The organism is Rhizobium centroccidentale (assembly GCF_030182565.1).
Lineage (GTDB): Bacteria > Pseudomonadota > Alphaproteobacteria > Rhizobiales > Rhizobiaceae > Rhizobium.
This window is the reverse complement of sequence record NZ_JAQJCG010000005.1, coordinates 56,085-285,542: the sequence shown is the minus strand read 5'-3', so window position 1 is coordinate 285,542 and position 229,458 is coordinate 56,085. Positions and strand designations below refer to the sequence as shown.

Below are 229,458 nucleotides of genomic sequence, written 5' to 3'. Positions count from 1 at the left end.
TGAACTGCCTGACCGAGGCGCTCGGCCTGTCGCTGCCGGGCAACGGCTCAACGCTCGCCACCCATTCCGACCGCAAGCGCCTCTTCGTTGAGGCCGGCCATCTGATCGTCGATCTCGCCCGCCGTTATTACGAGCAGGACGATGCATCCATCCTGCCACGTTCCGTCGCCTCCAAGCAGGCCTTCGAGAACGCCATGGCGCTCGATATCGCCATGGGCGGCTCAACCAACACGGTTCTGCACATTCTTGCCGCCGCGCATGAAGGTGAAGTCGATTTCACCATGGCCGACATCGACGCGTTGTCGCGCCGCGTGCCGTGCCTGTCCAAGGTTGCGCCCGCCAAGAGCGACGTTCACATGGAGGATGTGCACCGCGCCGGCGGCATCATGTCGATCCTCGGCGAGCTCGATAAGGGCGGCCTTATCAACCGCGATTGCCCGACGGTTCATGCCGAAACGCTCGGCGACGCCATCGACCGTTGGGACATCACCCGCACCAACAGCGAAAGCGTACGCGAATTCTTCCGCGCGGCTCCGGGCGGCGTTCCGACGCAGGTCGCCTTCAGCCAGAGCTCCCGCTGGGATGAACTCGATACCGACCGCGAGAAGGGCGTCATTCGCTCCGTCGAGCATCCCTTCTCCAAGGATGGCGGTCTGGCTGTCCTCAAGGGCAATCTCGCGCTCGATGGCTGCATCGTGAAGACCGCCGGCGTCGATGAATCGATCCTGAAATTCTCCGGCCCCGCTAGGGTCTTCGAAAGCCAGGATGCATCCGTCAAGGCCATCCTCAGCAACGAGATCAAGGCCGGCGACGTCGTCGTCATCCGCTACGAAGGCCCGAAGGGCGGCCCCGGCATGCAGGAAATGCTCTATCCGACGAGCTACCTGAAGTCGAAGGGCCTCGGCAAGGCCTGCGCGCTCATCACCGACGGCCGCTTCTCCGGCGGCACCTCGGGCCTGTCGATCGGGCACGTATCGCCCGAAGCGGCCAATGGCGGCACGATCGGCTTAGTGCGCGAAGGCGACATGATCGATATCGACATCCCGAACCGCACCATCAGCCTGCGCGTCGACGACAATGAGCTTGCCGCTCGCCGCGAAGCCCAGAGCGCCAAGGGCTGGCATCCGGCCGAAGTGCGTAAGCGCAATGTGACCACGGCGCTCAAGGCCTATGCCGCCTTCGCCACGAGCGCGGACCGCGGTGCTGTTCGCGATCTGGGTGGAAAGTAACCAAGCCCCTTCGCCCTGCGCAGCGGGGAGAAGGTGGACTCGAACGGTCGAGCATAGCTCGACCGCGAGAGGACGGATGAGGGGCTTCTCGAATTCCATCGCGATGGTACAGCTTGGCTGTTCCTGCGGTAGCCCCTCACCCTAACCCTCTCCCCGCAGACGGGGAGAGGGTACTTATTCGGCGAAAGCCGTAAAGCCATTCAAACCAAGCTCTTACAGCGGCCGATTGATCTGCTTGTAGGCGTCATTCAGCTCTTTCTGACGTTCCTGATACGAAGAGGTCAGGCACGCCACATCCGCTCCGCAAGCCTGCCGCTTCTTCAGCCATTCGGTCTGCTGGTCCTGCATCGTGCCACGCGCACCCATGGCAAGCAGCCCCGAAAGCAGATCGAAGGTCGTCACCATTCTCACGTCGGCATCGTTGAGAGCCCTCACATCGCAGATCGTCTTCTCGTCCGGCTTCAGGTTCTGCGCCTCGCAATCGAAGCTGGCGGCGTGTGAGGCACCGGCCATTCCCAGCGAGACGAGGAAAGTGGCAGCGGCAAGATGATTCAATCGCATGTCTGGTTCCCTTTTGACGATTTCCAACGCGAAATGCATGACAGCATGTTTTTGTTCATCGAGCCTGTTTTTTATCGTCGCCAACTTCCATTTATGCTTCATGGTTCCGCCCTCTTTTCTTTCTAGCGTCGGGCGCTACAACGTTGTTTAAAGAGAATTAAAAAGGGAAATTTCCATGCATGTCCTTCTGAAGCGCACTGCCGTTTCGATGATTGCCCTCGTCATGGCGATGCCGCTTTCCGCTGAGGCTCAAACGGCAAAGACGCTGCCGCAAAACCAGACGCAGATGCAGCTTTCCTTCGCTCCGCTGGTCAAGCAGACCTCCGGCGCCGTGGTGAATGTCTATGCCGAGCGTGTGGTGCAGCGTCAGTCGCCGTTTGCCGGCGATCCCTTCTTCGAGCAGTTTTTCGGCCAGCGCATGCCGAATCGCACCGAGAAGCAATCGTCGCTGGGTTCCGGCGTGATCGTGGAGGCGAATGGCACTGTCATCACCAACAACCACGTCGTCGACGGCGCTGACGACATCAAGATCGCGCTTTCGGACGGCCGCGAATTTCCCTGCAAGGTCGTTCTGAAAGACGATCGCGTCGATCTCGCCGTCTTGAAGATCCAGTCGAAGAACGAGACTTTCCCGGTTCTGCCGCTCGGCAATTCCGATGGCATCGAAGTGGGCGATCTCGTGCTTGCGATCGGCAATCCCTTCGGCGTGGGCCAGACGGTCACGAGCGGTATCGTCTCGGCGCTTGCCCGCAACCAGGTCAAGAACGAGGTTGGTTTCTTCATTCAGACCGATGCCTCGATCAACCCTGGCAATTCCGGCGGCGCGCTCGTCAACATGACCGGCGAGCTGATCGGGCTGAATACGGCGATCTTCTCCCAGGGCGGCGGTTCCAACGGTATCGGCTTTGCCATCCCCGCCAATCTGGTCAAGGTCTTCCTTGCCGCTGCCGATCGCGGCGACAAGGCGTTCGAGCGCCCCTATATCGGCGCGACTTTCGAGCCGGTGACATCGGACGTCGCCGAAGCGCTCGGCCTCGACAAGGTGCGCGGTGCGTTGGTAACGAAGGTGGTCGACGGTGGCCCTGCTGCCAAGGCCGGCCTCAAGCCCGGCGAAGTGATCACAGCCCTGAACAATATCTCGATCGAGCATCCCGATGCGCTCGGCTATCGCCTGACGACGGCCGGTCTCGGCGCGACGGTGGCATTGACGGTGCTGGATAACGGCAAGGAGCATCAGGCCACGATGACGCTGGCCGCCGCACCCGAATCCACACCGCGCGACGAGCGGGTGATCGAGGGCAACAATCCCTTCTCCGGCGCGACCGTTGCCAATCTCTCGCCGCGCGTTGCCGATGATCTGCATATGCCTCCGGATTCCACGGGCGTCGTCATTGAGAGCCTGAAGCAGAACTCCCCGGCCGACCGGCTTGGATTTGCCGCGCGTGATATCGTCATTTCCATCAATGGCGTTGCGATCAACACCACGGAAATCCTTCAGAAGGCCGTCACCTCCAACCCAAGCTTCTGGCGCGTCGAGATCGAGCGTGACGGCCAGCGTATCCGGCAGTTCTTCCGATGAGTGATGACCTGTTTGCACCACGGATACCCGAGGAGGTCGCCAACAAGCGGCCTCTCGCCGATCGTCTGCGGCCGCAAACATTGGCTGAAGTCACGGGCCAGGAACATCTGACCGGCGAGGATGGTGTATTGCGCCGGATGATCGAGGCGGGTTCGCTGGGATCGATGATCTTTTGGGGGCCGCCAGGCACCGGCAAGACGACCGTTGCAAGGCTACTTTCGGGCGAGGCGGGCCTCGCCTTCGAGCAGATTTCGGCGATCTTTTCCGGCGTCGCCGATCTCAAGAAGGTGTTCGAGGCGGCGCGGTTGCGCCGCATGGATGGCCGCCAGACCCTGCTGTTCGTCGACGAAATCCATCGCTTCAATCGCGCCCAGCAGGACAGTTTCCTGCCTGTGATGGAAGACGGCACCGTCATTCTCGTTGGCGCGACCACCGAAAATCCATCCTTCGAACTCAACGCCGCTCTTTTATCCCGCGCCCGTGTCCTGACGTTCCGCTCGCATGACGAGGAAAGCCTGGAAGAACTGCTGCGCCGCGCCGAAACGATCGAAGGCAAGCCGCTGCCGTTGACGGAAGATGCCCGCGCCAGCCTGATCCGGATGGCCGATGGCGATGGCCGCTCTGTGCTGACGCTGGCCGAAGAAGTCTGGCGCGCCGCGCGCAAGGACGAGCTTTTCGATCCCGATATGCTGGTCAAGATCGTCCAGCGCCGGGCTCCGGTCTATGACAAGGCGCAGGATGGGCACTACAATCTGATTTCCGCCTTGCATAAGTCGGTCCGCGGTTCCGACCCAGACGCCGCGCTTTATTATCTCGCCCGCATGTTCGATGCCGGCGAGGATCCGCTCTATCTCGGGCGCCGGCTGGTACGCATGGCGGTGGAGGATATCGGCCTTGCCGATCCGCAGGCCCTGGTCATCTGCAATGCTGCCAAGGACGCTTACGATTATCTCGGGTCGCCTGAGGGTGAATTGGCGCTAGCGCAGGCCTGCGTCTATCTTGCCACCGCCCCGAAATCCAATGCCGTCTACACGGCCTTCAAGGCGGCGACCCAGGCCGCCAAGCAGAATGGCTCGCTGCTGCCGCCGAAACACATCCTGAACGCGCCCACGAAGCTGATGCGCACGGAAGGTTATGGCGATGGCTATCGCTACGACCACGATGAGCCGGATGCTTTTTCAGGACAGAATTACTTTCCTGAGAAGATGGGTCGCCAGACCTTCTATGATCCGCCCGAGCGCGGCTTCGAGCGCGAAATTCGCAAGAGGCTGGACTGGTGGTCGAAGCTGCGCAAGGAGCGTGGCGAGCGCTAGTCCAAATATCACCTGGCGGCGACGGATTTCCGCTATGCTTTTTGCATGCGTGGAACGGTCACCCTGTCCACCATTTTGACGCTCGATTCCGCCAGGCTCTTATGACCTTCCATATCGACCACCAGATGCCAATGGCCGGCCTCGGGAATGACCAGCCGTATCGGCGATTTCTTGGCAACGCCGCCGAGAAACTGATGCTTCAGCGTTTCGGTGAAACGTTCGAAATTCGAGCCATTCATCAGCCTGACATTGGCAATGGCCGAGAGCGTGATTTCGATCACTGTTCCGGCGCGCTGCTCTCTAAGGTCGTAGTGGCTGTAGCGGAAGGCAGGCTTCGACATGGCTTTCTGTTCTTTGGATATCTGGCCGAAAGCTTAACTGGGGGCGGTTAAGGAAGCGTTTGGCGAGATGCTGTCGAAGCCTGCTAAGGTCAAGTTCAGTGCAGGTTTGACGATGCGGAGGCAAAGCCGTCGAGGTCGAGGATGGCGCCTTCGGGTGCCAGGCAGATGTCGGCCGGATTGTGGTTGCATTCTTCAGCAGCGAAGTGCAGGGCGGCTGTCTCGTTGCGGAACAGGCCGCCAACGAGGCCTTGCCGGTCCTGAACGATCCAGCTGCCGCGGCGGTCACGCCCGATGATGAAGCGCGCCGGCGCCGGAGCGAGCGCGCTGGGGGCCGAGCGACGTTGAAGATGTTGTGCATTTGCCATTGTTATTTCCTCTTGGATCTCTTCGATTTCACTCAGTGTCCGGTCAGATGCAGCCCCATTTGCAGGGCGGCGGCGACCAGGAGGACAAGTCCGAGGCGCGGAGCGACGGAGCGAATTCCGTCGAGCAATGCGTCCGAAGAGAAGTGTCGCTCGTTGCGCGCAAACGCGACGGCGCGAGGGCGTTGGAGAAGATCGGCGGATAGGCCGACTTGCCTGTAGCGTGACATCATGGTTCCTTTCAGTGTCACCAGCACTACGGGTCCGATAAGACCATTTCCAGTGCTACGCTGTTGAATCTATGAGGGAGTTGCTAGGTTTTCCATTTGGATGAAACGGAAAAAATATAAAAATATCATAGGGATGAAGCGATTTCATAATCCCCTGCGATAGGCATGGCGCGAGGCAAACCGGCCGCTGCCATCGAGCTGAAACGGAGTGATTGCCGCCTGGATGGCCGCGGCTGTCTCGGTGCCGACACCGACCAATGGCAGGCGAACCTCCGCCTCGATGTCTCTTGCCAGTGACAGGGCGTACTTGATCGTCGCAGGCTCGCTTTCGCGGGCGAGCGCGCTGAACAATGGCTGCAACCGCTCGTCGATGGATTGTGCCGCGCCGACATTGCCGCAGGCCGCCGAATGCTGCATCGATTGAAAGAGCCGCGGAACGATATTGGCAGCCCCCGAGAAGCAGCCATGACCACCCGCGGCCGTGAAGCCGAGTGCGCTGGCGTCGTTCGAGGTAAACAGGCCGAACCGCTCCGGCAGGAAGGGCCGCCAGAGATCGATGCGTGAGATATCGCAGCCGTCATCGGCGATCCCGATAACCCCTTGAATTTCGGCGAGGCGCGCGACGGTTGTCGGAGCGAGATCGACGGCGGTATGCGATGGCTGATTGTGGATGATGATCGGCAGTTCGGTCTGCGCCGCTAGCTGCTCGAAGTGGTGGATGATCCCCTTTTGTGTCGGTTTGGAGTAATAAGGAACCGTCACGAAGGCCGCATCGGCGCCAAGGCGCTGTGCCTGTATCGTTTCCGCCAGGGTTGTCTTCGTGTCGTTGGTTCCGGTCGCGACGATGATGGGCACCCTGTCCTCCGAAAGCTCGATGCAGATTTCGATGGCGCGGATGCGCTCGGCTTCGGTCAGCGTCGAGCCTTCGCCAATCAGCGAACAGACGAGAAGCCCATCGATCCCGCTTAGCAGCTGCCACTCGATATGAGCCATCATGTCGACGCCATCGACAACGCCATCGCGAAAAGGCGTGACGAGGGCGGTGATCGCACCGCCGACACCTCTTCGAAAAGTCGGTCTACTCATGTGGGTGAAAATCTCAGAGGTAATGCAGCACGATGAACAGCTCGAGCGCGCCGAGCAGCAGCCCGAAGGCGAACATCGCCTGAAACGTGCGCTTTTCCCGGACCTGACGCGAGTGAGGCTGACGCTTGCGCGAACTCTTCGTTGTTGCAGTCGATGCTGCAACGCGATGATGCTTCTCATCGCTGTTATGAACGAGGACGCGGATGGATTCCGTAAGATTGGGGGTGTGCGTGTCGAGCATGGGGTCTATCTCCATATTCCACCGCAAGCGTAACGCCGGCTCCCATAGGAAATCCATTCGGGGTTACGGACGAAGACGTAAGTGAAATATAAAGAACTGATATGCCCGGAGTTTCTCCGGAAACTGGCCCGTGGACCGCTGCCGCTTACTCGGCGCCTTGCTGGTTCTTGCGGTCGAGCTGCGTCACCAGCGCCAGGATGGTTGCCGAGACCGGCGTCGGCACATTTACGAGCTTTCCGAGCGAGACAACGACGCCCACGAGGGGCGTGATTTCCAGCGCCTTACCGGCAAGCAGATCCTGCAGCATCGAGGTGCGTACGGGTCCGATCTGACGGGAACGCTCAAGACGTTCCTCCACGGACATGGCAATGTGCGATCCCAAAGCCTCGGCAACGGCTTTTACCTCGCTCATTACCTGGCCGACCATAGTCGCAAGCGCGGGATCGTCCATGATATCGGACATCAATCCGCGGGTGAGCGCACTGGTCGGATTGAAAGCGGCATTGCCCATGAGCTTGCTCCAGATATCGTCGCGGATGCGCGAGGAAATCGAAACATTCACCCCGGCCTGCTGCAGCAGCGCCGCGATAGCTTCGATATCGCCCGTCGTCTCGCCGGAAGGTTCGCCAAGGATGAAATGTCCGTTGTTGGCGAGTTTGACCTCGCCGGGTGCGACGACTTCCGCTCCCTGATAGGCAACGCAACCGATGACGCGCTCCGGCCCGATCAGGTGCCAGAGATCGCCGTTCGGATCGAGCTCTTCCATCTGGTATTCGGCATGGCCGCTCTGATGGTCCCGGTGGAAATACCACCATGGAACGCCGTTGAGGATCATGACGACGCGGGTGCCCGAATGCAGCAGCTTCGCAATGCCGGGGACGGCCGCGGCAAGCTGATGCCCTTTGAGGCCAGTGATGACAAGATCCTGTGGCGGCAGTTCGCCAGCATCGGCCGTCGCGGTCATCTGCGCGACGAGGGGACTATCCGCATCGGCTTCCCACAGGCTTATGCCGCCAGCGCGAATGGCCTCCAGATGAGCTCCGCGCGCCACGACGGAAATCCTCGTCTGCGCTTCTTTGAAAGAGGCGAGCTTGGCCGCCATCGCACCGCCGAGTGCGCCGGCGCCGTAGACACAGATGTTCTTGAAGGGAGAGGGCGTCATGACTTGATGCTCCGAAAGAAGTCGCATGCTCTGCCAAGATATGGCGAGCCCATGATTTAGCGAGTGGTTTATCAGATTGTCGGCAATTGGAATTGAAAATCGCCAAACCTTCCGACACACTACAGTCTTATCGAAATTTCACCATACTCGTCCGAGCGCGAATGGGGTCAACAGGTAAAGGAAATACCTTCTCAGCCGTCGCTGCTTCACCCGGATTTTGTGAACAGATTATGTTTTCACTGCATACATTTGGCGGTTTGAAGCTTTTGGAGGGCGATGGTCACGAGGTCGCCTTTCCCGAGAAGGGTCTGCTGATCCTGGCCTATCTGATGCTGGAGCCAACGTCGCGCGCGTCGCGCAGCGCGATCGCCCGGCTTTTGTGGGGAGACGACAATGGCAGCGCGCAGGTCAATCTGCGCAAGCTGGTTTCGCGTATCAGGGTCCGTCAGGAAGCACTCGGGAGATCATTTCTGCGTTTCAGCGAGACAGCCGTCGAACTCGACGCGCCTCCAACCACCTCCGATCTCTGGTTCGCGCATACGAACGATGACGGGCCAATCTTTGCAAGATTGAAATCGCTGGTGAGGACGTTCGAGGCGGAATTCCTGCAGGGTATAGATTGCCAGAGCGCGGTTTTCTTTCATTGGCGGGAGGCCCAACATGGCAGGCATCTATCGGCGCTGAAGAAGGCGCTGAATGCCGCTGCAGCCGAAGCCAATGGGATGGAGGATGTCGCTCTGGTGAGAGAGGCGGCGCTCCTGATCTTTGGTATAGACCCCGAAGATCGCGATATTCATCGCATCCTGTTACGGATATTCGATGCAGAAGGTGAGGTGGAGCACTTCAGGCAGATTTTCGCGCAGCGTGCCGCGCTGCTGGCCTCATGGTTGGCGCAGCGGGAATATGCTTCGGAAATTCGAGCCGGGGATACCATTCTCCATCACGAAGGGACTTCGGCTGCACGAGCGAGGGTGAAGATACCCCTCCTGCTCTTGCCCTCCACGGAAGGGCAAGGGCAAGACTATGATGCTTCATCCCTCGTGAACGATATCGCAATCGGTTTCTGCGCGCTGGACAGTCTCCAGATTGCGGATCGCTACACGGCGGTTCGGGTTGGCAGGGCTGGGGAACGTGCCGTCGCAACTTTCGACCAATGGGATCGTTCCTATATTCTCGAGATGCGGCTTAGCCTTCGCGACAACGGACCGCTGCTGTTTTCGCAACTGGTCGACGCCGCAAGCGATGAGATCATCTGGGCCGAGCGCATCGGCCTCGGACAATCCACGCCCGAGGAGCGGAGACAGGCGATCGCGCGTCATATCGTGCTGTCGCTTGCAGGGCAGATCGAACGGCGGGAGATGATGAGGTCGCATTTCGAGGAAAATCCAGCGGCCTATCAGCGCTATCTCGCCGGCAAGCGCTACATCGAGCGCCTCTCCGTACCCGATCTGCAGAGGGCGCGGGGTGAGCTTGAGATGGCGCTGCGCACCGGTGGCCACTTCGCGCCGGCCTTGAGCGCGATGGCTCGCACCTATTCCAAGGAATGGGTGTTGACCTTCGGTGGCGATGCGGCCTTGCTGGACGAGGCGGAAAGCTATGCGATGCAGGCCATCGCAGCACGGCGCGACATCGCCGACGGCTATCGCGAGCTTGGCATGACGAAGGTCTTCCGGAAGGCGAGTGAGGAGAGCATTGAGGCATTGAAACTGGCTGAAGCCCTTAATCCGGGCCATGCCGGCATCATTGCCGACCATGCCGAAGCTTTGCTTCATGCGTCCCGGCCGGATCTGGCACTGACGAAGATTGAAAGCGCTATCGCGCTGAATCCGGTAAGCCCCGATACCTATCTTTGGACCGCTTCCGTGGCGAGCTATACGCTCGGCCGCTTCGAAGCTGCCCTCGATTATATCGGCCGAATGGCGAATGCACGCCTGGCGGATAGGATTTCCGCGGCGAGCTGGGCGATGCTCGGGCATGAGGAAAAGGCAGGCTTTTTCGTTCGGCGCGTCCATAGAACCAACCCGGATTTCGATGTCGATCGATGGCTTTCCGTCGTGCCGTTCAAGGAGCAATGGCAGCGTGACATCTATCGGGAAGGGCTGCGACGGGCAGGTTTCTGGAAGGCAATCCCGAACGTGAGCATGGCATAGCAGCAGTCCACCATCAGGTGGAAGCGTCGTCCTTGCTCACGTCAGTGTTTTCCGATCGACACAGGCTCGGGCTAGTCTTTACCACAATCGCATCCTAACCTCTGCCATATCGCTCTGGACCATGGACAACCGGTGCGGTATCGATTTCTCAATTGTCCTTTCTAAGTTGATGAATTCGCCGGGGAAGATCGTTGCGTTTCGAAGCCCTCAACCGTCTCTGGAACAGCGTTCGGGAGACCAGCCATGATTTCCGAGCCTCGACGGACGTGTTTCCCGTCGTCGATATCGAAAAGCTAGGCACGACCCTCGACCTGAAGGAAAAGGGCGCCGCTGCCGGGCGTCAGAACCGGCCGCCGTCGGATGCGCAATCGCATGACGAGACGGAGCAGCGCATCGTCGCCTGGGTCGAGGCGGAAAAGAAAAGCTCCTACCAAATCCTCGAAGATCAGTTCCAGACTTTCGATAGCCGCTTGCGCAACCTCGATTTCGAGGGACAGTTCGGGCTGATCCGCCAGGCGAACGCGTCAAGCATCTCGGATTTCAAGGCGGAAGTGGCAAGCGGCGTCGACGAGCTGCATGGTCTGCGCCGCAATCTGAAGACGGCCGAGGATGAAATGGTGGGCTTCAAGGCCAGGCATAAGCTGCAGCGCGCCGCAAAGGTTTCCAGCAAGGCAGCCTGGGGCTTCAAGGTCTCGCTGATCGTCTTCCTCGTGCTCATCGAAATGGTGATGAACGGCAGCTTTCTGGCCAAAGGAAGCGAGCAGGGTCTCGTCGGTGGTGTAACCGAGGCGGCCGCCTTCGCCTTCCTGAATATCGGCATGGCGCTGATTTTTTCTTTCTTCTGTGTCCGCTTTCTGGTGCATCGCTCCTTTGCGCTGAAGCTGCTCGGCCTACTAGGGCTTGTCGCCTATGTCGCCGTGGCTTTGGGCATCAATATTGCCCTGGCGCATTATCGCGAGGTCTCCGCGACGATCTTGAGCGGTGCCGGTGCCGAGGTGATCCAGCGGCTCAAGACCGCACCGCTCGGGTTACAGGAGCTGAACTCCTGGATGCTCTTTGCCATCGGCCTGATGTTTTCGCTCGTCGCCTTCATCGACGGCTGCTATCTGACCGACCCCTATCCGGGCTTTGCCGGTGTGCAGAAGCGTCTCGATGCGGCGAGGGACAATTATATCGACCGCAAGCTCGATCTGATCGAAGACCTCCGCGAGATCCGCGACGAGCATAACAGCAAGATCGAGGAGATCATCCGCGACCTCTCGCTGCGCCGGCAGGAAACGGCTGCCATCATCGCGCATCGCGCCAGGACCGCAGGCCTCTTTGCCGAACACCAGAACCATCTCGAGCGTGCTGCCAATGTGCTGCTCACCTCCTATCGCGATGCGAACCGTGCTGCGCGAACTGAGGCGGAGCCACCCTATTTCAAAACCGCTTACAAGATGGAGCGCCTGACGCCTGTCATCCGCAGCGAAGAGGAGTGGGACGACAAGGTGCTGGGCTCGCGCATCCAGAGTGCCCAGGCGGAGCTTTCGGAGCAGATCAAGCGGATCGGCGACGAATTCGAGCGCGCCATCGAGAAATACCATCAGCTCGATAATCTTTTCCCGGAGAGCATCCTTGGCGCGACGCAAGCGGCGTAGCCGGCGCGGCGGATCCGCCGGTCTCATCATCGCAACGGTTTGTCTTGCCGTCCTGTCCCTCGGGATCGTCGGCGCCTATGGCTGGCTGCGCTACAAGGCAAGTGGGAACATCGCCGTCGATCAAGCCTCGCTCTGCCCAGTGGACGGACCGAAGGCGGAAACGGCCATTCTGCTCGATGTCACCGATCCGATCGCCGATACGACGGCGCTCGATCTGCGCAACCAGTTCCAGAAGATCGTTGCAGATGTGCCGATCGGCGGGGCCATCGACATCTATGCGCTCACGGAGAAGGAAGGGGAGCTCATCCAGACCTTCCATGGCTGCAATCCCGGAAGCGGCGCGAATGTCGACGAATGGACCCGCAATCCGCGGTTGGCGCAGGCGCGCTGGGAAAAAGGCTTCCAAAAGCCGCTTGCCGATATCGCCGGCAAGCTGACGGCGGGCGAGTCGGGCAGATTGTCGCCGATCATGGCGGCCATTCAGAAGATCAACCTGGAAGTCTTCGCCAATGCACCAGGCGGCATCCCGAAGCGGCTCTACATCGCTTCCGACATGATCGAACACACCGCCGCCTTCTCCAATTACCGGGATGGCGTCTCCTATCAGAAATATCAGAACAGCCCTGCGAACGACCGCTTTCGCACGTCACTGGATGGTGTCACGGTCAAGATCCTTGCCTTTCAAAGGCCGAACATGAAGTTCAGCATGGAGGATCTTGCGAATTTCTGGGCGCAATGGATCAAGAACAACAACGGTGATTTTGGCGGCTTCGTCCGGCTGGAGGGGATACGCTGATGGCCAATACCGACGCCAGATATCTCATCCGGGATTATGGGCCGATGGCGCTGTTCGCCTCCATCACCGTCGGCGGCATGATCTTCATCTGGTCGTCGAAGCTCATGGGCTGGTCGCTGCCTGTCGTCACCGGTGTGCCGCTGGTGCTGATGGGGATCTACTTCATCGTCTCGCTGGCCGTTGCCGGGTTCCGGCTGCACAATGAGCAGGCGGGCGATAACCTCTATTACATGGGTTTTCTCTTTACCCTATCGAGCCTCGGCGTATCGCTCTATCTCTTTGCCGGCGAAACATCGATCGAGACCATCGTCCGCAATTTCGGCATTGCCGTCACCTCGACCATTGCCGGCGTGACGCTGCGCATTCTCTTCAATCAGATGCGGCGCGACCCGATCGATATCGAGCGCAGCGTCCGCCATGAGCTTGCCGAGATGACGCGGCGCGTGCGCACCGAACTCGATTCCTCCTCGCGTGAATTCTCGCATTACCGGCGCGTCAGCAACCAGATGCTGTCGGAAGGATTCGAGGAGATCGCGCGGCAGGCCGAACGCAATGGCCAGGAGATCAACAAGATCCTGGAAATGCTGGCGAAGCAGGCGGTGACGCCAATCAATGACGCGGCGGCGCAGCTGACGACGACGACCTCGCAGTTATCCGATATCATCGGCACGTTCGGCACCGCTGTCGAAAATGTCGGCAGGAAGCTGGAAGAAATCCGTTCCCCGGAGGATGTCGTGCGCGCCGAGCTGGCACCGGCGATTGCCGCCATCAAGGAGATGTCGGAGGCGCAGTTGCAGCCGCTGCGCAACATCGAGCTGGCGCTCGGCCGCGTTGCGGAGACGATGGGGCAAACGCCGCTGCCGAAGCCCGACGGCCATATCGCTGCTGAGCCCGAAATCGTGCCGCGAAAACGCTGGTGGCATCTATGGTAGCTGGAGGTTCGGACAGCACGCCAAAACTGGAGCACAAGGGCTATAATCGTGGCCTGATCCTTGGCCTGACGATGGCCGAATCCATGCTGCTTCTGGTTTTCTGCCTGCTGTTGGTTGCCGCCGCCTTGATCACGTCAGAGAGAAACAAGCGCTACGAGGTCGAGCGGAAGCTTGAGAAGGCCGAGCAGCAAGTCGCGGTGCTGGAGAAGAAAAGAGCCGAGCAGGCCGCCGAGATCGTGCTTCTGCAGTCCAAAGTCGTCTCCGGCGATCTCTCTGCCGCCGACAAGGCCGTGGTGGACAAGCAATGGCGCGAGCTGGTGCTGGCGAAGGAGACACTCGACAGCATGGCGGATCAGGGCGCGACAACGGCCGATCTGCAATCGCTTTCCAAGCTTGCCTCTGTTCTGAAGGAACATGGTGTCTCGTTGGCGGCGGCGCCCGATGAGGTCAACAAGCTTTTGGCTGGTAACGCGGGCGGCAAGGGCGCGCACGACTGGCCGCCCATCATCAATCTCGACGATGCCAAGAAGAACTATTTCCAATCGGGAAGCGCCGAGCTCACCGGCACCTTTTCACAGCTGCTCAGCACGACGATCACGGACGAAATCGCCAGCAATCTGAGCCTCTATGGCGCCAATATCGTCGAGGTGATCGGCCATACGGACGAACAGCCTCTGGCGCGTGAAAAATCCAATCTCGACGACACGATCATCGGCGCAATGGATGGCAAACTGCCGGTGTCGGCCTTGTTGCCCGCCGACAATGCCGGCCTCGGCCTTGCTCGCGCCATTGCCGTCGCCAATGTGCTCAAGGCCAATCCCAAGCTGAAGGACGCGACCATCCTGCCGATGTCCGCCGCACAGCTCATCCTGCCCGGGGATACCGTCACCTCGGGCCAGCGCGGCGCTGTCGAAGCGCGCCGCCGCATCGAAATCCGCGTGCGCGGCAGGACGGCGCCCGTTGCCGTCATCAATGCCGGTGCCGCGCCGTCAACGAATACCCAGTAGTGCTCGTTCCGCCTGTTCTCAGCTTCTGAGGCCGGGTGCTTCGTAACCGGTGCGTTCCACATACTCGGTGTAGCCGCCGGTATATTGGTGGATGCCTTCGGGCGTCAGCTCCAGAACGCGATTGGAGAGCGCTGCCAGGAAATGCCGGTCGTGCGAGACGAACAGCATCGTGCCTTCATATTGCGACAGCGCCTCGATCAGCATTTCCTTGGTGTCGAGATCAAGATGGTTGGTCGGCTCGTCGAGTACCAGCAGGTTCGGTGGATCGAAGAGCATGATCGCCATGACGAGCCGCGCCTTCTCGCCTCCCGACAGCACGCGACACTTCTTTTCGACATCGTCGCCAGAGAAGCCGAAGCAGCCGGCAAGGGCTCTCAAGGAGCCTTGGCCTGCCTGCGGAAAATCATGTTCGAGTTGCTGAAATACGGTGCGCTCTCCATCCAGCAGATCCATGGCGTGCTGAGCGAAATAGCCCATCTTCACGCTGGCGCCGAGCGCCACGCTGCCCTCATCCGGCTGCGCCGAGCCGGCAACCAGCTTCAGGAGTGTGGATTTACCGGCGCCGTTGATGCCCATGATGCACCAGCGCTCGCGGCGCCGCACCATGAAATCCAGCCCTTCATAGATGGTGCGGCTGCCATACTTCTTGTGGACGTTCTTCAGCACGGCCACGTCTTCGCCCGAGCGCGGCGCCGGCTGGAATTCGAAGGCGACGGTCTGGCGGCGCTTCGGCGGCTCGACGCGATCGATCTTTTCCAGCTTCTTCACGCGGCTCTGCACCTGCGAAGCATGTGATGCGCGCGCCTTGAAGCGTTCGATGAACTTGATTTCCTTGGCAAGCATGGCCTGCTGGCGTTCGAATTGCGCCTGCTGCTGCTTCTCGTTCTGCGCCCGCTGCTGCTCGTAGAACTCGTAGTCGCCCGAATAGCTGGTCAGGCTGCCGGCATCGATTTCGATGATCTTGGTGACGATGCGGTTCATGAACTCGCGGTCGTGCGAGGTCATCAAAAGCGCGCCCTCGTAGCCCTTCAGGAAGGATTCGAGCCAGATCAGGCTTTCGAGATCCAGATGGTTGCTCGGCTCGTCGAGCAGCATGACGTCGGGGCGCATCAGCAGAATGCGGGCAAGTGCCACACGCATCTTCCATCCGCCGGAAAGCGCGCCGACATCGCCGTCCATCATCTCCTGGCTGAAGCTCAAGCCCGCGAGCACTTCGCGAGCACGGCCCTCGAGAGCATAGCCGTCGAGCTCCTCATATCGCGCCTGCACCTCGCCATAGCGCTCGATGATCTCGTCCATCCGGTCGGCCTGATCCGGATCGCTCATGGCCGCTTCAAGCTCGCGCAGCTCGGCAGCGACAGCGCTCACTGGACCGGCACCCTCCATGACTTCGGAGACGGCGCTACGGCCTTCCATCTCGCCGACATCCTGATTGAAGTAGCCGATGGTGATACCCTTATCGACGGAAACCTGCCCCTCGTCGGGCTGCTCCTGTCCGGTGATCATCCGGAAAAGCGTCGTCTTGCCGGCGCCGTTCGGGCCGACAAGTCCAACGCTCTCGCCTCTGTTGAGCGCCGCGGATGCCTCGATGAAGAGGATGCGATGGCTGTTCTGCTTGCTGATATTCTCGATACGAATCATGGTTACGCGTGGCCCGAAGAAAGTTTTTCGGGGGCCTTATGCCACGGGTTGCGCGCTCTGTCGCAGCTTTTCGGGCGGAGATGTGAGATCGATAGCGAACTGAGGTTCATGGGCGACAATTTCCGGTCCGCCTATCTGCCATGCGGGAGAGAAACTTTCGCCGGGGCGACGGATTCTTGTCCACGCGCTCGTTCAAGCAGTATGGCTTCCGCTTGATCGGATCGCCGGCTGTCTTCCGCTTGGCTGGAAGTCGCTATATTCATTGTCATCCGTCCCAGCCGAGTTTTTACAGATGAAGATTATGAGAAGCATTCAGGGCCGGGTTTGCGCCCGACTGACGATCGCAGCACTGATCGCCATCGGCATGTCAGGCGAAGCCCGGTCGGCCGATGCGGCTTCCCAACACGCGCGGCTCGAAGAACCCGTCAAGGAAGTCGCGGATCAGCGCCTGCTTCTCGATACGCCCGAGGGGAAGGGAGAGCTGCCGGTCTACGCGGATCACGCGATCGAAGCGGCGTCGCCTGACGTGACGAAGGTGCTGATCATAGTCCACGGCACGCTCCGAAACGCCGATGCCTATTACGCAACCGGGCAGGAGCTGCTCGCAAAGGCCGGCGATCTCGCCGACGGTACGATGGTGGTCGCGCCGCAATTTCTCATAAGACCGGATGTGAATGCCTTCTCGCTGTCTGCGCAGACGCTGGCCTGGACGCAGAACGGTTGGAAAAGTGGAGACGCCGCGCGTCAGCCGGCACCGATTAGCTCCTTCTCCGCGCTCGATGCTCTGCTGCGGCATTTTACCGATCGTCGCCTGTATCCTTCGCTGAAGACCATTGTTGTGATGGGGCACTCGGCAGGAGCGCAATTGGTCCAGCGTTATGCCGTCGTCGGACGGGAGGCGGAAAATCTGACGAGTGCCGGCATCGCCGTTCGCTATCTCGTCGCCAATCCGTCGAGCTATGTCTATTTCGACAGCGAGCGGCCGGCCTTGCCGGATCAGCAGGCGGGGCTGGCTTCCTGCCCGAAGGCGACGCAATGGCGATACGGGCTCTCCGGCGCTCCACCATACATATCCTCGCAGGATCCGAAGCTTCTCGAAACGAGATATGCCGCGCGCAACGTGGTCTATCTGCTAGGCCAGGCGGACACCAATCCCTATACCCACTTCATCGACCGCTCCTGCGGGGCGATGGCGCAAGGACCCTATCGACTTGCACGGGGGCTCACCTATTTCGACTACATGAAGAAGCGGCATCCATCCGATCTCAATCAGAAGGTCGTCGAGGTGCCCGGCGTAGGGCATGACGACGAGGCGATGTTCACCTCGGATTGCGGCATTGCCATTTTGTTCGATCGACCGGTGCCGCCATCCTGCCCGGTGATCGATGGGACGGCAAAAGTTTCCAGAGCGGTGCCGTAAGTCTCTTCGAGTTGTCGATCCCTTGGCGACTGCATGCCATTGCAGCCTGATGCATTTCGGTCCGCTGAGATCTGTTCGGCCGCTTTCATGCGTCAGTTGCGATAGACCGGCCGCGGGCGCGACGATCGCATTTTTCGCTGTATCGGGCGCTCGATGCACACGTAGCAAACGATGGCAAAGGCCAGCGAGCCCACTGCGATGGGCGCAGGCTGCATGTTGTGCGGCACCCCGACGCGCAAAAGCAGCGCTGTGACCAGAATGCCCGTCAGGACATGCCAGACATAGATGGAATAGGAGGCATCTCCCAGGAAATGCGGGAATGCCAGCTGCGGCACGCCTCGTTCCCGCTCCGCGAAAACAGCGCCCGACAGCAGCAACACTGCCGGTATGCCCCAGCGCACAGCCCGTTCCAGATGGATCAGCGGGTCACTCGCCACTAGCAGCACGACCCCGACGATCATCAAGCCGATAGCGGCGGCAAAAGGCAGCCGAAAGCCCTGTTTCCACAGGCGTCCGATGACGATGCCGGCGGCGAATTCCAGAATGACCGGCTGTGTGAAAACACTGAGATAGCCGGAAGGCAGCAGATAATGTCCAATCACGATGGTCATCAGGGCCATCATGAGGAACCATAGCCGCCTGAACTCAGGCAGAAGCAGTGAAATCGAAAAGATGAGATAGAAGAACATCTCGTAGGAGAGCGTCCATCCCTGCTCGACGACGGGATGCAATGCCTCGTCCTTCATGAAGGGCACGAAAAACAGCGAGCCGATCAAGTTCTCGATGCTCGAATTCGTGTCGAAGAAGAATTGTGGTTTCAGCACGGCGACGACGAAGGTTGCCGCCGTCGCAATCCAGTATAGCGGCACGATCCTGACGAGCCGGCGCCACATGAATTCCTGCGGGCCGAGCGATCTTCCATCGGTCGTGACCCACATGATAAAGCCGCTGATAACGAAGAATATATCGACCCCAGCTGCTCCGCTCTTGAAGTCCAGGCCGTATGTTTCGCAGACATGGAAGCAAAGAACGGAAATTGCAGCGATGGCCCGCAGATATTGAATGCTCTTGATATCGCTGCCGGTTTTCAAAGCGGTGCCTCACACGATTGAACTGCCATCTCCAGTACCTCAAGGGCCGGACTCAGCGATAAAATGCGTCGAAAGGCCGGGCACCGTGCATGACGGGTTTGAGGCTCGGCAGACCGAATATTGCTGCATATTGCTGCAGCAACAATTTCAATGAAAATGGATCATTTCCCGCCGGTTTCGTGGCTGAAATCGGGCAATTGGGATGAAGGGGGCGTGAACGGCGCTGAAGTCGATCAGACCGCTCGAACCTCGGCAAGCCGCTTGACCGCATATTCGTCCTGCCAGCAGACGGCAGCTTCCCATGCGGCTGACGCCTGTGCGGCGATATCATATGCACCGTCATCAAGGTCGGCAGCGTTATCGGGCAACACGAGGTCGAGATCTGGAACGTCGACATGTGACTCGTCCCAGTCGATCAACGCGACGCAATTTGCAGTCATGCGGATATTGCCAGGGTTGTTGGGATTTCCATGGACGACGCATGTCTGACGCCCGACGAGACGCGCCCATGCTGCTCGACATCGAGCAACACCTTCGGGCGGCATTGCGGCAAGATTGATCCTCGTTCCGGCTTCGGCATGCAGGAGGTCGGTCGACGATTTCCAGCCGGACCGTTGAGGCCAGCCCTGCGTCAGCCGGTGCAGCTCGCGCAGGGTGTCGGCAACCCGACGCCAATCGGCCCCTGTCTCCGGCGGTCCGCCCTCAAGGTATTTCATCACCACCAGACCATCCACGAACAGCCGACCGTCCATCGTCGGGATCGGCACTGGAACGGTCATGCCTTCATGATCGAGGTGCTGGAGCAGGGCGGTTTCCCAACCAAGATCGGCATCGGACCTGGAACCGAGACGGGCGACGGCAATTTCCCCATGGATGCGAACGCTCCATACATCGTTGGCAACTCCACCGGTGAGTGCTTCGAGGCGAACTGCGTCCTCACCCCATTGCGCGAGTGCTTCCCATCCCATTGGCGATATCCTGGCGCATGATTAGTGCCCGACTTGCTCTCTCTGCAGGCGCTGGGCAATGCTAATTAGCGCGAGTTTAGCGGCTGAACAAGTTGACCTTGTTACGTCCCTTTTGGATGTGGGAGCTTGGAAGTGCTGCTGGTTCTTCTTTTGCATACACTCGCGATTGGCGTAATATGCAACAGCGATGGCATCTTCCGTCAATGATCGATCGCTGGCGAGCTTATATTTGTGATCTTGCGAACAGAGAGGCAGATATGAGCATTACACGCAAGAAAACAGCGCTCGTGACCGGTGCGTCATCCGGGATGGGCAAGGAAATCGCCAAGCGTCTCGTCAGCGATGGCTTCAGGGTCTATGTAGCGGCGCGCAGCGTCGATAAGATGCTGGATCTCGAACGCCTTGGGGCACGTGCCCTACAGATGGACGTGTCTGACGACGACGAGATCAAGGCGGCCGTGGGAATCATTCTCGCCGAAAGCGGAGGCGTCGATGTCCTTGTCAACAATGCAGGATTCGGACTGTATGGACCGGTCGAAGACATCGCCATGGACGAGGCGAGATATCAGTTCGAAGTCAATGTCTTCGGCCCGGCTCGCCTGACTCAGCTTCTCTTGCCCGCGATGCGGCAGAGAGGTTCCGGCACCATCGTCAACATCACCTCGATGGGCGGCAAGATCTATACGTTGCTTGGCGCGTGGTATCATGCCGCCAAGCATGCGCTTGAGGGCTGGTCGGACAGCCTTCGGCTGGAACTGGCCCCGTTTGGCATCGACGTCGTTGTCGTCGAACCGGGCCTGATCGAGACGGGATTTGGCGACGTGGTCGCCGACGGCCTTGTGAAGCGCTCCGGGTCAGGTCCCTATGCTAAGGTCTCGCAGGTGGTCGCCAAGATCACGAGGGCGACCTATGGCCATGGGCGCGGCACCGATCCGAAGGTGATCGCAGATGTCGTCTCGGCTGCCGTGCATGCGAGAAGGCCGCGGACGCGCTACGTCGCCGGTAAATATGCCAAGCCGATGATTGCGATCCGTAAATGGCTCGGTGATCGGATGTTTGATCGCATCATCATGAGCCAGATGCGCTAACATTTCCGCAAGCGAATGACAGACCAGCGTACCTCTGCGAGAGCAGACTTAGAGGATTGGCTGAGATGAGTGTGATGCCAGCAGACAAATGCAAGGTGCCTCAGGCCTTCTGGCGTGCGGTCGAGCGGATCGGCTTGCCACCCTCCGCGGTGCTGCGGCAGGCTCGGTTGCCCGCTACGCTGCATCTGGGCGAGACCGGCATGGTGACGACCGCGCAGTATTTCGCGATCTTCAGGGCACTTGAGGAGTTGGCGCCGGAGCCTGCACTCGGACTTCGGCTCGTCCGCGAGGCAGACACGGCGGTTCATCCACCATCGACTTTGGCCGCCTTTCACGCCAAGGATTATCGCGATGCACTTTACCGCGTTGCGCGCTTCAAGCGGCTCTGCACGCCCGAGCAGTTGAGTTTCCATGAGGACAAAGGCGAAGTTTCGATCGCAACCAACTGGGTTTACACAACCGAGCTTGAGCCTGGGATCGCCACCGACGTTACCTTCGCCTTCCTGATCGAGCTTGGCCGCCGCGGAACTGGCCAACTCCTGACGCCGGTTCGGGTCGAGTTCATGCGCTCAGGGCCAAAGAGCGATCTGTATCGGCTCTTTTTCGGGTGTCCTGTGAAATATGGTGCTCCGCAGAACAAGCTCATCCTGAAATCGGTCGATCTTGACCGCCCGTTTCCGGGCCACAATCCCGAGCTCCTGGAAATCCTCACGCCCGCGCTTGCTGCCGCTATGGGTGAACTGCAGGCCCGCAGTTCCATTGGCGACCAGGTGAAAGTCGTCCTCAAGCGATCGCTTGCAAGCGGGCGTCCGGAGTTGTCGCAGATAGCGCAGGATCTCAACATGAGCGAGCGAACGCTGCAACGGCGCATCACCGAAGAGGGCAAGACCTTCCGCGAGCTTCTGTCGGAGGCGCGCCAGGAACTCGGGCGGCAATTGCTGTCCAATCCGTCCACCGACATCGACGAGGTCGCATGTCTTCTAGGTTATCAGGATCGCAGTTCTTTCTATCGCGCGTTTCGCGACTGGGAGGGGCTGACGCCTCTGCAATGGCGCGAGCTGAACGGGCACGACGCGGCACAATTCAATTCACTGCATTGATGCGGTTCGGACCGCTTGCTCCCGCCATGGCGGCAGACGAGAAAGATTATTTCGAGCCATCAAAGGCAAATCTTTGGGCGCCCATTGCAACGCGATCGGCAACGTCTGCCAGCGTTGGTATGCCGCGGCAGATACGGAACGATGTCACAGGCCGATAGCGGCTGTTGTCAGACTGAAGCCAAGGAAACATGCGTCGTACAAGCGCACGAAGAGCGACATCGGCGTTGGTAAAAGCATTTGTCGCAGTAATCCACTGAATATATGTTCTTGTTTTGTTCATCTTTGCACTTTCCGGACACCGAAGTGCCCGGAAAGTGCCAATTGGAATTTACTCAATCGCCTGAGGCTAGCCCATTGGCTTCCCAGACTTTCGCACGGACCGATACTCAGCTGCAGCCGCTCGTAGCTCCACAGGTGTCGCACTTCTCGCAAGTTCCATTCCGGACCATCGTGAAGTTCTGGCACTCGGTGCACATGTTGCCCGTGTAGCCCTGCATGATGGAACGGGCGCGGCGTTCGGATTCCAGCTTCTTGGCCTCCGTCTTGGCATTGGCTGCTTCGCTTGCCGCATTCTCGGTGAAGAGGCCTGTCGCGGATTCGGCGATGACTTCCTCCGCGATCTCTTCGGCCAATTCCTTTGCGCGCTCCTCATAATCGCGCTTGAAAGCGACGACTTCGGAGGTCGAGACGGAGCTTGCCGGCTCCAGTTTGCGGACCGTGTTGCCAGCGAAAGCCGTCACCGTGCCGAGCGAGGCTGCACGGGCAGGGGCAGCCGTTGCCGAACCCTTGGCGTCTGCCGAACGCTCGCCCGATGTCTGAACCAGCGTCGGCTTGTAGCCGCGGGTCAGGCCCTTGGAGACGACATCGGCCTTGCCTTCGGAAACGCCGCGGCCGAGCGCCGTGTTGTTGAAGTCCGAGGTGTCGACATGAGCAAGATCGTGACGGCCGAGATAGGAGATCGCCAGTTCGCGGAACACGTAATCGAGGATCGACGTCGCGTTCTTGATGGCGTCGTTGCCAGTGACGATGCCGGCCGGCTCGAACTTGGTGAAGGTGAAGGCGTCGACATATTCCTCGAGCGGCACGCCATACTGCAGGCCGAGCGAGACGGAGATGGCGAAGTTGTTGATGAAGGCGCGCAGCGCCGAGCCTTCCTTGTTCATATCAAGGAAGATTTCGCCGAGACGGCCGTCGTCATATTCGCCGGTGCGCAGGAAGATCGTGTGACCGCCGATCTTGGCCTTCTGGGTGTAACCCTTGCGGCGGCTCGGCAGTTTTTCCTGCGTGCGCACGACCTTTTCGATAACGCGCTCGACGATCTTTTCCGTGATGGTGACGGCCTGTGCGGCGGCCGGCGCCTGCAGGAATTCCTCCAGCGCGTCCTCATCGCTGTCATCCTCGATCAGCGAGGCATTCAGCGGCTGGCTGAGCTTGGAGCCGTCGCGATAGAGCGCATTGGCCTTGAGGCCGAGCTTCCAGGACAGCATGTAGGCGTTCTTGCAATCCTCGACGGTCGCCTCGTTCGGCATGTTGATCGTCTTGGAGATAGCGCCCGAGATGAACGGCTGCGCTGCCGCCATCATGCGGATGTGGCTTTCGACCGAGAGATAGCGCTTGCCGATCTTGCCGCACGGGTTGGCGCAATCGAAGACAGCCAGATGCTCTTGTCTCAGGAATGGAGCGCCTTCCAGCGTCATCGCACCGCAGACATGGATGTTCGCAGCCTCGATGTCCTTCTTCGAGAAGCCGAGATGGTCGAGCAGGTTGAAGCTCATATCGGCTATCTGCTCGTCGGACACCTTCAGCGTGCCCTTGAGGAAGTCGGCGCCGAGCGTCCACTGGTTGAAGACGAACTTGATGTCGAAGGCGCTCTTCAGTGCTGCGTTGACCGCATCGACCTTCTCAGCCGTGAAGCCCTTGGCCTTCAGCGTCGACGGGTTGATGGCCGGAGCCTGGTTCAGGTTGCCATGACCGACCGCATAGGCCTCGATTTCGGCGATCTGGCTTTCGGAATAGCCGAGCGTGCGCAGTGCTTCCGGAACGGCACGGTTGATGATCTTGAAGTAGCCGCCACCGGCGAGCTTCTTGAATTTCACCAGGGCGAAGTCAGGCTCGATGCCGGTCGTGTCGCAATCCATGACGAGGCCGATCGTGCCGGTCGGCGCGATTACGGTTGCCTGGGCGTTGCGGTAGCCATGCTTTTCGCCGAGCTCCAGCGCCTTGTCCCAGGCAGCCTTGGCATGGGCGACGAGATCCTGGTCCGGATTGTCGGAATGGATCAGCGCCACTGGATTGACCGACAGGTTCTCATAGCCCGAGGCTTCGCCATAAGCGGCGCGGCGATGATTGCGGATGACGCGCAGCATATTCTCGCGGTTCGGCTTGAACATCGGGAAGGTCCCGAGCTCGGAGGCCATTTCCGCCGAAGTCGCATAAGCGATGCCGGTCATGATCGCGGTCAGCGAGCCGGCGATGGCGCGAGCTTCGTCCGAGTCATAAGGGATGCCCGACGACATCAGCAGGCCGCCGATATTGGCGTAGCCGAGGCCGAGCGTGCGGTATTCGTAGGAGAGTTCGGCAATGCGGCGCGAGGGGAACTGCGCCATCATCACGGAGATTTCGAGAACGACGGTCCAGAGGCGGACGGCATGCTCGTAATCGGCAATGTTGATGCGCTTCGTCGCTGCGTCCTTGAAGGTCATCAGGTTCAGCGAAGCGAGGTTGCAGGCCGTGTCGTCGAGGAACATGTATTCCGAGCACGGATTGGAGGCGCGGATCGGGCCGGCAGCCGGGCTGGTGTGCCAGTCGTTCATCGTCGTGTTGAAGTGCAGGCCCGGATCGGCCGATGCCCAGGCGGCGTAGGAGATGGATTCCCAGAGGTCGCGGGCTTTCAGCGTCTTTACGACCTTGCCGTCCTTGCGGGCGGTCAGGTTCCAGTCGCCATCATTCTCGACGGCACGCAGGAAGTCATCCTTGATCGAGACGGAATTGTTGGAGTTCTGGCCGGATACGGTGAGATAGGCTTCCGAATCCCAGTCCGTGTCGTAGGTCTTGAATTCGAGATCCTTGTAGCCCTGGCGGGCGAACTGAATGACGCGCTGGACGTAGTTTTCCGGAACCTGATCCTTCTTGGCAGCGCGGATCTCGCGCTTCAGGGCCGGGTTCTTGGCCGGGTCGAAGCAATCGTCATTGTCGCCTTCGCAGTTGACAGTCGCCTTCATGATCGCCTTCAGGTGCTTGGCGACGATCTTCGAGCCGGTCACGAGGGCGGCAACCTTCTGCTCTTCCTTGACCTTCCAGTTGATGTAATCCTCGATATCCGGATGGTCGATGTCGACGACGACCATCTTGGCGGCGCGGCGGGTCGTGCCGCCCGACTTGATGGCGCCGGCAGCGCGATCGCCGATCTTCAGGAAGCTCATGAGGCCGGAGGAACGGCCGCCGCCGGAAAGCTTTTCACCCTCGGCGCGCAGCATCGAGAAGTTCGAGCCGGTGCCGGAGCCGTACTTGAAGAGACGGGCCTCGCGGACCCACAGGTCCATGATGCCGCCCTCGTTGACGAGGTCGTCCTCGACGGACTGAATGAAGCAGGCATGCGGCTGCGGATGCTCATAGGCCGACTTGGACTTGGTGAGCTTGCCGGTGAAGGGATCGACATAATAATGGCCCTGGCCGGGGCCATCGATACCATAGGCCCAGTGCATGCCGGTGTTGAACCATTGCGGGGAATTCGGAGCGACGCGCTGCGTGGCGAGCATATAGGCGAGCTCGTCCTGGAAAGCGGAGGCGTCTTCCTCCGACGAGAAGTAGCCGCCCTTCCAGCCCCAGTAGGTCCAGGTGCCGGCAAGGCGGTCGAAGACCTGGCGGGCATCGGTTTCGGAGCCGCTCTGCTGATCCTTGGGCAGATCTTTCATGGCCGCATCATCGGGCACGGAACGCCACAGGAAGGAAGGAACGTCGTTTTCCTCGACCTTCTTCAGCTTGGCGGGCACGCCGGCCTTGCGGAAATACTTTTGCGCGAGAATGTCGGCGGCGACCTGCGAGAACTGCGCGGGTACGTCGATGTTTTCGAGGCGGAACACGATCGAACCGTCAGGATTCTTGATCTCGCTCGTCGCCTTGCGGAATTCGATATCCGCATAGGGTGACTGGCCGGCCTTCGTAAAACGACGTTCGATGCGCATGGTCCCAATCCTTCATTCGTTGGTGTGCGCCCGCATGCAAGCAGGGCGCAAAAATTCTCATTCCGGCATCGCGAATTCAACGCGCAGCCAGCTTCCGATCCGCTCTTTGACAGGAGGTGTCACCCGGAGATGTCTTTCCTGTATCTTGTGGTGATGGTGGCTGCAAACACTAAATATAGTATTAACAGCTTATTGCCGCCAGTCCCCGCATATGTTTTTTCGGCAGCTCGAGCTCGGCACAAAAATCCTCACGGCGGGCCACCTGCACAGGTGAATCACCTTGAATCCAAATCCGATTTCGAATTGAGAACCAGTCCTCGTAACCCCGCCTGGTCCAGTCGCCGCCGCAACGTCGTCCATTAACTTTGAAAGACCCGATTCCGTCAAGGGGTGGTTTGTAACGGATTGCTAACCACAATATCTTGTGGGCTCACCTGTGGAAACTGGGGAAACGCCAGTAGGCTAAGAGATTCAAGAGCTTGAGGAGGGATGCTCGCCCTTCGCGCGACCGTTGGCGCAGCAAGTATCATCACCGGCGGTGTCGAAAGCGACAAAATTGTGACCGTGACCCCGATGCCATTGGCAGCGCGGCAAATTCATGCCGTGACGCATCATGATTCGGGTGGAAAGCCTTGAATCTCACGCTTTCTCGCCTTTGTGGCGCCCACTAAATCTAGTGGGCGCCGCAGCGCCCACCTCTATTACCACTATCCGAATCAGATTTCGGCATCGCGATCAGATCTTGACTGATTCGCGCCTCCGGGCAGCTGGAGATCAGCCGCGATGGCCCTTGGCGATCGGTTCCTGATAGGTGAAGCCCATATCCCAGGGGAAGTAGATCCAGGTGTCTTGGCTAACTTCGGTGATGAAGGTGTCGATGGTTGGCACCCCCTTCGGCTTGGCATAGACGCAGGCGAAATGCGCCTTCGGCAGCAGGTTGCGAACCTCGACGGCGGTCTTGCCGGTATCGGTGAGATCGTCGATGACAAGCACGCCTTCGCCGCCATTGACCGACAGTTCCGGTGCAATACCCTTGAGCAGGTTCATTTCGCCCTGGCTGGAATAGTCGTGATAGGAGGCGACACAGACCGTCTCGATCAGCCGGATGTTAAGCTCGCGGGAGATGATGGCGGCCGGCACGAGGCCGCCGCGAGTGATGCAGACGATTGCCTTGAATTCACGGTTGAGGCCGGCAAGCCGCCAGGCAAGCGCGCGCGCATCGCGATGGAACTGATCCCAGGATACGGGAAAGGCTTTATCGGGCAGGGACATGGCAGAAAGCTCCGGGGCATGGAATAATAACGCACCGGCGGTGCCGGCGACCCTGAGCAGACCCCGCGCCGGGCGCGGACCAAGAACCAAATCCGGAACGCGATTCGCTTGCTATCTGCTTGAACAGGATCTCATCCGGGAAAAGCCTGGGCTTTTCGGGATCATGCCCCTTAGACCGCGCGAACGGCTCCCTGGCGGGAATTCTGTCATCGGTCGCTGCTTTCTGCTGGATTTGCGGGCAAAAGGCAATAGCTGCAAGGGGCGCAACCGATGCACATTTGCACCGGTTGCCGCAGGATTTGAGCTTTAAGCCGTTCAGCGGGCCAGCAGCGTCATCGCCGTCATCGATTGCAGCAGGGTGCGCGTCGTGCCGCCGAAGATCATCTGCCACAGCCAGGAATGCGTATAGGCGCCCATGACCAGCAGGTCGATACTGTCGTCGGCCAGTCGGTTTTCGATAACCTGCGATGGCGTCGATTTGCCGGTGCAGGCTGCCGTCTCGAACTTGGCGCGCACACCATGACGTGTCAGCGCCGCGGCTATCCGGACGCCGGTTTCCTTGGACGGATGCGGATCCTTTTCCGACGCGCTGACGGAAAGGATCTCGACTGAATCCGCAGCCTTGAGGAAAGGCAGGGCATCGAAGGTGGCGCGCGCCACTTCCTTCGAGCCGTTCCAGGCGATCAGCACGCGGCGGACGGGCTTCGGCTCCTTGAGAATGTAGGGGATCAACAGGACCGGCCGCCCGCTGTCGAACAGGAAGGTTTCGACATCGACCTGAGTATCGGCATATTTCGACGGGTCCGGCTGCACGGCCACCAGGAGATCGGCGCTGCGGGCACTTTCGATCAGCGGTTCGGTGCCGTAGCCGACCGTACTGGCAAAGCTATGCCATTCGTAGTCGAGACCGGCGCGTTCCATCTTCGAGCGGAACACCCGTTCGATTTCGACCGCCTGATTATGGGCGACATCCTGAAGAGCCTGGACCGCGACAGGGTCCGGAATCTCCATCGGCGCCACCAGCGGCACCGTCGAGACGATTTCCGCATGAAGCCCGACGACATGGGCGCCATGCTCCTTTGCGAGCGCGGCTGAGAACTCCGCCGCGACGCGCGTGTTGTCGGGATTGTCGAGAACGGTCACTATCGTTTTGTAGGACATGAAGAGATCTCCCATGCGGAAGGGTTGGATCGGATCATGATATCAGCATTCCGCTACAAGATAATGCTCTGAATAATCTCAGGGTTCCCCGGAAGCACAAGTCCTCGTTGAGAGTCAGGCCTCACCCGACTGATTTTCGATACAGCGCCGCGCTTTATATATGACGCGCAAAGGTCGCTGTAATACTTTAAGTCTGCTGCATAATTTATCCTTAAATCGATTTCGATTTAAGGAATTATGCAGTCGCTTTCGACTGCCCGATGGCCTCGATCATCGCGCGCACTTCGGCTGCGACACTTTCAACCAGCTCGGCGGAACGCCCGCGCACGACGATCTCGGTCGAGAAGAATTGGCCGACATAGCGCGGATAGGAACCGATGCTGGTATCCGGATGCGCCTTCTGGATAAGGCCGAGCGGCGTGCCGATCTCGCCTTCGCCATAGGGGCAGGAAATCGCTGTTGATAGCACCTTTGCGCCGGTCCTCAGCGTCGGTATGACATTGTCGAGCATCGCCTGGAAAACCTGCGGCACGCCGGCCATGACATAGACATTGCCGATGTTGAAGCCGGGCGCGGTCGAGACCGGATTGGCAATATGCTTTGATCCCACAGGCATGCGGGCCATGCGCTGACGGGCCTCGGTGAATTCCATCTCGCGCCGGGCATACATTTCACCCATGATCCTCATGGCTTCGGCATCATGTTCGCAGGGCACGCCGAATGCCTTGGCGATGGCATCGGCGGTGATGTCGTCATGGGTCGGGCCGATGCCGCCCGAGGTGAAGACGTAATCATATTGGCCGCGCAGGGCGTTCAGCGCCGATACGATGGCATCTTCATCGTCAGCCACGATGCGGACTTCCTTCAGGTCGATGCCGGCCAGCAGCAGCACATCGGCAAGATGGCCGATATTCTTGTCCTTGGTCCGGCCGGAGAGCAGTTCGTCGCCGATGGCCAGCATGGCGGCTGTGACAATGATTTCGTTCGACATAAAGTTATCCAGGACAATGCGCGGTTGGCGCGTTCAAAAAGGTCCGAGATAGGTAGCGCTGTTTGCAGCGAATGCAAACGCTCCTTTTGCTGGGCCGCTGGTCATCACAAGATGTTGCAAGTGGATTTCCGTCTACACAGGATGAACACTGCGTTCTGAGCGTGGGGGCTGCGCCCCTGTCGCATCGCTGATACAACATTCCTCGACATTCAACGCGTCCAACAAACGGGAGACGTTCTCATGGCTAAGGTTCTGGTTCTCTATTATTCCGCTTACGGTCACATCGAGAAGATGGCCTATGCTGTCGCAGAAGGTGCAAAGTCCGCCGGTGCTGACGTCACCATCAAGCGCGTGCCGGAACTCGTCCCGGAAGAGGTCGCCAAGGCCTCCTACTTCAAGCTCGATCAGGAAGCCCCGATCGCAACGCCGGACGAACTGGCAGACTACGACGCCATCATCGTCGGCGCCGGCACGCGCTTCGGCACGGTCGCCTCGCAGATGCGCAATTTCTGGGATCAGACCGGCGGCCTATGGTTCGGCGGCAAGCTCGTCGGCAAGGTCGGTTCGGTCTTCACCTCGTCGGCAACGCAGCACGGCGGCCAGGAGTCCACTATCCTCGGCTTCATCCCGACGCTTCTCCACCACGGCATGGCCGTCGTCGGCCTCCCTTACGCCTTCCAGGGCCAGATGGGCACGGAAGAAGTCAAGGGCGGCTCGCCCTATGGCGCCTCCACCATCACCAACGGCGACGGCTCGCGTCAGCCCTCCGAAATCGAACTGGAAGCTGCAAAGTATCAGGGTGCCCACGTCGCCAAGATCGCTGCCAAGCTCACGGCCTAAATTTGAAAGTCTTGCAAATATCGAAGAGGCGCGGTGAAAGCTGCGCCTTTTTCATTGGGATTTTGATGGAATTTAATTTTGGTGCGGACGACGGGGGTCGAACCCGTACAGCCAAAGGCCGAGGGATTTTAAGTCCCTTGCGTCTACCAGTTTCGCCACGTCCGCGTGCCTTTTCCCATCAAGCACTTGAGTGATTCAGTCAAGGCTTGTTTTGCAGGAGGGGCCGATCAGCGTGAGCCTGACATGCTCGGCTCAGTGACCCTTGAGAACACTGACAAGCGCCGGTGTCACCTTCTTCTGTTGGAACATGGCCTTAAAATCGGCATAGCTGATCTTTCCCGATACCACACCGTTCATCAGTCGCTGACAAAAGAGTCGCTTTGCGTCGCTTCTTTGAGATTTGACGTAGAAAGCGATTTCATCCAGCGTTTCCGGTGGCAGGCGCTGCGACATGCACTTGTCGATGACCTGCGCTCGTGCCGTCGGGCTTTCCTTCATAATGGGGATGTTTTTCTCGAAGCTTTTTTCCTGCGAGGCGCAGGAAGCAAGCACCGCAAGAGTGAAAGCGATTACAGCTAGGCGCATGAGGCGCATGATGATGTTCTCCCCTCGAACAAAACTGGGATAAACATCTTCCGCGCGATTCTCAGTCCTATGCGCAAGTATAAGTTAATGCCAACATGGATAAGCGAAGCCCGCCGTAGCCGACGGATCGGATTTAAGGCGGGCCTCTAACCATCATCATGATGGCTGTGTCATATTGGACGCAGGGGGGGCTTGGCTGTCAATTCACAGATTTAGGGGTTTCGACAGTCAGGGGCATAAATGGTTAATGACTTGTTCGGTGCGGCCAATCTCGCCATTGCAGGACCGAAAGCGCGATAAAGAGGCTTTCTTTGCTCATCTTTCCTGTGTCATAGCGAGGGCGATTGAAGAAGGACGGATAGACCGTGGACAAACACAGTGTTCTCGAAGCCACAGAGGCCATGCGTGGCCTCTTCCCCGCAACGCCGCTGCAGCTAAACGAGCATCTTTCCGCCCGCTATGGCGCCGATATCTGGCTGAAGCGTGAAGATCTGACGCCGGTTCGCTCCTACAAGATCCGCGGTGCCTTCAATTTCTTTCGCAAGGTGATTGCCGAGGGAGGTACGGGAAAGACCTTCGTTTGCGCATCCGCCGGCAATCATGCCCAGGGCTTCGCCTTCGTCTGCCGGCATTTCGGCGTGCCGGGCGTGGTCTATATGCCTGTCACGACGCCGCAGCAGAAGATCGATAAGACCCGCATCTTCGGCGGCGAGTTCATCACCATCAAGCTCTTCGGCGATTTCTTCGATCAGTGCTATCAGGCGGCACGCGAGCATGTCGAAAAGATCGACGGCGTCATGGTGCCGCCTTTCGATCATGCCGATATCATCGAAGGGCAGGCGACGGTCGCAGCCGAGATCGCCGAGCAGCTGCCTGATGGCGTTATTCCCGACCACGTTTTGCTTCCCGTAGGCGGCGGCGGTCTTGCCGCGGGCATCACCGGCTATTTTGCCGATACGCTTCCGCGTGATACCTTCACCTTTGCCGAGCCTGCCGGCGCGCCGAGCCTGCGCCGCAGCATCGAGGCGGGGCAGGTGGTCACGCTTGCCAAGGTCGATAATTTCGTCGATGGCGCTGCCGTTGGCCGGATCGGCGAGCTGAACTTCGCCGCGCTCAAGGATTTCGCGGCCGAACAGGTGAAGCTCATCGAGGAAAACGCCATCTGCGTTACCATCACCGATATGTTGAATGTCGAAGGCGTGGTGCTGGAGCCGGCCGGCGCTCTGGCGATCACGGCGCTGGAAAAGCTCGATCGCGACAGCATTCGCGGCAAGACGATCGTTGCCGTCGTCTCCGGCGGCAATTTCGATTTCGAGCGCCTGCCTGATGTCAAGGAGCGCGCCATGCGCTATGCGGGCTTGAAGAAATACTTCATTCTGCGCCTGGCGCAGCGCCCCGGCGCGCTTCGCGATTTCCTCAACATGCTCGGGCCGGAAGACGATATCGCCCGCTTCGAATATCTGAAGAAGAGCGCCCGCAATTTCGGCTCCATCCTGATCGGCATCGAGACGAAGAATCCGGATAATTTCAAGCAGCTTATCGCGAACTTTGAAAGTTCCGGCATGGGCTATGAGGACATCACCGAAAACGAGATCCTGGCAAACCTGATCATTTGACTTTGCGACCCTGCAACCTTCATGCTAAAGGCGATCCATGGCTTCGTTCTTTTCAAATATACTTTCGATTTTCACTGGTGGCGCATCGCAGGCGGGCACTGCAAAGTCCGGCGGCTCGACGGTCAGCGTCGAACCCCAGGTGCATGCCGGCTGCACGATCTATGCGACGCCGCAGCGCGAGGGCAATCAGTTCCGGCTCATGGGCCGGATCGAGAAGGATGTGAACGGCGAGATCCTGGTGCGCAATTTCATCCGCGCCGATGTCTTCACCTCATCGGATGACGCGGTGGAATCGACCTTCCGCAAGGGCCAGCAGATCATCGATCAAAACGGTGCCGGCCTCTTCGGCGATGGCGAAAAGGTTCGCCAGGTCTGATATCGGGCGCATTTCCTTAATAGGCACCTGATGCAAGGGCCGCCTCCAGCGTCTGCTTTGGCGGCCCATAACAATCACTGACAATTGATGACTGATAGTTCGCAGGGTTCAAGCCGTGCGGAAGAGCTTGGCGCCGGACGGAGCGTTGATCGCGCCGCCGTCGACGGTGATCTCGATGGCTGTGACGTTGGCGGAATCGTCGGAGGCGAAATAGAGCGCGGCCTTGGCGATTTCGTCGGCTTCGCTCATGCGGCCGAGCGGGCTGAGGCTGCCGAAGCGGGCCTGTAGAGCATCGAGGGCCTCCGGCGTGGCAGCACGTGGGTCCCAGATCGGCGTCTTGGTGGCGCCTGGCGTGACCTGGTTGACGCGGATGCCGCGTGGCGCAAGTTCGGAAGCAAGATTGCGGGTCATGGCGCGAACGGCGCCCTTCGTGCCGGCATAGGCCGACGCGCCGGGAATGCCGAGAACGGCATGCACGGAGCCGTTCAGGATCACAGAGCCGCCATCGTTCAGATATGGCAAGGCAGCCTGTACGGTAAAGAACACGCCGGTGAAATTGATGCGGACGATGGTTTCGAACTGCTCAAGCGTCGTTTTGCCGAGCGGCGTATCCCCGGCAATGCCGGCATTGGCAAAGACCACATCGAATTTTCCAAGCTTCTCCGCAGCCTCGACAAAGGCTTTTTCCATGGCCGGGATATCGGTGGTGTCGGCCTGCAATGCCAGCACGTCGCCGCCGAGTTGCTCGGCCGCCGCAGCCAGTGTCTTGGCGTTGCGGCCTGTTATGGCGACCTTGGCGCCTTCGGCGAGAAAGAGGCGGGCGGTGGCAAGGCCAATACCGCTGTTCCCACCGGTGATGACGGCAACCTTGTTCTTGAGACGCATGTTCGTAGCTCCAGTTGGCTTTTGTCACGATCTGGATTATGATCGTTATCTATAAGGATTATGTTCGTAATCCATTTTGTCAAGCCGGACATGAAAGGATTTTCGATGGGCCGCTCACAATTGGAGAAGCAGAAGACGCACGAACGCATCGTGATGCTCGCCGCCAAGCGTTTGCGTGAGGAGGGATTGGAAGGGATCGGCGTCGCCGATCTGATGAAAGAAGCGGGGCTTACAGTCGGCGGCTTCTACAAGCACTTCGCCTCTCGCGACGAACTGGTGGCGGAAGCCGTGGAGTCAGCGATCGGGTCGTGGGGGCGACAGCAGGAGGACAAGGGGATCGATCCCGCAAGTATCTCGCTCGACGAGTATGTCGATACCTATCTCAGCGGACGTCACCGCGATCATTGCGGTGAGGGCTGTGCCTATGCGGCGCTGACGGCAGATATGGCGCGCAGCAGCGATACGGTCCGCGCTGTTGCGACGGAAGGCTTGCGGAGGAATTTCGATGCGATGACGGCGCGCATGCCGAAACCGGAGACAGCCGAAGCCAGACGCAAGGCGATCATCGCCTCCTGCCTGATGACCGGTGCGCTCGGCCTTGCGCGCGTGTCAAATGACGAGGCTCTTTCCGATGAAATTCTGGAAACCGTGAGGTCGTTCGTGAAGGAGTTGCCACAGGCGGAATAGCAAAGCGGCCGACTGATGCCGGCCGCCTGTCAATGTCTGAAGGCTGCAGTCGATTAAGCGGCGAGAGCCAGCTCCGAGGCGCGGGCCTGGGCGGCACCGACGGCCTTTTCGGCAGCTTCCGGACCAAAAGCAACGCCTTCGATGTAAACGGTCTCGACATCGGTGATGCCGATGAAGCCGAGAACCGACTTCAGGTAGGGAACGGCATGGTTCAGCGGGGCAGCCGGGCCTTCGGAGTAGACGCCGCCGGAAGCGAGCACGATATAGGCCTTCTTGCCGGTCGCCAGACCCTTCGGGCCGGTTTCCGTGTAGGTGAAGGTGCGGCCGGCGCGGGCAACGTTGTCGATCCAGGTCTTCAGCGAGGAATAGATGTTGAAGTTGATGAGGCCGGTGCCTATGACCAGGGTGTCGGCTGCCAGCAGCTCGTCGATCAGCGCGTCGGAAACCTTGACCAGTTCCTGCTGTTCGGGCGTGCGGGCGTCAGCCGGCGTGCGGATGGCGACCGTGAAGGGGCCATCGATGTGCGGCAGGTTGTCGGCAGCGAGATCGCGCTTGACGAGCGTCTTGCCCGGATTGTTGGCCTTGATCTTCTCGGCCAGTTCGGTGGCGATCTTCGTGGAGAGCGAGTCCGGACGCGGGCTGGAGGTCAGAAGCAGAATGGAGGACATATCCGTTTTCCTTTTCAATGAGTTGCTAAATCGGCTGGGAGAGTCCGATCACGTTCGCCTCCATAAATAAGTCGTCAGTGCTATCGAGAAAAACTGTGATAATATGGATTGGAATTATCGATAGAATGGATAGCCGCAGATGCTCCCCAATCCCACCCTTGACCAATTGCAGGTCTTTCTGACCGTCGCCGAGTCAGGCAGTTTCTCCGCCGCCTCGCGTGCGCTCAACCGCGCGCAATCGGTCATCAGCTACACGATTGCCAATCTGGAGGCCCAGCTCGAAATGCCGTTGTTCGAGCGGTCGGGCTCGCGCCAACCGAGGCTGACGGATGCGGGCAGGGTGATGCTGGAGGATGCGCGCCGCATTCTTTCCGATCTGCAAGTGATGCGCGCCAGGGTGAAGGGTTTGAAGACCGGGCTCGAGGCGGAGGTGGCCGTCGCCATCAGCGTCATGGTGCCGGTTCACGCCACCGTCGACGTGCTGCGCGAATTCCGTGATCGTTTTCCTTATGTTTCCCTGCGGCTCGATACCGGCGAACTCGGCTCGATGCTGGAGCTTGTCACAAGCGGCAAGTCGACGATCGGTATCGGCGGCTCGGTGGTGAAACAGGATGATGCTTTGGTGATCGAGCGCATCGGACATTCCTTCATGATGCCGGTTGCCGCCCCGACGCATCCGCTCGCTTTGCTGGGGCGGCCGTTGACGCTTGCCGATGTACGCGAAGAAGTGCAATTGGTCGTCACCGACGCGTCAAACCTCACCAATGGCAAGGATTTCAACGTCCTGTCCTACAAGATCTGGCATCTCAGCGACATCGCCACCAAGCATCAGCTGATCCGCGGTGGTCTTGGCTGGGGCGGCCTGCCGGCCTCGTTCATCATGGAGGATCTGCAGAAGGGTAGGCTGGTGCCTTTGGCTCTCGATGCCTATGATCAGAGTGAATATCCGCTCTATGCCATCCGCAAGGTGGATAATCCCCCTGGGCCTGCGGCTGCGTGGATGATCGAGGCTTTCCGTTCGCGCCTGACGCGGTGCCCGAGTCAAGAAGATTTCAAATCCGCCGTCGAGATGTTCCATCCGGAAGACAAGCGTCTGGCGGCGGAGTGAAAAAGTCTTCTCCCCGAAAAGCGAAGGCCAGGTGCGTAAGGGGCTTTTGTATCGTTAATTCCTTCTTCCCAGCGGGGAGAAGGTAGCCCGAAGGGTCGGATGAGGGGGTAATCGCCTCGAATCCATCGGCTTTCGCACTCTTGGCGCGCCCCTCATCCGCCTGCCGGCCCCTTCTCCCCGCTGGGGAGAAGGGGTGGTCAATGACTATAGCACCAGCCGGTAGTTGCGGAAGCCGTCGGCGCCTTCGCCGGCATCTTCGATCTTCACGCTCTTGACCTGATCGAGGAAATCCTTGGCCTTCGGCGAGCTCTGGAACCGTACGGTCGTATCCGCCAGCGGCTTGAAGGTCCAGTTGCCGTCGGCGGTCGGGTTGATCGTGCCCTGCTCGTGGACATAGCGCACGATAACGTCGCGGTTGGTGTCCGGTGCTTGATAGACCACCTTATCCGCCGCGATTTCCGGGAAGTTGCCGCCGCCGCCGGCGCGGTAGTTGTTGGTAACGACCAGGAATTTCTGTGCCGGGTCGATCGGCTTGCCGTTGAACTGAAGGCTCTGGATGCGGTTTGCATCGGCATTCAGAACCTTGCCGTCATCGCCGAAGCGGCGCGGCTGCGAGAGGTCGATCTGATAGGTGACGCCGTCGATGACGTCGAAGTTGTAGGACGGGAAGCTGCTGTTGATCAGATCCGCATCTTTGGCGCCGCGCTGCACCTGGTTGAACATCGCAGCCGACATTTCCAGCCAGTTCTTGACCTGCGCGCCGTTGATGACGACGGCCTGCACGGTGTTCGGGTAGAGATAGAGGTCGGCGACGTTCTTGATGGCGATATTGCCGGCGGGAACATCCGTATAATAATCGGCGCCGTTGCGGCCGCCGCACTTGAAGGGGGCTGCAGCCGAAAGAACCGGCAGGTCCTTGTACTGGGTCTCTTTCAATATGTTCTTGATGTACCAGATCTGCGCCTGGCTGACGATCTGGACGGAGGGATCATCGGCAACCAGCGCGAAGTAGGAATAGAGCGGCGCGGACGTCTTGCCGACAGGCGTGCGGACATAGGTCAGTGTCGCCTCATGCTCGGCCTTGGCGGCTTCCACGACTTCCTTCTTGTCGGCGACATCGGCAACGACCTTCTTCTTGTCGTCGCGATGATAGATCGGGCGCGCCTCGGAGGTGAAGTCAACGATCTTCCAGCTCTTGCCGTCCTTCTCCAGCAGCAGGTCGATAAGGCCGAGATGCGAACCCCAGAAACCGGCCATGACGGCGGGCTTGCCATGCAGCGTTCCCTTGACCGGATCGGCATCCTTGATGCCGTCCCAGGTCTTCGGGCCGGGGAAGACGAGGTGCTGGTGGCCGGTGAAGACGGCATCGATGCCATCGACCGCGGCAACATAGAGAGAGGCGTTTTCCATCTTCTCGCTCTGGCCGCTGCCGTCGATGCCGGAATGCGAGAGCGCGATGATGATGTCGGCGCCTTCGGCCTTCATGACAGGCACCCAGGCCTTGGCGGCTTCGACAATATCGCGCGTCTGCGCCTTGCCTTCGAGGTTCTTGATATCCCAGAGCATGATCTGCGGCGGCACGAAGCCGATGAAGCCGATCTTGATCGGGCTTTCATTGCCGGCACCGTCCTTGATCTTCTTTTCGAGGATCAGATAGGGCTTGAAGAACAGGTCGTCCTTGGTGGGATCGGAAGCAAGCTGGCCTTTGGTCAGGTTGGCGCAGACGAAGGGGAAGTTCGCGCCGGCCAGCACCTTGAACATGAAGTCGAGGCCGTAGTTGAATTCGTGGTTGCCGAGCGTGCCCACGGAATAGCCGAGCGTATTCATCGCCTTGATGACCGGATGGACGTCGCCATCCTTCATGCCGTGCTGATAGGCCATGTAATCGCCCATCGGATTGCCTTGGAGCACGTCGCCATTGTCGATGAGGAGCGAATTGGTGGCTTCGGCGCGGATATTGTCGATGATCGTCGCCGTACGCGTCAGGCCCATCGTGTCGTTCGGCTTGTCGGCATAGTAGTCATAGGGGAAGACGTTGACGTGAATGTCGGTCGTTTCCATAAGGCGCAGATGCGCCTGGTTGCCGGCGGCGCGGGCGGCGAAAGGATGCAGCACGATCAGCGCCGCCGCAGCACTGAGGCCTTGCAGCAGGGAACGGCGCGACATGCTGGGCAAATCCAGAATGGAAGACATAAGACACTCCTTCAACGATGGGGCTATGGTCCGTCGATCATCTCTCGGGCGAGGGAGATTAGGACGATTTTTGAAGGTGTGCACCAGGAATGTGACAGGCTTATTGTGGATCGTAGCCGGCTCAAGCCGGCATGCTGTCAACGTTTGAGAACCGGCTTCATGTCCTTATGGAAAAAGCGGAAATAGGATGCGACCTTAGCCGAGGCATTGGACGAGCGGTCAAACTCTATGCCGATACGGCCGTTGTGAGCCCAGCGCACGAAACCGTCCAGCAAGCCGATATCGTCGCATTCGACGCGAACCTTGCTGCCCGCGGCCGCATAAAGCGGCGCTTGAAGATCGAGAGCGATGCCGCTTGTGGAAATATCGACGACACGGCCGGCGACAAGTCTGGTGAAATATCGAACGTGGCCCGTGAGCCGCGCATGATGGCGCGGCGAGCCGCGTGTCTTGATTTTCAGATTACCCTGAACGGGAGATTTTGAAGAGAACTGCATGATGTTATCCCGGCTCATCCATCTTTTCTAGGTTTGGATATCAGATGTGCCTTGAGGGATGTTTAGCATAATCGCTAAAATTGTAGCCGGACGTCCCGAATCGGTACCGCATCGAGATGACCGCTGCAATCGGCGATGTGACTATGAGAGGTGCAGGATATGCGTATCGTTTCGTTGAATGCATGGGGCGGTCGGCTGCATGAGCCGCTGATGCCCTATCTCGTGGATGTCGATGCGGATATTCTCTGCCTTCAGGAAATGGTTCGCACGCAGGGAGCGGATGCCGATTGGCTGGTTTATCGCGATCACGGCATCGAGCTCCTGCAGCGCGCCAATCTCTTCGAGGAGCTGAAGGCTGCTTTGCCGGCTTACGATGCTTTCTTCCTCCCCGTGGCCCGAGGCGATCTTTTCGATGGGGACCGGCGATTCGATTCCGAGTTCGGACTGGCAACCTTCGTGCGCCGGACCTATCCAGTCATCGGCCAGGCAGCCGGCTTCGTTCACGGCGAATTCTCGGCCGATGGCTATGGGCCTCATCCGCGCTCCCGCAATGCCCATTGTATCCGCCTGTTCGACTATCAGCGCGGCTACCCAATAACTATTGCTCATCTGCACGGCCTGCGGGATCTGGAAGGGAAGGGCGATACGCCGGCCCGCCGCCATCAAGCAAATGCGTTGGTCGATCTCATCCGGCAAGTAAAGCAGGAGGGTGACAGGCTGGTCGTCTGTGGCGATTTCAACCTGCTGCCCGGCAGCGAGACCTTCGATATTCTCGGTCTACTTGGCCTTGTCGATCTCGTCACTTCAAGGGGACATGAGGATACGCGCACGTCCCATTACAAGAAGCAGCCGCGCTTTGCCGACTACATGCTGGTGACGTCCAATGTCGAGGTCATCCATTTCGATCCTGTAGCTGAGCCTGAAGTCTCGGATCACCGCGCTTTGCTGCTGGATTTGAAATAGGAAAGGTCACAGGCCAACATTTGGCCGGTCGATGATCTCACGTAGCGCGAAGCTGGAATTGATCTTCACGACGTGCGGCAGGGCTGAAAGCCAGTCGCGATGGATGCGTTCATAGTCCTCAAGGTCGCGCGCAGCGACACGCAATATGTAGTCGTATTCTCCAGACATGAGGTAGCAGGAGAGCACATTGGGGCAGCGCTTGACCGCGGTTTCGAATTCCGAAAGTGTCTTGGCGAACTGGCCGGACAGCGAGATGTGCACGAAGGCGATCATCTTGTAATCAAGCGCCTTGTGCGAGAGATGCGCGTGATAGCCGTCGATGACGCCGCTCTTTTCCAGAATATCGAGCCGCCGCGAACAGGCCGAAGGTGAAAGACCGACCTTCTCAGCCAGTTCCGCATTGGTGATCCGGGCATTTTGCTGCAGCATCCGCAGAATCGAATGATCTATGGCGTCTAGGTCGGACATTCGAAGAACTTTCGAAAAAACTCTTGCTCGCGCAATAAATCACGAAAAATGACTGTAGCGCAAATCGTCTTTGCAAGGACATTGCGGCGCGGTGGTGGTCTGATTTCATGTGGAGAAAATGAAAGACGCAAAAGCATTCGAGGAGGAATGAAATGCGCGTTGGCTGCCCCAAGGAAATCAAGAACCATGAATACCGCGTTGGTCTGACGCCGGCGTCCGTCCGCGAATATGTCGCCCATGGCCATGAAGTCTGGGTCGAGACGAAGGCCGGTGCTGGCATCGGCGCCGATGACCACGCCTACATTGCCGCAGGCGCCAAGATCGCCTCAAGCGCCAAGGATATTTTCGAGAAGTGCGACATGATCGTGAAGGTCAAGGAGCCGCAGCCCTCGGAATGGGCGCAGCTTCGCGAGGGACAGCTTCTCTACACCTACCTGCATCTTGCGCCCGATCCGGAACAGACCAAGGGCCTGCTCGCCTCGGGCGTCACCGCCGTGGCCTATGAGACCGTAACCGACGAGCGCGGCGGCCTGCCGCTGCTGGCGCCGATGTCCGAGGTTGCCGGCCGCCTGTCGATCCAGGCCGGTGCGACGGCTCTGCAGAAAGCCAATGGCGGCCTCGGCATTCTGCTCGGCGGCGTGCCCGGCGTGCTGCCGGCCAAGGTGACGATCATCGGCGGCGGCGTCGTCGGCCTGCATGCGGCCAAGATGGCCGCCGGTCTCGGCGCCGATGTCAGCATCCTCGATCGCTCCCTGCCGCGCCTGCGCCAGCTCGACGACATCTTCAACGGCCGCGTCCATACGCGCTATTCCAGCATCCAGGCTCTGGAGGAAGAAGTCTTTTCCGCCGATCTCGTCATCGGTGCCGTGCTGATCCCCGGCGCCGCCGCGCCGAAGCTGGTCACGCGCGAAATGCTGTCGGGCATGAAGCAGGGTTCCGTTATCGTCGACGTCGCCATCGACCAGGGCGGCTGTTTCGAGACCTCGCATGCGACGACGCATTCCGACCCGACCTATGTGGTCGAAGGTGTCGTGCATTATTGCGTCGCCAACATGCCGGGCGCTGTTCCCGTTACGTCTGCGCATGCGCTCAACAACGCCACGATTTATCACGGCCTCGCCTTGGCCGATCGTGGCTTGCGCGCCATCGCGGAAGACAAGCATCTCCGCAATGGCCTCAATGTCCATAAGGGCCGCATCACCAACCGGCCGGTGGCCGAGGCGCTCGGTTATGAGGCCGTTGCACCCGAAAGCATTCTGAACGTTGCGTAAAGCCCATCGCGCGCACGTCAGATGGAGGCGCCGGCATCCGCGTATGCCGGCGCCCCTGTTCTATCGATCCGGCATTGATAGCAGTTGTTTCGCGCCGAGCGGATATGGACATAGGCGATGTCGGGATGTTCGAGCAGCGAAGCCGCGTAAAATGCGATGTCATTGGTCGGCGTCACGGCGCCAGTTCCGTAGACGATGCGATCGTTCTGACCATAGCCGCGCACGATGAAATCCCGGCTGGTCGTCAGGACCGGCGGCAGCACTTCTACTGCCTCATAGCGCTGACACGGCGTCTTGTGCAGAAAGATCGGGCCTGTTTCCGCGTAAGGCTGCAATTCCGGGAAGGGGCGATAAGCAAAGACGAACAGCTCTTCGCCGGCATCGATATTGCACAGGCAGTGACGGCAGGGATGGCCGGGGCCATCGGAGATCATGGTCTCCGGCCGGTGACTATAGGCATCTGTGCCACCATTCCACAAAACTTCGGCATCGGACGTGGGCATGGCGGCAAAGGCGATGGAAGGCATGGCAAAGCTCCTTTTGAGATTTGCCATGTGATGCGCCGGAACAAGAACCAAAACCACCCGATTCCTGTCGCTAGGGAGCCCCTAGCCATTCTTGGCGAGCTCGAGCAATTCCTTGTCGCTCAGCGGTCGGACGATGCCTTCTCCGGTCGAGATCGGCGAGAAGCCGAACATCTGATAGAGCTGCAATGCCCGCGGATGATCGAGATTGTTCGTCGTCGTCACGATCCGCTGCGGGTTCAGCGTCCATATGGCGTAGAGCGACTGCAGCAGAAACCATTTGCCGATGCCGAGGCCGAGTGCGTTTTCGATGAGGCCAAAATGACTGAGCTCGATCGTTTCCTCGTCTTGCCGGAAATATTCGAAGAATCCACCCGGCGCGCCATTGACGTAAAGCACGCTGATATCGTTGCGCTGGTCGTGAAGAACAGCAGTCAATTGCTCGTCAGAAAGGCGCAGACGCTCCACCCAGTGCCAGCGGGCGCCAACCTGGCGATAGAGGTAGCGGTAGAAGGGCAGCGGGATGCCAGGCGCCCGCATGATCGCGGTCTGGATATTGACCGGCACCGGCAGGCTGGCCTTGGGCGGCGCGGTCATTTCCAGGCGGGTGATGTGAACCTTAATGGAGGAGGGCGTCTTCACGGCTATGATGCTCAATCTTGACCGGTGACGATGGACGTATCCGCCCGGCTGCCCCATTCCGACCAGGAGCCGTCATAGAGCTTGTTGTTGCCATGGCCGAGGGATTCGAGCGCCAGCGTGATGATGGCGGCGGTAATGCCGGACCCGCAGGTCGTCACCACGGGCTTGTCGAGATCGATACCGGCCTTCTCGATGGTTTCCCTCAATTCCGGCAGCGACTTGAACTTGCCGTTCGTGGCGAAGACGCCCGACGGCAAGCTTTTCGCGCCCGGCATATGACCCGAGCGCATGCCTTCACGCGGCTCCGGTTCCGTTGCTGCGAAGCGGCCGCCACTGCGGGCATCGGCGATCTGCAGGGAATGGCTGTCGACGATTTCTCGCATCTCGTCGAGCGAAACGACACGGTCGGCATCGAACTTCGGCTTGAATGTCGCGGGCGCGAAGCTAGGCGTCGCCGTCTCCAGCGGCCGACCCTCAGCCTTCCAGCCATCCAGGCCGCCATCCAGTACAAAGACATTCGGCGCACCCATGACGATGTGGAACAGCCACCAGACGCGCGGCGACGCAAACAGGCCCGGGCCGTCATAGATCACGATACGATCGCTCTCGCTGATGCCGAGCCTGCCGACCTCTGCCGCGAAGAATTCGGGCGAGGGGACCATATGCGGCAAGCCGGTCGAATGATCTGCAATCTTGTCCTGATCGAAGCGGATCGCGCCGGGAATATGGCCGCTGGCATATTCGGCATCGGCATCGCGCTTCTGCGCCGGCAGATAGAAGGATGCGTCGAGGATACGCAGGTCCTTGGCCCCAAGCTCGCCTTGCAGCCAGTCGGCGGATACGACGAAACGGCTCTTGTCCGCTGCCATGATGATCACTCCCTGCTTTAGTTTATTGGTCTTGATATCGAGATATAGGCGCTTGCGCGGTCAATTCTCGTCGGTCGGCGCGCCGAAACGAATACGGAAGCGGCGGTTTTCCTTGCCCTTCTTCTCGATCTTGGCGATGTGGATTGCGCCGACCTCCTGCGTTTCCGACACATGCGTGCCGCCGCAAGGCTGGCTGTCGATAGCCGAATCCTCGCCGATGCAGACGAGACTGACGCGGCCGAGGCCTATCGGCGGGCGCACATTCTTGGATTTGACGATGCCTGGATTGGCGATCAGCTCCTCATCCGTGATCCAGCGGACGAAAATCGGATGGTTCTCGTTGACGAGCGCCATCATTTTCGCCGTTACCTCGTCCTTGTCGATCGTCTCGCCCATGTCGAAATCGACCCGGCTCTCATCCTCGCCGACCGCAGCACCCGTAATCGGATAGGGACAGACCACCGAAAGCAGATGGCAGGCCGTATGCATACGCATCAGCTTGTAGCGCCGTGCCCAATCGATATGTAGCACCAGCTTCTCGCCGACGATGGGCAGCGGCTCGCCTTCAAGCGGTAGATGAATAATGATGTCCTTGATCGGCCCATGCTTCGTCTGACCGAGCATGATCCTCGAGCCGTCGCCGCGCTCGAGGAAACCGGTATCGCCAGGCTGTCCGCCCGAAGTCGCATAAAAGCAGGTCTGATCGAGCTCTATGCCCCCGTCTTCGTGGATCGCGGTAACGACCGCTTCGGTCGTCGATAGATAGAAATCGTCACGATAGAGGGCATTGACGGTCATATGATCACGCTGTTGTTTCGTAGGGGACGGCAATTTCAGTCCGCTTTTCCAAATAGCTTGGCAGCGGCAGGCCCTTCGACTTCAGGAAGTCGGGATTGAAGAGCTTGGACTGATAGCGATTGCCGTAATCGCACAGGATGGTCACGATCGTATGTCCGGGGCCGAGATCCCTAGCGAGACGAACCGCGCCGGCAATATTGATGGCAGTCGAGCCGCCGAGGCACAGGCCCTCGTGTTCGACCAGATCGAAGACGTAAGGAAGCGCCTCGGCATCGGTGACCTGATAGGCGAAATCGGGCGTGAAACCTTCCAGGTTTGCCGTGATGCGGCCTTGGCCGATGCCCTCGGTGATCGAAGAGCCGGAGGATTTCAACTCGCCATTCTTGTAGAATTCATAGAGGGCGGCGCCTTCCGGATCGGCAATGCCGATCTTGATATCCTTGTTGAAGGCGTGCAGGCCCATCGCGACGCCCGCCAGCGTACCGCCGGAGCCGACCGAGCAGATGAAGCCGTCGACCTTGCCATTGGTATCGGCCCAGATTTCCTTGGCGGTCGTCTCGATATGGGCCTGACGGTTGGCAACATTGTCGAACTGGTTGGCCCAAATCGCGCCGTTAGGCTCGGTCTTCGCGAGCTGCTCGGCCAGGCGGCCCGAGACCTTCACGTAGTTGTTCGGGTTCTTGTAGGGGACAGCGGGAACTTCCACCAGTTCGGCCCCGAGCAGCTTCAGCGCATCCTTCTTTTCCTGGCTCTGTGTCTCAGGAATGACGATGACGGTGCGATAGCCGAGCGCCTTGGCAACCAGCGTCAGGCCGATGCCGGTATTACCGGCCGTGCCCTCGACGATGACGCCCCCAGGTCTCAGCAGGCCCTTCTTTTCGGCATCGCGAATGATGTACAGCGCGGCCCGATCCTTCACCGATTGGCCGGGATTCAAAAACTCGGCCTTGCCGAGAATGGTCGAGCCCGTCGCCTCGGAGGCGCCCTTGAGCTTGATCAACGGCGTATTGCCAATTGCTTCGAGGACGGACGGATGGACGGTCATTGGAATCTGCCTTCTGTTCGCAACTACTGTAAGAACGGTCTTTTCCCTTCACAAGGCGGGATAGGCAAGAAATTCTGTTCCTTGCTATCTATTCGCCTCGCAAAATTCGACTTGGCGAGCGTCTCGGCCTACCTCTTTCATCCAAGTCCTCGGTCTCCAATTGGTGACATTGTTTTCCCGATGACGCCGTTAGTCTGGCCGAAAGCGGCCACAATGATGCGCTATTTCTAAATTGCCACGAACGGTCGCGGTTTAAGCGTTTGATGTAGGCGGCCGTCAGCCAAGGAGAAGAGCCATGAGCCCGTTCATCGCACGTCCTGAACATGGAGTGGTCTGGATCACCGGCGCCAGTTCCGGTATCGGCCGCGCGCTCGCGCTGAAGCTGGCTGAAGAAGGCTACAAGGTCGCCGTTACGGCGCGCAGTCACGACAAGCTTCTGGCCCTGCAGGCCGAGGCAAGCGCGCTTGCAGGCAGCATTGTCGTGCTCGACGGCGACGTGACCGATACGGAGGACATGGAGCACACAGTTGCGGCAATTGAATATCAGCACGGCCCCATTGCCCTGGCGGTTCTGAATGCCGGCGTCTATTTGCCGGCACGGGGCGAAGACCTCAATCACGAAGTGTTCGAACGCAGTTTTGCCGTCAATCTCCATGGCGTCGTCAACTGCCTCGTTCCGGCGGTGCGGCATATGCGGGCGAGGGGATACGGCCAGGTTGCCCTTGTCTCATCCGTCGCCGGTTATGGCGGACTTCCCCGCGGTGCGGCTTACGGAGCCAGCAAGGCCGCGCTGATCAACATGGCGGAAAGCCTGAACTTCGAGCTCGATCGCATGGGCATCCGCATCCAGCTCATCACCCCGGGCTATGTCGACACGCCATTGACGACGCAGAACAAGTTCGAGATGCCTGATATCGTGTCGGCACAACAGGCGGCTGATGCGATCGCGGCCGGATTGAAATCTCCATCCTTCGACATCAGTTTCCCGAAGAGCATGGTCTATCGGGCAAAGCTGCTGAAGTTTCTGCCCTATAGCCTATATTTCAGGGTGCTCAGGTATTTTCTGGGGAGCGGCAACCCACGCCGGCCGACCAGGCCGCATATAACCGCGCATCCGGCCGAATAGCGCCTATCCATTATCTTTAAGCGATGCGTGCGCGGCGAGTGCACGCCGCCGCGCCATGGCATGATCGACGATGGGGCGGGGGTAGTGTTTGCCGAGTTCTACGCCCGCACGCTTGAGCACATCATCAGGCGCCTCGAACGGCCGATGAATATATTTGCGGTCAAGATTTGCCAGTTCCGGTACGAAGGTCCTGACATAGCCGCCATCCGGATCGAATTTCTCGCCTTGTAGCACCGGATTGAAGATGCGGAAGAAGGGGGAGGCGTCGGCGCCGGAGCCCGCAACCCACTGCCAGTTTGCCGTATTGGCGGCCGGATCGGCATCGACGAGCGTATCGCGAAACCAGGCTTCGCCGTCACGCCAGTCGATCAGTAGATCCTTGATGAGAAAGGAGGCCGCGATCATGCGGACGCGATTATGCATCCAGCCGTGGCGCCAAAGCTGCCGCATGCCGGCATCGACGATCGGATAGCCCGTTTGCCCACGCTGCCAGCTTCTCAGCAGCTTGGCATCGGTAAGCCAAGGGAAGTCGTCGTAGCGATCGTTCCAGTTTTCCGTCCTGAGTTTCGGGAAATGAAAGAGCTGGTGATAGCAGAATTCGCGCCAGACAAGCTCCTTGCGGAAGCGGACGACATTGTCCGTGGCGATATTGTCAGGCAGTCCGCGCGTCGCATGCCAGATACGGGCGGGCGAAATCTCTCCGAACGCAAGATGCGGAGAAAGCAGGGAGGTTGCGGGCTTGTCCGGAAAATCGCGATCGACCGCATAAACGTCGACCGCGCCATCGATGAAGCCCTTCAGCTTCTCTTGCGCCGCTGCTTCGCCCGGTGTCCACATCTGCGGAAAGGCGATCGCCCAGTTCGGCTTGGTGGGTAGCAGCGACCAGGCATCGAGCCTATCCGATTTCGGCCAATGGCTAGGAGCTGGAAGTTTTTCGGGCGGCTCGATAGGAAACGGGGGTTCGCCGGATTGCTCGAACGCACGCCAGAACGGCGTATAGGTCTTGTAGTGGTTGCCGGTGCCGGTGCGCAAGCGTATCGGCTCATGCAGCAGCTGGCCGGCAAAGCTGGTGGCTTCAATGCCGTTGCCCCGCAGTGCCTTCTTGATCTGCGTGTCTGCCGCTATGCCGGCCGGATCGTAGCGCCGGTTCCAGACGATGGCTTCGGCGCCAGTCTCCGCAATAAGGTTATCGAGTACAGCCAGCGCATCGCCTTGTCGAAGGATGAGCTTGCTGTCGAGCCTACCGAACGCCACTTGCAAGGCAGCGAGCGAATGGTGCAGCCACCATTCCTGCGCGTCGCCCAGCGGCCCGCCGCCATTTCCTTCGAGCTCGAGAATATAGATCGGAATGACGGGACGGCCTGATGTTGCGGCGGCCTGCAGGGCGTGATTGTCGTCAAGACGCAGGTCCTTGCGAAACCACAGCAGGATGGGCTTTGTCTTCGATGTCGTCATGGTCGCGGCCGATCGCCTATCCTTCGCTTCTTTCAGCAACATACGACACCAGCAGCGAATGGTTCCGCTACCGCGCGTTTTATAATGGAATCCTACACGCAACTCTCGTGAGGAAATCTGGATGCGGTTTGTGATATAGGGCGTGCTTGTCACTGTTCTGTAATGCAAATTCGCTAGCAGTCCACCCGATTGACGTGCCGAAATGGACAGGCGGGGAAGATTAAAATGGCGGAAATCCGCATTGAACAAGTTCGCAAGGCCTATGGCCGCAATCCGGTCGTTCATGGCGTCGACCTGAATTTCCGATCGGGCGAATTTGTCGTCATCCTCGGACCTTCCGGATGCGGCAAGTCCACGCTGCTGCGCATGATTGCCGGCCTTGAGGACATCACCTCGGGCGAGATCAGCATTGACGGCAAGGTGGTCAACCAGCTTGAGCCGCGCGAGCGCGGCTGCGCTATGGTCTTCCAGAACTATGCGCTCTATCCGCACATGGATGTCGCCGCCAACATGGGCTATGCGCTGAAGGTCGCCGGTGTGCCGCGCGCCGAGCGTGATCGCCGCATCAGAGAAACCGCCAAGATCGTCGGCCTCGAGGATTTCCTCGCCCGCAAGCCGGCCGAGCTTTCCGGCGGTCAGCGCCAGCGCGTCGCCATGGGCCGCGCCATCATCCGCGAGCCGAAGGTTTTCCTGTTCGACGAGCCGCTTTCCAATCTCGATGCCAAGCTGCGCGTGCAGATGCGCGTCGAAATCCGCCGCCTGCACAAGCGCTTGTCGGCAACATCGGTCTTCGTGACGCATGATCAGGTCGAAGCCATGACGCTCGCCGACAAGCTCGTCGTCATGTACAAGGGCAATGTCGAGCAGGTCGGCACGCCGCTCGAGGTCTACAACACACCGCGCACCCGTTTCGTCGGCTCCTTCATCGGCTCTCCGGCCATGAATTTCCTGGAAGGCACTTTCGCGGCCAATGGCGAGCAATTCATCTTCGACGGCATTCCGATCGCCATCGACGCCAACATCGGCAAGCGCCATGCAGGCCAGCCGGTCGCCCTCGGCCTCCGGCCGGAACATGCGCGCCTCGTTCCTGCCGGTACGCCCGGCGCTATCCCGGCAACCGTCGATTTCGTCGAAGAACTCGGCGCCGGCCGCGTCATCCATTGCGATATCAACGGTTCGAGCTTCGCCGTCGCCGTTGCCGATCATACGACGGGCCAGACCGGTCAGTCCGTAGCGCTGGAACTGCCGCAGCAGCACACGCATCTGTTTGCCCAGGATACCGGGCTGCGGCTCGACGCCGTTGCTTCGGTTACGCCGCTGAAGGTGCTGGCGAGCTGAATTTCAAACATAGCTTTTCAGTAGGTGTGCCCGGAAGTTTTCCGACTTCCGGGTTTTTTGTATGTCGCAGGTCGAGTGAGTTTAAGTGAAGTTGGGTTTGCGCAGGGATATTCCGGCACGATACCGATGAATACTCGATCGTAGTGGACTGCCGCGGCGCCAAATGCGGCGCGGCAGGAGGACGAGATTACTTCTCCGTAGCGATCATGCCGCGAACGACCCAACGCTGCATCAGCACGACGACGGCAAGCGGCGGAATCATAATGATCAGCGTGCCGGCCATAGCGATATGCCACTCCGGAAGGCCGCCAAAATTCGGGATGAGCGACTTGAGTTCGTGAACAGCCGTTATGTGGGCGGGATCGGTGGTCACCAACAACGGCCACAGATACTGGTTCCAGGCCCAGAGGAACATAATTGTACCGAGGGCGGCCATATTGGTGCGCGACAGCGGCAGCAGGATGTCGACGAAGAAGCGCAATGCTCCGGCGCCGTCCATGCGCGCGGCCTCGGCCAGCTCATCCGGTATGGTCAGGAAGAACTGGCGGTAAAGAAAGGTGCCAGTCGCCGTCGCGACCAGCGGCAGGATAAGGCCGATCGAAGAGTTAAGCAGCCCGAGGTTCAGGGAGACTTCGATGCCCGTAAGCTTTGCGATGAGCCAGGTGATTCCGGTAAAGTCGAGAATTCCCTGGAAGGGCGACAGGACGTTCGCTGCGACCGCATAGGTCGGCACGATACGCACTTCGAGCGGCAGCATGAGCGTTATGAAGATCAGCCAGAAAATGAAATGGCGGCCCGGATAGCGGAAATAGACCAGGGAAAAGGCCGTTATCGCCGAAATGAGCACCTTGCCCACCGCAACGCCGGTGGCGAAGATCAGGCTGTTCAGCAGCTTCGGGCCGAGACCCGCGGTCGTCCATGCCGTCTGCATGTTGACCCAGAAATCCGAACCAGGGATCAGCGACATCGGCACTTTGTTGACGTCGGCGATGTTATGCGATGCGGCAATGGCGACGATAGCCAGCGGGCCCACGGCGACGATGAAGCCAAGGAGCAGGATCAGGTGAGTAAAGAAATTGAGAATGGGGGTGCGCTCGACCATGTCAGCCTCAACGGTAATGCACGCGCTTCTCGATGAAGCGGAACTGGAAGATGGTAAGCAGGACGATCAGCAGCATGAGAATGATGCTCTGCGCCGCCGCACCGGAAAAATCGAGACCTTTGAAGCCGTCCGAATAGATCTTGTAGACCATGAGGTTGGTCGAGTTGTGCGGGCCGCCCGATGTCATGATGTCGACGATGCCGAATGAATCCTGGAAGCTTTCGGTGATGTTGATGACGAGTAGGAAGAAGATCGTCGGCGTGATCAACGGGAACTGGATGTCCCAGAAGCGGCGCAGCACCCCGGAGCCATCCATGGCGGATGCCTCGATCAGCGCGCGTGGAATGGCCTGGAAAGCGGCGAGGAAGAAGATAAAGCTGTATCCGATATATTTCCACGAGAAGGCGGCGATGACGCAGGCCATGGCGGCGTTGCCGTCGAGGCCCGGGTCCCAGAATCCCGGCCACCACTGATTGACCACGGCCATGAGGCCTGCTTCTGGCGCCAGGATGAAGCGGAAGGCCATCGCCGATGCGGGTGCCGCAATACCGTAAGGCCAGATCAAGACGACACGGTAGATTTTCGAGCCGCGCAGCTGCCGATCGGTCAGGGCCGCTAGTATCAGCCCGCCCGCCATGGAAATACTTGTGCTGATAGCAGCGAAGATGATGCTGATCGTGACCGAGTTCCAGTAATCGGAACTGGCGAGAATGGATTTGAAATTGTCGAGCCCGACCCAGATATTGCCGCCGCCCCACGGCTGCTGCAGCGTCAAGGACCAGAAGACCGCCTGACCCGCCGGCCAATAGAAAAAGGTGAAGATGAGAAGCAATTGCGGCACTGCGAACAGGATGCCGACGCTCCATTTGTTGAAAGTTACTCGCTTTTCCATTGTCTCTACCGGCTTGAGATCTCGATGCCATGCTTGCCTTCATAACGAACGTCCGCCGGGAAACCCCGGCGGACGCTGTTCTGTTACGAGCTTGGCCGCTTACGGCAGCTGCTTGCCCTTGTAGGTGGCTTCGAAACGCTCGAGCACGGCGTCGCCGTTCTTGACGAGGTTGTCGATGCCTTCCTGAACGCTGACCTTGTTGGCGAAGATGGCCTGCATCTGGTTGCCGAACTCGGCGCGGATCTGCGTGAAGCTGCCGAGGCGAATGCCGCGGGTGATCGCAGTCGGCTCGGAAGCGGTCAGGCTGGCGATAGCGACTTCGCGGCCCTTGAAGGGAGCCTTGTCGTAGAAGCCGGAGGACTTCATGAATTCGAAGCCGGACTTCGTAACCGGGATGTAGCCGGTGTTGGTCGACCAGAAGAGAGCGGTTTCGGGCTTGGCGATGAAGTTCAGGAACGCGGCAGCGCCCTTGTATTCGTCAGCCGATTTGCCGGAGAGAACCCAGAGCGAAGCGCCGCCGACGAGCGAGTTCTTGCGCTCGGTGCCGGCGTAGACCGGAAGCTCGGCAACATCCCAGTTCATGTCGGCCTTATGGGTCTTGCCGACCGTGCCATGGTCGCCGACCGAGGTCATGATCATCTGGCAATCGCCGGCGGCGAAGGCCTGGACCATGTCCTGACCGAGATCCTTGGACTTGATCTTGACGAGGCCCTGATCGTACCAGCTCTTGAGATCAGTCACATACTTGACGAACTTCGTCTTGTTGACGGTCAGGCGGGCGTCGAGGCCATCGTAGCCGTTGTTCTTCGTAGCGATCGGCTGGTCGTGGATAGCAGAGAACTGTTCCATCAGCTGCCAGCTTTCGTTGCCGGAGATGTTGATGGCCATCGGGCATTCATAGCCGGCGCCCTTCAGGGCCTTCATGTCTTCCGCAGCTTCTTCCCAGGTCTTCGGCGCGGCGGTCTTGCCGATCTTGGCAAAGGCGTCCTTGTTCCAGTAGAGCAGGGCGGTCGAAGAGTTGAAGGGGAAGGAGAGCAGCTCGCCCTTCGAGGTGGCGTAGTAGCGGGCGATACCCGGGAAATAGTTGTTCCAGTCAACCTTGTAGCCGTTCTCAGCCATCAGCTTGTTGACCGGATAATAGGCGCCCGAAAGCATCATCGTTGCCGTGCCGACGTCATAGACCTGGACGATCGTCGGCTGCTTGCCGGCGCGGAAGGCGGCAATGGTGTTCTGCAGCGCGGCGTCGTAGTTGCCCTGGCTGACACAGGAAACTTCATAATCCTTCTGGGAATCGTTGAAGTTCTTGCAGAGCGTCTCAACGACGCGCTGAAGGTCGCCCGACAGACCGAACCAGAAATCGAACTTGACCGGAGCTGCGGCAGCCGGCATCGCCAAAGCGACGCTCATGACGCCAGCAGCGGCGGCAGAAATGTAATTTTTAAGTTTCGACATAATCCCTATTTCCTTTTGAAAGCTCGGAACCGGTGGCCTTGCGCAAGTCCGCGGTAGCGCGGGTTATAGACAAGCTGTGTGACAGTTTGTTGTGGGCAAGAATCCCGCATTGACGGGCTTTTTCACAAGCGCAGCGGCTCTGCGGAGCAGCGTTCGTTGCAGGATCGTGCATTTGCGGTTTTGCTAATCAAGAGGTGCGGGCCGCGTGCGTTCGTTCATGGATTGCTGGTCGGCTAAGAAGACGCAATGGTCTTCCTTGCTTGTGCCCCGAGCGATGTTGCAAGATCGCCGGTGGGACGTTCGGAACGCATTGGAGGAATGAGAACATGGGTCTCAGCGAGCGGCAGAAAATGGCGGCGGGGGAGTGGTATTGCTGTTTCGATCCGGAACTCGACGCCTTGCGCTGGCAGGCACGCGAGGCTGTGCATGCACATAATACAATGCCGCCCGCCCAACGCGGCAATCTCGCGCCGGCTTTGTCTGCGCTCTTTGCCGAGATCGGCGAGAGCGTCTTCATCGAGGCGCCGTTTCATTGCTCCTATGGCATCAATATCTCGCTCGGCCGCCGGGTCTACATGAATGCCGGCTGCACGATCCTCGACAGCGCCACCGTACGCATCGGCGACGGCAGCATGCTGGGGCCGGGCGTTCATATCTATTGCGCCGAACATCATAAGGACGCCGAATTGCGCGGAGCGGGGGTGGAAATTGCCCGGCCATTGACGATCGGCAGAAGCGTTTGGATCGGCGGCGGCGCGATCCTTGTCGGCGGCGTGTCGGTGGGGGACGGCGCGATCATCGGTGCCGGCGCGGTCGTCACCAGGGATGTTGCCGCCGGTACAACCGTTGTCGGCAATCCGGCTCGTCCCGTTCGTGCGCGATAGGAAGAAGAGAGTTTAGTTTGCCGGGCGGCGTTTTCGCGTCCACCATACAGCGAAACGGCGACGCCAGCGGCGCACTGTAGGCATGTCGTGCGAGAGCACGATAAAGCCCAATGGCAGCATCCAGAAACCGAGCACCGGCAGAAAGCCGAGCAGTCCGCCGAAGACAAGCGCTATCCCCACGCCGACGCGGGCAAGGCGTGAACGGGGCAGGGGAATTCTCACGGAGCCGAAAACCAGCTCGCGGGTCGAGGGATCAATACCAAAACGGCGGGTTTTCCGGCCATTCCGATCGGCATTTGCTGTCGTTTCGCTTTGATCGGTCATCCACAGGAAATGGTGGCGCGAGGAAATAATGCAAGAGAATGCATTTTTTTTGAAAAAACCGCTTGGCAAATCGGGAAAGCATTTGTATTACCCCGCTCACACCGCGCCAAGCGCATTCCCTGGTAGCTCAGCGGTAGAGCATTCGACTGTTAATCGACAGGTCGCCGGTTCGAATCCGGCCCGGGGAGCCACTCTTCTTCTACAGAATTGAAGCTGATATCGGCGCTAGCCCGCCCGATTGATTGCATCCTGCGTCTGTAATTCTCAAAGCTGATGAGTGCGTCCGGGCTTATAGCAGTACATTTTTGCAGTTTTATTGCGCATGCCTCGTGGCGCTGACTTCGGCCGCGGCTCGTCTGGTTCAATAGCCTTATCGTCGTTGACCTGTCTTTCTCATTCATGCCAGATTGCCGCCGCTTGTCAGTCAGGCGTCAGTTCCGATGGGCAATCGGGGGATGTGGGCGAGATCTGGCGCATTGGGGGATAAGATGGCTGAGAATGCGAGCTTTCGTGGTGGAATGGCGCTGGGATGGGTTCTTAGCGCAATTGTGACTCTTGCATTGGTGGCGGATGGGGCCGTTGATCTGTTTGCGCCGGCATGGATTAGGCCGCAGATTGAGGAGACGGGTTTTCCGGTAGGGTTGGCAACACCGCTCGGCCTAATCATCCTCGTCTGCGTCGTTCTTTACGCAATTCCGCGCACGGCCGTCCTTGGAGCGATCCTCGCGACCGGTTTCTTCGGCGGCGCTATTTGCGCCCATTTCCGTCTCGGAGAAATCGGGTCGCCTCCACAACTTATCAGTTTATTGCTCGGCGTCATGGCGTGGGCTGGTCTTTATCTTCGCGACGCACGTGTTCGGCGCCTGCTGCCCCTTCGTTCGGTGGACGACCGAAAATCGAGTGCATAACTCATTCCGAATTTTTGCGGTGCAATAACAATATCTTGCGCTGCACTTCCCTTATCACGGGACGGTGAATGGTAGCGGGCTAATGAGGTTGCGCCAAGGTGAAGCATCCGTGATTTTCAAGAGCCCGCAGAGGCGGCTCTTGGCGGATACATGAGGTATTTCTGAAAAAATTAGTTCAAGGTATGGTTGCTCTCGCGAATGTGAGAGCATGTTCATGTGTCGTTAATGCGATGCGGCGCATGAACGTAATGCGCGATCCGCGCAGCATAGTCCCCCAATGCTTTAGAGGTTCGACATGAAAAATCTGATTCTTGCTTCTGCAGTAGCTGTGGCGTCGGTCTTTGCCTTCAGCGTGCCGTCTGAGGCCGCCCCGATGCATCACCATTATCGGCATCACCACTATCATCATCACTGCCATGTGAAGAAAGTGAAGCGCAAGGTTCATGGACGCTGGGTTGTGCGCCATGTGCGCGTCTGCCGCTGATCGAAAGACCTAGGAACCGGCGCAGGTTCCTCTTTTAAGCGATACGGCCGCCGCCGGAATTCCGATGGAAGCCGTATTGTTTGCATTATACCTCGAACTGACCCGCTGCCTACGTCTGGCGTGAGTTTGGCAGCCGGCATATCAGTCGCGATATGCCAACTGGTCGCAGCCGCCAGCGCACTAGGGTCGAATCTCGAATATCACGCCGCCATGGCGGCGATGATGATAGCGACGGTCGTCCCGCCATCTATCATCCCAATGGCGGCGGCGATCCCAGCCGCGATCACCATGCCAATGACGGCGATCGCGATCGCGCCAGCGGGGCCGGTCGTCATCGCGCCACCGGCGCGAGCCTTGCTCTTGCACGAGGATAATATCCGACGCGCGCGATATGGATGGATTGCTCGGCGGCGCGGCCATTGCGGGCAGGGCGGCGGGTAGCGCGGAACCTATAGCCAGCGTCACGCTCAAGGCGAGTGAAGCAAGGTGGTGTTTCAAGGTTCTAACTCCTGTATTCAGCCATGTCCCTTTTCATCGTTAAACGTCAGGGCAACGACTAGGTTCCCTTTTCGTTGTCTGGATATCCTTGTGACACGCGTATTGATCGCTGGAGGAGCTGCTGATTGCGGGTGTTGCAATTAAAACGGGTGTTGCAATTAAAAAAAAGGGGGCCGGCAGGGAAAGCCGGCCCCCTTCCTTCTCTGATCGGAGGTCAAGTCTGATCAGGTTAGAAGTTGCGTTCGAAGCGCAGGATGCCCGAAACAGTGTCGTCGTGGGCATAGTCATAGTGAACGTAGGTCAGTTCCGGCTCGACCAGGAGGTTCTTGACCGGGTTGAACTTCAGGTTCGTGGTTGCTTCGAAGATCTTCGAGTCGCTGTAGGCGAGCTGGAGGTTCCACTTCAGCTTGTCGTTGAACGGAACGCCAACGCCGCCCCAGACAGCCCAGTCACCCCAGCCGCACTTCGATGCATTGACGGTGCCGTTCGGCGCCGTGCAAGCGGAGACGTCCTGGTTGGTGCCTGCGTACTTGTTGAGCTTGTCGCCGTCGGTGTTCCAGCCGCCCATCAAGAAGGCCGTGAATGCGCCGAAGTCAGCGTCGACCCGAGCCTTGATGGCGCCTTCTTCGACGATCGAGTCATAGCCGCCGACGACCTTGAAGCCCCATGCGCCAGACTTGAAGCCAGCACCGGCAACGACGTCAGGAGCGTAGTGGTTGGTCCGGTCGTCCGTCCACCAGCTTGCACCGTAGGATGCCGAGCCCGTCGTGGCGGAGTTGGAATCTTCGAGCGAGATCACGGCCGAGAAGCCGTTGCCGCCGTCATATTCATAGGTCAACTGGTTGAGTTCGTACGGACCGTCATAGATCACGTCGTCGTTGATGACGTCGCCGGCGTAGCCGATGTACAGGTTGTACTGCGAGTCCTTCTTACCAACGGTGAAGCCGCCGAGGCTGATGTAGGACCACAGCAGGTTGGTGGAGGTCGAGCCGCCGTCGTTCCAGTCCCAACGAACGATGGTTTCGGTCTTCAGCGGACCGTATTCGGTGTCGGTTGCGGTATCGACGTTCAGCTCGGCGCGGGTATGCCACAGCGTGCCCTGATGGCTGTCACGGTTGTAAGCGTTGTACCACTCACCTTCGGTACGTACCTTGCCGCCGATCTTGAGGCAGGTTTCGGTACCCGGGATGAAGAAGTAGCCAGCACCGTATGCGTCGCAGATGCGGACGTATTCCAGCGGCTCGGGCTCAGCTGCTACGATCGCATCAGCCGCGTGAGCACCGGATACTGCCGCAAGTGCAGCAGCGGAGCCGAGAAGAAGGCTCTTGATGTTCATAATAACTCCAATCTTTCTTGATTGGGCATGAGATATCGCGCCGAGAAACGACGTGCCCAACCCCATCCCGTTCATGTTCCCTATCAGTAGGTGCGAAGTAATAAGCTTCGCGAACTATTTCCTGAACCTGCTTCAGTGATTTGGCAAGATACTAAGGGGATGGAACTATATGTGCACTACTTGAAAACCGGCGTTGTTGCAAAAATGACGCAATTCGCGGCGGTATCTGATCCCAGCTTGTTTGCATCTCGTTTGCATGGCTTGTCTTCTATCTGCCCGGAAAGTGGTTAAGTCTCTGGCTGTTAAGGCGATACGCGCGCTTGGGGCGGGCGAGTGCAAGAGGCCGCAGCCACATGATTATGGTCAATCCTGAGATCGGGCGCAGCCGATTGCCTCTCAATCTGGATAGCAGCGCCGAGTCCCGGCTCGTCTGAGTCGCAAATATTGAAACGATTCTCGGCGGAGAAACCTGTGGCGGCGCGCATCACTCCATAAAAGAGAAGGTGAGAGCCGTCTGGCAATCGCGCTTGGTTGCGATGCGATTGACGGGCGCTTGGCCATGGTGCGTCCGACGACATTACTGGGGGCGTAGTCTCGTCGGACGCGGCACTGTCCGGTTCGTGGGTGGCGTACAAACCGGTAGTCCGAATTCTAGCAGCCACCATAGGTCTCTATAACCTACCTGAATGGGCTGGCAGTCCCAATCTCCAGACGGGATGGCCGCGCCTCGCTTCGGCAATGATGCTTCAATCCTCAATGCCGCGTAAAAGCTGTGTGATCTTGGGTTTTTACAACTATTTCGTGCGTCATTCCGGTTCTGCCAATAGATGGGACGGAAAACTGAACCGAGAACGGATTGCTACCCTGGCTTCGGTGTAACCGAATGATTCAGGCCCAAATTGCCTGACCTGAAAATTCAGCAGAAAATCAGTTATCTATGGAAGATTTAAGGGAAATTGGAGGCCTCGCCCGGAATCGAACCGGGGTGCAAGGATTTGCAGTCCTCTGCGTAACCACTCCGCCACGAGGCCATCCGAAAGCAATTTGCGTTGTGGTGGCGCGGATTTAGAATGATCCAAAGAAAACCGCAAGAGGCTTATTCTGAATTCCGTCCTTTTTTCACTCTGAAGAGAGAATTGCCTGCTGCTGTTGTGCAAGCCTTCAATGCGGATGATGAAACGCATTGCGCCCAGGACGGCAGGGCGTCGCGGATGTGCTACCGGCTGCCGTCAGCGATTTGGTGCCTATTCCATTTTTCCCAATCTTGGCGTTCTTCCATCCATGGGGCAGTCCCAAATCTCCCGGCCCATTGCACGGGACGGCGGTAGCGGCGTTCGATCTTCGAAATTCTCTACTGAATAAACATTATAAGCAACACGACACCGAGCAGTGTCAAAGCACCGAAGATTGGCAGGAGTCGAATCATAATCAGGCGAGCAAGTTTCTTGCGCTCGACGGATGTCAGCGCAGGCCACTGCGGCTTCGGTAACGACATTGATACTCCCTATCCCCGTCTCAGCGTCGCATTCGAAACTGAAATGACGCTTAAGGTACAGCGGAGTTATGGGAGTTGAGGATGGCGGGCGCCGGCGCTCCGGTTTCAGCATTGCGCTCACGTGGCAAATGCAATGGGACGCCCATCCCGCTCGGTGGCGAAAGTGCGAAGCAAATGGATAGAGAGTTTGCGCGTCCATAAAAGCAAAAGCGGTCCAGTCTAGGGAAAAAACTGGGCCGCCTTTTGCTGGACTAGAGGTCAATCAAATTCAGCGTGCTAATTATAAGTGATACTTAGTAGTTGTCAACGCAAATGCGGTGTGACGTCGTCGCGCATCAGCCTTCGCCCTGACTGAGATCTTCGCTTGAGCTGCCGGGTCCCTTGCGCTGCCGGGTCCCTTGCGCATTTGGTCCGCAGACGGGCAGGGCATGATCGCTTCCGATGATTCTCAATTCTCAGCGAAAGTTTTAGCTGTCTCGTGTCGGTTCTTAGCCGCCATTGCGGGAGAACGACTATTCCTCAAGGCAAGGAAAGGCGAATTTGTAGGCGCGTGCGATCAGCGAGCTGGCAGGCCGCTCGAGCTGCCAGGAGTGCTCCGCCATCCATTTGCAGGCTATTGTCGTCGCCTTTGTATTGCTCAGCTCGGGCGGCAGACAGAAAGCGCCGACGAACTGTTGAAGGTAGCGCTCGTAGCGCGATGAGTTTTTCGGAGTCTGCTTCGTGGCCCGGATCGTCAGGTTCTTCGTTCGCTGGGCTTCATCGAGAATGCCCTGGATATAGACAGAAGCCAGCGTTCGGTCCTCTTCGCACCATTCGTCGAGCTGTTTTCCGGTAACGACATGTCCGATGATCGGAGCTGTCTCTTTCGGCTCGTCCTCGCTTGTCGTTTCCTCGCTCAACGCGACCTGGGGTAAGAGAAGGAGAAGCGCTGCGGCGAAGAGCGAAAGCCTCATTCGGAAAACCTACATCATCGAGGAAAGACTAGCGGCCAGAAAAACCACCAGCGGCAGCGACGTTACGACGAAAAGAACAAGAGAAACAGGCATCCCAGCCACCTTCTATTCAAATTTAATATCTGGGCCGAATGGCTTCGGGCCGGAAGGTTGATTGGTCACCACACCCGGGCGGGTCCAATGTCCTGAAGCGTGGTCGCGTGAAGTTAACATTTTGCTAACGAGCGTCCCGGTCTAGGACGGCGCGGATTCGCAAGGTGTTGCAGATTCCGGGTGCCGAAAGGCGCTGGCTCGAATTTAAGGGGACGATTGTTGTTCGTCGGCGACGCCTCGCCATGAATCTCGGCGCCTGTTGCGGCAATATCTTGAAAGCGCAGCGTCAGGCGATTAAGAAACGCGTAACAGAAAGTAGAGCCAGCCCGTTCGGGCTCCAAGGCGCAAGAGGATAAGATGGATTTCGAAGCAGCGCGCGTGAAGATGGTCGAGAACCAGATCCGGACGACGGATGTAACCTCCCATTCCGTGTTGAATGCGTTTTTCGCCGTACCGCGCGAAAACTTCGTACCGGAGAAGTCGAAGCTCCTGGCCTATGTCGATTGCGATATCGAGGTCGCTCCTGGACGCTTCCTCATGGAAGCCTCGCCGCTCGCAAAGCTGCTGCAGCTCGGCGCCATCACCAAGGACGACAAGGTTCTCGATGTCGGTTGCGGCACGGGTTACGTGTCCGCCATCCTGTCGCTTCTCGCCGGCAAGGTTATCGCACTTGAATCCAACGAGGAGCTTGCGGCTCAGGCGAAGGCCAATCTTGCCGCGCTTGGCTACGACAACGTGACTGTCGTTGGCGGCGACCTTGAAAAGGGGCATGCCGCCGACGCGCCCTACGATGTGATTTTCCTCAACGGCTCGATCGAGCAGTTGCCGCAGGGTCTGCTCGACCAGCTCGGCGAAGACGGTCGCCTGATCACGGTCATCGGCTATGGTCACGCCGCCCGCGCCACCGTTTTTATGCGCGAGCGCGGTGCCTTCTCGGAAAACGTCTTTTTCAACGCCTCGATCAAGCCGCTGCCGGGCTTTGCCAAAGCCAAGGAATTCGTCTTCTGATTTGCTGAACGATCTGCTTTTTGATCTTACGACGGGCGCCTTTTGGCGCCTGTTTTTTATTGTCGCCGCCTGTGGCAGAATCGTGCTTAGCAGAGCGATTCGTCGTAGTCGTAACAAAACTGTGCATCACCGGGTTTAGTGCTTTTCAGGTGATTTTTTTCCCGAGGACAGTCATCTAGGGTGGCCCTGATTCGGGTGCCGCCTGGCGAGTTTGTGGTGTGAGTTTCCGGTCGCTGAATATGGGAAAACGGGGATGAATATGGCTCAGCCAAATGTAGTGCGTGAACCGTCCATGGAAGAGATTCTGGCGTCGATCCGCAGGATCATCGAAAGCAACGAACCCGTAGGTGCCAAGCCGACTCCCGCGACGCATTTCGCCGGCTCCGGCATGCGTGATGACGATATTCAATTGACTGTGGATGAAGAATTCGCTGCCGCCGATCGGGCGCGCGCAGCCGAACAGGATCCGCGTTTCGTTGCGGCAAACTCGCAGGTGCCGGTTGCAGACCCGGAAGCCGGCGGGCGCGGTCTGTCGCTGGCCGATGTTGCCGCGCGTGTCCGTGCCGCTTCCGAGCGCAATACCGCCGCATTGCTGAATGCCGGGCGCGAGCCGCCGCAACCGCGGGAGCTGCCGCCGGCCATGGCTGCGCGCCTTGCCGAGGTGCATGTCGAGCCGATCGCCGATGCCCCCCTGAGACAAGCCATTACGGATGTTGCCGCGCCGGTTGCTCCGCCTGTTATGCGGTCGGTGGCCGAGGTTGAACCTGAGATGGAAAATGAGAGGCCGATAGCTGCCTCTGCGGCGCCTCAGGTCGCAGCACCCGTCGAGACACCAATTTTTGAGGCGTCCGAACTAACCGTTGCCGCGGAAGCGGAGGCAGCATCCTTGCCATCGGCCCAGGCCGTATCCGCATCGCCGCTGATGTCGGAAGCCACCGGCGCGCAGGTTTCCCGCTCGTTTGAAGAACTGGCTGCCATCGTCGATGGCGGCCCGCGCCGCTCCCTCGATGAACTGGCACAGGAGATGCTCCGGCCCATGCTGCAGGAGTGGCTCGACGACAACTTGCCGACCCTTGTCGAGCGTCTCGTGCGCGAAGAAATCGAACGAGTGGCCCGCGGTCCGCGCCGCTGACGAGCCCGAGCTTCGGTTAGGCGATCCGCCGCTCCGGGCTCCGGGGCGGCTTTTTTATTGACTTGCCCACGGCCATCCTATTTACAACCCGCATCACCCAGTCCTCTAGATCCGGTCCTAAAATGCTCGACAAAACATATGATTCCGCCACCGTCGAACCGAAGATCGCCCAAAAATGGGATGAGGCCGACGCCTTTCGCGCCGGTGCGAACGCCAAGCCGGGCGCGGAAACCTTCACCATTGTTATCCCGCCGCCGAACGTGACCGGTTCGCTGCACATGGGTCATGCGCTGAACAACACGCTGCAGGACATCATGGTGCGGTTCGAGCGCATGCGCGGCAAGGATGTCCTCTGGCAGCCCGGCATGGACCATGCCGGCATCGCCACGCAGATGGTCGTCGAGCGTCGTCTCGCCGAGCGCCAACAGCCGGATCGTCGCAAGATGGGCCGCGAAGCCTTCATCGAGAAGATCTGGGAATGGAAGGCCGAATCGGGCGGCTTGATCTTCAACCAGCTAAAGCGTCTCGGCGCCTCCTGCGACTGGTCGCGTGAACGCTTCACGATGGACGAGGGCCTGTCCAAGGCCGTTCTCGAAGTTTTCGTCACGCTCTACAAGGAAGGCCTGATCTACAAGGACAAGCGCCTCGTCAACTGGGATCCGAAGCTGTTGACGGCAATCTCCGATATGGAGGTCGAGCAGCACGAGGTTAAGGGCAATCTCTGGCACCTGCGCTATCCGCTGGAGCCCGGCGTTACCTATGAATATCCGATCGCCTTTGACGAGGAAGGCAAGCCGACCGAATTCGAGACGCGCGATTATATTGTCGTTGCGACGACGCGCCCGGAAACGATGCTCGGCGATACCGGTATCGCGGTCAATCCGGAAGACGAGCGTTATCGGGGTATTGTCGGCAAGCATGTCATCCTGCCGATCGTTGGCCGCCGGGTCCCGATCGTCGCCGATTCCTATGCCGATCCGACCGCCGGCACGGGCGCGGTAAAGATCACGCCGGCGCATGATTTCAACGACTTCGAAGTCGGCAAGCGCGCCGGACTGCGTGCCATCAACGTCATGGACGTCGATGCCTCGATCACCATCAAGGATAACGAGGACTTCCTCCAGGACCTCGATCATCCGGCAGCGCTGCATGGCGCTTGGGACGAGCTGGAAGGCAAGGACCGCTTCGAGGCCCGCAAGATCATTGTTCGTATCTTCGAAGAGGCGGGCCTGCTCGACAAGATCGAGCCGCATACGCATGCCGTGCCGCATGGCGATCGTGGCGGCGTGCCGATCGAGCCGCGCCTGACGGAACAATGGTTCGTCGACAACAAGACATTGGGGCAGCCCGCGCTGGAATCCGTTCGCGAGGGCAGAACCAAGTTCGTGCCCAGGAACTGGGAAAACACCTACTTCAACTGGCTCGAAAACATCGAGCCGTGGTGCATTTCCCGTCAGCTTTGGTGGGGTCACCAGATTCCGGCATGGTATGGCCCGGACGGGCAGGTCTTTGTCGAAAAATCCGAGGAAGAAGCGCTGCAGGCCGCGATCCAGCACTATCTCTCGCATGAAGGGCCGATGAAGGCCTATGTCGAGGATCTGCTGGAGAACTTCAAGCCCGGCGAAATCCTGACGCGCGATGAAGATGTGCTCGACACCTGGTTCTCGTCTGCACTCTGGCCTTTCTCCACGCTCGGCTGGCCGGACGAGACGCCGGAACTGGCGCGCTACTATCCAACGAACCTCCTCGTGACCGGCTTCGACATCATCCCGTTCTGGGTTGTTCGCATGATGCAGATGGGCCTGCATTTCATGAAGGATGAGAACGGCAATCCCGTCGAGCCGTTCAGCACGGTCTATATTCACGCTCTCGTTCGCGACAAGAACGGGCAGAAGATGTCGAAGTCCAAAGGCAACGTTATCGATCCGCTTGAGTTGATCGACCAATACGGTGCCGATTCGCTGCGTTTCACGCTGGCGATCATGGCCGCGCAGGGTCGCGACGTGAAGCTCGACCCGGCCCGCATCGCCGGTTACCGCAACTTCGGCACCAAGCTCTGGAACGCCACGCGCTTTGCCGAAATGAACGGTGCCAAGAGCGATCCGCATTTCGTCCCCGAAGCGGCCGAGCTCACCGTAAACCGCTGGATCCTGACGGAGCTGGCGCGCGCGGAGCGTGACGTTACCGAAGCACTGGAAAGCTTCCGCTTCAATGATGCCGCAGGTGCTCTCTATCGTTTCATCTGGAATCAGTTCTGTGATTGGTATCTCGAACTCCTGAAGCCGATCTTCAATGGCGAAGACGAGAATGCCAAGGCGGAGGCTCAGTCCTGCGCAGCCTATGTTCTCGAAGAGACCTATAAGCTTCTGCATCCGTTCATGCCCTTCATGACCGAGGAGCTCTGGGCGCACACGGCAGGCGAGGGGCAGGAGCGTGAGGGCCTGATCTGCCATGCGGATTGGCCGGCGCCGTCCTATGCCGACAATGTCGCCGCCGATGAAATCAATTGGCTGATCGATCTTGTTTCCGGCATTCGCTCCGTTCGTTCGGAAATGAACGTGCCGCCGGCTGCGACGGCGCCATTGGTTGTTGTCGATGCCAATAGCCTGACGCGCGAACGCCTCTTCCGTCATGATGCCGCCATCAAGCGGCTGGCGCGCGTGGAAGCGGTTTCGCTTGCCGATACGGCACCGAAGGGTGCTGCTCAGATCGTCATCGGCGAGGCGACGGTCTGCCTGCCGCTTGGCAGCCTCATCGATCTCTCCGCCGAGAAAGCGCGCCTCGAAAAAGCGATTGCCAAGAACGATCAGGAGATCGCCCGCATTGCCGGCAAGCTTTCGAACGAGAAGTTCGTTGCCAATGCCAATCCGGACGTCGTCGCCGCCGAGCGCGAGCGTCTCGGTGAGCTTGAGGGGCAGCAAGCGAGCCTGAAGGTAGCGCTGGCCCGGGTCAGCGAAGCCGGCTAGGACATGCGTACGATCGAAGGTGAGAAGCACAAGAAGCGAAACTGAGAAATCGCGATTCGCTTGAGGAAGTAGAGATCTGGAATCGAAAAAGGCACGCGGTGTTCGCCGCGTGCCTTTTTGTTTATTTCCTTCGATTCGATGGGATTGGGCGGATCTAACGCCCCGGATCCGCCACCAGTTTCGCACAGGCGAAACAGATTACCCCTAAAGTTGCTGGACATGCTCGAAAAGCAAAACTGTTGTCATATTGTAACAGAATTGTTGCCGTGAAGAATGAGATTCTATTAGGGGCTAAAAATGTTATTTCGAAAGAAAAAATTACCTACATCGATGGATTTTCAGAGGCGACGCTCGTTTTCTTACGTAAATCAATCACTCTCTTACATGGCCAGTGCTCTTGTGGGCCACATTGCCAATTCACGCGATCATCGCAACAATCGAACCACTGAATGCACATGTGGGGGAGATACAATGGCATTTTCTGTTGCGTTGAGGAGCGCAGTCACACTCGTTATCAGCTCGTCTTTCGCCACCGCTGCCTTTGCGGGCGGCCTTGATCGTGGCGGCTATGATATTGATCTGCTTTTCGACAAGGGCCGTTATGTGTTTGAGTCAGGCGTTACTTACGTCATGCCCGACCGTAAACTGAAGAACGCCAAGGACATCAATCCGGCCGACGGCAATCTCAATAACCGGAGCCGTTCGACGGATGCGGCGGAAAATTACGCCATTCCCTATGCCGCATTCAAGATCGGCATCACCGATGATCTCGACTGCATGGCCGACTATTCGCAGCCTTTCGGCGGCCACCTCAACGAAGGTGCAAATTGGGCCGGCGCCAATAACGAAACCGAAGTCAAGGTTCGCACGAACAACTATTCGGCCACCTGCTCGTACAAGTTCGATGCGGGTCCGGGTCAGCTGCGTCTGATCGGAGGCGGTTTCTATCAGGAAGTCAGCGGCTACAAGTCGCGCCTCGTCTACGCCACTCCGGCCCCGATTTCTGCCATTTACAACGGCATGGGTTCGCTTGACATCGACGGTCACGGCTGGGGCTGGCGCGCCGGTATCGCCTACGAAATTCCGGAATATGCCTTCCGCACGAGCCTCGTCTACAATAGCCGGGTCAAATATGACAATCTGAAGGGTAGCGTCGACCTGACCGAAGTACCGCCACCGGTCGTCCCCGGCTTCGGCGGCAAGGTAACCTCTGTTTTCGGCTCGGCCGATGCTCCTGATTCCCTCGAGTGGAAGGTACAGACCGGCATCGCGCCCGATTGGCTGGCTTTCGGCTCGGTCAAATGGACGAACTGGAGCATCCTGCAAAGCATCGCGCTGTGCCCGAGCTCCACGCGCAGCATATCCTGCAGGGCCAATGGCCCCACCGAGCTCACCTCGCTTGACTTGCTGTACAAGGACGGCTGGACGATCACTGGCGGTGTCGGACACAAGTTCAATGATAAGTGGAGCGGCGCCGTCAGCCTGACCTGGGATCGCGGTACGAGCGATGGCTATGGCATGAACTCCGATACATGGACCCTCGGCGCGGGCGTCGCCTACAAGGCGACAGAGCATGTCCAATTCAATTTCGGCGGCGCTCTCGGCCTCATGACATCAGGCAAATCCGGACCGGTCACACGCGGCGGTGTCGTCTACGGCAACGATGCGACCTATAGCTTCGGCAATGACTTGGTGGCGGCTCTTCAGACATCGGTGAAGGTCAGCTTCTGACGATAAGCCTTTGAATTGAAGGAGCTTATTGACTGATCCTTCCCTCTATTATGGACGTCGCGAGCTTTTCCGAGTCTCGCGACGTTTCTTTGTCTGATCGGCAAAGGGGGAACGCAAACCGCCTCTTTTGCCTGATTTATGGTTAAAGAAATCTCAAGTTCGATAAAATCTTTGTGACGAATTAGCAACACTCTATTTCAAGACATTGCAGCCACGTGATCAGATTACAATTTGTCCATTTCCCGCCACAAATGGGGAGCAGCGATTACGTGGGCACAGGGGCAAGCCTTGTAGAAAGTGCGTAAGCGGTCGATGGGTGAACTTCCACTTTGGCATAAGCAACAATTCGGGATCGGAGCCGCGATGCTTTCGACGCAGCCGAAAACGCGTTGTCTGCCAAGGAAAGTCGTCAGCCGGCCGATCTTTGGGCTCCATCATCGGAAGGCGAACGAGGGCGCTGCTTCGATGGTGAGATGCGATAGCGGCCGCACAAATGCTGGTTTGGACATAATTGCAAGCTATGCTCGCAATTGTGGCAACCAGCATCGGTTGGATGCCACAGGAAACGCCTTTTCGAAGGACGATCCAGTCTCGTGCGCCATCAGGGAAAACATTCGTGAAGCTGGCGGCGTTTATGCAAGTGCCGTGACAGGTCCGAATGGAGCGAAAGAAATCGACTGTTATGTTTAAGTCCGAGTTCATATCAGCGAGAGTCATGATGCTCAGCCTGTCCCTTGCCACCGCGTTGGTGCTTGTGGGTCAAGCCAAGGCATTCGATATCAATGCCGGTGTCACCAAGGAATCAGGTCCGTTCGATCTCTTCAAGTTCGGCTTCAAAGCCTACAAGAACGGACAGAAGGAAGAGGCAGTCGAAGCCTATCGCTATGCCGCTGAGAAAGGCCATACCGGCTCACGCTGGGCCTTGGCCAACATGTATGCCGATGGCGACGGCGTGGCGCAGAACGATTTCGAAGCTTTCAAGATCTATAGTGAGATCGCCCAGCAGGGTGTGGAACCGGGCTCGGAAGACACCGGCTTCTTCATCAATGCGCTGCTGGCGCTCGCGAGCTACTACAAGAGCGGCATCCCCAACAGCCCGGTGAAGATTGATCTCAATCAGGCCCGGCAGCTTTATTTCCAGGTGGCATCGACTTTCGGCGTTCCGGAGGCGCAGTTCCAGCTTGCGCAGATGATGCTGTCCGGCGAGGGCGGCTCCACCAATGTTCAGCAGGCCAAGAAATGGCTGAACCAGGCCCGCAAGAGCGGCCATCCTGGCGCCATGGCCGTATTCGGCAATATCCTGTTCCAGGAAGGCCAATCCATCCGCGGTCTGGCTTTCATGACGGCGGCACTGGACAAGTGCAAGCCGAAGGACTGCAGCTGGATGGAAGACCTGCAGGAGCAGGCATTCTCCGTTGCCAACGAGAACGATCGCCGCGTAGCGGTCTCCATGGCCCATCAGCTGGATGTTGCCGGCTCCGATTGATCGCCGGCTTTACGGACGCCGTTGTTGCTGAGGTCAAGCTAGATGCTTGCAGCCGGACGGATTAGCCCCCGAAATCAAGATGCGCGATGACAGGCACGTGGTCCGATGGTTTTTCCCAGGCGCGCACATGTTTCTCGATTGCCGTTGCGGTGAGGCGATCGGCAGCCTCGGGCGACAGCATCAGATGGTCGATGCGGATGCCGTTGTTCTTCGGCCATGCGCCGGCCTGATAATCCCAGAATGAGTAAAGCTTGATTGCATCCGTCGTCGCGCGCACCGCATCGGTAAAGCCGAGATGTTCGAGTTGACGGAAGGACTGGCGCGTCTGCGGCAGGAAAAGGGCATCGCTCTCCCAGACCTTCGGATCGAAACAATCATGTGGCTCCGGAATGACGTTGTAGTCGCCGGCGAGTATCAGAGGCTCCTCCAAGGCCAGGCGATCCAAGGCGAATTTGCGCAGGCGCTCCATCCAGGCGAGCTTATAGGGGTATTTTTCGGTATCGACCGGATTGCCGTTCGGCAGATAGAGGCAGCAGATCCGCAAGGCGCCATGCCCTTCGGCGGAAAACACCGCCTCGATGAAGCGGGCCTGTTCGTCGCTCTCGTCACCTGGCAAGCGGCGCGTCACTTCATCCGGCTTGGTCTTCGAGAGAATCGCGACGCCGTTGAAGCCTTTCTGCCCGTGCGTTTCGACGTGATAGCCAAGCGCTTCGATCTCAAGACGCGGAAAGCCTTCGTCGACCGTCTTGATTTCCTGCAGGCAGACGATGTCCGGGTTCGAGTCCTTCAGCCACTGGCAGAGGTTCTCGATACGCGCTTTGACGCCGTTGATGTTCCAGGTGGCGATTTTCATGGGCGGCTCATTCCTTTGCTTCGCCCTGTTGTATCCGCAGCCGATCGGCTTGACTACAGCCCATATGAAAACCGGCCGGGAGCGAAGGCTCCCGGCCGGTCATCAAATTGTGGAAAAAGAGGGTAGGGATCAGATCGCGAAACTGGTGCCGCATCCGCAGCTTGCGACTGCATTCGGATTCTTGATCTGAAAGGATTGGCCAAGAAGATTATCAACGAAATCGATTTCCGAGCCTGCCATGTAGACCAGCGACAGCTGATCGATCAGGACGGTCGCATTGTCCTTTTCGACGACGATATCATCATCCTCGGGACCTTCAACGAGATCGAATTTATAGGAAAAACCCGAACAGCCGCCGCCTTCGACGGCAACGCGAAGGGCGCGCTTTCCGGCATCCGCGCCGACGATAGCAGCGATTCGCTTGGCCGCAGCATCCGATAGGGTAACACTTGTCTCAGTCATGTCTTCCTCCTGCCGGGGTCAAGATCCGGAGAGAACCAATAAGCCGTCGAACTTTCAAACGGCTGATATCCGTAGCCTTTATCATGAAAGTCAGGCCGGTGACAGCTATGGTTTCGTGGTTGAGCCACACACCATTTTGCTGTTTTCTTGTCTATAGGTATGAAGGCCGCAAAGCGGCGTCAATGGGCCGGGATGTACGAAGAGCGCGCAGCATGTCGCCTCGACGGACAAGGCCGGGGACCGATTGCAGGGAAACGACTGTCGCGCTGATGGCGGTGCGGGAGCCAAATGCCGGAATGGATTGATAATGACGATTGATACGCATGCATTGGGTTTCGGATATGGGGAAAAGGCAGCCTATGCGACAAATCCCTGGGAATCGCGTGGAAGGCTCTATGAAGAAGGATCGAGCCCGACACGCTCCGAATTCCAGCGCGACCGCGATCGGATCGTCCATACGACCGCCTTCCGGCGGTTGAAACACAAGACGCAGGTCTTCATCGCCCAAGACGGCGATCATTATCGGACACGGCTGACGCATACGATCGAGGTTGCCCAGATTGCCCGCGCCCTGGCGCGAGCCCTGAAGCTGGATGAGGATCTGGCGGAGGGCGTAGCGCTGGTTCACGATTTTGGCCATACGCCCTTCGGTCATACCGGCGAGGATGCGCTGCATGAGGTGCTGCTGCCCTATGGCGGCTTCGACCACAACGCCCAATCCCTGCGCATCGTCACCAAGCTCGAGCGCCGATATGCAGATTTCGACGGGCTCAATCTCACCTGGGAAACGCTTGAGGGCCTCGTCAAGCACAATGGCCCGCTGATGACGCCTGAGGGCAAGGGCACCCGCGGGCCCGTGCCGCAGCCGATCCTCGACTATTGCGAGATCCATGATCTGGAAATCGCCTCCTACGCCAGCCTGGAGGCGCAGGTCGCCGCGATCGCTGACGATATCGCCTACAACACGCACGATATCGATGACGGCCTGCGCGCCGGCTATCTGACGTTCGACATGCTGGAGGAGGTGCCGTTTCTCTCCAAGCTGATGGCCGAGGTGAGGGCGCGCTACCCGCATCTGGAGGCGAGCCGCTTCACCCACGAGATCATGCGCCGACAGATCACCCGCATGGTCGAGGATGTCATCGCCGTTTCGCAGCAGGCGCTCGCCGAAATCAAGCCCGGCAACGTGGCCGACATCCGTGCCGCCGGCCGGATTATCGCGACTTTCTCGCCTGAGATGGCTGAGACCGACAAGCTGATCAAGCAGATGCTGTTCAAGCGCATCTATCGCCATCCCGACATCATGCGCATCCGTGCCGGCGCGGCCCAGATCGTTACCGACCTTTTCCACGCCTATATGGAAAATCCCAGGGAGATGCAGAGCCACTACTGGGTGGATCATATTGCCGGGCTCGCAATTGCCCCCAAGGCAAGGCATGTCGGCGACTATCTCGCCGGCATGACGGACACCTACGCCATCAGCGCCCACAAGCGCCTGTTTGACCAGACTCCCGATTTGCGGTAGGCAGCGGCGGCGCCGGGCCGATAGCGGCTCGCCGAAGCTAATGCGTGGACGATATGATGAACCTTTTCACCGACTTCGAAGTAAGAATTAAGAACGCTCTCGAACAAATTGATATTGTGCGAGAAAAGCGATCTGAAGTCGACTTCGGACGTATTGGCGTGGAACCGCCGCGAGATGCCAGCCATGGTGATGTCGCCACCAATGCGGCCATGGTTCTGTCCAAGCCGCTGGGCACCAATCCGCGTGCGCTTGCCGAAATCATCGTCGCCAAGCTCAAGGAAGATGCTGATGTCGCCGAGGTTTCGGTCGCTGGCCCCGGCTTCATCAATATCCGTCTTTCGGTCGGCTACTGGCAGCGGCTGCTGTCGACGATGATCTCCGAGGGTGAGAAATTCGGCCGCTCCAAGCTCGGCGGCGGGCAGAAGGTCAACGTCGAATATGTCTCGGCCAACCCGACCGGGCCGATGCATGTCGGCCATTGCCGCGGCGCCGTCGTCGGCGATGCGCTGGCGAACCTGCTGGCCTTCTCTGGCTATGAGGTCACCAAGGAATATTACATCAACGATGCCGGCTCGCAGATCGACGTGCTTGCGCGCTCCGTCTTCATTCGCTATCGCGAAGCGCTTGGTGAGCAGGTGGGCGAGATCCCGGCGGGTCTCTATCCCGGCGATTATCTGGTTCCCGTCGGCGAGGCGCTTGCCAGGGAATTCGGCACCAAGCTGCGCGGCATGCCGGAAGATCAGTGGCTGCCGATCGTCAAGGATCGGGCTATCGACGCGATGATGGCGATGATCAAGGAAGATCTGGAAGCGCTGAACGTCCATCACGACGTGTTCTTCTCCGAACGCACCCTGCATGCCAACGGCGCGGCGCTGATCCGCACCGCGATCAACGACCTGACTTTCAAGGGCTATGTCTACAAGGGCGCGCTGCCGCCGCCGAAGGGACAGCTGCCGGAAGATTGGGAGGATCGCGAGCAGACGCTCTTCCGTTCGACCGAAGTGGGTGACGATATCGACCGTCCGCTGATCAAGTCGGACGGCTCCTATACTTACTTTGCTGCCGACGTTGCTTACTTCAAGAACAAGTTCGACCGCGGCTTCAACGAGATGATCTACATCCTCGGCGCCGACCATGGCGGCTACGTCAAGCGGCTGGAGGCAGTCGCCCGCGGCGTTTCCGATGGTGCTGCGAAGCTGACGGTGCTGCTGTGTCAGCTCGTCAAGCTCTACCGCAATGGCGAGCCGGTGAAGATGTCGAAGCGCTCGGGCGATTTCGTCACGCTGCGAGAAGTCGTCGATGAAGTCGGCCGCGATTCGGTGCGCTTCATGATGCTTTACCGGAAGAATTCTGAGCCTCTGGATTTCGATTTCGCCAAGGTCACGGAGCAGTCGAAGGACAATCCGGTCTTCTACGTGCAGTACGCACATGCCCGCTGCATGTCCGTCTTCCGTCAGGCCAAGGAGGCCTTCCCAGACCTCGACATTGCCTCGCTTGACCTGTCGAAAGCTGTCATTGGCGCCATCTCCGATGCAACTGAATTGCAGTTGGTTGCGAAGATTGCGGAATTCCCACGAATCATCGAAGCTGCAGCACAGTCTCAAGAACCGCATCGCATCGCTTTTTATCTTTACGATTTGGCCAGTTCCTTCCATGGACACTGGAATAAAGGTAAAGATTTACCGGAATTACGTTTTGTTAACGATAAGAACCGAGAATTGAGCATTGCCAGACTTGGGCTGGTGTACGCTGTCGCGTCGGTTTTGAAGTCGGGTCTTGGTATAACCGGGACCGCAGCACCGGACGAAATGCGATAAACGTCACCATTTACCCACATTGCGCTGGCATTAACTGTAGTGTTTGCGAGTGGAACGGGTGATGGCAGAAAAACAGTTGGCGTATCGCGCAAGCGGAAACGACGAGTTCTTTGCGGATGATGATCCGCTCGCAGAACTCGCTCGTATCGTGGGCTTTGAGCCGCGCCCCGCTGCTCAGGCAACTCCTGCGGCTCAGCGGCAGGAGCCGGCCTTCAACCTGGAAGATGAGCTTCTTCGCGAATTCGAGCGCTACGATACGCCGCGAATGAGTCCGGCAAATGACATCGCTGCTCCGGTCGAGCAGGTGTCTCCGCCGAGCCATGAAGAAGTTGCGCAATCCGCCGAGCCGGTGCGGACCGAACCTACGTTTGAAGAGCCAAAGTTCGAAGAACCTGCACTGCAGCCTGTGGCTCCGGTGAAGCCGACGATCGGCGCTCGCGATCTGATCGACGAGCTGGAAATGTCGATCGCGCCGGTTCTGCAGCCGGCGCCGAAGCCTGCACCTGTCGAACCGCAGCCGGCTGCTCCGGTGCTGAAGCCGACGCCGCAATCCGCTGCCGCTACCATACGGCTGCCCCTTGCCAACTTTACCCTGGCAACGCCCGCCGCCTCGCGTGAGCAGTTCACGCCGGCGGCCGCGCCTGCCGTTGCCCAGCCGGCCCCGAAAGCCACTTCTGACGAAGCGCTGTTCGATGGCGCCCTTGATTTCGAAGCGTTCGATCCCGTCGAGCCTCCGCGCGCTCCTGAAGCCGTCTCGCAGCCTGCTGCATCCCAGCCGACCCCGGCCGTCTTCCGGGCACCAGAGCCGCCAAAGGTCGCGAAGGCCGATCCGGCTGCGCTTTCCGCCGAGATCGATGCTCTGCTCGCCGATGTGAATCGCTATCCGGTTCCACCCAGAGTCAATGCGCCTGCAGGGAAGGAAGAGCCGGATTTCGGTAGTTTCGGCGCTTCGTTTTCCGAGCCTGCAGAGTTGTCCGCCGCTCCCGTGGCTGCCGCACGGCATGAAGAGCCGAAGCCGATTACCTTCGGTGCGGAGGACCCCTTTGCCGGTCAGGACTTCGAATTCGATCTGGCCGATATTGAAATGGAACTTGCCGGTCTCGATTTCGCTGAAGCCGAAAAGTCTCCCGCTGCGTCTCAGCAGGCTCCGGCCGCTCCCGTTGTAGAGCCGATCCTTTCCCGCGCAACGCCAGTTGCTCCGGTGCCCGCCGCTCCAGTGATTGCCGCAGCGGCGCCACAGCCGTTGCAACCCGCGCCGGCGCCGGTTGTGCCTGCCGCAAATGCTGCAGCCACGGCAGCGCCTGTATTCGAGGCCGACCAGCCTCTGCCGTTCGATCCCACGGAAATCGCCGAGACGGAGGAGCGTGTCGAAACCTTCGAGGGTTCGCATGTTCCGCATCTGCCGGCGATCGAGCCGGAAGAGCCGATTGCGGTGCCGTCAGAATTTGAATTCGATCTTGATTCGGAAATGGCGAGCCTGCTCGGTACGCCGGCCAAGGAAACCGCATCCGAGCCGATCAAGCCGGCCGTTGCCGCCGCACTTGGCGGTGCCGCTGCCGCCGCTTCATGGTCCAAGAATGCGGCGGCCCAGCCTGCTGCGCCCGTCGCAAAGCAGCCGATCGAGGAGTTCGACGAGTTCGAGCGTGCGCTGGAAGAGGACTTCCGCCGCAGCTATCGTGAAGCGGCGACGCCTGTCGAGAACGTTGCCAGGATGACCTTGAATCCCGCCGCAAACCGTCGCCCGGTCCGCTCCGTGCGCGGCATGGTAACGACCGCCGCCGTCATAGTTGTTCTCGGCGTCGGTGCCTATGGCGCCTACAGCTGGATCCGTCACGGCGCGCCGATCTCCAGCTTCTCCGGAGAGCCGCGCGTGATTGCGGCCGACAGCGATCCGGTCAAGGTCGCTCCCGAAAATCCGGGTGGCACCGTCGTTCCGAATCAGGACAAGGCCGTCTACGATCGCGTCGCTGGCGATAGTACGGCGGCGCCGAAGCAGAAGGAGCTTGTCTCCTCCAACGAGCAGCCGGTTGACGTCGTCCAGAAGACGCTGATTCCCGAGGCGGTATCGCCTGACGACAGCGACGGCGATCAGGTGACGTCGACGCCGGTCGGTGAAACCGAAGATCCGCGCCTGCTGCCGAACCAGAATGGTGGAAACACCAACGTCGCCGCCAACAACGACGATCAGGTGCCATCAGTCTCTCCGCGCAAGGTGCGTACGATGATCGTCAAGCCGGATGGTTCGCTGGTTCCGCGCGACGAGCCGGTTGCCGATACGACGACTGCAGCCGCCAAGCCGGCGAACAATCAGGTCGCATCGACCAATTCGCGCCCGTCTCAGGCAAATACTCCGGCAGCAGCCCAGTCGGATAATACCGACGCTGCCAGCGCCGAAAGCACGCCGATCCGCGTCGTGAAGACGAACCCGGTTCCGACGACACGTCCCGAGCCTGCCGCCAAGGCCAATACGGCTGCTCCGGCCCCGCAGGCTCAAGCTCCAGCTCAGCCCAAGGCTCAGCCGAAGCAGGTCGCATCTGCTAGCCCGGCGGCTGCAACTCCGGCTGCCACCTCCGCTGCAAGCGGCGGCGCTTACGGCGTGCAGATCGCATCCCTGCCGACCGAGGCCGACGCGCAGAAGTCGCAGGCGAACCTCAAGGTCAAGTTTGCTGGTGTCATCGGCAACCACCCGCTGGAGATCCGCAAGGCCGATATCGCCGGCAAGGGCACCTACTATCGCGTCCGCGTCGTCGCCGGCTCGAAGGATGAGGCCGCTGCCATCTGCACCCGCTATCGCGCCGCCGGCGGCACCTGCCTGATCTCGAAGTAGTCGAGTTGGGTTTTTAGCCCTGGTGTTCCGATAGAGTTGAAAAATCCGCCCGCAGAGATCAATCTGCGGGCGGATTTATTTTGGCGCGCTAAGCGTGGGACATGGCGAACGATGCCGCATCTACAGCTATCGACGCATCGAACGTCCGTCAGGCCGTTTGTTCCTGAGGACGCTCCGGACATCTTTGCTAACATATCGCCTCACATTACGCGGTTCATGGCCTGGCAGCCGCCTGAGACCGAGGCGGCTTTCGCAGATGTTTGGCGGAGGTGGCCGAAGGCAATCGAAGACGGCTCGGAATTCCACTTCACAGCCCGAGACAAGGATGACGATCGTTTTCTGGGTGTTATCGGCATGCATGCTGCGCTGACCGACACGCCGGAGCTTGGAATTTGGCTTCGCAGCGAAGCGCACGGCCTGGGACTCGGCCGCGAATTGATCGGCGCCATCATTGGATGGGCGAGCGCGAGCTTTTCTATCCGTTATTTCGAATACCCCGTCGCGGAGGAGAACATCGCCAGCAGGCGGATAGCCGAAGCCTATGGCGGCGAGGTGAGGGAGCGCAGGTCAAACCCCAAATATCGCTCAGTCGTCTACCATATACCGCCCAAGTAGCCTGCAGAAGACGGTTGTTCCTGTGTATCCCCGCTTGACCTCACTCGCATTTCCCGCCGCAAGCCTTATGATTCGGATATGACCGAATCGAAATCCATGATCCTTGGCTGCAGCGGCCACACCATTACGCCCGAAGAGCGATCCTTCTATCAGGGGGAGCAGCCATGGGGCTTTATTCTGTTCGGGCGCAATATTTCCGAGCCGGCACAGATCGCCGATCTCGTTGCGTCCCTGCGTGACAGCGTCGGGCGAGATGCTCCTGTTTTCATCGACCAGGAAGGCGGCAGGGTGCAGCGCATTCGCCCGCCGATCCTGCCGCATTATCCCTCGGGGCAGGCACTCGGTGATATCTATCGCCAGGATCACCAACGAGGCCTGCGCGCCGCTTGGCTGATGTCGCGGCTTCATGCCTTCGATCTGCTGAAATTCGGCATCAATGTCGATTGCCTGCCGGTGCTGGACGTGCCTGTGGAGGGGTCGAGCAACGTCATCGGCAATCGCGCCTATGGCTCCGATCCGGTGACGGTGACGGAGATGGGACGCGCGGCTGCGGAAGGTCTGAAAGCCGGCGGCGTGCTGCCGGTGATGAAGCACATGCCCGGCCACGGCCGCGGCTTTGCCGATTCGCATCACGAGCTGCCTGTCGTTTCGGCTTCGCGCGCGGAGCTGGAGGCGCATGATTTCGCGCCCTTCGTGGCTCTCAAGGATGAGCTGATGGCGATGACGTGCCATGTCGTCTTCACCGATGTCGATCCGGAGAACCCGGCCACGACGTCGCGCAAGGTGATCGAGGAGATCATCCGCGGCTATATCGGTTTCCAGGGCCTGCTCCTGTCGGACGATACCTCGATGAATGCGCTGAAAGGCACGATCGGCGAACGTGCAGCAAATATTATTGCGGGCGGATGCGATATCGTGCTGCATTGCAATGGCGTCATGGAGGAAATGCAGCAGGTGGTTCGCAATGTCCCCGCTTTGGCGGGTGCGTCGCTGACAAGGGCCAAGGCGGTCGAAGCGGCATTCGGCAGAAATGATGGCGCCGATGAAGCCTCTATTCGGGCGGAATTCGACGCGATGTTCGCAGTGGCGTAAAACCGGACTTCGAGGAACGGACGGGTGACAGAGTGAGCGGCAGCACGGACAAGCTTCAGCAGGCGGCAACGCCGATGGACAAGCTCTGGCAGGAGGGCGAGACGCAGCGCGGCTCGCACGAGCCGTCGCTTGTCGTCGACCTTGCCGGCTTCGAAGGACCGCTCGATCTGCTGCTGCATCTGGCGCGCACCCAAAAGGTCGATCTGTCCCGTATCTCCGTTCTGGCGCTGGCCGAGCAGTATCTTCAGTTCATCGAGAGTGCCCGGCGCATCCGCATCGAGCTTGCGGCCGATTATCTCGTCATGGCGGCGTGGCTCGCCTATCTCAAATCCAAGCTGCTGATCCCGCAGCAGAGCAAGGAAGACGGGCCAACCGGCGAGGAGATGGCGGCGACGCTCGCCTTCCGCCTGAAGCGCCTGGAAGCCATGCGCGATGCCGCCACCGATCTCGTCAATCGCAACCGCCTCGGCCGCGATATCTTCGCGCGTGGCGCGCCGGAACATATTCCGGATCGACGTCAATCCGCCTTCGACGCTAGCCTCTATGATCTGCTCACCGCCTATGCGAGCCTGCGTCAGCGTCAGGCCGTGACCCAGGTAACGATCGAGAAGCGCCGTGTCTGGTCGCTGGCCGATGCCCGCGTTATTCTGGACCGGATGATCGGCGAAATCACCGATTGGACGGCCCTGGAACATTACCTGCTGAGCTACATGACGACTTCAAGCGAGCGGGTTACGGCAATTGCCAGCGCTTTTGCGGCATCGCTGGAGCTGGTGCGCGAGGGACAGCTGGAAATTCGTCAGGAAGGCGCGTTTCAGCCGCTTTACATGCGGCGCGGGCCGAAGCATTCGTCGCTGGAAGCAGCGGAATAGGGCAGGGAAGCGCGTGACGGAACCGGACGACGAGCAGCAGCATGTGGAGCACGAGGCGGAGACGCCCGATGTTGACGATCGTCGGCTGAGCGAGGCCGAGCGGATCGCCGAAGCATTGGTCTTTGCCTCGGCCCAGCCGGTCTCCGAGGCGTTTATCGCCGAGCGGGTGGCGCGCGGGGTCGATATTCCCGCCGTCATGCAGAAGCTCAAGGCCGATTACGCCTTGCGCGGCGTCAATCTCGTTCAGGTGGATGGTGCCTGGGCCTTCCGCACGGCCGCAGATCTTTCCTTCGTAATCCGGCGCGACGAGAGCGAGGTGCGCAAGCTGTCGCGCGCGGCACTCGAGGTGCTAGCCATTATCGCCTATCACCAGCCCGTCACACGCGCAGAGATCGAGGATATCAGGGGTGTACAGACCTCCAAGGGTACGCTCGACGTGCTGATGGAGTCTGGCTGGGTCCGCTTCCGCGGCCGTCGCCGCACGCCGGGGCGGCCGGTGACGCTTGGCACAACGCGCGATTTCCTCGATCATTTCGGTCTCGAAGAGCTGCGGGATCTACCTGGTCTCGAAGAATTGAAGGGGGCAGGGCTGCTCTCCGGCCGGATTCCTGCCAATTTCAATATTCCCTCGCCATTGATGAGTGACGAACTCACCGAGGATGAAGATCCGATCACGCAGCTGGATCTGGAGGAACTCGGCATCCTGCCGCCAAGCGGCGCAAGTTCCAGCGATTGAATGTTGGCTGGCGCGCATAATGGGTTGCAGCCCTATCTGCAGATTTTCGCGAAACCGCCGGCAAAGTCTCTCTTTTGCCATCAGCGGGTGCGAATATAACAATCATCCTCTCGGCTTGGAGACGTTTGGGCGCCCGCATCGGCGTTCGTCATCCCGATATACGTGGATGCACTACATTTTCGTGTTTGAAAAACATCCGCAAACGTCTTACATCGAAAAGACACTGTAATTGGGAGTTAAAGCAATGGGTTCTCTAAGCATATGGCACTGGCTCATCGTCCTGGCCATCGCGCTGTTGTTGTTCGGCCGTGGAAAGATCCCGGAGCTGATGGGTGACGTCGCCAAGGGCATCAAGAGCTTCAAGAAGGGCATGAACGACGACGAGGATACTTCGGCGCAGCCGACGTCGGCGACGACGTCCCGCACGGTCGAGCACAAGGCTGACGAAACGAAGTAATCATGTCCGGCAGGCGTCAAACTAAAAGGTTTGCCGCAGGCCCAGGAGCCTTTGCATGTTCGATATAGGCTGGTCCGAGCTGGTGGTTATTGGCGTCGTGGCCTTGGTGGTGATTGGCCCCAAGGAGTTGCCGTCGACATTGCGGACCATCGGTAAGATGACGGCGCGGGCCAGGAAGGTCGCTGGCGAATTCCGCGCTCAGTTCGATGAAGCCATGCGCGAGGCGGATCTGGACGATGTGCGCCAGACGATCGCCGATGCGCAGAAGCTCAATCCGGTCAACTCGCTGCGGGAAGCCATGAACCCGCTGCGGGAAATGGGCAATGAGATAAAGGCAGATCTGCAGCGTGCGGCAACGCCGGACAAAGCAGCCCCGGCCGCGACACCATTGCCGTCCGAGCCGGTTCCGGGCGTCTCGTCCGGCCTGCCGGAAGCACTTGCGGCCACGTCCACAATGCCTGCCGCTTCGAGCAATCCGTCGCCGGCGGCGGCTCCAGAGGCGGTGTCCGCAGCCGTTCCGCAGCCGGTGGCCGCTGTGAGTGACGCTGCAAAGACGCCGAAGGCCGCTCGCAAGCCTCGCGCCAAGGCCCCGGCCAAGACCGAGGATGTTGCGGCTGCCGCCGTCCAGACGCCCGTCGTCACGGAAAAACCAAAGCGAGCCCCGCGCAAGGTCGCGGTCGCTGCTGCCGTAGAGAAGACGCCCCCAGCTCCCAGGAAGCGTCCGACTGCGACAGCCAGCAAGGCGACGCCTAAAACGCCCAGGAAGAAGGACCAGGCATGACGGGTGACATCGACGATAAGCCGCAACCGCTTATCGAACACCTTATGGAATTGCGCACACGGCTCATCTGGTCGCTCGTGGCTTTTTTCATTGCCTTCATTGGCTGTTTCGCAGTGGCGAAGCATCTCTTCAATTATCTGGTCTATCCTTATAAATGGGCCGTCGAATGGGCTCATCTCGATCTCGCGAAGTCAGAGCTGATCTACACCGCGCCACAGGAGTTCTTCTTCACCCAGGTGAAGGTCGCCATGTTCGGCGCCCTGGTGATTTCCTTCCCGATCATCGCTTCGCAGATCTACAAGTTCGTCGCGCCCGGCCTCTATAAGAACGAGCGCAATGCCTTTCTGCCGTTTTTGATCGCTTCGCCCGTGCTTTTCCTCATGGGGGCAGCACTCGTCTATTTCTTCTTCACGCCCATGGTGATGTGGTTCTTCCTGAAGATGCAGCAGACGGGTGGTGACGGTCAGGTCGGCATCGCGCTGATGCCGAAGGTCTCGGAATATCTGAGCCTCATCATGACGCTGGTCTTCTCTTTCGGGCTCGTATTCCAGCTTCCCGTCATCACGACGCTGCTGGCACGTGTCGGCTTGCTGACGTCTGCCTGGCTCGCGGAAAAGCGCAAGTTTGCCATCGTTTTCGCCTTCATCGTCGCTGCCGTGCTGACGCCGCCGGACCCGATGTCCCAGATCGGCCTTGCACTGCCGACAATCCTTCTCTACGAGATTTCCATCTACGCGGCGCGACTCGTAGAACGCCAGCGTACCCGGCAAGCGCTCGAAGAGAGTGGCGGAAGTTCCGATATCGCCAAGACGGATTAACGTCCAGGCGGGAGGCCTTCGCCTCATTTCTCAGGTATTTGCCGGTTCGACCTCCGACCGAAGCCTCGGTCGGAGTTGTACTTATGTCAAACGACCTGGAACGAAGATGCTTGATATCAGATGGATTCGTGAGAATGCCGAGGCTTTTGATGCAGCGCTTGCCAAGCGCGGTGCGGAGCCTCTGTCGCAAAGCCTCATAGCGCTCGACGAGAAGCGCCGCTCCGTCATTCAATCCGTCCAGGACATGCAGTCCCGCCGCAACGCCGCCTCTAAGGAGATCGGCGCGGCAATGGCGCAGAAGAACAGCGAGCTTGCCGAAAAGCTGAAGGCGGAGGTTGCCGACATCAAGGTCTCGCTTCCGGCTGCGGAAGAGGAAGAGCGCAGGCTGACGGCCGAGCTCAATGATGTGCTGTCGCGCATTCCGAACATACCGCTCGAGGACGTGCCCGCCGGCAAGGACGAGCACGACAACGTCGTCAAGCATGTCTGGGGCGCCAAGCCAACCTGGAATCATGAGCCGAAAGAGCATTTCGAGATCGGCGAAGCGCTCGGCTATATGGATTTCGAGCGCGCGGCAAAGCTTTCCGGCTCGCGCTTCACGGTGCTGACCGCTCAGCTTGCCCGTCTTGAGCGCGCGCTTGGTCAGTTCATGCTTGATCTGCACACCAGCGAGCACGGCTACACCGAAGTCAGCGCACCGCTGATGGTACGCGACGAGGCGATGTTCGGAACCGGCCAGCTGCCGAAATTTTCCGAGGATTCCTTCAGGACCACGGACGGTCGCTGGCTGATCCCGACGGCGGAGGTTTCGTTGACCAATCTCGTTTCTGGCGAGATCCTTGATCAAGAGAAGCTGCCGCTTCGCTTCACGGCTCTAACGCCATCCTTCCGCTCGGAAGCCGGCTCTGCCGGCCGCGACACGCGCGGCATGCTGCGCCAGCATCAGTTCTGGAAATGCGAGCTGGTATCGATCACCGATGCGGAAAGCTCCATTGCCGAGCATGAGCGGATGACGGCTTGCGCGGAAGAGGTGCTGAAGCGCCTCGGCCTGCATTATCGCGTCATGACGCTGTCGACCGGCGATATGGGCTTCGGCGCCCGCAAGACCTACGACCTCGAAGTCTGGCTGCCGGGACAGGATACCTATCGCGAGATTTCGTCCTGCTCGGTCTGTGGAGATTTCCAGGCACGGCGCATGAATGCCCGCTATCGCGGCAAGGACGATAAGAACACCAAGTTCGTCCACACGCTGAACGGTTCGGGAACGGCGGTCGGCCGCTGCCTGATCGCAGTGCTTGAGAATTATCTCAATGCCGACGGCTCGGTCACTGTCCCCGACGCACTCCTGCCATATATGGGTGGTCTGAAGAGGATCGAAAAAGCAGCATAATCAGGTGGTGGGGCGATGCGTATTCTTCTGACCAATGATGACGGCATTCACGCCGAAGGTCTGGCGGCATTGGAGCGCATCGCCCGCACTCTGTCTGATGACGTCTGGGTCGTCGCGCCGGAGACGGATCAGAGCGGCCTTGCCCACTCATTGAGCCTTTCCGAGCCGTTGCGTATGCGCAAGGTCTCCGATAAGCATTATGCACTCAGGGGAACGCCGACCGATTGCGTCATCATGGCGATCCGCAAGGTCTTGGATATCAAGCCGGACCTCGTGCTTTCGGGCGTGAATTCCGGCTCCAACGTTGCCGACGACGTCACCTATTCCGGCACTATCGCCGGTGCCATCGAGGGCACGCTGCAAGGCGTGCGCTCCTTTGCGTTGAGCCAGGCCTATCTCTATGAAAACGGCGCGCGCGTCGTGCCCTGGGAAGTGGCAGAAGCACATGCTCCAGCTTTGCTTAACAAGCTCATGAACGTCGATCTGTCTGACGGGACCTTCCTCAACCTGAATTTTCCGAATTGCCGTCCCGACGAGGTCGACGGAGCGGAAGTGACCGCACAGGGCAATCTTGCCTTCAACGTGCAGGTCGAGGAGCGAGCCGATGGTCGCGGCTTCCCTTATTATTGGCTTCGCTTCGGTGAGCGGAGCGGCATCTTCCGTCCAGGGACCGATATTCAGGCGTTGAAACAAAATCGTATTTCGGTAACGCCTTTGAAACTCGATTTGACGGATTATTCGGCGCAAGACCGCGTGGCGCGGGCGCTCGGTATGGAGTAGCGGATTGACACCTCGTTTGGTGGAAAAGGAAGGCTTTGCGGCCGTGGTGTTGCGGCTGCGGGCGGAGGGCATATTGGACATCGACCTGATGACGGCGGTCGAGCAGACGCCGCGCCTGCCTTTCGTGCCGGCGCAATTTGCCGATGATGCCTATTCCAGCCGGACAATTCCGATCGATTGCGGCGCCTTCATGGAAGGCATCGATCTTGTGGTGCGTATTCTCCATGGCTTGAAGATCAAGCCTGGTCATCGCGTTCTCGAGATCGGCACGGGAAGCGGTTTCACGGCCGCTGTCATGGGACGAATCGTCGAGCGCGTGCTGACAGTCGATCGCTACAAGACGCTGACGACATCGGCGCAGCAGCGCATGGATACGCTCGGGCTGCGCAACGTTATCATCCGCCAGGCAGACGGCAGCGCCGGCCTGCCGGGCGAGGGCACCTTCGACCGTATCCTGGTGACGGCAGCTTTCACGACAATGCCGCGCTTCTATGCCGAACAGCTGGTGTCCGGCGGCTCGATGATAGCCCCGCTTATCGTCGACGAGCATACGTGTCGTCTGGTGCGACTGACGAAGACGGGAAGCCGATTCGAGCGCGAAGAATTATTCGACGTTCCCTACCAGCCCATCGTGCCCATGCTCGCCTCCTATCTTTGAGGCTCAAATCGCGCTGATGCCCCTATGAAACGGGCGATTGGTGCCGTTTCATTCTCTATGGTTAGCAATTCCTCAAAAAAACACATGCGACACCAGTGCTTTAACCGCATGGTAAGATTAACGCGCTTTAATCGACCCATAATCGGTTGCGTCTTAAGTGGGTCGAGTCATGGGTTTCAGTCTTTCTTCAAACGTCAGCAAATCGGCAGGGAAAGTCCTGGTGGCCGTTCTTCTGGCGAGCACTGCCACAGCTTGCAGTTCGGACACGACCCGCTTCAGCGGTCTTTTCAACAAGACGGACAATGTAACGACCGGTTCGATCAATCGTCGCGGTCTCAATGGTCCGAACGGGGATCCGGTGCCTCGGGCCGACGTCGCCCAGGCGGGCGGCTACGGCCAGCAGGATTACTCGCAACAGAGCGCGCCGGTGTCGCAGCCCTATCCGAATTCTCCGGCTCGTTATAATCCGTCTTATTCCAGCGCACGGGCTTCGACCGCTCCTGTCGCAATTCAGCGCACCGATCTCGCTCCTCCCAGCGCTTCCGCCAATGCCGGTCGCTCTCGCGCGGTATCGCAAGGGCAAGCCGAAGCGCTCGCGCAGCCGTTCCCCTCATCGCGTGGCAATGGTTCCCGCGCCGCGCCGGCACTTGCTCCCGACACCATGTCGACGGGCACGATCAAGACCGCCGCCGCGCAGCAGATGTCTCCGGGCTGGACGACGGTCAATGCTCCGAGCGTAACGCTGCATCAGGGTGAAAATATTGCGCTGCTATCGCGCCGCTATGGCGTTCCGGAAAAGGAAATCCTGCGCGCGAACGGCCTGCGCAATGGCGCTGCCGCGCAGCCAGGCCAGCAGATCATCATCCCGACGATGAATGGGGCCGGTGTCTCAGGTCCAGCCAAGATGGCCGCTGAAGCGACGGATCTTTCCAAGGGCGGCAAGATGCCCGGTCCGGCCAAGGCGCCACAGCAGGAAGCGCTCGCATTGCCTTCCGGAAACCAGATGCGCGGCAAGGCTCAGGCTGGCCTTGCCGATCCCAATAAGCTCGCAGCCGGTAATGGCAAGGGGCCGGCGCCGAAGGGCACCTATGTCGTCAAGCCAGGTGACTCGCTGGCGAGAATTGCCAAGGAAAGCGGTGTTTCCGTCGCCGAACTGAAGCGTGCGAACAACATGCAGGCAGGCGACAGCATTCGCATCGGTCAGGCGCTCGCCTTGCCGCACGGTGGCGTCGCTGCCGCAGATCCGGTGAAGACCGCTTCGATCGAGCCGCAGAAGGCATCGGCCAAGCCGGGTGCTCTCCCCGTCGAGCCGAAGCAGGCCGCCGCCGATCCGATTGCCAAGCAGGCACCCAAGGCGGTTGCCCATGCCGATGCGGCAGCGGATGCCCCTGCCAAGCCGAAGGAAGTTGCCTCCGCTTCGCCGAGCCAGTCCATCAACGATGCGGCAAAGTCGGATGCGCAGGCCGATGCGCCCGAGGCGACCGGCATCGGCAAATATCGCTGGCCGGTTCGCGGCGCCGTCGTCGCCAGCTATGGCGCCAACGTCAATGGCAGCCGCAACGACGGCATCGACATCTCGGTTCCAGAGGGCACGCCGATCAAGGCGGCCGAAAACGGCGTTGTCATCTATGCCGGCAACGGCCTGAAGGAGCTGGGCAACACGGTCCTCGTTCGCCACGACGACGGCACTGTCACGGTCTATGGCCACGCGGATGCACTGAACGTCAGCCGCGGCCAGAAGGTCCAGCGTGGCCAGACGCTGGCGACGTCGGGCATGAGCGGCAATGTCAGCCAGCCGCAGCTGCACTTCGAAGTCCGCAAGAATTCGGCTCCGGTCAACCCAATGACGTTCCTTGAATAGGTAGTGCGTCTCAAGGACTCTGCAAAAAGCCCGGTCACAGCCGGGCTTTTTGTCATTTATGGCGATGTTGATCGATCCAGGATCAATCCCGTTCCAGCACGATGCGCAATCGGCCGGCGAGATCCTGAATATATTGCCATGCGACGCGACCAGAACGGGCGCCGCGGGTCGTCGCCCATTCAAGCGCCTCGTGATGCATCTGGGCGCGGTCGAGATCGAGCTTGAAGTGATCGGCATAGGCATCGATCATCTGCAGATAGTCTTCCTGGCTGCATTTGTGGAAACCGAGCCAGAGACCGAAGCGATCGGAGAGCGAGACCTTTTCCTCGACGGCTTCCGAGGGATTGATCGCGGTCGATTGCTCGTTTTCCATCATATGGCGCGGCAGCAGGTGCCGACGGTTGGATGTCGCATAGAACAGCACATTATCGGGCCGGCCCTCGACGCCACCGTCCAATGCCGCCTTCAGCGACTTATAGGCAGTATCGTCATGATCGAAGGAGAGGTCGTCGCAGAAGATGATGATGCGATGCGGCGTTGCCTTCAGGATATCGAGCAGCACCGGCAGCGAGGAAATGTCTTCGCGATGGACTTCGATCAGCTTCAGCGACACGCCTGTCGCCCGACGCACATCTTCATGCACCGCTTTGACGAGCGAGGATTTGCCCATGCCGCGCGCGCCCCAGAGCAGCACGTTGTTGGCCGCGAAACCTTCGGCAAAACGAAGCGTGTTTTCGTGCAGGATGTCGCGCACGTGATCGACGCCGCGGATGAGGGTCAGCGCCACACGGTTCGGCCGTGGCACCGGCTGCAGATAAAGCCGGGCAGGGGCCCAGACGAAGCAGTCGGCGGCGTTCCAGTCGTTGACGGCCGGGGCTGGCCCGGCCAGGCGCTCGACAGCGTCGGCCAGGCGACGGACTTCGGCAAGTATCAGGGCGTTTTGGTCTTCAGTCACCGTTTCCTCCTGAATATTGAACAAGAAAGTCGTAAAATGCGCGCGCTGTCTTGCCGGGTATCATGCTCCTTTGGGGGGTGAAAGGCTAACAGACCGGGAAAACGGTACGGTTGACGGCTGTTTTTGTTGCATTCGCCATACGCGTAACTATATTCCGGCCACCCGACGCGGGGCGCGTTCCCGCTCGGAATTCAAGGGAGTTTTCGATGTTTATCACCAACGCATATGCGCAGAGCGCGACAGATTCGGCCGCGAGTGCCTTCGGCGGTTCCGGCTTTGAAATGATCATCCTGTTTGTGCCGCTGATGGTCGTTTGGTATTTCCTTCTCATCCGTCCGCAGCGCGCGCAGGCGAAGAAGCGTGACGAGATCCTGAAGAACATCCGCCGCGGTGATCAGATCGTCACCAGCGGCATCGTCGGCAAGGTCACCAAGGTCATCGACGAAAAGGAACTGGAAGTCGAGATCGCTGAAGGGGTGCGCATCCGCGTTGTCCGCAGCGCCATTTCCGAGGTTCGCGTCAAGGGTGAGCCCGTCAAGGCGGACGCCGCGTAAGGCTCCTTCGAAAGGCGGCTCTAGCCGCCGCTGTGCGTCCTCGAAATTCGAGATCGACTTTCTTGAAGGATTGTGCACAAATTCAAGGTGTTACTGCGCCCTTTGCATTTTCGGTCGAAAGGGAGGGCGCGGTAGGGAAGCCCTAATTCGAGAGAGCGATGCTGCACGTCTCCTGGTGGAAGACCGCCCTGATTTGGTTCGTCGTTCTCTTGAGCGTGCTTCTGGCCGCTCCCAATCTGCTTGGCGGGCGCGCACTTTCATCCGTTCCGACATGGTGGGCGCATCGAAAGATCGAGCTTGGCCTCGATCTTCGCGGCGGATCGCATCTGCTGTTGAAGATCGAACGGGGCGATGTCGAGAAGGATCGCCTGGAAAGCATCGTCGGCGATATCGCGACCCGATTGCGTACGGTCAATGTCGCCTATTCGGGCCTCACCGGCACCGGCCGTAAGATTCAGCTTCGCATCAACGATCCCTCGCAGGTCCAAACGGCCTTGACGGCACTGCAACCGTTGACATCAGGACCGGATAAGCCGTCCGTGGTCCTGTCTCAGGGTGACAACGGCGCGCTGACGCTCGATATCACCGATGCCGATATCAATAGCCATGTGTCATCGGCGATCGCACGCGCGATGAAGGTCATCCACGCCCGCATCGCACAGCTCGGGGTAGGCGAGCCTCTAATCCGCCGGCAGGGATCTGACCGCATCGTCGTGCAGGTGCCAGATCTTGCCGATGCGCAGCGGCTGAAGAACCTTCTCGGCCAGCCGGCCAAACTCAGCTTCCGCCTTATCGATCAGTCGATGTCGGTCCAGGACGCCATGGACAAGCAGCCGCCGGCTGGATCCGATGTGCTGTTTTCCGAAGACGATCCGCCTGTGGGTTATCTGGTACAGCGGCAGCCGCTGCTCTCAAACATTGATTTTTCCGATGCAGTCGCGGTCGTTGACAATCAGAAAGGCGAAGGCACGGTCTCAGTCAAGCTGACGCCGGAGGCGACCCATCGCTTTGCGCAATCGACGGCCAGCAATCTCGGCAGGATCATCGTTGTGGTGCTTGACGATCAGGTCATCTCCGCGGCCTCTCTGAAGACGGTCATCGCAACAGGCGAGATCGACGTTCCCGGTGATTTCACCGCCCAGGGCGCACAGGATCTGGCCGTCATGGTCAAGAGCGGACCACTGCCTGCGACGCTGACGACGGTCGAGGAGCGGACTATTCAGCCGGGCCTCGGCGGCGAAACGGCGCGTTATGGCCTGATTGCCTGTATTGCCGCTGCGGTCTTCGTCGCCGCACTGATGATCGGCTTCTACCGCCTGCTCGGCATCATCGCGACCATCTCACTCGTCATCAACATGGTCATGGTCGCAGCGCTCATGGGCCTTCTCGGCATTACGCTCACCCTGCCGGGCGTCGCAGCCATCGTCCTCATCATCGGCATCGGCCTCGACGCGCTGGTGCTGATCTACGAGCGCGTGCGTGAAGAGGAAAAGAAGACCCATCTTCTCGTCGATGCGCTGCGCCATGGCTTCAACCGCGCGGCTGCGACCGTCGCCGACGCCAATCTGACGGTTCTGATCGTCGCGGCCATTCTCTTCTACGCAAGCACCGGCGCAGTGCGCGGCTTTGCCGCCACGTTGATGGCGGGTGTCGTCACCACCTTCTTCACTTCATGCTTCGTCACACGGTCGCTGGTGAATATGTGGATCTCGCGCCGCAAGCCACGCACTTTGCTTGTTGGCGTGCGCAGCGGCATTTTCGACAATGCCAATATCCGCTTCATGGGTATCCGCCGCTATACGTTTACGGTCTCCGCCGCCCTGTCCGTCATTACGCTCATTGCCTTCGCGACGGTTGGCATGCACCTCGGCATCGATTTTGCCGGCGGATCGATCATCGAGGTCCGGGCCAAACAGGGCGTTGCCGATCCCGTCGACATTCAAACACGTCTCGACGCCGTCATTCCGGGCGACGTGCGCGTCGAGCGGCTTGCCGATCGTCTTGGTGCAGTGATCCGTGTTCATGCGCAGGAGGGCGGTGAAAACGCCGAGCAATCCGCCGTCTCGCTCGTTCAGGACGAGCTGGGCAAGGACTACAATTTCGCCCGCGTCGAAGTGGTCGGTCCAGCCGTATCGGGCGAGATCACCACCACGGCTTCCCTCGCCGTCCTGGCGGCTCTGGCGGCAATCCTTATCTACATATGGGTACGATTCGAATGGCAGTTTGCCGTCGGCGCCATCATCGCAACGCTGCACGATGTCATCCTGACGCTCGGCCTCTTCGTGCTATCAGGCATGGAATTCAACATGACGAGCATCGCCGCGATCCTCACTATCGTCGGCTACTCTCTGAACGACACCGTCGTCGTCTATGACCGCATGCGCGAGAATTTGAAGCGCTATTCGCAGATGCCGCTGCCGATTCTGATCGATGCCTCCATCAATCAGACATTATCTCGTACCATTCTGACATCGGCGACGACGCTTCTGGCGCTGCTCGCCCTCTACATCTTCGGCGGCGAGGTGATCCGTGCCTTCACCTTCGTCCTGCTTTTCGGCGTCGCTGTCGGCACTTTTTCGTCGATTTATATTGCGGCGCCCGTGCTGATCCTGTTCAAGCTGCGCCCGGACAAGTTCCAGACCGGCGGCGAAAGCAATGGACCCGCGGCCGGCAACATCCAGTCAGGCAAACCAGCGGTGTGATACAGTGGCTAAAGGTATAGAAATTCGAAACGCGCACTTCCCGGGCCGCGCACCGATCGACGCTTACGGCAATGGCGGCTTCCGCTTTGCCGACATGTCGCATCGTGGCTCTCTGCTCTGCCTACCCTCGGGCATCTATGGCTGGGACATGCTTCAGGGCGATGCGCTGACGTCGGACCGCTTCCAGAAAGTGCTCGATGAAGCTGCCGAGATCGAAGTGCTGCTCGTCGGCACCGGTACGGAACTGCGCCCGCTGCCGGCCGAGCTGAAGGCTGCCTTGCGCGCAAAGCAGATTTCCTCCGACCCGATGAGCACCGGGGCGGCGGTGCGTACCTTCAACATCATGCTGTCCGAATCGCGCGCCGTGGCTGCGGCGCTGATCGCCGTCTGACGTCGGATCCAAGAGTATGACGACATCAGCTGCGCCTCGGAGCAACCGGGACATCTGCCTCGCCACGCTTCGCGACACCGATCGCGACCGCTATCTCGCCTGCCTGCTGGCGCCGGAAGAGAAGCGTCCTGCGCTGGCCGCGCTCTATGCCTTTAACGCCGAGTTGGCCCGTATTCGCGATCTTGTCCATGAGCCGCTGCCCGGCGAGGTGCGCATGCAGTATTGGCGCGATCTTCTCGAGGGGCAGTCCCACGGCTCGAGCGAGGCGAATCCTCTGGCCTCCGAGCTTTTGACAGCGATCGAGCAATATCGCCTGCCGCGCCAGACACTGATCGACATGATCGATGCCCGCATCTTCGATCTCTACGACGATCCCATGGAGAGCCGCAGCAGCTTGGAAGGCTATGCCGGCGAGACGGCTTCGGCCCTGATCCAGCTTGCAAGCCTGGTCTTGTCGGCCGATGAGGCGAAGCGCTCCGCCGACGCCGCCGGCCATGCCGGCGTCGCGCAGGCAATCGCCGGCTTGCTGCTTCTGATGCCGCTTAATCGCCATCGCGGGCAGGTGTACCTTCCGCTGGAGATTCTCTCGGCGACCGGGCTCAATCGCGACAGTTTTCTCGCGGGTAAAGACAAGCCACGCATTTCCGCGGCGATCGAGGCCTTCGCCGGTCTCGGTCGCGAGCATCTCGCCAAAGCGAGGGCGGCAGGTGCAATACCACAGGTCGTGTTTCCGGCGTTTCTACCCGTCACCTTGGCCGAGCCTGTCTTGAGGAAGGCACAGAAGCTCGGTGCCGGCATCTTCGATCATTCCCTGGCGATGCCGCAATGGCGCCGGCAGCTGCGCATGGCGATAGCGTCGATCACAAAGAAAATCTAAAATACGACAAGCTCGCGCAAGTCTGGCCCAGTATGAAGAATGCCGGGCACTGAATTTGCATTTCAGGGGGAGTTGCCATGGGTATTATCGTCTGGTGCATATTGTTCGCGATCGTCATCTTCATTGCCTATTACGCAACGCGTATGGCATCGCAGAACAAGGAAGACGGCTTGCACGATACCGGCCTCGCCATTCTGGAGTTCGGCCGCGCCTTTCCGACCGAGGCGATCCGCCAGTTGCAGACGACGGCCGACGGGCAGGCGGTCTTCGTGCGGCTGCACGACGACAAGGCGGGCTTCATGCGCAATGTGCGCAATCACTTCAGTGTCCATCTGATCGAGCCCGGCCGGGCGCATGCCAAGATCTCGGGAACCGGTCGCGGCTTGACCGTCGATTTTCTGGATGCGCCCCACCACAACGGCACGTTCGAATTCAAGACGCCTACCGAAGCCGCGGAAGTGTCGCTCTGGCTGCTCGGCAATTATGTGGCGGGTGACGACGCCAAGCTGCAGGAGCAGGCGTCGCCGGCCAAGGCTTGAAAATCCCGAAAGCTCGGGACGGTTAGGCGCTCTCCGCGAGGACCGGCGTCTGCATGCCCAGCCATCCGGCGCAATCGGCAAGCGCTCGCTTGGCGATGAGCTGGCGCTTCATGATGGTCTTGTCCTTGCCGCGAAAGCGTTTGACACCTTCCGGCTTGACGATCGAGCCTGGCTCCAGCTCCGGAAAAAGCCCGAAATTGATGTTCATCGGCTGGAAGGAACGCTTGCCGGGCTCCTCGTCGGAGACGATGTGGCCACCGGTGATGTGGTTCAGCAATGAGCCGAGCGCCGTGGTATCCGGCGGCAGCGACGGTGCTTCGCCCTTCCGCTCCGCTGCGGCGAAACGGCCGGCGAGCAGGCCGATGCTGGCGCTCTCGACATAGCCTTCGCAGCCTGTGATCTGGCCGGCGAAACGCAGGCCCGGACGCGACTTCAAGACCAGCGAGCGGTCGAGCAGGGTCGGCGAGTTGATGTAGGTATTGCGGTGCAGGCCGCCGAGGCGGGCGAATTCTGCATTTTCGAGACCGGGAATTAGGCGGAAGATCTCCGCCTGCGCGCCGTATTTCAGCTTCGTCTGGAAACCGACCATGTTGTAGAGCGTGCCGAGCGCATTGTCCTGGCGTAGCTGTACGACGGCATAGGCCTTGACCGTGGGATTATGGGCATTGGTGAGCCCCATCGGCTTCATCGGCCCGTGGCGCAGTGTTTCGCGCCCGCGCTCCGCCATGACTTCGATCGGCAGGCAGCCGTCGAAATAGGGCGTACCCTCCCATTCCTTGAAGCCGACGGCATCGCCGGCGATCAGGGCATCGACGAAGGCATTGTACTGGGCTTCCCCCATCGGGCAGTTGATATAATCCTTGCCCGTGCCACCCGGGCCGACCTTGTCGTAGCGCGACTGATACCAGCAAATGTCCATGTTGATGCTGTCGCGGTAGACGATCGGAGCGATGGCATCGAAAAAGGCGAGCGCATCGGCCCCGGTTTCGGCCTGGATGGCGCTCGCAAGGCCGGGCGCCGTCAGCGGCCCGGTGGCGATGATCGCCTGATCCCATTCCTTTGGCGGCAGGCCTTCAATCTCCTCGCGGACGATGTTGATCAGCGGGTGATTTGCAATCGCCTGCGTCACCGCAGCCGAGAAGCCGTCCCGATCGACAGCAAGCGCGCCGCCGGCTGGCACCTGGTGCTTGTCTGCGCATGCCATGATGAGCGAGCCGGCCATGCGCATTTCCGCATGGATGACGCCGACCGCATTGCTGGTTGCATCGTCTGAGCGGAACGAATTGGAGCACACCAACTCGGCAAGATCGTCCGTCTTGTGTGCTTCGGTGCCGCGTACGCCGCGCATTTCATGCAGGATGACGGGTACGCCGGCATTGGCGATCTGCCATGCGGCTTCCGAGCCGGCGAGGCCGCCACCAATGACGTGAATGGGGGAGTGAGAAGTGATCTGTGTCATGCGCGCGTCATTATCACGGGCGGGCCGGCGATCCAATGCTTTGCTAAGGCATGTCGTGCAAAACTGGGCGGCGGTCTTATGGCAACCTTAGTCTCTCGTCCGCCTGCTTAGTGCGAGCTATCTATCGAAAGACCTTGAGGGCGGTTCTGCAAGAGTGATGCGGTTTCCGTCAGGGTCCGCCAATTGAGCGATCTTTCCATAGTTGCCTTGCGATTCACCCGTGAGCTTCACGCCAAAGTCTTGGAGAGATTTGCGAGCTTCCTCCATTTTCGGCACGACAATGGTTAGCCTGCCGTACCCCGCATTCTCCTTGTCATAGAAGATTTGAATGTTCGCGCCTGCGACATTGCGCCATTGGATCAAGCCATCCATTGGACGATCGTCAGGTCCTCGCTCGAAAAGTCGCGTATAAAACGCCTCCGCCCTGTCCATGCTTGCCGTCGCGAGTGCTGCGTAAATTCCTAGAATCTGCATTCTCCGCCTCCCTGCTTAAGAGGTTTCCACCTGTAAATGAGAAAGGGGCGGTTCCGTTCCAAGAACGCGCGTGATGGCGGCAGCGGCTATGTCCATTCGGCGCACATGGCTACCGTGGTGCAGTATGATTGGCGGCAATGATACGAGGCGGTAAGGGCGGTGAGCGGCTCGCCATTGATTAACGAAAGCTCTGCGAGGCGATTAAATTGTACGGAGCTTCTAGTAATCGCCGGAATCAAAAACGGCGCCGAAAGGCGCCGTCTTGAGGCAGTCTGCTCAGTTCGTTCCTATTAACGGAAAGAACGAGCAGCGATGTTGCGGATTTCGTAACGGCTGACGCCAATGTCCGAAAGGGTCTGGCTGGAGAGGTTGCCAAGTTCGTTCAGAGTACGGCGGTAGCTGATCCAGTTCTTTGCAATGCGAAGCGGGTTCATGATCTTTTCCTCGGTATCTTGTTTGCGGGCGGTACGATTACCGCCTCAGCGCTTGCACTCTATATAGGCGCGAACATGCTGATTGTGCAGTGCAAAGAAGATGCGTCTGCTATGCGTTTGTGCAATATGGCGCCCAAAAAGTAGTCGATGCTCAAAATTTGTGTGCTTTGCAGATAAGGAATAGCTCGCGGTGGAATCGGTTATGCTGCGCTTGCTCAGTCAATAGGCAAAAAAGAACGCCCGCCGCGGAGGTCCGCAACGGGCGTTGAGAAGGCTTTCGCTGTTGGGCGAAGCCTATCCGGCTGTTAACGGCCGGTGGCTTCGCGGGCAACGCGATGGATGTCGGCGCGGTCGATGCCGAGGTCGTGCAGTTCACGCGAGCTCATGCGGCCGAGTTCGTTAACGGTCTGACGATACTTGCGCCAGTTGTTGAAAGAGCGGGTCAGGTTCATTGTAGTCCCTTTCGAGGATCAAGGGATCGAGCAGTTCCGTGATTGGTTCCGTCGTCGATCTAATGGATTTAAATATATGCTGCGCCGCGAAAACTAAAAGCGCGAAAGCTTCATGTCACCTATGCGTCATATGCAAGCCTTATGGGTAATTTGCCTAAGATGGCGGCTGCTTTATGCGCATATCGCGGCCAAATGAAGAACTGCTTGAGAGGCTCGCTTCCGGGCAATGCCTGGCTTTCGCAGGTACTTTCCATTTGTTGCCGGCATTCGGCCATGTTTTGGCCAGCCATGCTGTTTGGGGAGGGCTGCATCGGCTGTTTTCCGCCTGCGGATCTTCGCTCGACTGCTTGCGCGCCAGGCTCCGGTATTTGTCGGCCCATTGGGGCGCTCGAAGCATATAAAGCCGATTTAGGTGGGAAAAATAACGCCCACCGCGGGAGGAGGATGCGGTGGGCGTCATTTGAGGTGATTGACGACTGGGAGGAGGAGTGTCGTCAATCTATCGGAGCGCACTGGGAGGAGGAGTGTGCGGCTCCGAATTCCGTGTCGGGATAATTATCCCGAGGCTTTCCGATTTGCGTCGGCACGGCGCGCCACCGCCGTCTTGTTGTTTGATAAATAGTATGACTTTTTAAATTTGTGCAGCGCAATAATTTCATGGGAGGCATGAGCTGCGTGCATATCTTTAATCGGTATCTCTTTACCGGCCGTCAAGATACTGCGTGATCCCTTAATTCCGTATTAATATGGCACGTATTCCTGTGAGCCGAAGCCTCTGCCGGAAAGGCTCGGCTCGCATCAATTGCACGGCGATTTGTGCTAACTCTATCGCGAGCAGAATCGCAGCGAGGGGAAGCTGGGCATGTACAGGGGCAGGCTGGAGAGGGATCTGAAGATCTGGACCGACAAGGGCCTGGTCGATGCGGGGGCGGCTAAAGCCATCCTCAGCGAGTATGACGGTCGCCAGACGAGTTTCAGCGCCGGCCGGGTGCTGACCATCATTGCCGCCGTACTTCTCGGCCTTGCCATCTTGCTGTTCATTTCCGCAAATTGGGAGGCCCTTCCGAGAATTGCCCGTCTGCTGGGGCTGGTTGCGATGATATGGGCCTTCTATCTCGCGGCGGCATATTTGTTAGCCCAGGGGCGTCCCGTCGTTGCAGCCGGATTGTTGATCCTCGGCACCTTGAGTTTTGGTGGAGCCATGGCCCTGGTTGGCCAGATGTACAATCTGTCCGGCGACGAAGTGAGAATGATGCTCGTCTGGTTCGCGGCAGCCTGTATTGTTGCGGCGTTGTTTCGTTCCTCGGCGCAAGTCGGGCTCGCCGGTTTTCTCGCCTGGGCATTTTGCGGCGTCTATCTCTGGGGGCATTTCGACGAATGGTATGGGATCATGCCTTGGATGCCGCCTCTGATGGCCATGGTCCTGATTGTGCTTGTCCGCTATGTCGACGCGCCCATGGCTCGCCATTTGGCCTATCTCATGCTCGTCGGCTGGCTGACATGGCTGTTTGGCCGCCATGAGGGATTGAATACCGCAATCCTGTTTGCCGCTCTCGGCATGGCGACGTTTCTCGTCGTCAGCGTCCCCGCTTCGCCGCTGGTGCCTTTTGCCCGCAAGGCCGGCGCTGCGCCGGCCTTCTATACTTTTCTGATCGCATCGATCGGCTTCTTCCTGGTCCATGCCGAGATCAGCAATGGCTCTTTTGAGAATAATGTCTGGATCGAAGACAAATTGCCGCTCGTCATCGTGGCGGCAGCGACATTGGCGAGCTCCGTGGTCGCCATCGCGCTCAGCGACCGCGACAATGGCGCGGTGCGCTATCTCGCCTATTTCGTCTTCTCCTGCGAGATTCTTTACCTCGCCAGCGAGACGATAGGCTCGATCATCGGCACGGCGGGCTTCTTCCTCATCGCTGGCGTGCTTGTAGCGATTGCCGCCTGGCTGGTCATCCAGCTGGAACGGCGCTTTTCCGATAATGGCGGACAGGGGACGCGGGCATGACCGATATCGCTGAGAAGAGCCCGACCATCGGTTCCCGCCGACTATGGATTGCTGCCATCATCATTGCCGCTCTGCAGACGGCGGTTCTCGGTTATATGGTCGGCGAGCGTGCCTGGGGTCTGCGCAGCGGCGTCGAGGTTCTCTTGAAGACCGCGCCGGTCGATCCGCGCGATCTTCTGCGCGGCGACTACGTGACCTTGAACTACGACATCTCACGGGTTCCGTTCTCGACGATGGTCGAGGGACCACCGAAAATGAGCCGAAGTGCTGCGATACTGTCCGTTCGCCTGAAGAAGCAGGATGACGGTTACTGGGGCGTCGTCGAATCATCCTTCGGAAAGCTCGATCCGAAACCCGATACGGTCGTGCTCAAAAGCTTGCCTGTCGACTATGTTTTCTATGGCGATGCCACCGATCCCCAGCAGGCGATTGTCGGGGTCACCTATGGCATCGAGCGCTATTATGTGCCCGAAGGGCAGGGACGCGATATCGAGAGCGCCCGCAACGACAATCGCGTCGCCATTGCGGTGCGGGTGTCTTCCGATGGGGTTGCGCATATCAGAAGCCTGCTTCTCGACGGCAAATCCGTTTATGAGGAGCCGCTTTACTGACGATATCTGCGCAAAGAATCCCTATAAGCTTGAGCCTCGTCGCGGAACCGTCATTTTTCCTTTGCGTGGTTTGAAACGGGTGATATAGAGACGCCGCGCTCCGGAAGCCCCCATGGGCAGGCATCGCCATGCGGTTTTGGGAACGCGGGTATGGTGAAATTGGTAGACACGCCAGATTTAGGTTCTGGTGCCGCAAGGCGTGGGAGTTCAAGTCTCTCTACCCGCACCAACACTGTCTTGTGGACGGGGGGAGGTTCTCGAAGCCTGTCTTCCGATATGCCGCAGGACGCGCATCTTGCCCAAAGCATCCCGCTTTCGATGAGGAAAGTGGACAAGATGTTTTGGCTCGTGACGGGATAGAGCTGCCTTTTGCGCGTTTGTTTGAAGGCGCGGCGCTCTTGCAAGGTGAAAGAGAATTGCATCCAAGCCACGCTCGGGATTTTCCGGCGTCGTGCTCATCGAAACGAACGGCAGGCTGGGCACGGCCGCCATGAATGAAGGTAGGACAATGCAGGTTATCGAAACGCTCGCTGAAGGGCTGAAGCGCGAAATCAAGGTGGTCATCCCGGCCAAGGACATGGAAGTGCGCATGAACGAGCGCCTGGCCGAGGTCAAGGACAAGGTCCGCATCAACGGCTTCCGTCCGGGCAAGGTTCCGGTCTCGCACCTCAAGAAGGTCTACGGCAAGTCGATCATGGCCGATCTCGTCAACGAAATTGTTCGTGACCAGCCGCCGGCGATCCTGACCGAGCGCGGCGAAAAGTCGGCCACCCAGCCGGAAATCGCCATGACCGAAGACCAGGAAGAGGCAGAAAAGATCCTCTCCGCTCAGGCCGATTTCGAATTCACGCTGTCTTATGAAGTCATCCCGGCGATCGAACTGAAGCCGGTGGGCGGCATCAAGGTCACCCGCGAAGTCGCCGAGATCGGCGAAGACGAAGTGACCGAGCAGATCCTCAAGATCGCCGAAAGCGCCCGCAGCTACGAGGCCAAGAAGGGCAAGGCCGCCAATGGCGACCGCGTCACCATCGATTACCTCGGCAAGGTCGACGGCGTTGCTTTCGACGGCGGCAAGGATGAAGACTCGCAGCTCGTCCTCGGCTCCAACCGCTTCATCCCGGGCTTTGAAGAACAGCTCGTCGGCGTCAAGGCTGGCGATGAGAAGGTCATCACCGTAACCTTCCCGGCCGACTATCCGGCCAAGAACCTCGCCGGCAAGGAAGCCACCTTCGACATCAAGGTCAAGGAAGTTGCGGCTCCCGGCGACGTTGAAATCAACGACGAACTCGCCACCAAGCTCGGTCTGGAATCGGCCGACCGCCTGAAGGAGATCGTTCGCGGTCAGATCGAAAGCCAGTACGGCTCGGTTACCCGCCAGAAGGTTAAGCGTCAGATCCTCGACCAGCTCGACGAAATGTATCAGTTCGACACGCCGCAGAAGCTGGTCGACGCTGAATTCGCCAGCATTTGGCGCCAGATCGAAACCGACCTCAGCGAATCCGGCAAGACCTTCGAAGACGAAGACACCACCGAAGAGAAGGCTCGCGAAGAATATCGCAAGCTCGCTGAGCGCCGCGTTCGCCTCGGCCTCGTTCTTTCCGAAATCGGCGAAAAGGCCGGCGTCGAAGTCAGCGAAGACGAACTGCAGCGCGCGCTTTACGCTCAGCTCCAGCAGTTCCCGGGCCAGGAAAAGGAAATCCTGGAATTCTTCCGCAACACGCCGGGCGCATCCGCCAACCTGCGCGCCCCGATCTTCGAAGAAAAGGTCATCGATCACCTGCTGACCGAGGTCAACGTTACGGACAAGACCGTTTCCAAGGAAGCGCTGCTGGCCGACGACGAAGCCGAAGACAAGCCGGCTGCCAAGAAGGCCGCTCCGAAGAAGAAGGCTGCCAAGGCTGAAGCAACCGAAGCTGCTGCCGAAGGCGAAGAAGCCGCGGCTCCGAAGAAGAAGGCTGCTCCGAAGAAGAAGGCTGCTGAAGACAGCGCCGAATAATCGGCTTTTCTTCTGGACTGAAAGTAGGCCCTGCCGTTCGCGGCGGGGCCTTTTTGTTGTCGCTCACCCCGATCCTCTCCCAGCAAGCAGGGAGAGGATCGGGGTGAGGGCTACGAGCTGTCTGCTCGATGCGATTATTCCCTACCCAATGCGCGGCGGATGGCGATTTCCACCGGACTATAGGCTCCGTCGAGTCGCTCCAGCTGATAGAGCTTGGCAAGCCCGATCGAAGGTTGCGCCATGAAACGCGGCGCGGCTCCTCGATGCTTCTGTGCGGCATGAACGAGGAAGGGATGGCAGATGTAGACTGTACCGGCCTTTCCCGTTGCCAGTGCGTGAGGGCGGTCTGCTCCCATGTGCTTAAGCATCATATGAGAACGTCCGTGCTCTCCCGCAGGTTCGAGATAGCGCGCCATATCCATATGGGAGCCGACGCGGATGCGGGTTGGCGCATCGTCTTCACCGACATCGGAAAACAAAAACAGCGTAAGTAGAGCGCGCCCTCGCGAGGTGACATTCACGCGCCAGGCCGAGAAGTCCGTTTTCTCGTCCGGATCGCAATCGTCACCCGGAAAGCTGAGGTCGACATGCCAGCCGGCATCGCCGGGATCGTCCGGATGCGGGAACCGGACGGGGAAGGTACCCAGCCCATCTCTTGGCAGCCATCGCCCCCGCCCGACCAGTTGATCGAAAGCGGTGTGCAAAATGGGCATGTTGGCGATGGTGCGGAATGGCTCGCCGCCATAGCCCGGCAGCCGGATGACCGGAAATCTCCAACTTGCCGGATCGTGCTCGCTGCAGGGAATATCGCGCCACATGATGGCGCGGGCTTTGGCAGCCTGTTCCCGTGAAAACGCACCATCGATGCGTATAAAACCATGTTCAATGAAATCGTTTACCTGCGCGTCGGAAAGCGCAGCCGGATACTGTCTTTGGGATGGCATGAAATCTCTCTCGATCATCGCGCCGTTTTTCGCCCTTCCTGTGCGGGCATCACGGCTGTTTAGGCAAAGACCTACCCGGCCTTGCGGCCGTTGAGGCGGTCTCGTCTTCATTTGGCTGCAAGCCTGGGGATCAGCGGCTTATGAAGAAGACCGAAGCGATGTTGAGAATGCTCATCATGCCGACAGGCTAGTGAGCTCCGTCGGCATGGTCAATACTGACCTATTAAAGTTCCGACTTGATGTCGCCCATGCGGTTCCAAGCGTCGAGGCCGGCGATTTTATAGGCTTCGGCAAGCGTCGGATAGTTGAAGGTGTTTTCGACGAAATATTCGACGGTGCCCTTGAGGTTCAGCACGGCCTGGCCGATGTGCACGAGTTCGGTGGCGCCTTCGCCTACGATGTGGACGCCGAGCAGACGGCGTGTCTTCAGTGAGAAGATCATCTTCAGCAAGCCGGTATCGAGGCCCATGATGTGTCCGCGCGACGTCTCGCGGAAGCGGGCGATGCCGCATTCATAGGGGATATGCCGCTCCTTGACCTCTTCTTCCGACAGGCCGCAGGTGGAAATCTCCGGCACGGCATAGATGCCATAAGGGAAGTATTTCGGCGGCTCCTTGGCGATGGCGCCGACGGCAACGCGGGCGGCGATGCGGCCCTGTTCCATCGAGGTGGAGGCGAGGCTCGGGAAGCCGACGACATCGCCGGCGGCGAAGATATGCGGAACCTTGGTGGCGAAGGTTTCCGGATTGACGCTCAGGCGGCCGCGCGCATCGGCTTCGAGGCCGGCTGCAGCAAGATTAAGGGTATCGGTCGCGCCCATGCGGCCGGCGGCGAAGAGAACCATGTCTGTGGTGATGCGGCGGCCGTTATCCAGCGTCAGCTCCACCTTGCCGCTCGGCAGGCGCTCGACTTTCTCTGCCTTCTGGCCGAGCAGCAGCTTCATGTTGCGATCGCGCAGCTGATAGGTGAAATCCTCGACGATCTCTTTGTCGATGAAGTCGAGCATGGTCGACTTCGGATCGATCAGCGTCACCTGCGTATCGAGCGCGCTGAATATCGTTGCATATTCGATGCCGATAACGCCGGCGCCGATGACGACCATGGAGCGCGGCAGCTGCTCGATATCGAGCAGTTCGTCGCTGTCGAGAACCGTCTTGCCGTCGAAGGGCATGTAATCCGGGCGGAAGGGCTTGGTGCCGACTGCAAGCAGGATGCCGGCGGTGGATACGGTGACGACCTCGCCATCATCCTTGACGATCTGCATCGTCTGCGGATCGACGAAGCTCGCCTTGCCTCTGATGTGCTGCACGCGATTGCGGGCGAACTGGTGTTCCAGCACCTCGACTTCGTGGTCGAGGGTGATCAGCAGACGCCGGCGCAGGTCTTCGGCGCTGATTTCCTGTTTGACGCGATAGGCGCGGCCGTAAAAGCCGCGTTCTCGCCAACCCGAAAGGTTGAGCGCGGTTTCGCGCAGCGTCTTGGAGGGAATGGTGCCGGTGTGGACCGAGACGCCGCCGACCCGTTTGCCTTGCTCGACGACGAGTACCTTCTTGCCGAGTTTTGCGGCCTGGATAGCGCCTCTGCGGCCGGCGGGGCCGCTACCTACGACTAGGAGATCGAATTGGTCCATCGGGAAGCCTCGGATGACTGGAATGGGGAATCAATGTCGCAACGCAACATGCTCCGTCAACCGGTAGCTTCTCAATGTTACAGATTATCTAACGGGAAGTTTGGTGTTCACGAGGCCGAAAGGCCGAGCCAGGGTTCCAGCTTCTCGAAAGTACGGTCCATGGCATAGGCACGCGTGAAGGAGAACGGCAAGTGACCATAGATGATCGACATCTGGCCCTCTGCGGTAGCCTCATTCGTCTTGGCAATGGCGGCAAGGTAAAGTGCGGAGGCTAGGCCGGTTCTGTCCGCTCCGGCCTGGCAATGAATGAGGATCGGCTTCGGCGCATTCCGCATGATCTCGACAAGCTGCGCCGCTTGCGCCTGGGTCAGCTCTCGGGCCGAAGACATATGGAAATCGATATGGCCGATGTTGAGCGCTTTCGCCTCGGCGATTTCGGTATCGTACCAATGGTGCCCGCTATTGTCGCCACGCAGGTTGATAATGGTCCTGATGCCGTATTGCTTCTGAAACTCGGCGATGTTGGTGGCCGAGGGCTGTGAAGAGCGGTAAAGCTCGCCGGCAATGACCGGATGGAAATTCGTCGTCCACAGCATGTGAGCATAGAAGCCGCCGGCAACCACGAGGAAAGCGCCTGCCGCGACAAGCGCGCCGCGACCGATAGAAAGGAGGCGATGAACAAGCACTGGCGACATCTTCGGCATTCGATCTCCACATGGCCGACGCCCGCAGCGGATAGGCCAAATCAAAACAATAGCTTCCGCCGGTGTATATGCCGATCGGATGCGATGATCCTTCTGCCAGATGATGCTGACGCTGAACTGAAAAATTGGAGCGGCGATCGCAACGGCAAATTCGGAGGATCCGTAAATATCCGATTACAAAGACTCGATATTATCATTTAATATCAAATTGATACTGTGATTTCTTAAATATATTTATCGCTTTTGGTGCGAAATTCTAAATTAAACGTAATGCACGAAAACTGACATGACCGTTCTTGCCGATAATAACGTGGTCGTGAACAGTGATGCCTAACGGCTTGGCTGTATCGATGATGGTCTTCGTCATGTCGATATCGGCGCGAGACGGGGTCGGGTCTCCTGACGGGTGGTTGTGGACCAGAATCACTGCCGAGGCGGAGAGTTCGAGCGCGCGCTTGACGACCTCGCGCGGATAGACCGGCGTATGATCGATCGTGCCGAAGCCCTGCACCTCGTCGGCGATCAAAGCATTGCGCTTGTCGAGAAACAAGAGGCGGAACTGCTCGCGGGCTTCGTGAGCCATGGCGGCATGACAGTAATCGATAAGCGCTTTCCAGGAGGAAAGCACCGGCTTGCCGGTCAACTCGCTTTTCAGCATGCGCTGCGCGACGCTTGTGACCAGCTTTAGGTCGAGGGCAACCGCGTCGCCGACGCCGCTGACCTCCGTCAACAGGTTGACCGGCGCGCCGAATACACCGCCAAGCGTGCCGAAGCGGGCAAGCAATGCCTTGGCGATTGGTTTCGTGTCGCGTCGTGGGATCAGCCGGAAAAGCAAGAGCTCGAGAATTTCGTAGTCCGCCAATGCCGCATCGCCACCGTCGCGATAGCGATTGCGCAACCGGTCGCGGTGACCATGATAATGAGCTTCGACGTTGGTTGGCGCGGATTTGGCTGGTGGAGCGGATTTGGAAGTCTGCGAGCCGAGCTTGGCAGGCTGCTGGGGGAAGAACAGCCGCTCGTCCAGCAGCGGAGCTTCTTCCAAAGTCTCCAGCTTCCCGCCTCTTTCGAGGGGCATGTCGCCATGTCCGTTGGAAGAAGCGGGACGTTTCGCCATGAATTATCCCTGCAGCGGCGGCAGGCCGGGGCGGTCGAGGCCGCCCGGCGACAGGGTGAAGATCTCGCAGCCCGCCGCCGTGACGCCGACCGTATGTTCGTACTGGGCCGAAAGCGAGCGGTCGCGGGTGACGGCCGTCCAGCCGTCGCCGAGCACTTTCACATGCGGCTTACCGAGATTGATCATCGGTTCGATGGTGAAGATCATGCCTTCGCGCAATTCCGGTCCATCATTGACGCGGCCGTAATGCAGGATGTTCGGCGAGTCATGGAAGAGGCTGCCGACGCCATGGCCGCAGAAATCGCGAACGACCGAGCAGCGCTCGCCCTCGGCATAGGTCTGGATCGCCTCGCCGATGGCGCCGGTGCGGGCACCGGGACGCACGGCGGCAATGCCGCGCATCAGGGATTCATAGGTAACTTCCAGCAGTCGTTCGGCTGAGCGCTTGATTTCGCCGACCGGATACATGCGACTGGAATCGCCGTGCCAGCCCTCGAGCACATAGGTCACGTCGATATTGACGATATCGCCCTCGCGCAGCGGCTTGTCATTGGGAATGCCATGGCAGACGACGTGGTTGATCGACGTACAGGAGGATTTCATGTAGCCGCGATAGTTCAGCGTCGCCGGATAAGCGCCGTGATCCATGCCGAATTCGAAAACGAAGCGGTCGATAATATCGGTCGGCACACCAGGCTTGACGATCGCGGCCAGTTCATCGAGGCAGCGGGCGGTCAACTGGCATGCCTTACGCATTCCTGCAAAGGCATCCTGCCCGTAGATGCGGATAGCGCCCGTATTCTTCGCCGGCGCCGTTGCCGCTTCGATGTAGTTCACCATGGTCAGCCTTCGGTAGAGATCTTAAACTGTTCTAATGCAGCTATGCCGGGTTCGTCTATCGGGATCAACCCGGCAGGCGCGATTTCCGTCGGCGAGACCCTGCATTTCAGCGCATAGACTTCGACGCCACGCGCCAAAGCACGGTCAAACGCCCGGGCGTAGACCGGATCGAGATCGCCACAGATCCGGAAGCGATCGCAATCATTGCGCTGAATCACGAACAACATGACGGCGCGGAAACCAGCCTCGGCCATATCGCCGAGTTCTTCCAGATGCTTGGCGCCGCGTGCTGTCGCCGTATCGGGGAACTCTGCAAGACCCGGCTGCCGCATGAAATGGACGTTTTTCACCTCGACATAGGTGGTTGTCCGCAAAGGGTCGGTCAAGAGTAGGTCTATGCGGGAGTTGCGGCCGTAGTTCTGCTCGCGCCTGACTGTCGTGTACTTGCCGAGATCGGAGACTTGCCCAAGCGCGATCGCTTCCGCCGCGATGCGGTTTGGCATGGCGGTATTGACGCCGACCGTAGTGTCGTCGGCTTCGATCAGCTCGAAGACATGACGGTATTTTCGCTTCGCGCCCTCGTGTTCGGAAAGCCAGATGCGCGAACCGGGTGTCGTCAGTCCAAGCATTGATCCGGTATTGGGGCAGGAGCCGGTGATGAAGGTGCCGTCCTCCAGCTCGGCATCGAAGAGGAAGCGCTTGTAGCGCGAAATCAGGCGGGCAGGGATGAGAAGCGAAGGAAATTGCATAATAGGGTGACTTATGCCCGTTCCATGACGAAGCTGCCGGGTGCCTCCTCAAGCGCATTGAGGGCCTTGCCGCCTGGTTGGCGCGCTGCCGTCATACGATGGTCTTGCGCGAGGATCCAGGCATGCCAATGCGGCCACCAGGAGCCAGGCGTTTCCTTTGCTCCGGCGAGCCAATCCTCATAGTCGCCGCCCAGGGGGCCGCCTGTCCAGAACTGGTATTTATGCTTGTCGGGCGGGTTGACGACGCCGGCAATGTGACCGGAGCCGGTCACGACGAATTCCACAGGACCGCCGAAACATTGGCTGCCGACGAAGACCGATTTGGCCGGCGCGATATGGTCTTCGCGCGTCGCCAGATTGTAGACGGGGATGCGCACGTCCTTCAGCGACAGCGTCTTGCCGTCGAGCACCATTTTGCCCTGGCTCAATGCATTGTTGAGGTAGCAGTTGCGCAGGTAGAATGAATGGTTGGCCGCGGCCATGCGCGTGGAATCGGCATTCCAGAACAGGAGGTCGAAGGGCAGGGGCTCCTGGCCCTTAAGGTAATTATTGACGAAATAGGGCCAGATGAGTTCGGAGGCGCGCAGCATATTGAAGGCCGTCGCCATCTTCGAGCCTTCGAGATAGCCGAGCACATTCATCTGCTCTTCGAGTGCCGCAATCTGCTCTTCATCGACGAAAACCTTCAGATCGCCGGCGAAGGTGAAATCGACCTGCGTCGTCAGGAAGGTAACTGTGCGGATGCGCTTGTTCTTTTCCTTGGCATGGAGGGCGAGTGTGGCCGCGAGCAGTGTGCCGCCGACGCAATATCCTACGGCATTGACTTCCTGCTCGCCCGTCGCCTTCTCGATCGTTTCAAGAGCGAAATCGATACCTTCACGGGCATAGGAGGTCCAATCCTTCGCCGCATGACGATGATCGGGATTGACCCACGAAATCACGAAGACGGTGTGACCCTGCTCCACACACCATTTAATGAAGGATTTCTGCGGGTTGAGATCCAGAATGTAGAACTTGTTGATCCAGGGCGGGCAGATTAGCAAAGGCCGCTTCAGCACCTTATCTGTCGCCGGCTCGTATTGGAGCACCTGGCAGACATCGCTTTGGGCGATCACCTTGCCAGGTGTCAGCGCCATGTCGCGCCCGACGGCGAATTTCGTCATGTCGGTCTGCCGCAGTCGAAGCTCGCCGTGACCGAGGCTGATATCTTCCGCCAGCATCTTCATGCCACGCACGAGATTCTCGGCATTGGAGGCGATGGTTTCGCGGTAGACCTGCGGGTTAGTCGCGATGAAATTGGTCGGCGAGAAGGCGGCGGTGATCTGTTTCGTGTAGAACGCCGCCTTGTGACGTGTGTGCTCGTCCAGCCCTTCCGCGTCGCCAACCAGCTTTTCCGCCCAGTTCGACGTCAGAAGATAGGTCTGCTTCAGGAAGTCGAAGAAAGGATTCTTCTGCCAGTCCTCATCGGCAAAGCGCCTGTCCTTCACTGGTTCGGCTTCGGCTGACGAATCGCCGCTGAGGCGCTGCATGGTCTTCGTCCACAGGCCGAAATAGCCGGAAAGCAGATGAGTCTGCGCCTCCAGCGTCCGGCGGGGATCGGAAAGCCAGTACTCGCCGACCTTGGAGAGTGTCTTGACCATGTCGGTGAAGGGATCGGCAACCGTGTCGACCTTCTCGCCGCGTTCGCGCGGCGCAAGCCAGGCCGAGGCTGCCTTGCCGAGATTTTCCAGCGCACGGGCAAAGTTGACGGCCATCGCTTCGGGATCCCTGACGATGTAAGGCTCGACTGACTTTGGATCAAAGCCGGGAAAGCCGCCATTACCTTCATTCTTGTCCCGCTTGCTGTCGGTCACGCATCATCCTCCCGGCGGCAGCTCGTGTCTTGTTTTCCATTTGTACATCTTGCGGGAAAAGGAATACAAGTCGAATGAAACGCAACCCTGCTCTTGCTTTGCTGCTGCGACAAATTTAACAGTCGCAACCCACAGCAAGGAATAGCGCAGGAAGACAATTATGGGCGGCGGCATGGTGGCAAGACTGAACCGGTATTCCGTACTCTGCGGTGCAATGTGCGGAATTCTCGCATTGACGCTCGCGGGCTGCTCGACGCCCGAGGAAAAGGCGGCCTTCGCCAAGCGCAAGCAGCCGCCTCAGGCTGTCATCGTAAAACCCGCCAAGGGCACGCCGGTGGTGGAAACCAGCACGCAGCAATATTACAAGGACGGCTATCCTTCCTTCAATGCGCCGCCGACCGCTGCAAACGTCCAGATTAACGATCAGCAGGCTGGCGATCTGGTCAAGCAGCTGACGGCTCTCGGATCGCAGCGCAAGGCGGGCACGATCTCCGAAGCGGAGTACCAGCGGCGTGTTGCCGAAATGCGCAAGCTTGCCGCCGAGCATGGCCAGGATACGCTGCAGGAAATTCAGAAAGAGGGCGGCGCTCAGCCGGCCGCAACGCAGAATTAGCCTTGCGTTTCAGGCGATTTGGACGCAAAGCGTTCGGATAGGCCGCATTTGGATGTATCTGGACGGGCGGATTGCACTTTGCGTGCATAGCCGCCCAAGATTCACCTTATCTTTCGAGATAGCATGAATACGGCGCCGCGAGTCCCAAGTTCGTATCGTGGCTGGCCGGGAGATCAACGAACTTCAGCGCGGTTTTGAGGGCCGCTGTCCCATGGGGAAAGAAATGGAAGAGTTTCATAAAGTCCGGCGTTTGCCGCCCTACGTTTTCGAACAGGTCAATCGTTTGAAAGCGAGCGCGCGAGCGGGCGGGGCGGACATTATCGACCTCGGCATGGGCAATCCAGATCTTCCGACCCCAAAGGCGATCGTCGACAAGCTGTGCGAAGTGGTCCAGGATCCGCGCACGCATCGCTATTCCTCCTCCAAGGGTATTCCGGGCCTTCGTCGCGCCCAGGCCGCCTATTACGCCCGCCGTTTCGGCGTGAAGCTCAATCCCGACACGCAGGTGGTCGCCACCCTCGGCTCGAAGGAAGGCTTCGCCAATATGGCGCAGGCGATCACGGCGCCCGGCGACGTCATTCTCTGCCCGAACCCGACCTATCCGATCCATGCCTTTGGCTTCCTGATGGCCGGCGGCGTGATCCGCTCGATCCCGGTCGAACCGGATGACAGCTTCTTCCCGCCGCTGGAACGGGCCGTGCGCCACTCGATCCCGAAGCCGCTGGCTCTGATCTTGAACTATCCGTCGAACCCGACGGCCTATGTCGCGACGCTCGATTTCTACAAGGAAGTCGTCGCCTTCGCCAAGAAGCACGACATCATCGTGCTTTCGGATCTGGCCTATTCGGAGATCTACTTCGACGACGCGCCGCCGCCGTCCGTGCTGGAGGTTCCGGGCGCCATCGACGTGACGGTCGAATTCACCTCGATGTCGAAGACCTTCTCCATGCCCGGCTGGCGCATGGGTTTCGCAGTCGGCAACGAGCGGCTGATTGCGGCGCTGATGCGCGTGAAGTCCTACCTCGATTACGGCGCCTTCACGCCGATCCAGGTGGCGGCGACCCACGCGCTGAACGGCGACGGCTCCGACATCGCCGAAGTGCGCAACATCTACAAGCGGCGCCGCGACGTTCTGGTCGACAGCTTCGGCAAGGCCGGCTTCGACGTGCCGCCGCCGGCCGCGACCATGTTCGCCTGGGCGAAGATCCCGGAAAAGTTCCGTCATCTCGGTTCGCTGGAGTTTTCCAAGCTGCTGGTCGAGAAGGCCGACATTGCGGTCGCTCCGGGCATCGGCTTCGGCGAGCAGGGCGACGATTATGTCCGCATCGCGCTTGTTGAAAACGAGCATCGCATCCGTCAGGCGGCGCGCAACCTGAAGCGCTTCCTCTCCTCTGCGGACGAGACGATGCATAATGTCATTTCGCTGAACGCTCACCGTTCATAATATCGTGCGGCAGCCGTTTCCGCGGCTGCCGTCCCCATACTGATCAGGAATTTTCCATGGCAGATGCCCTCAAAATCGGCATTGCGGGCTTGGGCACCGTTGGTGCCTCGCTCGTCCGCATCATCCAGAGCCGCGCTAACGAGCTTGCCGTTACCTGCGGTCGTCCCGTCAAGATCGTCGCCGTCACAGCGCGCGATCGCACGCGGGATCGCGGCATCGATCTAACGGGCATCGAATGGTTCGGGGGGCCGGTCGATCTTGCGCAGAAGGCCGATATCGACGTCTTCGTCGAGCTGATTGGCGGCTCCGAGGGTGCTGCTAACGCGGCCGTGCGTGCAGCGCTTGCACGCGGCCTGCATGTCGTCACAGCCAACAAGGCGCTGCTTGCCTATCACGGTGTCGAGCTTGCGCAGATCGCCGAAGAAAAGGGCGCCCTGCTGAATTTCGAAGCGGCCGTTGCCGGTGGCATTCCGGTCATCAAGGCCCTACGCGAATCCCTGACCGGCAATACGATTTCCCGCGTCTATGGCATCATGAACGGCACCTGCAACTACATCCTGACCCGGATGGAGAAGGAAGGCCTGTCCTTCGCCGATTGCCTCAAGGAAGCCCAGCGCCTCGGCTATGCCGAAGCCGATCCGGCTTTCGACATCGAGGGCAACGACACGGCGCATAAGCTCGCCATCCTGACGACGCTTGCCTTCGGCAATCGCATCGCGGCCGACGACATCTATCTCGAAGGGATCACCAACGTCTCCATCGAGGATATCCGCGCTGCTGCCGATCTCGGCTACCGTATCAAGCTGCTCGGTGTTGCCCAACGCACCGAAAGCGGCATCGAGCAGCGCGTGCATCCGACCATGGTGCCGCTCGATTCGGTCATCGCCCAGGTCGATGGCGTCACCAATGCCGTGGCGATCGAATCCGATATCCTCGGCGAATTGCTGATGGTCGGCCCCGGCGCCGGCGGCAACGCGACGGCCTCCTCCGTCCTCGGCGACATCGCTGATATCGCCAAGAGCCGGCCGGGCGAACAGCGCGTACCGGTGCTCGGCCATCCGGCCAAGGCGCTCGAGCCCTACCGCAAGGCGCAGATGCAGAGCCATGAAGGCGGCTATTTCATCCGCCTGACCGTGCTCGACCGTACCGGCGTCTTTGCAAGTGTCGCGACCCGCATGGCGGAAAACCATATTTCACTCGAATCGATCGTGCAGCGCTCCAAGCAGCATCTGGCACCATCCGATCACCAGACGATCATCCTCGTCACCCACGCGACGACGGAGGATTCGGTGCGCAAGGCGGTTGCGGCAATCAAGAACGAAGGCTATCTCGTCGGCGAGCCGCAGGTCATCCGTATCGAGCGGCCGAAAGAATAGTCTCAGTAGCGGCGGCGTACCTCAAAGGGACGCCGCTCTCAAATTCCGGGAGAGATGGTGGAGCAACCGGTCGATCCAGTTCAGCGGGCATTTCTGGGTGTCGAGCGCTCGGTATCAGGCAATCGCTGGGTATCCAGGCTCGATCAGGCTGGCCAGAACAGGGCGCTTGCCATTGCGCAGACACATGGCCTGCCGGAGCTGATTGCCCGCGTGCTTGCCGGCCGCGGCGTCGGCCTCGACGAAGCCATGGCCTTCCTCGACCCGACGATCCGCGGCTTGATGCCGGACCCTCATCTGCTGACGGATTGCGAGAAGGCGGCACGACGGCTGCTGCACGCAATCAGTAAGAGCGAGACGGTCGCGATCTTCGGCGATTACGATGTCGACGGCGCGGCCTCCTCGGCGCTGCTCTATCGCTTCCTGACCCATTTCGGCGTCCCGGCCAGCATCTACATTCCCGATCGTATCTTCGAAGGCTACGGCCCCAATCCCACTGCCATCGGCCAGCTTATCGACAATGGCGCGACGCTGATCGTGACGGTCGATTGCGGTTCCACCAGCTTCGAATCGCTTGAGGTGGCGAAGGCACGCGGTATCGATGTCGTCGTCATCGATCACCATCAGGTGGCGCATGAGCTGCCGCCATGCCATGCACTGGTCAATCCAAACCGCGAGGATGATCTTTCAGGGCAGGGGCATCTCTGTGCCGCCGGCGTGGTCTTCATGGTTCTCGTCGCGGCCCTGCGGCTGTTGCGGGAGGCGGGCGATTCCCGCGTGCGATCGATCGACCTGCTTGCCTGGCTCGATATCGTCGCGCTCGCGACCGTCTGCGATGTCGTGCCGTTGAAGGGTTTGAACCGCGCTTATGTCGTTAAGGGGCTGATCGCCGCCCGCCATCAAGGCAATCTTGGGCTTGCAGCGCTGTTTCGCAAGGCCGGTCTCAACGGCCCCGTCTCGCCCTACCATTTCGGCTTCCTCATCGGTCCGCGCATCAATGCTGGCGGCCGCATTGGCGATGCAGCGCTCGGCGCGCGCCTGCTGACGCTGGACGACGGCGGCGAAGCGGAAACCATCGCCGCGAAGCTCGATGAGCTCAATCGCGAGAGACAGGCCATGGAGGCCGCCATGCTGCAGGAGGCCGAGGCAGAGGCCCTGGCGGAGTACGGCAATGGCGACGGCGCCTCCGTCATCATCACGGCGCGCGAGAACTGGCATCCGGGAATCGTCGGCCTAATTGCCTCACGTCTCAAGGATAAGCTCCGCCGGCCGGCCTTTGCCATTGCCTTCGATTCATCGGGCAAGGGCACCGGCTCGGGCCGCTCTATCAACGGCTTCGACATGGGCCGCATGGTGCGCGCGGCGGTGGATGCTGGTCTGCTGGTCAAGGGCGGCGGCCATGCTATGGCTGCCGGTCTAACGGTGGAGCGAAGCAACCTCGGCAAGCTGCGCGCCTTCTTCATGGAGAAGGCGGAGAAACAGGTGGCCGGTCTGGTTGCCAACGAAACGTTGAAGATCGACGGCGCGCTCGGCGCAAGCGGCGCGACCGTGGAGCTGATCGACAGGCTTGAGACCGCCGGCCCTTATGGTTCGGGCCATCCACAGCCCGTCTTCGCGCTTCCGAGCCACCGCTTGCGCGATTCTCGCCTCGTCGGCCAGTCGCATATCAAGATTACGCTGGAGGCGCAGGACGGTGGCCGGGTGGATGGCATCGCCTTCCGCGCGGCCGAGACGCCCTTGGGCGATCTGCTGATGTCGTCGCGCGGTGCACAGATCCATGTCGCCGGCACGCTCGGCGCCGATCACTGGCAGGGAAGTCGCCGCGTGCAGCTGCGCGTCACTGATGCGGCGAAAGCTCCGTAACGAAACGACGTCCGATATCGCATGAGCACAAAGGCGCTTTGCGAAGCAAAATCATCAATTTAAAAGGAGAAACAGTGGCACGCCCTAGGGGAGTCGAACCCCTCTTTACAGAATGAAAATCTGTCGTCCTAACCGATAGACGAAGGGCGCGTGCTGTGGCGCCCTTATAGTCAGCACCTTTCATTCCCGCAAGCGGAAAAACGAGAAAAATCGCAGAAAAATCTATGACTAGGCGGAGATTTTTCGAGGTGCTTGTGGAAAACGACGAGCCGCGCGGTTGGTACGCCCTAGGGGAGTCGAACCCCTCTTTACAGAATGAGAATCTGTCGTCCTAACCGATAGACGAAGGGCGCATGCTGCACGGCCTAGATAGGAGTAGCCTATTGCGTCCGCAAGCGGTAGCTTAAATGAATCGACTATGGGAGAAGAACAACAGTGGCACGCCCTAGGGGAGTCGAACCCCTCTTTACAGAATGAAAATCTGTCGTCCTAACCGATAGACGAAGGGCGCGTTCAGCTGTTGTGTGGCGCGCTTATAGCGGGGTGATTTCATTCCCGCAAGCGGCAAATTTGCTTTTTTTTGTGGAAAAAAATGACAGATGGGTGAAACTATTCTCGGTGCTGAATAAGTGAGCCTTAACAGGCCCTTGCCGGCGACATCGAAGATTCCTTGGAAACGCGGGTCTTTTACTGACCGCTTGCGCCCTGCACGGGCTGAACCAATAGCTTGCCGTTTTGAGGCTGGTTCTTCGACGCGATGAACTGCGCCAGCGCCGCCGCCTGTCTGCCGTTCAACTCATGGACATTCGGGCCCGGCGTTGCCGCCGCTCCGGACGTCGTCACCTGGGCAATCGGCTGCGGCGAACCCGAGGCCGGCGAGGTCGCATTGCGAATGACGGGCGGGGGAAGCATGTCGGCCGATGTGCGGCCGTTCGGCACGGCGGCATCCATCGTCTGCGGCGCCGCTGTCTGCATAGCGGTTGATGGCGCGCTGTAAACGCTGCGCATCATCGGCGTGATCGCCTGGCCGCCGTCGATCTGTGTCTTGGCAAGCGTCCCATCCGGATTGACGGCAATGGGCGGCGGTGCGGAAAAGATGCTGCTTCTGCTCGCATTGACGCCGGTCGGCTGCGTGACCAGGCCGGCAATACCGGTTTGCCCGTCCGCAGTCGGGGCCGTAGGCGCAGGATAGAGTGCCTGGTTCTGCTGGGCAACGATCTGCTGACGTGTGCCGTTGACGCTGTGGACCATCGGATCACGATAGGCGACATCGGCCTTGCGTCGCCGCGCATCGGCCTTGCTGTTCATATCGGCTGCCAGCTGTTCTGCTACGGTCAATGGCACGACTGGCGTAGCTTGCGAAGTCTCGATCGGCTTTTTGGCCGTGGTCGCGCAGCCTGCTATCATCACAAATGAGGCAAGAACGGCAATTGTGCTTGCGAGCTTCTTCCTGCCGTATAAAATCTGTTGATCGCACATAGGACGTTCCCTGCAAAAAGGCGTGCATCGGAACGGCCTCCTGCGAGGGACGATGACACCGCGCGCCGACTGGGAACGATGACTGCGCGATATCCGATGCATGATGCTTCGAGTCGTCCAAGCATGCCGGAGGATGGGCGTGGGCTGCAAGCGCGAAACGGATGGCTCCGCGCGTGCCGTAAGCCTCGCGAAAGCTTAGGCTTTACCAGGAGCCGGTGTTGGCCATGGAAGCCCAGGGCTCGGCCGAGGGAAGATTGGCGCCCTTCTGCAGGATCTCGATGGAAATGCCGTCCGGAGAACGCACGAAAGCCATGTGACCATCGCGGGGAGGACGGTTGATGGTGATGCCGTTGTCCATCAGCTTTTGGCAGGTCGCATAGATATCGTCGACTTCATAGGCGAGGTGGCCGAAATTGCGTCCTCCGCTATATTCCTCCGGGTCCCAGTTGTAGGTCAGTTCCAGGCTGGGGGCACCGTTGCTGCGAGATGATTCGGCGTCCTCGTCGGCCGCAAGGAAAACGAGCGTATAGCGACCTTTCTCGTTTTCGTAGCGGCGGGTTTCGGTAAGCCCGAATAGGGTGCTATAAAAATGCAACGAGGCGTCGAGATCGGTGACGCGGACCATCGTATGGAGATAACGCATTCTATTTCCTCTCTTAATGTTGAGCTGGGCGGATCTTCGATCGCGACACCAGCTTCGCGCAAGTCTTGGAGCAATAATCTTAGGGTGGGAATAAACGAAAACTAGGACTTGCGCTTTTCCGTTACCAAGATGTTAATCTTGATATCAGGGAATCAGTTAACCGTAACAGTGTGACGCGTAATCGAGGGCTGACTAGGATGGGTGACAGAATTTCATCGAAGGGAGTTGTCGACTTCGAGGAGATGTCGGGTGATACCGTCGAGCTCATCGAAATCTCAGGCGTCGTCAAATGGTTCGATGTCGCCAAGGGCTTCGGTTTCATCGTGCCTGACAATGGCATGCAGGATGTGCTTCTGCATGTGACGTGTCTACGCCGCGACGGTTATCAGACGATTCTCGAAGGAACCCGCATCGTCGCGCTGATCCAGCGCCGGGAGCGCGGTTATCAGGCGTTCAAGATCCTCTCCATGGACCAATCGACCGCGGTGCATCCCTCGCAGATGCCGCCTGTTCGCACGCATGTGCAGGTGACGGCGACGAGCGGTCTGGAGCGCGCGCTGGTCAAGTGGTTCAACCGCACCAAGGGCTTCGGCTTTCTGACGCGCGGCGAGGGCACCGAGGATATCTTCGTGCATATGGAAACGCTGCGTCGCTTCGGCCTGGCCGAGCTGCGGCCGGGGCAGGTGGTTCTTGTCCGCTTCGGACCGGGTGAAAAAGGCCTGATGGCGGCGGAAATCCATCCGGATGCGCCGAGCCCGGTCACGCGGCCACATTGACATGAACAAAGCCGGATTTCTTGGAATTTCGAAAAGCGCCATTTTGGCGCTTTTTCTCGTTGGGGCCATCGCTCCATCGTCTTTCGCGGCACAGAGCGCAGGGCAACAGTCGATGGCTTTCGATTCGGAACCGCTTTCGATCGCATCGCCCAAGGGCCAGACGCATAAATTCACCGTGGAGCTGGCCTTGACGCCGCCACAGCTCGAATTGGGCCTCATGTATCGCGACAACATGCCGGCCGATCACGGCATGCTGTTTGATTTCGGCACGCCGCGGCCCGTCATGATGTGGATGAAGAACACCAAGTTGCCGCTCGACATGCTGTTTCTGGATCAGAAGGGTGTCGTCACTCATATCCAGGAAAACGCCGTGCCCTATTCTGAAGCGATCATCAGTTCTGGCGGGCCGGTTGCCTATGTCATTGAGCTGAATGCCGGCATCGCTCGCAAACTCGGCCTCGCCGTTGGCGACAAGGTGACGAGTGCCACCATCTCGGCAAAGCTCGGCAAGTAAATTTCATCGGGGAAGATGTGCCGCCCGAGATTTTATCTGTTGCAGCGAGGAGATGAACCGTGTATCTCCCCACTCGTTCCGCAGGACCAAGTGTTTGGCGGTACGGAATCAGCTCATGATCTCGTTTTGGTCATGCTGAAGGCACGGAGTGTAGCGCAGTCTGGTAGCGCATCTGGTTTGGGACCAGAGGGTCGGGAGTTCGAATCTCTCCACTCCGACCATTTAAAATCCCCTCATTGAAGTCTTTGAATTCGTCCTGGTGGCGGCTGCCTTTTCGCTTGAAAACAAAGGGATTCGCGGCTAAGCAAAAGTCGTGTTCGCGTGATCTGTAAGGGATCGCGCCAAGGCAAGAGAAGCAAGAAGGCGGATCATTCCCGCTTGATTCGGAGGCGCTGCAGCAATGCCTGCCAAGATTTATCGTCCTGCAAAAACCGCCATGCAATCCGGCAAGGCCAAAACCAATATCTGGGTTCTGGAGTTCGACCAGGAAACGCCGCGCAAGATCGATCCGATCATGGGCTATACGTCCTCGGGCGACATGCGCCAGCAGCTCAAGCTCACCTTCGAGACGCAGGAGCAGGCGGAAGACTACGCCAAGCGCAACGGTATCGAATACCGCGTCGTCGCTCCGAAGGATCCCATCCGGCAGACCGTTTCCTATTCTGACAACTTCCGCTTCAATCGTATCCAGCCCTGGACTCACTGAAGCCAGGCACTTATTGAACGCCGGCCATTGAGTTTGGCGGCGGTTTCAGGCATGTGTTGCCCGCCGCACCTAAGGTGCGGCCAGGCCTTACGGCCCCTTAGCTCAGCTGGATAGAGCACTTGCCTTCTAAGCATGTGGTCGCAGGTTCGAATCCTGCAGGGGTCGCCATCTTCCCGATTGTCCATACCGAAGACATAGGTAACAGAGCATACCTAAGACATCGGTGACACCTTTGGGCCGAAAGGGTTCGTTCTGGCTGTTCGCATTCAGTTCGCCACCGTCGGCCAGCCGCCGGCAGCTTTTGGCCTTGTAGCGTCGACCGCCATCTGGATAAGGTCGTAGCCGTACATTGCTCCGGTCAGCTTGATGACGATGATAGCGACACTCAAGAGAGCTAATCCGCCGATGATCCTGTCGCCTTTTTTCACGGCCCGCTTCCCCGACGTCTCGTGAATCCCGCGTTAGTAGCGGCGACAAAGAATATATCCCGTTTTTTGCGAAACGCTACAGGACTTGCTCACGCTGCCAATTGCCAGGCGGCAATCAGGAGGAGACAGCTCGCGATACCCTCTGCGTAACGTTGATGGCGATCGCTGAAATCGGCCTATGAAAAACCCGCCGGCTGCGGCACAGCGGCGGGTCTTGTCTATTCAATCCACCCCGTATCAGTGCAGGATCTGGCTGAGGAAGAGCTTTGTGCGCTCATGCTGGGGATTGTCGAAGAATTCCTTCGGCGAATTCTGTTCGACGATCTGGCCCTGGTCCATGAAGATGACGCGGTTGGCGACCTGGCGGGCAAAGCCCATTTCGTGGGTCACGCACAGCATTGTCATGCCTTCTTCGGCAAGGCCGACCATGGTGTCGAGCACTTCCTTGATCATCTCCGGATCGAGCGCCGAGGTCGGCTCATCGAACAGCATGATCTTCGGGTTCATGCAGAGTGAGCGGGCGATAGCCACGCGCTGCTGCTGGCCGCCGGAAAGCTGGCCCGGATATTTCTTTGCCTGTTCCGGAATCTTGACGCGCTTGAGGAAGTGCATGGCAACTTCTTCCGCCTGCTTCTTCGGCATCTTGCGCACCCAGATCGGCGCCAGCGTGCAGTTTTCCAGAATGGTCAGATGCGGGAAGAGATTGAAGTGCTGGAACACCATGCCGACTTCGCGGCGCACTTCGTCGATCTTCTTCAGATCGTTCGTCAGCTCGACGCCGTCGACGATGATCTGACCCTTCTGATGTTCTTCCAGGCGGTTGATGCAGCGGATCATCGTCGATTTGCCCGAGCCGGACGGGCCGGCAATGACGATGCGCTCGCCGCGCATGACCTTCAGATTGATATCGCGCAGTACGTGGAAGTCGCCATACCACTTGTTCAAATTGATCATATCGACCGCGACCTCTGTCTCGGAGACGGTCATTTTCTTCGATTGGGCTTCAGCCATTTTCTATTTCCCTCAATTTTATCGCTTGTGGCCGGTGTCGAGATGGCGTTCCACAAAGCCTGAATAGCGCGACATGCCGAAGCAGAACAGCCAAAAAACGAATCCGGCGAATACAAGACCCGTCACCGGCGTCACCGCGCTTGCCCAAGCGGCATCCGCGAAGTTCTGACGAACGATGCCGAGCAGGTCGAACATGCCAATGATCGCCACGAGCGACGTGTCCTTGAACATGCCGATATAGGTGTTGACGATGCCAGGAATGACCAGCTTGATCGCCTGCGGCAGAATGATCAGCCGCATTTTCTGCCAGTAGCCAAGGCCGAGTGAGTCGGCTCCTTCGAATTGACCCTTCGGTATCGCCTGCAGACCGCCGCGGATGACTTCGGCCATATAGGCCGAGGTGAAGATCGAAACGCCGACCACGGCACGCAAAAGCTTATCGACAGTCCAGCCCTGCGGCATGAACAGCGGCAGCATATAGCTGGCCATAAACAGCACGGTGATCAATGGTACGCCGCGGATGATTTCAATGAAGCCCACGCACAGCATGCGGACGACCGGCATCCTGGAGCGGCGGCCGAGCGCAAGCAGGATGCCGAACGGGAAGGAGACCGCGATCGCAACGAAGGCAATCACCAGCGTTACGAGCAGGCCGCCCCACCTTTCCGTTTCGACTATTTCAAGGCCAAAACCGCCATGAAGCAGGAAGAACGAAATAACCGGCAGCACGAAGAATGCCAGAATTGCGTTCAATCCCTTTCTGGGAACGGACGGCATCAGCAGCGGTGCAAAGCTGGCGACCATCAAGATGCAGACCAGTATCGGCCTCCAGCGCTCGTCCGGTGGATAGAGGCCGAACATAAAGACGACGAATTTCGCGCGGACGAAGGCCCAGCAGGCGGCGTTCCAGCCATCCGGCTGGGTTCCGCCTTGAACCGTAGTGGCGCAGAAAGTGCGGTCTGTGCCGCTCCAGACTGCGTTTATGAACAGCCAGTTGACCAGATGCGGTATCGTCCAGGCAAGGAAGGCGACAGCAAGCAAGGTCAGAACAATGTCCTTTGGCGTGGCAAACAGGTTCTTTTTCAACCAGTGCCACGCGCCCCTTTCGCTGGCGGGTGCCGGCTGCGCAACAAGCAATGTCTTGCTGACGAAGTTTTGATCTACGCTCGACATCTTATCTCTCCACCAGAGCCATCTTGGCGTTGAACCAGTTCATGAACAGCGACGTTGCGATGCTCAGGATGAGATAGATGGCCATCCAGATGATGACGATTTCGACGGCTCGGCCGGACTGGTTGAGGATCACGCCGCCGACGGCGACGACATCGGCATAGCCGATGGCGATGGCAAGCGACGAGTTCTTGATCAGATTGAGATATTGGCTCGTCAGCGGCGGAATGATGATGCGCATTGCCTGCGGTATGATGACCAGCCGGTTGATGGCTGATGCCCGCAGACCAAGCGCGCCTGCGGCTTCCGACTGCCCCTTTGGTACGCCACGAATGCCGGCGCGCACGATCTCGGCAATATAGGACGCGGTGTAAAGGGAAAGGGCGAGGAGAAGCGCAAGGAACTCCGGACTTATCACCGTACCACCCGTCAGGTTGAATTTGCCGGCGATGGGATAATCGAAGGAAAGCGGCATGCCGGTCACCAGGAAGACCACCAACGGCAAGCCGATCAATATGCCGATCGACACCCAGATCGTGTGGAATTGCTGACCGGTTGCCGCCTGACGCTTGTGGGCCCAGCGCGCCACAAAGAACACGGCGGCAATGGCGACGAGGAAAGCAATGCCCACGGCCCACATGCCCGCGCCGAAGATCGGGCTGGGGAAGGCAAGGCCGCGATTGCTGAGATAGCTGGAGAATGGCAGGTGCACGGCATCGCGCGCCTGCGGCAGCAATACCAGAACGCCGCTGTACCAGAAGAAGATGACGAGCAGCGGCGGGATATTGCGGAAGATTTCGACATAGGCCTGGGAAAGCTTCGCGATCAGCCAATTGTGCGAAAGCCTGCCGATGCCGATGATGAAGCCGACGATCGTCGCGGCGATGATGCCCACGAACGATATCAGAAGCGTGTTGAGCAGGCCTACGAGCAGCGCATTGGTATTGGTGGAATCGCTCGAATAGGGGATTAGCGCCTGGCCGAGATTGAAACCGGCGCGGCCTTGGAGGAAGTCGAAGCCGAAAGATCTGTTCAAGGCGCGCAGATTGTCCATCGTATTCGTGACGATGAACCAGCAGAAAGCCGCGAGGATGATAATCGTGACGGCCTGGTAGAACACACCCCGAACTTTGGGATCGTACAGCGCTGCCGATAAGGCCGAACGCTCGCCTTCAGGCGAGTTTACAGTAATTGCCATATAGAAATTTTCCCCAATGTGCCTGTTCAGGCTTGTTTTCTTGAGGGGAGAGAGGCGAAGTCGCCTCTCTCTTAAAGTTAGGCTCTTTGCGAATTAGCGCACCGGAGGTGCATACTGAATGCCGCCCTTGTTCCACAGCGCGTTGAGGCCGCGGGCGATCTTCAGCGGGCTGTTTGCACCGATGTTACGCTCGAAGATCTCGCCGTAATTGCCGACGCCTTTGATGATGTTGTAGGACCAATCGTTGGTCAAGCCGAGATCGGTGCCGATCGTGGAGCCCTGTTCGGCGCCCAGAAAGCGCTTGATATCCGGGTTGGCCGAATTCTTCATCTCGTCGACGTTTTTCTGCGTGATGCCGAATTCTTCAGCGTTCACGAGCGCATAGGCGGTCCAGCTGACGATGTTGAACCACTGGTCGTCACCCTGGCGAACGGCCGGGCCAAGTGGCTCCTTCGAGATGATCTCGGGCAGAACGATGTTATCGTCCGGGTTTTTCAACGTCAGGCGTACGGCATAAAGCTGTGACTGGTCTGTCGTGAAGACGTCGCAACGGCCGGAGTCATAGGCCGTCGTGATTTCTTCGAGCTTGTCGAAGACCACCGGATTATACTGAAGGTTGTTGGTCTTGAAATAATCGGCGAGATTGAGCTCGGTCGTCGTGCCGGACTGGACGCAAATAGCCGCGCCGGAAAGTTCGAGCGCCGACTTCACGTTCAGCTCCTTGTGAACCAGGAAGCCCTGACCGTCATAATAGGTGACGGGGCGGAACTTGAGGCCGAGCGCCGTGTCGCGGTTGATCGTCCAGGTAGTATTGCGCGACAGCAGGTCGATTTCGCCGGACTGCAGCGCCGTAAAACGGTCCTTCGCGCTGAGAGGGGTGTATTTCACCTTGGTCGGGTCGCCGAATACGGCCGAAGCCACAGCCTTGCAGAAGTCGATGTCGAAGCCGGCCCAGTTACCGGACGCATCCGGCTGCGCGAAGCCGAGAAGAGCAGGATTCACGCCGCATTGCACGAAGCCCTTGGCCTTTACGTCGCTCAGCGTCGAGGCGGAGGCCCCAGACGCGGTGTAAGCCAAGGCTGCGACTCCGAGGAATGCGGAGAGAGCAATCTTTTTCATTTTCCCTACCTTTGTCTATTGTTTTATAGTTAAACTGTATCGCTGCCCGACAGGTCCTTGGAGAACCACGTTCCTTCCCTTTTCGGGTGCGAGTGGCGCTATCACAGTCGCAAATGGTGTAGCGGTCAAGAGATCGCCCCAATTATTGCGAATTTATTCGGCATTTTCGCCAGGAGAGGCCGGAAACTGGGCATTTGGCGTCAAAATGAGCGGTGGTTTGCCAAAAATCTGCGCGAAAATGGGGTTTTGGTCGCCATTTTTGTTATTTTAGCCTTATAATAATGTGCGGCGGTGGAATGATCGGGGTTGACCCCACTGGACTTGGTCGCCACAAATCCAGCTTCCAACAGCGCCAAAGGCATATCCTGACATGAAAGACAAAGACACAAACCTGCCGAACGCCGGCATCAATACGCGTTTGTCCCATATCGGCAATTCGCCGTTCGATTATCACGGCTTCGTTAATCCGCCTGTCGTACGTGCCTCGACGGTGCTGTTTCCCAATGCGCGCGTGATGGAGACGCACGACCAGAAATATACCTACGGAACCCGCGGCACGCCGACGACGGATGCCCTATGCGAAGCAATGAACGCGCTGGAAGGATCGGCGGGAACGATCATCGTGCCGTCCGGGCTTGCGGCGGTCACGGTGCCGCTTCTTGCCTACCTCTCCGCCGGAGATCATGCGCTGATCGTTGATTCGGTCTATGGTCCCACGCGCTTCTTCTGCGATACCATGCTGAAGCGCCTCGGCGTTGAGGTCGATTATTACGATCCGTCGGTTGGCGCCGATATCGAGCGGTTGATCAAGCCGAACACCAAGCTGGTCCATACGGAATCGCCGGGTTCCAACACCTTCGAAGTGCAGGATATCCCCGCAATCTCGGCGGCGGCTCATCGTCACGGCTGCGTCGTGACCATGGACAATACCTGGGCAACGCCGCTCTATTTCAAGCCGCTCGATTATGGCGTCGACGTTTCCATTCACGCGGTGACGAAATACCCCGCCGGCCATTCCGACATTTTGATGGGCACGGTTTCCGCCAACGAGGCGCATTGGAAGCGGTTGCTGGACGCTCACGGTCAGCTCGGCCTTTGTGGGGCGCCCGACGACGCCTACCAGGTGCTGCGCGGCTTGCGTACCATGGGCGTGCGCCTGGATCGCCATCAGGAAAGCGCGCTTGCTATCGCCCAGTGGCTCGAGGGTAGGGAGGAGGTCGCGCGCGTCTTGCATCCGGCTTTGCCGAGCTTCCCCAGCCACGAACTCTGGAAGCGTGATTTCAAGGGTGCGAGCGGGATTTTCTCCTTCGTTCTGGCTGTCGACGAGCCACAGAAATTCAAGGCGAAGGCGCATGCCTTCCTCGATGCCTTGCGGATTTTCGCTCTCGGCTATTCCTGGGGTGGTTTCGAAAGTCTGGCTCTGCACGTCAATCTCAACGACCGGCGCGTCACCAAGGTCCCGACGGAAGGGCCGGTTATCCGCCTGCAGATTGGTCTCGAAGACGTGCCGGATCTCAAGGCGGATATCGAAAAGGGCTTTGCCGCCGCCAAAGAGGTTTGATCAACCGATGGCGCGGTAGCCGTAGATCCAGTCCATGTCCGCCGCGAGGCTTTGCGGCGGACGGAGGGAGAGAACGAGGTCACGCGCGATCCGAATCGGGCCGCGGGCATGATAGGCGAACTGATTGAAGGCGGCGCGTTGCCTCAGGCGCGCAATCCGTGGCGCCCGATGCTTTTCATAGAGTTCGAAGGCTTCCGCCGGCGAGCGCGCGGAAAGCAGCCCGCCAAGCTCGAAGGCATCCTCGATCGCCATGGCTGCGCCTTGCGCCGCAAACGGCATCATCGCATGCGCAGCGTCTCCGATCAGAATCGTATCGCTGCCATTATGCCACCGACCGTCCTTCATCTCGTAGAGCGGCCAGAAGCTTGTCTGCTCCTGAGCCTCCAGCATTTGCAGAATCGCACTGTTCCAGCCGGAAAAGCCACGCAGCATCTGCTCGCGCTGCGCCTTGCTGCCGGTCGCATCCCAATCGCGGCTGGTGCTGCTGCCGGAGACGATGGCGACGATATTGAAGGCGGCATTTTCCCGGATGGGATAGCAGACGAGGTGGCTGGAAGGACCGAGGAATGCCGTGACGTTCGCCTTGTCCAGCAGAGGCGGGGCCGCCGCCTGCGGGATGGAGAAGCGCCAGGCAATATTCCCGGAGAAGAGCGGCGAGGGCGCACCGGGCACCATCGTATGCGCTTTCGACCACACGCCGTCTGCGCCGATGACGAGATCGAATTCCCTTCCGGCGCTCTCTTCTAGTGTCTGTTTGTCCTTGATATCGATGTGCCGGCCGAGGTGCAGCCTGCATAAATCATTGGCCGTCACCGCATTGAGGAGCGCCTTTTGCAGGGTCGCGCGATGTGCGGCGCCATAGGGCGCACCCCACCGCTCTCGGGCAAATTTTCCACAGGGAACGGAGGCGACCGGCCGCAGCGACGAGCCGGATACGAGCCGGACTTCCTCCGGCTCCAGCCAAACCGGTCTGAGCGCATCGAGCACGCCGAGCGTGTCGAGGATGCGGGAAGCATTCGGTGAAATCTGCAGGCCGGCGCCCACTTCGGTCAGTACCTCCGCCTGTTCGAAAATGTCGGAGGCAATCCCGTGTCTCGCCAGCGCCAGCGCCCCCGTCAATCCGGCTATTCCGGCGCCGATGATTGCGGCTGCTTTGATCGGCATTTCTTTATGTCCGATCGGACTCTAAGGCGTCACGCCGCCTTGAAGTGGAAGACGCAGCCGGCCGGGTTGGTCTGGTCCGCCTTCAGCGACGGATTGTAGCGGTACAGCGTCGAGCAGTAGGAGCAGACCTTTTCGCTCTCGTCGCCGAGGTCGATGAAGATGTGCGGATGATCATAGGGAACCGAAGCGCCGGTGCACATGAATTCCTTTACGCCGATTTCGATGACGCGATGTCCGCCGTCGTTCTGGAAATGGGGAATATTATGGCCGGCCATGATGATCTCCGAATGCGTCTTGCCGTGAGCGGCATGAATGTTGCGCCAGACTTGGTAGCCCCTCTTTATAATCCTTCTTCCCGATTGTGTAGTGCGAAAGTCCGGCTTGAGACAGAGATTTTCGCGGGCATAGGGTTCATTTGATATCGCCGATAAAATATGGTCCGGCCTCAACAGGATCCAGTTTGTGAAGACGACGCCATGAATCTCAATGCTCCCCCGATGTCCCATTTTATCAGAGACGGATTGAAGCTTGCCTTTTTCGATGATGGCGATCCGAACGGCCCGCCGGTGCTGCTGATCCACGGCTTCGCCTCGACGGCGATTGCGAATTGGGTCAATCCGGGCTGGCTGAAGACGTTGGGCGAGGCGGGCTATCGCGTGATCGCCATCGACAACCGTGGCCACGGCGCGAGCGACAAGCTTTACGATGCCGATGTCTACCATCCATGGATCATGGCTGAGGATGCCGTCGCCCTTCTCGATCATCTGGGCATCCCCGAGGCGCATATCATGGGTTATTCCATGGGTGCCCGTGTTTCGACCTTCATGGCGATCGCTCATCCGGATCGCGTCCGCTCGCTGGTTCTCGGCGGTCTCGGCATCGGCATGGTCGAGGGCGTCGGCGATTGGGATCCGATTGCGGACGCGCTGGTGGCGCCGTCGCTCGATGATGTCACCCATGCACGTGGGCGCATGTTCCGCGCCTTTGCCGAACAGACGAAAAGCGATCGGCAGGCGCTGGCCGCCTGTATCCAAGGCTCACGCGATCTGGCCTCGAGGGAGGATGTGGCAAGGATCGAGGCGCCGACCCTGATCGCCGTCGGCACCAAGGACGATATCGCCGGCTCGGGCCAGGAACTGGCCGCATTGATGCCGAACGCCGAGGTCATCGACATACCGAACCGCGATCACATGCTCGCCGTCGGCGACAAGATCTTCAAAGCGGCGGTTCTCGAATTTTATCAGCGTCTCGGCAAGCGCTAAGTCACTTGCCGGTGAAGTGTGGCTTCCGCCGCTCTGCAAAGGCAGCGCGGCCCTCGACATAATCGGCGCTGTCGAACGTCTCGGCGCCGATCACTTCCGCTTCGCGCAGAAGGTCCCCATCCTGCTCGATGACGGCCCGGATCGCGAGTTTCGAAGCGTGCAGCGCGATCGGCGCATTGGCGGCGATGGCATGGGCGAGGGCGGATACTTCGCCATCGAACACCTCTGCGTCGATTTCCTCCAGAAGAAAGCCGGCTGCAACCATCTTCTCGCCAGACATGGGCGCGCCGGTGAAGAGCGTGACCTTGGTCATCTGCGCTCCGAGCGCGTTGACGATGTCCTGCACGGCGTCGGCGGGATAGGCGATGCCGAGGCGGGCGGCGGGCACGCAGAATCGCGCGCCCCGTTCGGCAATCCGCAGATCGCAGGCGGCGGCAAGCCCGAAGCCGCCGCCATAGCAGATGCCGCGGATTGCGGCGATCGTCGGCACGCGGCAGTGACGCATAGCCTCGAATGCCTGGCTGTTCAGCGCCTCATAGGCGACCGCGGTCTCGGAGTTCTTGCGTACGCTGTCGAATTCGCTGATATCGGCGCCGGCCGAAAAATCCGCGCCCATGCCGCGCAGAACAATCACATGTGCATGGGCTTCATCGGTCAGAATGCGCACGGCCTGCGGGATGGCGCGCCACATGGCAGCCGTCACCGCATTCTTTCTGTCGGGGTTGCTGATCACAATCGTCCCTATGGCGTCGCTGCATGTCGCTTGAATGAGACCGCCGGCAAAGTCATGCTCGAAATTCATCTGCGACCAACCCATTTGTGTTGCGTGGCTTTTATTCTATATAATGCAGCCCTGACAGAAAATCGGGAGACCGCCAATGGTCGCAGCAACGGATATTCGCCAGGTAGAAGGCTTGGGCGCAGTGAAGGTCATGGACCCGATCTGGGACAGCATGCGCGAGGAAGCGCGCACCGCTGCCGAAAGGGACCCGCTCCTTGCCGCCTTCCTCTATTCGACGATCATAAACCATCGTTCGCTGGAAGAATGCGTCATCTATCGCATCTGCGAGCGGCTCGACCATCCGGATCTGCAGGCCATCCTTTTGCGGCAGACATTTGAAGAAATGCTGGCCGACTGGCCGGAATGGGGATCGATCCTCCGTGTCGATATCCAGGCCGTCTATGATCGCGATCCCGCCTGCCTGCGGTTCTTGGAGCCTGTGCTCTACTTCAAGGGCTTTCATGCGCTGCAGACGCACCGGCTTGCGCATTGGCTCCATAATCGCGGCCGCCGCGATTTCGCGCTCTATCTGCAGAGTCGCTCCTCCAGCGTTTTCCAGACTGACATCAATCCGGCGGCGCGCATCGGCAAGGGTATCTTCCTTGATCACGCGACCGGCCTCGTCGTGGGCGAAACGGCAGTCATCGGCGACAACGTCTCGATCCTGCACGGGGTCACGCTCGGCGGCACCGGCAAGGAGGGCAGCGACCGCCATCCGAAGATCGCCCATGGCGTTTTGATCGGGGCGGGCGCCAAGATCCTGGGCAATATCCAGATCGGCCATTGCTCGCGCATCGCCGCCGGCTCGGTGGTGCTGAAGGAAGTGCCCGCCAAGACGACCGTTGCAGGCGTGCCGGCCAAGGTGGTCGGAGAAGCAGGGTGTTCCGAGCCATCTCGCTCGATGGATCAGCTGCTTGCCGAGCAATTGATCGTGGATCAGATCATGGGTGCGGGAATCTAGGAAGTTCCAATTCGATTTTCCGAGGCTTGCGCTGCCGCTGGATAGCTATGCGCGGTTCCGGTCTTTACACTGCCGCTTTTCCTATGCAAGAAGCGGCCAACCGAGATCCTCACGGAGAAGCATTGTGAAGCCTGAAGAAATCAAGAAACTCGACGCCTATTTCAAGCGCACGTTCAACCCGCAGGTCGTAGTGAAGGCCCGCCCGCGCAAGAACGATTCTGCGGAAGTCTATCTCGGCGAAGAATTTCTGGGTGTCGTCTATATCGATGACGAGGATGGCGACCGTTCCTATAATTTCTCGATGGCCATTCTGGACGTCGATCTCTAATTATATCGATCTCGTATAGCGATCGAATATTCGGGCCGTATTTCATTGAAATACGGCCTTTTTCTTTGGTGTTTGCCTATTTGATCATTCCGCCGCCGTTCTGATCTCTTGCGGCTTCTTTCTGACCAAATGCCAATATTTTAATCAAAGCCTGTGGTTGCAGGCGCGATGATATATATTAGGAAAAACAGAATGATGCGGCGCACCCATTATCCTCGACCCCGCGCTGTCATTCAAAATGCAACCGCAAAGGGATATTGCGACGCACAAGACTACTTGACTAATTGTGCGTCGCATTTAACCTTTGTCCCTGTAAACCGGCCGCCGGCCGGCCAACAAGGGACGGAGAAGCATGTTCAATTTCGATGAAGCGAACAAGAAGGGCAAGGAAGCCATGGACACGGCGCTGAAGAGCTATTCCGATGTCACCAAGGGCTTTCAGGCAATTGCTGCCGAAGCTGCTGAATACTCCAAGAAGTCTTTCCAGGATGGTGTTGCACACTTCGAAACGCTCGCCGGCGTCAAGAGCTTCGAAGCTGCCTTCGAACTGCAGAGCAGCTATGTGAAGTCTTCCTACGAAAACTTCGTTGCCGAAGCCACCAAGCTTGGCGAAATGTATGCCGATCTCGCCAAGACTGCCTACAAGCCTTACGAAGCGCCGGTCGCGGCTGCGACGAAGGCCGCCAACAAGGCAACAGCAACGGCGACCGCCGCTTAAACTTTCGCCGAAAGGCAAAATTTCCGGAAAGACCGGCTGCGCGATGCGTGGCCGGTCTTTTGCGTTTTGACGCGCCCAACCGGATGTGGCGATATGCAGCGACTTTTTTGGCCGCAGCCCCCTTTGTCAGCGAATTGTGATTGCAGTGTCCCGCAAGGGGCTTAAAATCACGCCAATATGAACTAAGTTAGAGGTTCGGATATCCGGCCCGACCAAATGAAGAAACCAACCCAGTGCCAAGTCGGAATGCGATAGCTTCTGCCGGATGATTTGAGGAATGAATGAAATGATCGCTGAGCCGATCCGGATGCAAAACAACAGCGAAAGGAACGGGGACAACGGAAACCGTGGGACCTCGGTTATCACGCGGACCAAGCCCAAGACCAAAAAACCGAACCTGTACCGCGTGCTGCTTCTGAATGACGACTATACGCCCATGGACTTCGTGATCCATATCCTGGAGCGTTTCTTCCAAAAGGATCTAGAAGGTGCCACCCGCATTATGCTTCATGTCCACAACCACGGCGTGGGTGAGTGCGGGATATATACATATGAAGTAGCCGAAACGAAGGTGAGCCAGGTGATGGACTTTGCCCGGCAGCACCAGCATCCGCTGCAATGTGTTATGGAAAAGAAGTGAGGATCTGAACGTGCCAACATTTTCGCCTAGTCTTGAGAAGGCGCTGCATCAGGCACTGACCTACGCGAACGAGCGGCATCACGAGTATGCCACGCTGGAACATCTGCTTTTGGCGCTGGTAGACGACGCCGATGCCGCAGCTGTCATGGGCGCGTGCAATGTTGATCTCGACGCGCTCCGTAAGACTCTGACTGAATACGTCGATAATGAACTCTCCAACCTGGTCACGGGCTATGATGAGGACTCGAAGCCGACCTCCGGCTTCCAGCGCGTCATCCAGCGTGCCGTGATCCATGTGCAATCTTCCGGCCGCGAGGAAGTGACGGGCGCCAATGTTCTCGTCGCGATTTTCGCGGAGCGGGAAAGCCATGCTGCCTTCTTCCTGCAGGAGCAGGAAATGACCCGCTATGACGCGGTCAACTATATCTCGCACGGCATCGGCAAGCGCCCGGGTTCCTCCCAGACCCGCACGCCGCGCGGCGCCGAGGAAAGCGAATCCGAAAGCAAGCCGACTTCCCGCGGCGAGCAGGAGGAGGGCAATGGCAAGAAGCAGCAGGACGCGCTGAAGGCCTATTGCGTCAACCTCAACGAGAAGGCCAAGAACGGCAAGATCGATCCGCTGATCGGCCGCAATTCCGAGGTCAACCGCACCATCCAGGTGCTATGCCGCCGCTCGAAGAACAATCCGCTCTACGTCGGCGATCCCGGCGTGGGTAAGACGGCGATTGCCGAAGGTCTTGCCAAGCGGATCGTCGAGGGCAAGGTTCCGGAAGCGCTTGCCGATGCCACGATCTTTTCGCTCGATATGGGTACGCTGCTTGCCGGCACCCGTTATCGCGGCGATTTCGAAGAACGCCTGAAGCAGGTCGTCAAAGAGCTTGAGGAGTATCCGGGCGCCGTGCTGTTCATCGACGAGATCCACACCGTCATCGGTGCAGGCGCCACCTCCGGCGGCGCGATGGACGCATCGAACCTATTGAAGCCGGCCCTTTCCTCAGGCGCGATCCGTTGCATCGGTTCGACCACCTATAAGGAATATCGTCAGTTCTTCGAGAAGGACCGGGCGCTCGTCCGCCGCTTCCAGAAGATCGACGTCAATGAGCCGAGCATCGAGGATGCCATCGAAATCATGAAGGGCCTGAAGCCCTATTTCGAAGAGTACCATCACCTGCGCTACTCGAACGACGCCATCAAGACGGCTGTCGAGCTGTCGGCGCGCTATATCTCCGACCGCAAGCTGCCGGATAAGGCGATCGACGTGATCGACGAGACTGGTGCGGCCCAGATGCTGCTGCCGCCGTCCAAGCGCCGCAAGCTGATCACCGAAAAGGAGATCGAAGCGACGATTGCGACCATGGCCCGCATTCCGCCGAAGACGGTTTCCAAGGATGACGAGATGGTGCTCGCCAATCTCGAGCAGGAACTGCGTTCGGTCGTCTACGGCCAGGATACGGCGATCGAAGCACTGTCGACCTCGATCAAGCTGGCACGTGCGGGCTTGCGCGAGCCGAACAAGCCGATCGGCTGCTACGTCTTCTCCGGCCCCACCGGTGTCGGCAAGACGGAAGTTGCCAAACAGCTTGCCTCGTCGCTCGGCGTCGAACTGCTACGCTTCGATATGTCGGAATACATGGAGCGCCATACGGTTTCTCGTCTGCTCGGTGCACCTCCCGGCTATGTCGGCTTCGACCAGGGCGGTCTGCTGACCGATGGCGTCGATCAGCATCCGCACAGCGTGGTTCTGCTCGACGAAATCGAGAAGGCGCATCCGGATATCTTCAATATCCTGCTGCAGGTCATGGACCATGGCGCGCTGACAGACCATAACGGCAAGAAGATCGACTTCCGCAACGTCATCCTGATCATGACGACCAATGCGGGCGCTTCGGAAATGGCCAAGGCCGCGATCGGCTTCGGTTCGTCCAAGCGTACGGGCGAGGATGAAGAGGCTCTCAATCGCCTGTTCACGCCGGAATTCCGCAACCGTCTGGATGCTGTCATTCCCTTCGCGCCGTTGCCGACGACCGTTATCCACAAGGTCGTGCAGAAGTTCATCATGCAGCTGGAAGCGCAGCTTTCCGAACGGAACGTTACCTTCGACTTGCACGAGGACGCCATCGCATGGCTGTCCGAGAAGGGTTACGACGATAAGATGGGCGCCCGTCCGCTGGCGCGCGTCATCCAGGAAAGCATCAAGAAGCCGCTGGCCAATGAAATCCTCTTCGGCAAGCTGAAGAAGGGCGGCGTCGTCAACGTCACCGTCGGCAAGAAGGAAGACGGCTCGACCGGCATCCTGCTCGAAGCGATCGCCGACACCGCTCCGATCCGGCCGAAGCCGGAAGCCGAAGTGGGCGATGTGCCGACCGAGGTGGAAGAGGATGACGGCGACACCACCGTCAAGGCCAGAAGCCGCGTCGGCAAGGCTGCAACGGCAGCTGACAGCCGCCGCTCGGCCAAGGCTTCGACGTCGAGCGAAAGCGACGAGTCCGAAGGCAAGTCGCCGCGCAAGGGCGGCGGCACGGTTCCGAAGGTTCCGCGTAAGTAGTCGCCGATCGGTGATTTGAGAAGAATGAAACGGCTGCACTAGAGATAATGCAGCCGTTTTTATATGGTTATGAGGAAAACCTCAGAGAAGACTTGAGAATCTCAGCGCATCAAGCCAGCGCTTCGATGATCTTCCTTGCGTTTTCCGCCAGCACAGCGCCATCCTCCATCTTGCCCGAATGCGGCTTCAGCGCGACGCCCTCGATGCGCGGGATAACGTGGAAATGCAGATGGAAGACGGTTTGTCCCGCGGGGGGCTCGTTGAACTGCGCGATATAGACGCCATCCGCGTCGAAGGCGTCCCGAACGGCCACGGCGATCTTTTGTACCACCGTGATAGCATGCTGCAGCGCGGCCGGATCGGCATCGAAAATATTGCGCGAGGGTGCCTTCGGCACGACAAGCGTATGGCCCGGCGACTGCGGCATCACATCCATGAAGGCGACGGTGTGCTCATCCTCGTAGACGCGGTAGGAAGGAATATCGCCCTTCAGGATCTTTGCGAAGATATTGTTGTCGTCATAGGCGGGGCTGGTCATCCAGGGTCTCCTCGTCTTGGGTTTGTGTTTATGCCGAACGGTTAGATATCCTGCCGCTCACCCTTGCGGAAGGGACTGTGCTCTGTAAGAATTTCGCTCATCTCCTCCACTTGTTCCCGCTCATGCTCCAGGTAGTCGGCGACGGCGCGCCGCAGACCCTGATGGCCGATATAATGCGCGGAATGCGTGATGACGGGAAGATAGCCGCGCGCCAGCTTGTGCTCGCCCTGTGCTCCGGCTTCCACGCGCTTCAAGCCTTTGCTCAGCGCAAAATCGATCGCCTGATGATAGCAGACTTCGAAATGCAGGAAGGGATGATCCTCGATGCATCCCCAATGGCGGCCGTAAAGCGTCTCGCCGCCGATGAAGTTGATGGCGCCGGCGATGTAACGTCCCTCACGCTTGGCCATGACGAGCAGGATATCGTCAGGCATACGCTCGCCGATCAGCGAATAGAATTTCCGCGTGAGGTAGGGGCGGCCCCATTTGCGGCTGCCTGTATCCATATAGAAGGCGAAGAACTGGTCCCATAGGCCTTCGGTCAGATCGCTGCCGGTCAGCCAGTCGATGGTGATGCCGTGCTCGACCGCCGCGCGCCGTTCCTTCTTTAGCGCCTTGCGCTTGCGCGATGCCAGCGTCTCCAGGAAAGCGTCGTGATCGGCGTAACCCTCGTTGATGAAGTGGAACTGCTGGTCGGTGCGATGCAGATAGCCGTCGGTTTCGAAAACCGAAACCTCGTCTTCCGGCAAGAAGGTGATGTGCGCCGAGGAAACGCCGAGCTGTCGGGTGACCTCTTTCAGGCTCTCGGCAAGCGCCGGCTGCAGCACACTCCGATCCTGTCCCTCGGCGACGAGCAGCCGCGGTCCGGTGGCGGGCGTGAAGGGAATGGAGCACTGCAGCTTCGGATAATAGCGGCCGTCGGCTCGTTCGAAGGCATCGGCCCAGCCATGATCGAAGACATATTCGCCCTGGCTATGGCTCTTCAGGTAGCCCGCGACGGCACCAAGCAATTCGCCGCCGTCGGTTTCGAGCAGCAGATGATTGCCGAGCCATCCCGTCTTGTCGGTTGCGGAGCCGGACTCCTCCAGCGATGAGAGGAAGGCGTGCGAGACAAAGGGATTGTAGGGCAGGACGGTGCCGGTTCTGGACGCTCCGGCGAGCTTGGACCAGCTCTCCGGGGCGATGTTCTTGAAGGATCGTTCGACTCGAATGGATAATTCGTCTGTCATCAAGGTCTTGCGCTTGGAAGGAAGGGAGGGGCTCTCACCGCTGCGCCTCCGCCCGATGGGCGTGCCGTCGGCGCAGCGGCAATTTGGGTATGCGCAAAGCCTCTCCTTCAATCGATGCCGATTTACGAGGCCAGGCGCGGATCAAAACCTTCGAAGGTCATCTGGTCTGCATTGGCAAATGTATGTTTGCGGGCCGCTTCGTCGCGCACGGTCCAGGTGATGACCGGAATACCGCGCTGGCGTTGCGCCGTAACAAAGGGGTTCGGCAGGTGGCCGTAGAAGTACGAAATGAAGTCTAACCCAAGATGCATGGCTTCGTCATGCTGAAAAAACGTCTCAGGCTTGTTTCCTTCAGCGGTCAGTCCCACAGGGTAGGGCGCTTCCAGGCTTTTAAGATCCTTCAGCAGCCAATGGTCGAAACTCATCAGCGCTACATGCCCCTTGTAGCCTTCCAGCACTTCGAGCACGGATTCCGCAAAGCCATCGTCATCGCCTTCGCGTCCCTTGAGCTCCAGCACCAGCGGCACCTTGCCGCCGCAAAGCTGCAGGAGCTGCTTCAGCGTCGGGATCTTGTCCTTGGTACCGCCGACCGACAGCAGACCGAGCTCGGCGGAAGTGCGTTCGCGCACTTCGCCCGGCAGATTGCAGACGCGCTGGAGGTCGTCGTCATGGAAGACCACCGGAACGCCGTCCGAGGCGTAGTGCAGGTCGCATTCGATGGCAAAACCCGCCTCGATGGCGCGGCTGAAGGCCGAGAGCGTATTCTCCCAAACCTCCTTGTTCATGTCGTGATAGCCGCGGTGAGCGACGGGACGCTCGGTCAACCAGGCAAGCTTGCTCATTATGCAATTTCCAGAATGGCATCGATTTCAACGGCGGCATTGAGCGGCAGGGCGGCCATGCCGACAGCGGCGCGGGCATGCTTGCCGGCTTCGCCCAGTACGTTTGCCAGAAGATTGGATGCGCCGTTGATCACAAGGTGCTGTTCGACGAAATCGGGTGTTGAGGCAACGAAGCCGTTGAGCTTGATCAGCCGCTTGATCCGGCCGAGATCGCCGCCGAGGGCAGCTTTCGCCTGGGCGAGAATATTGATGGCGCAGAGCTCTGCCGCACGCTGGCCGGCGGCCACGTCGACGTCCTTGCCGAGATGGCCTGTCACGCCGATCTTGCCGTTTTCCATCGGCAGCTGGCCCGACAGATACAGAAGATTGCCGCTGATGACATAGGGAACGTAATTGGCGGCCGGAGCTGCAGCTTGCGGCAGAACGATGCCGAGTTCCTTCAGGCGGCCCTCGATAGCGTCGGACATTATTCATCTCCCGTTTTGTTGTAAAAACTTCAAAAATCCGGCATCAAGACTAAATTCCGTCACTTAGGATCGGCAGCCTCGTTTCAGCCGAAAGCGTTCTTATAACATCGCGTGCGAGTCCAACAGGAGATAATGAATGTTCCGCTCGAGTCTTGCTGCTACCGTCGTTTCGGGCCTGAGCATTCTGTCACTGGGAACCTCGGCAGCCTATGCGGCCGGTCCGAGTGGGCTGATCGCGCATCGCGCCGTCTATGATCTCGAACTGAAGGATGCCTCTGACCGCTCCGGCATTTCCGGCATGGTCGGCCGCATGGTCTATGAGTTCGAAGGCTCCGATTGCACCGGATTCACCACCAATTTCCGTTTCGTGACGAAGATCGATACGGGTGACTCAACGCGCGTCAGCGACCAGCAGACGACGACTTTCGAGGATCTCGGCAAGCGCCTGTTCCGCTTCGAAACCAAATCCTATACCGACAGCCAGCTCGACAAGGACGTACGCGGCGCCGCAAGCGACGACCAGAAGGGCATCAAGGTCGATCTCACGCAGCCGCAGAACAAGCAAGTCCAGATCATCGAGAGCCGCTTCCCGACGGAGCACATGCTCGACATCATTCATAATGCGAAGCTCGGCAAGAATTTCTTCGAGGCACAGGTTTTCGATGGTTCGGATGACGGCGACAAGCCGCTGATCGCGACCACCGTCGTGGGTAAGGAGCAGACGCCGGCAACGGACGATCCCGATGCCGACAAGGCTGGTGCCTTCTCCAAGACGCCTTTCTGGCCGGTGACTGTGGCTTATTTCAACGAAAAGTCCGCGGGCGACGCCATACCCGTCTACCGCATGTCCTTTAAACTCTACGAGAACGGCATCACGCGCGACCTCACCATGGATTATGGCGACTTCGTGCTGACCGGCAAGCTCACCAAGCTTGAAGTTCTCGGTACGAAGGCGTGCCAATAGCTCGCTGCGGGATGGATTGAGATAAGAATCGGTTATTTTGAGCCTCAAGCCTTGCATTCCATGCGAATCGAATGTATGGGCACCCGCATTCCACACGTAAGGCATGGGATTGTCCGGGAGAAATCCGGATTTTTCCGCCCGGTGGCATTCTCGAAGAGGATGCTGTTCGCCTTGCGGAGGTTCAACCGGAAAAGGATACAAAGGCATGGCATTGCCCGATTTTTCTATGCGCCAGCTTCTCGAAGCAGGTGTTCACTTCGGCCACCAGACGCACCGCTGGAACCCGAAGATGAAGCCGTACATTTTCGGCGATCGTAACAACATCCACATCATCGACCTCGCCCAGACGGTTCCGTTGCTGAGCCGCGCTCTGCAGGTTGTCAGCGACACCGTTGCCCGCGGCGGCCGCGTTCTGTTCGTCGGCACCAAGCGTCAAGCGTCCGAACTGATCGCCGATAGCGCAAAGCGTTCGGCTCAGTATTACGTCAACGCCCGCTGGCTCGGCGGCATGATGACCAACTGGAAGACGATCTCCAACTCGATCCAGCGTCTGCGCAAGCTCGACGAAATCCTCTCCGGCGAAGCCCAGGGCTTCACCAAGAAGGAGCGTCTGAACCTTGAGCGCGAGCGCGAAAAGCTCGACAAGGCCCTCGGCGGTATCAAGGACATGGGCGGCACGCCGGACCTGATGTTCATCATCGACACCAACAAGGAAAAGATCGCGATCGACGAAGCCAAGCGCCTCGGTATCCCGGTCGTCGCCATCATCGACTCGAACTGCGATCCGGACCTGATCGACTACCCGATCCCGGGCAACGACGACGCATCGCGCGCCATCGCTCTTTACTGCGACCTGATCTCGCGCGCTGCCATCGACGGCATTGCTCGCCAGCAGAGCGCATCGGGCCGTGACCTCGGCGCTTCTGAAGAAGCTCCGGTCGAGCCGACCCTGGCGGACGGCACCGAAGCCTGATCGCGCCAAGAGGCGGACAATAAACTGTCCGCCCAAGCGCAATGACATCCGGGATAAGGCCGTTTGCGACTTCAACAAGTTCGAGCGGCCTTATTGCGTTTTTGGTAACTGCTTGCCCGCTGCATAATTCCTTAAATCCCAATCGATTTAAGGGTAAATTATGCAGCAGATTTAAAGTGCTACAGCGACCTTTACGCGCCATCTGTGACGCGCGGCGCTGTAGGCGGAAAATCCAGGCACGTTCCAATCAAGAATTCCACAGTATGACGCTGCTTCATAACGCTGTCATACTTACGGGTACATTTCGTCCCTCAAATCGGTGCCGCTTCGGCTTGACGCCCTTCGCCGCACCGTATGAACCGACAAGAGGAAGCTTATGACCGAGATTACGGCTGCACTGGTGAAAGAACTGCGCGAAAAGTCTGGCGCAGGCATGATGGACTGCAAGAAGGCGCTGACCGAGACGAACGGCGATATCGAAGCCGCGATCGATTGGCTGCGCGCCAAGGGCATCTCCAAGGCCGACAAGAAGTCCGGCCGCACCGCCGCTGAAGGCCTGATCGCTATTGCCGGCGCCGGTCACAAGGCCGTTGTTGTTGAGCTCAACTCCGAAACCGACTTCGTTGCCCGCAACGATGCCTTCCAGGACCTCGCTCGCGGCATCGCCGAAGTTGCGCTGTCCACCAACGGTACGGTCGAAGCCATTTCGGCTGCGACCTATCCGGCATCCGGCAAGGCGGTCGCCGACGCGATCAAGGACGCGATCGCAACCATCGGCGAGAACATGACGCTCCGTCGTGCGGCCAAGCTGGAAGTCGAGCACGGCGTCGTGGCGACTTACATCCATAACGCTGCCGGCGACGGTATCGGCAAGCTCGGCGTTCTGGTCGCTCTTAAGTCGGTCGGTGACAAGGCCGTTCTGACGTCGATCGGCCGCCAGATCGCCATGCACATTGCTGCCACCAACCCGCTGGCTATCCGTGCTGAAGAAGTCGATGCCGCCGTCGCTGAGCGCGAACGCAACGTCTTCATCGAGCAGTCCCGCGAATCCGGCAAGCCGGAAGCCATCATCGAAAAGATGGTCGAAGGCCGCATGCGCAAGTTCTTCGAGGAAGTCGCTCTTCTCTCGCAGGCTTTCGTCATCAACCCGGACCTGACGGTCGGTGCTGCCCTCAAGGAAGCTGAAAAGACCGCCGGCGCCCCGATCGAAATCACCGGCATGGCCCGTCTGCTGCTCGGCGAAGGCGTCGAGAAGGAAGAAAGCGACTTCGCTGCAGAAGTTGCGGCTGTCGCCAAGGGCTGATCTGAGCATTTCCAGGAAAAGTGCGTAGCGGTTTTCCGTTCGGAATGCGTAAGGAAACAAAACGATAGGGCTTTTCCGCAGTTTGAAGACGTGCGGAAAAGCCCGATCGAAAAGAGACATATCCCGGTTTGGTGAAACCATATCAGGGAAAACGTCAGGGCATCGCGTGACAACGCGGTGCCCTTCGTGTATCCGGCATTCACAATCATTCCCCCGGTGATCACTTCAAGGAGCTACGATGTCCCAGCCGATCTACAAGCGCGTGTTGCTCAAGGCCTCCGGTGAAGCTCTGATGGGCAGTCAGGGTTTTGGCATCGACGTGACCGTTGCAGACCGGATTGCCTCCGATATCGCCGAAGCGCGCGCCATGGGTGTCGAGGTCGGCGTCGTGGTCGGCGGCGGCAATATTTTTCGCGGTGTTGCGGTAGCCTCAAAGGGCGGGGATCGCGTGACCGGCGACCACATGGGGATGCTCGGTACGATCATCAACGCGCTGGCGCTCGCGACCTCGCTGCGCAAGCTGGATATCGACACCGTCGTGCTCTCGGCCATCTCCATGCCGGAAATCTGCGAGAGCTTCTCGCAGCGCGCCACGCTTTACCACCTCTCGCTCGGCCGCGTAGTGATCTTTGCCGGGGGCACCGGCAATCCGTTCTTCACCACCGATTCTGCAGCCGCGCTGCGTGCCGCCGAAATGGGCGCTGAAGCGATCTTCAAGGGAACCCAGGTCGACGGTATCTATTCCGCCGATCCGAAGAAGTTCCCCGATGCCGAGCGCTTCGACCATCTGACCCATAGTCAGGTGCTCGAAAAAGGGCTGGCCGTAATGGATGTGGCGGCCGTGGCGCTTGCACGCGAAAATTCCATTCCGATCGTCGTCTTCTCCATTCACGAGAAGGGCGGCTTCGCGGAAATCTTGACCGGCGGCGGCCGCAAGACCATCGTATCAGACAACTGACATTCCTGTGACGCCGGGTCAGCCCCGGTGTCGCCTTATTACAGGGGAGCATAGACATGAGTGAAGCCAGTGATCTCAAGGAACTGAAGCGCCGTATGGATGGCGCCATTGCGGCATTCAAGAGCGACATCGCCTCGCTGCGCACCGGGCGCGCATCCGCCAACATTCTCGATCCGGTCGTGATCGAAGCCTATGGCTCGCGCATGCCGCTGAACCAGGTAGCCAACATCACGGTGCCGGAGCCGCGTATGCTGACCGTGTCGGTATGGGACAAGTCGATGGTCAGCGCTGTCGAGCGCGCCATCCGCGAATCCAATCTCGGCCTCAATCCGATCGTCGATGGCCAGAATCTGCGCATCCCGCTGCCGGAACTCAATGAAGAGCGTCGCCGCTCGCTGGTGAAGGTCGCGCATGAATATGCCGAAAAGGCGAAGGTGGCGATTCGACATGTGCGCCGCGATGGCATGGATGGCCTCAAAAAGGCCGAAAAGGATGGCGTAATCGGCCAGGACGAGAGCCGCTCTCTCTCCGAACGTGTGCAGAAGATGACGGATGAGACGATTTCGGAAATCGACCGCTTGCTAGCCGACAAAGAAAAGGAAATCATGCACGTCTGATCGTATGCTGGGGAGTGTCGCGCTTTCGATTTTCGCAAATATTGAAAGCGGCGGCTGCGCCCTAGATTATGAGGCCAGAGCATCTTTCCGCCGAACGAAACCGGACCCATATGTCAGCTCCTACGTTCTCTGTCGTACCTGAACACGTTGCCATCATTATGGATGGCAACGGTCGCTGGGCCAATGCGCGCGGTTTGCCGCGTACCATGGGCCACCGCAAGGGCGTGGAGGCGGTTCGGGAGACAGTGCGGGCGGCCGGTGATATCGGCATAAAATATCTGACGCTATTTGCCTTCTCCTCGGAGAATTGGCGCCGGCCCGAGGCGGAGGTGAGCGATCTCCTCGGCCTCCTCAAGGCCTTCATCCGGAGGGACCTTGCCGAGCTTCACCGCCAGAATGTGCGCATCCGCGTCATCGGCGATCGCACCGGCCTTCGCGGTGATATCCTGCCCTTGCTGATCGAGGCGGAGGAGACCACCAGAAACAATACGGCCCTGACGCTGGTCATCGCCTTCAACTATGGCTCGCGCGACGAAATCACGCGTGCCTTTGCCGGCCTTGCAAAGGATGTCGAGGCCGGGCGGCTGCGTCCGCAGGATATCACTCCGGAGCTGGTCGATGCCCGTCTGGACACCGCCGGCATTCCCGATCCGGATCTCATTATCCGCACGAGCGGCGAGGAGCGGCTCTCGAATTTCCTGCTCTGGCAGGCGGCCTATTCGGAATTCATGTTCGTGCCGGACTATTGGCCCGATTTCAGCCGTGATCTCTTCTTCGCCGCACTGGAGAAATATGCTGCGCGCGACCGGCGCTTTGGCGGGCTTTCCGCCAAGCAGGCGGCGGCCGTGGGGTCCTGATGAGCCGCGAACTCAGGCTGCGCATCATCTCCGGCATCATCCTCGCCGTCATCGTTCTTGCCGCTACCTGGTATGGCGGTTCGGGTTTTCGCCTGCTGGCCGCTGTGATCGGCCTGCTCGTCTATTATGAATGGTCGACGATATCCGATTTGCACGGCCGCGATCCTCAGGGAAACGCGCTCGGCTGGCTTGGGCTCGTATTGATCGCCGGTGCGACGGCATTGAGCGAATCTGTCTATTCCATCGAGGTTCTGGCCGCCTTCGTTGCTGTCACGGCGATTATGGTCGCCGTGCGTGGAAAGAGCTGGTGGCTGCCGGGCGGCATATTCTATTCCGGATTGACGGCAATTGCCCTTGCCGAGATCCGCGATGACGATTTTCGCGGCTTCGTGCTGATGCTGTTCGTCTTTGCCACGGTATGGGCGACGGACATCTTTGCCTATTTCGTCGGCCGCGCTATCGGGGGCCCGAAGCTCGCGCCGAGCATATCGCCGGGCAAGACCTGGTCAGGGGCCATCGGCGGCGCTATCGCGGCCGTCATCGCGGGAACGGCGGTGGTCTGGAGCTTCTTTTCAGCCGAGGACCTGTGGATTCCTCTCCTTGCCCTGGTGCTTTCCGTCTGCAGTCAGATCGGCGACCTGTTCGAATCGTTCGTCAAGCGCAAGTTTGGCGTGAAAGACTCAAGCCACCTGATTCCCGGACATGGCGGCGTCATGGATCGGGTCGATGGACTAATTTTTGCTTGTTTTGCAGCGTTTTTGTTGGCTATCGTAATAACGCTGACAATGAGCGGCGAGACCTTTTCATTGGGCGGCGTTCTGCTCGGGGTCTGATACTAGAGCAATTCGAGGAAAAGTGCGCAGCGGTTCTCCGTCCGGAATTGCGAGAAAACAGAAAGATGGAACGGTTCGGAGCTTCCGTGAAAGCTGAACCGCTCTAATACGAACAGGATCGTTGCATGGGTAGCGCGGCTGGCTTCATCGGTTTCTTGACGAACAACGTCATCACATTTGTCTTTGTGCTGTCGTTGCTCGTTTTTGTGCACGAGATGGGCCATTATCTGGTCGGTCGTTGGTCCGGTATCCGCATCATGGCTTTTTCGATCGGTTTCGGGCCGGAGATTGCCGGATTTACCGACAGACACGGCACGCGCTGGAAGCTTTCCCTCATTCCGCTCGGTGGTTATGTGCGATTCTTCGGCGACGAGGACGCTTCCAGCAAGACCGATGTGGATCAGCTCTCCGCCATGACGGAGGAGGAGCGCGCCCAATCCTTCGCTGGAGCCAAGCTCTGGAAGCGAGCTGCAACCGTTGCGGCTGGACCGATCGCCAATTTCCTTCTCGCCATTGTGATCTTCGCAGTCCTTTTCAGCGTTTACGGCCGTACGGTCGCCGATCCCGTTGTTGCCATGGTGACGCGTGACGGCGCGGCCGCGGAGGCCGGCATCGAGCCAGGCGACCGCCTGATCGCCGTCGATGGCAACAAGGTGACGACTTTCGATGAAGTGCAGCGCTATGTTGGCCTGCGCCCGGGCCGCACTATCGTACTGACCGTCGACCGGGATGGCCAGAATCGCGATTTCCGGATCGTTCCGAAACTGGTCGAGGACACCGATCAGTTCGGCAACAAGATGGAAATGGGCCGGATCGGTATCGCGCTCGTCGATCCGGTGGTGACTGCGGTGGAACCGGCCGGGCCTGCGGCAAAGGCCGGTGTGCAGGCGGGAGACCGCCTGATTGCCGTCGATGGCAATAATGCCGCGACTTATTACGATATCAGCCGCTATATCGCCGAGCGCCCCGGCAAGAGCATCGTGCTGACCATCCAGCGCAATGGCGTGATCCGCGATTTGCCGATCGTGACCGCGACATTGGCGGATACAGACGCATCCGGAAACAAGAAGGATGTCGGCAGCATCGGCATTGCGCCGATCGATCCCCTGATTGCATCGATCGGTTCCGACAGTCCCGCGCAAACGGCGGGCTTGCAACTTGGTGACCGCATTCTTTCTGTGGATGGACGAGAGATCGGTTCCATCGGCGAAGTGCAGCGTTATGCGGCTGCTCATGCCGACAAGCCCATGGCGCTGTCGATCGAGCGTAATGGCCAGACCCGCGACATAACAGTGACGCCGAGAAAGTCGGAGGAGACCGATGTCTTCGGCGCACGGACTGAGATTGCCACGATCGGCATCAGCGATGGTCAGAAGCCAATTAGGCTGCGTTACGAGGCTTACGGGCCGTTGCAGGCGCTTACCGAAGGTGTGAAGCAGACCGGCAGCATCGTTTCCGGTACCTTCGAATATATTGGCAACGTCATCGGCGGATACATGAAAGCCGATCAGCTTGGCGGGCCGATTCGGGTTGCGCAACTCTCTGGACAGATGGCAACCCTGGGCTTTGCGGCGGTGCTCCAATTCGCCGCCATACTTTCTGTTTCAATAGGGTTATTAAATTTGATGCCCGTTCCGGTACTTGATGGCGGGCATCTGATGTTCTATGCGATTGAAGCCGTAAGGGGAAAACCTTTGGGTGCACGGGCGCAGGATATCGCTTTCCGGATTGGATTTGCGATGGTGCTCTCGCTCATGGTGTTTGCGACCTGGAACGATATTAGTTCCAGAATAGGCTAGTGGGGCGACGAGAGGAAAATTACGATTTATTTACGATGTTTCAAAGCCGTAGTGGCGAATGGGCCACGCTTTGAAATGAAGTAAACAGAAATTAACGTGCTCCCTTGCTTGTATGTCAAAAGCGGGTAAAACGACACACGTGGCCGGAATCGGGTTCGCTCGGGGCTGGGGACGATTGAAAAAAGGTAAGAAGTGAAATGAAGGCTGGTTCAAAATTTTTGAACGCAGTGTCGGCGGTAGCGCTGTCTGCAGGTGTTGTTGCGTCGGGCGCTGGTGTGATCACCCTTGCCTCTGCTTCTGTCGCTGAAGCAGCTGTTATTCAGCGGGTTGACGTTCGCGGTGCTGGGCGCGTCGGCGAGACGGCGGTCCGGGATAATATCACGATCAAGCCCGGCAAGAGCTTCTCCGCCAGTGACATTGATGCTTCGGTGAAGCAGCTCTATGCCACCGGATATTTCTCCGATGTCCACATTACCGTTTCGGGTAGCACGCTGGTTGTATCGGTCAGTGAAAACAAGCTCATCAACGCCGTAGTCTTCAACGGCAACCGCAAGATCAAGGACGACAAGCTTCAGGGCATCGTTCAGACGCACGCTGCTGGCCCGTATAACGAGGCGACCGTTCAGGCTGACGTGAAGACCATCAAGGATGCCTATGCATCTATCGGTCGTAACGATGTGCAGGTGACGACGCAGACCGCCGAGGTCGCGCCAGGCCGTCTGAACGTGGCCTTCGTCATCAACGAGGGCGAGCGCACCAAGATCGACAAGATCAATTTCTCGGGCAATCAGGCCTATGGCAGCGGTCGCCTTGCTTCGGTCATCGGCACGAAGAAGAGCAACTTCCTGTCGTTCCTGACGCGCAAGGACGTCTACAGCCCCGAGCGTCTGCAGGGCGACCAGGATCAGCTGCGTCAGTTCTACTATAATCACGGTTATGCCGACTTCCGCGTCGTCAGCGCCGATGCGACGCTGAACGAGCAGAGCAACGAATACACGCTGAACTTCAACGTCGACGAAGGTCCGCGCTACACCTACGGCGACATCAACGTCATCTCGACCGTTGACGGCATTAATGCCGACGAGTTGAAGGGTCTTGTCATCACCCACAAGGGTGATGTCTACAGCGCCAAGGATATTCAGACTTCGATCGAGAACATTTCCAAGCGCGTCGCGGCTGCCGGCTATCCGTTCGCCCGCATCACGCCGCGTGGCAACCGCGATCTGTCCGGTCATACGATCGGCATCGAATATTTGGTGGACCAGGGCGAGCGCGCCTATGTCGAGCGCATTGAAATCCGCGGCAACACCCGTACGCGCGACTATGTTATCCGCCGCGAGTTCGACCTGAACGAAGGTGATGCCTTCAACCAGGAAATGATCACGCGTGCGAAGCGCCGGCTCGATGCGCTCGGTTACTTCACCAAGGTCGATATCTCGACGGCTCAGGGCAGCGCTCCGGACCGTGTAGTCGTTATCGTCAATGTTGAAGATCAGCCGACCGGTTCCTTCGGTATCGGCGCCGGTTACGCCGTCGGCAACAATGGCGGTCTGCTTCTGGAAGCTTCGGTCGAAGAAAAGAACTTCCTCGGTCGCGGTCAGTACATCCGTCTCGCCGCAGGTGCTGGTACGGAAGGTAATCGTACCTACAACATCTCGTTCACCGAGCCTTATTTCCTCGGTTATCGTCTGGCTGCCGGTTTTGATATCTTCAAGAACCAGACGTCGAGCGACGATTACTATGATTATTCGGAAGAAGGCTTCTCGCTGCGCGTCACCGCGCCGATCACCGAGAACCTAGCGACGACCCTGCGCTACAACTACAAGCGTCTGACTTACGACGGCACGAACGATTGGCAGAACAATCTTTCGGCTCCGTATCTCAATCTTGTCGAGAACGGTCCGTGGGTGCAGTCGACGGTTTCGCAGACCTTCACCTACAACACGCTGGACGATCAAAACCTTCCGCGTGAGGGCATCATCGCCAAGTTCACGCATGAATTTGCAGGTCTCGGCGGCGACTCCGACTTCTATAAGCTGAGTGGTAAGGCTCGTTACTACCAGATGATCAGCGACGAAGCCGATATCATCGGCTCGCTGACGGTGGGCGCCGGCTACGTGATGCCGACGAATGGCAAGCTGAACGTCTTCGATCAGTTCACGCTCGGCGGCCGTGAAATCCGCGGCTTCGAGAATGCTGGTATCGGTCCGCGTTCGTCACATGGCGATCCGCTCGGTGGTACGACCTACTTCACCGCTTCGGCTGAAGCGAGCATGCCGATGCCTGGCGTTCCCCAGGATATCGGTCTGCGCATCGCAGCCTTCGCCGATGCGGGCACGCTCTACGGCAACAAGGCGAATCTCTTCGGCGATACGCTTCACAACGACAACTCGATCCGTGCATCGCTCGGTGCCGGTCTGATCTGGTCGTCGCCGTTCGGTGTCATCCGCGTTGACTACGCCGTGCCGGTCTTGAAGGAAGATTACGACAAGACTGAGAATTTCCGGTTTGGCATCGCCAACCAGTTCTGATATCGGCAGTCCAGAACTGCGGGCTTGAACACCGTTCTGGAGCTGTGCTTATGGAACATACTGGTTTTTTCCCGTCCCATGGTGGCGTCAGCTTGAAACAACTGGCTGAGCATCTTGGGGCGGAACTTGCTGATCCGGCCTCTTCGGAGGTCATCATCAGATCTATCGCTCCCGTCTATCGGGCAGGCGAAGGTGACGTTTGTTATATCCTTTCCCGAAAGAATCGCGCTGAGCTGGAGACCTGCAAGGCTTCGGCGATCATTTGCCTTCCGGCGCTGAAATCTTTCGTTCCCGATCATATCCCGGTACTTCTGTCGAAGAAGCCGCATACGGATTTCGCTATTGCCGGCGCGTTGCTGCATCCGCAAGCCATGCGCCCGGTTATGTTCACCGCGAATCCGGCGACGATTTCGCCCGCTGCGACGATCGATGCGACCGCTAAGCTGGAGGCCAATGTCGGCATCGAGCCCGGTGCAATTATTGGCCCGGGTGCAGAGATCGGCGAGGGGACCTATATCGGCCCTAACGCCCTCATCGGGCCGGGTGTCAAAATCGGGCGCAATTGCAGCATCGGCGGCGGCGCGAGCGTGCTCTGCGCCTATCTCGGCAACGGCGTCATCGTCCACAATGGCACGCGCATCGGCCAGGACGGTTTTGGATATGCACCGGGACCGCGCGGCATGGTCAAGATCGTGCAGATCGGCCGCGTCATCATCCAGGACAATGTCGAGATCGGCGCCAATACGACGATCGATCGCGGCACCATGGATGATACAGTGATCGGCGAAGGCACGAAGATCGACAACCAAGTTCAGATCGGACATAACGTCCGCATCGGTCGCCATTGTGCAATCGTCAGCCAGGTCGGCATTGCCGGCAGCACGGTGATTGGCGATGGCGTACAGATCGGCGGGCAGGCAGGCCTCAACGGGCATATTCACATCGGCGACGGCGTACAGATCGGTGCCAAGAGCGGCGTGATGAACAGCATCCCGGCGGGTGAGCGCTATGCGGGTCTTCCTGCGCGGCCGCTATGGGATTTTCTAAGGGAATCGGCGGAGATCGCGAAGCGGTCAGGAGCCAGAGACAAGAAAGACGGGAGTGCGGAGCATGACTGAGGAAGCCAAGGCGTCGTTGTCGTCGGCTGACGTTCTGGAAATTATGAAGCTTTTGCCGCATCGCTATCCCTTCTTGATGGTCGACAAGATCATTGAGATCGACAGCGATAATTCCGCGATCGGCATCAAGAATGTAACGGCCAACGAGCCGCAATTCACTGGGCACTTTCCGGGATCGCCGATCATGCCGGGCGTATTGCTCATCGAAGGTATGGCGCAGACTGCCGGTGCGATCTGCGCCCGCAAGGACGGCATTGGCGGTAACCTCGTTTACTTCATGACGATCGACAACGCCCGCTTCCGCAGACCGGTTGTTCCGGGCGACCGTGTTGAATTCCACGTCGTCAAGCAGAAGCAGCGTGGAACCATCTGGAAGTTCCATTGCGATGCCAAGGTCGACGGTTCTCTCGTCGCCGAGGCCGATATCGGTGCGATGATCGTACGGAAGGATCAGGAACAGGCATGAGCAGCATCGCAAAGAGCGCCCGCATCCATAAGCTGGCGGTTGTCGAAGACGGCGCGGTCGTCGGCGAGAATGTTGTTGTCGGCCCGTTCTGCTATGTCGGTCCCAAGGTCGTGCTGCATGACGATATTCAGTTGCTCAACAATGCAGTCGTGACCGGCCGTACGACGATCGGCAAGGGAACGAAGATCTTTCCGATGGCTGTTGTCGGCGGCGATCCGCAGAGCGTTCATCATCATGGTGAGGAAACGACGCTTGACGTCGGCGAGAACTGCACGATTCGCGAAGGCGTGACGATCAATACCGGTACGGCCGATTACGGCGGCAGGACGATCGTCGGCAACAACAACCTTTTCCTTGCCAACTCGCATGTCGCTCACGACTGCCGCGTCGGCAACAATGTCATCATGTCGAATAACGTCATGCTGGCTGGACATGTTACCATCGAGGATCGCGCCATTCTCGGCGGCGGCTGCGCGGTGCACCAGTTCACCCGGATTGGCCGCCAGGCCTTCATCGGAGGTCTTACGGCCGCGAGCTACGATGTCATTCCTTATGGCATGCTGAACGGAAATCCGGGCGTGCTTTCCGGGCTGAATGTCGTCGGCATGACGCGCGCAGGCATAGATCGCGCTGTCATTCATCGGGTTCGACGCGCTTACAAGAGCATCTTCGAGGCCGAAGGTTCGGTTCGCGATAATGCAGCCGCCATCCGTGATGAATATGCCGACTGCAAGGAAGCGATGGAAATTCTCGATTTCATCGCTGCCGATAGCGATCGCGCGCTGTCGTCGCCCAATCGCGGCAAGGCCTGAGGTGGTTTCGACCGGCCAAAACGAAAAGGGCAGGCTGGCGATCATCGCAGGTAGCGGCCTTTTGCCGGTTTACGTCGCTGACGCCGCCCGGCAGGCCGGTGAAAACCCCGTCATCATCGCTTTGACCGACGAGGCGGATCGTGATTGGTCCGCCTTCGATCATGCCAATCTTGGTGTCGGCAACTTTGCCGGTCTCGAAGCGATGTTCCGCCGACATGGCGTCGACCGCGTCGTTATGTCTGGCGGCGTGGCGCGGCGCCCCTCCTGGCGGCAGGTGCATCCGACCTGGCGCGTCATCAGGGAATTGCCCTCGACCATCCGAACCCTTCTTTCGGGCGGCGACAATGCCGTCCTGCAGATGGTCATTCGCCTGATCGAAGCCGGCGGCGTTCGCGTCGTGGGTGCGCATGAAATTGCCCCAGATCTGTTGGCGACGACGGGGCCACTTGGAAAAATCTCGCCGGTGGAAGAGGATCTGCGTGACATCGCCCAGGGCGCAAAGGCCGCGGATGCACTGGGGCTTTTGGATGTCGGGCAGGGCGCGGTCAGCGTCGGCGGCCGTGTCGTCGCGCTCGAAGGCGCCGAAGGCACGGACAAGATGATCGAACGGGTTGCCGAGCTGCGCGCAGCTGGGCGCATTTCCACCCGTCGGCGCGGCGTGCTCGTCAAGCTCTGCAAGCCGCAGCAGGATATCCGCGCCGACTTGCCATCGATCGGCGTATCTACAGTATTGAATGCCAAGAAGGCAGGGCTGGCTGGTGTCGCTATCGAAGCTGGCAGGGCTTTGATCCTCGACCGTCAGGCTGTCATTGCTGCTGCCGACGAGGCCGGCATTTTTGTCTGCGGCATTGATCGTGGGCTCAGCGCGGAGGGCTTCATGTGAGCAGCGCGCCTTTGAAGCTTGCCGTCGTTGCCGGAGAAGTCTCCGGTGATCTGCTGGGTGGCGATCTGGTCGCAGCCTTGAAGCGCCATAATGGTCCGGTCGAGCTGATAGGTGTCGGCGGCGAGGCGTTGGAGGCACAAGGTCTGCGCTCGCTCTTCGATTACTCCGAGCTCTCGATCATGGGGTTCATCCAGGTCATCAAGCGATTACCGAAGCTGTTAGCGCGCATTCGGCAGACGGCAGATGCGATCATTGCTGCAAAGCCGGATGTGCTTGTGATCATCGACAGCCCCGATTTCACTCATCGCGTTGCCAAGCGAGTGCGTAAGGCGTTGCCCGATCTGCCTGTTGTCGATTACGTCTGCCCCAGCGTTTGGGCGTGGAAGGAATATCGCGCGCAGAAGATGCTCGCCTATGTCGACCACGTGCTGGCCGTCTTGCCCTTCGAGCCTGCTGCCATGAAGCGCTTGGGCGGTCCGGCAACCACTTACGTCGGACACCGCTTGACGGTCGATGCCAATCTTGTGGAGACGCGACGTCAGCGCGCCTTGCGCGGCCTGGCGGGCGCCGATGTGGCGAAGACGATCCTGCTTTTGCCCGGATCGCGTGCATCGGAGATTCGGCAGCTGCTCCCGGTTTTTGAGCAGGCTATCGAAGAACTTAGCCGGAGAAATAGCAATCTTCGTTTTCTGCTGCCGACAGTGCCGAAACAGGAGGCGCTGGTTCGCTCGCTGACGGAAAAATGGCAGGTCAAGCCGGATATATTTGTCGGGCAGGGTGCCAAGTGGAGCGCCTTTGCCGAGGCCGATGCTGCCATGGCAGCCTCCGGAACCGTGATCCTGGAATTGGGCCTAGCCGGGGTTCCGGTGGTTTCGACCTATAAGACCGAGTGGTTGGCGAAATTCGTGCTGTCGCGGATCAAGATCTGGACGGCCGCCTTGCCGAACCTCATCGCCGACTATGCTGTACTGCCGGAGCTCATCAATGATGTTCTGCGGCCGGGAATGTTGGCCCGCTATATGGAGCGGCTGGCGAGCGAGACGCCGGAGCGTGCGGCGATGTTGGCAGGTTACGATCTGGTCTGGGAGCGAATGCAGACCAAGGAGCCGCCTGGTGATAAGGCGGCGCAGATTGTTCTGGACGTTCTAGCCCATAAAAAAACCGGTCATCTCTGACCGGTTTTTTTGTTTCAATACCGAAGCTTAACGCTTGGAAACAGGCACATATTCGCGCAGCGGAGCGCCGGTGTAGAGCTGGCGCGGACGGCCGATGCGCTGATGCGGATCCTCGATCATTTCGTTCCACTGAGCGATCCAGCCGACGGTGCGGGCAAGAGCGAAGAGAACCGTAAACATGGTCGTGGGGAAGCCGAGAGCCTTCAGCGTGATGCCGGAATAGAAATCGACGTTCGGATACAGCTTCTTTTCGATGAAGTATTCATCGGTCAGAGCGATGCGCTCCAGTTCGATCGCGATGTCGAGCAGCGGATCGTCCTTGATGCCGAGTTCGCCGAGAACCTCGTGCGCCGTCTTTTGCATGATCTTGGCGCGCGGGTCATAGTTCTTGTAGACGCGGTGGCCGAAGCCCATCAGGCGGAACGGATCGTTCTTGTCCTTGGCGCGAGCGATGAATTCCGGAATGCGGTCGACCGTGCCGATTTCGTTCAGCATGTTCAGAGCCGCTTCGTTGGCGCCGCCATGAGCCGGTCCCCAGAGGCAGGCGATGCCTGCGGCGATACAGGCGAACGGATTGGCACCGGAAGAGCCTGCCAGACGAACCGTCGACGTGGAAGCGTTCTGCTCGTGATCGGCATGCAGGATGAAGATGCGATCCATGGCGCGCGCAAGCACTGGGTTGACGACATAGTCTTCGCACGGAACGGCAAAGCACATACGCAGGAAGTTCGACGCATAGTCGAGGTCGTTCTTCGGGTAAACGAAGGGCTGGCCGATATGGTACTTGTAGGCCATGGCGGCCAGCGTCGGCATCTTGGCGATCATGCGCAGGCTTGCGACCATGCGCTGGTGCGGATCGGTGATGTCGGTCGAATCGTGATAGAAGGCGGAGAGTGCGCCGACACAGCCGCACATGACGGCCATCGGATGTGCGTCACGGCGAAAGCCGGTGAAAAAGCGCGACATCTGCTCATGCACCATCGTATGGTGGGTCACGCGATAGTCGAAGTCCTTCTTCTGCGCTGCCGTCGGCAGTTCGCCGTAAAGAAGGAGGTAGCAGACTTCCAGGAAATCGCCGTGTTCGGCCAGCTGATCGATCGGATAGCCGCGGTGCAGCAGAACGCCTTCGTCGCCATCGATATAGGTGATGCTCGACTCGCACGATGCGGTAGAGGTGAAACCAGGATCGTAAGTGAAAGTGGAGGTGTTCTTATAAAGGGCACCAATATCAATGACACTCGGGCCGATGGTTCCGGTCTTGACCGGCAGATCCACCGTCTTTTCACCCCAAGTTAGTTTCGCGCTTTGTTCCGTCATGCTGATCCTCCAAGATTTGGCGGGATTGACGCCATAAAAAGCGCCAAAAGGTTAAGCGACTACCGACTAGCTATATGATCCAGAGCCTAATGCCAAGTTATCCTAACGCTGAATTGTGCAATGCAGTATCAACTTTTGGGCACTGCAGAAGCGCTCTTCCCTATGCTATGCCGGGAAACAGGCTCGATTGAGCTTTGTTCCCGCCGATTTCAGTTGAATTCACTGTGTGGTGACGGCACAAATCGCGCAGAAGCTGTAATTTGCGCGGGGGCAGTCAGCGAGTGCCTAATTTGGAGGCATCCGACCAGCAGGAAGAGAGTAGGGACGTTATCGCGTCCCCGCAACCTCGCGCCTTCTCCGCGACGATTACCCTTCACGGCAAAGCGCGACAACGGGAACGAACACAGGATCACGCGCCGCTGACGTCGCGTTTCCTGCGTGTTCCAAAGCGTCTTGGAACCGCTGTCCTCGGCTTGATTGCGGAGGAGGCGGCTCATGGCCGTGCTGTTCTTTTCGCGCCGATCTACATGGGTTTGGGCGCGATTATCTGGTTCGAGGCGCAAGCTGACCCACCCCCGCAGGCGGTTCTCGCAGGTCTCATTCTATTTGCTTTGGGTTTTTCGATAAAGCGCGATGCGGGCAGAGTGCTTCATCACACACTTTTCGCCGGCATGCTCATTTGCCTAGGCATGGCGCTCGCGCAGTGGGAAAGCTGGCGGGTTTCCACCGTCATGCTCGATTCGGCCGTGACGACCACCGTGACCGGGCAGATCGAGCGACGGGAATCCTATGACAATGGACGCTGGCGCTACGTCGTCCGCGTCGAGGCAACGGAAAAGCCTTCCATTCGCCGCACGCCGCAGCGGGTTACGATCTTCGTGCGTAAGCAGGCGGAGCCGTTCGATCTCGGTGATCGTATCCAGGGCAGGGCGCGGTTGACGCCGCCGGCCGGGCCCGCCTTGCTTGGCCTCAATGATTTTGCCTTCAGCTCTTATTTCAACGGCATCGGCGCGAACGGCTTTGCCTACGGAACGCCGAAATTATTGTCTCCGGCCGGTGATAATGCTGCGGGCTCGTTATTGGACGCCGCCGATATCTGGCTCGCCAGCCTGCGCAACAGCATAGGCGACCGGATCAGGCAAACCTTGCCCGGAGATACCGGGGCCTTTGCAGCGGCGCTTGTCACCGATGAGAGACGCGCAATCTCCAAGGATACGACCGAAGCCCTAAGAATTGCCGGCCTGACCCACATCATCGCAATTTCCGGCCTCAACATGGCGCTGTCGGCCGGCATTTTCTATGTCGGTCTGCGTTATCTGTTCAGCTTGTTTCCCGGTGTCTCGCAGGCTTGGCCGACCAAGAAGTTCGCAGCCCTCGGCGCGCTTCTTACTGTAACGGCCTACTACCTCATCTCCGGCTTCGGCGTATCCGCCGAGCGTGCCTTCATCATGATGGCGATCATGCTGGTAGCCGTGCTTTTCGACAGACCGTCGCTCAGCCTGCGCAACGTCGCACTTTCAGCCATTGTCATTCTTGTACTGTCGCCGTCGCAAGTGCTCGGCCCGAGTTTCCAGATGTCCTATGCGGCGACACTGGCACTGGTATCAGGCTATTCGCTCTGGAAACGACGGCGGCATCGCGAAAACATCCTGGCGCGCATCCGTCTGTTAAGTCCGCTAATGTTCGTCACGCGCTTCTTTGGAGGCGTGATGTCGACATCGTTCATCGGCGGTGCATCGACGGCCATTTTCTCGATCGAGCACTTTCACCGGTTGGCGACATATGGACTTGCTGCCAACCTGGCGGCCATGCCCGTCGTCTCTTTCATCGTCATGCCCTTCGGTATGATGGCGATGCTGCTGATGCCTTTCGGAATCGATGGACCGTTCTGGAAAGTCACCGGTGAGGGATTGGAGCTTGTGATCGTCATTGCGAAAACGGTGGCGGGGTGGGGAGGCGATATTACCTTCGGACGCCAGCCCGGCTGGCTGATGCCCACTTTCATCGCTGGCTTCCTGATCATGAGCATGCTGCGGACCCGGCTTCGCCATCTGGGCCTGTTGCTGCTGCTGTCATCTGTCGGCGTGGCCGCGTTCGGCTCCGGCGTACCGAAGCCGGATCTGATGATCTCGGAAGATGGCATTCTCGTTGCCCTGCGCCAGGACGATATCCTCGCCACCAATCGCGAGAGACCGCAGGCCTTCATCTTCGAGCAATGGCAGAAAGCGCTCGTCGCGGCCGAACATCAACCGCCGACCATGCTTCCGACCGATAGCCGACTTCCGCAGATCAGCAAGACGGATCGGCATAAGCGACTAAGTAACGAGGAGCAGAAGGCGGTCCGTATCGCAATGGACGAAGCTTTGGACCGCGCCATGCAAGGCAGCTTTGCCTGTCAGAAGGGAGCATGGTGTGTGGCCATGCTTGAAAACGGCACGATACTGGTCACCATCGAGAACGCAGCCTATTTGCCGACGGCTTGCGACACCGGGAACATTATCGTGACACCAATCCGGCTGCGGCTGGACCATTGCCGTTCCGGAGCAATGCTCATAACCGGTGCGACATTGCGCAAAACCGGCTCTATCGAAATGGCACTTGCCGCAGACAAGCCCGTTATATCAGCCGCATTCGAAAACCCGCAACGGCCATGGACCATGCATCGAACTTATGATTGGCGCACCGGCAAATTCGACACACCAATTGCGAAGACGTCACCCGTCGTCGATAATTCACCGGTCAGTGATAGCGACGAATAAGGCCAACGAGCTTGCCCTGAACCTTGACGCGGTCCGGCCCGAAGATGCGGGTTTCATAGGCTGGGTTCGCGGCTTCCAGCGCGATCGAGGCACCCTTGCGACGGAAGCGCTTCAAAGTAGCTTCTTCATCGTCGACGAGTGCAACGACGATATCGCCGGGATTGGCCGTGGTCGAATTGCGGATAATGACCGTATCGCCGTCGAAAATTCCGGCGTCGATCATCGAATCCCCTCGAACTTCAAGCGCATAATGTTCGCCGGAGCCGAGCATATCGGCGGGAACGGTAATGTCGTGCGTATTGTTCTGGATGGCCGAGATCGGAACGCCGGCTGCGATGCGACCCATCACAGGCACCGACGCGGAGCCATTGTGATCGTCATTTGCCACCTTCGACGGAGCGGGCGGGGCAACGGGCTGTGGCTTGCCGAGGCTGCCTTCGATGACGCTCGGTGAAAAGCCGCGACGCTGCTGAAGGCTGGGATTATAGGCATCCGGGAGCTTGATGACTTCAAGGGCCCTGGCCCTGTTCGGCAGCCGGCGGATAAAGCCGCGCTCCTCCAGCGCCGTGATCAGACGATGGATACCGGATTTGGATGCCAGATCCAGTGCATCCTTCATCTCGTCGAAGGACGGCGGAACACCGGATTCCTTCATGCGTTCGTGAATGAAGAGAAGCAGTTCCTGCTGCTTGCGCGTCAACATCGTCTTGGAACCCCAGAATCAAGAAAAGCTGTGAAACAAATCCAGAACGGACACTATATGTTCCATATGTGTTCCGCAAGTGCTTAAATTTCGGTAAAGCCTTATGGGGTCAGTTAAATAATTATCGCTTGCGAATGGATCGGCTCGGAACATCGGGGCCTCATATCTGCGTTAACCCATGGAAAAATATGAGAAATGCCGCTTTTCTCGCTTCCAGGGCTTTGGAATGCAGCCAGTGCGCCGAAGATTTGGATGAATGTGCCGCATTGCTGCATAAGTCGGCTATGGGAGAGAATCAGCAATCATGTTTGCGAGATTGCCTTCGGTCCATGTCGTGTGCTGCGGGTGTTCCATGCTTCCATCTTGAATTGCGCGGGGGATGAGCGCAAATCTGCTTTCGCAAGCAAACAGGAGAAGCCATGATTTCGTCTCCGCATCCGCTGGATCATCTCGTGCTGCCGACCGTCAACATCGCTCTGGCGCGCGAACGCCTCGGCAAGCTCGGTTTCACGGTAGCTCCGGATGCGCGCCATCCCTTTGGCACGCAGAATGCCTGCGTCTTCTTTGCCGATAAAACCTATCTCGAACCTCTGGGCGTCGCATCTCCGGAGCAATACGAGAAGAGCATCGTGGATGGCAATGTTTTCGTAGCGCGCGACCAGGCTTATCGTTTCCGGGTGGCGGAGGATGGCTTCTCGGCCGTGGTATTCGGTACGGATGATGCGGTGGCGGATGACGAGCGTTTCAAAGCAACGGCGATTTCGGCGGGACGAATGCTGGATTTCTCCCGTCCGATGAAGATGCCGGACGGCACGGAAACCACCGCCGGCTTTCGTTTAGCCTTCGGCGCCGATCTGCGCGCGCCGGATTTTCTCGCTTTCTGCTGTCAGCGCATCAATCCGTTGCCGGCCGACCGCAGCGTGCTCGAGCGTCACGAGAACGGCGTGACTGGTATCGCGCGGGTAGCGCTTTGCGCGCTGAAGCCGGCAGCCTATCGCGGCTTCATCGAGGAGGTTGTCGGTGGGCCGCGTATTATAGAGCATTCCTTTGGTCTGACGATCAGGGCCGCCAATGCTGATCTGGAGATTTTGACGCCGGAAGGCATGGAGGCGTTCTATGATCTGCCTATTCGCACGAATGATCCGGGCCTCAGGGCGCGGGCAATCCTTTTCAAAACGCGCGATCTTTCCGTGACATCGTCGCATTTCACTGCTAACGGCGTCACCTATACGCGTAAGAACAATCGTATATTGGCAAGACTGGCGCCCGGTGAGGGCGCGTTGTTCGCCTTCGAGGAGATAGTATGAGCACGAATTCCGAAGTGACCGTCGGCGAAGGAGCCTCCAAGGTCCTCTTTTCCAACAGCGCGAAGCTCTCGCTGATTGCCGGCCCCTGCCAGATGGAAAGCCGCGACCACGCGTTCATGGTTGCTGGCGTGCTGAAGGACCTCTGCGGCAAGCTCGGTATCGGCCTCGTCTACAAGTCATCCTTCGACAAGGCCAATCGCACATCGCTATTAGGCAAACGCGGCATCGGCCTGGAAAAGGCGCTGGAAGTCTTTGAAGACCTAAAGAAGGAATATGGCTTCCCGGTCTTGACCGATATTCATACGGAGGAGCAGTGCGCCATCGTCGCCAAGACGGTCGATATCCTGCAGATCCCGGCTTTCCTGTCGCGTCAGACCGATCTTCTGGTCGCCGCCGCCAAGACCGGTCGCGTGGTCAACGTCAAGAAAGGCCAGTTCCTGGCGCCGTGGGACATGAAGAACGTGCTTGCCAAGCTGAACGAGAGCGGCAATCCGAACATCCTTCTGTGCGAGCGCGGCGCCTCCTTCGGCTATAATACGTTGGTCTCGGATATGCGCGCGCTGCCGCTCATGGCGGCGATGGGCGCGCCCGTCATCTTCGATGCTACCCATTCCGTGCAGCAGCCAGGCGGACAGGGCGGTTCGACCGGCGGCGATCGCCGATTTGTCGAGACGCTGGCGCGCGCGGCCGTTGCCGTCGGCGTTGCCGGTCTCTTCGTCGAGACACATGAGGACCCGGACAATGCACCGTCCGACGGCCCGAACATGGTCTATCTGAAGGACATGCCGCAGCTTCTGGAGAAGCTGTTGGCCTTCGACGCCATCGCTAAGGCCTGAAATGTAGCCGGCATTCAACAGGCTGACATGAATTTGCGTTAGGGGCCTGAAGGAGTGCCAAATCGCGGCGCGGATCGCCATTGTAATTTCCGCGCCTTCGATTAAGACCATTTAAATCGATTTATAAACCAGCGAGCAGGAAGCTATCATGACCGCAATCACCGACATTATCGCCCGCGAGATTCTCGACAGCCGTGGCAATCCGACTGTCGAAGTCGATGTCTACCTCGAAGATGGCAGCTTGGGCCGCGCGGCGGTTCCGTCGGGTGCGTCGACCGGTGCACATGAAGCCGTCGAGCTTCGCGATGGCGGCAAGCGCTACCATGGCAAGGGCGTCGAGAAGGCCGTCGAAGCCGTCAATTCGGAAATCTTCGACGCGATCGGCGGCATGGATGCCGAAAACCAGATCCAGCTCGACAACATCATGATCGAACTCGACGGTACGCCGAACAAGTCGCGCCTCGGTGCAAACGCTATCCTCGGCGTCTCGCTCGCCGTTGCCAAGGCTGCTGCCCAGAGCGCTAACCTGCCGCTCTACCGCTATGTCGGCGGCGCTCACGCCCGCCTGCTGCCGGTTCCGATGATGAACATCATCAACGGCGGCGCCCATGCCGACAACCCGATCGACTTCCAGGAATTCATGATCCTGCCGGTCGGCGCCGAATCCATCCGCGACGCCGTTCGCATGGGTTCGGAAATCTTCCATGTTCTGAAGAAGGAACTGGCATCGCAGGGCCACAACACCAACGTCGGTGACGAAGGCGGCTTTGCACCTGGCCTTTCCAGCGCCCCGGCAGCTCTCGACTTCATCATGAAGTCCATCGAGAAGGCTGGCTACAAGCCGGGCGACGAAATCGCTCTCGGCCTCGATTGCGCCTCGACCGAATTCTTCAAGGACGGCAAGTACGTTCTCGAAGGCGAAGGCCGCACGCTGGAATCCGGCGCCATGGCTGAATACCTCGCCGAACTCGCAGCCAAGTACCCCATCGTTTCGATCGAAGACGGCATGGCTGAAGACGACTGGGAAGGTTGGAAGACGCTGACCGATCTGATCGGCAAGAAGACCCAGCTCGTCGGCGACGACCTGTTCGTCACCAACTCCGCCCGTCTGCGTGACGGTATCCGCATGGGCGTTGCCAACTCGATCCTTGTCAAGGTCAACCAGATCGGCTCGCTGACCGAAACCCTCGACGCGGTCGAAACCGCGCACAAGGCCAACTACACGGCCGTCATGTCGCACCGCTCGGGCGAAACGGAGGATTCCACGATCGCCGATCTCGCTGTTGCCACCAACTGCGGCCAGATCAAGACCGGCTCGCTGTCGCGTTCCGATCGTCTTGCCAAGTACAACCAGCTCATCCGCATCGAGGAAGCGCTCGGCCCGCAGGCAAAATATGCCGGCCGCTCCATTCTTCGTGGCTGATATTTGATTTGTCGGATCCATCCGGATCCGAGGCAAATTATCGCTTGGATCGAACCGCGCCTTCGGGCGCGGTTTTTTGTTGGTCCTGGCAGCTAGAGTCAACGGACGGTTAATCTCTGCGAGTTAAATTAGCTCTAGGTGTTTGATTTGATGTGATCTTGTTCGAGGCTGCGTGGGCTTTGGGGAGATTGCGTAAAGCCAGAGCGTTTCGAGCGAGTATGTGGACAAAGTATCATAAGAAGAGAAGGTTCGGCCGTCTCATCCTTCCCGCCATCACCATCGCTTTTGTGAGCTACTTCGGCTATCATTGCATTCATGGCGACTATGGCCTGAAGGCGACCGAGATTTTCGAGAAGCGCCGCATCGATCGCGCCAAGGAGCTGGCCGATCTTGTCGCCAAGCGCGAGCACCTTGAGAAGGAGGTTGCGCTGTTGAGCGACGGCTCCCTGGATAAGGATATGCTCGATCAATATGCGCGCTACCAGTTGACCTATTCCAAAGCCAACGAGATCGTCATCTTCAATAAGTAAACTCAATTAACCGAATTCTGGTTAATTGAATTTTTGTGAGTTATATCAATAACTTGCAATGAATATGAGCCATGCAATTATAGCATTGCTGTGGCGGGTAATCTTCCCTATGTTACGCCTCACCATAAAACGAGGCTACTCACACAGGGAGGGTTGAATGGCGCCGCGAAAAAACGCGACCGTTTCCAGCCGTAAGACAGCATCAAGGCCTGCCAAGGAAACCAATGGCGGCCCGATCGCGGATTTCGATCGTGATGCGGAGCTCAAGGCTTATCGTGAGATGCTCCTGATCCGCCGCTTCGAGGAGAAGGCGGGCCAGCTTTACGGTATGGGCTTCATCGGCGGCTTCTGTCACCTTTACATCGGCCAGGAAGCCGTCGTCGTCGGCATGCAGCTGGCGCTGAAAGATGGTGACCAGGTCATCACCGGCTATCGCGACCACGGCCACATGCTGGCAACCGGCATGAGCGCACGTGGCGTCATGGCCGAGCTCACCGGACGTCAGGGCGGCTATTCCCGAGGGAAAGGCGGCTCCATGCACATGTTCTCCAAGGAAAAGAATTTCTACGGCGGCCATGGCATCGTCGGCGCCCAGGTTTCGCTCGGCACCGGTCTCGGCTTTGCCAACTGGTACCGCGGCAATGACAATGTCAGCGTCGCCTATTTCGGTGATGGTGCTGCCAACCAGGGTCAGGTCTACGAAAGCTTCAACATGGCGCAGCTCTGGAAGCTGCCCGTGATCTTCGTGATCGAAAACAACCGCTACGCCATGGGTACGTCGACGGCTCGCGCCACCGCTCAGGCCGATTTCTCTAAGCGCGGCGCATCCTTCGGCATTCCCGGCATCCAGGTCGACGGCATGGACGTCCGCGCCGTCAAGGCTGCGGCTGACGAAGCCGTTGCGCATTGCCGCTCCGGCAAGGGCCCGATCATCCTGGAAATGCTGACCTACCGCTACCGCGGTCACTCCATGTCCGACCCGGCGAAGTACCGTTCCAAGGACGAAGTGCAGAAGATGCGTTCCGAGCACGACCCGATCGAGCAGGTCCGTATTCGCCTGCTCGAAAAGGGTTGGGCGACCGAGGACGATCTGAAGGATATCGACAAGGATGTCCGCGATATCGTCGCAGACAGCGCCGATTTTGCCCAGAACGATCCGGAGCCGGATGCATCCGAGCTCTACACCGACATTCTGCTCTAAATCGGGGAGGGACATTATGCCCATCGATATTCTCATGCCCGCCCTTTCTCCGACGATGGAAGAGGGTACCCTTTCGAAATGGCTTAAGAAGGAAGGCGACAAGGTCGTTTCCGGTGACGTCATTGCCGAAATCGAAACCGACAAGGCCACCATGGAAGTGGAAGCCGTCGATGAAGGCACGATCGGCAAACTGCTGATCGACGCCGGCACCGAAGGCGTCAAGGTTAACACCAAGATCGCCATCCTCTTGCAGGACGGCGAATCCGCCGACGCCATTTCGTCCGCCAAGGCTGCCCTCGCTGCCGAGCCGGCAAAGACCGAAGCTCCTGCCGCCACTCCGGCGCCGGCTGCTGCACCGGTTCCGGCTAAGCCGAAGGCCGCTGCTGCTGCTGATCCGGAAATCCCGGCTGGCACGGAACTGGTGTCGATGACGGTGCGCGAAGCACTGCGCGACGCCATGGCCGAAGAAATGCGCGCCAATCCGGACGTCTTCGTCATGGGTGAAGAAGTTGCCGAATATCAGGGTGCCTACAAGGTGACCCAGGGCCTGCTGCAGGAGTTCGGCGCACGTCGCGTCATCGACACACCGATCACCGAGCACGGCTTTGCCGGTATCGGCGTCGGCGCTGCAATGGCCGGCCTTCGCCCCATCGTCGAGTTCATGACCTTCAACTTCGCCATGCAGGCGATCGACCAGATCATCAACTCCGCCGCCAAGACGCTCTATATGTCCGGCGGCCAGATGGGCGCTCCGATCGTTTTCCGCGGCCCGAACGGCGCCGCGGCTCGCGTCGGTGCCCAGCACAGCCAGGACTACGCAGCCTGGTACAGCCACATTCCGGGCCTCAAGGTCGTCATGCCTTACACGGCAGCTGACGCCAAGGGTCTGCTCAAGGCTGCGATCCGCGATCCGAATCCGGTCATCTTCCTCGAGAACGAAATCCTCTACGGTCAGCACTTCGATGTGCCGAAGCTCGATAATTTCGTTCTGCCGATCGGCAAGGCCCGCATTCACCGTCCGGGCAAAGATGTCACGGTCGTCTCCTTCGGCATCGGCATGACCTATGCCACGAAGGCCGCCGCTGAGCTGGAAGCTCAGGGCATCGATGTCGAACTCATCGACCTGCGCACCATCCGCCCGATGGATCTTCCGACGATCATCGAATCGGTCAAGAAGACCGGTCGCCTGGTCACCGTCGAGGAAGGCTACCCGCAGTCCTCCGTCGGCACGGAAATCGCCACCCGCGTCATGCAGCAGGCCTTCGATTATCTCGATGCGCCGATCCTGACGATCGCTGGCAAGGACGTACCCATGCCATACGCCGCCAACCTCGAAAAGCTGGCGCTCCCGAGCGTCGCCGAAGTGGTCGATGCGGTGAAGGCCGTTTGCTACAAGTAAGGGGAGGGCTCATCGATGCCTATCAACATCACCATGCCTGCCCTCTCGCCGACCATGGAAGAGGGCAATCTCGCCAAGTGGCTGGTCAAGGAAGGCGACAAGATCAAGTCCGGCGATGTTATCGCCGAGATCGAGACTGACAAGGCAACGATGGAAGTCGAGGCTGTCGATGAAGGCACGGTCGCCAAGATCGTCGTTCCCGCCGGCACAGAAGGCGTGAAGGTCAATGCTCTGATCGCCGTGATCGCCGCCGATGGCGAGGATATCGCTGCTGCAGCTTCCGGCGCTGGCGCCGCTGCTGCTCCGGCTGCAAAAGAAGCACCGAAAGCTGAAGCGGCTCCGGCTGCAGCACCTGCGGCAGCCCCGGCTCCGGCAAGCGTTTCGGCTCCTGCCGCAAACGCTCCGGCTCCCGCTGCATCGGCACCGGCGGCAAACGACGGTCAGCGTACCTTCGCTTCGCCGCTCGCACGGCGTCTTGCCAAGGAAGCTGGCATCGATGTGACTGCGGTTTCCGGCACCGGTCCGCATGGCCGCGTGGTCAAGAAGGATATCGAAGCTGCCGTTTCCGGCGGCACCGCCAAGGCTGCTCCTGCAACGGCACCGGCTGCACAGCCGGCCGCCGCTGTTGCTCCAGCCGCTGCGAAGGGCATGTCCGACGACGCCGTCCTCAAGCTGTTCGAGCAGGGTTCCTACGAGCTCGTCCCGCATGACGGCATGCGCAAGACGATCGCCAAGCGCCTGCAGGAATCCAAGCAGACGATCCCGCACTTCTATGTCTCGATCGATTGCGAACTCGATGCGTTGCTGGCACTCCGCGCGCAGCTCAACGATTCCGCGCCGAAGTCGAAGGATGGCGTGCCGGCCTATAAGCTCTCGGTCAACGACATGGTCATCAAGGCCCTGGCGCTGGCATTGCGCGATGTTCCGGATGCCAATGTCTCCTGGACCGACAGCAATATGGTCAAGCACAAGCATGCCGATGTCGGCGTTGCCGTCTCTATTCCGGGCGGCCTGATCACGCCGATCATCCGCAGCGCCGAGCAGAAGACTCTCTCCACCATCTCCAACGAGATGAAGGACTACGGCAAGCGCGCCAAGGAGCGCAAGCTGAAGCCCGAGGAGTATCAGGGCGGTACGACGGCCGTGTCGAACATGGGCATGATGGGCGTCAAGAACTTCGCCGCCGTCGTCAACCCGCCGCATGCGACCATCCTCGCCGTCGGCGCGGGCGAACAGCGCGTCATCGTCAAGAAGGGCGAAATGGTGATTGCCAACGTGATGACCGTCACGCTGTCGACTGACCATCGTGCCGTCGACGGTGCGCTCGGTGCCGAGCTCCTGGCAGCCTTCAAGGGCTACATCGAAAATCCGATGGGGATGCTCGTCTGAGCCTTGTAGCGACACGGAGGCATGAATGACCAAGACTGTTCTGTGTTACGGCGACTCGCTGACATGGGGCTACAGCGCCGAGACGGTCGGCCGTCATGCCTATGAAGATCGGTGGCCGAGCGTGCTGCAAAAAGCGCTCGGCGATCAGGTTCGCGTGATCCCGGAAGGATTGAACGGCCGCACGACCGCTTTCGACGATCATCTCGCCGATTGCGACCGCAACGGCGCAAGGATCCTGCCGACGATCCTGCAGTCTCACAATCCGCTTGATCTCGTCATCATCATGCTCGGCACCAACGACATGAAGCCCGTCGTTGCCGGTTCGGCCTTCGCCGCTCTGCAGGGCATCAGCCGCTTGGTCCAGCTGGTGCGCAATCATGCCTGGGGGTTCGACTACGAGGTGCCCGATATCCTCATCGTCGCCCCGCCGGCGATCACCGAGACGGCCAATGCCGCCTTTGCGGCCAGCTTTCTAGGTGCAGTTATGGAATCGAGCAAGCTGCCGACGCTCTACAGCGATCTGGCCGACGAGCTGGGCTGCGGCTTCTTCGATGCCAATACCGTCGCCGTCACCACGCCGCTCGATGGCGTTCATCTCGATGCGGAAAATACCCGGGCGCTCGGTCGCGGCCTCGAGCCGATCGTGCGGATGATGCTCGGTCTCTAATAGATTCAAGGCGCCGGCTTCGATCCGCCGTCAGCAATAAGGCAGGAAACATATGGCTGAGAATTACGACGTCATTATCATCGGCTCCGGTCCCGGCGGTTATGTCGCCGCCGTGCGTGCCGGCCAGCTTGGCCTGAAGACCGCGATCGTCGAGCGCGAGCACCTGGGCGGCATCTGCCTCAACTGGGGCTGCATTCCCACGAAGGCGCTGCTCCGTTCAGCCGAAATCCTCGATCATTCCAACCATCTGAAGGATTACGGCCTCGTTCTAGTGGGCAAGGTGAGCGCGGACGTAAAGGCGGTTGTCGCCCGTTCGCGCGGTGTCTCCGCCCGCCTCAACCAAGGCGTCGGTTTCCTCATGAAGAAGAACAAGGTCGACGTGATTTGGGGCGAAGCCAAGATCACGAAGCCTGGCGAGATCGTCGTCGGCAAGTCGACAAAGCCTGTCGTCGAGCCGCAGCATCCGCTGCCGAAGAACGTCAAGGGCGAGGGCACCTACACCGCCAAGCACATCATCGTTGCGACCGGCGCACGTCCGCGCGCTCTGCCCGGCATCGAGCCGGATGGCAAGCTGATCTGGACCTATTTCGAAGCGCTGAAGCCGGACTTCCTGCCGAAGTCGCTGCTCGTCATGGGCTCGGGCGCGATCGGCATCGAATTCGCAAGCTTTTATCGCTCGATGGGTGTCGATGTCACCGTCGTCGAAGTCATGCCGACGATCATGCCGGTCGAAGACGCCGAGATCTCCGGCATCGCCCGCAAGCAGCTCGAAAAGCGCGGCCTGAAGATATTCACCAAGGCTAAGGTCACGAAAGTCGACAAGGCTGCCAACTCGATCACTGCCCATGTCGAAACCGAAGACGGCAAGGTGCAGCAGATCGTTGCCGACCGCATGATCTCGGCCGTCGGCGTTCAGGGCAACATCGAGAACCTCGGCCTCGAGGCGCTCGGCGTGAAAACCGACCGCGGCTGCGTCGTCATTGACGGCTATGGCAAGACCAATGTTCCCGGCATCTACGCCATCGGCGACGTCGCCGGCCCGCCGATGCTGGCGCACAAGGCCGAGCACGAAGGCGTCGTCTGCATCGAGAAGATAGCCGGCCTGCCGAACGTTCATCCGACCGACAAGAGCAAGGTGCCGGGCTGCACCTATTGCCAGCCGCAGGTTGCTTCCGTGGGCCTCACCGAAGCCAAGGCAAAGGAGCTTGGCCGCGATATCCGCGTCGGCCGCTTCTCCTTCGTTGCCAACGGCAAGGCGATCGCGCTTGGCGAAGACCAGGGTCTTTGCAAGGTCATCTTCGACAAGAAGACCGGCGAGCTTCTGGGTGCACATATGGTTGGCGCCGAGGTCACCGAACTCATCCAGGGTTTCGTCGTCGCCATGAACCTGGAGACGACCGAAGAAGAGCTGATGCATACGATCTTCCCGCATCCGACCGTTTCGGAAACGATGAAGGAAGCCGTGCTGGATGCCTATGGCCGGGTGCTGAACGCTTGATAATTTCCTGCCATGCCCTTTATCCAGGGGGTGGAAAACAGGAAAGGAAATCAACATGTCTATAACGGCGGAAGGTTGGATCGTCTTTCTTCTCATCGGGCTGGTCGCGGGTTTCCTCGCGAGCCTGATCGTTGGAGGCGGTGGGCTCATCGGTTGCCTGGTGAGTGGCGTGATCGGGGCTTTCGTGGGCGGTTTCCTGTTCCGTTATTTCGGGATATCGCTTGGCATTGAAAATGCGCTTGTCGTGGAGATCATTCATGCCACGGTCGGTGCGATCATTGTGGTGCTGTTGGCGAGATTGATCGTCTAGAGCATCTTGGCAACAGGCCTGGAACGAGGGTTTGATGGAAAGTGTCGGTTGGCTGGGTCTGATCATCATCGGCGGTCTTGCGGGCTGGCTCGCGGGCAAGCTGATGGACGCGCGCTATGGGGTTATCCTGAACATCATCCTCGGCATTGCCGGCTCGGTCGTGGCTGCGGCGCTGATGGTGGCCCTGCATGTCGGCGTACCCGGCGGCCGGCTTGGCTTTTTCATCACCGGTTTCATCGGTGCATGCATTCTGATATTCCTCGCCAAATTCGCTCGGCGATGAAGGCCGCATTTCAAGCGGCGGAAAGTAGACGTTTCATGGTCACCATTCTCGACACGATCAACCCGGACGCCAAGCGCGTGCGACACCCGGAAAAGGCGCATCGGCCGGATACGGAAGTCCTGCGCAAGCCGGACTGGATCCGCGTGAAGGCGCCGACATCGAAGGGCTATGCCGAAACCCGCTCGATCGTGAAGGAGCACAAGCTCGTCACGGTCTGCGAGGAGGCCGGCTGCCCGAATATCGGCGAGTGCTGGGACAAGAAGCACGCCACCTTCATGATCATGGGCGAGATCTGTACCCGCGCCTGCGCCTTCTGCAATGTCGCGACCGGCAAGCCGAATGCGCTCGACATGGCGGAGCCGGAAAACGTCGCCAAGGCCGTCAAGGAGATGGGCCTCAGCCACGTCGTCATTACCTCGGTCGACCGCGACGACCTGGAAGATGGCGGCGCTGAGCATTTCGAGAAGGTGATCTGGGCGATCCGCGCCGCTTCGCCCTCGACCACGATCGAAATCCTGACGCCGGACTTCCTGAAGAAGCCGGGCGCCCTGGAGCGCGTCGTCGCCGCCAAGCCCGATGTCTTCAATCACAATCTGGAAACCGTGGCCGGCAATTATCTGACGGTTCGTCCCGGTGCCCGTTACTTCCACTCCGTCCGCCTGCTGCAGCGGGTCAAGGAACTGGACCCCACCATGTTCACCAAGTCGGGCATCATGGTCGGCCTCGGCGAGGAGCGCAACGAAGTGCTGCAGCTGATGGACGACCTGCGCACCGCCGATGTCGACTTCCTGACGATTGGCCAATATCTGCAGCCGACGCGCAAGCATCATCAGGTGATGAGCTTCGTCACGCCGGAAGAGTTCAAGTCCTACGAGACCGTAGCTTACACCAAGGGCTTCCTGATGGTCGCTTCCAGCCCGCTGACGCGCTCATCGCATCACGCCGGCGACGATTTCGAGCGTCTGCGCGCTGCCCGCGAAAAGAAGCTGCTGCTGGCAGCGGAGTAAGCCAGGCGGACTGCATCTGTTTTCGAAAAAGGCCGCGGCGAGTGTGTCGCGGTTTTCGTTGTTCAGTCATCTATTTGTCATCGACGCGGCCTACGGAACACGCCGCCGTTTGTTACCGGTATCGGCGCTTTCGATTCGACTATGGAGCTGGACCGTGGAACAGATCGTCGCGCCGCAGGCGCTTTCCCATGCCGTCGGTATCGAAGAGGCAGCTGCGCTTATCGAAAAGGCCAACCGCATCCTCGTCATAGGCTGCTCCGGCGGCGGCAAATCGACCCTGTCGCAGCGGATAGCAGCCCGCTTTGGCCTTGCGTATGTCTCGATCGACCGCGACGTTTTGTGGCTGCCGGGCTGGGTTCAGCGCGACAAAGCCGAGCAGTGCGCCATCATCGTCGCCAAGGTACAGGGTGAGCGATGGATCATGGATGGCACCAACCCTTCGACATTCGATGTGCGTCTGCCGCGCACGGATTTCGTCATATGGGTGCGGATGCCGCGCCTGCTGTGCATTTGGGGCGCCGTCTCTCGCTGGATCAGATGGATGGGCCGCACGCGCCCGGAAATGGCGCCGGGCTGTATCGAGAAGGTCGATTGGGAATTCCTGCGGTTCATCTGGACATTTGAAGAGAAGTTCGCGCCTCGGGTTCTTGCGGGTCTTGCAAAGCATGGCCCTGATGTCCCGGTTTTGCAATTGACCAGCCGGTGGCAAATGCGCGAGCTGCTCGATTTGCTTGCAATCTCCGCTTGATTGCAATCAAACTTCAAAGCATCGGCTCGTCCGATTATGAGAGGTGAGACATGCCAGAACTAAGCAGCCTATCCGATGCCGTCGCATGCCTCAGGGCATCAGACCGTATCCTCATCATGGGCTGCTCCGGCGGCGGCAAGACGACACTGGCGCAAAAGATCGTTGCCTTCTTGGACTTGCCCTATATCTCCATGGATCGAGAGTTTTTCTGGCTGCCGGGTTGGGTGAAGAGAGACAAGGCAGAAGAGCGGGCTCTCATTGCGGCGAAGGTTGCCGAGGATCGCTGGCTGATAGATGGAACGGGACCATCCACCTTCGATCTCAGATTGCCGCGCACCGAGCTTGTGCTTTGGGTGCGCATGCCGCGCTGGATTTGCATGTGGGGCGCTCTGTCGAGGGCGCTGCGATGGCTGGGGCGGTCGCGCCCCGATATGGCACCGGGGTGCCCCGAACGCATCGATTGGGAGTTTCTACGCTACATATGGGATTGGGAGCAGAAATTTGCGCCGAAAGTTCTGGCTGGTCTTGCTCAGCATGGTCCGGATGTCCCCGTTTTGCAGCTGAAATCCCGCGGCGAAATGCGTCAGCTCCTTGATCTTCTTGGCCGTCCTGCTTAATTGCGGCTCATGCCTCAATTCGAAACTCATCGCCACGTTCCGCATTCGCCCGACCAGATGTTCGACCTCGTCGCCGACGTGGAGCGCTATCCGGAATTCCTGCCGCTCTGCGACGCGCTTACGGTCCGCAGCCGTAAGGAGCGGGACGGCAAGACCTTGCTCGTTGCCGATATGACGGTCGGGTATAAGGCCATCCGCGAGACGTTCACCACACAGGTGCTGCTGAACAAGGCGGAGCGCGCGATCGACGTGAAATATATCGACGGACCGTTCAAGTATCTCGACAATCGCTGGCGTTTTGCGCCGCTGGAGAATGGTGGCTGCAGCGTCGATTTCTTTATCGATTACGAGTTCAAGAGCCGCATTCTCGGCGCTTTGATGGGATCGATGTTCGATCGGGCCTTCCGCATGTTCACCGATGCCTTCGAGACGCGCGCGAACAAAATCTATGCTTGAAGCCGTGCCCGGTCATTGAGCGAGCGCGACTAGCATCTCCAGCGCCGTATGCAACGTGGCGAGCCGAACCTTGTCGCGGCCGATGTCGCCATAGCGCATTTCACGATGGATGATCCCGCCGCTGCGAGCCTTGGCGGCGAGGTGGACGAGTCCCACAGGCTTTTCCATGGAGCCGCCGCCGGGGCCGGCAATGCCTGTAACCGCCACGGCGAAATCAGCCCGGGAGCGGAAGAGGGCGCCATGGACCATCTGCAGCGCCGTTTCCTTTGATACAGCGCCGAACTGCGCCAGCGTCTGCTCCTGAACGCCGAGCATCTCCACCTTGGCGGTGTTGGTGTAGGTGACGAAGCCGCGATCGACGACGGCGGATGAACCGGGGATCTCCGTCAGCGCGCCGACGATCAGCCCGCCGGTGCAGGATTCGGCCGTCGCGACCATCCAGCCCTTGGCCGCGAAGTCGGTGACGATCCTTTGAGCGAGCGCAAGAATCTCCTCCGGGAAATGCGTCATGCCTTGCCTCCACGATAGACGACGGTTGCGGTCGCGATGGCCGCTATGCCTTCGCGGCGGCCGACGAAGCCGATCTTCTCGTTCGTCGTCGCCTTGACCGAGCAGCGATCGATGCTGATGCCCAGAAACTCCGAAAGCTTGGCGCGCATGGCGTCGCGATGCGGCCCGACCTTCGGCGCCTCGGCAATCAGCGAGATATCCGCATTCATGATGGTGCCGCCGCTCTCGCGCACGATCTTTGCCGCGTGCTCGATGAAGATACGCGACGGCGCGCCTTTCCACTGCGGATCGGAGGGCGGAAAATGATCGCCGATATCGCCCGCGCCGCAGGTGGCAAGCAGGGCATCCGTCAGGGCATGCAGGGCGACATCGGCGTCCGAATGCCCCTTCAGCTTCTGGTCGTGGGGAATGAAGACGCCACAAAGGGTGACGCCATCGCCCGGCTCCAGCTGGTGGACGTCATAGCCGTTGCCGGTGCGCACATCAGGCAGCAGGCCGGCGCTGAGCTTTTCATCGGCCATGGCAATATCCCTTTTGATTGTCAGTTTTACGTTGTCGGCGCTGCCCATCACTAATGTCACCGGCAGGCTACACCATTCCGCGATTGCCGCATCGTCCGTGAAATCGGTTCTGCCATCGGCAGCGGCTTTTTCATGGGCGTCGAGAATATCGGCGAAACGGAAGGATTGCGGCGTCTGCGCGGCGTGCAACCCGGTGCGGGGAATCGTGTCGACGACTAGCCCATCGGCATTGCCGCGCTTCAGCGTGTCTGTGACGGGCATAGCAGGCAGCACCGCTGGCGCGCCGTCTGTAAGCGCTGCGGCGACACGATCCAGCAGATCATGGTCGAAGAAGGGTCGGACAGCATCATGGATCATCACATGCGTGACGCCACTGTCTTTCAACGCGCGCAGTCCGGCAAGCACGGATTGCTGACGGGTTGCGCCACCGAAAGCGATCTCGACATCAGGCAGGCCGGCGATCTGTTGCAGTGCCGCACGCAGCAGCTTCTCATCATCGCGGTGGATAACGACGACGATTTTCGATGCCTGTGGCCATGTCACGAATTTTTCAAGCGTATGCGCAATAACCGCTCTGCCGCCGATCGCGCGATATTGCTTGGGGCCTTCCTCGGGAGAGCCCGCCCGTTCGCCGCGCCCGGCGGCAACGATCACGATTCCCACCGACAACGGTTGCTTTGAATGCATTTGCGTCATAAATCCCCGAAGATGAAAGGCTCCGTCTGCGGCATGGCTTTGAAAAGCGTAGAGCTTTCATTTGAACAAGCACATGCTAAATAGATCGCCAAAACGGGATCCTGCTTCAGCAGGGTCTATCGCCTCAACTGAGTATTTTCCAGCATCTGCCCAAAAAATATCGGGATTCTTCGAAACCCCTTGGCAAACTTTCAAAGCGTGTCTAAAAATAGTGCAGATGTATGGTGTGCCCGAAAGATAATCATTTGCTTTCTTCCAAGCTTGCAGCTCCATTTTCCATCGGTTCCGTATCCATCCGAAATCGCGTGATCCTTGCGCCGATGTCGGGCGTGACCGATCTTCCTTTCCGGCAGCTCGCTTTACGCTATGGCGCGGGCCTGGTCGTCACGGAAATGGTCGCTAGTCGCGAGCTTGTTCAGGATACGGCCGAATCCTGGGCGCGCTTGAAGAGCGCAGGCTTGAAGCCGCATATGGTGCAGCTTGCCGGGCGTGAAGCGCATTGGATGGCCGAAGCGGCAAAAATCGCCGCGGACAACGGCGCCGATATCATCGATATCAACATGGGATGCCCGGCCAAGAAGGTGATTGGCGGCTATTCCGGTTCGGCGCTGATGCGCGATCCGGATCATGCGCTGAGGTTGATCGAAGCGACGGTCGGCGCAGTGAACATTCCCGTCACGCTGAAGATGCGGCTGGGCTGGGACGAGAATTCCATCAATGCGCCTCATATCGCGCGCCGGGCTGAAGAAGCCGGCATCCAGCTCGTCACCATTCACGGTCGTACGCGCATGCAATTCTATGAGGGCAGGGCGGATTGGGATGCGATCCGCGTTGTGCGCGATGTCGTTTCCATCCCGCTTGTCGCCAATGGCGATGTCGAAACGGCTGAGGACGCCGAGGAAATCTTGCGTCGCTCCGGTGCTGATGCAGTCATGATCGGTCGGGGCTGCCAGGGCCGTCCCTGGCATGCGGGCGTACTGGCCGGTCATTGCGAGCCCAGCCGCCAGGAGATCGTCGATATCGCGCTTGAACATTATCGCATGATGCTGGAGTTCTATGGCGAAGCGGTCGGCATTCGCCACGCCCGCAAGCATCTTGCCTGGTATCTCGACCGCTACGCGTCGGCAACGACAGGTGCCGACAAGACGAAAATCATGACGTCGAAAGAGAGCGGTGAGGTGGTTGTATCCTTCCGTGCCGCGCTGCAGGCAGGTTTTGATCTCGCCCACTGCGTCCAGGAGGCTGCATGACTTCGAAATCCAGCTCCGGCGCCGGTGATAACCCGGCCAACTCCGTGGCCATGGCCGTTCTCAATGCGATCCAGAACCCCGTGGTCATGGTTGACGAGGCCGGCCTTATCGCTTTCGCCAATTGGGAGGCGGAAGCCTTCTTCGGCGCCAGCGCATCGCACCTGTCGCGCTACAAGATCTCTACCTTCATACCGTTCGGTAGCCCATTGCTGGCACTGATCGACCAGGTGCGTGAACGCCGTGCGCCCGTCAACGAATATCGCGTTGATTTGAGCTCGCCGCGTCTCGGACAGGACAAGCTGGTGGACATTTATGTCGCGCCGGTTTCCAGCGATCCCGGCTCCGTGGTGGTCGTATTCCAGGAACGCTCCATGGCCGACAAGATCGACCGGCAGCTGACGCATCGCGCTGCTGCTCGCTCGGTCACCGGCCTTGCTTCCATGTTGGCGCATGAGATCAAGAACCCGCTATCGGGCATCCGCGGGGCCGCACAGCTGCTCGAACAGTCCGTCGAGGACGATGATCGCGCGCTGACGCGCCTCATCTGCGACGAGACCGACCGCATCGTCTCGCTGGTCGACCGCATGGAGGTTTTCTCAGATGAACGGCCGGTCGATCGCGTCCCCGTCAACATCCATTCCGTGCTCGATCATGTGAAGGCGGTCGCCAAGGCTGGCTTTGCGCGAAACATCAAGATCTCAGAGAATTACGACCCCTCGCTGCCGGCGGTTTTCGCAAACCGGGATCAGCTCGTGCAGGTTTTCCTCAATCTGGTGAAGAACGCCGCTGAAGCGGTCGGCGACCGTCAGGACGGCGAAATCATGCTGACGACGGCCTATCGTCCCGGCATTAGGCTTTCCGTCGCCGGCACGCGCGAAAAGATCTCCTTGCCGCTGGAATTCTGCGTCATCGACAATGGCCCGGGCGTGCCGGCCGATCTCGTGCCGCATCTCTTCGATCCGTTCATCACCACCAAGACGAACGGAACCGGCCTCGGCCTTGCGCTGGTCGCCAAGATCATCGGTGACCACGGCGGCATCGTCGAATGCGACAGCCAGAACCATCGCACCACTTTCCGTGTTTTGATGCCTGCCTCCAAGGGCATCACCTCAGAAGATGCCCCACTTCCGAACTCTACAGGGACTACTCGATGACAGCCACGATCCTTGTCGCCGATGACGATGCGGCCATCCGCACCGTGCTCAACCAGGCTTTGAGCCGCGCCGGTTACGACGTGCGTATCACGTCAAACGCCGCTACGCTCTGGCGTTGGGTCTCCGCCGGCGAAGGCGACCTCGTTGTAACCGACGTCGTCATGCCGGATGAAAACGCATTCGATCTGTTGCCGCGCATCAAAAAGGCGAGGCCGGATCTGCCTGTTCTGGTCATGAGTGCGCAGAACACTTTCATGACGGCGATCAAGGCATCGGAGAAGGGCGCCTATGACTATCTTCCGAAACCCTTCGACCTGACCGAGCTGATCGCGATCGTCGGCCGCGCGCTGTCGGAGCCGAAGCGTAAGCCGGCAAAAATCGATGACGACATGCAGGACGGTATGCCGCTCGTCGGCCGATCCGCCGCGATGCAGGAAATCTACCGCGTGCTTGCGCGTCTGATGCAGACCGACTTGACGCTGATGATCACCGGTGAATCCGGTACCGGCAAGGAGCTGGTGGCCCGCGCTCTGCATGACTATGGCAAGCGCCGCAACGGTCCCTTTGTGGCCATCAACATGGCGGCCATCCCGCGCGACCTGATCGAATCCGAACTGTTTGGCCACGAAAAGGGCGCCTTCACCGGCGCGCAGACCCGCTCGACCGGACGTTTCGAGCAGGCCGAAGGCGGCACGCTGTTCCTCGACGAAATTGGCGATATGCCGATGGATGCGCAGACGCGCCTGCTGCGCGTGCTGCAGCAGGGCGAATACACCACCGTCGGCGGCCGCACCCCGATCCGCACCGACGTCCGCATCGTTGCCGCTACCAACAAGGACCTGAAGCAGGCGATCAATCAGGGCCTCTTCCGCGAGGATCTCTATTACCGCCTCAACGTCGTGCCGCTCCGCCTGCCACCGCTGCGCGATCGCGCCGAGGATATTCCCGATCTCGTGCGTCATTTCATCCAGCAGGCTGAAAAAGAGGGGCTGGGTTCCAAGCGTTTCGACCAGGAAGCGCTCGAGCTGATGAAGGCCTATCCATGGCCAGGCAACGTCCGCGAGCTCGAAAATCTCATCCGCCGCCTTATGGCGCTCTATCCGCAGGATGTCATTACCAAGGAGATCATCGATGCGGAATTGCGCGCCGATGTGCCTGACAGCCCGATCGAGAAAGGCCCGGTTCGCACCGGTACGATGACCATCGCCCAGGCGGTGGAAGAGAATATGCGGACCTATTTTGCCGGTTTCGGCGAAAATCTGCCGCCGCCAGGCCTCTACGATCGCGTGTTGACCGAAATGGAATACCCGTTGATTCTCGCCGCACTGACTGCCACACGCGGCAATCAGATCAAGGCGGCCGATCTTTTGGGCCTAAATCGTAATACGCTGCGCAAAAAGATCAGAGAACTGGGTGTTTCGGTTTACAGAAGCTCCCGTACGGCTTGACAATGTAATCCGATGCGTTGCATTTTCGCCACAATGCGTTGCTTAAAGGTCACGCAGCAGATTCGTCGTTTTTGCGGTGGCGATTCATCTGGCCCATTCTCGTCAGAACGAGAGTTCGTCTGATTTTTCAAGTTGTTGCAAAAGTGACGTGAAGTAAAGGTTTCGCTTCTATGCGAAACCGGACGACAGTTCCCGCCTCTGCCTGTCGCTCGCACCGATGCCCATAGTGGCCGTGCGATTCGACCAGGGCGCCGACCGTCGCTCGGGCGTGGAGATTGATGGGAATGATGCAGGACGCGGTGTCGCCGGCGGCGAGCGACGAGACGGTTGTCAAGGTGACGGACCGTCGTGCTTCCTTTGCCCTACCTGGTCTGATCCTGGCCGGCGGCGCTCTGCTGTGCGCCATCGCGACCCTGCTGATGCTTCTCGGGCTGACGCCAGTCGCCCCGACATCCTCGGTCGTTTTCACCTCGGTCGTTATCAATGGACTTTTCGTCCTGGGGCTGATTGCTCTTATTGCCCGTGAGGTGGCGCGGCTGATGAAGGCGCGCAGCCGTGGCCGCGCGGCAGCCCGCCTGCATATCCGCATTGTCGTTCTATTCTCGATCGTCGCGATCACGCCAGCCATTCTCGTCGCCATCGTTGCCAGCCTGACGCTCAATGTCGGCCTGGATCGCTGGTTCGGCGTGCGAACGCAGCAGATCATCAGCTCCTCGCAGAACGTCGCGCAAGCCTATCTGATGGAGAATGCGAGCTATCTGCAGGGTCAGACCGTGTCGATGGCCAACGATCTGGAGCGCAACCGTTCGCTCTTCAATCTCGATCGCACCGGCTTTGCCGACTTGATGACCCGTCAGGCACGCGGGCGCGGCTTGCTGGGTGCATTTCTCGTGCGCCGCGACGGCAGCGCCATTGTCCAAGCCGAGATCAAGACCGAACGCCCGCTGCCGGCCATTCCAAAAGACGCGCTTGATTCTTCGGCCAACGGGCAACCGACTCTCATTCCGCCTGGCGTAACCAATCTTGTCGGCGCGGTCATCAAGCTCGATGAAATACCCGGCGCGTTCCTCTATACCGTTCGGGCGGTCGATCCGCGCGTCATGAATGCTATGCGGATGGTGGAGGACAACACCGTCGAGTACAAGGCGATGGAAGAAGGGCGCATGTCGCTTCAGATCGCCTTTGCCGTTCTCTATATCGGCTTTGCTCTGATCGTGCTTTTGGCGGCAATCTGGACCGCTATCGCGATCGCTGATCGCATCGTCAGGCCCATCCGTCTCCTCATCAGTGCTGCGGATAACGTTGCTTCGGGGAACATGAACGTGCTGGTGCCGGTACGCTCGGCTGACGGCGACGTCGGCAGCCTGTCGCGCACCTTCAACAAGATGATCTCGGAAATTCGCACGCAGCGCGATGAAATCCTTGAAGCGAAGGACGAGGTCGATGACCGCCGCCGCTTCATCGAAGCCGTGCTTTCGGGTGTGACGGCGGCCGTGATCGGTGTCGAGCATGATCGGCGCATCACCATCGTCAACACCTCGGCCGAAGACCTGCTGACGCTCAAGAGTGACGAGCTCATCGGCAAGAATCTGTCCGATATCTCGCCAGAGGTCGACCAAGTCGTGACGGAAGCGACGACGCGCCATCGCAGCGATTTCCGCAAACAGATCAGCCTTGTTCGCGGCGGAACGGTACGCACGCTCAGCGTTCAGGTAACGCGCGAGGAATCGCGCGACGCCAATGAATCCTATGTGATCACGCTAGACGATATCACCGATCTGGTCATTGCGCAGCGCTCGACCGCCTGGGCCGATGTTGCACGCCGTATCGCGCATGAGATCAAGAACCCACTGACGCCGATTCAGCTATCGGCTGAGCGCATCCGCCGCCGTTTCGGCAAGAACATCGCCGATGCCGACCGTCCGGTCTTCGACCAGTGCACGGATACGATCATCCGGCAGGTTGGCGATATCGGCCGTATGGTCGACGAGTTCTCCTCCTTCGCCCGCATGCCGAAGCCGACCATGGAGCCGACCGATCTGCGCGATATTCTGCGCGACGCCGTGTTCCTGCGCGAAATGGGCAATACACATGTCCAGTTCGGGCGTGAGCTGGGCGACGAACGGCTGGAGGGCATGTTCGATGCGCGAATGCTCGGCCAGGCCTTCGGCAATCTCATCAAGAATGCCGTCGAGGCAATCGAAGGCGTACCGAGCGACCAGGCGCCCGAGCAGCCGAAGATCCTCGTGCGCTCGTCGCTCGATCCGGATCGCGATCGCTTCACTGTCGACGTCATCGACAATGGCCGCGGTCTGCCAGTCGAGAACCGGCACAGCATTCTCGAACCGTACATGACGATGCGCGAGAAGGGCACGGGCCTTGGCCTCGCCATCGTCAAGAAGATCATTGAAGACCATGGCGGGCAGATCGAACTCCACGACGCGCCCGCCGATTTCGACCAGGGCAGGGGGGCCATGATCCGCGTGCATCTGCCGCGCCGTGAGCAAGCCGCCGTCGCCCATACGGAAAATGACAAGGAAAGCGTCTATGGCATCTGATATTCTCGTAGTCGACGACGAGGAAGACATTCGCGAAATCGTTTCGGGAATTCTTTCGGATGAGGGGCACGAAACCCGCACCGCGCATGACAGCGACAGCGCGCTCGCCGCGATTTCCGATCGCGCGCCGCGGCTGATCTTTCTCGATATCTGGATGCAGGGCAGCAAGCTCGATGGACTGGCGCTATTGGATGAGATCAAGGCGCGCCATCCAGAGCTGCCCGTGGTCATGATTTCGGGTCATGGCAATATCGAAACGGCTGTCTCCGCCATCAAGCGCGGCGCTTTCGATTTCATCGAAAAGCCGTTCAAAGCCGATCGCCTCATCCTGATCGCCGAGCGCGCATTGGAAAATTCCAAGCTGAAGCGCGAAGTCTCGGAGCTGAAGCGCCGCACCGGCGACGCCGTGGAATTGATCGGCACGTCGGTTGCCGTGTCGCAGCTGCGCCAGACGATCGACAAGGTATCGCCGACCAACAGCCGTATCATGATCTTCGGTCCGTCGGGCTCCGGCAAGGAGCTCGTGGCCCGGATGATCCACAAGAAGTCGACCCGCGCCAATGGCCCCTTCGTGGCGCTGAATGCAGCGACGATCACGCCAGAGCGCATGGAAATCGCCCTGTTCGGCACCGAAGGCTCGCCAGGGCAGGCGCGCAAAATCGGTGCCCTGGAAGAGGCCCATCGCGGCATCCTCTATCTCGACGAAGTCGGTGAAATGCCGCGCGAGACGCAGAACAAGATCCTGCGCGTCCTCGTCGACCAGCAGTTCGAGCGCGTCGGCGGCTCGAAGCGCGTCAAGGTGGATGTGCGTATCATCTCGTCCACGGCCTACAATCTCGAGAGCCGCATTGCAGAGGGCCTTTTCCGCGAGGATCTCTATCACCGTCTCGCTGTCGTGCCTGTACGCGTCCCGGCTCTTGCCGAGCGCCGGGAGGATATTCCCTTCCTCGTGGATCAGCTGATGCGCCAGATTTCGGAGCAGGCGGGCATCCGGCCGCGCCGGATCGGTGACGACGCCATGGCGGTGCTGCAGGCGCATGACTGGCCCGGCAATATCCGCCAGCTGCGCAACAATATCGAGCGGTTGATGATCCTGGCACGCTCTGACGGCGCAGAAACGCCGATCACGGCGGAAATGCTGCCGACCGACCTCGGCGATATGCTGCCAAAGGTCTCCGCCAAGAACGATTATCACATCATGACATTGCCGCTGCGCGAAGCGCGCGAAATGTTCGAGCGCGATTATCTCATCGCTCAGATCAACCGGTTCGGCGGCAATATCTCGCGCACGGCGGAATTTGTCGGCATGGAACGCTCGGCACTCCATCGCAAGCTGAAGTCGTTGGGCGTCTGATCGGCCGCCCGACATTTCGAACATCACAGAATTCGGATCAGGGGCTTTCATGCCGAGAATAGCTTACGTCAACGGCCGCTACGTCAAGCACAACGACGCCATGGTGCATATCGAGGATCGCGGCTATCAGTTCGCCGACGGCGTCTACGAGGTGTGCGAGGTTCGTCATGGCGTGATCGTCGATCTGACGCGCCATCTCGATCGCCTCAACCGTTCGCTGGGCGAGCTGCGCATCGCCTGGCCGATGACGCGCCAGGCATTGGTGCTGGTGATTCGCGAGACCTTGCGCCGCAATCACGTCCGCAACGGTCTGTTCTACCTGCAGGTCACTCGCGGCGTCGCCCGGCGCGATCACGTCTTTCCGCCTGATGGCACGCCGTCCTCGATCGTCGTCACTGCCAAGAGCACCGATCAGTCCGTGATTGCCAAGAAGAATGCCAATGGCATCAAGGCGATCACCGTCCGCGACAATCGCTGGGATCGGGTGGATATCAAGTCGGTCGGCCTGCTTCCGAACGCCATGGCCCGCCAGCAGGCCAAGGAAGCCGGCGCGCAGGAGGCGATCTATATCGATCACAACGGCATGGTGAAGGAAGGTGCGGCGACCAACGTCTGGATCGTCGATCACGACGGGAATCTCGTCACCCGCCCCGCCGAACACGGCATCCTGCGCGGCATCACCCGCACCACGCTGATGGACGTTGCAGCCAAGCTCGATGTGACGATCGTCGAGCGATTCTTCTCGGTCGAAGAGATGATGAAGGCCCGCGAAGTCTTCATCACAGCGGCGACAAGTATCTGTTTTCCGGTCGTTTCTATCGATGGATTGACGATAGCGAACGGTCATCCAGGCAGCATGTCACAGAAAATTCGTGAAGCCTTTTTCGACGTTGCGGAAAAGACTGCGATTTGATACCAACATTCGCTGGGGGGAGAGAATGAGGGTATCTCCCGTCCGGGACCTCTGTATACCATGACATTCAACCGGCTCAGGCCGGCAAAAAAGAAAGAAGCGGCGCGATGGCGGAACGTTCTCAGAACTTGCAGGACTTGTTTCTCAATACTGTTCGCAAGCAAAAGATTTCACTCACAATTTTCTTGATTAACGGCGTGAAGCTCACAGGTGTCGTAACCTCATTCGACAATTTCTGCGTCCTGCTCCGCCGCGATGGCCATTCGCAACTCGTCTACAAGCATGCAATCTCGACGATCATGCCGGGTCAGCCGATGCAGATGTTCGAGAGCGAAGAAGCCGCATCCTAACCGGGACTTGCCGTTATCACGACACGCGATACCAAAAATGATTCCCTCATCCCGGAGACCGTAAAACACCGGGATGACATGCGCGCCGTTGTCGTCGTGCCTGTACTGAAACAGGCGCGCTCCGCGCGTTCCGCTCAAGCCGACAGTGCCATCTCCGTTTCACGCCCGCCCGAAAGCCGGTTGGAAGAGGCCAAGGGTCTCGCGCTGGCCATCGATCTCGATGTCGTCAACGGCTCCATCGTGCCGATCAACGACCCGCGGCCGGCAACTCTGCTCGGCACTGGCAAGATCGAAGAAATCCTTGCGCTTCTCGATGAGTTCAACGCCGGGCTCGTCATCGTCGATCATCCCCTGACGCCCGTTCAGCAGCGCAATCTCGAGAAGGCATGGAACGCCAAGGTCATCGACCGTACCGGCCTCATTCTCGAAATCTTCGGCCGCCGCGCCTCCACCAAGGAAGGCACGCTGCAGGTCGAACTTGCACATCTGAACTATCAGAAGGGCCGGCTGGTTCGAAGCTGGACCCACCTTGAACGCCAGCGCGGCGGTGCCGGCTTCATGGGCGGCCCGGGTGAAACCCAGATCGAAGCCGACCGTCGCATGCTGCAGGAGCGGATCATCCGGCTGGAGCGTGAGCTGGAACAGGTCGTTCGCACCCGGCAGCTTCATCGCGCCAAGCGAAAGAAGGTGCCGCATCCGATCGTGGCTCTGGTCGGCTACACCAATGCCGGCAAGTCGACGCTGTTCAACCGCATCACCGGTGCCGGCGTTCTTGCCGAAGACATGCTGTTTGCGACGCTCGACCCGACGCTGCGCCGCATGAAGCTGCCGCATGGCCGCACCGTCATCCTCTCCGACACGGTCGGCTTCATCTCCGACCTGCCGACTCACCTGGTGGCCGCCTTCCGTGCGACGCTGGAAGAGGTGCTGGAGGCCGACCTGATCTTGCATGTCCGCGATCTCTCGGATGACGACAATCAGGCGCAAAGCGCCGACGTCATGCGCATTCTGGGCGATCTCGGCATTGGCGAGGCGGAAGGTGCGGAGCGCATCCTCGAGGTCTGGAACAAGATCGACCGCCTGGAACCGGAAGCTCACGATGCCATCGTCCAGAAGGCGTCGACAACGGAAAACGTCATTGCCGTCTCGGCGATATCAGGCGAGGGCGTCGATCATCTGATGGATGAAATCAGCCGGCGTCTCTCCGGCGTGCTGACGGAAACGACGATTACACTGCCTGTCGAAAAGCTGGCACTGCTGCCCTGGCTTTACAATCATGCTGTCGTCGACAACCGCGAGGACAATGAGGACGGAACGGTGACGCTCGACGTCCGCCTGACCGAGGCTGAAGCGGCTGAATTGGAGCGGCGCATGGGGAATGGCCCGAAGCCGCAACGCGACGACTGGGAATAGGCGGGTTTACGCCGACTTGACGCCCGTCAGCTGCCGCTCGATGGCTTTAGCCGACTGCCAGATCTCCTCCATCCGCTCCAGCGAGGCACCTTCCAGCGTCTCGCCTTCAGCTTCAAGCGTCGTTTCGATGTGATGGAAGCGGCGGCGGAACTTGGTGTTCGTTCCGCGCAAAGCCTGCTCCGGATCGGCCTTCACATGCCGGCCGATATTGACGACGGCGAAGATCAGGTCGCCGAGTTCGTCGCTGACCTTGGCCTTGTCGCCGCTTGCAAGTGCTGCCCGCAATTCGCCGATCTCCTCTTCGATCTTGTCGAGGATCGGTTCGGGCGCCGACCAGTCGAAACCGACCTTGGCGGCGCGTTCCTGCAGTTTCAAGGCTTCGGTCAGGGCAGGGAAAGTCCGCTGCACCGAACCCAGGAAACCGGCCTTGAAATCTTCCGTAATGCCGCTCTTCGCCCGCCGTTCGGCGCGTTCGCGCTTCTCCTCGGCTTTGATCCGATCCCATTGCAGCGTCACCGCATCCTCGGTCTTGGCGTCGGAGACGGCGAAGACATGCGGATGGCGGCGGATCATCTTGCGGGTGATGGCGTGCACGACATCACCGAAGGAAAATGCGCCGGCCTCCTCTGCGATCCGCGCGTGGAAGACAACCTGCAGCAGGAGATCGCCGAGCTCGTCGCAAAGATCGTCGTTATCCTTGCGCTCGATCGCATCGGCCACTTCATAGGCTTCCTCGATCGTGTAGGGCTTGATGGTTTCGAAGGTCTGGACGATGTCCCAAGGGCAGCCGCTTTCTGGGTTCCGCAGCGCCGCCATGATATCGATCAGGCCGGAAATGTCTCGCGATGCTTCCATCGTTGCCTCAAATTTTGTTCTGTCAGTTCAAAGGAATGTCGTTGCTACTCTTCGACGCCTGGTAGTTTTCGGAGAGATCGGCATAGGCCCGCTTGATGCGCGCTGTCTGTTCCTTCAGCTCGCCTTTGCGTAGGTCCGCTTCCGTCTCTACCAGGTCGGAAATGGCAAAGCTGTTCCAGAATGCGTTTCGACGGCGATAGCCACCCGGCTCCAGGCCGAAGACTTCTTTCAGGATCTTGAGATCATGCGGGATCGCAAAGGCATCCCGGGAATCTTCATGGCTGAAGAAATAGTAGAAATTATCGAAACCGGCCCAGGTGATCGCCGACATGCACATGGTGCAGGGCTCATGAGTCGACAGAAAGATCAAGTCCTTGGTCGCGGGCTTCTCGCCGAGTTCGTAGAAGCGCTTCAGGGTGTGAACCTCGCCATGCCAGAGCGGGTTTTTCAGTTCATTGTTAGTTTCCGCGATGACGAGCGAGAGATCGGACTTGCGCAGAATGGCAGCCCCGAAGATCTTGTTGCCGGCTGTCACGCCCTGGCGTGTCAGGGGTAAGATGTCGTGCTCGACGACGTTGAGGAGGCGTGCAGCGATGCTGTTGTCAGACAAGGGTTTTCTCCAACGATTTTCGCTGCAGTCTATCGGGGTTGCAAATGTCGCGGTATGCGTAAATAACTTAAAGACTGTGTTTGCCACAAGCAATAAAGCAGCTCGGCAACGGGGCTGAGTCACAAAAATCTATAGATTTTATAGGCTTATTGCGATCTGCTCGCCTGGTGAGTTTTGCTCAAATCCTTGACATGTCGAGCAAAAGAATACGCGCATGCATGGGCATTAGAATTTCTGTTTCTTCAATCTCTTGGCCGCAGGGGCGATATTCGCCAAATCTCGAAGTGGAACCATGATGCCTCCCAGGACTGAACAGCTTTCGGTGTTTCCCGCTTTCTTCCGCGTGGAAGGAAGGGTAGCGGCTGTCTTCGGCAATGGCGATGAAGCTTTCGCTAAGGCGCGGCTGCTGATGAACACGCAGGCCCGGATCGTCGCCTACGCGTCGGCGCCGGAGGCTGATTATCATGCCTTTCTCATCGCCAACCGCATCGAAACCGTACGCGGCGATTTTTCACCCGATCAGGTCAAGGGCGCGACGCTCGTCTTTGCTGCTACTGGCGATGCCGAGGCGGATCGCGCCATCGTCGACGCGGCTCGCGCTGAGCGTATCCCCGCAAACGCCGTCGATCAGCCTCAATACTGCGATTTCTACACGCCGGCTCTGGTCAATCGTGCGCCTGTTGCCGTTGCAATCGGCACCGAGGGTGCCGGACCTGTGCTGGCACAGATGATCCGCGCGCAGATCGACCAGATGCTGTCCCCTTCGCTCGGTAAACTGGCGGAGCTGGCTACGCGCTATCGCAAGCCGGTCGAGCGTTTCGTGGCGCGGGGCGTTGCGCGTCGCGTTTTCTGGCGGCAGTTCTTTTCCGGACCGGTGGCCGATGCCATCAATGCCGGTCATGCCGCACAGGCGGAGCAGGTGGCCGATGAGCTGCTGCAGTCGCCGCGCGATGTCGAGGGTCGCGTCTGGCTGGTCGGCGCCGGCCCCGGCGCTGAAGATCTGCTGACATTGCGCGCGCAGCGCGTGATGATGGAAGCAGATGTCATCGTCTATGACGCGCTGGTGCCGCAGGCGATCGTCGATATGGGCCGTCGCGACGCCGAGCGCCTGTCCGTCGGCAAGCGCAAGGGATGCCATAGCAAGTCGCAGGAAGAGATCAACGATCTGCTGGTGCAGCTTGGCCGCGAAGGCAAGCGTGTCGTGCGGCTGAAGTCGGGCGATCCTCTGGTTTACGGCCGTGCCGGCGAGGAAATGGCGGCTCTGCGCGCCGCCGGTATCGGCTATGAGATCGTTCCGGGCATCACCTCGGCTTTCGCTGCCGCCGCGGATTTCGAACTGCCGCTGACGCTGCGTGGCGTCGCCTCTTCGCTTGTCTTCACAACGGGTCACGATCTCACAGGCGATGTGCTGCCCGACTGGGCGAGTTTGGCCGTATCCGGCGCCACCATTGCCGTGTATATGGGACGCACGGTTGCCGCTTCCGTCGCCGGCCGTCTGATGCAAGCCGGCTTGCCGCCCGAGACGACCGTTGCCATCATCGAGAATGCCAGCCGGCGCGATCGCCGCTTGATGCACGGCATCCTGCGGGATCTGCCCGATCTCGAGCATCGCGATGAGCTGGGTGGGCCGGTCATGGTCATTATCGGCGATGCCGTCGCCGGTGCGAATTTTGAACAATCCGAGCCGCTGGTCCGTCGGGAGACCGCTGCTCAAGACTATGCAAGGAACTGATTGATGGTCGACAAAGTTCTGACCGCAAACCGGCTCACCGATGGCGTCGCCGTCTGGCTGAACGCAAATGGTGAGTGGGTGACATCGCTGCAGGAAGCGCTGGTCGCTCGCCATGCCGAAGCGGAAGCCGCCCTAGAAGCGATCGGTAAGCAGGCCTATGCTGACAACAAGGTCGTCGACGTCAATCTGATCGATGTGCAGGAAACCGGCGGCAAGCTTTGGCCGCTGCGCCTGCGCGAGCGCATCCGCGCCGAAGGCCCCACCATGGAATACGCGCCGGGCTATGCCCCGGCCGATCCCGATTTCATTGCAGTCTGAGAAGTCCCGAGGAAGTCATGTATCGTTACGATGAATTCGACCACGCCTTTGTTGCGGAACGGGTCGCCCAGTTTCGCGATCAGGTGGAGCGGCGCCTCTCGGGTGAGCTTTCGGAAGATGCCTTCAAGCCGCTGCGCCTGATGAACGGCGTTTATCTGCAGCTGCATGCCTATATGCTGCGCATCGCCATTCCCTATGGCACGCTGAGCTCGCGCCAGATGCGCATGCTCGCCCATGTCGCGCGCACCTATGACCGCGGCTATGGCCACTTCACCACGCGTCAGAACCTGCAGTTCAACTGGCCGAAGCTTTCCGAAATGCCGGATGCACTGGCCGATCTTGCTTCTGTCGAGATGCATGCGATCCAGACCTCCGGCAATTGCATTCGCAACGTAACGGCGGATCATTTCGCCGGTGCTGCGGCTGACGAAGTCGCCGATCCCAGGCCCTATGCCGAAATCCTGCGCCAATGGTCGTCGGTTCATCCGGAATTTTCCTTCCTGCCGCGCAAGTTCAAGATCGCCGTCACCGGCGCCGAGCGTGACCGCGCTGCGATCCAGGTGCATGATATCGGCCTTCATCTGAAGAAGAACGACAAGGGCGAGATCGGCTTTGCCGTTTACGTCGGCGGCGGGCAGGGACGCACGCCGCTGGTTGCCAAGCTGATCCGCGACTATTTGCCGGAAGCGGATCTTCTCTCCTACATCACCGCCATCATGCGTGTTTACAATCTACATGGCCGCCGCGACAACAAGTACAAGGCGCGCATCAAGATCCTCGTGCATGAAACCGGCGCCGAGGAACTGGCACGTCAGGTCGAAGTCGAGTTCGACAAGCTGCGAGACACCGAACTGAAGCTGCCGGAAGCCGATGTCCAGGCCATCTCGGCCTATTTCGCGCCGCCGGCACTGCCACAGCGTGCCGAAGGCTGGGAAAGCCTGGCGCGCTGGAAAAAGGCCGATCCGGCCTTTGCCCGCTGGGTCCAGCAGAATGTGCAACCGCACAAGAATCCCGATTACGGCATGGTGACCATTTCGCTGAAGCCGATCGGCGGCATTCCCGGCGACGCCTCGGACGCGCAGATGGAAGCTGTGGCGGATATTGCCGAGGAATATGCCTTCGACGAGATCCGAGTCAGCCACGAGCAGAACCTCATCCTGCCGCATGTGGCGCTGGCCGATCTCGAAGCTGTCTATCGTGGCCTTGTGGCCAATGGTCTCGAAACCGCGAATGCGGGCCTGATCACTGATATCATCGCCTGTCCCGGTCTCGATTATTGCGCGCTTGCCAACGCGCGTTCCATTCCGGTTGCGCAGGAGATTTCCACGCGGTTTGGCTCGCCCGAGCGGCAGGCGGAGATCGGCGAGCTGAAGATCAAGATTTCCGGCTGCATCAATGCCTGCGGCCATCACCATGTCGGTCATATCGGCCTGCTTGGGGTCGAGAAGAAGGGTGCGGAACTCTATCAGATCACGCTCGGCGGCTCTGGCGACGAGAATACGTCGATCGGCGAGATCATCGGCCGCGGCTTCGAGCCCGATAAGGTGACCGACGCCATCGAGACCATCGTCGATACCTATCTCGGCCTTCGTCTGGATCCTTCCGAAACCTTTCTGACCGCCTACCGTCGAGTCGGGCCGCAGCCGTTCAAGACCGCGCTTTACGGCGCGTCCTCGTCCGCAGCCGAAGCGGCGTAAGGAGATTGATTATGACCAAGATCTGGCGGGAAACCGGCTTCGTGGAAAACGATCCGTGGGTCATCGAGACCGACGAGATTAAGGCGACCGAGCCGCAGAAGCCTCTGCTCGGCCTCGATGCGTTGATCGCAAAGGCGGAAGAGAGCAATGAGGCCGGCCTTGGCGTCGTCATCAAGCCAGCCGATGACGTGACCCGGCTGCAGCCTTATCTCGACCGTCTCGATATCGTCGCGGTCGCCTTTCCGGCATTCAGCGATGGCCGTGCCTTCAGCCATGCGTCGCTGCTGCGCCAACGCCTCGGCTATGCCAATGAGCTGCGTGCTGTCGGCGACGTGCTGATCGACCAGATTCCGTTGATGCTGCGCGTCGGTATCGATAGTTTCGCCGTCACCAACGCAACAGCGCTGAAGCGCCTGTCGGAAAATCGCCTTCCGGGCATTCCGCACTATTATCAGCCGACCGCTCGGCGTGCCGAAGGCGGACAGGCCTATAGCTGGCGGCGATTGCCGGCAAAGTCGGCCTGATGTCGAAAGGCGGCTGTGCGGCAGTTTGACAGTGTCGGATTGCCGTATTCAAGCCTTTCGAATTATGTACGTTCAGTGATATGGAAACTTGACTGGAATAGGCATATTTCAGTCCTATCCAGTCGGTTGGAATGGAATGCCTTTCAAAACCGGCTATATTGTTATATCAGCGTCGCGAAATGAGCCTGCCAGGGAATACGTGCCCAGGAAAAACGCGTAAGACTAATACGGGATTCGAGACAGAATGAACGCCCCCGCAAAGACAGATGAATTTGCCTCAGCAGTACCCGCCGGCGTTTTCGCCGAGAAGGTGCTGAGCGTCACACATTATACCGACCGGCTCTTTCGCTTCACCATGACCCGGCCGCAGGGCTTCCGTTTCCGCTCGGGCGAGTTCGCCATGATTGGCCTCATGGTCGATGGCAAACCGCTTTATCGCGCTTATTCGATCGCAAGCCCCGCCTGGGCCGATGAACTCGAGTTCTTTTCCATCAAGGTGCCGGATGGTCCGCTGACCTCGCACCTGCAAAATATCAAGCCCGGCGACGAAGTGCTGATGCGCAAGAAGCCGACCGGCACGCTGGTTCTAGACGCGCTGACCCCCGGCCGTCGGCTCTATATGTTCTCGACCGGTACCGGGGTTGCGCCGTTTGCGAGCCTCATCCGCGATCCCGAAACCTATGAAAAGTTCGAGGAAGTGATCCTCACCCACACGACGCGCGATGTTGCCGAGCTAAAATACGGTTTCGATCTCGTCGAGGAAATCCGCAATGACGAGATCCTCAGCGAAGTCGTCGGCGATAAGCTGCGCCACTACGCGACCGTCACCCGCGAAGAATTCCCCTTCAAGGGCCGCATCACCGATCTCATCGAAAACGGCAAGCTTTTCAGCGACCTCGGCGTGCCGCCGCTGGATCCCGCGATCGATCGCGGCATGATCTGCGGCTCCTCCGCCATGCTGAAGGACACCAAGGGTCTGCTCGAAAAGGCCGGCCTGAACGAAGGTGCCAACAACAAGCCGGCGGAGTTCGTCATCGAACGCGCTTTCGTCGGTTAAGCGAATTATTCCAATGCTAAATGAAAGGCGGTTTCGGCAACGAAGCCGCCTTTTTCATGCATTGTTGAGATAATCGATGAGTGCGGCCATGGCGATGCGTGCCTTGTCGGCATCACCGCCGCGGATGGCATCTATCGCCTGAACATGCATGGCAACCGCACCGTCCATGCGGTCATGCGTTCCAGTCGAATACCACAGCCGGCGCGCATGCGTTTGAACTGGAGCGAGCGCCGCTGTGATGAAATTGTTGGGGCAGGCGGCTTCCAACACCTCGTCGAAGGCCTTGTCGGCGGCGAAAAAACCGGGCAAGTCGCCGGTACCGGCGCATTCGGCCATCCGTCGGGCGCATTCCCGCAATCGCTCCCGTTGCTGCGGATCGGCATAGGTGGCGGCGAGCGCAGCCGCAATCGGTTCCAGTTCGCGCCGCACCTGCATGACATATTGATGATCTTCCGGACGAATTTCCGCGATTTGCAGGCCGACGCGCGGGCGCACATGGATCAATCCCTGCCAGGCAAGCTTCTGAATGGCCTCGCGCACCGGCGTCCGTCCGTGCCCCGCCATCTCGATCAGCTGTTTTTCGGTCACAAGGCCGCCTGGCTTCAACTCAAGCGACACAATCGCATATTCCAGCGCGAGATAGGCAAGATGGCTGAGCGAATTCTGCATCCGAAATTATGTCCGGCTTATGCGTGAGGGCGCACAGTGTCATCTGGCCTCGTCGAAGGCAACGGTCGTGATACGTCAACAAGGCCGGCTTGGCGGCCCGTTCAAATCGCCTTACCGGAAATCGTCGTCCCTCAGGGCCGACGATTTCGGGATATTTCGCAAGTGGAGCAAAGGAGCCGCGTCGTTATTGGCCGATTGCGGTTGCAAGACTGGGCGGCCTTCGTTTGGCAGCCATTAGCAGGTCCAATTCGGTGGACGACGGGCCGAACTTGTAGAAGAGGCGTTTTGCCTCCGCATCATCGAGGCGATATTTCCGTGCAAACTCGGCAATACTGTAGGGGCGGCCGCGGATGACTTTGCGGGTGGTTGTCCGATTGGCGTTTTCCGTCATGTTTCCAACCTCCTTTCGGTTCCCTTTTGGTACATAGCGTCGAGGTCACGCTTGGAAAGACCTAAAAAGGCCACGGCGCATTTTCGCGGTCTTGCATCTCACCTGGTGAGCACAACAAAAAAGGGAAGGCGGTGTGGCCCGCCTTCCCTTTTTTTCCTCTTCCCAATTCGGGCTTTCGCAGCCCGATGCGCTGCTAACGTCTGATCAGTCGGCCGACGAAAATCAGGATGCAGGCGCCGATGAAACCTGTGATCAGGTAGTTCAGCCATACATGGAACGGCAGGACGATGCCGAGCGTACGGAAAAGCCAGCTGGCAACGAGCGCGCCGACAATGCCGAGGATGATGTTCATGATGATGCCCGTGTTGCTTTTCATGATCATCTCGGCGAACCAGCCAGCTAGGCCGCCGATGATAATTGCTGCAATCCAACCGACGTTTGCGTCTTCCATAAAGAACCTCCTGAGGGCCCGACAGGTTGTTAACAATAGCTGATATACACCAAAAACGATTCGCACCCCAACTGTTGCGGATGGCGAGTCGATCGATCCGTTCATTGCAACCCTGATTATTAAGGGAAATTGTTACGGTTGTTTGGGTCTTTGAGAACCATTTGCCTTGTTGGAGCTCGTCCGCCTATGGCGTCGGATTTCCGATTTTCTTTAATAATAGGCGATTTCTTCCGTTCGATGCCATCATTTCGCGGTAGCGAGGTGAGGAAAAGCATCTTTGATCGCTCGCAGCCACAATTTTATGGGTTGACCACAATAGGGCGTCTGCATATGTTCCGCGCACTTCCAACCGGGGCAGCCTCTGCCTGCGGAGAGGGAGAGCGTAGCTCAGCCGGTAGAGCAACTGACTTTTAATCAGTAGGTCATGGGTTCGAACCCCATCGCTCTCACCATCAGCTTCCTCAATTCTGCAGTTTTTCGGGACTTGGTTCCGCACCCTCTGCCGGGTGCGAGAATGAGGTTTGCTTTTTCTCCGGACAATTCGGAATCCGAAAAATCGACCCGGTATTCGCCTGTTGCAAGGGAGATGCGCGAATCGGGATATTCATTAGGGAGCGCTGATCGACTACATGAATGCCCTTCAATACTAAAGGATCATGATGTCTGAACATCTGCGTTCACTAGAGTCGACAAGGCATTGCGTATCGGATCGAAAGCCTAAAGGTGTCATTATTTACATAATGGTCGCCGTCGTTGCGGTTATTATCGGGTCGACTTCTGGGCGGCACGAGAGCGCGGTGCAAGCTGTCTCACCCGTTGCAAAGCTGGTTCATTGAATGGACTGATCGGCTGGACCAAGGATCGGTCCAACCGGGCATAAGGCAGCAATCTTCGTTTTCGTGTTTGACGTAGATCAGAAGGCTGGATTGCGCGATATCGCCGCCTCTTGTTCGTGATATGGGAACAATAGGCTATGAGCGATGATCGATCTTTAGGATCGCGCTGCCGGCAGCTTCCGCAATAGATCATCGCCGACGTCGAGGAGGGTTTGAAATCGAGCCCGCCAGACGCCAGTTCATCAATCAATATCAACGTGCTGTCCCTTGATGGGGCAATGGCTTTGCACGCTTCGACATCGACAGATTCGAGACGTCTAGATGTATATTTCGAATCTAAGACGGTTGCGTCGTCGTCGACTGCCCAGCGCGCGCCGAGTTTTGTGGCTTGCGATAACGCACAGGTTGTTGATGACATTTGGTCCAAATTGACTGGTGAAGAATATCGATTTGATAGTACCATAACTCCATCAATGAGATGGTTGGTGAAGACGACGGGCGAATGATGGAATTCGTGGCAGAGCTGTCCCTATGGGAAATTTATGCAATCGTTTGCGGGTTGTTGGGTTCTCTGGGGCTTTTGTTTGGGTTCATAGCAGGCAAGAAGTTTTCGATAGCCTTACGCGTTCTGCCCCTGATGGGTATTGCGATCACGACACCGGTAACGGAGCGAATTGTGATCCCTTATCTTACGGAGCGCTATCCCGTGATCTTTGCCAATAAGGATTTGCCTAGGAAGATCGATCAGAAAACCACGCTGACGAAGATAGATCTCACCGATCATATCTACAGCTATTTCTACGATCTTGACGACGATGATGACGATTTTGATCCGCCTCTCGTCAAATCCGCGCAGCTCACGGACCTCTGCGACTTCCTGCTGCCGAAGTTCAGTTCCGGCGAAGCATCTCTGGCCAATTACATCTATCAGCTGAAGGGCAGGGACTATTCCTTTTCGGTCGACAGCACCGACTGCTCCTGACATTTGGACAGGCAAAACATTAAGAGGGCCCTGAGATCGGCGATCGCTTGTGGACGGGTGTCTTCGACGCAGGTCTGCGGCCAGCGCCTATGCAATTATAGGCCTATGCGATTGTGGAAAGCGCGACGACCGCAACCGCAGTCAGGCCACCGAAGATCGGTAGCAGCTTCAGCATAACAAGCCGCGCGAGCTTTTTCCTTTCGACCGACGTCATGATCAGCTTCCTCACATGGCAGCGAAGCTTAAACGCATGAATTTCATGATTCGTTTCACGTCTATCGTCGCATTATAATATTATGTGTCGCTAAAAGTACAGTGAGGGGACGCTTTGTCGCTTCCAGAGACGGAATCCTGCGAAATGCGCTCGGCAGTTGGACGAGAGATCGCCGAGTATGATGGTGTTGTTAGTTCCATCGGAACCTAATCCTGTCACGTGAGTTCCCTTTTCAAAAGACAGGAGGCGCATTTGGCACAGGATCGACAAAGTGAATCGCAGGGCGGACGCGAGAAGAAGCAAGCCCTGGCGAAGATACAGCACAGCAAGGTGCGTAAGGACGACCGGTCGAATAAAGAAAAGGACGAGGCTTCCCTCGTTGCCGATCCCCGCAACAGGCTTGCCGAGGGTAAAGTCGATCCGCTGACAAAAGAGCGCAAGCCTCGGGACGCATGAGTCCCAGGGACGTCTGAGCGATGCACCGATGTCGGATCGTTGCTCGTGCGCGCATGGGCGGTTTCTCATGGAGAGATAATCGCGCAGTCCGACAAAAGTAGCGCAGCGACGATCGCGGGGCGATAATCGTTTCGGTAGCGGCGTTGCTGTTTGCGTCACCGACTTCATTCTCCATCATTTATGAATGCAATGACTTAGGTGACGATCGGTTTATACTGCCGTCGTTCAGCGCGATGGCCATGATGGCAAGAAGAACATATTCGCGCTTCCAGCCTGATTTTATCGCCGCAGCAACGAGGCCCTCGAGCGATGGTTCCAGGGCGAAAAGACAGGCTGTCAGATAGTTAGTCTGTGATGCTGCTTCCGAAGGGGGAGGGTTTATGGCGGGTCTCAACTTCCTACTCCGTCTATAGATTTGAGCGGATAGGGATGGACTGTAATTTCAGCCGGTTTCCCGGGTTTGTCTCGTTTATTGCAGAACATTGCTATGGCCGCGAGAAAGCCGAAGCCTTAATCAATGTCGATAGTGAGCGGGTGGCGATATCCAGATAACGCGCACGTGCTCTTGCCGGCATCAATGGCGCCAGCCTGCAGGGTCATTCCGGAAAAAGTTGCAGCGGTTTTCTGTCGGCATTCCGCAGGAACATATGTCCGACAGAAGGATCGCGGAACAAACGATCATAGCAAGCAAACAGCATCCAGATACCGCCGCTCGGTCTTTCCGTCAGGGTGATTTGATGAGAGCGCCGTGAAGGTCAACTCTACAGCCAGCTGGACGGTAGAGTTGACCACGATTCGAGAATGAAACGAGTTTTAGACCTTGCCGCCGTTCTTCTTGCAATCGCTTCGGAATTTGGCGCGTGCCTTTCCATGCAGACCCTTGGCGTCAGCCTGAGTCGAACATGCCTTGGAGACGGCAGTCTGCGCCGGCTTCGTTGCCTTCGGCTTGGTCGTTGTCGTCGTCGAGGGGGTCGACGTCGTTGCGCTCGGGGTTGTTGTGGTGGTGCTGGGGGTGGTCGCCGTTTGTGCCATGGCACTTACGCTGAAGAGTGCGACAAAGGCTGCAGTCGTGAACATAGTAGCAATACGCATGGGGGCTTTTCCTCCGCTGAGTAGCTGGGGTGGAATGTACGTTGTTCGACGAACATCAACAGCTTGAACCAATATTTTTACAAAAGCAATTCGTTCATCGGGCGGCTTAGCGACCCCTGGTCGAGCCCGGAAAACCGGGGAAAATCGGGGTTTTGCAACAGGCTGCTGGTTTTCCAATTCCGTCAACTTTAAGGCAAGACACCCGCCCGCTCGAAAAGGTGATTGGCTTTCCGGCACTCGCGTCGCTAGGAAAGGAATCGGAATGACATAGCCGGAGCCCATCGTGTCGCTTGCCGATATCTCGCTTCTGAGTGCCTTGCTCGCAGGAGCGCTTTCGTTTCTTTCACCTTGCGTGCTGCCGCTTGTGCCGCCTTATCTCTGCTACATGGCGGGAATCTCGGTCGAGCAGTTTCGCGGAGGTGGTGCAGCCGTAGCGGGAGGCCCGATTGTTCCCAGCCCGGGCGTCCGTGGCAATGTGCTGATGTCGGCGCTGTTCTTCACGTTGGGATTCGCCACCGTATTCATCGCGCTCGGCGCCGGCGCGTCCTCGATCGGCATGCTTTTGCGCCAGCACCTCGATATTCTCGCCAAGATTGGCGGTTTGATCATCGTCATCATGGGGCTGAACTTCCTCGGCGTCTTCCGTATCGGCCTTCTGGCCCGGGAGGCACGCTTTCAGAGCGGCGGCAAGCCGGCGACGCTGACGGGCGCCTATATCATGGGTCTTGCCTTCGCTTTCGGCTGGACGCCCTGCATCGGCCCGGTGCTGGGCGCCATCCTCGGCATTGCCGCCTCGCGTGAAACGGTCGGCGCTGGCGCCGGTCTGCTCGCCGTTTATTCGCTCGGCCTTGCCATTCCCTTCTGGATCGCTGCCGGTTTTTCCGGTGCCTTCATGCGCTTTCTCTCCCGTTTCCGCCGCCATCTCGGGACGGTCGAAAAGGTCATGGGCGGGCTTCTGGTGCTGACAGGGCTTGCTTTCATCTTCGGCTATGTCAGCGATATGGCAATCTGGTTTCAGCAGACCTTTCCAATCCTGATGAAAATCGGCTAAGTCGGGCGATACCTTTCGCCCGCATTTCCCTCGGTAAAATGGAACGTGCCTGATGGCTCACCCCCATGGCTGATATCATCGGTCTGCTGCTGCCATTCTTCGGCCTGATCCTGATCGGTTACGTCGCCGCACGCGTTACGAAGCAGCCGGCAGAAGCGCTCGGCTGGCTGAATACCTTCATCATCTATGCGGCATTGCCGGCGTTGTTCTTCAAGCTCGTGTCCCAGACGCCGATCGAACAGCTGACTCGGATCGATTTCATCGCCACCGATATCGCCGCGACCTACTCGATTTTCCTGCTCCTGTTCCTGATCGGCCGTTTCCTGCGCCGCAATTCGCTTGCCGACAGCACCATCCAGGCCTTTGCAGGCGCCTACGGCAATATCGGCTATATGGGACCGGGCCTTGCGCTGCTGGCGCTTGGCGAAAAGGCGGCTGTTCCGGTAGCGCTGATCGTATGCTTTGAAAACGCACTGCATTTCATCGTCGCGCCCGCCCTAATGGCGCTGGAAGGCGGCGATAAGCGCTCGCCATGGCGCGTTGCCGCCGATATCGCCCGGAAGGTGCTGCTGCACCCTTTCATCCTGTCGACAGCGCTGGGTTTTGTCGTAGCTGCGTTGTCGCTGCATCAACCGATCGCCTTCGAGCGATTTGTCAATTATCTTGCGCAAGCGGCTGCACCTTGTGCACTATTCGCCATGGGGGTAACACTCGCGCTGCGTCCGCTGAAGCGGATTCCAGTCGAGATCGGCTATATCGTGCCGGCAAAGCTCATCCTGCATCCGTTGATCGTCTATGTCGTTCTGCAAGCTGTCGGCGGCTTCGATCCGATCTGGATCGAGGCGGCGGTCCTTTTGGCGGCGCTGCCGACCGCAACGAACGTCTTCGTCATCGGTCAGCAATATGGCGTCTGGCAGGAGCGGGCTTCCGCGACCATCCTGATCACCACGGCCTGTTCCGTGGTGACGGTTTCCCTCGTTCTCTATCTGATAAAGTCGGGCGTCTTACCGGCGCAGCTTTTCCCGTAATGCCGACGAAAAATTGCGCAAGCCGCCACCGGGTTCGATGCCCTCGCGCATGACGATGTTGCGCAGCGGCGCAATGGCGGAAAGCACATGCAGGCCCGCGGCGCGCAGCATCTGTACGGGCAGGAAATCCGATAGCAGCGAACGGTTGAGGAGATCGACGCTCGCTGTACGGCTGACGATGTCGGCACGTCTCTTGCGGTCGAAACTGTCGCCCGCGGTGGCCGGGATCGCAAGGTCGGCGCGCGAGCAAAGAATGTCCGACAGGGCTAAGATGTCGCGAAGGCTGAGATTGAGGCCCTGCGCGCCGATCGGCGGGAAGACGTGGGCTGCCTCGCCGATCAGCGCGGCGCGACCCTTGCCGAAGCGATAGGCCGTCATGCCGGAAAGCGGCCAGACCTGCACGCTGTCCTCGATCGTGACCTGGCCGAGCATCGACTGCATCCGCTCCTCGACCAGCCGGCCGAGTTCTTCGAGCGACTTCTCCGCATTGGCAGCGGCTTCGGCCGGCTTCTGCACCCAGACGAGACTGGAGCGTCTGCCGGGCAGAGGTACCTGCGTGAAGGGGCCACTTTCGGTGTGAAATTCAGTGGAGATGTTCTGATGCGGCAGGCTATGCGTGAAATTCAGAACCATCGCCGATTGCGGATAAGACCAGCCCTTAGTTTTGATCCCGAGCGTCTCTCGCACCATCGAATTGCGGCCGTCCGCGCCGACGACGAATGCAGCTTCGATGGAATCGCCATTGTCGAGGGAGATCGAGACACCATCGTCGCGGAAGGCGATTTCGGAAGCCGTGGCTTCGATGCGGCTGACATTGCCTTCCGCTTCAATGGCTTGGCTGAGATTGTCGAGCAACACAGCATTCGGAATATTGTAGCCAAAGGCATCCAGCCCGATTTCCGATGCACGGAACGAGACCGTCGGCGCCCGCAGCAGCCGCGATGTGCCATCGATGATGCGCATCGTGATCAGTGGAGCGGCCGAAGGTACGATCCTGTCCCACAGCGTCAGGCGCTTCAGAAAGCGGATCGATTGGTCCATCAGCGCCGTCGTCCGCTTGTCGGCCTTGTTGTGCGGCGCGGCGACAAGGGCGACGGATCTCCCGCCGCGTGCCAGCGCGAAAGCCGTGATCATGCCGGCGAGTCCACCGCCGATAACGGCCACTTCAATCTGCTTCATATCGATGCCTCAATTGCCTTTGGTTCTGAAAATAAGCGCTTAGCCTGTTGAAATCCATGGGATGAAACATCGCAACGGGTGAAAATGACAACAAGTCGCGCTAGCGTGCCGCAATGAACGCTTTTGCGCTGGCGATGCCGACCAAAGGATGCATATTAGCAAGAAAAACCGCCTGCCGGGGCAGGTGAATAAGCTGACGAGTCGTGGGGCGGATGAAAATCTTCAATTACAAGCGGGTGCCTTATGCGGAGATGCGTGCTTTCTCCGTTCATATATTGACGGCATCCGGGTCGTTTCTCGCCTTTCTCGGCGTTGTCGCGGCGTCGGAACATCGCTTTGTCGATATGTTCTGGTGGCTCGGCCTGGCGCTGCTGGTCGATGGCATCGACGGGCCGATCGCGCGCAAGGTTCGCGTCAAGGAGGTGCTGCCCAACTGGTCCGGCGATACGCTCGACAATATCATCGATTATGTGACCTATGTGCTGCTGCCGGCATTCGCGCTCTATGAGAGCGGCATGATTGGCGAGCCGTGGTCGTTTGTCGCCGCCGGCATGATCGTCGTTTCCAGTGCCATCTATTACGCCGATACCGGCATGAAGACCGACGAATATTTCTTCTCCGGTTTCCCAGTCGTCTGGAACATGGTGATCTTCACGCTTTTCGTCATCGGCGCCAGCGCCACGACAGCCATGATCCTCGTCGGCGTTTCCGTCGTCCTGACCTTTCTGCCGATCAATTTTCTGCACCCAGTGCGTGTCAAGCGCTTGCGGCCGCTGAACTTTGGCATATTTCTCTTCTGGTCGGCACTCGGCATCTATTCGCTGCTGATGCATTTCGTCATGCCACAATGGGCCGTGGTCCTCTTCATCATCAGCGGTATCTATCTCTATTGCATTGGTGCCGTGCTGCAGTTTTTTCCGTCGCTCGGTCGTCAGTAAGACCCGTCCCTAGGACGTGAGTAAGGATTGTGCATCATGAAGAAGACCAAAGTCATCCGTATCCATGAGAATGGCGGTCCGGAGGTCATGAAGCTGGAGGAGGTGGATCTGCCGCCTCCCGCCGCAGGTGAGGTGCAGCTTCGCCACGCCGCGATCGGCCTCAACTTCATCGATGTCTATTTTCGGTCCGGCCTCTACAAGGCACCACAATTTCCTCTAGCGCTCGGCAAGGAGGCTGCGGGCACGATCATCGAAGTCGGGCCTGGCGTGACCGATTTTGCCGTCGGCGATCGCGTTGCCTATGCCGGCAGCGACGGCGCCTACAGCCTTGAACGCAACATCGAGACCCGCCATCTGGTCAAAGTACCCGATGATATCACGCTTGAAACTGCGGCATCGATGATGCTGAAGGGCATGACGGCCGAATATCTGCTGAACCGCACCTTCAGAGTCGGACCTGGAACGGCGCTTTTGTTCCACGCGGCCGCCGGCGGTGTCGGCCTGATTGCCGGCCAATGGGCCAAGGCACTGGGAGCTGGTACCGTCATCGGCACTGCCGGTTCCGCCGAGAAGGTCGAACTGGCGCTGGCGCACGGCTACGACCACGTCATCGACTACAGCAAGGAGAATTTTGCCGAGCGCGTCCGCGAGATTACCGGCGGCAAGGGTGTCGACGTCGTCTACGACTCGGTTGGGAAGGATACTTTCCCGCAGTCGCTCGATTGCCTGAAGCCGCGCGGCATGTGGGTCACCTTTGGCCAGTCTTCCGGTCCGATCGAGAATTTCAATCTCGCCATCCTCAATCAGAAAGGCTCGCTCTTTGCCACGCGGCCGAGCCTTTTTGCCTATGTCGGCACACCTGAAGAGTTGAGAGCCAGTGCAAAGGCGTTATTTGCTGTTGTGCAAAGCAGCAAAGTGCGTATCAATATTCATCAAACTTATCCGCTTGCTGATGCAGGGCGCGCGCACGCGGATTTGGAAGCCAGGAAAACGAGTGGAACTACACTACTGATCCCATAGATCCGTAAAGGGCAGGACGGTGGGAAGGAAATGAGGGGAACGTGTCGTCATCCGATGCGCCGGCAACCGGTGCACTATTGTCGGTTCGCAAACTGACGAAACTGTTCGGCAGTTTTACTGCTTGCAACGAAATCGATCTTGAAATCCAGCCGGGAGAAATTCACGCTCTCCTCGGAGAAAACGGCGCAGGTAAATCCACGCTCGTCAAGATGCTGTTCGGCGTGCTCGAACCGTCGCATGGGCAGATCGTCTGGCAGGGGCAGCCTGTGGCGATCGATGCGCCGGGCACCGCGCGCAAGCTCGGCATCGGCATGGTGTTTCAGCATTTTTCTCTGTTCGAAGCGCTGACTGTCGCCGAAAATATAGCGTTGTCGCTCGACAGCAATATCCCGCTCGCGAAAATTTCCGAGGAAGCCGCAAAACTTTCGCATGCCTATGGGCTGCCACTCGATCCGAATGCACATGTCGCCGATCTCTCGGTCGGCGAACGTCAGCGTATCGAGATCGTCCGTGCGCTTCTGCAAAACCCTAAGCTCATCATTCTCGACGAGCCCACCTCGGTTTTGACGCCGCAGGAAGCCGATCGCCTCTTCGAAACCCTGTTTAAGTTGAGGGACGAGGGCCGATCGGTGCTTTATATCAGCCACCGGCTGGAGGAAGTGCAGCGCATCTGCTCGCGCGCCACCGTCCTACGCCACGGCAAGGTCACAGGTGCCTGCGATCCCAGGCAGGAAACGACCGGTTCGCTTGCCCGCATGATGGTCGGCAGCGATGTCGCCAGCGTGCAGCACGAGGGGCTTGGCAACAAGGGCGATATTCTCTTGGAGATCGCGGGCCTTTCGGCACCGGCGAGAACCCCGTTTGCCATGGCGCTGAAAGACGTTTCCCTGCGTGTACGGGCCGGTGAGGTGTTGGCGATTGCCGGCGTTGCCGGTAACGGCCAGGGCGAATTGTTCGATGTCATTTCCGGCGAATACACCGTCCCCGCGGATGATCTCGTCCAGCTTCGCGGCAAGTCCGTCGGCACCAAAGGCATCAATGCGCGCCGGCTGATCGGCGCTGGCTTCGTGCCCGAGGAACGCCACGGCCATGCTGCTGTATCGACATTGAAGTTATCGGATAACCTCGTGCTTGCCCGGCATCAGTCGGATCGCAAGTCGTTCCTGGGCGGTGGCTTCTTCAATGTCATCAGGCACGGCGCGGTCAAGCAGGCGACGAAGCGTATCTGCGAGGCGATGGATGTGCGCAAGAGCGGCGAGGATCCGGCTGCCGGCGCGCTGTCCGGCGGCAATCTGCAGAAGTTCATCGTCGGCCGTGAGCTGGATCGCCAGCCGAGCGTGCTCGTTGTCAACCAACCAACCTGGGGCGTCGATGCCGGCGCCGCAAGCCGCATCCGCCAGGCACTGGTCGATCTCGCTCGCGGCGGCTCGGCCGTGCTCGTTATCAGCCAGGATCTGGATGAGATTTTCGAAGTCGCGACCGATATTGCCGTCATCTCGGAAGGACGGCTGTCGCCGTCCTATCCCGCCGGTGAACTGACGCGCGAGAAGATCGGACTGCTGATGGGCGGTCTGCATGACTCTAAGACGCATTCGGAGCCTGTACATGCGCATTGAACTTGAAAAGCGCCCGCAGGTCTCCAAGCTGTTCGGCTTGCTATCGCCTCTGCTTGCGCTCGCATTGGCGTTGATCGCCGGCACCATCATGTTCGCCGTCATGGGCAAGGATCCCGTCGAGGCGCTCGACGCCTTTTTTGTCGAGCCTCTGCTGGAAGTCTGGTCGCTGCACGAACTGGCGATCAAGGCCGGACCGCTGATCCTGGTCGCCGTCGGCCTTTGCCTCTGCTATCGCTCCAACAACTGGAATATCGGCGCCGAAGGGCAGTTCACGATGGGCGCGATCGCCGGATCATTCATCCCGATCGTCTTCACTGATTGGCATTCGCCCGTGGTCCTGCCTTTGATGCTGATCGCCGGCGCCGTCGGCGGCGCGCTCTATGCCGCCATTCCGGCGCTCCTGAAGGCGCATTTCAATACCAATGAGATCCTGACGAGCCTGATGCTGGTCTATATCGCGCAGCTTTTCCTCGATTGGCTGTCGCGCGGGCCATGGCGCGATCCGCAGGGCCATAACTTTCCGCAGAGCATCGACTTTCCGCCAGAAGCAGTTTTGCCGGCGATATGGGAGGACTCCGGGCGTGCGCATTGGGGCATCGTCTTCGCCGTGGTCGCGGCGATCCTTGCCTGGTTCGTTATGAAATATACGCTGAAAGGCTTTGAGATAAGTGTGCTCGGACAGTCGGCGCGGGCAGGGCGCTTTGCCGGTTTTTCTTCGCGGAAAATGGTCTGGTTCGCCTTCCTCGTCTCCGGCGCGCTCTCGGGACTGGCGGGCATATCTGAAGTTTCCGGCTCCATCGGCCATCTGCAGCCGGCAATTTCGCCGGGTTACGGTTTCACCGCCATCATCGTCGCCTTTCTTGCGCGCCTTAATCCGCTCGGAGCCATTCTCTCCGGTCTGGTCCTGGCGCTGACCTATCTCGGCGGTGAAGCCGCGCAGTTATCACCCGGTATTTCCGCCAAGGCGGCCAGCGTCTTCCAGGGCTTGCTTTTGTTTTTCGTGCTCTCCTGCGACACGCTGATCTATTACAAAATCCGTGTGGTTTGGTCGCGGGTCCGTGGAGGTGCGGCATGAGTGTGTTTGAAGCCATCCTGCTCACCATCATCACCGCATCGACGCCGCTCGTCATTGCCGGCCTCGGTGAACTGGTGGTGGAACGCTCCGGCGTCCTCAACCTCGGTGTCGAAGGCATGATGATCATCGGTGCGGTCGCCGCTTTTGTTGGAGCGCAGATGAGCGGATCGCCCTATGTCGGCCTGCTGACCGGCATCATCGGGGGCGCGCTCTTCTCGCTGCTGTTTGGTTTCCTCACGCTGACGCTGGTGACGAACCAGGTCGCGACCGGCCTGGCGCTGACCATCCTTGGGCTCGGCCTTTCCGGCATGATCGGCGAAGGCTATGTCAGTGTGCCGGGCGTGCAGCTGCAAGAAATCGTATTTCCGTTGCTGTCGGATATACCGTTCCTCGGCCCGGTGCTGTTCAAGCAGGACCTGACCTTCTATTTGTCGATCGCGCTGCTCATCGGCGTCAACTGGTTCCTTTTCCGCAGCCGTGCCGGCCTGAAGCTGCGCGCCGTCGGCGATAGCCATGGCTCGGCCCATGCACTCGGCATCGACGTCATCCACACCCGTTATCTCGCGGTCATGTTCGGCGGCGCCTGCGCCGGGCTTGCAGGTGCTCAGCTGTCGCTGGTCTATACTCCGCAATGGGTCGAGAACATGTCGGCCGGCCGCGGCTGGGTGACGCTGGCATTGGTCGTCTTCGCATCCTGGCGGCCGATGCGCGTTCTGGCTGGCGGCTATCTCTTTGGCGCCGTGACGATCCTGCAATTCCATGCGCAGGGCTTCGGCGTCGGCATACCCTCGCAATTCCTGTCGATGCTGCCCTATGCTTCGACTATTGTGGTTCTCGTCATCATCTCTCAAAATCGCCGCGCGACCTTGATCAACACGCCAGCGTCGCTCGGCAAAGCCTTCGTTCCGGAGCGCTGATTGCAACAGCCGGACCGATTTCTGCAAAACATGTCAAACCAGTAGGGGTAACCATGAAAAAACTAGCACTCGCCCTCACAACGACAGCCGCTGCCATCGTTGGTTTCGCTGCCGCCGCTGAAGCGGCACCGACCAAGGTCTGCTTCGTCTATGTCGGTTCGCACACGGACGGCGGCTATTCGCAGGCGCACGATCTCGGCCGTCAGCAGATCCAGAAGGAATTCGGCAACAAGATCGAGACGCCTTATCTCGAAAACGTGCCGGAAGGCCCGGATGCCGAGCGTGCCATCGAGCGTCTCGCCCGCTCCGGCTGCTCGCTGATCTTCTCGACTTCGTTCGGCTTCATGGACGCGACCGTCAAGGTTGCCGCCAAGTTCCCGAAGGTGAAGTTCGAGCACGCGACCGGCTTCAAGAGCGGCCCGAATCTCGCAACCTACAACTCGCGCTTCTATGAAGGCCGCTATATCCTCGGCCAGATCGCCGCCAAGACGTCGAAGAATCATGGTGCCGCCTACATCGCGTCCTTCCCGATTCCGGAAGTCGTGATGGGCATCAACTCCTTCGAACAGGGCGCCCGCTCCATCGATCCGAGCTTCAAGCTGAAGGTCGTATGGGTCAACACCTGGTTCGACCCGGGCAAGGAAGCCGATGCCGCCAAGGCCATGGTCGACCAGGGCGTCGATATTCTGACGCAGCACACCGATACGACGGCGCCGATGCAGGTGGCTGAAGAACGCGGCATTCACGCGTTCGGGCAGGCTTCCGACATGATCAAGGCTGGCCCGAAGGCGCAGCTGACGGCGATCGTCGATACCTGGGGCAACTACTACTCCAAGCGCGTTCATGCGTTGCTCGACGGCACGTGGAAGTCCGAACAGAGCTGGGACGGCCTGAAGGACGGCATCCTGAAGATGGCCGACTATACGAACATGCCTGACGACGTGAAGAAGATGGCCCAGGAAACCGAAGCCAAGATCAAGTCCGGCGAGCTGGCTCCCTTCACCGGTCCGATCAACAAGCAGGACGGCACGCCCTGGCTCAAGGCTGGCGAAAAGGCTGATGACGGCACGCTGCTCGGGATGAACTTCTACATCGAAGGCGTGGACGACAAGCTGCCGGCTTCGAAGTAATTCCGACCACATAGGTAAAGTTGAAAAAGGGCGTCTCGATCGCCCTTTTTTGTTGCACTGCATCATCGAATGTCGATTTACAAAAGTATTACTATATGATTTTTTGACGGCGGGCCTGAGGAGATGGCCTTTGGGAGATAATCATGAAATTTAAGACCGCACTCGTTAGTGCTACGATTCTCGCTGCCTGCATGTTCACATCGGCATCGGCTAAAGACCTGGTCGTCGGATTCTCGCAAATCGGTTCGGAGTCTGGTTGGCGTGCGGCCGAAACGACGCTGACGAAGCAGGAAGCCAAGAAGCGCGGCATCGATCTGAAGTTCGCCGATGCGCAGCAGAAGCAGGAAAACCAGATCAAGGCAATCCGGTCGTTCATCGCGCAGGGCGTCGATGCGATCCTGCTGGCCCCGGTCGTCGAGACCGGCTGGGATGCTGTCCTGAAGGAAGCCAAGGAAGCGAAGATCCCGGTCATTCTGCTTGATCGCACGGTCGCCGCGCCGAAGGACCTTTATCTGACGGCTGTCACGTCCGACTTGGTTCATGAAGGCAAGGTTGCCGGCGACTGGCTTGTAAAGACAGTCGGCGACAAGAAGTGCAACATCGTCGAGCTGCAGGGGACGACCGGCTCCTCGCCGGCCATCGCCCGCAAGAAGGGCTTCGAGGAAGCCATCAAGGGTCACGACAACCTGAAGATCGTTCGCAGCCAGACCGGCGATTTCACCCGCGCCAAGGGCAAGGAAGTCATGGAAAGCTTCCTGAAGGCTGAAAACGGCGGCAAGGATATCTGCGCGCTCTACGCCCATAACGACGATATGGCCGTCGGCGCCATTCAGGCGATCAAGGAAGCTGGCCTGAAGCCGGGCAAGGACATCCTGACCGTGTCGATCGATTCGGTTCCGGATCTCTTCAAGGCAATGGCTGCGGGTGAGGCGAACGCAACCGTTGAGCTGACGCCGAACATGGCTGGTCCGGCCTTCGATGCGCTCGATGCCTACCTGAAGACCAAGAAAGAGCCGCCGAAGTGGATTCAGACGGAATCCAAGCTCTATACCCAGGCCGATGATCCGCAGAAGGTCTACGAGCAGAAGAAGGACCTCGGCTACTAAGACGAAAGCTCATCGCACCGGATCGGCAATGCCGCGCCGGTGCGATATCTTGTGCAAGATGCCGGCGCACCCACGGAATGCGCCGGCTATCGCTTTCGCAATTTGATTCATTCCAAGGAAATTCGCGCTTCATGGCTCACGACGTAGAGCGACTTCTGACGGCGACAGGTTTTTGTAAATATTTCCCCGGTTCGACCGCTCTCGATCATGTCGACTTCACATTGATGCGCGGCGAGGTTCATGCGCTTCTCGGCGAGAACGGTGCTGGAAAGTCGACCCTGATCAAATGCATGACCGGCGCCTACCGGCGCGATGCAGGCACGCTCGTTCTCGATGGGGCCGAGATTGATCCGCATGACACGCTTGCTGCTCAAAAGCTTGGTATTGGAACCGTCTACCAGGAAGTGAACCTGCTGCCCAATCTAAGCGTTGCGGAAAACTTGTTTCTGGGCCGCCAGCCGCGGCGGTTCGGGATGGTCAGCAGCCGCGTCATGAATAAGATGGCCAGAGATCTGCTGTCACAATATGGCCTGGATATCGATGTCAGCCGCCAGCTCGATCGCTTTTCGGTCGCCATTCAGCAGGTGATCGCCATCGCCCGCGCGGTCGATCTTTCCGGCAAGGTCCTCATTCTCGATGAGCCCACTGCGAGCCTGGATACGCATGAAGTCGAGATGCTGTTCGGCATCGTCAGGCGATTGAAACAGCGCGGGCTGGGAATTGTCTTCATCACGCATTTCCTGGAGCAGGTTTACGAAATCTGCGATCGCATTACCGTTCTCCGCAACGGCCGGCTGGTCGGCACGCGCGATGCGAACGGTCTTCCGCGGCAGACCCTGATCGCCATGATGCTCGGCCGCGAACTCGCCGAGACGGAAAATACGATAAAGCAGAGCGAGACGGAAAGCGGCCCGGTCAGATATCACTTCACGAATTTCGGCAAGCGCGGCAAGATCAAGCCTTTCGACATGGAGGTGCGCGTCGGCGAAGTTGTGGGCATTGCGGGCCTGCTTGGCTCAGGGCGGACGGAGACCGCCGAAGTGCTCTTCGGCGTCGAGCGCGCCGACAGTGGCGAGGCGAAGATCGAAGGTAAGCCCATTACGCTTTCCAGTCCGCGTGCCGCGATCAAGAGCGGCTTCGGCTTTTGCCCGGAAGACCGCAAGACCGATGGGATCATCGGTGATCTCTCCATTCGCGAAAATATCGTCATGGCGCTGCAGGCAAGACGCGGCTGGGCAAGGCCCTTGCCGCGCAGCGAGCAGAACGCCATCGCCGATCGCTACATCAAGGCGCTGGATATCCGCACGACCGATCGGGAAAAGCCTATCAGGCTCCTTTCAGGCGGTAACCAGCAGAAGGCGATCCTTGCGCGATGGCTGGCGACCAATCCGAGCTTCCTCATCCTGGATGAGCCGACGCGCGGTATCGATGTCGGTGCCCATGCGGAAATCATCCGCTTGATCGAGGATCTTTGCCGGCAGGGAATGTCCCTGGTAGTTATTTCATCCGAACTCGAGGAGCTTGTCGCCTATAGTTCGCGCGTCATCGTCCTGCGTGACCGCGAACATATTGCCGAGTTGGCCGGAACTGAGATCACGGCCGGAAATATCGTTGAGGCCATCGCCACGACTCAAAAGACGCGGGAGGACGCATGAGCTCGCCAATCAAAACCTCCTTGCTTCGGCTGACGCCTCAGCTCATTGCGCTCGCGGTTATTCTTCTGTTGAATTTCATTATGTTCCCACATTTCTTTCATCTGGAAGTTCAAAATGGAAGGCTGTACGGGAGCTTGATAGACGTGCTCAACCGTGGTGCGCCGGTGGCGTTACTGGCCATCGGCATGACGTTGGTCATCGCCACGAAGGGGATCGATCTATCCGTCGGCGCGGTCATCGCGATCTGTGGTGCTGTTGCGGCGTCCTCGATCGTTGCCGGCTATTCGCTTTCCTATACGCTGCTGTTGACGATCGGCGTCGGGCTGGCATGTGGGCTCTGGAACGGATTCCTCGTCGCCGTACTCGATATCCAGCCCATCATCGCGACGCTGGTGCTGATGGTGGCGGGCCGCGGCATTGCGCAATTGATTACCGAGGGCGCGATTCTCACCTTCAACAATGACGGACTGATCTTCCTTGGCAGCGGCTCGTTCGCCGCCCTGCCGATGCCGGTGGCGATCTGGCTTGTCGCTGCGCTTCTGGTGATCGCTTTGGTGCGGCGCACTGCCCTCGGAATGTTGGTCGAAGCCATCGGCATCAATCGCCGGGCAAGCACCTTGTCCGGTATTCGGACCCCGGTCCTGCTCATCGCGGTTTATGCGTTAAGCGGTCTCTGTGCCTCCGTTGCCGGCATCATCGTTACGGCCGACATCAAGGGTGCGGACGCCAACAATGCCGGTCTGTGGCTTGAGCTGGATGCGATTCTTGCGGTCGTGGTCGGCGGCAATTCGTTGCTTGGCGGCCGTTTCAGCATCGTCGGTTCGCTGATCGGCGCAATGATCATTCAGTCGGTCAATACGGGCATCCTGCTCTCCGGCTTTCCGCCGGAGTTCAATCTGGTGATCAAGGCGATCATCGTCATCGTCATTCTGGTCATCCAGTCGCCGGCAATGCAATCCGCCACGTCATTCTTCTGGCGTCGCCGAGACGAGGGGCAGATGGTGCAAAAGGAGCAGGCAAAGTGAATTCGAAATATCTTCCGCTGCTTGCGACGATCCTTATCTTCATCCTGGCCTATGTCGCCTGCGTGACGCAATATCCGAATATGCTATCGACACGGGTGGTAGGCAACCTATTGACTGATAACGCGTTTTTGGGAATTGCCGCCGTAGGCATGACCTTCGTCATCATCTCGGGCGGCATCGACCTGTCCATCGGCTCGATCATTGCCTTTACCGGTGTTTTTCTGGCCGTCATTCTGCGCGATACGGCGATCCATCCGTTGATCGCATTCATTCTTGCTCTTATCATCACTACGATTTTTGGCGCCGGCATGGGTGCCATCATTCACTATCTCAGCATGCCGCCTTTCATCGTGACGCTGGCCGGCATGTTCCTGGCGCGGGGCATCGCCTTCGTGCTGTCGATCGACAGCATTCCGATCGAGCATGATTTCTATTCTCAGCTCAACGATCTCTATTGGCTGATGCCCGGCGGCGGCCGGCTGACTTTGATCGGCGGTCTCATGCTGCTAGTCTTTGCCGGCGGCGTCGTGCTGGCGCATCGCACCCGTTTCGGTGCCAATGTCTACGCGCTGGGTGGAGGGGTGCAGACCGCGGAGCTGATGGGCGTGGCAGTTGGACGAACGACGATCCAGATCTACGCCCTGTCCGGCTTTCTTGCCGGTCTATCCGGAATCGTTTTTTCGATTTATACCTCAGCGGGATATTCGCTTGCCACGGTCGGCGTCGAACTCGATGCGATCGCCGCCGTGGTCATAGGCGGAACACTGCTGACGGGAGGAGCGGGGTTCGTCGGAGGAACACTCATCGGAATTCTCATACAGGGCTTGATTCAGACCTACATCACCTTCGATGGAACGCTTTCCAGCTGGTGGACGAAGATATTGATCGGCTTGTTGCTGTTTGCCTTTATTCTGATGCAGAAGGGACTTCTGCTGCTTTCCCGCTTGAATCGACGATATGTCTGAGGGAAGGACAGAGCGCTTGCGCGACCGATTGCTTGAGACCGGAAAATCAGAGGGAAAATCGCGCACGAGCCACGCTCAGGTGGTCGATGAGCTGGGCAAGGCGATCGTCTCTGGAGCTTTTCCGATCGGAAGCATTCTTCCCGGCGACAGCGAGCTTCTGCAACGGTTCAAGGTGTCCCGCACTGTCCTGCGTGAGAGTATGAAGACTTTGGCCGCAAAGGGGCTGGTGGTGCCGCGCGCGCGTGTCGGCACGCGCGTCACCGAGAAGATCCATTGGAACATGTTCGACAACGAAGTGCTCAACTGGCATTTCGAAAGCGGCGTCAACAAAGAGTTCCTTCTCCATCTTTATGATATACGCATGGCATTCGAACCTTTTGCCGCGAGCCTCGTGGCGGAGAGGGCCAGTCGAGAGGACATCGAACTGCTTCGCAGTCTTGCCGCTGCCATGGCAGCGCCGCATCATACCTCCGATAGCCTCGCGGTCGCCGATCTGCATTTCCACCTGGCCATTACGGAGGCTTCGCAGAACCCATTCATGCGATCGCTGGGTGGACTTATCGAAGCCGCACTCGTCGGCATGTTTCGCATGAGCGCACCGCCTTCAACCAATGGCTTCGCCAATATTGCGGATACGCATATGGCCATAGTGGACGCGATAGCGGCGCGTGACGGCCTTTCAGCCCATAAGGCGATGGAATTTGTGATCATCGATGGGCGTCAGCATGTCCTCGAAGCTTTCCAGGCTCTCGTCGAGGCCTGAAGGTCGCCTTGAATTTCGCCGTAGTTCATCGCTCGACTTGTTGATATGAGGGGAGTCGCCCGGCCCTCGGGCGGCGCTTGACCGTATATCTCGGAGCTTGAAATGGAACGCAGCTGTCTCGCCATCATTCTCGCCGCCGGCGACAGTACCCGCATGAAGTCATCGATGTCGAAGGTCCTGCATCCGATTGCCGGGCGCCCGATGATCGCCCATGTCATGGATGCGATCTCCAGGACCGGGATTTCTGCGGCGGCTCTGGTTGTGGGGCGTAATGCGGATGAGGTCAGCGCCGCAGCGTCGATCGGCGGCATAACAGTCGAATCCTATCTTCAGAAGGAGCGGCTCGGCACCGGCCATGCCGTGCTGGCGGCGCGCGAGGCGATTGCCCGTGGATATGACGACATTATTGTTGCCTACGGAGACGTCCCTCTGCTGACCGATGTGCCGCTTCGTGCCGCCCGCCAGGGACTGGCCGATGGTAACGACATCGTCGTCATCGGATTTCATACGGAAAATCCCAACGCCTATGGCCGGTTGCTGGTCAAGGATGGCGAGCTGATCGCCATTCGAGAAGCCAAGGATGCCACCGATGCCGAACTCGCGATAAAATGGTGCAATAGCGGACTGATGGCGATCAACGGCCGCAAGGCGCTGGATCTCCTTGATCGCATCGGCAACAACAATGCCAAGGGCGAATATTACCTCACCGATCTCGTCGAGATCGCCCGCTCGCTGGGCGGCCGCGCCGTTGCGGTCGATGCGCCCGAGGTCGAAATGACCGGCTGCAACAACCGGGCCGAGCTCGCTTTTATCGAGCGCCTCTGGCAGGAGCGCCGCCGTCAGGAACTGATGCTGTCGGGCGTGACTATGATAGCGCCGGAAACCGTGTTCCTCGCCTATGACACCGTGATCGGCCAGGATGCGCTGATCGAACCGAACGTCGTCTTCGGTCCTGGTGCCGTGATCGAGGGTGGCGCGGTCATCCATGCCTTCTCGCATATCGAGGGCGCCCATGTCAGCGCCGGCGCGACGGTCGGACCCTTTGCGCGGCTGCGTCCGGGCGCGGATCTCGCCGGCGGTGCCAAGGTTGGCAATTTCTGCGAGGTTAAGAATGGCAAGATCGGCGAGGGCGCCAAGGTCAATCACCTGACCTACATCGGCGATGCGACGATCGGCGCCGGCAGCAATATCGGCGCGGGCACGATCACCTGCAACTATGATGGCGTCAACAAGCATGAGACGCATATCGGCGCCAATGCTTTCGTCGGGTCCAATTCCTCGCTCGTAGCGCCCATTCGCATCGGCGACGGCGCATATATTGCGTCCGGCAGTGTCATCACTGATGATGTTCCGGTCGATGCGCTGGCCTTCGGCCGTGCTCGCCAGGAAGTAAAGCCGGGGCGGGCCAAGGTGATCCGCGAACGAGCTCTTGCCATCAAGGCGGCGAAGAAGGGTGGTCACTAAACCCTTGGATGATTGACGTAACGGTCGGAAATCGAAAGTGACCGTTATGCCAATTGAGAAAATACTAGGAATGATTAGGACTTGCCCTCATCATCTGAGGCCAGACGGAGAGTTGTATGTGCGGCATTGTTGGGATCGTCGGAACGAAGCCCGTAGCGGATCGCCTGGTGGATGCACTGCGGCGGCTCGAATATCGTGGCTATGATTCGGCCGGTGTCGCGACGATCCATGACGGTGTGATGGATCGCCGCCGCGCGGAAGGAAAGCTCTTCAATCTAGAGAAGCGGCTGGAGACGGATCCTCTGCCCGGCACGACAGGCATTGCGCACACGCGCTGGGCAACGCATGGCGTTCCGAATGAAACCAACGCCCATCCGCATTTCGTCGAAGGCGTTGCCGTCGTCCACAACGGTATCATCGAGAACTTCTCGGAGTTGCGCGAAGAGCTGAAGGCTGAAGGGCAGGAGTTCGCCTCGCAGACGGATACCGAAGTCGTCGCCCATCTATTGGCGAAATACGTTCGCGAAGGCCTGGGCCCACGTTCGGCCGTGCTGAAAATGCTGAACCGCGTGACGGGCGCCTATGCATTGGCCGTGATGTTCCAGAGCGATCCCGGCACGCTGATGGCGGCTCGTTCCGGCCCGCCGCTTGCCGTTGGTTATGGCAAGGGCGAGATGTTCCTCGGCTCGGATGCCATCGCGCTTGCACCTTTCACCAACGAGATCACCTATTTGGTCGATGGTGACTGCGCGATTGTCACGCATGCCGGAGCGATCATTCTTGATTTCAACGGCAACGAAGTGAACAGGCCGCGGCAGATTTCGCAGGCGACCGCCTATGTGGTCGACAAGGGCAATCATCGTCACTTCATGGAAAAGGAAATCTACGAACAGCCAGAGGTCATCTCCCATGCGCTGAGCCATTACGTCGATTTCGCCAGCCATCGCGTGCGCCCGGACGTCTCGACGATCGATTTCGGCGGCGTATCCGGCCTCGCGATATCAGCCTGCGGCACCGCTTATCTTGCGGGCTTGGTGGGTAAATACTGGTTCGAGCGCTATGCGCGGCTGCCGGTCGAAATCGATGTTGCCTCCGAGTTCCGTTACCGCGAAATGCCACTGGCGCCTTCTCAGGCGGCACTGTTCATTTCCCAATCCGGCGAAACCGCGGATACCTTGGCTTCGCTGCGCTACTGCCGGGACAACGGCCTGAAGATCGGTGCCGTGGTCAACGTCAGGGAATCAACTATCGCGCGTGAATCCGACGCGGTATTTCCGATCCTGGCCGGTCCCGAGATCGGCGTTGCCTCTACGAAGGCTTTCACCTGTCAGCTTGCAGTTCTCGCATCGCTCGCGATCGGAGCAGGCGTTGCTCGCGGCACGGTCAGTGCCAAGGATGAGGAAGAGATGGTGCGCCATCTCGTCGAAATGCCGCGTATCATGGCGAATGTCCTGAACATCATCCAGCCGCAGATGGAAAGCCTGTCGCGCGAGATCTCGAAGTTCAAGGACGTGCTCTATCTGGGCCGCGGCACCAGCTTCCCGCTCGCCATGGAAGGCGCGCTGAAGTTGAAGGAAATCTCCTATATCCACGCCGAAGGCTATGCGGCCGGCGAATTGAAACATGGGCCGATCGCGCTGATCGACGAGAACATGCCCGTCATCGTCATCGCTCCGCATGACCGCTTCTTCGACAAGACCGTTTCCAACATGCAGGAAGTGGCGGCGCGCGGCGGCCGAATCATCTTCATCACGGATGAGCTTGGCGCGGCAGCCTCGACATTGCCGACCATGGCAACGATCACCTTGCCAGTCGTCGACGAGATCATCGCGCCGATCATATTTTCGCTGCCGATTCAATTGCTTGCCTATCATACGGCTGTCTTCATGGGCACGGACGTCGATCAGCCGCGCAATCTCGCCAAATCGGTCACCGTGGAATAGGGCAACTTCCGTCCCGCATTTGCCGTCACGTCGTCGTGAGCCGGGCGTTTGTTCGGCTCGCGAACGCGGCTGGCGGGTTGTATGCCGCGCTAATTTCTGGCACGATTCCTATACTGAGAGGTGGGGAGGATTTGCCTGAAAGCGGTAGGCGGCGGAACGGAGTTTTCGAGCGGCGAATGACTGAAAAACTCATCAAAATGTCCGTGACCACGCGGATCAGAAACAACTTCCTGGCCGGCCTGATCATTTGCGCTCCGATCGCTATCACGCTCTGGCTGACCTGGTCCGTCGTTCATTGGGCCGATAGCTGGGTTCGCCCCTATATTCCCGCCCGCTACGATCCCGAGAGCTATCTGAACTTCGCCGTACCCGGTACCGGCCTGGTGATCGCGATGATCTTCATCACGATTGTCGGCTTTCTGGCCAAGAACCTGATCGGTCAGAGCATCGTCCGCTTCGGCGAGTCGATCGTCAATCGCGTGCCGCTGGTGCGTACGATTTACAAGAGCGTCAAGCAGATCTTCGAAACGGTGCTGAAAGAGCAGGGCACCTCGTTCAAGAAGGTCGGGCTGATCGAGTATCCGAGTCCCGGCCTCTGGTCCATGGTCTTCATATCGACAGATGCCAAAGGCGAGATCGCCTCGAAATTCAACGCCATGGGGCAGGACATGGTGGCGGTCTTCCTGCCGCCGACGCCCGTGCCGACAGCTGGCTTCCTTGTCTTCGTTCCGCGCGAAAAGATCACCGTGCTCGATATGAGCCCGGAGGATGGCGCCAAGCTGCTGATCTCGGGCGGCCTTGTGTCGCCCGAATTCAAGGAAGAACTGGTGGCAACGAAGAGCTTGCGTCCGCCGGTTCCGATGAAATCTTTGAGCTAAATTGCTCATCTTCCAATGGTTGGATCAATAGCTTCGCGTTTTGCGCGAACTGTCATGCCTCTATCATATTGACACCTTAGATCGTCAGTCGGGGCAGATAATCGCATGTATCTCAGCATCGAATGTTCGGGGCACGGGCACCGAGCTGCGGTTCTTCAACGCGGTCCGCAAACAGGCGGGAGATGGATGTCGTTGCCTCCACAAAGGTTTTTATCAGGAGGATATTGTCTTGAGATATATGCGTTCGAAGAGCTTGCCGCTGCTGTCGGTGGCGCTTGCCACATTTGTTTTCACGGCGCCGATGCTGGCGCTGGCGGATAATTCCGTGACGGTCGAAGGTGTGACGCTGGTCAATAAGGGCCGCGTCGCCATCGGCCGTATCCCGGCTAATGCGCGCGACAAGTTCGGTGAAACCTTCGGTTCCGGTTCGGGCATGTCGATCGATGCCAAGAGTTGGGTTCGCAACGCCGACGGCACCTATAAGGGCTCGCTGTGGCTGCTGCCGGACCGCGGCTATAATGTCGCCGGCACCACGGATTACCGCGGGCGTCTCAACACCATCGATATCAAGCTTACGCCGCTTGCTCCCGGCGCAACGCCGCCAGCCGGTAAGGAACAGGAGGGCCTCGAAGCCAAGCTCGCGGATACGCTGCTGTTGAAGGACAACAAGGGCAACGAAACCACCGGCCTTGACCCAGCCAACGGCGTTCGCCAGGCGGAAGGCGGCATGCCGCTTTTGCCGCAAGCACCGAACGGCAAGATCTCGCTCGATAACGAAGCCATTGCCCAGCTGCCGGATGGTTCGATGTTCATCAGCGATGAATACGGTCCCTATATCTACCGCTTCTCGGCGGATGGGCTGATGATCTCGGCCACGGCACCGCCGGCCGCGTTTCAGCCGATGCGCAGGGGCGTCGTGAATTTTTCCTCGAACAATCCCGGTCCCGGCGAAGCCGCGCCCGATCCGAAGGATCCGACCAGCGGGCGCCAAAATAATCAAGGCTTCGAGGGCATGTCCCTGACCCCGGACGGCAAGTTCCTGATCGTCGTGCTCCAGTCCGCAACCCGCCAGGATGGCGGCGATTCCAGCTCGACCAGGCAGAATACGCGCGCCCTGGTCTATGATGCCGCCGATCCTGCAAATCTGAAACTGGTGCACGAATATGTCGTGCCTCTGCCGGTCTTCACCAATGACAAGGGCAAGACGGCCGTCGCCGCCCAAAGCGAAATCGTGGCGCTCTCACCGACAAGCTTCCTGATGCTGGCGCGCGACAGCAACAATGGCTATGGGCAGAAGGGCGACAAGTCACTCTATCGCAGCATCGTTGCCGTCGACGTGTCGGCTGCAACCGATATTGCCGGCAGCAAATTCGATGGCGATACGGCGGTCGCGCCGAAGGGTGTTCTCGATCCCTCAGTCAAGCCGGCTGTCCTCAGCCAGTTCATCGACATTAACGATAGCGCCGACCTTGCGCGCTTCGGCCTGCACAATGGGGCACCGAACGACCGCAACAATCTCTCGGAAAAATGGGAGGCCATGTCGCTCGTCAGCGTTAAGGATCCGAAGCTGCCTGACGATTACTTCCTGTTCGTTGCTAATGACAACGACTTCATCACCCAGGATGGTTTTCAGGTCGGCGCTGCATACAAGGATGATAGCGGTGCCGATGTCGATACCATGTTCCAGGTATTCCAGGTTACCATTCCCGGTCTCGCCGCAAAGTGATCTGATGAAACGCGGATGGACGCGGTTAACGCGTCCATCCGCTTACCCCGCTCGCAGGAAGCGGATCGCCTCGTCGCGGCGGAAGAGATAGAGCAGGGTGCGAACCGCTGCGCCGCGCTCGCTCATAAGCTCTGGATCGCGCTCGATCAGGTAGGCAGCGTCTTTGCGGGCGATTTCCAGAAGATCTGCATGAGCCTCGAGGCTGGCAATGCGGAAGCCTGGCGTACCGGACTGGCGCGTTCCCAGAAGCTCACCTTCGCCACGCAGCTTCAAATCCTCCTCGGCAATACGGAATCCGTCTTCTGTCTCGCGCATGATGGACAGCCGCGCATGCCCGGTTTCGCCGAGAGGCCCTTTGTAGAGCAGAATGCAGGTGGAGGCTTCGTCGCCGCGTCCGACGCGGCCGCGCAACTGGTGAAGCTGCGCCAGGCCGAAGCGCTCGGCATGTTCGATGACCATGATCGTCGCATCCGGCACGTCGACACCGACTTCGACGACCGTCGTGGCCACCAGCAGGCGGATCTCGCCATTCTTGAAGGCCATCATCACAGCGTCTTTTTCCGGGCCACTCATGCGGCCATGAATAAGGCCGATGCCGGGGCCGAGCGCCTTGGCCAATGTCTCATGGCGCTCCTCGACCGACATTAAATCGGATTCTTCGGACTCCTCCACAAGTGGACATATCCAATAGGCTTTTTTACCTTCGGACAGTGCACTTTTCAGGCGGCCGACTATGTCGCCGGTCCGTTCATTCGGAATGGTGATCGTCTGGATCGGCTTTCGGCCCGCCGGCTTCTCGGTGAGCTTAGAAACATCCATATCGCCGAAGGCGGCCAGCACCAGCGTTCGGGGAATGGGCGTGGCGGTCATGACGAGCATATGGGGCGAAATGCCCTTTGCGGTCAGGCGCAGGCGCTGGTGGACGCCGAAGCGGTGTTGCTCATCGACGACAGCCAGCATCAGATTGGCATAGGCGACGCTATCCTGAAACAAAGCGTGCGTGCCGATGATGATCTGTGCCTCGCCGGAAGCGATGCGCTCCAGGATCGCATCGCGTTCGCGACCCTTCGTGCGGCCTGTGAGAACTTCGACGGAAAGGTTTGCGCTTGCTGCAAATTTTGAAATCGTAGCAAAGTGTTGTCGGGCAAGGATTTCGGTCGGCGCCATGAGCACGGCCTGGCCACCGCTTTCGATCACGGCAGCGATTGCCATCAGCGCCACCAGCGTCTTGCCCGCGCCGACATCGCCCTGTAGGAGCCGAAGCATGCGCTCGGTGCCGGCCATATCTTTGAGAATATCGGCAATCGCATCACGTTGGCTATTCGTCATCGAGAAAGGAAGAGATTCCAGTATCTTGTTGCTGATTTCTCCAGTAGCGTGCACCGGCTGCCCCGCAACCTTGCGCAGCCTTTGGCGCACCAGCGAAAGCGATAATTGCCCCGCCAGGAATTCGTCATAGGCCAGCCGGCGGCGCGCGGGAGATTGCGGATCGATATCGGCCGCATCTCTCGGCGCATGCAGCATGTGGAAGGCATCGGAGATCGAGGGAAAGCCCTGCTTCTGCGTCAGGGCGATATCATCCCACTCGGGCAGCTGCGGAATGCGCGGCAGCGCCGCCTCGATCGTCTTGCGCAGGAACTTCGGCGTAAGCCCGGCGGTTAGCGGATAGACGGGTTCGACCAGCGGCAGGTTTTCCGCCGCGCTCTCGCGCATGATATAATCCGGATGCACCATGGACGGTCGGCCGTTGAACCAGTCGACCTTGCCGCTGACGGTAACGGTCTCGTCGATCGGCAGCTGCTTTTCGAGCCATTGCGCCTTGCCGCGAAAAAAGACCAGCGCCAGTTCCCCCGTTTCGTCGTGCAGATAGACACGGTAGGGCACGTTGCTGCGCGGGTTGGGCGGCGGCTGGTGGCGATCGACGCGCCCGGTGATGGTGACGATGGCGCCCTGCGGCGCTCGGGCGATGCCAGGCTGTTCGCGCCGGTCGATGATGGAATGCGGCGCGTGGAAAATAAGGTCGATGACGCGGCAATCGTCGATTGTCTCGCGATCGAGCAGCTTCACCAATAGCTCGGATGCCTTCGGCCCGACGCCTGATAGCGAGGAGATGGAGGCAAACAGCGGGTCGAGGATAGCGGGACGCATGGCCGGCAAAATGCGACGGGCAGGGCGCATTTGGCAAGGGGCAGCGGATAACTCGATCTCTTTGAGGTCAGCACTCCCCGGAAAATTGCAATGCAGGCGCTTTTTTCTGAAAAACCGGTTCCCACCTGTGAGCGCTGGTTTTATAGAGACGCATCAACATAAAGGTGTTTTTGATGACTGGGCTGACCCTCAGCAGTGCCGATCTCGATCCTCGCCGTCGGCGCATCCTTTTCCGTTGCTGGCATCGCGGCATCCGCGAGATGGATCTGGTCTTCGGCCAGTTTGCCGATAATGAGCTGCCGGGCCTCGCTGAAGCTGAACTGGATGAGCTCGAGCGCATTATGGCCGAAGAGGACAATGATCTCCTCAAGTGGATTCTGGGCAGTCAACCGACGCCGCAGCATCTGCAGACGCCGCTCTTTGAGCGCCTGGCATCCTACAAGCCCGATTTCGAAGAGATCGCCGAAAGGTTCGGATTAACGAAATGATCCCCGGTTTCGACGCGAAGAAGCTGCTCGCCGCAAGCGAGCCGATGACGATCGGTCATGTCCCCGCCGGTCTGGAGCCGTTCCTGATTGCCGAAATGGCAAAGGCCGGCCAGCCGGTTGCCTATGTCATGTCCGACGGGCAGCACATGGCCGATGTCGAACAGATGCTCGGCTTCATCGCGCCTGAAATTCCGGTGCTTACTCTGCCTGCCTGGGATTGCCTTCCCTATGACCGTGTTTCCCCAAGCTCCGACACCTCGGCCCGGCGCCTGGCGGCTTTGTCCGGCCTGATCGCGCATCATCGCAAGCCACATGCGGCGATCGTGCTGGTGACCGTCAACGCCATGCTGCAGAAGGTGGCACCGCAGGACATCATCGAAAGCCTGGCTTTTTCTGCCCGACCGGGTAACCAGGTCCGGATGGACGATATCGCGGCCCGTCTGGAACGCAACGGTTTCGATCGTGTCGCAACCGTGCGTGAGGTCGGCGAATACGCCGTTCGCGGCGGCATTCTCGACGTCTTCGTTCCAGGCACGGAAGAGCCGGTGCGCCTGGATTTTTTCGGCGATACGCTGGAGAGCATCCGCAGCTTCGATCCGGCAAGCCAGCGCACGACAGGGCAGGTGCGTTCGCTTGATCTCAATCCGATGAGCGAAGTGACGCTGACGCCGGATACGATCAGCCGTTTCCGCAAGAATTATCTCTCCGCCTTCGGCGCTGCTACGCGTGACGATGCGCTTTATGTCGCCGTGTCCGAAGGTCGCCGCTATGCCGGCATGGAACATTGGCTTCCGCTCTTCTATGAGAAGCTCGAGACGGTTTTCGACTATCTCAAGGGCTTCCGGCTGGTGATGGATCACACCGTGCGCGAGGCGGCAGAGGAGCGCTCCAAGCTCGTCTTCGACTATTACGACGCCCGCCTTCAATCCGGCCAGCAGGCCAAGGGGCAGATGGCACAGGGCACGCCCTATAAGCCAGTAACGCCCGGCCAGCTCTATCTCGATGGCAAGGCTTTCGGCAATGCGCTCGATGCCTTCGGCGCCATTCGTATCTCGCCCTTCAACGAGCACGAGGGCGAGGCGCGCCGCGTCATCGAGCTTGATGCCCGTCAGGGCCCGCGCTGGGCGCGGTCAGCGACTGACACAGCCGATAGCGAGCGCGTCAACGTCTTCGATGCGGTTGTCAAGCATATTGCCGACAAGCGGGCGGCGGGCGGCAAGGTGCTGATTTCGGCCTGGACGGAAGGCTCGCTCGACCGGCTCCTGCAGGTGCTCTCCGAACACGGGCTGGCGCGCGTCAAGACGATCGAGGCCTTCAAGGACCTTGGCGGTCTGGCGAAAGGCGAGGCGGCCGCGGCAGTGCTCAGCCTCGAAGCCGGTTTCGAAGCCGGCGATCTGATCGTTATCGGCGAGCAGGATATTCTCGGCGACCGCATGGTGCGCCGCTCTAAGCGTCGCAAGCGCGCTGCCGATTTCATCTCGGAAGTGGCGGGCCTAGACGAAGGTTCGATCGTCGTTCATGCCGAGCACGGTATCGGCCGTTTCGTTGGCCTCAGGACCATCGAAGCAGCCGGCGCGCCACACGCCTGTCTTGAACTGCAATATGCCGACGATGCCAAGCTGTTCCTGCCGGTCGAAAACATCGATCTGCTCTCGCGCTTTGGCGGCGAGGGCACTGAGGCGCAGCTCGACAAGCTCGGCGGCGGCGCATGGCAGATGCGCAAGGCGAAGCTCAAGAAGCGCCTTTTGGATATCGCTGGTGACTTGATCCGCGTCGCGGCCGAACGCCTGACGCGCCACGCGCCGGTGCTCAGTACGCCGGATGGTCTCTATGACGAGTTTGCCGCGCGCTTCCCTTATGACGAGACCGACGACCAGATGAACGCCATCGAGGCGGTGCGCGAGGATCTCGGCGCCGGTCGGCCGATGGATCGCCTCGTCTGCGGCGACGTCGGCTTCGGCAAGACCGAAGTGGCGCTGCGTGCAGCCTTTGTCGCTGCCATGAACGGCGTGCAGGTCGCCGTCGTTGTGCCGACGACGCTGCTTTCGCGCCAGCATTTCAAGACCTTCTCCGAGCGCTTCCGCGGTCTGCCGATCCGCATACAGCAGGCATCTCGTCTGGTCGGTTCCAAGGAACTGGCGCTTACCAAGAAGGAAGTTGCCGAGGGCAAGACCGATATTGTTGTCGGCACCCACGCGCTCCTCGGCGCCGGCATCAAGTTCGCCAATCTCGGCCTGCTCGTCATCGATGAGGAGCAGCATTTCGGCGTCAAGCACAAGGAGCGCCTGAAGGAGCTGAAGAGCGACGTGCATGTGCTGACGCTGTCGGCGACGCCGATCCCGCGCACCTTGCAGCTTGCGATGACCGGTGTACGCGAACTGTCGCTCATCACCACGCCGCCGGTCGACCGCATGGCGGTGCGCACCTTCATTTCCCCTTTCGATTCCCTTGTGATTCGCGAAACGCTGATGCGCGAGCATTATCGCGGTGGGCAAAGCTTCTATGTCTGTCCGCGTCTGGCCGATCTCGCCGATATCCACGCCTTCCTGCAGTCGGATGTGCCGGAGCTGAAAGTGGCCGTCGCCCATGGCCAGATGCCGGCCGGCGAGCTGGAAGACATCATGAACGCCTTCTATGAAGGCCGCTATGATGTGCTGCTGTCGACGACCATCGTCGAATCCGGCCTCGACGTGCCGACGGCCAATACGCTCATCGTTCACCGCGCTGACATGTTCGGCCTTGCTCAGCTCTACCAGCTCCGCGGCCGCGTCGGCCGCTCCAAGGTGCGCGCCTTTGCGCTCTTCACGCTGCCCGTCAACAAGGTGCTGACCACGACGGCGGAGCGCCGGCTCAAGGTGCTGCAGTCGCTGGATACGCTCGGCGCCGGCTTCCAGCTGGCAAGCCACGATCTCGATATCCGCGGCGCCGGCAATCTGCTGGGCGAGGAGCAATCCGGTCACATCAAGGAAGTCGGCTTCGAGCTCTACCAGCAGATGCTCGAGGAGGCGGTCGCCGAGGTTAAGGGCGTCGACGAAATCCAGGATACCGGCTGGTCGCCGCAGATCTCCGTCGGCACGCCTGTCATGATCCCCGACGACTACGTGCCCGACCTGCATCTGCGCATGGCGCTCTATCGCCGCCTCGGCGAGATTACCGAGCTGAAGGAAATCGATAGTTTCGGTGCCGAGATGATCGACCGGTTCGGCCCGTTGCCGATAGAGGTGCAACACCTCCTCAAGATCGTCTACATCAAGTCGCTCTGCCGCATCGCCAATGTCGAGAAGCTGGACGCCGGCCCGAAGGGCGTGGTCGTGCAGTTCCGCAATAAGGAATTCCCGAACCCTGCCAACCTCGTCGGCTATATCGCCAAGCAGGGCACGATGGCCAAAATCCGCCCCGACCACAGCGTGTTCCTGACGCGCGACTTGCCGACGCCGGAAAAGCGGCTGCAGGGGGCGGCTGTGGTCATGACGCAACTGGCGGAATTGGCGAAATAGAAGGTGGGCTCTGAGCTGAAAATCCGGATCTCTTCCTTTTGGCGCGGCTTACAGAGTTCCGGCAAAGGCCGCTGCGGCCAGCAACATACCCGTTAGAATATTCGCTAGAAACAGCTGGTAGCTGATCTCTGGGCGTAAAAGATCCAGGCGCCAAGTCTGCCAGCCGAGATGCGCGGCGATGACAAGCATTCCTGTCGCATAAGGTAATGACATGCCCGTCAGCCACCCGCCGGCGGACCATGCCACGATGGCAATGGCATAGAACAGGCCGATACATGCTTTGCCGCGGTTGCCGAATAGGATGGCGGTCGATTTCAAGCCCAGTCGCGCATCGTCGCGAACGTCGACATAAGCATAGACGGTATCGTATCCGATCTGCCAGGCGATAGCTCCAAGCCACATCAGAACCGCACCGAGGGGAATCGCGCCTGTGACTTCCGACCAGGCCATCAGCATTCCCCAATTGAATGCCGCACCAAGAATGGCTTGGGGCCAATATGTGAAACGCTTGCAGAGCGGATAAACAAACACGAGCGGCAAGACACTGATCGCGACGAGGCGCGTCCAAGGCGTCAGAAAGAATAACAGCGAGGCGGCCAGTGCCAGTTCAGCGACAAGAAACAGCACGGCCTGCCGCACGCCGATCTGTCCGCTGGCCAAGGGGCGGAAGCGGGTTCGCTCGACATGGCCGTCGAATTTCCGATCTGCAATGTCGTTGACAGTCGAGCCTGCGCTTCTCATCAGCAATGCGCCCAGCGAGAAGATGGCCAGCTGTCTGAGATCTGGAAAACCGTCTGAGGCTTGAATGAGCGCTGCCCAGCAGGGAAAAAGCGTGAGCCAAATGCCAACGGACCGATCCAGCCGTGCAAGTCGCGTGTAGGGTCTCACCGCCGCAGGCAAGCGGCGATCCACCCAGTCGCCCAGTGTTATATCGCTCAGATCGGGGCGGGTGAAAACGTTCATCATCGAAATCCGCAGTTTCATCGACAAAGAAAATTAGCGACTTCCGCACATCTCGCAACGGCTTGAAGCGCGGCCGCGTAAATTTAGCTTTGAGGGCCACGCCCAGCCCGCGACGGTCATTTTCCGCCGCGGGCTGAAATCTGATCATATCCTCAAGCCGCCTGCGGCTCGCGCATCTCCCCAACATCCGGAATACGCGCGATGACTTTGATTTCGAAATCGAAGCCCGCCAGCCAGTTGACGCCGATCGCCGTCCAGTTCGGATAGGGCTTTTCGGTGAAGATCTGGTTCTTGACGGTCATGATAGCGCCGAACTGCCGCTCCGGATCGGTGTGGAACGTGGTGACATCGATGATGTCATCGAAGGTGCAGCCTGCGGCTTCCAGGGTTGTTTTCAGATTGTCGAAGGCGAGCTGAACCTGCTTCTCGAAATCCGGCTCCGGGCTTCCGTCGGCGCGGCTGCCGACCTGGCCGGAGACAAACAGCAGATCGCCGGAGCGGATTGCAGCGGAATAGCCATGCTCCTCATAAAGCGCATGCCTGTTCTTCGGGAAGATTGCGTTACGTGTCGTCATGGTATCGGCTCTCATTCGTGTTGACGTGAAAAGATGGGAAGGACGCAAGCTGGCGCGAGGCTTCCAATCCGCCGTCTGACTTGATATACGGCGTGTATGTGAAATATTCATATGCGCTGCGTATGTCAATATTTCAAATACGAAGCGTATGTGAAATTGAGGCTAATATGGCAAAACGCCTGGAAACGATGGAAGAAAATCGTAACAAGCTGATTGCCGCCGCGCGGAAAGCCTTCGCGGAGAAAGGATTTGCGGCGGCTTCGATGGATGAATTGACGGCGGATGTCGGCCTGACGAGGGGCGCGCTCTATCATAATTTCGGCGACAAGCGTGGATTGCTCGCCGCTGTCGTCGATCAGATCGACAATGAAATGGCGTTGCGGGCGAAGGAGATCGGCGCACAGGCGGACGGTGACTGGCAAGGTCTGCTTGCGGAGGGGGAGGCCTATATCAAGATGGCGCTCGATCCAGAAGTGCAGCGCATCGTCTTGCTTGACGGCCCGGCAGTGCTCGGCGATCCCTCGAAATGGCCCAGCCAGAACAGCTGTCTCGCGGGGACCCGGCAGACAGTGGCAAAGCTTCTGGAACAAGAGGTGGTCAAGCCGGTCGATGCCGAGGCGGCAGCCCGGCTTATTTCCGGCGCAGCGCTGAATGCCGCTCTTTGGGTTGCTGCCAGCGATGACCCGGCGGAAGTGCTGCCCAAAGCGATAGAGGCCTTCCGGGCGATGGCTTCGGGATTGCTGGCAAAGACCTGATGCCGGTTATGGCTCAACTGCTTCCGCGATCGGCGATTCGCGGAAGCCCTTGCGGCTACAATCGAGAAAGCGGAGAATCCGCTTAGTTCATTCCCGCGCGCGCTTCCGCCTTCATCTTGGCGATGTCGCGCAGTGCACCGGCGAGCACATCCGGCGTCTGGGCGCCGCTGACCGCATATTGCTGGTCGAAGATGAAGAAGGGCACTCCGTTGACGCCGATCTTCTGTGCGGCGTCAATTTCGCCGATGATCAGATCGCGATCCGCATCCGAGGCCAGCAGCGTTGATATGACCGAGCGGTCGAGCCCCGCTTCTTCGGCAATGTCGAGCAGCACGGCGTGATCGCCGACATTGCGGCCTTGTTCGAAATTCGCCTTGAAGAGTGCATCCACCACCTTGTCCTGCTTTTCGCGGCTTTCGGTGACGGACCAATGGATGAGGCGATGGGCGTCGAGCGTGTTCGGACCGATCTTGATGGCGTCGAAATCGAACTTGATGCCTACTTCCCGGCCGAGCTCGGTGAGCATCTTGTGGCCCTGCGCCACGCGTTCCGCGCCGCCAAGCTTCTGCTCGAGCGCCTTTTTCTGGTCGACGCCTTCGGGCGGATAGTCGGGATTGAGCCGATAGGGCCGCCAGTTGAGGTCGACGCCTACTTCGTCCTGTACCTCGGCAATCGCCAGCTCCAGGCGGGCCTTGCCGAGATAGCACCATGGGCAGACGACGTCCGAGACGATGTCGATCGTGATGCGTTCCATGGTTTCATCCTTTCGGTTTTCGGGCTGTTCTCCTCCATCTAGGCCTTTGCACCGATGGCTTCAACCGGTTACCGAAAGGGAACCATTGCGATGCTATTGCGCCGAGGCGTCCCACCACGCGGGTAAATAGTAGCCATAGAGCGGCAAAGCCGCGGGATGGTCGATACGGCTGCGCCGCGCAGCCCATTGCTGGTCGACATGATAGAGCGGCACAAGATAATAGCCGGAGATCAGCATCCGATCGAACGAACGCACGGCGTCGCGAAAATCCTCGGCTGAGTGTGCGGTCAGGAAATGCGATATCAACGTATCTACGTCGGGATCTTCGACGAGGGCAAAGTTGAAGCTGCCTGGCATTTTCGCGGCGGCGGAACCCCATCGCGCCACCTGTTCGATTCCCGGCGACAACGACGAGGGGTAGGATTTGATGATCATGTCGTAGTCGTAGTTGATCGTCCGGAGCTGATACTGCGAATCGTCGACCGTACGAATCGTCACCGCGATGCCAAGCAGTTCCAGAGACCGTCGGTAAGGGATCGCGATGCGCTCCTGGTCTGCATTCTGCGTCAATATCTCGAAGCTGAGTTGCCGACCGCTCTTATCGACCATCTTCTCGCCGCGGATCGTATAGCCACCCTCCTTCAGCAGCGCTACCGCCCTGCGCAAGATCTTGCGGTCGCGTCCGGAACCATCGCTGACGGGTAGCTTATAGGTGCCGTCGAGCACGTCTGGATCGATGCGGTCCTTGATCGGACCCAACATCGCGAGTTCATGTGCATCCGCAGGAACACCGAAGGATGAAAGATCAGAATTCTGCCAATAGCTCTGCGTGCGCTGGTAGGCGCCCGAGTAGAGATTGCGGTTCATCCATTCGAAATCGAAGGCAAGCGTCAGTCCCTTGCGCACATTCTTGTCGGCAAACATCGACCGCCGCGTATTGAAGACGAAACCGAGCATGCCGCTTGGCGTTTTCGGCCTGAAGGTCTCCTTGACGATGACGCCGGAGGTTACTGCCGGGAAATTATAAGCCTGCTGCCAATGACTGGGGCTACCGTCCGGATAGATATCGACATCGCCTTTCTTGAAGGCTTCGAACAGAGTGGTGTCCTGCAGGAAATAATTGACGGCGATCTCATCATAATTGTCGATGCCGATTTTTGACGGGAGGTTCTTTCCCCAATAATCGTTACGGCGCTCGAAGACGATGCGCTGGCCGGGATCGATACTTTTGATCCTGTAGGGGCCGGAACCGACGGGAATACGAAGCGAAGTCTGGTCGAAACCATCGGGATCGACGGCGTGCTTCGGCAGAATCGGCAGCGACGAGGCGATGATCAGCGGCGTTTCGCGATTGGCCTTCGCGTTGAAGCGGATCAGTACGCTGCGCTCGCCGACTTTTTCCATGCCGTCGATGGCCTCAAGCCAGGATGAAAATGGCACGCGACCTTTGTCGCGCAGCAACTGGAATGTGAAGATCACATCTTCCGGCGTTACGGGCTGCCCGTCCGACCATTTGGCATCGGGATTGAGGTTGAATCGGATGAAACTCCTGCTTTCGTCCCATTCGACCGTCTGCGCCAGCAAACCGTAAAGGGTGAAGGGCTCGTCGCGCGAACGCACCATCAGCGACTCGTAGAGGAGATTGCCGTATTCCGGGTCCCACATACCGCGTGCGGTCGTGCGCATGCTTTTCAGGATGAAGGGATTGAGATTGTCGAAAGTGCCGACGACGCCATAGCTGACGCGGCCGCCCTTTTTGACATCCGGATTGACGTAAGGGAAATGCTTGTAGTCTGCCGGCAACGCCGGATCTCCGTGCATGGCGATGCCGTAAAGCGGCTGAGCCGCCGCGGCGTTGCACAAGGTTGCGAAGAACAGGAAGGCAGCGATCCGGAGCGCTTGCATGGCATCCTTTCCGGGAAGGGTACGATTCGGCCGAACATTATCACGAGCGTGCCGAATTCAACACGCGACTGCGGAAATCTTAGGACTTGGCGGAAAAGGCCAAAGAAAAGCTGGATATCCGTGCCAGTGCGATGTAACAGGGGTGCCGGGTTTCTCGGGTCATGTATTTGCCTTATTCATTCGACAGGTGGACGACGGTTTGACCCGAATTGCATGGGACGGCGCGCTGTCGTCCCGAAGCGGATTTCAGGAGGCGGTTTCGCTATGATGTTCAAGACTGACAACAAAATGCGGGCAGGTCTCTCTGCTCTGGCTCTCATGATTGGCGCGGCCATGCCGGCTGCCGCTTTCGCGCAGGATGCGTCCAACGCAGCTCCGGCCGATGGCGGTGGTGACCCCAACCAGCCGCGTCTGGGCTGGTACAAGACCTGCACCAAGCAGGACGATGCCGATATCTGCATCGTGCAGAACCTGATCATGGCCAACAACGGCCAGCTCGTGACGGCTGTCGGCCTCATCTCCGTCGACGGCAAGGTCAACCGCAAGATCCTGCAGATCTCCGTTCCGACAGCTCGCCTCATCCCGCCTGGCATCACCATGCAGGTCGATGGCGGCAAGGGCCAGAAGCTCGATTACGCCGTCTGCCTTCCAGACAAATGCACCGCGGAAGTCCCCGTCACGGACGCGATGATCGCTTCGCTGAAGAAGGGTACCGACGTCACCTTCACCTCGGTGAACTTCCGTCGCGCTCCGAACCCGATCAAGATCTCGCTGACCGGCTTCGGCGCCGCTTTCGACGGCCCGGCGATCTCCGACAGCAAGCTTGCCGAAAGCCAGAAGAGCCTGCAGGACAGCATGCAGAAGAAGGCCGAAGAAGCACGCAAGAAGCTCGAAGACGCGCAGAAGGCTGCCAAGCAGCAGTAAGCTGACGATAGTCTGGTTTCATGAGAAAAAGCCCGGAGCGATCCGGGCTTTTTCTTTGAGCTAATGGCGAAATAGGATGTTCGGAAGCCAAAAAAAAAGGAAGGCGTTGGGAGCGCCTTCCTTTTGGAATAGGATATATTTTACCCGCGTTTAATGGGCAAAGCTCATCTTGGGCTTGAGCTGCCCGGTCGGGGCCTGGTCGAAGATCTGAGCGACCTGCGGATTGCGCAGTGGAACGCCGCTCTCATCGTTGATGAGGTTCTGCTCCGATACGTATGCGACATATTCCGTCTCGTCGTTTTCGGCGAGAAGGTGATAGAAGGGCTGGTCCTTATCGGGGCGCACTTCCGCGGGAATGGAATTCCACCATTCCTCTGTATTTGCGAATTCCGGATCGACATCGAAGATGACACCGCGGAAGGGGAACATCCGGTGTCGAACCACGTCGCCAATATTGAATTTTGCGTTTCGTTGTTTCATGGCACGACTTCCTTTCAAGCAATCATGTGGTGACTTTCACCACTGATATCAAGGATTTTGCCCCCATTCCTTCATTGAACTGTCACATTCGGCTCGGTTCTACTCCGAGCAACAGCTCAATGTGAAGACGATATTTGGAGGGACGCCTGCCACCGGCTTCCTCATTATGAAGAAAGCCCCGGCAAGGCCGGGGCTTTCGCAACTTGTATCAGACCGAATAGTACATGTCGTATTCGACCGGATGCGGGGTCATTTCGAAGCGCATGACTTCCTGCATCTTCAGTTCGATGAAGGCATCGATCTGATCGTCGTCGAAGACGCCGCCGGCGGTGAGGAACTTGCGGTCCTTGTCCAGGCTTTCCAGCGCTTCGCGCAGCGAGCCGCACACAGTCGGGATCTTCTTCAGCTCCTTCGGCGGCAGATCGTAGAGATCCTTGTCCATGGCCTTGCCGGGATGGATCTTGTTCTTGATGCCATCGAGGCCGGCCATCAGCATGGCGGCGAAACCGAGGTAGGGGTTGGCGGTCGGGTCAGGGAAGCGGACTTCGACGCGCTTTGCCTTCGGGTTCGAGCCGAACGGAATGCGGCAGGAGGCGGAACGGTTGCGAGCCGAATAGGCAAGCAGAACCGGAGCTTCATAGCCTGGGACGAGACGCTTGTAGGAGTTCGTCGACGGGTTGGTGAAGGCATTGATCGCCTTGGCATGTTTGATGATGCCGCCGATGTAATAGAGGCAGCTCTCGGACAGACCTGCATATTCGTCGCCGGCGAAGGTCGGCTTGCCGCCCTTCCAAATCGACTGGTGAACGTGCATGCCCGAGCCGTTGTCGCCGAAGATCGGCTTCGGCATGAAGGTTGCCGTCTTGCCGTAGGCATTGGCGACCTGATGCACCACATACTTATAGATCTGCATCTTATCGGCGTTGCGCACCAGCGTGTCGAACTTGATGCCGAGCTCGTGTTGGGCGGCGGCGACTTCATGGTGATGCTTTTCGACGACGACGCCCATTTCGGTGAGAACCGTCAGCATTTCGGAGCGCATGTCTTGGCAGCTGTCGATCGGCGGGACCGGGAAGTAGCCGCCCTTGATGCGCGGACGGTGGCCGAGGTTGCCGGTCTCATAGTCGGTGTCGTCGTTGGACGGCAGTTCGCTGGAGTCGAGCTTGAAGCCGGTGTTGTAGGGATCGGCCTTGTACTTCACGTCATCGAAGACGAAGAATTCGGCTTCCGGGCCGAAGAAGGCGGTGTCGCCGATGCCGGAGGCCTTCAGATAGGCTTCGGCCTTTTTGGCGGTGCCGCGCGGATCGCGGTTATAGGCTTCGCCGGAGACCGGATCGAGGATGTCGCAGAGGATGACCATGGTGGACTGCGCGAAGAACGGGTCCATGTGAACCGTATCCGGATCGGGCATCAGCACCATGTCGGATTCGTTGATGGCCTTCCAACCGGCAATCGAGGAGCCGTCGAACATGACGCCATCGGCGAACATGTCCTCGTCCACACAGACGATATCCATCGTCAGGTGCTGCAGCTTGCCCTTCGGATCGGTGAAGCGCAGGTCGACGAACTTGACGTCGTTATCCTTGATTTGTTTCAAAATTTCGCTTGCGGTCGTCATTAAATTACTTCCCTTGACTTAGATGACGATTAAACGAGCCGCGGCCGAGAATGGGCCGGGCAGATTAAATGGCGTCGATACCCGTCTCACCGGTGCGGATTCGAATGACTTCTTCCACGTTGGAAACGAAAATCTTTCCGTCGCCGATACGGCCTGTTTGCGCAGCCTTGCGGATGGCCTCGATCACCGCTTCCGCATTTTCGTCCGCCAGTACAACTTCGACCTTCACCTTCGGCAGGAAGTCGACGACGTATTCGGCGCCACGGTAAAGCTCCGTATGGCCCTTCTGACGACCGAAGCCCTTCGCTTCCGTGACGGTGATGCCCTGCAGACCGACTTCCTGAAGGGCTTCCTTCACTTCGTCGAGTTTGAAGGGCTTAATGATCGCTTCGATCTTTTTCATGAGAAAATGTCTCTCCGCTTCTCCTGATACAGCAGGACTACTCCCCGCTCGGCCAACGTGATGCACGTAGCATGCCAATTGAGGACGAACCGCTGTAAAAAATCTCGGCGAATTCGCACCGAGACGATGAATTGATGAGGATTTTTCGGAAAAATGGAAGCGATTTCGCGCGGAAATGCGTGGGATAAGCAAAATTTCGCAAAAAAGAGCCATGCGCGACAGGTTTGTGCTTCGGCAAGGCCTTGAATGTTATTGTTTAATTATTGTGCAAATGCATATTTATAGACCAAAATGGTCGCTGCAATAGCGGTTGTTTTTGAGGCAGATTTCGCATCTATAATATCCGCCATGATGTTGCCGCTCGCCGATCTGCTCCTCACACCTGATGCCATGTCTGCCGTCGATCGCGCTGCGGCCGCATCCGGCATTGATTCCTATGGGCTTATGGAGAAGGCAGGGCAGGCGGTTGCTGCCGTCGCGCTCCGGCACTTTCCGGGAGCCGTCCGATATATCGTTCTCTGTGGGCCGGGAAACAATGGCGGCGACGGCTATGTGGCAGCGCGCGGGCTGAAAGAGGCCGGGGCCGAAGTGCGGCTTTTCCATCTGGGCGATCCCCGGCGGCTCAAGGGCGATGCTGTCAGTGCCTTTGCTGATTGCCCGGTCGAGGGTGAGACGATCGAGGGCTTTATTCCACTGGCTGGCGACGTCGTCATCGATGCGATCTTCGGCGCGGGTCTCTCACGACCGGTTCCGGATGACGTTGCTGCCACTATCGCTCGCGTCGCGGCTGCGGATATTCCCGTGATTTCAGTCGATCTTCCGTCCGGTCTCGATGGTCGCAGCGGTCAGATTCTCGGTGCAGCCTTCCATGCCGCGCGCACGGTGACCTTCATGACGCGCAAGCCGGGCCACCTTCTCTTGCCCGGTCGCGGCCTGTGCGGAGAGCTGGAGGTCTTCGACATCGGCATTCCCGACCGCATCGTTCGCGCCCATGCCGACCGCTCGCTCGCCGAAAACAAGCCGGCACAGTGGCAGGCAGCCATACCCTCGGCAGGCGTCGAGACGCACAAATACAAGCGAGGCCATCTCGTCGTCTTCTCTGGTGGGCCGAACGCGACAGGTGCCGCGCGCATGTCCGCCATGGCCGGGCTAAAGGCTGGGGCAGGGCTCGTCACCATCGCCTCGCCGCCCGAAGCGCTTGATGTCAATGCCGGCCCGCTGACGGCAATCATGCTGCAT

The 229,458-nt window shown here is 59.1% G+C and carries 212 protein-coding genes and 10 tRNA genes (2 of these 222 running past the window's edge); 136 read left to right on the top strand and 86 right to left on the bottom strand.

Annotated features, from left to right (window positions below; all coding sequences use genetic code 11):
- Positions 1-1,229, top strand: the 3' portion of a protein-coding gene (gene ilvD, locus PH562_RS09845) for a dihydroxy-acid dehydratase (protein WP_285172822.1). 610 nt of this gene lie to the left of the window's left edge; 1,229 of the gene's 1,839 nt are visible here — the last part of the coding sequence; the start codon falls outside the window, past its left edge; it ends in the stop codon at positions 1,227-1,229.
- A 213-nt stretch (positions 1,230-1,442) separates the two neighbouring features.
- Here ilvD and PH562_RS09840 read toward each other — a convergent pair whose 3' ends face one another.
- The gene (locus PH562_RS09840; protein WP_285172821.1) at positions 1,443-1,790 is read right to left on the bottom strand and encodes a lysozyme inhibitor LprI family protein; all 348 of its coding nucleotides are present in this window, start codon (positions 1,788-1,790) and stop codon (positions 1,443-1,445) included.
- Between the two features lie 175 nt (positions 1,791-1,965).
- On the opposite strand from PH562_RS09840, the gene PH562_RS09835 reads away from it, so the two are divergent.
- Positions 1,966-3,369 (top strand): DegQ family serine endoprotease, encoded by a 1,404-nt coding sequence (locus PH562_RS09835; protein ID WP_285172820.1) that lies wholly within the window; start codon positions 1,966-1,968, stop codon positions 3,367-3,369.
- A complete protein-coding gene (locus PH562_RS09830) occupies positions 3,366-4,682 on the top strand; it encodes a replication-associated recombination protein A (protein WP_285172819.1) in 1,317 nt (438 codons plus the stop codon). Before PH562_RS09835 ends, PH562_RS09830 begins: the two co-directional genes overlap by 4 nt.
- A gap of 32 nt (positions 4,683-4,714) precedes the next feature.
- Here the strand turns inward: PH562_RS09830 and PH562_RS09825 are convergent, their stop codons facing one another.
- The 6 genes from PH562_RS09825 to PH562_RS09800 form a co-directional block, all read right to left on the bottom strand.
- Positions 4,715-5,023, bottom strand: a complete 309-nt coding sequence (locus PH562_RS09825; protein ID WP_285172818.1) for a DUF1883 domain-containing protein — start codon at positions 5,021-5,023, stop codon at positions 4,715-4,717.
- Between the two features lie 95 nt (positions 5,024-5,118).
- Complete coding sequence (locus PH562_RS09820) at positions 5,119-5,388, bottom strand: hypothetical protein (protein WP_113233311.1); 270 nt, start codon at positions 5,386-5,388, stop codon at positions 5,119-5,121.
- A gap of 32 nt (positions 5,389-5,420) precedes the next feature.
- Positions 5,421-5,618 (bottom strand): hypothetical protein, encoded by a 198-nt coding sequence (locus PH562_RS09815; protein WP_285172817.1) that lies wholly within the window; start codon positions 5,616-5,618, stop codon positions 5,421-5,423.
- 141 nt (positions 5,619-5,759) lie between these two features.
- Positions 5,760-6,701, bottom strand: a complete 942-nt coding sequence (dapA, locus tag PH562_RS09810; protein WP_285172816.1) for a 4-hydroxy-tetrahydrodipicolinate synthase — start codon at positions 6,699-6,701, stop codon at positions 5,760-5,762.
- Positions 6,702-6,714: 13 nt separating this feature from the next.
- Positions 6,715-6,942 (bottom strand): hypothetical protein, encoded by a 228-nt coding sequence (locus tag PH562_RS09805; protein ID WP_285172815.1) that lies wholly within the window; start codon positions 6,940-6,942, stop codon positions 6,715-6,717.
- A gap of 145 nt (positions 6,943-7,087) precedes the next feature.
- Positions 7,088-8,104 carry a ketopantoate reductase family protein gene (locus PH562_RS09800; RefSeq protein WP_285172814.1) on the bottom strand — a complete coding sequence of 339 codons (1,017 nt, stop codon included), beginning with the start codon at positions 8,102-8,104 and terminating at the stop codon, positions 7,088-7,090.
- 230 nt (positions 8,105-8,334) lie between these two features.
- On the opposite strand from PH562_RS09800, the gene PH562_RS09795 reads away from it, so the two are divergent.
- The 5 genes from PH562_RS09795 (at position 8,335) to PH562_RS09775 (ending at position 14,629) form a co-directional block, all read left to right on the top strand.
- The gene (locus PH562_RS09795) at positions 8,335-10,254 is read left to right on the top strand and encodes an AfsR/SARP family transcriptional regulator (protein ID WP_285172813.1); all 1,920 of its coding nucleotides are present in this window, start codon (positions 8,335-8,337) and stop codon (positions 10,252-10,254) included.
- A gap of 191 nt (positions 10,255-10,445) precedes the next feature.
- Positions 10,446-11,894, top strand: a complete 1,449-nt coding sequence (locus tag PH562_RS09790) for a hypothetical protein (RefSeq protein WP_285172812.1) — start codon at positions 10,446-10,448, stop codon at positions 11,892-11,894.
- Positions 11,872-12,690: a hypothetical protein gene (locus tag PH562_RS09785; protein ID WP_285172811.1), complete on the top strand. Its 819-nt coding sequence runs from the start codon at positions 11,872-11,874 to the stop codon at positions 12,688-12,690. Before PH562_RS09790 ends, PH562_RS09785 begins: the two co-directional genes overlap by 23 nt.
- Positions 12,690-13,622: a hypothetical protein gene (locus PH562_RS09780; RefSeq protein WP_285172810.1), complete on the top strand. Its 933-nt coding sequence runs from the start codon at positions 12,690-12,692 to the stop codon at positions 13,620-13,622. The genes PH562_RS09785 and PH562_RS09780 overlap by 1 nt, the downstream gene beginning before the upstream one ends.
- A complete protein-coding gene (locus PH562_RS09775) occupies positions 13,616-14,629 on the top strand; it encodes an OmpA family protein (RefSeq protein ID WP_285172809.1) in 1,014 nt (337 codons plus the stop codon). Before PH562_RS09780 ends, PH562_RS09775 begins: the two co-directional genes overlap by 7 nt.
- A gap of 18 nt (positions 14,630-14,647) precedes the next feature.
- Here the strand turns inward: PH562_RS09775 and PH562_RS09770 are convergent, their stop codons facing one another.
- Complete coding sequence (locus PH562_RS09770) at positions 14,648-16,270, bottom strand: ABC-F family ATP-binding cassette domain-containing protein (RefSeq protein ID WP_285172808.1); 1,623 nt, start codon at positions 16,268-16,270, stop codon at positions 14,648-14,650.
- Positions 16,271-16,571: 301 nt separating this feature from the next.
- Between PH562_RS09770 and PH562_RS09765 the strand changes: the two genes are divergently transcribed.
- On the top strand, positions 16,572-17,690 hold the full coding sequence (locus PH562_RS09765) for an alpha/beta fold hydrolase (protein ID WP_285172807.1): 1,119 nt from the start codon (positions 16,572-16,574) through the stop codon (positions 17,688-17,690).
- Positions 17,691-17,782: 92 nt separating this feature from the next.
- On the opposite strand, the gene PH562_RS09760 is transcribed toward PH562_RS09765, so the two are convergent.
- Positions 17,783-18,781: an acyltransferase family protein gene (locus PH562_RS09760; protein ID WP_285172806.1), complete on the bottom strand. Its 999-nt coding sequence runs from the start codon at positions 18,779-18,781 to the stop codon at positions 17,783-17,785.
- A gap of 233 nt (positions 18,782-19,014) precedes the next feature.
- Positions 19,015-19,749, bottom strand: a complete 735-nt coding sequence (locus PH562_RS09755) for a phosphotransferase enzyme family protein (protein WP_285172805.1) — start codon at positions 19,747-19,749, stop codon at positions 19,015-19,017.
- A gap of 257 nt (positions 19,750-20,006) precedes the next feature.
- Here PH562_RS09755 and PH562_RS09750 point away from each other — a divergent pair, with 257 nt between their 5' ends.
- Both PH562_RS09750 and PH562_RS09745 read left to right on the top strand, forming a co-directional pair.
- Complete coding sequence (locus PH562_RS09750) at positions 20,007-20,837, top strand: oxidoreductase (RefSeq protein ID WP_285172804.1); 831 nt, start codon at positions 20,007-20,009, stop codon at positions 20,835-20,837.
- A gap of 65 nt (positions 20,838-20,902) precedes the next feature.
- Positions 20,903-21,937, top strand: a complete 1,035-nt coding sequence (locus PH562_RS09745) for an AraC family transcriptional regulator (protein WP_285172803.1) — start codon at positions 20,903-20,905, stop codon at positions 21,935-21,937.
- A 46-nt stretch (positions 21,938-21,983) separates the two neighbouring features.
- Here PH562_RS09745 and PH562_RS09740 read toward each other — a convergent pair whose 3' ends face one another.
- The 5 genes from PH562_RS09740 to PH562_RS09720 form a co-directional block, all read right to left on the bottom strand.
- Positions 21,984-22,217, bottom strand: coding sequence for a hypothetical protein (locus tag PH562_RS09740; RefSeq protein ID WP_285172802.1), 234 nt, complete (start codon positions 22,215-22,217; stop codon positions 21,984-21,986).
- 106 nt (positions 22,218-22,323) lie between these two features.
- On the bottom strand, positions 22,324-26,121 hold the full coding sequence (locus PH562_RS09735; protein ID WP_285172801.1) for a vitamin B12-dependent ribonucleotide reductase: 3,798 nt from the start codon (positions 26,119-26,121) through the stop codon (positions 22,324-22,326).
- Positions 26,122-26,895: 774 nt separating this feature from the next.
- A complete protein-coding gene (gene gpt / locus PH562_RS09730) occupies positions 26,896-27,393 on the bottom strand; it encodes a xanthine phosphoribosyltransferase (RefSeq protein ID WP_113233326.1) in 498 nt (165 codons plus the stop codon).
- 315 nt (positions 27,394-27,708) lie between these two features.
- Positions 27,709-28,554: a universal stress protein gene (locus tag PH562_RS09725; protein ID WP_285172800.1), complete on the bottom strand. Its 846-nt coding sequence runs from the start codon at positions 28,552-28,554 to the stop codon at positions 27,709-27,711.
- Positions 28,555-28,789: 235 nt separating this feature from the next.
- A complete protein-coding gene (locus PH562_RS09720) occupies positions 28,790-29,545 on the bottom strand; it encodes a competence/damage-inducible protein A (RefSeq protein ID WP_132716435.1) in 756 nt (251 codons plus the stop codon).
- A gap of 240 nt (positions 29,546-29,785) precedes the next feature.
- On the opposite strand from PH562_RS09720, the gene wrbA reads away from it, so the two are divergent.
- Positions 29,786-30,385 (top strand): NAD(P)H:quinone oxidoreductase type IV, encoded by a 600-nt coding sequence (gene wrbA, locus PH562_RS09715; protein ID WP_285172799.1) that lies wholly within the window; start codon positions 29,786-29,788, stop codon positions 30,383-30,385.
- A 79-nt stretch (positions 30,386-30,464) separates the two neighbouring features.
- Here the strand turns inward: wrbA and PH562_RS09710 are convergent.
- Both PH562_RS09710 and PH562_RS09705 read right to left on the bottom strand, forming a co-directional pair.
- A tRNA-Leu gene (locus tag PH562_RS09710) sits at positions 30,465-30,550 on the bottom strand.
- Positions 30,551-30,637: 87 nt separating this feature from the next.
- Positions 30,638-30,979, bottom strand: a complete 342-nt coding sequence (locus PH562_RS09705; RefSeq protein WP_285172798.1) for a hypothetical protein — start codon at positions 30,977-30,979, stop codon at positions 30,638-30,640.
- A 356-nt stretch (positions 30,980-31,335) separates the two neighbouring features.
- On the opposite strand from PH562_RS09705, the gene ilvA reads away from it, so the two are divergent.
- Together ilvA and PH562_RS09695 are read left to right on the top strand one after the other, a co-directional pair.
- A complete protein-coding gene (gene ilvA, locus PH562_RS09700; protein WP_285172797.1) occupies positions 31,336-32,586 on the top strand; it encodes a threonine ammonia-lyase in 1,251 nt (416 codons plus the stop codon).
- A 37-nt stretch (positions 32,587-32,623) separates the two neighbouring features.
- A complete protein-coding gene (locus tag PH562_RS09695; protein ID WP_113233332.1) occupies positions 32,624-32,962 on the top strand; it encodes an HlyU family transcriptional regulator in 339 nt (112 codons plus the stop codon).
- A gap of 108 nt (positions 32,963-33,070) precedes the next feature.
- Here PH562_RS09695 and PH562_RS09690 read toward each other — a convergent pair whose 3' ends face one another.
- Complete coding sequence (locus PH562_RS09690; protein ID WP_285172796.1) at positions 33,071-33,847, bottom strand: SDR family oxidoreductase; 777 nt, start codon at positions 33,845-33,847, stop codon at positions 33,071-33,073.
- Between the two features lie 105 nt (positions 33,848-33,952).
- On the opposite strand from PH562_RS09690, the gene PH562_RS09685 reads away from it, so the two are divergent.
- Positions 33,953-34,534, top strand: a complete 582-nt coding sequence (locus tag PH562_RS09685) for a TetR/AcrR family transcriptional regulator (RefSeq protein ID WP_285172795.1) — start codon at positions 33,953-33,955, stop codon at positions 34,532-34,534.
- A gap of 53 nt (positions 34,535-34,587) precedes the next feature.
- Here PH562_RS09685 and PH562_RS09680 read toward each other — a convergent pair whose 3' ends face one another.
- Positions 34,588-35,202: an FMN-dependent NADH-azoreductase gene (locus PH562_RS09680; RefSeq protein WP_112340986.1), complete on the bottom strand. Its 615-nt coding sequence runs from the start codon at positions 35,200-35,202 to the stop codon at positions 34,588-34,590.
- Positions 35,203-35,341: 139 nt separating this feature from the next.
- Between PH562_RS09680 and PH562_RS09675 the strand changes: the two genes are divergently transcribed.
- Positions 35,342-36,310 carry a LysR family transcriptional regulator gene (locus PH562_RS09675; protein WP_285172794.1) on the top strand — a complete coding sequence of 323 codons (969 nt, stop codon included), beginning with the start codon at positions 35,342-35,344 and terminating at the stop codon, positions 36,308-36,310.
- Between the two features lie 204 nt (positions 36,311-36,514).
- Here the strand turns inward: PH562_RS09675 and PH562_RS09670 are convergent, their stop codons facing one another.
- Positions 36,515-38,503, bottom strand: a complete 1,989-nt coding sequence (locus PH562_RS09670; RefSeq protein WP_285172793.1) for a bifunctional 2',3'-cyclic-nucleotide 2'-phosphodiesterase/3'-nucleotidase — start codon at positions 38,501-38,503, stop codon at positions 36,515-36,517.
- A gap of 137 nt (positions 38,504-38,640) precedes the next feature.
- The gene (locus tag PH562_RS09665; RefSeq protein WP_285172792.1) at positions 38,641-39,000 is read right to left on the bottom strand and encodes a PilZ domain-containing protein; all 360 of its coding nucleotides are present in this window, start codon (positions 38,998-39,000) and stop codon (positions 38,641-38,643) included.
- A gap of 159 nt (positions 39,001-39,159) precedes the next feature.
- Here PH562_RS09665 and PH562_RS09660 point away from each other — a divergent pair, with 159 nt between their 5' ends.
- Positions 39,160-39,963 carry an endonuclease/exonuclease/phosphatase family protein gene (locus PH562_RS09660; protein ID WP_285172791.1) on the top strand — a complete coding sequence of 268 codons (804 nt, stop codon included), beginning with the start codon at positions 39,160-39,162 and terminating at the stop codon, positions 39,961-39,963.
- A gap of 6 nt (positions 39,964-39,969) precedes the next feature.
- Here the strand turns inward: PH562_RS09660 and PH562_RS09655 are convergent, their stop codons facing one another.
- Positions 39,970-40,431 (bottom strand): Lrp/AsnC family transcriptional regulator, encoded by a 462-nt coding sequence (locus tag PH562_RS09655; protein WP_075852386.1) that lies wholly within the window; start codon positions 40,429-40,431, stop codon positions 39,970-39,972.
- Positions 40,432-40,583: 152 nt separating this feature from the next.
- On the opposite strand from PH562_RS09655, the gene ald reads away from it, so the two are divergent.
- Positions 40,584-41,702, top strand: a complete 1,119-nt coding sequence (ald, locus tag PH562_RS09650) for an alanine dehydrogenase (RefSeq protein ID WP_285172790.1) — start codon at positions 40,584-40,586, stop codon at positions 41,700-41,702.
- A gap of 17 nt (positions 41,703-41,719) precedes the next feature.
- Here the strand turns inward: ald and PH562_RS09645 are convergent, their stop codons facing one another.
- The 5 genes from PH562_RS09645 to PH562_RS09625 all read right to left on the bottom strand — a co-directional run bounded on the left by PH562_RS09645 (position 41,720) and on the right by PH562_RS09625 (position 45,580).
- Positions 41,720-42,229: a DUF1203 domain-containing protein gene (locus PH562_RS09645; RefSeq protein ID WP_285172789.1), complete on the bottom strand. Its 510-nt coding sequence runs from the start codon at positions 42,227-42,229 to the stop codon at positions 41,720-41,722.
- A gap of 81 nt (positions 42,230-42,310) precedes the next feature.
- Positions 42,311-42,925 carry a GNAT family N-acetyltransferase gene (locus PH562_RS09640; RefSeq protein ID WP_285172788.1) on the bottom strand — a complete coding sequence of 205 codons (615 nt, stop codon included), beginning with the start codon at positions 42,923-42,925 and terminating at the stop codon, positions 42,311-42,313.
- Positions 42,880-43,737, bottom strand: a complete 858-nt coding sequence (sseA, locus tag PH562_RS09635; RefSeq protein WP_285172787.1) for a 3-mercaptopyruvate sulfurtransferase — start codon at positions 43,735-43,737, stop codon at positions 42,880-42,882. Before sseA ends, PH562_RS09640 begins: the two co-directional genes overlap by 46 nt.
- Before the next feature lie 60 nt (positions 43,738-43,797).
- The gene (locus tag PH562_RS09630; RefSeq protein WP_285172786.1) at positions 43,798-44,535 is read right to left on the bottom strand and encodes an alanyl-tRNA editing protein; all 738 of its coding nucleotides are present in this window, start codon (positions 44,533-44,535) and stop codon (positions 43,798-43,800) included.
- Between the two features lie 4 nt (positions 44,536-44,539).
- Positions 44,540-45,580, bottom strand: a complete 1,041-nt coding sequence (locus PH562_RS09625; protein WP_285172785.1) for a cysteine synthase A — start codon at positions 45,578-45,580, stop codon at positions 44,540-44,542.
- Positions 45,581-45,875: 295 nt separating this feature from the next.
- Between PH562_RS09625 and PH562_RS09620 the strand changes: the two genes are divergently transcribed.
- Positions 45,876-46,706, top strand: coding sequence for an SDR family NAD(P)-dependent oxidoreductase (locus PH562_RS09620; RefSeq protein ID WP_285172784.1), 831 nt, complete (start codon positions 45,876-45,878; stop codon positions 46,704-46,706).
- 3 nt (positions 46,707-46,709) lie between these two features.
- Here PH562_RS09620 and PH562_RS09615 read toward each other — a convergent pair whose 3' ends face one another.
- Positions 46,710-48,161, bottom strand: a complete 1,452-nt coding sequence (locus PH562_RS09615; protein ID WP_285172783.1) for a cryptochrome/photolyase family protein — start codon at positions 48,159-48,161, stop codon at positions 46,710-46,712.
- A 225-nt stretch (positions 48,162-48,386) separates the two neighbouring features.
- Here PH562_RS09615 and PH562_RS09610 point away from each other — a divergent pair, with 225 nt between their 5' ends.
- Positions 48,387-49,499: a sn-glycerol-3-phosphate import ATP-binding protein UgpC gene (locus PH562_RS09610; protein WP_112610111.1), complete on the top strand. Its 1,113-nt coding sequence runs from the start codon at positions 48,387-48,389 to the stop codon at positions 49,497-49,499.
- A gap of 187 nt (positions 49,500-49,686) precedes the next feature.
- Here the strand turns inward: PH562_RS09610 and PH562_RS09605 are convergent, their stop codons facing one another.
- From PH562_RS09605 to PH562_RS09595, 3 genes are all read right to left on the bottom strand, one after another.
- Positions 49,687-50,601 (bottom strand): ABC transporter permease subunit, encoded by a 915-nt coding sequence (locus tag PH562_RS09605; RefSeq protein ID WP_113233343.1) that lies wholly within the window; start codon positions 50,599-50,601, stop codon positions 49,687-49,689.
- Between the two features lie 7 nt (positions 50,602-50,608).
- A complete protein-coding gene (locus tag PH562_RS09600) occupies positions 50,609-51,493 on the bottom strand; it encodes a carbohydrate ABC transporter permease (protein ID WP_113233344.1) in 885 nt (294 codons plus the stop codon).
- Between the two features lie 99 nt (positions 51,494-51,592).
- Positions 51,593-52,945 (bottom strand): extracellular solute-binding protein, encoded by a 1,353-nt coding sequence (locus PH562_RS09595; RefSeq protein ID WP_285172782.1) that lies wholly within the window; start codon positions 52,943-52,945, stop codon positions 51,593-51,595.
- A gap of 326 nt (positions 52,946-53,271) precedes the next feature.
- Between PH562_RS09595 and PH562_RS09590 the strand changes: the two genes are divergently transcribed.
- Positions 53,272-53,829, top strand: coding sequence for a sugar O-acetyltransferase (locus PH562_RS09590; protein ID WP_285172781.1), 558 nt, complete (start codon positions 53,272-53,274; stop codon positions 53,827-53,829).
- A gap of 12 nt (positions 53,830-53,841) precedes the next feature.
- Here the strand turns inward: PH562_RS09590 and PH562_RS09585 are convergent, their stop codons facing one another.
- Positions 53,842-54,153 carry a hypothetical protein gene (locus tag PH562_RS09585; RefSeq protein WP_113233470.1) on the bottom strand — a complete coding sequence of 104 codons (312 nt, stop codon included), beginning with the start codon at positions 54,151-54,153 and terminating at the stop codon, positions 53,842-53,844.
- A gap of 116 nt (positions 54,154-54,269) precedes the next feature.
- On the opposite strand from PH562_RS09585, the gene PH562_RS09580 reads away from it, so the two are divergent.
- From PH562_RS09580 to PH562_RS09570, 3 genes are all read left to right on the top strand, one after another.
- Positions 54,270-54,344: transfer RNA gene (locus PH562_RS09580), tRNA-Asn, on the top strand.
- 297 nt (positions 54,345-54,641) lie between these two features.
- Positions 54,642-55,061, top strand: a complete 420-nt coding sequence (locus tag PH562_RS09575; RefSeq protein ID WP_285172780.1) for a DoxX family protein — start codon at positions 54,642-54,644, stop codon at positions 55,059-55,061.
- Between the two features lie 295 nt (positions 55,062-55,356).
- Positions 55,357-55,545 carry a hypothetical protein gene (locus PH562_RS09570; protein ID WP_113233347.1) on the top strand — a complete coding sequence of 63 codons (189 nt, stop codon included), beginning with the start codon at positions 55,357-55,359 and terminating at the stop codon, positions 55,543-55,545.
- 200 nt (positions 55,546-55,745) lie between these two features.
- Here the strand turns inward: PH562_RS09570 and PH562_RS09565 are convergent, their stop codons facing one another.
- The 4 genes from PH562_RS09565 to PH562_RS09550 all read right to left on the bottom strand — a co-directional run bounded on the left by PH562_RS09565 (position 55,746) and on the right by PH562_RS09550 (position 59,827).
- Positions 55,746-55,880, bottom strand: coding sequence for a hypothetical protein (locus PH562_RS09565; protein ID WP_285172779.1), 135 nt, complete (start codon positions 55,878-55,880; stop codon positions 55,746-55,748).
- A gap of 392 nt (positions 55,881-56,272) precedes the next feature.
- Positions 56,273-57,379, bottom strand: a complete 1,107-nt coding sequence (locus PH562_RS09560; RefSeq protein WP_285172778.1) for a porin — start codon at positions 57,377-57,379, stop codon at positions 56,273-56,275.
- Between the two features lie 957 nt (positions 57,380-58,336).
- Positions 58,337-58,410, bottom strand: a tRNA-Cys gene (locus PH562_RS09555).
- A gap of 976 nt (positions 58,411-59,386) precedes the next feature.
- Positions 59,387-59,827 (bottom strand): Rap1a/Tai family immunity protein, encoded by a 441-nt coding sequence (locus PH562_RS09550; RefSeq protein ID WP_285172777.1) that lies wholly within the window; start codon positions 59,825-59,827, stop codon positions 59,387-59,389.
- Positions 59,828-60,277: 450 nt separating this feature from the next.
- On the opposite strand from PH562_RS09550, the gene PH562_RS09545 reads away from it, so the two are divergent.
- The 5 genes from PH562_RS09545 (at position 60,278) to exoR (ending at position 68,243) form a co-directional block, all read left to right on the top strand.
- Positions 60,278-60,928, top strand: a complete 651-nt coding sequence (locus PH562_RS09545; RefSeq protein ID WP_285172776.1) for a protein-L-isoaspartate O-methyltransferase family protein — start codon at positions 60,278-60,280, stop codon at positions 60,926-60,928.
- Positions 60,929-61,181: 253 nt separating this feature from the next.
- Positions 61,182-62,060, top strand: a complete 879-nt coding sequence (locus PH562_RS09540) for a PopZ family protein (protein ID WP_285172775.1) — start codon at positions 61,182-61,184, stop codon at positions 62,058-62,060.
- 122 nt (positions 62,061-62,182) lie between these two features.
- On the top strand, positions 62,183-65,026 hold the full coding sequence (locus tag PH562_RS09535) for a valine--tRNA ligase (protein WP_285172774.1): 2,844 nt from the start codon (positions 62,183-62,185) through the stop codon (positions 65,024-65,026).
- Positions 65,027-65,497: 471 nt separating this feature from the next.
- The gene (locus PH562_RS09530) at positions 65,498-66,757 is read left to right on the top strand and encodes an OmpP1/FadL family transporter (RefSeq protein WP_113233354.1); all 1,260 of its coding nucleotides are present in this window, start codon (positions 65,498-65,500) and stop codon (positions 66,755-66,757) included.
- Between the two features lie 682 nt (positions 66,758-67,439).
- On the top strand, positions 67,440-68,243 hold the full coding sequence (exoR, locus tag PH562_RS09525) for an exopolysaccharide production regulator ExoR (protein WP_113233356.1): 804 nt from the start codon (positions 67,440-67,442) through the stop codon (positions 68,241-68,243).
- Positions 68,244-68,304: 61 nt separating this feature from the next.
- Here exoR and xth read toward each other — a convergent pair whose 3' ends face one another.
- Positions 68,305-69,096: an exodeoxyribonuclease III gene (xth, locus tag PH562_RS09520; RefSeq protein ID WP_285172773.1), complete on the bottom strand. Its 792-nt coding sequence runs from the start codon at positions 69,094-69,096 to the stop codon at positions 68,305-68,307.
- 129 nt (positions 69,097-69,225) lie between these two features.
- Positions 69,226-69,558 (bottom strand): iron-sulfur cluster insertion protein ErpA, encoded by a 333-nt coding sequence (gene erpA, locus PH562_RS09515; protein ID WP_069611967.1) that lies wholly within the window; start codon positions 69,556-69,558, stop codon positions 69,226-69,228.
- Positions 69,559-69,865: 307 nt separating this feature from the next.
- On the opposite strand from erpA, the gene PH562_RS09510 reads away from it, so the two are divergent.
- From PH562_RS09510 to PH562_RS09445, 14 genes are all read left to right on the top strand, one after another.
- A complete protein-coding gene (locus tag PH562_RS09510; protein ID WP_113233358.1) occupies positions 69,866-71,083 on the top strand; it encodes a deoxyguanosinetriphosphate triphosphohydrolase in 1,218 nt (405 codons plus the stop codon).
- Positions 71,084-71,139: 56 nt separating this feature from the next.
- A complete protein-coding gene (gene argS, locus PH562_RS09505) occupies positions 71,140-72,900 on the top strand; it encodes an arginine--tRNA ligase (RefSeq protein ID WP_285172772.1) in 1,761 nt (586 codons plus the stop codon).
- A 61-nt stretch (positions 72,901-72,961) separates the two neighbouring features.
- Positions 72,962-75,727 (top strand): SPOR domain-containing protein, encoded by a 2,766-nt coding sequence (locus PH562_RS09500; RefSeq protein WP_285172771.1) that lies wholly within the window; start codon positions 72,962-72,964, stop codon positions 75,725-75,727.
- 111 nt (positions 75,728-75,838) lie between these two features.
- On the top strand, positions 75,839-76,342 hold the full coding sequence (locus PH562_RS09495; RefSeq protein WP_113233360.1) for a GNAT family N-acetyltransferase: 504 nt from the start codon (positions 75,839-75,841) through the stop codon (positions 76,340-76,342).
- Positions 76,343-76,420: 78 nt separating this feature from the next.
- Positions 76,421-77,434, top strand: coding sequence for a beta-N-acetylhexosaminidase (gene nagZ / locus PH562_RS09490; protein ID WP_285172770.1), 1,014 nt, complete (start codon positions 76,421-76,423; stop codon positions 77,432-77,434).
- Positions 77,435-77,508: 74 nt separating this feature from the next.
- Positions 77,509-78,306, top strand: a complete 798-nt coding sequence (locus tag PH562_RS09485) for a segregation and condensation protein A (protein ID WP_285172835.1) — start codon at positions 77,509-77,511, stop codon at positions 78,304-78,306.
- 43 nt (positions 78,307-78,349) lie between these two features.
- Positions 78,350-79,042: an SMC-Scp complex subunit ScpB gene (gene scpB / locus PH562_RS09480; protein WP_285172834.1), complete on the top strand. Its 693-nt coding sequence runs from the start codon at positions 78,350-78,352 to the stop codon at positions 79,040-79,042.
- A 244-nt stretch (positions 79,043-79,286) separates the two neighbouring features.
- The gene (locus PH562_RS09475; RefSeq protein ID WP_113233363.1) at positions 79,287-79,499 is read left to right on the top strand and encodes a twin-arginine translocase TatA/TatE family subunit; all 213 of its coding nucleotides are present in this window, start codon (positions 79,287-79,289) and stop codon (positions 79,497-79,499) included.
- A 55-nt stretch (positions 79,500-79,554) separates the two neighbouring features.
- Entirely contained in the window at positions 79,555-80,280 is a 726-nt protein-coding gene (tatB, locus tag PH562_RS09470) for a Sec-independent protein translocase protein TatB (RefSeq protein ID WP_095434760.1), read from the top strand.
- On the top strand, positions 80,277-81,098 hold the full coding sequence (gene tatC / locus PH562_RS09465) for a twin-arginine translocase subunit TatC (RefSeq protein WP_095434761.1): 822 nt from the start codon (positions 80,277-80,279) through the stop codon (positions 81,096-81,098). Before tatB ends, tatC begins: the two co-directional genes overlap by 4 nt.
- 106 nt (positions 81,099-81,204) lie before the next feature.
- A complete protein-coding gene (gene serS / locus PH562_RS09460) occupies positions 81,205-82,488 on the top strand; it encodes a serine--tRNA ligase (protein WP_285172769.1) in 1,284 nt (427 codons plus the stop codon).
- A 15-nt stretch (positions 82,489-82,503) separates the two neighbouring features.
- Positions 82,504-83,268, top strand: a complete 765-nt coding sequence (gene surE, locus PH562_RS09455) for a 5'/3'-nucleotidase SurE (RefSeq protein WP_113233367.1) — start codon at positions 82,504-82,506, stop codon at positions 83,266-83,268.
- A gap of 4 nt (positions 83,269-83,272) precedes the next feature.
- Positions 83,273-83,926, top strand: a complete 654-nt coding sequence (locus PH562_RS09450; RefSeq protein ID WP_285172768.1) for a protein-L-isoaspartate(D-aspartate) O-methyltransferase — start codon at positions 83,273-83,275, stop codon at positions 83,924-83,926.
- Positions 83,927-84,095: 169 nt separating this feature from the next.
- Complete coding sequence (locus tag PH562_RS09445) at positions 84,096-85,787, top strand: peptidoglycan DD-metalloendopeptidase family protein (RefSeq protein WP_285172767.1); 1,692 nt, start codon at positions 84,096-84,098, stop codon at positions 85,785-85,787.
- 82 nt (positions 85,788-85,869) lie between these two features.
- On the opposite strand, the gene PH562_RS09440 is transcribed toward PH562_RS09445, so the two are convergent.
- Positions 85,870-86,742 (bottom strand): ATP-binding protein, encoded by an 873-nt coding sequence (locus PH562_RS09440; protein ID WP_095436266.1) that lies wholly within the window; start codon positions 86,740-86,742, stop codon positions 85,870-85,872.
- Between the two features lie 206 nt (positions 86,743-86,948).
- On the opposite strand from PH562_RS09440, the gene yajC reads away from it, so the two are divergent.
- The 5 genes from yajC (at position 86,949) to PH562_RS09415 (ending at position 91,805) form a co-directional block, all read left to right on the top strand.
- A complete protein-coding gene (gene yajC / locus PH562_RS09435) occupies positions 86,949-87,296 on the top strand; it encodes a preprotein translocase subunit YajC (protein WP_047634659.1) in 348 nt (115 codons plus the stop codon).
- 158 nt (positions 87,297-87,454) lie between these two features.
- Positions 87,455-89,998 carry a protein translocase subunit SecDF gene (secDF, locus tag PH562_RS09430; protein ID WP_285172766.1) on the top strand — a complete coding sequence of 848 codons (2,544 nt, stop codon included), beginning with the start codon at positions 87,455-87,457 and terminating at the stop codon, positions 89,996-89,998.
- A gap of 4 nt (positions 89,999-90,002) precedes the next feature.
- Entirely contained in the window at positions 90,003-90,389 is a 387-nt protein-coding gene (locus tag PH562_RS09425) for an Mth938-like domain-containing protein (protein ID WP_113233371.1), read from the top strand.
- A gap of 16 nt (positions 90,390-90,405) precedes the next feature.
- On the top strand, positions 90,406-91,266 hold the full coding sequence (locus PH562_RS09420; RefSeq protein ID WP_285172765.1) for a phytoene/squalene synthase family protein: 861 nt from the start codon (positions 90,406-90,408) through the stop codon (positions 91,264-91,266).
- A 77-nt stretch (positions 91,267-91,343) separates the two neighbouring features.
- Positions 91,344-91,805 carry a hypothetical protein gene (locus tag PH562_RS09415; RefSeq protein ID WP_285172764.1) on the top strand — a complete coding sequence of 154 codons (462 nt, stop codon included), beginning with the start codon at positions 91,344-91,346 and terminating at the stop codon, positions 91,803-91,805.
- A 22-nt stretch (positions 91,806-91,827) separates the two neighbouring features.
- Here the strand turns inward: PH562_RS09415 and trmFO are convergent, their stop codons facing one another.
- The 4 genes from trmFO to PH562_RS09395 all read right to left on the bottom strand — a co-directional run bounded on the left by trmFO (position 91,828) and on the right by PH562_RS09395 (position 94,624).
- Positions 91,828-93,264: a methylenetetrahydrofolate--tRNA-(uracil(54)-C(5))-methyltransferase (FADH(2)-oxidizing) TrmFO gene (trmFO, locus tag PH562_RS09410; protein ID WP_285172763.1), complete on the bottom strand. Its 1,437-nt coding sequence runs from the start codon at positions 93,262-93,264 to the stop codon at positions 91,828-91,830.
- Between the two features lie 117 nt (positions 93,265-93,381).
- On the bottom strand, positions 93,382-93,738 hold the full coding sequence (locus PH562_RS09405) for a VOC family protein (protein WP_285172762.1): 357 nt from the start codon (positions 93,736-93,738) through the stop codon (positions 93,382-93,384).
- Positions 93,739-94,028: 290 nt separating this feature from the next.
- Positions 94,029-94,172 (bottom strand): DUF1127 domain-containing protein, encoded by a 144-nt coding sequence (locus PH562_RS09400; RefSeq protein ID WP_015339701.1) that lies wholly within the window; start codon positions 94,170-94,172, stop codon positions 94,029-94,031.
- A gap of 305 nt (positions 94,173-94,477) precedes the next feature.
- Positions 94,478-94,624 carry a DUF1127 domain-containing protein gene (locus PH562_RS09395; protein ID WP_015339702.1) on the bottom strand — a complete coding sequence of 49 codons (147 nt, stop codon included), beginning with the start codon at positions 94,622-94,624 and terminating at the stop codon, positions 94,478-94,480.
- A gap of 862 nt (positions 94,625-95,486) precedes the next feature.
- Between PH562_RS09395 and PH562_RS09390 the strand changes: the two genes are divergently transcribed.
- From PH562_RS09390 to tig, 4 genes are all read left to right on the top strand, one after another.
- On the top strand, positions 95,487-96,626 hold the full coding sequence (locus tag PH562_RS09390) for a DUF2157 domain-containing protein (RefSeq protein WP_113233376.1): 1,140 nt from the start codon (positions 95,487-95,489) through the stop codon (positions 96,624-96,626).
- Entirely contained in the window at positions 96,623-97,237 is a 615-nt protein-coding gene (locus tag PH562_RS09385) for a GDYXXLXY domain-containing protein (protein ID WP_285172761.1), read from the top strand. The genes PH562_RS09390 and PH562_RS09385 overlap by 4 nt, the downstream gene beginning before the upstream one ends.
- 144 nt (positions 97,238-97,381) lie before the next feature.
- Positions 97,382-97,466, top strand: a tRNA-Leu gene (locus PH562_RS09380).
- Positions 97,467-97,745: 279 nt separating this feature from the next.
- Positions 97,746-99,233: a trigger factor gene (gene tig / locus PH562_RS09375; RefSeq protein WP_113233475.1), complete on the top strand. Its 1,488-nt coding sequence runs from the start codon at positions 97,746-97,748 to the stop codon at positions 99,231-99,233.
- Positions 99,234-99,367: 134 nt separating this feature from the next.
- On the opposite strand, the gene PH562_RS09370 is transcribed toward tig, so the two are convergent.
- The 7 genes from PH562_RS09370 to phaC all read right to left on the bottom strand — a co-directional run bounded on the left by PH562_RS09370 (position 99,368) and on the right by phaC (position 107,067).
- On the bottom strand, positions 99,368-100,177 hold the full coding sequence (locus tag PH562_RS09370; RefSeq protein ID WP_285172760.1) for a phytanoyl-CoA dioxygenase family protein: 810 nt from the start codon (positions 100,175-100,177) through the stop codon (positions 99,368-99,370).
- Between the two features lie 223 nt (positions 100,178-100,400).
- Positions 100,401-101,807, bottom strand: coding sequence for a Si-specific NAD(P)(+) transhydrogenase (gene sthA, locus PH562_RS09365; protein ID WP_285172759.1), 1,407 nt, complete (start codon positions 101,805-101,807; stop codon positions 100,401-100,403).
- A 107-nt stretch (positions 101,808-101,914) separates the two neighbouring features.
- Positions 101,915-102,511 (bottom strand): dual specificity protein phosphatase family protein, encoded by a 597-nt coding sequence (locus PH562_RS09360; protein ID WP_285172758.1) that lies wholly within the window; start codon positions 102,509-102,511, stop codon positions 101,915-101,917.
- 256 nt (positions 102,512-102,767) lie between these two features.
- Entirely contained in the window at positions 102,768-103,625 is an 858-nt protein-coding gene (radC, locus tag PH562_RS09355) for a RadC family protein (protein WP_285172757.1), read from the bottom strand.
- A gap of 3 nt (positions 103,626-103,628) precedes the next feature.
- Positions 103,629-104,465, bottom strand: a complete 837-nt coding sequence (map, locus tag PH562_RS09350) for a type I methionyl aminopeptidase (RefSeq protein WP_285172756.1) — start codon at positions 104,463-104,465, stop codon at positions 103,629-103,631.
- A gap of 2 nt (positions 104,466-104,467) precedes the next feature.
- The gene (gene sfsA, locus PH562_RS09345) at positions 104,468-105,214 is read right to left on the bottom strand and encodes a DNA/RNA nuclease SfsA (protein WP_113233381.1); all 747 of its coding nucleotides are present in this window, start codon (positions 105,212-105,214) and stop codon (positions 104,468-104,470) included.
- Between the two features lie 11 nt (positions 105,215-105,225).
- Positions 105,226-107,067 carry a class I poly(R)-hydroxyalkanoic acid synthase gene (gene phaC / locus PH562_RS09340; RefSeq protein WP_285172755.1) on the bottom strand — a complete coding sequence of 614 codons (1,842 nt, stop codon included), beginning with the start codon at positions 107,065-107,067 and terminating at the stop codon, positions 105,226-105,228.
- Positions 107,068-107,227: 160 nt separating this feature from the next.
- Here phaC and PH562_RS09335 point away from each other — a divergent pair, with 160 nt between their 5' ends.
- From PH562_RS09335 to recJ, 4 genes are all read left to right on the top strand, one after another.
- Positions 107,228-107,680, top strand: a complete 453-nt coding sequence (locus PH562_RS09335) for a gas vesicle protein GvpG (protein ID WP_285172754.1) — start codon at positions 107,228-107,230, stop codon at positions 107,678-107,680.
- A gap of 223 nt (positions 107,681-107,903) precedes the next feature.
- The gene (locus tag PH562_RS09330; protein ID WP_285172753.1) at positions 107,904-109,124 is read left to right on the top strand and encodes an LL-diaminopimelate aminotransferase; all 1,221 of its coding nucleotides are present in this window, start codon (positions 107,904-107,906) and stop codon (positions 109,122-109,124) included.
- A 56-nt stretch (positions 109,125-109,180) separates the two neighbouring features.
- On the top strand, positions 109,181-110,500 hold the full coding sequence (locus tag PH562_RS09325) for a homoserine dehydrogenase (protein WP_113233384.1): 1,320 nt from the start codon (positions 109,181-109,183) through the stop codon (positions 110,498-110,500).
- A gap of 54 nt (positions 110,501-110,554) precedes the next feature.
- Positions 110,555-112,360, top strand: coding sequence for a single-stranded-DNA-specific exonuclease RecJ (gene recJ, locus PH562_RS09320; RefSeq protein WP_483315335.1), 1,806 nt, complete (start codon positions 110,555-110,557; stop codon positions 112,358-112,360).
- A 75-nt stretch (positions 112,361-112,435) separates the two neighbouring features.
- On the opposite strand, the gene PH562_RS09315 is transcribed toward recJ, so the two are convergent.
- From PH562_RS09315 to PH562_RS09295, 5 genes are all read right to left on the bottom strand, one after another.
- A tRNA-Glu gene (locus PH562_RS09315) sits at positions 112,436-112,510 on the bottom strand.
- Between the two features lie 128 nt (positions 112,511-112,638).
- A tRNA-Glu gene (locus tag PH562_RS09310) sits at positions 112,639-112,713 on the bottom strand.
- Positions 112,714-112,796: 83 nt separating this feature from the next.
- A tRNA-Glu gene (locus PH562_RS09305) sits at positions 112,797-112,871 on the bottom strand.
- A 176-nt stretch (positions 112,872-113,047) separates the two neighbouring features.
- Complete coding sequence (locus PH562_RS09300) at positions 113,048-113,668, bottom strand: hypothetical protein (RefSeq protein WP_285172752.1); 621 nt, start codon at positions 113,666-113,668, stop codon at positions 113,048-113,050.
- 373 nt (positions 113,669-114,041) lie between these two features.
- On the bottom strand, positions 114,042-114,482 hold the full coding sequence (locus PH562_RS09295) for a VOC family protein (RefSeq protein ID WP_069612062.1): 441 nt from the start codon (positions 114,480-114,482) through the stop codon (positions 114,042-114,044).
- Positions 114,483-114,679: 197 nt separating this feature from the next.
- Here PH562_RS09295 and PH562_RS09290 point away from each other — a divergent pair, with 197 nt between their 5' ends.
- The 5 genes from PH562_RS09290 to PH562_RS09270 all read left to right on the top strand — a co-directional run bounded on the left by PH562_RS09290 (position 114,680) and on the right by PH562_RS09270 (position 116,646).
- Complete coding sequence (locus PH562_RS09290; protein ID WP_015339721.1) at positions 114,680-115,258, top strand: cold-shock protein; 579 nt, start codon at positions 114,680-114,682, stop codon at positions 115,256-115,258.
- Position 115,259: 1 nt separating this feature from the next.
- The gene (locus tag PH562_RS09285; protein WP_285172751.1) at positions 115,260-115,772 is read left to right on the top strand and encodes a DUF192 domain-containing protein; all 513 of its coding nucleotides are present in this window, start codon (positions 115,260-115,262) and stop codon (positions 115,770-115,772) included.
- A 144-nt stretch (positions 115,773-115,916) separates the two neighbouring features.
- Positions 115,917-115,993 (top strand) — tRNA-Pro (locus PH562_RS09280).
- Positions 115,994-116,172: 179 nt separating this feature from the next.
- Positions 116,173-116,478: an ETC complex I subunit gene (locus tag PH562_RS09275; protein ID WP_113233387.1), complete on the top strand. Its 306-nt coding sequence runs from the start codon at positions 116,173-116,175 to the stop codon at positions 116,476-116,478.
- A gap of 91 nt (positions 116,479-116,569) precedes the next feature.
- Positions 116,570-116,646: transfer RNA gene (locus PH562_RS09270), tRNA-Arg, on the top strand.
- A 98-nt stretch (positions 116,647-116,744) separates the two neighbouring features.
- On the opposite strand, the gene PH562_RS09265 is transcribed toward PH562_RS09270, so the two are convergent.
- From PH562_RS09265 to PH562_RS09245, 5 genes are all read right to left on the bottom strand, one after another.
- Positions 116,745-116,906, bottom strand: a complete 162-nt coding sequence (locus PH562_RS09265) for a hypothetical protein (protein WP_285172750.1) — start codon at positions 116,904-116,906, stop codon at positions 116,745-116,747.
- Positions 116,907-117,143: 237 nt separating this feature from the next.
- On the bottom strand, positions 117,144-117,917 hold the full coding sequence (locus tag PH562_RS09260) for an amino acid ABC transporter ATP-binding protein (RefSeq protein WP_149637578.1): 774 nt from the start codon (positions 117,915-117,917) through the stop codon (positions 117,144-117,146).
- An 18-nt stretch (positions 117,918-117,935) separates the two neighbouring features.
- The gene (locus tag PH562_RS09255; protein WP_285172749.1) at positions 117,936-119,090 is read right to left on the bottom strand and encodes an amino acid ABC transporter permease; all 1,155 of its coding nucleotides are present in this window, start codon (positions 119,088-119,090) and stop codon (positions 117,936-117,938) included.
- A gap of 1 nt (position 119,091) precedes the next feature.
- Positions 119,092-120,285 (bottom strand): amino acid ABC transporter permease, encoded by a 1,194-nt coding sequence (locus PH562_RS09250; protein ID WP_113233391.1) that lies wholly within the window; start codon positions 120,283-120,285, stop codon positions 119,092-119,094.
- Positions 120,286-120,378: 93 nt separating this feature from the next.
- Positions 120,379-121,404 (bottom strand): amino acid ABC transporter substrate-binding protein, encoded by a 1,026-nt coding sequence (locus PH562_RS09245; RefSeq protein WP_113233392.1) that lies wholly within the window; start codon positions 121,402-121,404, stop codon positions 120,379-120,381.
- A gap of 370 nt (positions 121,405-121,774) precedes the next feature.
- On the opposite strand from PH562_RS09245, the gene PH562_RS09240 reads away from it, so the two are divergent.
- Positions 121,775-122,965: a cystathionine beta-lyase gene (locus PH562_RS09240; protein ID WP_285172748.1), complete on the top strand. Its 1,191-nt coding sequence runs from the start codon at positions 121,775-121,777 to the stop codon at positions 122,963-122,965.
- Here the strand turns inward: PH562_RS09240 and PH562_RS09235 are convergent, their stop codons facing one another.
- Both PH562_RS09235 and PH562_RS09230 read right to left on the bottom strand, forming a co-directional pair.
- Positions 122,966-124,129, bottom strand: a complete 1,164-nt coding sequence (locus tag PH562_RS09235; RefSeq protein WP_285172747.1) for an FAD-dependent monooxygenase — start codon at positions 124,127-124,129, stop codon at positions 122,966-122,968.
- Between the two features lie 29 nt (positions 124,130-124,158).
- Positions 124,159-124,404 carry a zinc-finger domain-containing protein gene (locus PH562_RS09230; protein WP_047454665.1) on the bottom strand — a complete coding sequence of 82 codons (246 nt, stop codon included), beginning with the start codon at positions 124,402-124,404 and terminating at the stop codon, positions 124,159-124,161.
- Between the two features lie 201 nt (positions 124,405-124,605).
- Here PH562_RS09230 and PH562_RS09225 point away from each other — a divergent pair, with 201 nt between their 5' ends.
- Positions 124,606-125,391: an alpha/beta fold hydrolase gene (locus tag PH562_RS09225; protein ID WP_285172746.1), complete on the top strand. Its 786-nt coding sequence runs from the start codon at positions 124,606-124,608 to the stop codon at positions 125,389-125,391.
- A gap of 1 nt (position 125,392) precedes the next feature.
- On the opposite strand, the gene PH562_RS09220 is transcribed toward PH562_RS09225, so the two are convergent.
- On the bottom strand, positions 125,393-126,193 hold the full coding sequence (locus PH562_RS09220; protein ID WP_285172832.1) for an enoyl-CoA hydratase-related protein: 801 nt from the start codon (positions 126,191-126,193) through the stop codon (positions 125,393-125,395).
- Between the two features lie 76 nt (positions 126,194-126,269).
- On the opposite strand from PH562_RS09220, the gene cysE reads away from it, so the two are divergent.
- From cysE to clpA, 5 genes are all read left to right on the top strand, one after another.
- Positions 126,270-127,133, top strand: coding sequence for a serine O-acetyltransferase (cysE, locus tag PH562_RS09215; RefSeq protein ID WP_113233396.1), 864 nt, complete (start codon positions 126,270-126,272; stop codon positions 127,131-127,133).
- 124 nt (positions 127,134-127,257) lie between these two features.
- Entirely contained in the window at positions 127,258-127,461 is a 204-nt protein-coding gene (locus tag PH562_RS09210; RefSeq protein ID WP_015339784.1) for a DUF3126 family protein, read from the top strand.
- Between the two features lie 352 nt (positions 127,462-127,813).
- Positions 127,814-128,179, top strand: a complete 366-nt coding sequence (locus PH562_RS09205; RefSeq protein WP_285172745.1) for a phasin family protein — start codon at positions 127,814-127,816, stop codon at positions 128,177-128,179.
- Positions 128,180-128,465: 286 nt separating this feature from the next.
- On the top strand, positions 128,466-128,819 hold the full coding sequence (gene clpS, locus PH562_RS09200; RefSeq protein WP_041677877.1) for an ATP-dependent Clp protease adapter ClpS: 354 nt from the start codon (positions 128,466-128,468) through the stop codon (positions 128,817-128,819).
- A gap of 10 nt (positions 128,820-128,829) precedes the next feature.
- The gene (gene clpA, locus PH562_RS09195; protein WP_285172744.1) at positions 128,830-131,364 is read left to right on the top strand and encodes an ATP-dependent Clp protease ATP-binding subunit ClpA; all 2,535 of its coding nucleotides are present in this window, start codon (positions 128,830-128,832) and stop codon (positions 131,362-131,364) included.
- Between the two features lie 109 nt (positions 131,365-131,473).
- On the opposite strand, the gene PH562_RS09190 is transcribed toward clpA, so the two are convergent.
- The 4 genes from PH562_RS09190 to PH562_RS09175 form a co-directional block, all read right to left on the bottom strand.
- A complete protein-coding gene (locus PH562_RS09190) occupies positions 131,474-131,902 on the bottom strand; it encodes an HIT family protein (protein WP_285172743.1) in 429 nt (142 codons plus the stop codon).
- 41 nt (positions 131,903-131,943) lie between these two features.
- Positions 131,944-133,131: a GNAT family N-acetyltransferase gene (locus tag PH562_RS09185; protein ID WP_285172742.1), complete on the bottom strand. Its 1,188-nt coding sequence runs from the start codon at positions 133,129-133,131 to the stop codon at positions 131,944-131,946.
- 122 nt (positions 133,132-133,253) lie between these two features.
- On the bottom strand, positions 133,254-133,973 hold the full coding sequence (locus tag PH562_RS09180) for a glycerophosphodiester phosphodiesterase (RefSeq protein ID WP_113233401.1): 720 nt from the start codon (positions 133,971-133,973) through the stop codon (positions 133,254-133,256).
- Positions 133,973-134,440 carry a RidA family protein gene (locus PH562_RS09175; protein ID WP_113233402.1) on the bottom strand — a complete coding sequence of 156 codons (468 nt, stop codon included), beginning with the start codon at positions 134,438-134,440 and terminating at the stop codon, positions 133,973-133,975. Before PH562_RS09175 ends, PH562_RS09180 begins: the two co-directional genes overlap by 1 nt.
- Positions 134,441-134,576: 136 nt before the next feature.
- Between PH562_RS09175 and PH562_RS09170 the strand changes: the two genes are divergently transcribed.
- The 14 genes from PH562_RS09170 (at position 134,577) to lpxB (ending at position 149,729) form a co-directional block, all read left to right on the top strand.
- The gene (locus PH562_RS09170; protein ID WP_113233403.1) at positions 134,577-135,404 is read left to right on the top strand and encodes a cell envelope integrity EipB family protein; all 828 of its coding nucleotides are present in this window, start codon (positions 134,577-134,579) and stop codon (positions 135,402-135,404) included.
- Between the two features lie 205 nt (positions 135,405-135,609).
- Positions 135,610-136,377 (top strand): 30S ribosomal protein S2, encoded by a 768-nt coding sequence (rpsB, locus tag PH562_RS09165; protein ID WP_069612086.1) that lies wholly within the window; start codon positions 135,610-135,612, stop codon positions 136,375-136,377.
- Positions 136,378-136,753: 376 nt separating this feature from the next.
- Complete coding sequence (tsf, locus tag PH562_RS09160; protein WP_285172741.1) at positions 136,754-137,680, top strand: translation elongation factor Ts; 927 nt, start codon at positions 136,754-136,756, stop codon at positions 137,678-137,680.
- 238 nt (positions 137,681-137,918) lie between these two features.
- Entirely contained in the window at positions 137,919-138,638 is a 720-nt protein-coding gene (pyrH, locus tag PH562_RS09155; RefSeq protein ID WP_112507274.1) for a UMP kinase, read from the top strand.
- A 56-nt stretch (positions 138,639-138,694) separates the two neighbouring features.
- Positions 138,695-139,255, top strand: a complete 561-nt coding sequence (gene frr, locus PH562_RS09150) for a ribosome recycling factor (protein ID WP_113233405.1) — start codon at positions 138,695-138,697, stop codon at positions 139,253-139,255.
- Between the two features lie 68 nt (positions 139,256-139,323).
- Positions 139,324-140,112, top strand: a complete 789-nt coding sequence (locus tag PH562_RS09145; RefSeq protein WP_285172740.1) for an isoprenyl transferase — start codon at positions 139,324-139,326, stop codon at positions 140,110-140,112.
- A complete protein-coding gene (locus PH562_RS09140; protein WP_285172739.1) occupies positions 140,112-140,945 on the top strand; it encodes a phosphatidate cytidylyltransferase in 834 nt (277 codons plus the stop codon). Before PH562_RS09145 ends, PH562_RS09140 begins: the two co-directional genes overlap by 1 nt.
- Positions 140,946-141,070: 125 nt before the next feature.
- Positions 141,071-142,744: an RIP metalloprotease RseP gene (rseP, locus tag PH562_RS09135; RefSeq protein WP_285172738.1), complete on the top strand. Its 1,674-nt coding sequence runs from the start codon at positions 141,071-141,073 to the stop codon at positions 142,742-142,744.
- A 197-nt stretch (positions 142,745-142,941) separates the two neighbouring features.
- Positions 142,942-145,275 (top strand): outer membrane protein assembly factor BamA, encoded by a 2,334-nt coding sequence (bamA, locus tag PH562_RS09130; protein ID WP_113233408.1) that lies wholly within the window; start codon positions 142,942-142,944, stop codon positions 145,273-145,275.
- A 50-nt stretch (positions 145,276-145,325) separates the two neighbouring features.
- Positions 145,326-146,393, top strand: a complete 1,068-nt coding sequence (lpxD, locus tag PH562_RS09125) for a UDP-3-O-(3-hydroxymyristoyl)glucosamine N-acyltransferase (protein ID WP_285172737.1) — start codon at positions 145,326-145,328, stop codon at positions 146,391-146,393.
- Positions 146,386-146,859: a 3-hydroxyacyl-ACP dehydratase FabZ gene (gene fabZ / locus PH562_RS09120; RefSeq protein WP_112610215.1), complete on the top strand. Its 474-nt coding sequence runs from the start codon at positions 146,386-146,388 to the stop codon at positions 146,857-146,859. Before lpxD ends, fabZ begins: the two co-directional genes overlap by 8 nt.
- Positions 146,856-147,671 (top strand): acyl-ACP--UDP-N-acetylglucosamine O-acyltransferase, encoded by an 816-nt coding sequence (gene lpxA, locus PH562_RS09115; protein ID WP_285172736.1) that lies wholly within the window; start codon positions 146,856-146,858, stop codon positions 147,669-147,671. The genes fabZ and lpxA overlap by 4 nt, the downstream gene beginning before the upstream one ends.
- Before the next feature lies 1 nt (position 147,672).
- Positions 147,673-148,554 carry an LpxI family protein gene (locus PH562_RS09110; RefSeq protein ID WP_113233411.1) on the top strand — a complete coding sequence of 294 codons (882 nt, stop codon included), beginning with the start codon at positions 147,673-147,675 and terminating at the stop codon, positions 148,552-148,554.
- Positions 148,551-149,729: a lipid-A-disaccharide synthase gene (gene lpxB / locus PH562_RS09105; protein ID WP_285172735.1), complete on the top strand. Its 1,179-nt coding sequence runs from the start codon at positions 148,551-148,553 to the stop codon at positions 149,727-149,729. The genes PH562_RS09110 and lpxB overlap by 4 nt, the downstream gene beginning before the upstream one ends.
- A gap of 27 nt (positions 149,730-149,756) precedes the next feature.
- Here lpxB and gltA read toward each other — a convergent pair whose 3' ends face one another.
- Positions 149,757-151,046, bottom strand: a complete 1,290-nt coding sequence (gene gltA, locus PH562_RS09100) for a citrate synthase (protein WP_113233413.1) — start codon at positions 151,044-151,046, stop codon at positions 149,757-149,759.
- 290 nt (positions 151,047-151,336) lie between these two features.
- Between gltA and PH562_RS09095 the strand changes: the two genes are divergently transcribed.
- Positions 151,337-153,805 carry a ComEC/Rec2 family competence protein gene (locus PH562_RS09095; protein WP_483315337.1) on the top strand — a complete coding sequence of 823 codons (2,469 nt, stop codon included), beginning with the start codon at positions 151,337-151,339 and terminating at the stop codon, positions 153,803-153,805.
- Here PH562_RS09095 and lexA read toward each other — a convergent pair.
- Entirely contained in the window at positions 153,786-154,508 is a 723-nt protein-coding gene (gene lexA / locus PH562_RS09090) for a transcriptional repressor LexA (RefSeq protein ID WP_112338327.1), read from the bottom strand. The genes PH562_RS09095 and lexA overlap by 20 nt on opposite strands.
- A gap of 419 nt (positions 154,509-154,927) precedes the next feature.
- Between lexA and PH562_RS09085 the strand changes: the two genes are divergently transcribed.
- From PH562_RS09085 to PH562_RS09015, 15 genes are all read left to right on the top strand, one after another.
- Positions 154,928-155,815, top strand: a complete 888-nt coding sequence (locus PH562_RS09085) for a VOC family protein (protein ID WP_285172733.1) — start codon at positions 154,928-154,930, stop codon at positions 155,813-155,815.
- On the top strand, positions 155,812-156,651 hold the full coding sequence (gene kdsA / locus PH562_RS09080; RefSeq protein WP_285172732.1) for a 3-deoxy-8-phosphooctulonate synthase: 840 nt from the start codon (positions 155,812-155,814) through the stop codon (positions 156,649-156,651). Before PH562_RS09085 ends, kdsA begins: the two co-directional genes overlap by 4 nt.
- Before the next feature lie 148 nt (positions 156,652-156,799).
- On the top strand, positions 156,800-158,074 hold the full coding sequence (gene eno / locus PH562_RS09075; RefSeq protein ID WP_285172731.1) for a phosphopyruvate hydratase: 1,275 nt from the start codon (positions 156,800-156,802) through the stop codon (positions 158,072-158,074).
- Between the two features lie 218 nt (positions 158,075-158,292).
- Complete coding sequence (locus PH562_RS09070) at positions 158,293-158,604, top strand: FtsB family cell division protein (protein ID WP_285172730.1); 312 nt, start codon at positions 158,293-158,295, stop codon at positions 158,602-158,604.
- Between the two features lie 157 nt (positions 158,605-158,761).
- Entirely contained in the window at positions 158,762-159,805 is a 1,044-nt protein-coding gene (gene pdhA, locus PH562_RS09065; RefSeq protein WP_015339813.1) for a pyruvate dehydrogenase (acetyl-transferring) E1 component subunit alpha, read from the top strand.
- A 16-nt stretch (positions 159,806-159,821) separates the two neighbouring features.
- Positions 159,822-161,204 carry a pyruvate dehydrogenase complex E1 component subunit beta gene (locus PH562_RS09060; RefSeq protein ID WP_285172729.1) on the top strand — a complete coding sequence of 461 codons (1,383 nt, stop codon included), beginning with the start codon at positions 159,822-159,824 and terminating at the stop codon, positions 161,202-161,204.
- Positions 161,205-161,219: 15 nt separating this feature from the next.
- Positions 161,220-162,593, top strand: a complete 1,374-nt coding sequence (locus PH562_RS09055; protein WP_285172728.1) for a pyruvate dehydrogenase complex dihydrolipoamide acetyltransferase — start codon at positions 161,220-161,222, stop codon at positions 162,591-162,593.
- A gap of 25 nt (positions 162,594-162,618) precedes the next feature.
- Entirely contained in the window at positions 162,619-163,260 is a 642-nt protein-coding gene (locus PH562_RS09050) for an SGNH/GDSL hydrolase family protein (protein ID WP_285172727.1), read from the top strand.
- Between the two features lie 52 nt (positions 163,261-163,312).
- Entirely contained in the window at positions 163,313-164,758 is a 1,446-nt protein-coding gene (gene lpdA / locus PH562_RS09045; RefSeq protein WP_285172726.1) for a dihydrolipoyl dehydrogenase, read from the top strand.
- A 55-nt stretch (positions 164,759-164,813) separates the two neighbouring features.
- Positions 164,814-165,068, top strand: coding sequence for a GlsB/YeaQ/YmgE family stress response membrane protein (locus PH562_RS09040; RefSeq protein ID WP_015339818.1), 255 nt, complete (start codon positions 164,814-164,816; stop codon positions 165,066-165,068).
- A gap of 34 nt (positions 165,069-165,102) precedes the next feature.
- A complete protein-coding gene (locus tag PH562_RS09035) occupies positions 165,103-165,351 on the top strand; it encodes a GlsB/YeaQ/YmgE family stress response membrane protein (protein ID WP_015339819.1) in 249 nt (82 codons plus the stop codon).
- A gap of 35 nt (positions 165,352-165,386) precedes the next feature.
- Positions 165,387-166,358 (top strand): lipoyl synthase, encoded by a 972-nt coding sequence (gene lipA / locus PH562_RS09030; RefSeq protein ID WP_285172725.1) that lies wholly within the window; start codon positions 165,387-165,389, stop codon positions 166,356-166,358.
- A 154-nt stretch (positions 166,359-166,512) separates the two neighbouring features.
- Positions 166,513-167,106: a P-loop NTPase family protein gene (locus PH562_RS09025; protein WP_285172724.1), complete on the top strand. Its 594-nt coding sequence runs from the start codon at positions 166,513-166,515 to the stop codon at positions 167,104-167,106.
- 50 nt (positions 167,107-167,156) lie between these two features.
- A complete protein-coding gene (locus PH562_RS09020; RefSeq protein WP_285172723.1) occupies positions 167,157-167,723 on the top strand; it encodes a P-loop NTPase family protein in 567 nt (188 codons plus the stop codon).
- Positions 167,724-167,732: 9 nt separating this feature from the next.
- The gene (locus PH562_RS09015; protein WP_285172722.1) at positions 167,733-168,179 is read left to right on the top strand and encodes a type II toxin-antitoxin system RatA family toxin; all 447 of its coding nucleotides are present in this window, start codon (positions 167,733-167,735) and stop codon (positions 168,177-168,179) included.
- Positions 168,180-168,191: 12 nt separating this feature from the next.
- Here PH562_RS09015 and PH562_RS09010 read toward each other — a convergent pair whose 3' ends face one another.
- Together PH562_RS09010 and PH562_RS09005 are read right to left on the bottom strand one after the other, a co-directional pair.
- A complete protein-coding gene (locus PH562_RS09010; protein WP_285172721.1) occupies positions 168,192-168,689 on the bottom strand; it encodes a CinA family protein in 498 nt (165 codons plus the stop codon).
- Positions 168,686-169,906 (bottom strand): bifunctional 2-C-methyl-D-erythritol 4-phosphate cytidylyltransferase/2-C-methyl-D-erythritol 2,4-cyclodiphosphate synthase, encoded by a 1,221-nt coding sequence (locus PH562_RS09005; protein WP_285172720.1) that lies wholly within the window; start codon positions 169,904-169,906, stop codon positions 168,686-168,688. Before PH562_RS09005 ends, PH562_RS09010 begins: the two co-directional genes overlap by 4 nt.
- A gap of 221 nt (positions 169,907-170,127) precedes the next feature.
- Here PH562_RS09005 and dusB point away from each other — a divergent pair, with 221 nt between their 5' ends.
- The 8 genes from dusB to hflX all read left to right on the top strand — a co-directional run bounded on the left by dusB (position 170,128) and on the right by hflX (position 180,346).
- Positions 170,128-171,156 (top strand): tRNA dihydrouridine synthase DusB, encoded by a 1,029-nt coding sequence (dusB, locus tag PH562_RS09000; RefSeq protein ID WP_285172719.1) that lies wholly within the window; start codon positions 170,128-170,130, stop codon positions 171,154-171,156.
- Complete coding sequence (locus PH562_RS08995) at positions 171,153-172,310, top strand: two-component system sensor histidine kinase NtrB (protein ID WP_285172718.1); 1,158 nt, start codon at positions 171,153-171,155, stop codon at positions 172,308-172,310. The genes dusB and PH562_RS08995 overlap by 4 nt, the downstream gene beginning before the upstream one ends.
- Positions 172,307-173,758 carry a nitrogen regulation protein NR(I) gene (gene ntrC / locus PH562_RS08990; RefSeq protein ID WP_092715497.1) on the top strand — a complete coding sequence of 484 codons (1,452 nt, stop codon included), beginning with the start codon at positions 172,307-172,309 and terminating at the stop codon, positions 173,756-173,758. Before PH562_RS08995 ends, ntrC begins: the two co-directional genes overlap by 4 nt.
- 284 nt (positions 173,759-174,042) lie before the next feature.
- Positions 174,043-176,316, top strand: coding sequence for a sensor histidine kinase NtrY-like (locus tag PH562_RS08985; RefSeq protein ID WP_285172717.1), 2,274 nt, complete (start codon positions 174,043-174,045; stop codon positions 176,314-176,316).
- Entirely contained in the window at positions 176,306-177,670 is a 1,365-nt protein-coding gene (ntrX, locus tag PH562_RS08980) for a nitrogen assimilation response regulator NtrX (RefSeq protein ID WP_015339830.1), read from the top strand. The genes PH562_RS08985 and ntrX overlap by 11 nt, the downstream gene beginning before the upstream one ends.
- A 49-nt stretch (positions 177,671-177,719) precedes the next feature.
- Positions 177,720-178,583 carry a D-amino-acid transaminase gene (locus PH562_RS08975; RefSeq protein WP_285172716.1) on the top strand — a complete coding sequence of 288 codons (864 nt, stop codon included), beginning with the start codon at positions 177,720-177,722 and terminating at the stop codon, positions 178,581-178,583.
- Positions 178,584-178,690: 107 nt separating this feature from the next.
- Positions 178,691-178,933 carry an RNA chaperone Hfq gene (gene hfq, locus PH562_RS08970; RefSeq protein WP_003539403.1) on the top strand — a complete coding sequence of 81 codons (243 nt, stop codon included), beginning with the start codon at positions 178,691-178,693 and terminating at the stop codon, positions 178,931-178,933.
- A 78-nt stretch (positions 178,934-179,011) separates the two neighbouring features.
- Positions 179,012-180,346, top strand: a complete 1,335-nt coding sequence (hflX, locus tag PH562_RS08965; protein ID WP_285172715.1) for a GTPase HflX — start codon at positions 179,012-179,014, stop codon at positions 180,344-180,346.
- Between the two features lie 6 nt (positions 180,347-180,352).
- Here the strand turns inward: hflX and mazG are convergent, their stop codons facing one another.
- Together mazG and PH562_RS08955 are read right to left on the bottom strand one after the other, a co-directional pair.
- The gene (gene mazG / locus PH562_RS08960) at positions 180,353-181,201 is read right to left on the bottom strand and encodes a nucleoside triphosphate pyrophosphohydrolase (RefSeq protein WP_285172714.1); all 849 of its coding nucleotides are present in this window, start codon (positions 181,199-181,201) and stop codon (positions 180,353-180,355) included.
- 22 nt (positions 181,202-181,223) lie between these two features.
- The gene (locus tag PH562_RS08955; protein ID WP_285172713.1) at positions 181,224-181,811 is read right to left on the bottom strand and encodes a deaminase; all 588 of its coding nucleotides are present in this window, start codon (positions 181,809-181,811) and stop codon (positions 181,224-181,226) included.
- Positions 181,812-182,106: 295 nt separating this feature from the next.
- Here PH562_RS08955 and cysG point away from each other — a divergent pair, with 295 nt between their 5' ends.
- The 5 genes from cysG to PH562_RS08930 all read left to right on the top strand — a co-directional run bounded on the left by cysG (position 182,107) and on the right by PH562_RS08930 (position 187,139).
- Entirely contained in the window at positions 182,107-183,543 is a 1,437-nt protein-coding gene (gene cysG / locus PH562_RS08950) for a siroheme synthase CysG (RefSeq protein ID WP_285172831.1), read from the top strand.
- A 3-nt stretch (positions 183,544-183,546) separates the two neighbouring features.
- A complete protein-coding gene (locus PH562_RS08945) occupies positions 183,547-183,861 on the top strand; it encodes a DUF2849 domain-containing protein (RefSeq protein ID WP_113233434.1) in 315 nt (104 codons plus the stop codon).
- A gap of 17 nt (positions 183,862-183,878) precedes the next feature.
- Positions 183,879-185,558 (top strand): nitrite/sulfite reductase, encoded by a 1,680-nt coding sequence (locus PH562_RS08940; protein ID WP_285172712.1) that lies wholly within the window; start codon positions 183,879-183,881, stop codon positions 185,556-185,558.
- An 11-nt stretch (positions 185,559-185,569) separates the two neighbouring features.
- The gene (locus PH562_RS08935; protein WP_113233436.1) at positions 185,570-186,082 is read left to right on the top strand and encodes a DUF934 domain-containing protein; all 513 of its coding nucleotides are present in this window, start codon (positions 185,570-185,572) and stop codon (positions 186,080-186,082) included.
- 244 nt (positions 186,083-186,326) lie between these two features.
- Entirely contained in the window at positions 186,327-187,139 is an 813-nt protein-coding gene (locus tag PH562_RS08930; protein WP_132716536.1) for a ferredoxin--NADP reductase, read from the top strand.
- A gap of 54 nt (positions 187,140-187,193) precedes the next feature.
- On the opposite strand, the gene PH562_RS08925 is transcribed toward PH562_RS08930, so the two are convergent.
- From PH562_RS08925 to PH562_RS08915, 3 genes are all read right to left on the bottom strand, one after another.
- Positions 187,194-187,808: a GntR family transcriptional regulator gene (locus tag PH562_RS08925; RefSeq protein WP_285172711.1), complete on the bottom strand. Its 615-nt coding sequence runs from the start codon at positions 187,806-187,808 to the stop codon at positions 187,194-187,196.
- 184 nt (positions 187,809-187,992) lie between these two features.
- Positions 187,993-188,199 carry a hypothetical protein gene (locus tag PH562_RS08920; protein ID WP_285172710.1) on the bottom strand — a complete coding sequence of 69 codons (207 nt, stop codon included), beginning with the start codon at positions 188,197-188,199 and terminating at the stop codon, positions 187,993-187,995.
- A 193-nt stretch (positions 188,200-188,392) separates the two neighbouring features.
- On the bottom strand, positions 188,393-188,650 hold the full coding sequence (locus PH562_RS08915; protein ID WP_095434844.1) for a GlsB/YeaQ/YmgE family stress response membrane protein: 258 nt from the start codon (positions 188,648-188,650) through the stop codon (positions 188,393-188,395).
- 376 nt (positions 188,651-189,026) lie between these two features.
- Between PH562_RS08915 and PH562_RS08910 the strand changes: the two genes are divergently transcribed.
- The 3 genes from PH562_RS08910 to PH562_RS08900 all read left to right on the top strand — a co-directional run bounded on the left by PH562_RS08910 (position 189,027) and on the right by PH562_RS08900 (position 191,138).
- Positions 189,027-189,102 (top strand) — tRNA-Lys (locus PH562_RS08910).
- A gap of 1,060 nt (positions 189,103-190,162) precedes the next feature.
- Positions 190,163-190,468 (top strand): hypothetical protein, encoded by a 306-nt coding sequence (locus PH562_RS08905; RefSeq protein ID WP_285172709.1) that lies wholly within the window; start codon positions 190,163-190,165, stop codon positions 190,466-190,468.
- A 466-nt stretch (positions 190,469-190,934) separates the two neighbouring features.
- On the top strand, positions 190,935-191,138 hold the full coding sequence (locus PH562_RS08900; RefSeq protein WP_113233441.1) for a hypothetical protein: 204 nt from the start codon (positions 190,935-190,937) through the stop codon (positions 191,136-191,138).
- Positions 191,139-191,951: 813 nt separating this feature from the next.
- Here the strand turns inward: PH562_RS08900 and PH562_RS08895 are convergent.
- Positions 191,952-192,230, bottom strand: coding sequence for a PsiF family protein (locus tag PH562_RS08895; RefSeq protein WP_113233442.1), 279 nt, complete (start codon positions 192,228-192,230; stop codon positions 191,952-191,954).
- A 283-nt stretch (positions 192,231-192,513) separates the two neighbouring features.
- On the opposite strand from PH562_RS08895, the gene PH562_RS08890 reads away from it, so the two are divergent.
- Both PH562_RS08890 and PH562_RS08885 read left to right on the top strand, forming a co-directional pair.
- Positions 192,514-193,281, top strand: a complete 768-nt coding sequence (locus PH562_RS08890) for a cytochrome c biogenesis CcdA family protein (protein ID WP_113233443.1) — start codon at positions 192,514-192,516, stop codon at positions 193,279-193,281.
- A 65-nt stretch (positions 193,282-193,346) separates the two neighbouring features.
- Positions 193,347-194,309: an AEC family transporter gene (locus PH562_RS08885; RefSeq protein WP_285172708.1), complete on the top strand. Its 963-nt coding sequence runs from the start codon at positions 193,347-193,349 to the stop codon at positions 194,307-194,309.
- Here PH562_RS08885 and PH562_RS08880 read toward each other — a convergent pair.
- On the bottom strand, positions 194,286-195,488 hold the full coding sequence (locus PH562_RS08880; RefSeq protein WP_285172707.1) for a UbiH/UbiF family hydroxylase: 1,203 nt from the start codon (positions 195,486-195,488) through the stop codon (positions 194,286-194,288). The two genes, PH562_RS08885 and PH562_RS08880, sit on opposite strands and share 24 nt — an antisense overlap.
- A gap of 212 nt (positions 195,489-195,700) precedes the next feature.
- Between PH562_RS08880 and pcsA the strand changes: the two genes are divergently transcribed.
- The 15 genes from pcsA (at position 195,701) to PH562_RS08805 (ending at position 213,709) form a co-directional block, all read left to right on the top strand.
- Positions 195,701-196,426, top strand: coding sequence for a phosphatidylcholine synthase (pcsA, locus tag PH562_RS08875; RefSeq protein ID WP_285172706.1), 726 nt, complete (start codon positions 195,701-195,703; stop codon positions 196,424-196,426).
- A gap of 36 nt (positions 196,427-196,462) precedes the next feature.
- Entirely contained in the window at positions 196,463-197,446 is a 984-nt protein-coding gene (locus PH562_RS08870; protein WP_285172705.1) for a quinone oxidoreductase family protein, read from the top strand.
- Between the two features lie 41 nt (positions 197,447-197,487).
- Positions 197,488-199,062, top strand: a complete 1,575-nt coding sequence (locus PH562_RS08865; RefSeq protein ID WP_285172704.1) for an ABC transporter ATP-binding protein — start codon at positions 197,488-197,490, stop codon at positions 199,060-199,062.
- Entirely contained in the window at positions 199,052-200,137 is a 1,086-nt protein-coding gene (locus PH562_RS08860; RefSeq protein WP_113233448.1) for an ABC transporter permease, read from the top strand. Before PH562_RS08865 ends, PH562_RS08860 begins: the two co-directional genes overlap by 11 nt.
- A complete protein-coding gene (locus PH562_RS08855) occupies positions 200,134-201,054 on the top strand; it encodes an ABC transporter permease (RefSeq protein WP_285172703.1) in 921 nt (306 codons plus the stop codon). The genes PH562_RS08860 and PH562_RS08855 overlap by 4 nt, the downstream gene beginning before the upstream one ends.
- A 53-nt stretch (positions 201,055-201,107) precedes the next feature.
- The gene (locus PH562_RS08850; protein ID WP_113233450.1) at positions 201,108-202,184 is read left to right on the top strand and encodes a BMP family ABC transporter substrate-binding protein; all 1,077 of its coding nucleotides are present in this window, start codon (positions 201,108-201,110) and stop codon (positions 202,182-202,184) included.
- A gap of 143 nt (positions 202,185-202,327) precedes the next feature.
- Positions 202,328-203,290 carry a galactofuranose ABC transporter, galactofuranose-binding protein YtfQ gene (gene ytfQ, locus PH562_RS08845; RefSeq protein ID WP_069612140.1) on the top strand — a complete coding sequence of 321 codons (963 nt, stop codon included), beginning with the start codon at positions 202,328-202,330 and terminating at the stop codon, positions 203,288-203,290.
- Positions 203,291-203,421: 131 nt separating this feature from the next.
- Complete coding sequence (gene ytfR, locus PH562_RS08840) at positions 203,422-204,945, top strand: galactofuranose ABC transporter, ATP-binding protein YtfR (protein ID WP_113233451.1); 1,524 nt, start codon at positions 203,422-203,424, stop codon at positions 204,943-204,945.
- Positions 204,942-205,970: an ABC transporter permease gene (locus PH562_RS08835; protein ID WP_113233452.1), complete on the top strand. Its 1,029-nt coding sequence runs from the start codon at positions 204,942-204,944 to the stop codon at positions 205,968-205,970. Before ytfR ends, PH562_RS08835 begins: the two co-directional genes overlap by 4 nt.
- Positions 205,967-206,935 (top strand): galactofuranose ABC transporter, permease protein YjfF, encoded by a 969-nt coding sequence (gene yjfF / locus PH562_RS08830; protein ID WP_113233453.1) that lies wholly within the window; start codon positions 205,967-205,969, stop codon positions 206,933-206,935. Before PH562_RS08835 ends, yjfF begins: the two co-directional genes overlap by 4 nt.
- A 16-nt stretch (positions 206,936-206,951) precedes the next feature.
- Positions 206,952-207,698: a FadR/GntR family transcriptional regulator gene (locus PH562_RS08825; protein WP_285172702.1), complete on the top strand. Its 747-nt coding sequence runs from the start codon at positions 206,952-206,954 to the stop codon at positions 207,696-207,698.
- Positions 207,699-207,800: 102 nt separating this feature from the next.
- Positions 207,801-209,162 (top strand): bifunctional UDP-N-acetylglucosamine diphosphorylase/glucosamine-1-phosphate N-acetyltransferase GlmU, encoded by a 1,362-nt coding sequence (gene glmU, locus PH562_RS08820; protein WP_285172701.1) that lies wholly within the window; start codon positions 207,801-207,803, stop codon positions 209,160-209,162.
- Between the two features lie 116 nt (positions 209,163-209,278).
- Positions 209,279-211,105, top strand: coding sequence for a glutamine--fructose-6-phosphate transaminase (isomerizing) (glmS, locus tag PH562_RS08815; RefSeq protein WP_285172700.1), 1,827 nt, complete (start codon positions 209,279-209,281; stop codon positions 211,103-211,105).
- 176 nt (positions 211,106-211,281) lie between these two features.
- Entirely contained in the window at positions 211,282-211,983 is a 702-nt protein-coding gene (locus PH562_RS08810; protein WP_095434861.1) for a DUF502 domain-containing protein, read from the top strand.
- Positions 211,984-212,221: 238 nt separating this feature from the next.
- On the top strand, positions 212,222-213,709 hold the full coding sequence (locus tag PH562_RS08805; protein WP_285172830.1) for an esterase-like activity of phytase family protein: 1,488 nt from the start codon (positions 212,222-212,224) through the stop codon (positions 213,707-213,709).
- A gap of 42 nt (positions 213,710-213,751) precedes the next feature.
- On the opposite strand, the gene recG is transcribed toward PH562_RS08805, so the two are convergent.
- Complete coding sequence (recG, locus tag PH562_RS08800) at positions 213,752-215,857, bottom strand: ATP-dependent DNA helicase RecG (RefSeq protein ID WP_285172699.1); 2,106 nt, start codon at positions 215,855-215,857, stop codon at positions 213,752-213,754.
- Between the two features lie 173 nt (positions 215,858-216,030).
- On the opposite strand from recG, the gene PH562_RS08795 reads away from it, so the two are divergent.
- Positions 216,031-216,345 (top strand): FAD assembly factor SdhE, encoded by a 315-nt coding sequence (locus PH562_RS08795; protein WP_285172698.1) that lies wholly within the window; start codon positions 216,031-216,033, stop codon positions 216,343-216,345.
- Positions 216,342-219,842, top strand: a complete 3,501-nt coding sequence (gene mfd, locus PH562_RS08790; protein WP_285172697.1) for a transcription-repair coupling factor — start codon at positions 216,342-216,344, stop codon at positions 219,840-219,842. Before PH562_RS08795 ends, mfd begins: the two co-directional genes overlap by 4 nt.
- Before the next feature lie 48 nt (positions 219,843-219,890).
- Here mfd and ubiA read toward each other — a convergent pair whose 3' ends face one another.
- The gene (ubiA, locus tag PH562_RS08785; RefSeq protein WP_285172696.1) at positions 219,891-220,805 is read right to left on the bottom strand and encodes a 4-hydroxybenzoate octaprenyltransferase; all 915 of its coding nucleotides are present in this window, start codon (positions 220,803-220,805) and stop codon (positions 219,891-219,893) included.
- 152 nt (positions 220,806-220,957) lie between these two features.
- The gene (locus tag PH562_RS08780) at positions 220,958-221,380 is read right to left on the bottom strand and encodes a RidA family protein (protein WP_113233459.1); all 423 of its coding nucleotides are present in this window, start codon (positions 221,378-221,380) and stop codon (positions 220,958-220,960) included.
- Between the two features lie 167 nt (positions 221,381-221,547).
- On the opposite strand from PH562_RS08780, the gene PH562_RS08775 reads away from it, so the two are divergent.
- The gene (locus PH562_RS08775; protein WP_285172695.1) at positions 221,548-222,135 is read left to right on the top strand and encodes a TetR/AcrR family transcriptional regulator; all 588 of its coding nucleotides are present in this window, start codon (positions 221,548-221,550) and stop codon (positions 222,133-222,135) included.
- Positions 222,136-222,217: 82 nt separating this feature from the next.
- Here the strand turns inward: PH562_RS08775 and PH562_RS08770 are convergent, their stop codons facing one another.
- A complete protein-coding gene (locus tag PH562_RS08770; protein ID WP_285172694.1) occupies positions 222,218-222,889 on the bottom strand; it encodes a DsbA family oxidoreductase in 672 nt (223 codons plus the stop codon).
- A gap of 93 nt (positions 222,890-222,982) precedes the next feature.
- Positions 222,983-224,794 (bottom strand): extracellular solute-binding protein, encoded by a 1,812-nt coding sequence (locus tag PH562_RS08765; protein ID WP_285172693.1) that lies wholly within the window; start codon positions 224,792-224,794, stop codon positions 222,983-222,985.
- A 264-nt stretch (positions 224,795-225,058) separates the two neighbouring features.
- Here PH562_RS08765 and PH562_RS08760 point away from each other — a divergent pair, with 264 nt between their 5' ends.
- Positions 225,059-225,718 (top strand): invasion associated locus B family protein, encoded by a 660-nt coding sequence (locus tag PH562_RS08760; RefSeq protein WP_047633354.1) that lies wholly within the window; start codon positions 225,059-225,061, stop codon positions 225,716-225,718.
- Positions 225,719-225,868: 150 nt separating this feature from the next.
- On the opposite strand, the gene hspQ is transcribed toward PH562_RS08760, so the two are convergent.
- The 3 genes from hspQ to PH562_RS08745 form a co-directional block, all read right to left on the bottom strand.
- On the bottom strand, positions 225,869-226,198 hold the full coding sequence (gene hspQ, locus PH562_RS08755) for a heat shock protein HspQ (protein ID WP_069612159.1): 330 nt from the start codon (positions 226,196-226,198) through the stop codon (positions 225,869-225,871).
- 208 nt (positions 226,199-226,406) lie between these two features.
- On the bottom strand, positions 226,407-227,816 hold the full coding sequence (gene glnA, locus PH562_RS08750) for a type I glutamate--ammonia ligase (RefSeq protein WP_113229899.1): 1,410 nt from the start codon (positions 227,814-227,816) through the stop codon (positions 226,407-226,409).
- Positions 227,817-227,880: 64 nt separating this feature from the next.
- Positions 227,881-228,219 carry a P-II family nitrogen regulator gene (locus PH562_RS08745; protein WP_015339877.1) on the bottom strand — a complete coding sequence of 113 codons (339 nt, stop codon included), beginning with the start codon at positions 228,217-228,219 and terminating at the stop codon, positions 227,881-227,883.
- Positions 228,220-228,567: 348 nt separating this feature from the next.
- Between PH562_RS08745 and PH562_RS08740 the strand changes: the two genes are divergently transcribed.
- Positions 228,568-229,458, top strand: partial view of an NAD(P)H-hydrate dehydratase gene (locus PH562_RS08740; protein WP_285172692.1) — the 5' portion only. Its footprint extends 585 nt past the window's final position; 891 of the gene's 1,476 nt are visible here — the first part of the coding sequence; the start codon lies at positions 228,568-228,570; its stop codon lies beyond the right edge, outside the window.

Coding starts and splice junctions, on each gene's coding strand:
- PH562_RS09840 (WP_285172821.1), bottom strand. CDS start 1,790: ATGCGATTGAATCATCTTGCCGCTGCCACTTTCCTCGTCTCGCTGGGA.
- PH562_RS09835 (WP_285172820.1), top strand. CDS start 1,966: ATGCATGTCCTTCTGAAGCGCACTGCCGTTTCGATGATTGCCCTCGTC.
- PH562_RS09830 (WP_285172819.1), top strand. CDS start 3,366: ATGAGTGATGACCTGTTTGCACCACGGATACCCGAGGAGGTCGCCAAC.
- PH562_RS09825 (WP_285172818.1), bottom strand. CDS start 5,023: ATGTCGAAGCCTGCCTTCCGCTACAGCCACTACGACCTTAGAGAGCAG.
- PH562_RS09820 (WP_113233311.1), bottom strand. CDS start 5,388: ATGGCAAATGCACAACATCTTCAACGTCGCTCGGCCCCCAGCGCGCTC.
- PH562_RS09815 (WP_285172817.1), bottom strand. CDS start 5,618: ATGATGTCACGCTACAGGCAAGTCGGCCTATCCGCCGATCTTCTCCAA.
- dapA (WP_285172816.1), bottom strand. CDS start 6,701: ATGAGTAGACCGACTTTTCGAAGAGGTGTCGGCGGTGCGATCACCGCC.
- PH562_RS09805 (WP_285172815.1), bottom strand. CDS start 6,942: ATGCTCGACACGCACACCCCCAATCTTACGGAATCCATCCGCGTCCTC.
- PH562_RS09800 (WP_285172814.1), bottom strand. CDS start 8,104: ATGACGCCCTCTCCCTTCAAGAACATCTGTGTCTACGGCGCCGGCGCA.
- PH562_RS09795 (WP_285172813.1), top strand. CDS start 8,335: ATGTTTTCACTGCATACATTTGGCGGTTTGAAGCTTTTGGAGGGCGAT.
- PH562_RS09780 (WP_285172810.1), top strand. CDS start 12,690: ATGGCCAATACCGACGCCAGATATCTCATCCGGGATTATGGGCCGATG.
- PH562_RS09775 (WP_285172809.1), top strand. CDS start 13,616: ATGGTAGCTGGAGGTTCGGACAGCACGCCAAAACTGGAGCACAAGGGC.
- PH562_RS09770 (WP_285172808.1), bottom strand. CDS start 16,270: ATGATTCGTATCGAGAATATCAGCAAGCAGAACAGCCATCGCATCCTC.
- PH562_RS09765 (WP_285172807.1), top strand. CDS start 16,572: ATGAGAAGCATTCAGGGCCGGGTTTGCGCCCGACTGACGATCGCAGCA.
- PH562_RS09755 (WP_285172805.1), bottom strand. CDS start 19,749: ATGGGATGGGAAGCACTCGCGCAATGGGGTGAGGACGCAGTTCGCCTC.
- PH562_RS09750 (WP_285172804.1), top strand. CDS start 20,007: ATGAGCATTACACGCAAGAAAACAGCGCTCGTGACCGGTGCGTCATCC.
- PH562_RS09745 (WP_285172803.1), top strand. CDS start 20,903: ATGAGTGTGATGCCAGCAGACAAATGCAAGGTGCCTCAGGCCTTCTGG.
- PH562_RS09740 (WP_285172802.1), bottom strand. CDS start 22,217: ATGAACAAAACAAGAACATATATTCAGTGGATTACTGCGACAAATGCT.
- PH562_RS09735 (WP_285172801.1), bottom strand. CDS start 26,121: ATGCGCATCGAACGTCGTTTTACGAAGGCCGGCCAGTCACCCTATGCG.
- gpt (WP_113233326.1), bottom strand. CDS start 27,393: ATGTCCCTGCCCGATAAAGCCTTTCCCGTATCCTGGGATCAGTTCCAT.
- PH562_RS09725 (WP_285172800.1), bottom strand. CDS start 28,554: ATGTCCTACAAAACGATAGTGACCGTTCTCGACAATCCCGACAACACG.
- PH562_RS09720 (WP_132716435.1), bottom strand. CDS start 29,545: ATGTCGAACGAAATCATTGTCACAGCCGCCATGCTGGCCATCGGCGAC.
- wrbA (WP_285172799.1), top strand. CDS start 29,786: ATGGCTAAGGTTCTGGTTCTCTATTATTCCGCTTACGGTCACATCGAG.
- PH562_RS09705 (WP_285172798.1), bottom strand. CDS start 30,979: ATGCGCCTCATGCGCCTAGCTGTAATCGCTTTCACTCTTGCGGTGCTT.
- PH562_RS09695 (WP_113233332.1), top strand. CDS start 32,624: ATGGCTTCGTTCTTTTCAAATATACTTTCGATTTTCACTGGTGGCGCA.
- PH562_RS09690 (WP_285172796.1), bottom strand. CDS start 33,847: ATGCGTCTCAAGAACAAGGTTGCCGTCATCACCGGTGGGAACAGCGGT.
- PH562_RS09685 (WP_285172795.1), top strand. CDS start 33,953: ATGGGCCGCTCACAATTGGAGAAGCAGAAGACGCACGAACGCATCGTG.
- PH562_RS09680 (WP_112340986.1), bottom strand. CDS start 35,202: ATGTCCTCCATTCTGCTTCTGACCTCCAGCCCGCGTCCGGACTCGCTC.
- PH562_RS09675 (WP_285172794.1), top strand. CDS start 35,342: ATGCTCCCCAATCCCACCCTTGACCAATTGCAGGTCTTTCTGACCGTC.
- PH562_RS09670 (WP_285172793.1), bottom strand. CDS start 38,503: ATGTCTTCCATTCTGGATTTGCCCAGCATGTCGCGCCGTTCCCTGCTG.
- PH562_RS09665 (WP_285172792.1), bottom strand. CDS start 39,000: ATGCAGTTCTCTTCAAAATCTCCCGTTCAGGGTAATCTGAAAATCAAG.
- PH562_RS09660 (WP_285172791.1), top strand. CDS start 39,160: ATGCGTATCGTTTCGTTGAATGCATGGGGCGGTCGGCTGCATGAGCCG.
- PH562_RS09655 (WP_075852386.1), bottom strand. CDS start 40,431: ATGTCCGACCTAGACGCCATAGATCATTCGATTCTGCGGATGCTGCAG.
- ald (WP_285172790.1), top strand. CDS start 40,584: ATGCGCGTTGGCTGCCCCAAGGAAATCAAGAACCATGAATACCGCGTT.
- PH562_RS09645 (WP_285172789.1), bottom strand. CDS start 42,229: ATGCCTTCCATCGCCTTTGCCGCCATGCCCACGTCCGATGCCGAAGTT.
- PH562_RS09640 (WP_285172788.1), bottom strand. CDS start 42,925: ATGGGGCAGCCGGGCGGATACGTCCATCGTCACCGGTCAAGATTGAGC.
- sseA (WP_285172787.1), bottom strand. CDS start 43,737: ATGGCAGCGGACAAGAGCCGTTTCGTCGTATCCGCCGACTGGCTGCAA.
- PH562_RS09630 (WP_285172786.1), bottom strand. CDS start 44,535: ATGACCGTCAATGCCCTCTATCGTGACGATTTCTATCTATCGACGACC.
- PH562_RS09625 (WP_285172785.1), bottom strand. CDS start 45,580: ATGACCGTCCATCCGTCCGTCCTCGAAGCAATTGGCAATACGCCGTTG.
- PH562_RS09620 (WP_285172784.1), top strand. CDS start 45,876: ATGAGCCCGTTCATCGCACGTCCTGAACATGGAGTGGTCTGGATCACC.
- PH562_RS09615 (WP_285172783.1), bottom strand. CDS start 48,161: ATGACGACATCGAAGACAAAGCCCATCCTGCTGTGGTTTCGCAAGGAC.
- PH562_RS09610 (WP_112610111.1), top strand. CDS start 48,387: ATGGCGGAAATCCGCATTGAACAAGTTCGCAAGGCCTATGGCCGCAAT.
- PH562_RS09605 (WP_113233343.1), bottom strand. CDS start 50,601: ATGGTCGAGCGCACCCCCATTCTCAATTTCTTTACTCACCTGATCCTG.
- PH562_RS09600 (WP_113233344.1), bottom strand. CDS start 51,493: ATGGAAAAGCGAGTAACTTTCAACAAATGGAGCGTCGGCATCCTGTTC.
- PH562_RS09595 (WP_285172782.1), bottom strand. CDS start 52,945: ATGTCGAAACTTAAAAATTACATTTCTGCCGCCGCTGCTGGCGTCATG.
- PH562_RS09590 (WP_285172781.1), top strand. CDS start 53,272: ATGGGTCTCAGCGAGCGGCAGAAAATGGCGGCGGGGGAGTGGTATTGC.
- PH562_RS09585 (WP_113233470.1), bottom strand. CDS start 54,153: ATGACCGATCAAAGCGAAACGACAGCAAATGCCGATCGGAATGGCCGG.
- PH562_RS09575 (WP_285172780.1), top strand. CDS start 54,642: ATGGCTGAGAATGCGAGCTTTCGTGGTGGAATGGCGCTGGGATGGGTT.
- PH562_RS09570 (WP_113233347.1), top strand. CDS start 55,357: ATGAAAAATCTGATTCTTGCTTCTGCAGTAGCTGTGGCGTCGGTCTTT.
- PH562_RS09565 (WP_285172779.1), bottom strand. CDS start 55,880: ATGACGACCGGCCCCGCTGGCGCGATCGCGATCGCCGTCATTGGCATG.
- PH562_RS09560 (WP_285172778.1), bottom strand. CDS start 57,379: ATGAACATCAAGAGCCTTCTTCTCGGCTCCGCTGCTGCACTTGCGGCA.
- PH562_RS09550 (WP_285172777.1), bottom strand. CDS start 59,827: ATGAGGCTTTCGCTCTTCGCCGCAGCGCTTCTCCTTCTCTTACCCCAG.
- PH562_RS09545 (WP_285172776.1), top strand. CDS start 60,278: ATGGATTTCGAAGCAGCGCGCGTGAAGATGGTCGAGAACCAGATCCGG.
- PH562_RS09540 (WP_285172775.1), top strand. CDS start 61,182: ATGAATATGGCTCAGCCAAATGTAGTGCGTGAACCGTCCATGGAAGAG.
- PH562_RS09535 (WP_285172774.1), top strand. CDS start 62,183: ATGCTCGACAAAACATATGATTCCGCCACCGTCGAACCGAAGATCGCC.
- PH562_RS09530 (WP_113233354.1), top strand. CDS start 65,498: ATGGCATTTTCTGTTGCGTTGAGGAGCGCAGTCACACTCGTTATCAGC.
- exoR (WP_113233356.1), top strand. CDS start 67,440: ATGTTTAAGTCCGAGTTCATATCAGCGAGAGTCATGATGCTCAGCCTG.
- xth (WP_285172773.1), bottom strand. CDS start 69,096: ATGAAAATCGCCACCTGGAACATCAACGGCGTCAAAGCGCGTATCGAG.
- erpA (WP_069611967.1), bottom strand. CDS start 69,558: ATGACTGAGACAAGTGTTACCCTATCGGATGCTGCGGCCAAGCGAATC.
- PH562_RS09510 (WP_113233358.1), top strand. CDS start 69,866: ATGACGATTGATACGCATGCATTGGGTTTCGGATATGGGGAAAAGGCA.
- argS (WP_285172772.1), top strand. CDS start 71,140: ATGAACCTTTTCACCGACTTCGAAGTAAGAATTAAGAACGCTCTCGAA.
- PH562_RS09500 (WP_285172771.1), top strand. CDS start 72,962: ATGGCAGAAAAACAGTTGGCGTATCGCGCAAGCGGAAACGACGAGTTC.
- PH562_RS09495 (WP_113233360.1), top strand. CDS start 75,839: ATGCCGCATCTACAGCTATCGACGCATCGAACGTCCGTCAGGCCGTTT.
- nagZ (WP_285172770.1), top strand. CDS start 76,421: ATGACCGAATCGAAATCCATGATCCTTGGCTGCAGCGGCCACACCATT.
- PH562_RS09485 (WP_285172835.1), top strand. CDS start 77,509: ATGGACAAGCTCTGGCAGGAGGGCGAGACGCAGCGCGGCTCGCACGAG.
- PH562_RS09475 (WP_113233363.1), top strand. CDS start 79,287: ATGGGTTCTCTAAGCATATGGCACTGGCTCATCGTCCTGGCCATCGCG.
- tatB (WP_095434760.1), top strand. CDS start 79,555: ATGTTCGATATAGGCTGGTCCGAGCTGGTGGTTATTGGCGTCGTGGCC.
- tatC (WP_095434761.1), top strand. CDS start 80,277: ATGACGGGTGACATCGACGATAAGCCGCAACCGCTTATCGAACACCTT.
- serS (WP_285172769.1), top strand. CDS start 81,205: ATGCTTGATATCAGATGGATTCGTGAGAATGCCGAGGCTTTTGATGCA.
- surE (WP_113233367.1), top strand. CDS start 82,504: ATGCGTATTCTTCTGACCAATGATGACGGCATTCACGCCGAAGGTCTG.
- PH562_RS09445 (WP_285172767.1), top strand. CDS start 84,096: ATGGGTTTCAGTCTTTCTTCAAACGTCAGCAAATCGGCAGGGAAAGTC.
- yajC (WP_047634659.1), top strand. CDS start 86,949: ATGTTTATCACCAACGCATATGCGCAGAGCGCGACAGATTCGGCCGCG.
- secDF (WP_285172766.1), top strand. CDS start 87,455: ATGCTGCACGTCTCCTGGTGGAAGACCGCCCTGATTTGGTTCGTCGTT.
- PH562_RS09420 (WP_285172765.1), top strand. CDS start 90,406: ATGACGACATCAGCTGCGCCTCGGAGCAACCGGGACATCTGCCTCGCC.
- PH562_RS09415 (WP_285172764.1), top strand. CDS start 91,344: ATGGGTATTATCGTCTGGTGCATATTGTTCGCGATCGTCATCTTCATT.
- trmFO (WP_285172763.1), bottom strand. CDS start 93,264: ATGACACAGATCACTTCTCACTCCCCCATTCACGTCATTGGTGGCGGC.
- PH562_RS09405 (WP_285172762.1), bottom strand. CDS start 93,738: ATGCAGATTCTAGGAATTTACGCAGCACTCGCGACGGCAAGCATGGAC.
- PH562_RS09400 (WP_015339701.1), bottom strand. CDS start 94,172: ATGAACCCGCTTCGCATTGCAAAGAACTGGATCAGCTACCGCCGTACT.
- PH562_RS09395 (WP_015339702.1), bottom strand. CDS start 94,624: ATGAACCTGACCCGCTCTTTCAACAACTGGCGCAAGTATCGTCAGACC.
- PH562_RS09390 (WP_113233376.1), top strand. CDS start 95,487: ATGTACAGGGGCAGGCTGGAGAGGGATCTGAAGATCTGGACCGACAAG.
- PH562_RS09385 (WP_285172761.1), top strand. CDS start 96,623: ATGACCGATATCGCTGAGAAGAGCCCGACCATCGGTTCCCGCCGACTA.
- tig (WP_113233475.1), top strand. CDS start 97,746: ATGCAGGTTATCGAAACGCTCGCTGAAGGGCTGAAGCGCGAAATCAAG.
- PH562_RS09370 (WP_285172760.1), bottom strand. CDS start 100,177: ATGCCATCCCAAAGACAGTATCCGGCTGCGCTTTCCGACGCGCAGGTA.
- sthA (WP_285172759.1), bottom strand. CDS start 101,807: ATGGACCAATTCGATCTCCTAGTCGTAGGTAGCGGCCCCGCCGGCCGC.
- PH562_RS09360 (WP_285172758.1), bottom strand. CDS start 102,511: ATGCCGAAGATGTCGCCAGTGCTTGTTCATCGCCTCCTTTCTATCGGT.
- radC (WP_285172757.1), bottom strand. CDS start 103,625: ATGGCGAAACGTCCCGCTTCTTCCAACGGACATGGCGACATGCCCCTC.
- map (WP_285172756.1), bottom strand. CDS start 104,465: ATGGTGAACTACATCGAAGCGGCAACGGCGCCGGCGAAGAATACGGGC.
- sfsA (WP_113233381.1), bottom strand. CDS start 105,214: ATGCAATTTCCTTCGCTTCTCATCCCTGCCCGCCTGATTTCGCGCTAC.
- PH562_RS09335 (WP_285172754.1), top strand. CDS start 107,228: ATGGGCGGCGGCATGGTGGCAAGACTGAACCGGTATTCCGTACTCTGC.
- PH562_RS09330 (WP_285172753.1), top strand. CDS start 107,904: ATGGAAGAGTTTCATAAAGTCCGGCGTTTGCCGCCCTACGTTTTCGAA.
- PH562_RS09325 (WP_113233384.1), top strand. CDS start 109,181: ATGGCAGATGCCCTCAAAATCGGCATTGCGGGCTTGGGCACCGTTGGT.
- recJ (WP_483315335.1), top strand. CDS start 110,555: ATGGTGGAGCAACCGGTCGATCCAGTTCAGCGGGCATTTCTGGGTGTC.
- PH562_RS09300 (WP_285172752.1), bottom strand. CDS start 113,668: ATGAACAGCAAGGCCGATGCGCGGCGACGCAAGGCCGATGTCGCCTAT.
- PH562_RS09295 (WP_069612062.1), bottom strand. CDS start 114,482: ATGCGTTATCTCCATACGATGGTCCGCGTCACCGATCTCGACGCCTCG.
- PH562_RS09290 (WP_015339721.1), top strand. CDS start 114,680: ATGGGTGACAGAATTTCATCGAAGGGAGTTGTCGACTTCGAGGAGATG.
- PH562_RS09285 (WP_285172751.1), top strand. CDS start 115,260: ATGAACAAAGCCGGATTTCTTGGAATTTCGAAAAGCGCCATTTTGGCG.
- PH562_RS09275 (WP_113233387.1), top strand. CDS start 116,173: ATGCCTGCCAAGATTTATCGTCCTGCAAAAACCGCCATGCAATCCGGC.
- PH562_RS09260 (WP_149637578.1), bottom strand. CDS start 117,917: ATGGCTGAAGCCCAATCGAAGAAAATGACCGTCTCCGAGACAGAGGTC.
- PH562_RS09255 (WP_285172749.1), bottom strand. CDS start 119,090: ATGTCGAGCGTAGATCAAAACTTCGTCAGCAAGACATTGCTTGTTGCG.
- PH562_RS09250 (WP_113233391.1), bottom strand. CDS start 120,285: ATGGCAATTACTGTAAACTCGCCTGAAGGCGAGCGTTCGGCCTTATCG.
- PH562_RS09245 (WP_113233392.1), bottom strand. CDS start 121,404: ATGAAAAAGATTGCTCTCTCCGCATTCCTCGGAGTCGCAGCCTTGGCT.
- PH562_RS09240 (WP_285172748.1), top strand. CDS start 121,775: ATGAAAGACAAAGACACAAACCTGCCGAACGCCGGCATCAATACGCGT.
- PH562_RS09235 (WP_285172747.1), bottom strand. CDS start 124,129: ATGCCGATCAAAGCAGCCGCAATCATCGGCGCCGGAATAGCCGGATTG.
- PH562_RS09230 (WP_047454665.1), bottom strand. CDS start 124,404: ATGGCCGGCCATAATATTCCCCATTTCCAGAACGACGGCGGACATCGC.
- PH562_RS09225 (WP_285172746.1), top strand. CDS start 124,606: ATGAATCTCAATGCTCCCCCGATGTCCCATTTTATCAGAGACGGATTG.
- PH562_RS09220 (WP_285172832.1), bottom strand. CDS start 126,193: ATGAATTTCGAGCATGACTTTGCCGGCGGTCTCATTCAAGCGACATGC.
- cysE (WP_113233396.1), top strand. CDS start 126,270: ATGGTCGCAGCAACGGATATTCGCCAGGTAGAAGGCTTGGGCGCAGTG.
- PH562_RS09205 (WP_285172745.1), top strand. CDS start 127,814: ATGTTCAATTTCGATGAAGCGAACAAGAAGGGCAAGGAAGCCATGGAC.
- clpS (WP_041677877.1), top strand. CDS start 128,466: ATGATCGCTGAGCCGATCCGGATGCAAAACAACAGCGAAAGGAACGGG.
- PH562_RS09190 (WP_285172743.1), bottom strand. CDS start 131,902: ATGACCAGCCCCGCCTATGACGACAACAATATCTTCGCAAAGATCCTG.
- PH562_RS09185 (WP_285172742.1), bottom strand. CDS start 133,131: ATGACAGACGAATTATCCATTCGAGTCGAACGATCCTTCAAGAACATC.
- PH562_RS09180 (WP_113233401.1), bottom strand. CDS start 133,973: ATGAGCAAGCTTGCCTGGTTGACCGAGCGTCCCGTCGCTCACCGCGGC.
- PH562_RS09175 (WP_113233402.1), bottom strand. CDS start 134,440: ATGTCCGACGCTATCGAGGGCCGCCTGAAGGAACTCGGCATCGTTCTG.
- PH562_RS09170 (WP_113233403.1), top strand. CDS start 134,577: ATGTTCCGCTCGAGTCTTGCTGCTACCGTCGTTTCGGGCCTGAGCATT.
- rpsB (WP_069612086.1), top strand. CDS start 135,610: ATGGCATTGCCCGATTTTTCTATGCGCCAGCTTCTCGAAGCAGGTGTT.
- tsf (WP_285172741.1), top strand. CDS start 136,754: ATGACCGAGATTACGGCTGCACTGGTGAAAGAACTGCGCGAAAAGTCT.
- pyrH (WP_112507274.1), top strand. CDS start 137,919: ATGTCCCAGCCGATCTACAAGCGCGTGTTGCTCAAGGCCTCCGGTGAA.
- frr (WP_113233405.1), top strand. CDS start 138,695: ATGAGTGAAGCCAGTGATCTCAAGGAACTGAAGCGCCGTATGGATGGC.
- PH562_RS09145 (WP_285172740.1), top strand. CDS start 139,324: ATGAGGCCAGAGCATCTTTCCGCCGAACGAAACCGGACCCATATGTCA.
- PH562_RS09140 (WP_285172739.1), top strand. CDS start 140,112: ATGAGCCGCGAACTCAGGCTGCGCATCATCTCCGGCATCATCCTCGCC.
- rseP (WP_285172738.1), top strand. CDS start 141,071: ATGGGTAGCGCGGCTGGCTTCATCGGTTTCTTGACGAACAACGTCATC.
- bamA (WP_113233408.1), top strand. CDS start 142,942: ATGAAGGCTGGTTCAAAATTTTTGAACGCAGTGTCGGCGGTAGCGCTG.
- lpxD (WP_285172737.1), top strand. CDS start 145,326: ATGGAACATACTGGTTTTTTCCCGTCCCATGGTGGCGTCAGCTTGAAA.
- fabZ (WP_112610215.1), top strand. CDS start 146,386: ATGACTGAGGAAGCCAAGGCGTCGTTGTCGTCGGCTGACGTTCTGGAA.
- lpxA (WP_285172736.1), top strand. CDS start 146,856: ATGAGCAGCATCGCAAAGAGCGCCCGCATCCATAAGCTGGCGGTTGTC.
- gltA (WP_113233413.1), bottom strand. CDS start 151,046: ATGACGGAACAAAGCGCGAAACTAACTTGGGGTGAAAAGACGGTGGAT.
- lexA (WP_112338327.1), bottom strand. CDS start 154,508: ATGTTGACGCGCAAGCAGCAGGAACTGCTTCTCTTCATTCACGAACGC.
- PH562_RS09085 (WP_285172733.1), top strand. CDS start 154,928: ATGATTTCGTCTCCGCATCCGCTGGATCATCTCGTGCTGCCGACCGTC.
- kdsA (WP_285172732.1), top strand. CDS start 155,812: ATGAGCACGAATTCCGAAGTGACCGTCGGCGAAGGAGCCTCCAAGGTC.
- eno (WP_285172731.1), top strand. CDS start 156,800: ATGACCGCAATCACCGACATTATCGCCCGCGAGATTCTCGACAGCCGT.
- PH562_RS09070 (WP_285172730.1), top strand. CDS start 158,293: ATGTGGACAAAGTATCATAAGAAGAGAAGGTTCGGCCGTCTCATCCTT.
- pdhA (WP_015339813.1), top strand. CDS start 158,762: ATGGCGCCGCGAAAAAACGCGACCGTTTCCAGCCGTAAGACAGCATCA.
- PH562_RS09060 (WP_285172729.1), top strand. CDS start 159,822: ATGCCCATCGATATTCTCATGCCCGCCCTTTCTCCGACGATGGAAGAG.
- PH562_RS09055 (WP_285172728.1), top strand. CDS start 161,220: ATGCCTATCAACATCACCATGCCTGCCCTCTCGCCGACCATGGAAGAG.
- PH562_RS09050 (WP_285172727.1), top strand. CDS start 162,619: ATGACCAAGACTGTTCTGTGTTACGGCGACTCGCTGACATGGGGCTAC.
- lpdA (WP_285172726.1), top strand. CDS start 163,313: ATGGCTGAGAATTACGACGTCATTATCATCGGCTCCGGTCCCGGCGGT.
- PH562_RS09040 (WP_015339818.1), top strand. CDS start 164,814: ATGTCTATAACGGCGGAAGGTTGGATCGTCTTTCTTCTCATCGGGCTG.
- PH562_RS09035 (WP_015339819.1), top strand. CDS start 165,103: ATGGAAAGTGTCGGTTGGCTGGGTCTGATCATCATCGGCGGTCTTGCG.
- lipA (WP_285172725.1), top strand. CDS start 165,387: ATGGTCACCATTCTCGACACGATCAACCCGGACGCCAAGCGCGTGCGA.
- PH562_RS09020 (WP_285172723.1), top strand. CDS start 167,157: ATGCCAGAACTAAGCAGCCTATCCGATGCCGTCGCATGCCTCAGGGCA.
- PH562_RS09015 (WP_285172722.1), top strand. CDS start 167,733: ATGCCTCAATTCGAAACTCATCGCCACGTTCCGCATTCGCCCGACCAG.
- PH562_RS09010 (WP_285172721.1), bottom strand. CDS start 168,689: ATGACGCATTTCCCGGAGGAGATTCTTGCGCTCGCTCAAAGGATCGTC.
- PH562_RS09005 (WP_285172720.1), bottom strand. CDS start 169,906: ATGACGCAAATGCATTCAAAGCAACCGTTGTCGGTGGGAATCGTGATC.
- dusB (WP_285172719.1), top strand. CDS start 170,128: ATGGTGTGCCCGAAAGATAATCATTTGCTTTCTTCCAAGCTTGCAGCT.
- PH562_RS08995 (WP_285172718.1), top strand. CDS start 171,153: ATGACTTCGAAATCCAGCTCCGGCGCCGGTGATAACCCGGCCAACTCC.
- ntrC (WP_092715497.1), top strand. CDS start 172,307: ATGACAGCCACGATCCTTGTCGCCGATGACGATGCGGCCATCCGCACC.
- PH562_RS08985 (WP_285172717.1), top strand. CDS start 174,043: ATGATGCAGGACGCGGTGTCGCCGGCGGCGAGCGACGAGACGGTTGTC.
- ntrX (WP_015339830.1), top strand. CDS start 176,306: ATGGCATCTGATATTCTCGTAGTCGACGACGAGGAAGACATTCGCGAA.
- PH562_RS08975 (WP_285172716.1), top strand. CDS start 177,720: ATGCCGAGAATAGCTTACGTCAACGGCCGCTACGTCAAGCACAACGAC.
- hfq (WP_003539403.1), top strand. CDS start 178,691: ATGGCGGAACGTTCTCAGAACTTGCAGGACTTGTTTCTCAATACTGTT.
- hflX (WP_285172715.1), top strand. CDS start 179,012: ATGCGCGCCGTTGTCGTCGTGCCTGTACTGAAACAGGCGCGCTCCGCG.
- mazG (WP_285172714.1), bottom strand. CDS start 181,201: ATGGAAGCATCGCGAGACATTTCCGGCCTGATCGATATCATGGCGGCG.
- cysG (WP_285172831.1), top strand. CDS start 182,107: ATGCCTCCCAGGACTGAACAGCTTTCGGTGTTTCCCGCTTTCTTCCGC.
- PH562_RS08945 (WP_113233434.1), top strand. CDS start 183,547: ATGGTCGACAAAGTTCTGACCGCAAACCGGCTCACCGATGGCGTCGCC.
- PH562_RS08940 (WP_285172712.1), top strand. CDS start 183,879: ATGTATCGTTACGATGAATTCGACCACGCCTTTGTTGCGGAACGGGTC.
- PH562_RS08935 (WP_113233436.1), top strand. CDS start 185,570: ATGACCAAGATCTGGCGGGAAACCGGCTTCGTGGAAAACGATCCGTGG.
- PH562_RS08930 (WP_132716536.1), top strand. CDS start 186,327: ATGAACGCCCCCGCAAAGACAGATGAATTTGCCTCAGCAGTACCCGCC.
- PH562_RS08925 (WP_285172711.1), bottom strand. CDS start 187,808: ATGCAGAATTCGCTCAGCCATCTTGCCTATCTCGCGCTGGAATATGCG.
- PH562_RS08920 (WP_285172710.1), bottom strand. CDS start 188,199: ATGACGGAAAACGCCAATCGGACAACCACCCGCAAAGTCATCCGCGGC.
- PH562_RS08915 (WP_095434844.1), bottom strand. CDS start 188,650: ATGGAAGACGCAAACGTCGGTTGGATTGCAGCAATTATCATCGGCGGC.
- PH562_RS08895 (WP_113233442.1), bottom strand. CDS start 192,230: ATGCGTATTGCTACTATGTTCACGACTGCAGCCTTTGTCGCACTCTTC.
- PH562_RS08885 (WP_285172708.1), top strand. CDS start 193,347: ATGGCTGATATCATCGGTCTGCTGCTGCCATTCTTCGGCCTGATCCTG.
- PH562_RS08880 (WP_285172707.1), bottom strand. CDS start 195,488: ATGAAGCAGATTGAAGTGGCCGTTATCGGCGGTGGACTCGCCGGCATG.
- pcsA (WP_285172706.1), top strand. CDS start 195,701: ATGAAAATCTTCAATTACAAGCGGGTGCCTTATGCGGAGATGCGTGCT.
- PH562_RS08870 (WP_285172705.1), top strand. CDS start 196,463: ATGAAGAAGACCAAAGTCATCCGTATCCATGAGAATGGCGGTCCGGAG.
- PH562_RS08860 (WP_113233448.1), top strand. CDS start 199,052: ATGCGCATTGAACTTGAAAAGCGCCCGCAGGTCTCCAAGCTGTTCGGC.
- PH562_RS08855 (WP_285172703.1), top strand. CDS start 200,134: ATGAGTGTGTTTGAAGCCATCCTGCTCACCATCATCACCGCATCGACG.
- PH562_RS08850 (WP_113233450.1), top strand. CDS start 201,108: ATGAAAAAACTAGCACTCGCCCTCACAACGACAGCCGCTGCCATCGTT.
- ytfQ (WP_069612140.1), top strand. CDS start 202,328: ATGAAATTTAAGACCGCACTCGTTAGTGCTACGATTCTCGCTGCCTGC.
- ytfR (WP_113233451.1), top strand. CDS start 203,422: ATGGCTCACGACGTAGAGCGACTTCTGACGGCGACAGGTTTTTGTAAA.
- PH562_RS08835 (WP_113233452.1), top strand. CDS start 204,942: ATGAGCTCGCCAATCAAAACCTCCTTGCTTCGGCTGACGCCTCAGCTC.
- glmU (WP_285172701.1), top strand. CDS start 207,801: ATGGAACGCAGCTGTCTCGCCATCATTCTCGCCGCCGGCGACAGTACC.
- glmS (WP_285172700.1), top strand. CDS start 209,279: ATGTGCGGCATTGTTGGGATCGTCGGAACGAAGCCCGTAGCGGATCGC.
- PH562_RS08810 (WP_095434861.1), top strand. CDS start 211,282: ATGACTGAAAAACTCATCAAAATGTCCGTGACCACGCGGATCAGAAAC.
- PH562_RS08805 (WP_285172830.1), top strand. CDS start 212,222: ATGCGTTCGAAGAGCTTGCCGCTGCTGTCGGTGGCGCTTGCCACATTT.
- recG (WP_285172699.1), bottom strand. CDS start 215,857: ATGCGTCCCGCTATCCTCGACCCGCTGTTTGCCTCCATCTCCTCGCTA.
- PH562_RS08795 (WP_285172698.1), top strand. CDS start 216,031: ATGACTGGGCTGACCCTCAGCAGTGCCGATCTCGATCCTCGCCGTCGG.
- mfd (WP_285172697.1), top strand. CDS start 216,342: ATGATCCCCGGTTTCGACGCGAAGAAGCTGCTCGCCGCAAGCGAGCCG.
- ubiA (WP_285172696.1), bottom strand. CDS start 220,805: ATGAACGTTTTCACCCGCCCCGATCTGAGCGATATAACACTGGGCGAC.
- PH562_RS08780 (WP_113233459.1), bottom strand. CDS start 221,380: ATGACGACACGTAACGCAATCTTCCCGAAGAACAGGCATGCGCTTTAT.
- PH562_RS08775 (WP_285172695.1), top strand. CDS start 221,548: ATGGCAAAACGCCTGGAAACGATGGAAGAAAATCGTAACAAGCTGATT.
- PH562_RS08770 (WP_285172694.1), bottom strand. CDS start 222,889: ATGGAACGCATCACGATCGACATCGTCTCGGACGTCGTCTGCCCATGG.
- PH562_RS08765 (WP_285172693.1), bottom strand. CDS start 224,794: ATGCAAGCGCTCCGGATCGCTGCCTTCCTGTTCTTCGCAACCTTGTGC.
- PH562_RS08760 (WP_047633354.1), top strand. CDS start 225,059: ATGATGTTCAAGACTGACAACAAAATGCGGGCAGGTCTCTCTGCTCTG.
- hspQ (WP_069612159.1), bottom strand. CDS start 226,198: ATGAAACAACGAAACGCAAAATTCAATATTGGCGACGTGGTTCGACAC.
- glnA (WP_113229899.1), bottom strand. CDS start 227,816: ATGACGACCGCAAGCGAAATTTTGAAACAAATCAAGGATAACGACGTC.
- PH562_RS08745 (WP_015339877.1), bottom strand. CDS start 228,219: ATGAAAAAGATCGAAGCGATCATTAAGCCCTTCAAACTCGACGAAGTG.